192 protein-coding genes and 7 pseudogenes are annotated in these 230686 nt (G+C 71.6%); 88 read left to right on the top strand and 111 right to left on the bottom strand.

From position 1 onward, the window contains the following. Window positions 1-5 precede the first annotated feature (5 nt). Complete coding sequence (locus tag AC07DU_RS01485; RefSeq protein WP_360895641.1) at window positions 6-920, top strand: sirohydrochlorin chelatase; 915 nt, start codon at window positions 6-8, stop codon at window positions 918-920. 82 nt (window positions 921-1002) lie between these two features. Here AC07DU_RS01485 and AC07DU_RS01480 read toward each other — a convergent pair whose 3' ends face one another. The 3 genes from AC07DU_RS01480 to AC07DU_RS01470 form a co-directional block, all read right to left on the bottom strand. Then, a complete protein-coding gene (locus AC07DU_RS01480; RefSeq protein WP_479108992.1) occupies window positions 1003-2061 on the bottom strand; it encodes a lactonase family protein in 1059 nt (352 codons plus the stop codon). Window positions 2062-2108: 47 nt separating this feature from the next. Next, a complete protein-coding gene (locus AC07DU_RS01475) occupies window positions 2109-3245 on the bottom strand; it encodes a nitric oxide synthase oxygenase (protein WP_479108990.1) in 1137 nt (378 codons plus the stop codon). A 232-nt stretch (window positions 3246-3477) separates the two neighbouring features. Continuing rightward, a complete protein-coding gene (locus AC07DU_RS01470; RefSeq protein WP_479034820.1) occupies window positions 3478-4077 on the bottom strand; it encodes a GNAT family N-acetyltransferase in 600 nt (199 codons plus the stop codon). 140 nt (window positions 4078-4217) lie between these two features. Between AC07DU_RS01470 and AC07DU_RS01465 the strand changes: the two genes are divergently transcribed. Then, window positions 4218-6521, top strand: coding sequence for a HelD family protein (locus AC07DU_RS01465; RefSeq protein ID WP_479108988.1), 2304 nt, complete (start codon window positions 4218-4220; stop codon window positions 6519-6521). Window positions 6522-6524: 3 nt separating this feature from the next. Here AC07DU_RS01465 and AC07DU_RS01460 read toward each other — a convergent pair whose 3' ends face one another. From AC07DU_RS01460 to AC07DU_RS01445, 4 genes are all read right to left on the bottom strand, one after another. Next, entirely contained in the window at window positions 6525-8036 is a 1512-nt protein-coding gene (locus AC07DU_RS01460) for an FUSC family protein (protein ID WP_479108986.1), read from the bottom strand. A 287-nt stretch (window positions 8037-8323) separates the two neighbouring features. Next, the gene (locus AC07DU_RS01455; RefSeq protein ID WP_479108984.1) at window positions 8324-8752 is read right to left on the bottom strand and encodes a universal stress protein; all 429 of its coding nucleotides are present in this window, start codon (window positions 8750-8752) and stop codon (window positions 8324-8326) included. A gap of 9 nt (window positions 8753-8761) precedes the next feature. Beyond that, window positions 8762-10270: an APC family permease gene (locus tag AC07DU_RS01450; RefSeq protein WP_479108981.1), complete on the bottom strand. Its 1509-nt coding sequence runs from the start codon at window positions 10268-10270 to the stop codon at window positions 8762-8764. 49 nt (window positions 10271-10319) lie between these two features. After that, entirely contained in the window at window positions 10320-10913 is a 594-nt protein-coding gene (locus tag AC07DU_RS01445; protein ID WP_479108979.1) for a histidine phosphatase family protein, read from the bottom strand. Window positions 10914-11048: 135 nt separating this feature from the next. On the opposite strand from AC07DU_RS01445, the gene AC07DU_RS01440 reads away from it, so the two are divergent. Then, a complete protein-coding gene (locus AC07DU_RS01440) occupies window positions 11049-11669 on the top strand; it encodes an RNA polymerase sigma factor (protein WP_479108977.1) in 621 nt (206 codons plus the stop codon). Here the strand turns inward: AC07DU_RS01440 and AC07DU_RS01435 are convergent. From AC07DU_RS01435 to AC07DU_RS01425, 3 genes are read right to left on the bottom strand one after another with little or no spacing between them, the layout of a single operon-like run. After that, on the bottom strand, window positions 11593-12633 hold the full coding sequence (locus AC07DU_RS01435; RefSeq protein ID WP_479108975.1) for a MerR family transcriptional regulator: 1041 nt from the start codon (window positions 12631-12633) through the stop codon (window positions 11593-11595). The two genes, AC07DU_RS01440 and AC07DU_RS01435, sit on opposite strands and share 77 nt — an antisense overlap. Window positions 12634-12672: 39 nt before the next feature. Further along, on the bottom strand, window positions 12673-14046 hold the full coding sequence (locus AC07DU_RS01430; protein ID WP_479108973.1) for a cryptochrome/photolyase family protein: 1374 nt from the start codon (window positions 14044-14046) through the stop codon (window positions 12673-12675). Between the two features lie 14 nt (window positions 14047-14060). After that, window positions 14061-15617 carry an SDR family oxidoreductase gene (locus tag AC07DU_RS01425; RefSeq protein ID WP_479108971.1) on the bottom strand — a complete coding sequence of 519 codons (1557 nt, stop codon included), beginning with the start codon at window positions 15615-15617 and terminating at the stop codon, window positions 14061-14063. Window positions 15618-15744: 127 nt separating this feature from the next. Between AC07DU_RS01425 and AC07DU_RS01420 the strand changes: the two genes are divergently transcribed. From AC07DU_RS01420 to AC07DU_RS01405, 4 genes are all read left to right on the top strand, one after another. Continuing rightward, window positions 15745-16224 (top strand): Lrp/AsnC family transcriptional regulator, encoded by a 480-nt coding sequence (locus AC07DU_RS01420; RefSeq protein WP_361943264.1) that lies wholly within the window; start codon window positions 15745-15747, stop codon window positions 16222-16224. Window positions 16225-16270: 46 nt separating this feature from the next. Continuing rightward, window positions 16271-16948 carry an HAD family hydrolase gene (locus tag AC07DU_RS01415; RefSeq protein ID WP_479034848.1) on the top strand — a complete coding sequence of 226 codons (678 nt, stop codon included), beginning with the start codon at window positions 16271-16273 and terminating at the stop codon, window positions 16946-16948. A gap of 87 nt (window positions 16949-17035) precedes the next feature. After that, window positions 17036-18391 (top strand): cytochrome P450, encoded by a 1356-nt coding sequence (locus tag AC07DU_RS01410; RefSeq protein WP_479108969.1) that lies wholly within the window; start codon window positions 17036-17038, stop codon window positions 18389-18391. Window positions 18392-18461: 70 nt separating this feature from the next. Then, window positions 18462-19538, top strand: a complete 1077-nt coding sequence (locus tag AC07DU_RS01405) for an FAD-dependent oxidoreductase (RefSeq protein WP_479108967.1) — start codon at window positions 18462-18464, stop codon at window positions 19536-19538. Window positions 19539-19581: 43 nt separating this feature from the next. Here the strand turns inward: AC07DU_RS01405 and mltG are convergent, their stop codons facing one another. Together mltG and AC07DU_RS01395 are read right to left on the bottom strand one after the other, a co-directional pair. Beyond that, window positions 19582-20427 (bottom strand): endolytic transglycosylase MltG, encoded by an 846-nt coding sequence (gene mltG, locus AC07DU_RS01400; protein ID WP_479034857.1) that lies wholly within the window; start codon window positions 20425-20427, stop codon window positions 19582-19584. A gap of 63 nt (window positions 20428-20490) precedes the next feature. Beyond that, a complete protein-coding gene (locus AC07DU_RS01395; protein WP_479108965.1) occupies window positions 20491-22353 on the bottom strand; it encodes an ABC transporter ATP-binding protein in 1863 nt (620 codons plus the stop codon). Window positions 22354-22447: 94 nt separating this feature from the next. Here AC07DU_RS01395 and AC07DU_RS01390 point away from each other — a divergent pair, with 94 nt between their 5' ends. The 4 genes from AC07DU_RS01390 (at window position 22448) to AC07DU_RS01375 (ending at window position 28482) form a co-directional block, all read left to right on the top strand. Then, window positions 22448-22900, top strand: a complete 453-nt coding sequence (locus AC07DU_RS01390) for a MarR family winged helix-turn-helix transcriptional regulator (RefSeq protein ID WP_366868625.1) — start codon at window positions 22448-22450, stop codon at window positions 22898-22900. Window positions 22901-23100: 200 nt separating this feature from the next. Continuing rightward, complete coding sequence (locus AC07DU_RS01385; RefSeq protein WP_479034864.1) at window positions 23101-24936, top strand: ABC transporter transmembrane domain-containing protein; 1836 nt, start codon at window positions 23101-23103, stop codon at window positions 24934-24936. After that, window positions 24933-26714: an ABC transporter ATP-binding protein gene (locus AC07DU_RS01380; RefSeq protein WP_479108963.1), complete on the top strand. Its 1782-nt coding sequence runs from the start codon at window positions 24933-24935 to the stop codon at window positions 26712-26714. Before AC07DU_RS01385 ends, AC07DU_RS01380 begins: the two co-directional genes overlap by 4 nt. 118 nt (window positions 26715-26832) lie before the next feature. Further along, window positions 26833-28482 (top strand): hypothetical protein, encoded by a 1650-nt coding sequence (locus AC07DU_RS01375; protein ID WP_360895711.1) that lies wholly within the window; start codon window positions 26833-26835, stop codon window positions 28480-28482. Between the two features lie 146 nt (window positions 28483-28628). Here the strand turns inward: AC07DU_RS01375 and AC07DU_RS01370 are convergent, their stop codons facing one another. Beyond that, window positions 28629-29420 (bottom strand): metal-dependent hydrolase, encoded by a 792-nt coding sequence (locus AC07DU_RS01370; RefSeq protein WP_360895714.1) that lies wholly within the window; start codon window positions 29418-29420, stop codon window positions 28629-28631. Window positions 29421-29565: 145 nt separating this feature from the next. Between AC07DU_RS01370 and AC07DU_RS01365 the strand changes: the two genes are divergently transcribed. From AC07DU_RS01365 to AC07DU_RS01355, 3 genes are all read left to right on the top strand, one after another. After that, window positions 29566-32088 (top strand): DEAD/DEAH box helicase, encoded by a 2523-nt coding sequence (locus AC07DU_RS01365; protein ID WP_360895718.1) that lies wholly within the window; start codon window positions 29566-29568, stop codon window positions 32086-32088. Between the two features lie 115 nt (window positions 32089-32203). Next, on the top strand, window positions 32204-33085 hold the full coding sequence (locus tag AC07DU_RS01360) for an acyl-CoA thioesterase (RefSeq protein WP_360895721.1): 882 nt from the start codon (window positions 32204-32206) through the stop codon (window positions 33083-33085). Between the two features lie 81 nt (window positions 33086-33166). Beyond that, window positions 33167-33568, top strand: a complete 402-nt coding sequence (locus AC07DU_RS01355) for a YchJ family protein (RefSeq protein WP_479108961.1) — start codon at window positions 33167-33169, stop codon at window positions 33566-33568. Here the strand turns inward: AC07DU_RS01355 and AC07DU_RS01350 are convergent. From AC07DU_RS01350 to AC07DU_RS01320, 7 genes are all read right to left on the bottom strand, one after another. Continuing rightward, window positions 33532-34356, bottom strand: a complete 825-nt coding sequence (locus AC07DU_RS01350; RefSeq protein ID WP_479108959.1) for a DUF6397 family protein — start codon at window positions 34354-34356, stop codon at window positions 33532-33534. The genes AC07DU_RS01355 and AC07DU_RS01350 overlap by 37 nt on opposite strands. A 107-nt stretch (window positions 34357-34463) precedes the next feature. Beyond that, window positions 34464-34862 (bottom strand): roadblock/LC7 domain-containing protein, encoded by a 399-nt coding sequence (locus tag AC07DU_RS01345; protein ID WP_328924404.1) that lies wholly within the window; start codon window positions 34860-34862, stop codon window positions 34464-34466. Between the two features lie 180 nt (window positions 34863-35042). Continuing rightward, on the bottom strand, window positions 35043-35693 hold the full coding sequence (locus AC07DU_RS01340) for a GTP-binding protein (protein ID WP_479108957.1): 651 nt from the start codon (window positions 35691-35693) through the stop codon (window positions 35043-35045). Then, a complete protein-coding gene (locus AC07DU_RS01335; RefSeq protein ID WP_479034878.1) occupies window positions 35693-36073 on the bottom strand; it encodes a DUF742 domain-containing protein in 381 nt (126 codons plus the stop codon). Before AC07DU_RS01335 ends, AC07DU_RS01340 begins: the two co-directional genes overlap by 1 nt. 17 nt (window positions 36074-36090) lie before the next feature. Continuing rightward, the gene (locus AC07DU_RS01330) at window positions 36091-36534 is read right to left on the bottom strand and encodes a roadblock/LC7 domain-containing protein (protein WP_360895737.1); all 444 of its coding nucleotides are present in this window, start codon (window positions 36532-36534) and stop codon (window positions 36091-36093) included. Then, a complete protein-coding gene (locus AC07DU_RS01325; RefSeq protein WP_479108955.1) occupies window positions 36534-39161 on the bottom strand; it encodes a sensor histidine kinase in 2628 nt (875 codons plus the stop codon). Before AC07DU_RS01325 ends, AC07DU_RS01330 begins: the two co-directional genes overlap by 1 nt. 132 nt (window positions 39162-39293) lie before the next feature. Beyond that, window positions 39294-40076, bottom strand: a complete 783-nt coding sequence (locus tag AC07DU_RS01320; RefSeq protein ID WP_453371281.1) for an MHYT domain-containing protein — start codon at window positions 40074-40076, stop codon at window positions 39294-39296. A 205-nt stretch (window positions 40077-40281) separates the two neighbouring features. Here AC07DU_RS01320 and AC07DU_RS01315 point away from each other — a divergent pair, with 205 nt between their 5' ends. Further along, on the top strand, window positions 40282-40890 hold the full coding sequence (locus tag AC07DU_RS01315) for a class I SAM-dependent methyltransferase (protein WP_479034887.1): 609 nt from the start codon (window positions 40282-40284) through the stop codon (window positions 40888-40890). 70 nt (window positions 40891-40960) lie between these two features. Here the strand turns inward: AC07DU_RS01315 and AC07DU_RS01310 are convergent, their stop codons facing one another. After that, on the bottom strand, window positions 40961-41875 hold the full coding sequence (locus AC07DU_RS01310) for an oxygenase MpaB family protein (protein WP_479034890.1): 915 nt from the start codon (window positions 41873-41875) through the stop codon (window positions 40961-40963). 135 nt (window positions 41876-42010) lie between these two features. On the opposite strand from AC07DU_RS01310, the gene AC07DU_RS01305 reads away from it, so the two are divergent. From AC07DU_RS01305 to AC07DU_RS01295, 3 genes are all read left to right on the top strand, one after another. Then, the gene (locus AC07DU_RS01305) at window positions 42011-42790 is read left to right on the top strand and encodes a hypothetical protein (RefSeq protein ID WP_360895749.1); all 780 of its coding nucleotides are present in this window, start codon (window positions 42011-42013) and stop codon (window positions 42788-42790) included. A gap of 67 nt (window positions 42791-42857) precedes the next feature. Next, complete coding sequence (locus AC07DU_RS01300; protein ID WP_360895752.1) at window positions 42858-43319, top strand: SAM-dependent methyltransferase; 462 nt, start codon at window positions 42858-42860, stop codon at window positions 43317-43319. A gap of 194 nt (window positions 43320-43513) precedes the next feature. Beyond that, complete coding sequence (locus tag AC07DU_RS01295) at window positions 43514-44509, top strand: polyprenyl synthetase family protein (protein WP_479109357.1); 996 nt, start codon at window positions 43514-43516, stop codon at window positions 44507-44509. Window positions 44510-44645: 136 nt separating this feature from the next. Here AC07DU_RS01295 and AC07DU_RS01290 read toward each other — a convergent pair whose 3' ends face one another. From AC07DU_RS01290 to AC07DU_RS01220, 15 genes are all read right to left on the bottom strand, one after another. Next, window positions 44646-45122 carry a hemerythrin domain-containing protein gene (locus tag AC07DU_RS01290; RefSeq protein WP_479108952.1) on the bottom strand — a complete coding sequence of 159 codons (477 nt, stop codon included), beginning with the start codon at window positions 45120-45122 and terminating at the stop codon, window positions 44646-44648. A 184-nt stretch (window positions 45123-45306) separates the two neighbouring features. Next, window positions 45307-45540: a hypothetical protein gene (locus AC07DU_RS01285; RefSeq protein ID WP_479108950.1), complete on the bottom strand. Its 234-nt coding sequence runs from the start codon at window positions 45538-45540 to the stop codon at window positions 45307-45309. A 315-nt stretch (window positions 45541-45855) separates the two neighbouring features. Next, complete coding sequence (locus tag AC07DU_RS01280; protein WP_479108948.1) at window positions 45856-46509, bottom strand: hypothetical protein; 654 nt, start codon at window positions 46507-46509, stop codon at window positions 45856-45858. Between the two features lie 13 nt (window positions 46510-46522). Then, window positions 46523-46996, bottom strand: a complete 474-nt coding sequence (locus tag AC07DU_RS01275; RefSeq protein WP_479108946.1) for a hypothetical protein — start codon at window positions 46994-46996, stop codon at window positions 46523-46525. After that, window positions 46993-48180, bottom strand: coding sequence for an MCE family protein (locus AC07DU_RS01270; RefSeq protein WP_479108944.1), 1188 nt, complete (start codon window positions 48178-48180; stop codon window positions 46993-46995). The genes AC07DU_RS01275 and AC07DU_RS01270 overlap by 4 nt, the downstream gene beginning before the upstream one ends. Then, on the bottom strand, window positions 48177-49523 hold the full coding sequence (locus tag AC07DU_RS01265) for an MCE family protein (protein WP_479108942.1): 1347 nt from the start codon (window positions 49521-49523) through the stop codon (window positions 48177-48179). The genes AC07DU_RS01270 and AC07DU_RS01265 overlap by 4 nt, the downstream gene beginning before the upstream one ends. Continuing rightward, window positions 49520-50731: an MCE family protein gene (locus tag AC07DU_RS01260; protein WP_479108940.1), complete on the bottom strand. Its 1212-nt coding sequence runs from the start codon at window positions 50729-50731 to the stop codon at window positions 49520-49522. The genes AC07DU_RS01265 and AC07DU_RS01260 overlap by 4 nt, the downstream gene beginning before the upstream one ends. Continuing rightward, the gene (locus AC07DU_RS01255; RefSeq protein ID WP_479108938.1) at window positions 50728-51711 is read right to left on the bottom strand and encodes an MCE family protein; all 984 of its coding nucleotides are present in this window, start codon (window positions 51709-51711) and stop codon (window positions 50728-50730) included. Before AC07DU_RS01255 ends, AC07DU_RS01260 begins: the two co-directional genes overlap by 4 nt. Then, window positions 51708-52727, bottom strand: coding sequence for an MCE family protein (locus AC07DU_RS01250; RefSeq protein WP_479108936.1), 1020 nt, complete (start codon window positions 52725-52727; stop codon window positions 51708-51710). Before AC07DU_RS01250 ends, AC07DU_RS01255 begins: the two co-directional genes overlap by 4 nt. A gap of 32 nt (window positions 52728-52759) precedes the next feature. Then, entirely contained in the window at window positions 52760-54019 is a 1260-nt protein-coding gene (locus AC07DU_RS01245; RefSeq protein WP_479108934.1) for an MCE family protein, read from the bottom strand. Between the two features lie 4 nt (window positions 54020-54023). Continuing rightward, entirely contained in the window at window positions 54024-54857 is an 834-nt protein-coding gene (locus tag AC07DU_RS01240; protein ID WP_469156900.1) for an MlaE family ABC transporter permease, read from the bottom strand. Window positions 54858-54859: 2 nt separating this feature from the next. Beyond that, window positions 54860-55630, bottom strand: coding sequence for an MlaE family ABC transporter permease (locus AC07DU_RS01235; protein WP_479108931.1), 771 nt, complete (start codon window positions 55628-55630; stop codon window positions 54860-54862). After that, on the bottom strand, window positions 55627-56673 hold the full coding sequence (locus AC07DU_RS01230) for an ABC transporter ATP-binding protein (protein ID WP_479108929.1): 1047 nt from the start codon (window positions 56671-56673) through the stop codon (window positions 55627-55629). Before AC07DU_RS01230 ends, AC07DU_RS01235 begins: the two co-directional genes overlap by 4 nt. An 84-nt stretch (window positions 56674-56757) precedes the next feature. Further along, on the bottom strand, window positions 56758-57777 hold the full coding sequence (locus AC07DU_RS01225) for an RNA polymerase sigma factor (RefSeq protein WP_479108927.1): 1020 nt from the start codon (window positions 57775-57777) through the stop codon (window positions 56758-56760). Window positions 57778-57836: 59 nt separating this feature from the next. Continuing rightward, window positions 57837-58874 (bottom strand): lytic transglycosylase domain-containing protein, encoded by a 1038-nt coding sequence (locus AC07DU_RS01220; RefSeq protein WP_479108925.1) that lies wholly within the window; start codon window positions 58872-58874, stop codon window positions 57837-57839. Between the two features lie 624 nt (window positions 58875-59498). On the opposite strand from AC07DU_RS01220, the pseudogene AC07DU_RS01215 reads away from it, so the two are divergent. Together AC07DU_RS01215 and AC07DU_RS01210 are read left to right on the top strand one after the other, a co-directional pair. Further along, window positions 59499-59684 (top strand): annotated as a pseudogene (locus AC07DU_RS01215) (CorA family divalent cation transporter); the annotation flags it as partial. Window positions 59685-60017: 333 nt separating this feature from the next. Continuing rightward, entirely contained in the window at window positions 60018-60821 is an 804-nt protein-coding gene (locus tag AC07DU_RS01210) for a hypothetical protein (RefSeq protein WP_479108923.1), read from the top strand. A gap of 143 nt (window positions 60822-60964) precedes the next feature. Here AC07DU_RS01210 and AC07DU_RS01205 read toward each other — a convergent pair whose 3' ends face one another. Next, a complete protein-coding gene (locus AC07DU_RS01205; protein ID WP_479108921.1) occupies window positions 60965-61189 on the bottom strand; it encodes a hypothetical protein in 225 nt (74 codons plus the stop codon). Between the two features lie 326 nt (window positions 61190-61515). On the opposite strand from AC07DU_RS01205, the gene AC07DU_RS01200 reads away from it, so the two are divergent. After that, window positions 61516-62097 carry a hypothetical protein gene (locus AC07DU_RS01200; protein WP_479108919.1) on the top strand — a complete coding sequence of 194 codons (582 nt, stop codon included), beginning with the start codon at window positions 61516-61518 and terminating at the stop codon, window positions 62095-62097. Between the two features lie 66 nt (window positions 62098-62163). On the opposite strand, the gene AC07DU_RS01195 is transcribed toward AC07DU_RS01200, so the two are convergent. Then, window positions 62164-62832 (bottom strand): hypothetical protein, encoded by a 669-nt coding sequence (locus AC07DU_RS01195; RefSeq protein ID WP_479108917.1) that lies wholly within the window; start codon window positions 62830-62832, stop codon window positions 62164-62166. Next, window positions 62829-66281 (bottom strand): CHAT domain-containing protein, encoded by a 3453-nt coding sequence (locus AC07DU_RS01190; RefSeq protein ID WP_479108915.1) that lies wholly within the window; start codon window positions 66279-66281, stop codon window positions 62829-62831. Before AC07DU_RS01190 ends, AC07DU_RS01195 begins: the two co-directional genes overlap by 4 nt. 415 nt (window positions 66282-66696) lie before the next feature. Between AC07DU_RS01190 and AC07DU_RS01185 the strand changes: the two are divergent. Further along, a pseudogene (locus AC07DU_RS01185) lies at window positions 66697-66881 on the top strand (CorA family divalent cation transporter); the annotation flags it as partial. A gap of 420 nt (window positions 66882-67301) precedes the next feature. On the opposite strand, the pseudogene AC07DU_RS01180 reads toward AC07DU_RS01185, so the two are convergent. Then, window positions 67302-68242 (bottom strand): annotated as a pseudogene (locus AC07DU_RS01180) (MFS transporter); the annotation flags it as partial. A gap of 494 nt (window positions 68243-68736) precedes the next feature. Between AC07DU_RS01180 and AC07DU_RS01175 the strand changes: the two are divergent. From AC07DU_RS01175 to AC07DU_RS01165, 3 genes and pseudogenes are all read left to right on the top strand, one after another. Further along, window positions 68737-70452 (top strand): LPXTG cell wall anchor domain-containing protein, encoded by a 1716-nt coding sequence (locus tag AC07DU_RS01175; protein WP_479108913.1) that lies wholly within the window; start codon window positions 68737-68739, stop codon window positions 70450-70452. Window positions 70453-70556: 104 nt separating this feature from the next. After that, a pseudogene (locus AC07DU_RS01170) lies at window positions 70557-70667 on the top strand (YceI family protein); the annotation flags it as partial. 221 nt (window positions 70668-70888) lie between these two features. Beyond that, window positions 70889-71038, top strand: coding sequence for a prealbumin-like fold domain-containing protein (locus tag AC07DU_RS01165; protein ID WP_266614052.1), 150 nt, complete (start codon window positions 70889-70891; stop codon window positions 71036-71038). 214 nt (window positions 71039-71252) lie between these two features. Here AC07DU_RS01165 and AC07DU_RS01160 read toward each other — a convergent pair whose 3' ends face one another. Both AC07DU_RS01160 and AC07DU_RS01155 read right to left on the bottom strand, forming a co-directional pair. Beyond that, window positions 71253-72653, bottom strand: coding sequence for a glycoside hydrolase family 43 protein (locus AC07DU_RS01160; RefSeq protein WP_479108911.1), 1401 nt, complete (start codon window positions 72651-72653; stop codon window positions 71253-71255). Between the two features lie 542 nt (window positions 72654-73195). Further along, window positions 73196-73774, bottom strand: a pseudogene (locus AC07DU_RS01155) (zinc-binding dehydrogenase); the annotation flags it as partial. A gap of 161 nt (window positions 73775-73935) precedes the next feature. On the opposite strand from AC07DU_RS01155, the gene AC07DU_RS01150 reads away from it, so the two are divergent. The 5 genes and pseudogenes from AC07DU_RS01150 to AC07DU_RS01130 all read left to right on the top strand — a co-directional run bounded on the left by AC07DU_RS01150 (window position 73936) and on the right by AC07DU_RS01130 (window position 80023). Then, a complete protein-coding gene (locus AC07DU_RS01150) occupies window positions 73936-74994 on the top strand; it encodes an MFS transporter (RefSeq protein ID WP_479108909.1) in 1059 nt (352 codons plus the stop codon). Window positions 74995-75003: 9 nt separating this feature from the next. Then, window positions 75004-75163, top strand: a pseudogene (locus AC07DU_RS01145) (Rv2578c family radical SAM protein); the annotation flags it as partial. Between the two features lie 757 nt (window positions 75164-75920). After that, window positions 75921-77723 carry a family 43 glycosylhydrolase gene (locus AC07DU_RS01140; RefSeq protein WP_479108907.1) on the top strand — a complete coding sequence of 601 codons (1803 nt, stop codon included), beginning with the start codon at window positions 75921-75923 and terminating at the stop codon, window positions 77721-77723. A gap of 224 nt (window positions 77724-77947) precedes the next feature. Beyond that, window positions 77948-79555 (top strand): annotated as a pseudogene (locus tag AC07DU_RS01135) (glycoside hydrolase family 43 protein); the annotation flags it as partial. Continuing rightward, window positions 79532-80023, top strand: a complete 492-nt coding sequence (locus tag AC07DU_RS01130; protein ID WP_479109355.1) for an RICIN domain-containing protein — start codon at window positions 79532-79534, stop codon at window positions 80021-80023. The pseudogene AC07DU_RS01135 and the gene AC07DU_RS01130, both read left to right, overlap by 24 nt. Before the next feature lie 223 nt (window positions 80024-80246). Here the strand turns inward: AC07DU_RS01130 and AC07DU_RS01125 are convergent, their stop codons facing one another. The 22 genes from AC07DU_RS01125 to AC07DU_RS01020 form a co-directional block, all read right to left on the bottom strand. After that, window positions 80247-80960, bottom strand: coding sequence for an alpha/beta fold hydrolase (locus tag AC07DU_RS01125; RefSeq protein WP_479108905.1), 714 nt, complete (start codon window positions 80958-80960; stop codon window positions 80247-80249). A 169-nt stretch (window positions 80961-81129) separates the two neighbouring features. Then, window positions 81130-82038 carry a helix-turn-helix domain-containing protein gene (locus AC07DU_RS01120; protein WP_479108903.1) on the bottom strand — a complete coding sequence of 303 codons (909 nt, stop codon included), beginning with the start codon at window positions 82036-82038 and terminating at the stop codon, window positions 81130-81132. Window positions 82039-82078: 40 nt separating this feature from the next. Beyond that, entirely contained in the window at window positions 82079-82930 is an 852-nt protein-coding gene (locus AC07DU_RS01115; protein WP_479108901.1) for an alpha/beta fold hydrolase, read from the bottom strand. A gap of 138 nt (window positions 82931-83068) precedes the next feature. Then, on the bottom strand, window positions 83069-84316 hold the full coding sequence (locus tag AC07DU_RS01110) for a PucR family transcriptional regulator (RefSeq protein ID WP_360895794.1): 1248 nt from the start codon (window positions 84314-84316) through the stop codon (window positions 83069-83071). A 137-nt stretch (window positions 84317-84453) separates the two neighbouring features. After that, the gene (locus AC07DU_RS01105; RefSeq protein WP_479108898.1) at window positions 84454-87327 is read right to left on the bottom strand and encodes a helix-turn-helix transcriptional regulator; all 2874 of its coding nucleotides are present in this window, start codon (window positions 87325-87327) and stop codon (window positions 84454-84456) included. A 60-nt stretch (window positions 87328-87387) separates the two neighbouring features. Then, on the bottom strand, window positions 87388-88002 hold the full coding sequence (locus tag AC07DU_RS01100) for an FMN reductase (RefSeq protein WP_479108896.1): 615 nt from the start codon (window positions 88000-88002) through the stop codon (window positions 87388-87390). After that, on the bottom strand, window positions 87999-89084 hold the full coding sequence (locus AC07DU_RS01095; RefSeq protein ID WP_479108894.1) for an LLM class flavin-dependent oxidoreductase: 1086 nt from the start codon (window positions 89082-89084) through the stop codon (window positions 87999-88001). The genes AC07DU_RS01100 and AC07DU_RS01095 overlap by 4 nt, the downstream gene beginning before the upstream one ends. Before the next feature lie 99 nt (window positions 89085-89183). After that, complete coding sequence (locus AC07DU_RS01090; RefSeq protein ID WP_479108892.1) at window positions 89184-90020, bottom strand: alpha/beta fold hydrolase; 837 nt, start codon at window positions 90018-90020, stop codon at window positions 89184-89186. A 134-nt stretch (window positions 90021-90154) separates the two neighbouring features. After that, the gene (locus AC07DU_RS01085; protein ID WP_479108890.1) at window positions 90155-92923 is read right to left on the bottom strand and encodes a helix-turn-helix transcriptional regulator; all 2769 of its coding nucleotides are present in this window, start codon (window positions 92921-92923) and stop codon (window positions 90155-90157) included. After that, window positions 92920-93804: a carbohydrate ABC transporter permease gene (locus AC07DU_RS01080; RefSeq protein WP_479108888.1), complete on the bottom strand. Its 885-nt coding sequence runs from the start codon at window positions 93802-93804 to the stop codon at window positions 92920-92922. Before AC07DU_RS01080 ends, AC07DU_RS01085 begins: the two co-directional genes overlap by 4 nt. Continuing rightward, the gene (locus tag AC07DU_RS01075; protein ID WP_479108886.1) at window positions 93801-94766 is read right to left on the bottom strand and encodes a carbohydrate ABC transporter permease; all 966 of its coding nucleotides are present in this window, start codon (window positions 94764-94766) and stop codon (window positions 93801-93803) included. The genes AC07DU_RS01080 and AC07DU_RS01075 overlap by 4 nt, the downstream gene beginning before the upstream one ends. Further along, window positions 94766-96097, bottom strand: coding sequence for an ABC transporter substrate-binding protein (locus AC07DU_RS01070; RefSeq protein ID WP_479108884.1), 1332 nt, complete (start codon window positions 96095-96097; stop codon window positions 94766-94768). The genes AC07DU_RS01075 and AC07DU_RS01070 overlap by 1 nt, the downstream gene beginning before the upstream one ends. Before the next feature lie 103 nt (window positions 96098-96200). Next, window positions 96201-96926 (bottom strand): alpha/beta fold hydrolase, encoded by a 726-nt coding sequence (locus AC07DU_RS01065; protein WP_479108882.1) that lies wholly within the window; start codon window positions 96924-96926, stop codon window positions 96201-96203. A 75-nt stretch (window positions 96927-97001) separates the two neighbouring features. Continuing rightward, entirely contained in the window at window positions 97002-97316 is a 315-nt protein-coding gene (locus tag AC07DU_RS01060; RefSeq protein ID WP_479108880.1) for a GNAT family N-acetyltransferase, read from the bottom strand. 45 nt (window positions 97317-97361) lie between these two features. Then, entirely contained in the window at window positions 97362-98099 is a 738-nt protein-coding gene (locus AC07DU_RS01055) for a GPR1/FUN34/YaaH family transporter (protein ID WP_479108878.1), read from the bottom strand. Window positions 98100-98115: 16 nt separating this feature from the next. Continuing rightward, window positions 98116-100002 carry an amidohydrolase gene (locus AC07DU_RS01050; RefSeq protein ID WP_479108876.1) on the bottom strand — a complete coding sequence of 629 codons (1887 nt, stop codon included), beginning with the start codon at window positions 100000-100002 and terminating at the stop codon, window positions 98116-98118. Further along, entirely contained in the window at window positions 99999-100952 is a 954-nt protein-coding gene (locus AC07DU_RS01045) for an alpha/beta hydrolase (RefSeq protein WP_479108874.1), read from the bottom strand. The genes AC07DU_RS01050 and AC07DU_RS01045 overlap by 4 nt, the downstream gene beginning before the upstream one ends. Before the next feature lie 291 nt (window positions 100953-101243). Continuing rightward, window positions 101244-101555 carry an FAD-dependent oxidoreductase gene (locus AC07DU_RS01040; protein WP_479109353.1) on the bottom strand — a complete coding sequence of 104 codons (312 nt, stop codon included), beginning with the start codon at window positions 101553-101555 and terminating at the stop codon, window positions 101244-101246. Between the two features lie 284 nt (window positions 101556-101839). Next, on the bottom strand, window positions 101840-102418 hold the full coding sequence (locus AC07DU_RS01035) for a Dps family protein (protein ID WP_479108872.1): 579 nt from the start codon (window positions 102416-102418) through the stop codon (window positions 101840-101842). Window positions 102419-102535: 117 nt separating this feature from the next. Continuing rightward, complete coding sequence (locus AC07DU_RS01030) at window positions 102536-103042, bottom strand: DoxX family protein (protein WP_479108870.1); 507 nt, start codon at window positions 103040-103042, stop codon at window positions 102536-102538. Window positions 103043-103047: 5 nt separating this feature from the next. Then, window positions 103048-103710 (bottom strand): hydrolase, encoded by a 663-nt coding sequence (locus AC07DU_RS01025; RefSeq protein WP_479108868.1) that lies wholly within the window; start codon window positions 103708-103710, stop codon window positions 103048-103050. Between the two features lie 280 nt (window positions 103711-103990). Next, complete coding sequence (locus AC07DU_RS01020) at window positions 103991-104224, bottom strand: hypothetical protein (protein ID WP_479108866.1); 234 nt, start codon at window positions 104222-104224, stop codon at window positions 103991-103993. A gap of 334 nt (window positions 104225-104558) precedes the next feature. On the opposite strand from AC07DU_RS01020, the gene AC07DU_RS01015 reads away from it, so the two are divergent. The 3 genes from AC07DU_RS01015 to AC07DU_RS01005 are packed head-to-tail and all read left to right on the top strand — an operon-like array spanning window position 104559 to window position 106429. Further along, window positions 104559-104714: a hydrophobic protein gene (locus AC07DU_RS01015; protein WP_361943183.1), complete on the top strand. Its 156-nt coding sequence runs from the start codon at window positions 104559-104561 to the stop codon at window positions 104712-104714. 29 nt (window positions 104715-104743) lie between these two features. Further along, window positions 104744-105271 carry a DUF6328 family protein gene (locus AC07DU_RS01010; RefSeq protein ID WP_479108864.1) on the top strand — a complete coding sequence of 176 codons (528 nt, stop codon included), beginning with the start codon at window positions 104744-104746 and terminating at the stop codon, window positions 105269-105271. Window positions 105272-105316: 45 nt separating this feature from the next. Further along, on the top strand, window positions 105317-106429 hold the full coding sequence (locus AC07DU_RS01005; protein ID WP_479108862.1) for a carboxylate-amine ligase: 1113 nt from the start codon (window positions 105317-105319) through the stop codon (window positions 106427-106429). 56 nt (window positions 106430-106485) lie between these two features. Here AC07DU_RS01005 and AC07DU_RS01000 read toward each other — a convergent pair whose 3' ends face one another. After that, entirely contained in the window at window positions 106486-107961 is a 1476-nt protein-coding gene (locus AC07DU_RS01000; RefSeq protein ID WP_479108860.1) for a DUF6056 family protein, read from the bottom strand. Window positions 107962-108159: 198 nt separating this feature from the next. Between AC07DU_RS01000 and AC07DU_RS00995 the strand changes: the two genes are divergently transcribed. After that, window positions 108160-109653, top strand: a complete 1494-nt coding sequence (locus AC07DU_RS00995) for a glycoside hydrolase family 15 protein (RefSeq protein ID WP_479108858.1) — start codon at window positions 108160-108162, stop codon at window positions 109651-109653. 16 nt (window positions 109654-109669) lie between these two features. Here AC07DU_RS00995 and AC07DU_RS00990 read toward each other — a convergent pair whose 3' ends face one another. Together AC07DU_RS00990 and AC07DU_RS00985 are read right to left on the bottom strand one after the other, a co-directional pair. Further along, complete coding sequence (locus tag AC07DU_RS00990) at window positions 109670-110101, bottom strand: hypothetical protein (RefSeq protein ID WP_479108856.1); 432 nt, start codon at window positions 110099-110101, stop codon at window positions 109670-109672. Between the two features lie 203 nt (window positions 110102-110304). Next, window positions 110305-112446, bottom strand: coding sequence for a PIG-L family deacetylase (locus tag AC07DU_RS00985; protein WP_479108854.1), 2142 nt, complete (start codon window positions 112444-112446; stop codon window positions 110305-110307). Between the two features lie 713 nt (window positions 112447-113159). Here AC07DU_RS00985 and AC07DU_RS00980 point away from each other — a divergent pair. From AC07DU_RS00980 to AC07DU_RS00925, 12 genes are all read left to right on the top strand, one after another. Continuing rightward, window positions 113160-113840: a response regulator transcription factor gene (locus tag AC07DU_RS00980; protein ID WP_479035013.1), complete on the top strand. Its 681-nt coding sequence runs from the start codon at window positions 113160-113162 to the stop codon at window positions 113838-113840. 49 nt (window positions 113841-113889) lie between these two features. Beyond that, window positions 113890-115305, top strand: a complete 1416-nt coding sequence (locus tag AC07DU_RS00975; RefSeq protein ID WP_479108852.1) for a sensor histidine kinase — start codon at window positions 113890-113892, stop codon at window positions 115303-115305. 271 nt (window positions 115306-115576) lie between these two features. Next, on the top strand, window positions 115577-117769 hold the full coding sequence (locus tag AC07DU_RS00970; protein ID WP_479108850.1) for an MMPL family transporter: 2193 nt from the start codon (window positions 115577-115579) through the stop codon (window positions 117767-117769). A 268-nt stretch (window positions 117770-118037) separates the two neighbouring features. Further along, window positions 118038-119171: an acyl-CoA dehydrogenase family protein gene (locus tag AC07DU_RS00965; RefSeq protein ID WP_479108847.1), complete on the top strand. Its 1134-nt coding sequence runs from the start codon at window positions 118038-118040 to the stop codon at window positions 119169-119171. Window positions 119172-119258: 87 nt separating this feature from the next. Continuing rightward, a complete protein-coding gene (locus AC07DU_RS00960; RefSeq protein WP_453371232.1) occupies window positions 119259-120335 on the top strand; it encodes an SDR family oxidoreductase in 1077 nt (358 codons plus the stop codon). Continuing rightward, window positions 120332-121636, top strand: coding sequence for an aspartate aminotransferase family protein (locus AC07DU_RS00955; protein ID WP_360895880.1), 1305 nt, complete (start codon window positions 120332-120334; stop codon window positions 121634-121636). Before AC07DU_RS00960 ends, AC07DU_RS00955 begins: the two co-directional genes overlap by 4 nt. Next, window positions 121636-122130, top strand: coding sequence for a type II toxin-antitoxin system RatA family toxin (locus AC07DU_RS00950; RefSeq protein ID WP_360895883.1), 495 nt, complete (start codon window positions 121636-121638; stop codon window positions 122128-122130). Before AC07DU_RS00955 ends, AC07DU_RS00950 begins: the two co-directional genes overlap by 1 nt. Continuing rightward, the gene (locus AC07DU_RS00945; protein WP_453371235.1) at window positions 122127-122663 is read left to right on the top strand and encodes a flavin reductase family protein; all 537 of its coding nucleotides are present in this window, start codon (window positions 122127-122129) and stop codon (window positions 122661-122663) included. The genes AC07DU_RS00950 and AC07DU_RS00945 overlap by 4 nt, the downstream gene beginning before the upstream one ends. A gap of 43 nt (window positions 122664-122706) precedes the next feature. Further along, window positions 122707-123549 carry an SDR family oxidoreductase gene (locus AC07DU_RS00940; protein WP_360895889.1) on the top strand — a complete coding sequence of 281 codons (843 nt, stop codon included), beginning with the start codon at window positions 122707-122709 and terminating at the stop codon, window positions 123547-123549. Then, window positions 123546-124211, top strand: coding sequence for a sterol desaturase family protein (locus AC07DU_RS00935; RefSeq protein WP_360895892.1), 666 nt, complete (start codon window positions 123546-123548; stop codon window positions 124209-124211). Before AC07DU_RS00940 ends, AC07DU_RS00935 begins: the two co-directional genes overlap by 4 nt. A gap of 189 nt (window positions 124212-124400) precedes the next feature. Further along, complete coding sequence (locus AC07DU_RS00930) at window positions 124401-125633, top strand: nitric oxide synthase oxygenase (protein ID WP_479035030.1); 1233 nt, start codon at window positions 124401-124403, stop codon at window positions 125631-125633. Further along, complete coding sequence (locus tag AC07DU_RS00925; RefSeq protein ID WP_360895898.1) at window positions 125612-126139, top strand: hypothetical protein; 528 nt, start codon at window positions 125612-125614, stop codon at window positions 126137-126139. Before AC07DU_RS00930 ends, AC07DU_RS00925 begins: the two co-directional genes overlap by 22 nt. Window positions 126140-126209: 70 nt before the next feature. On the opposite strand, the gene AC07DU_RS00920 is transcribed toward AC07DU_RS00925, so the two are convergent. The 5 genes from AC07DU_RS00920 to AC07DU_RS00900 form a co-directional block, all read right to left on the bottom strand. Next, window positions 126210-126968, bottom strand: coding sequence for a helix-turn-helix transcriptional regulator (locus AC07DU_RS00920; RefSeq protein ID WP_360895901.1), 759 nt, complete (start codon window positions 126966-126968; stop codon window positions 126210-126212). A 77-nt stretch (window positions 126969-127045) separates the two neighbouring features. After that, on the bottom strand, window positions 127046-128164 hold the full coding sequence (locus AC07DU_RS00915; RefSeq protein ID WP_479108844.1) for an AMP-binding protein: 1119 nt from the start codon (window positions 128162-128164) through the stop codon (window positions 127046-127048). Window positions 128165-128536: 372 nt separating this feature from the next. Then, window positions 128537-129445 (bottom strand): SAM-dependent methyltransferase, encoded by a 909-nt coding sequence (locus tag AC07DU_RS00910; RefSeq protein WP_479108842.1) that lies wholly within the window; start codon window positions 129443-129445, stop codon window positions 128537-128539. Window positions 129446-129466: 21 nt separating this feature from the next. After that, window positions 129467-131569, bottom strand: coding sequence for an AfsR/SARP family transcriptional regulator (locus AC07DU_RS00905; RefSeq protein WP_479108839.1), 2103 nt, complete (start codon window positions 131567-131569; stop codon window positions 129467-129469). Between the two features lie 527 nt (window positions 131570-132096). Next, on the bottom strand, window positions 132097-133470 hold the full coding sequence (locus AC07DU_RS00900; RefSeq protein ID WP_479035045.1) for an MFS transporter: 1374 nt from the start codon (window positions 133468-133470) through the stop codon (window positions 132097-132099). A 207-nt stretch (window positions 133471-133677) separates the two neighbouring features. Here AC07DU_RS00900 and AC07DU_RS00895 point away from each other — a divergent pair, with 207 nt between their 5' ends. Continuing rightward, the gene (locus AC07DU_RS00895; protein WP_453371242.1) at window positions 133678-134376 is read left to right on the top strand and encodes a TetR/AcrR family transcriptional regulator; all 699 of its coding nucleotides are present in this window, start codon (window positions 133678-133680) and stop codon (window positions 134374-134376) included. A 129-nt stretch (window positions 134377-134505) separates the two neighbouring features. Here AC07DU_RS00895 and AC07DU_RS00890 read toward each other — a convergent pair whose 3' ends face one another. The 14 genes from AC07DU_RS00890 to AC07DU_RS00825 form a co-directional block, all read right to left on the bottom strand. Further along, window positions 134506-136200: a fatty acyl-AMP ligase gene (locus AC07DU_RS00890; RefSeq protein ID WP_360895918.1), complete on the bottom strand. Its 1695-nt coding sequence runs from the start codon at window positions 136198-136200 to the stop codon at window positions 134506-134508. After that, window positions 136197-138926: an aminotransferase class III-fold pyridoxal phosphate-dependent enzyme gene (locus AC07DU_RS00885; RefSeq protein ID WP_479108836.1), complete on the bottom strand. Its 2730-nt coding sequence runs from the start codon at window positions 138924-138926 to the stop codon at window positions 136197-136199. The genes AC07DU_RS00890 and AC07DU_RS00885 overlap by 4 nt, the downstream gene beginning before the upstream one ends. Beyond that, complete coding sequence (locus tag AC07DU_RS00880; protein WP_360895924.1) at window positions 138923-139183, bottom strand: acyl carrier protein; 261 nt, start codon at window positions 139181-139183, stop codon at window positions 138923-138925. Before AC07DU_RS00880 ends, AC07DU_RS00885 begins: the two co-directional genes overlap by 4 nt. Before the next feature lie 71 nt (window positions 139184-139254). Continuing rightward, the gene (locus tag AC07DU_RS00875; protein ID WP_479035056.1) at window positions 139255-139824 is read right to left on the bottom strand and encodes a 4'-phosphopantetheinyl transferase superfamily protein; all 570 of its coding nucleotides are present in this window, start codon (window positions 139822-139824) and stop codon (window positions 139255-139257) included. 15 nt (window positions 139825-139839) lie between these two features. Next, on the bottom strand, window positions 139840-140091 hold the full coding sequence (locus tag AC07DU_RS00870; RefSeq protein WP_360895929.1) for an acyl carrier protein: 252 nt from the start codon (window positions 140089-140091) through the stop codon (window positions 139840-139842). Further along, window positions 140084-140950 (bottom strand): alpha/beta fold hydrolase, encoded by an 867-nt coding sequence (locus AC07DU_RS00865; protein ID WP_360895932.1) that lies wholly within the window; start codon window positions 140948-140950, stop codon window positions 140084-140086. The genes AC07DU_RS00870 and AC07DU_RS00865 overlap by 8 nt, the downstream gene beginning before the upstream one ends. A gap of 14 nt (window positions 140951-140964) precedes the next feature. Beyond that, the gene (locus AC07DU_RS00860; protein ID WP_479108834.1) at window positions 140965-141939 is read right to left on the bottom strand and encodes an NAD(P)H-dependent flavin oxidoreductase; all 975 of its coding nucleotides are present in this window, start codon (window positions 141937-141939) and stop codon (window positions 140965-140967) included. Continuing rightward, window positions 141939-142766, bottom strand: coding sequence for a class-II aminoacyl-tRNA synthetase family protein (locus AC07DU_RS00855; protein WP_360895938.1), 828 nt, complete (start codon window positions 142764-142766; stop codon window positions 141939-141941). The genes AC07DU_RS00860 and AC07DU_RS00855 overlap by 1 nt, the downstream gene beginning before the upstream one ends. Next, window positions 142763-143008 (bottom strand): acyl carrier protein, encoded by a 246-nt coding sequence (locus tag AC07DU_RS00850; protein WP_360895941.1) that lies wholly within the window; start codon window positions 143006-143008, stop codon window positions 142763-142765. Before AC07DU_RS00850 ends, AC07DU_RS00855 begins: the two co-directional genes overlap by 4 nt. Further along, the gene (locus AC07DU_RS00845) at window positions 143005-143886 is read right to left on the bottom strand and encodes a diiron oxygenase (RefSeq protein ID WP_360895943.1); all 882 of its coding nucleotides are present in this window, start codon (window positions 143884-143886) and stop codon (window positions 143005-143007) included. Before AC07DU_RS00845 ends, AC07DU_RS00850 begins: the two co-directional genes overlap by 4 nt. 42 nt (window positions 143887-143928) lie before the next feature. After that, entirely contained in the window at window positions 143929-144858 is a 930-nt protein-coding gene (locus AC07DU_RS00840; RefSeq protein ID WP_479108832.1) for a hypothetical protein, read from the bottom strand. A 404-nt stretch (window positions 144859-145262) separates the two neighbouring features. Continuing rightward, a complete protein-coding gene (locus AC07DU_RS00835; protein ID WP_479108830.1) occupies window positions 145263-147032 on the bottom strand; it encodes a fatty acyl-AMP ligase in 1770 nt (589 codons plus the stop codon). Window positions 147033-147576: 544 nt separating this feature from the next. After that, window positions 147577-148506, bottom strand: a complete 930-nt coding sequence (locus AC07DU_RS00830) for an alpha/beta hydrolase (protein WP_360896010.1) — start codon at window positions 148504-148506, stop codon at window positions 147577-147579. A gap of 442 nt (window positions 148507-148948) precedes the next feature. Further along, a complete protein-coding gene (locus tag AC07DU_RS00825) occupies window positions 148949-150019 on the bottom strand; it encodes a ketoacyl-ACP synthase III family protein (protein WP_360895951.1) in 1071 nt (356 codons plus the stop codon). A gap of 2738 nt (window positions 150020-152757) precedes the next feature. Between AC07DU_RS00825 and AC07DU_RS00820 the strand changes: the two genes are divergently transcribed. From AC07DU_RS00820 to AC07DU_RS00790, 7 genes are all read left to right on the top strand, one after another. Further along, window positions 152758-153345, top strand: coding sequence for a response regulator transcription factor (locus tag AC07DU_RS00820; protein ID WP_360895954.1), 588 nt, complete (start codon window positions 152758-152760; stop codon window positions 153343-153345). 1316 nt (window positions 153346-154661) lie between these two features. Further along, on the top strand, window positions 154662-155831 hold the full coding sequence (locus AC07DU_RS00815; RefSeq protein WP_453371283.1) for an ATP-binding protein: 1170 nt from the start codon (window positions 154662-154664) through the stop codon (window positions 155829-155831). Next, window positions 155828-156229: a roadblock/LC7 domain-containing protein gene (locus AC07DU_RS00810; protein WP_360895957.1), complete on the top strand. Its 402-nt coding sequence runs from the start codon at window positions 155828-155830 to the stop codon at window positions 156227-156229. The genes AC07DU_RS00815 and AC07DU_RS00810 overlap by 4 nt, the downstream gene beginning before the upstream one ends. Beyond that, the gene (locus AC07DU_RS00805; RefSeq protein WP_360895960.1) at window positions 156226-156603 is read left to right on the top strand and encodes a DUF742 domain-containing protein; all 378 of its coding nucleotides are present in this window, start codon (window positions 156226-156228) and stop codon (window positions 156601-156603) included. Before AC07DU_RS00810 ends, AC07DU_RS00805 begins: the two co-directional genes overlap by 4 nt. Continuing rightward, window positions 156578-157171, top strand: coding sequence for a GTP-binding protein (locus AC07DU_RS00800; RefSeq protein ID WP_360895963.1), 594 nt, complete (start codon window positions 156578-156580; stop codon window positions 157169-157171). Before AC07DU_RS00805 ends, AC07DU_RS00800 begins: the two co-directional genes overlap by 26 nt. Before the next feature lie 8 nt (window positions 157172-157179). Then, window positions 157180-158523 carry a cytochrome P450 gene (locus AC07DU_RS00795; RefSeq protein WP_479108827.1) on the top strand — a complete coding sequence of 448 codons (1344 nt, stop codon included), beginning with the start codon at window positions 157180-157182 and terminating at the stop codon, window positions 158521-158523. A 263-nt stretch (window positions 158524-158786) separates the two neighbouring features. Then, window positions 158787-159929, top strand: a complete 1143-nt coding sequence (locus AC07DU_RS00790) for a tryptophan dimethylallyltransferase family protein (RefSeq protein ID WP_479108826.1) — start codon at window positions 158787-158789, stop codon at window positions 159927-159929. A 79-nt stretch (window positions 159930-160008) separates the two neighbouring features. On the opposite strand, the gene AC07DU_RS00785 is transcribed toward AC07DU_RS00790, so the two are convergent. From AC07DU_RS00785 to AC07DU_RS00775, 3 genes are all read right to left on the bottom strand, one after another. Beyond that, window positions 160009-161358: a flavin-containing monooxygenase gene (locus tag AC07DU_RS00785; RefSeq protein WP_479108825.1), complete on the bottom strand. Its 1350-nt coding sequence runs from the start codon at window positions 161356-161358 to the stop codon at window positions 160009-160011. Window positions 161359-161507: 149 nt separating this feature from the next. Further along, entirely contained in the window at window positions 161508-163532 is a 2025-nt protein-coding gene (gene recQ / locus AC07DU_RS00780; protein ID WP_479108824.1) for a DNA helicase RecQ, read from the bottom strand. A 76-nt stretch (window positions 163533-163608) separates the two neighbouring features. After that, the gene (locus AC07DU_RS00775) at window positions 163609-164550 is read right to left on the bottom strand and encodes an NAD-dependent epimerase/dehydratase family protein (protein ID WP_479035084.1); all 942 of its coding nucleotides are present in this window, start codon (window positions 164548-164550) and stop codon (window positions 163609-163611) included. Window positions 164551-164676: 126 nt separating this feature from the next. Here AC07DU_RS00775 and AC07DU_RS00770 point away from each other — a divergent pair, with 126 nt between their 5' ends. The 4 genes from AC07DU_RS00770 (at window position 164677) to AC07DU_RS00755 (ending at window position 168528) form a co-directional block, all read left to right on the top strand. Beyond that, window positions 164677-165117, top strand: a complete 441-nt coding sequence (locus tag AC07DU_RS00770) for a VOC family protein (RefSeq protein WP_479108823.1) — start codon at window positions 164677-164679, stop codon at window positions 165115-165117. 85 nt (window positions 165118-165202) lie between these two features. Further along, a complete protein-coding gene (locus AC07DU_RS00765; RefSeq protein ID WP_479108822.1) occupies window positions 165203-167614 on the top strand; it encodes an ATP-binding cassette domain-containing protein in 2412 nt (803 codons plus the stop codon). A gap of 67 nt (window positions 167615-167681) precedes the next feature. Beyond that, window positions 167682-168101 (top strand): helix-turn-helix transcriptional regulator, encoded by a 420-nt coding sequence (locus AC07DU_RS00760; protein WP_360895987.1) that lies wholly within the window; start codon window positions 167682-167684, stop codon window positions 168099-168101. Window positions 168102-168111: 10 nt separating this feature from the next. Continuing rightward, complete coding sequence (locus AC07DU_RS00755) at window positions 168112-168528, top strand: VOC family protein (protein WP_360895990.1); 417 nt, start codon at window positions 168112-168114, stop codon at window positions 168526-168528. On the opposite strand, the gene AC07DU_RS00750 is transcribed toward AC07DU_RS00755, so the two are convergent. The 3 genes from AC07DU_RS00750 to AC07DU_RS00740 form a co-directional block, all read right to left on the bottom strand. Next, window positions 168506-168637 carry a hypothetical protein gene (locus AC07DU_RS00750; protein ID WP_479108821.1) on the bottom strand — a complete coding sequence of 44 codons (132 nt, stop codon included), beginning with the start codon at window positions 168635-168637 and terminating at the stop codon, window positions 168506-168508. The genes AC07DU_RS00755 and AC07DU_RS00750 overlap by 23 nt on opposite strands. A gap of 148 nt (window positions 168638-168785) precedes the next feature. After that, a complete protein-coding gene (locus AC07DU_RS00745; RefSeq protein WP_360895993.1) occupies window positions 168786-169700 on the bottom strand; it encodes a hypothetical protein in 915 nt (304 codons plus the stop codon). Further along, window positions 169697-171109, bottom strand: a complete 1413-nt coding sequence (locus tag AC07DU_RS00740; RefSeq protein ID WP_360895995.1) for a phenylacetate--CoA ligase family protein — start codon at window positions 171107-171109, stop codon at window positions 169697-169699. The genes AC07DU_RS00745 and AC07DU_RS00740 overlap by 4 nt, the downstream gene beginning before the upstream one ends. A gap of 448 nt (window positions 171110-171557) precedes the next feature. Between AC07DU_RS00740 and AC07DU_RS00735 the strand changes: the two genes are divergently transcribed. Continuing rightward, window positions 171558-172253, top strand: a complete 696-nt coding sequence (locus AC07DU_RS00735) for a helix-turn-helix domain-containing protein (protein WP_479035098.1) — start codon at window positions 171558-171560, stop codon at window positions 172251-172253. 272 nt (window positions 172254-172525) lie between these two features. Next, a complete protein-coding gene (locus AC07DU_RS00730) occupies window positions 172526-172822 on the top strand; it encodes a hypothetical protein (RefSeq protein ID WP_479036722.1) in 297 nt (98 codons plus the stop codon). Between the two features lie 65 nt (window positions 172823-172887). On the opposite strand, the gene AC07DU_RS00725 is transcribed toward AC07DU_RS00730, so the two are convergent. Next, on the bottom strand, window positions 172888-173376 hold the full coding sequence (locus AC07DU_RS00725) for an isochorismatase family protein (protein WP_479036725.1): 489 nt from the start codon (window positions 173374-173376) through the stop codon (window positions 172888-172890). 123 nt (window positions 173377-173499) lie between these two features. On the opposite strand from AC07DU_RS00725, the gene AC07DU_RS00720 reads away from it, so the two are divergent. From AC07DU_RS00720 to AC07DU_RS00710, 3 genes are all read left to right on the top strand, one after another. Further along, a complete protein-coding gene (locus AC07DU_RS00720) occupies window positions 173500-174954 on the top strand; it encodes a hypothetical protein (RefSeq protein ID WP_479108820.1) in 1455 nt (484 codons plus the stop codon). Window positions 174955-175040: 86 nt separating this feature from the next. Beyond that, window positions 175041-176282, top strand: a complete 1242-nt coding sequence (locus tag AC07DU_RS00715) for an AAA family ATPase (protein ID WP_479108819.1) — start codon at window positions 175041-175043, stop codon at window positions 176280-176282. Next, a complete protein-coding gene (locus tag AC07DU_RS00710) occupies window positions 176279-177535 on the top strand; it encodes a vWA domain-containing protein (protein ID WP_479108818.1) in 1257 nt (418 codons plus the stop codon). The genes AC07DU_RS00715 and AC07DU_RS00710 overlap by 4 nt, the downstream gene beginning before the upstream one ends. A gap of 82 nt (window positions 177536-177617) precedes the next feature. On the opposite strand, the gene AC07DU_RS00705 is transcribed toward AC07DU_RS00710, so the two are convergent. The 3 genes from AC07DU_RS00705 to AC07DU_RS00695 all read right to left on the bottom strand — a co-directional run bounded on the left by AC07DU_RS00705 (window position 177618) and on the right by AC07DU_RS00695 (window position 187130). Continuing rightward, complete coding sequence (locus AC07DU_RS00705) at window positions 177618-180251, bottom strand: SpoIIE family protein phosphatase (protein WP_479109351.1); 2634 nt, start codon at window positions 180249-180251, stop codon at window positions 177618-177620. Window positions 180252-180507: 256 nt separating this feature from the next. After that, window positions 180508-181260, bottom strand: a complete 753-nt coding sequence (locus AC07DU_RS00700; RefSeq protein WP_479108817.1) for a tyrosine-protein phosphatase — start codon at window positions 181258-181260, stop codon at window positions 180508-180510. 20 nt (window positions 181261-181280) lie between these two features. After that, window positions 181281-187130: a WD40 domain-containing protein gene (locus tag AC07DU_RS00695; RefSeq protein ID WP_479109349.1), complete on the bottom strand. Its 5850-nt coding sequence runs from the start codon at window positions 187128-187130 to the stop codon at window positions 181281-181283. A gap of 168 nt (window positions 187131-187298) precedes the next feature. On the opposite strand from AC07DU_RS00695, the gene AC07DU_RS00690 reads away from it, so the two are divergent. Continuing rightward, window positions 187299-188489 (top strand): SLC13 family permease, encoded by a 1191-nt coding sequence (locus AC07DU_RS00690; protein ID WP_479108816.1) that lies wholly within the window; start codon window positions 187299-187301, stop codon window positions 188487-188489. A 34-nt stretch (window positions 188490-188523) separates the two neighbouring features. Here AC07DU_RS00690 and AC07DU_RS00685 read toward each other — a convergent pair whose 3' ends face one another. The 4 genes from AC07DU_RS00685 to AC07DU_RS00670 all read right to left on the bottom strand — a co-directional run bounded on the left by AC07DU_RS00685 (window position 188524) and on the right by AC07DU_RS00670 (window position 192480). Further along, a complete protein-coding gene (locus AC07DU_RS00685; protein WP_479108815.1) occupies window positions 188524-189351 on the bottom strand; it encodes an inositol monophosphatase family protein in 828 nt (275 codons plus the stop codon). Then, the gene (locus tag AC07DU_RS00680; protein ID WP_479108814.1) at window positions 189332-189820 is read right to left on the bottom strand and encodes a hypothetical protein; all 489 of its coding nucleotides are present in this window, start codon (window positions 189818-189820) and stop codon (window positions 189332-189334) included. The genes AC07DU_RS00685 and AC07DU_RS00680 overlap by 20 nt, the downstream gene beginning before the upstream one ends. A gap of 153 nt (window positions 189821-189973) precedes the next feature. Then, on the bottom strand, window positions 189974-190918 hold the full coding sequence (locus AC07DU_RS00675; protein ID WP_360902888.1) for a hypothetical protein: 945 nt from the start codon (window positions 190916-190918) through the stop codon (window positions 189974-189976). A gap of 113 nt (window positions 190919-191031) precedes the next feature. After that, the gene (locus AC07DU_RS00670; RefSeq protein WP_479108813.1) at window positions 191032-192480 is read right to left on the bottom strand and encodes an MFS transporter; all 1449 of its coding nucleotides are present in this window, start codon (window positions 192478-192480) and stop codon (window positions 191032-191034) included. Between the two features lie 181 nt (window positions 192481-192661). Between AC07DU_RS00670 and AC07DU_RS00665 the strand changes: the two genes are divergently transcribed. Next, entirely contained in the window at window positions 192662-193612 is a 951-nt protein-coding gene (locus tag AC07DU_RS00665) for a helix-turn-helix domain-containing protein (protein ID WP_360902882.1), read from the top strand. Here AC07DU_RS00665 and AC07DU_RS00660 read toward each other — a convergent pair. Continuing rightward, on the bottom strand, window positions 193599-193961 hold the full coding sequence (locus tag AC07DU_RS00660) for a zinc ribbon domain-containing protein YjdM (RefSeq protein WP_479108812.1): 363 nt from the start codon (window positions 193959-193961) through the stop codon (window positions 193599-193601). The genes AC07DU_RS00665 and AC07DU_RS00660 overlap by 14 nt on opposite strands. A gap of 137 nt (window positions 193962-194098) precedes the next feature. On the opposite strand from AC07DU_RS00660, the gene AC07DU_RS00655 reads away from it, so the two are divergent. Next, the gene (locus AC07DU_RS00655) at window positions 194099-195727 is read left to right on the top strand and encodes an AMP-binding protein (RefSeq protein ID WP_479108811.1); all 1629 of its coding nucleotides are present in this window, start codon (window positions 194099-194101) and stop codon (window positions 195725-195727) included. Between the two features lie 141 nt (window positions 195728-195868). After that, a complete protein-coding gene (locus AC07DU_RS00650; RefSeq protein ID WP_479036989.1) occupies window positions 195869-197065 on the top strand; it encodes a serine hydrolase domain-containing protein in 1197 nt (398 codons plus the stop codon). 15 nt (window positions 197066-197080) lie between these two features. On the opposite strand, the gene AC07DU_RS00645 is transcribed toward AC07DU_RS00650, so the two are convergent. Beyond that, window positions 197081-197365, bottom strand: coding sequence for a hypothetical protein (locus AC07DU_RS00645; protein WP_479036758.1), 285 nt, complete (start codon window positions 197363-197365; stop codon window positions 197081-197083). Between the two features lie 277 nt (window positions 197366-197642). Here AC07DU_RS00645 and AC07DU_RS00640 point away from each other — a divergent pair, with 277 nt between their 5' ends. Then, the gene (locus tag AC07DU_RS00640) at window positions 197643-199664 is read left to right on the top strand and encodes a galactose-binding domain-containing protein (protein ID WP_479108810.1); all 2022 of its coding nucleotides are present in this window, start codon (window positions 197643-197645) and stop codon (window positions 199662-199664) included. 160 nt (window positions 199665-199824) lie between these two features. Continuing rightward, window positions 199825-200433, top strand: a complete 609-nt coding sequence (locus tag AC07DU_RS00635; protein ID WP_479036764.1) for a TetR/AcrR family transcriptional regulator — start codon at window positions 199825-199827, stop codon at window positions 200431-200433. A 92-nt stretch (window positions 200434-200525) separates the two neighbouring features. Here AC07DU_RS00635 and AC07DU_RS00630 read toward each other — a convergent pair whose 3' ends face one another. Continuing rightward, complete coding sequence (locus AC07DU_RS00630; protein WP_360902864.1) at window positions 200526-202184, bottom strand: FAD-dependent oxidoreductase; 1659 nt, start codon at window positions 202182-202184, stop codon at window positions 200526-200528. A 146-nt stretch (window positions 202185-202330) separates the two neighbouring features. Here AC07DU_RS00630 and AC07DU_RS00625 point away from each other — a divergent pair, with 146 nt between their 5' ends. Both AC07DU_RS00625 and AC07DU_RS00620 read left to right on the top strand, forming a co-directional pair. Beyond that, window positions 202331-203452, top strand: a complete 1122-nt coding sequence (locus tag AC07DU_RS00625; protein WP_360902861.1) for a SchA/CurD-like domain-containing protein — start codon at window positions 202331-202333, stop codon at window positions 203450-203452. 12 nt (window positions 203453-203464) lie between these two features. Next, window positions 203465-203722, top strand: coding sequence for an acyl carrier protein (locus tag AC07DU_RS00620; protein WP_360902858.1), 258 nt, complete (start codon window positions 203465-203467; stop codon window positions 203720-203722). A gap of 108 nt (window positions 203723-203830) precedes the next feature. Here AC07DU_RS00620 and AC07DU_RS00615 read toward each other — a convergent pair whose 3' ends face one another. Together AC07DU_RS00615 and AC07DU_RS00610 are read right to left on the bottom strand one after the other, a co-directional pair. Continuing rightward, the gene (locus AC07DU_RS00615; RefSeq protein ID WP_453371278.1) at window positions 203831-204904 is read right to left on the bottom strand and encodes a methyltransferase; all 1074 of its coding nucleotides are present in this window, start codon (window positions 204902-204904) and stop codon (window positions 203831-203833) included. Window positions 204905-204938: 34 nt separating this feature from the next. Further along, entirely contained in the window at window positions 204939-205970 is a 1032-nt protein-coding gene (locus AC07DU_RS00610; protein ID WP_479036992.1) for a right-handed parallel beta-helix repeat-containing protein, read from the bottom strand. Between the two features lie 375 nt (window positions 205971-206345). Between AC07DU_RS00610 and AC07DU_RS00605 the strand changes: the two genes are divergently transcribed. Next, window positions 206346-206708 carry a hypothetical protein gene (locus tag AC07DU_RS00605; protein ID WP_360902852.1) on the top strand — a complete coding sequence of 121 codons (363 nt, stop codon included), beginning with the start codon at window positions 206346-206348 and terminating at the stop codon, window positions 206706-206708. A gap of 242 nt (window positions 206709-206950) precedes the next feature. Further along, on the top strand, window positions 206951-210706 hold the full coding sequence (locus tag AC07DU_RS00600; RefSeq protein ID WP_479108809.1) for an nSTAND1 domain-containing NTPase: 3756 nt from the start codon (window positions 206951-206953) through the stop codon (window positions 210704-210706). Window positions 210707-210728: 22 nt separating this feature from the next. Here AC07DU_RS00600 and AC07DU_RS00595 read toward each other — a convergent pair whose 3' ends face one another. After that, window positions 210729-211298 carry a helix-turn-helix domain-containing protein gene (locus AC07DU_RS00595; RefSeq protein ID WP_479036774.1) on the bottom strand — a complete coding sequence of 190 codons (570 nt, stop codon included), beginning with the start codon at window positions 211296-211298 and terminating at the stop codon, window positions 210729-210731. Between the two features lie 140 nt (window positions 211299-211438). Here AC07DU_RS00595 and AC07DU_RS00590 point away from each other — a divergent pair, with 140 nt between their 5' ends. The 4 genes from AC07DU_RS00590 to AC07DU_RS00575 are packed head-to-tail and all read left to right on the top strand — an operon-like array spanning window position 211439 to window position 215117. Continuing rightward, on the top strand, window positions 211439-212227 hold the full coding sequence (locus tag AC07DU_RS00590; protein WP_479108808.1) for an ABC transporter permease: 789 nt from the start codon (window positions 211439-211441) through the stop codon (window positions 212225-212227). Next, a complete protein-coding gene (locus AC07DU_RS00585) occupies window positions 212224-212943 on the top strand; it encodes an ABC transporter ATP-binding protein (RefSeq protein WP_453373535.1) in 720 nt (239 codons plus the stop codon). The genes AC07DU_RS00590 and AC07DU_RS00585 overlap by 4 nt, the downstream gene beginning before the upstream one ends. Before the next feature lie 23 nt (window positions 212944-212966). Beyond that, window positions 212967-213959, top strand: coding sequence for an ABC transporter substrate-binding protein (locus tag AC07DU_RS00580; RefSeq protein ID WP_479108807.1), 993 nt, complete (start codon window positions 212967-212969; stop codon window positions 213957-213959). Between the two features lie 45 nt (window positions 213960-214004). Further along, complete coding sequence (locus AC07DU_RS00575; RefSeq protein WP_479108806.1) at window positions 214005-215117, top strand: aryl-sulfate sulfotransferase; 1113 nt, start codon at window positions 214005-214007, stop codon at window positions 215115-215117. A gap of 52 nt (window positions 215118-215169) precedes the next feature. Here AC07DU_RS00575 and AC07DU_RS00570 read toward each other — a convergent pair whose 3' ends face one another. Next, window positions 215170-216681, bottom strand: a complete 1512-nt coding sequence (locus tag AC07DU_RS00570) for a hypothetical protein (RefSeq protein WP_479109347.1) — start codon at window positions 216679-216681, stop codon at window positions 215170-215172. Between the two features lie 196 nt (window positions 216682-216877). Further along, on the bottom strand, window positions 216878-217072 hold the full coding sequence (locus AC07DU_RS00565) for a hypothetical protein (protein ID WP_360898450.1): 195 nt from the start codon (window positions 217070-217072) through the stop codon (window positions 216878-216880). Window positions 217073-217307: 235 nt separating this feature from the next. Between AC07DU_RS00565 and AC07DU_RS00560 the strand changes: the two genes are divergently transcribed. Together AC07DU_RS00560 and AC07DU_RS00555 are read left to right on the top strand one after the other, a co-directional pair. Beyond that, complete coding sequence (locus AC07DU_RS00560; RefSeq protein WP_479108805.1) at window positions 217308-218276, top strand: fibronectin type III domain-containing protein; 969 nt, start codon at window positions 217308-217310, stop codon at window positions 218274-218276. Between the two features lie 62 nt (window positions 218277-218338). Further along, a complete protein-coding gene (locus AC07DU_RS00555; protein ID WP_479108804.1) occupies window positions 218339-220435 on the top strand; it encodes an ATP-binding protein in 2097 nt (698 codons plus the stop codon). Window positions 220436-220739: 304 nt separating this feature from the next. Here AC07DU_RS00555 and AC07DU_RS00550 read toward each other — a convergent pair whose 3' ends face one another. Continuing rightward, complete coding sequence (locus tag AC07DU_RS00550) at window positions 220740-220925, bottom strand: DUF5999 family protein (protein WP_479036795.1); 186 nt, start codon at window positions 220923-220925, stop codon at window positions 220740-220742. A 155-nt stretch (window positions 220926-221080) separates the two neighbouring features. On the opposite strand from AC07DU_RS00550, the gene AC07DU_RS00545 reads away from it, so the two are divergent. Then, window positions 221081-221542 carry an SRPBCC family protein gene (locus AC07DU_RS00545; RefSeq protein ID WP_479036798.1) on the top strand — a complete coding sequence of 154 codons (462 nt, stop codon included), beginning with the start codon at window positions 221081-221083 and terminating at the stop codon, window positions 221540-221542. A gap of 57 nt (window positions 221543-221599) precedes the next feature. Continuing rightward, window positions 221600-222379: an LppU/SCO3897 family protein gene (locus tag AC07DU_RS00540; RefSeq protein ID WP_479108803.1), complete on the top strand. Its 780-nt coding sequence runs from the start codon at window positions 221600-221602 to the stop codon at window positions 222377-222379. Window positions 222380-222424: 45 nt separating this feature from the next. Here AC07DU_RS00540 and AC07DU_RS00535 read toward each other — a convergent pair whose 3' ends face one another. Further along, window positions 222425-223654 (bottom strand): acyl-CoA dehydrogenase family protein, encoded by a 1230-nt coding sequence (locus AC07DU_RS00535; RefSeq protein ID WP_453373542.1) that lies wholly within the window; start codon window positions 223652-223654, stop codon window positions 222425-222427. 226 nt (window positions 223655-223880) lie between these two features. Here AC07DU_RS00535 and AC07DU_RS00530 point away from each other — a divergent pair, with 226 nt between their 5' ends. After that, window positions 223881-224522, top strand: coding sequence for a TetR/AcrR family transcriptional regulator (locus AC07DU_RS00530; RefSeq protein ID WP_479108802.1), 642 nt, complete (start codon window positions 223881-223883; stop codon window positions 224520-224522). Between the two features lie 39 nt (window positions 224523-224561). On the opposite strand, the gene def is transcribed toward AC07DU_RS00530, so the two are convergent. Continuing rightward, window positions 224562-225116, bottom strand: a complete 555-nt coding sequence (def, locus tag AC07DU_RS00525; RefSeq protein WP_360898434.1) for a peptide deformylase — start codon at window positions 225114-225116, stop codon at window positions 224562-224564. 123 nt (window positions 225117-225239) lie between these two features. On the opposite strand from def, the gene AC07DU_RS00520 reads away from it, so the two are divergent. The 6 genes from AC07DU_RS00520 to AC07DU_RS00495 all read left to right on the top strand — a co-directional run bounded on the left by AC07DU_RS00520 (window position 225240) and on the right by AC07DU_RS00495 (window position 230522). Further along, window positions 225240-226478, top strand: a complete 1239-nt coding sequence (locus tag AC07DU_RS00520) for a MurT ligase domain-containing protein (RefSeq protein WP_360898432.1) — start codon at window positions 225240-225242, stop codon at window positions 226476-226478. A gap of 20 nt (window positions 226479-226498) precedes the next feature. Further along, complete coding sequence (locus AC07DU_RS00515; protein WP_360898430.1) at window positions 226499-227227, top strand: type 1 glutamine amidotransferase; 729 nt, start codon at window positions 226499-226501, stop codon at window positions 227225-227227. A 214-nt stretch (window positions 227228-227441) separates the two neighbouring features. After that, a complete protein-coding gene (locus AC07DU_RS00510; protein ID WP_360898428.1) occupies window positions 227442-228467 on the top strand; it encodes a 6-phosphofructokinase in 1026 nt (341 codons plus the stop codon). Between the two features lie 89 nt (window positions 228468-228556). Beyond that, a complete protein-coding gene (locus AC07DU_RS00505) occupies window positions 228557-229513 on the top strand; it encodes a cytochrome c oxidase assembly protein (protein ID WP_360898426.1) in 957 nt (318 codons plus the stop codon). Between the two features lie 32 nt (window positions 229514-229545). Further along, window positions 229546-229704 carry a hypothetical protein gene (locus AC07DU_RS00500; protein WP_360898424.1) on the top strand — a complete coding sequence of 53 codons (159 nt, stop codon included), beginning with the start codon at window positions 229546-229548 and terminating at the stop codon, window positions 229702-229704. Window positions 229705-229796: 92 nt separating this feature from the next. Next, window positions 229797-230522, top strand: coding sequence for a lysophospholipid acyltransferase family protein (locus AC07DU_RS00495; RefSeq protein WP_479108801.1), 726 nt, complete (start codon window positions 229797-229799; stop codon window positions 230520-230522). Window positions 230523-230686: the final 164 nt, after the last annotated feature.

Here is a 230686-nt window from a genome sequence, read left to right as displayed (position 1 = left end):
GCGCCATGAGCTCCCCCACTGGGCCCGCAAATGGCCTGCCCGTACGAATGCCGCGACCCCGCCAGACCGGACGGCACCGCCGGCCCGAGCCCGCGGTGGCGCCCGAGGGCGCGCCCGCGCTGGTGCTCGCCGTGCCCGGTGCCCCCTCGGCCGTCTCGCGGGGGCTCGCGGAAGAGATCATCAGCATCGGCCGCTCCGAGCTGCCGGGCCTCGACGCCCGGATCGGCTTCCTCGAAGGGGACGACGCCTCCGAGTTCCCGTCGCTGTCGGGTGTCCTGACCGCGGTCGCGAGCGAGCGTGCCGCGCGCGCGGACTTCGCCCGCGCCATCGGCCAGGAGGTGCCCGCGCCGACCGGCCCGGACGCCGTGGTCGTGCCGCTGCTGGCCGGTCCGGACGGCGATCTGCTCCGCCGGATGCGCCAAGCTCTGATGGACTCCTCGGCCGCCGCCGAGCTGGCCGACGTACTCGGTCCGCACCCGCTGCTCGCGGAGGGCCTGCACGTGCGGCTGTCCGAGGCGGGCCTGGCCCGCGCCGACCGCGCCCGGCTCTTCACCGTGACCACCGCCGCCGACGGCATCGTGCTGGCCACCACCGGTGGCGAGGAGGCCGTGCAGGCCGCCGGGATCACGGGCATGCTGCTCGCCGCCCGTCTCGCGGTGCCGGTCAAGGCGGCCGCCCTGGACCAGGAGGGCTCGGTGGCCGCCGTCGCCGAGCAGCTGCGCCGCGAGGGCTCCACGCAGCTCGCGCTCGCCCCGTACCTGATCGGCCCGGAGGCCGCGGACGGACTGCTGGACACCGCCTGCAAGGAGGCCGACTGCGCCGCCTCCGAGGTGCTCGGCGCCTACGGCGCGCTCGGCAAGCTCGCCGTCGCGCAGTACTCCGCCGCGCTCGGGATCAGCCAGGGCGCCCCTGCGAACTGAACCGTCCCACCACGACGTGAGGGGCTCCCGCCGAGCGGCGGGGGCCCCTCACGTCGTACGACCCCGCGCACCCCTGGGGCCGTCAGCCGAAGACCACGCAGGTCGGGGCGGGCACGGCCGTCGAGCCGGCCGGCTGCGGGTGCCCGGTCAGCGGGTCCACGTCGAACCAGGTGACGTCCCCCGAGCGCTCATTGGCCGCGTACAGCCGGCGCCCCGAGGGGTCCACGGCGAGGTCGCGCGGCCAGCGACCGCCGCAGTCGGCGACGCCGGTCAGCCGCGGCTCCTCGGCCCCGCCGGTGAGGGAGAAGGTGGCGATGACGTCGGCGCCGCGGACCGCCGCCCAGACGAAGCGCCCGTCGGGTGAGGCGACGACCGCGGAGGGGTAGTCCCGTACGGCCCCTGAGCGGGCTTCTGAGAGCACCGGAACCTCCCGGACCGGTTCCAGGCCGCCCGCTTCCGCGTCCCACCGGCAGACGGTCAGCAGCGGCCTCAGCTCGTTCACCACGTACGCCAGCTTCCCGTCCGGGTGGAAGGCGAGGTGGCGCGGGCCGTTGCCCGGGGCCAGCCGGGTCTCGGAGTGCAGCCGCAGCGCGCCGCCGCCCTCCTCCAGCGCGCAGACGCGGACGGAGTCGGTGCCGAGGTCCACGCTCAGCACCCAGCGGCCGGTCGGGTCGGGCAGCACCTGGTGGGCGTGCGGCCCCTCCTGCCGCTCGGCGTCGGGGCCCGATCCGCGGTGCGCGAGGACGGCGGCGGGCCCGCCCGGGCTGCCGTCGGCGGCCAGCGGGAGGCTGCTGACGTCCCCGGAGGTGTAGTTGGCGGTGAGCAACCGGCCCCCGGCCAGGCTCAGGTGCGTGGGACCGGAGCCCCCGACGCGGACGGCCGCGCCGAGGGGGGTCAGCCCGCCGGCGGTGGGCCGGAAGGCGGCCACCGCACCCCGCCCCGTCTCGCTCACCGCGTAGAGCAGGCCGGTGTCCCGGGCGAGGGCGAGGTACGAGGGGTCCTCGGCGGCGGTGACCGAGAGCGGGGTCAGCGCCCCGGTCGCCGGATCCACGGCCGCGGTGGTGACACCGCGCCCGCCCGCCGACGTGAACGAGCCGATGTAGGCCCGGTGTTCCGCCGCGCCGGCCGTCCTGTCACGCATGCCGTGTCCCTCCGCCGATCGGTTCGGAGCCGACCCTAACAGGAGGTCTAGACCAAATCTCGCCCCTGGGCCCGTTCCTGCGCCCCGGAGTGGTGGACGTACGCGGTGCTGCTCGGGCTGTCCTCGTAGGTGCGGTGGAAGACGGGGGTGGCCGAGCCGGAGATCGGCGGCACGATCCAGGACCAGTCCGCGCCGACCTCGCGCCCCTTGTGCTGCTCCCGTTCCAGGTGGGACAGGAACCGCCGGGATTCGCTGTGGTGGTCGGCGATGGTGACCCCGGCGCGGTCGAAGGAGTGCAGGACCGCCCGGTTGAGCTCGACGAGCGCGCGGTCCTTCCACAGCGAGCGGTCGCTGGAGAGGTCCAGGCCCAGACGGCGGGCCACGGCCGGCAGGAGGTTGTACCGGTCGGTGTCGGCGAGGTTGCGGGCGCCGATCTCGGTGCCCATGTACCAGCCGTTGAACGGGGCCGCCGGATAGTGGACGCCGCCGATCTCCAGGCACATGTTGGAGATGGCGGGTACGGCGTGCCAGCGCAGCCCCCAGTCCGCCCAGCCGCCCTGGTCGGGGTGTTCGATCGGCACTTCCAGGACGGCGTCCGCGGGGGTGTCGAACCAGCGCGGTGTGTCGTGGACACCCTGGACCACCAGGGGAAGCAGGTCGAAGGGGGTGCCGGCGCCGCCGGGCCAGCCGAGCCGGAGCAGGGCGGCGGTGAGCGGGGCGTTGCGCGCGTCGCCCACGGTGAGCGAGGGGTGGTCCCCGTAGCCGGCGTACCGGACGAGCTGCTCGCTCCAGATCAGCGGGCCGGGGCGGTCCGGGGTGTCCGGCGCGAAGACGGTGATCGTGGGTCTGACCCGCCCGCCGTTCGTCGCCTCGCGCAGGTGCTCGAAGCATTCGGCGGCGATGTCGTCGGCGTCGGTGAGTGCGCGGCGGTCACGGACCCGCAGCGAGTTCCAGTAGAGCCTGCCTATGCAGCGGTTGCTGTTGCGCCAGGCCACCCGCGCCCCGTGGACCAGTTCCTGCGGGGTGTGCACGTAGCTTCCGGTGTCCGCCAACTCGGCCCGCACTGCGGCGAGCCGGGCCTGCGGATCGCCGGCGTCCCGATTCTCCCGGTGGAAGAGCCGGATGAACTCCTCGGCCGCTTCCCACACCTGTGCGGTGGTGGAGCGCTGGTGAAGAATTTCCATCCCGGGCGGTTACCCCCCGTCCGACCTGATCCACCCCGTACGTGCCGGATGAATGCGCAATGAGCAAGGACCCGTTGTATATGCGGCAGGTCGGCGCCGTGCGGTTCGAGCGCCCCGAACACCCCTCCGAGTGCTCTTCGGGGATCGGGCTGCGGGCGGCGGTCGAAGGGGCGTACGATCCGACCCGCGCGGGCACGGGCCGGGCCGCGTCAGGGGCCGGGCCGGGTGCAGGTCACGAGCACGGCCGGCTCATGAAGAGCGCCTGCTCACCGGCGGCGGGCGTGCCCTGGTACAGGGTGGTGTCGAGGCCGCAGAAGGTGAATCCCATGCGCCGGTAGGCGTGCACGGCCGGGGCGTTGACCGAGCTGACCTCCAGCCACAGGTGCTCGGCGCCCCGTTCGCGCGCGAACCGGTCCGCGCACTCCACCAGCGCCCGGCCGATGCCGCGTCCCCGGCGGCCGGGCTCCACCTCGATGTCTTCGATCGTCAGCCGCCGGTTCCACGCGGCGTAGCCGACGGCGGCGAAGCCGCAGACGTCGCCGCCGTCGAGCGCCACGTAGGTGCGCGTGTCGGCGGCCGAGTCCACGGCGCCGGCGCGGCCCCCGGCCCCGGCGAACCCCTGCTCGTCGTGCTCCTCGGGCGGGAACGCCTTGTGCACCGGCGGGTCCACCGGGACCTCGCGGAGCACGAAGCCGAAGCCGGAGTCGGCGGCGGCGACCTCGAAGACCGTGGCGGTGGTGAAGGAGCCGTCCAGGGCCTCGATGGCACCCGCGTCCTGCGGGCGGGCGAGGCGGTAGACGATGCCGTCGGCGGAGCCGGGTGCAGTGGTCATGGAATCCACGGTACGCAAAAAATCCCCCGGCCGAATTGACTGCCGAGGGAGGAGTGAGCGTATATTTAATAGTTCGCGACTTCAGTAAAACGAGTCCGCAAAGAAGCTTACGAAGACACCGTATCGCGGCAGGAGTGCAATTGTCAACCGAGGAATTCCGGAAAGAGCAGCAATTCGTCACCGACCTCTATCGGCGCCTCGATGACCTGCGCGACCAGGCCGAACACGCTGTCGAATCCGCCTTGCGCGACGTCGGCACCGGTTTTCAGGCCCGTCTGGAGCGCGATGTGCTGGTCGCCGAGCAGTCCGGCCTGCTCTCCGCTCTGAATGGGGGTGAGAACGGCCTCTGTTTCGGCCGTCTGGAGTTCTCCGACGGCCGTGACCACCACATCGGCCGGATCGGAATCCGCGCGGACGACACCGACCGCACCCCGCTCGTCCTGGACTGGCGCGCGGATATGGCGCGTCCGTTCTACCTCGCCACCGGCCACACCCCGATGGGCCTGCGCCGGCGCCGCCACATCGGCAGCCGGGGGCGCGTGGTCACCGCACTGCACGACGAGATCCTCGACCTGACCGACGCGGAGCGCACCGGGCACGAGGGCGCCGACGCGGACGCCGTGCTGCTCGCCGCGCTGGACGCCGCCCGGACCGGCCGCATGCACGACATCGTGCGCACCATCCAGGCCGAGCAGGACCGGGTCATCCGCTCCACGCACCGCGGGGTGCTGGTCGTCGAGGGCGGCCCCGGCACCGGAAAGACCGCGGTCGCGCTGCACCGCGCGGCCTACCTCCTGTACGCCCACCGGGAGTCGCTCGCCAAGCGCGGGGTCCTGATCGTCGGACCGGGCCCGGCCTTCGTGGGATACATCGGCGGGGTGCTCCCGGCCCTGGGCGAGACGGGCGTGCTGCTGGCCACCCCGGGCGAGTTGTTCCCCGGGGTCCACGCCACCGGCGCCGAACGGCCGGGGGCCGCCGCGGTGAAGGGCCGGGCCGCGATGGCGGAGGTCCTCGCCCGGGTCGTCGCGGACCGCCAGCGCCTGCCGGAGACCGTGCCGACGCGGTGCGGCGAGGACTACGACACGGTCCCCGAGCCCGCACTGGAGATCGACCACGACGATTACGGGACCCTGCTGCTCGACCGCACCATGGCGTACGCGGCACGGGACCGGGCCCGCGCCACCGGGCTGCCGCACAACCAGGCCCGGGCCGCCTTCGCCTTCCCGGTCATCGACGCGCTCACCGCGCAGCTGGCCGAGCGGCTGGGCGCGGATCCGTACGGCGGTCCGAACCTGCTGGGCGCGGACGACATCGCCCAGCTCGGCAAGGAGATCGCGGTGAGCCCCGCGGTGCACGCCGCGATCGACTCGCTGTGGCCCCGCCTCACCCCCCAGCAGCTGATCGGCGACTTCCTGGCGGAGCCCACCCACCTGCCCGCGCACGAGGCCGAGCTGATCCGCCGCGCGCCCTCGCCGCGGCCCGACTGGACCCCGGCCGACGTGCCGCTGCTGGACGAGGCCGCCGAGCTGCTCGGGGAGGACGACAGCGCCCGGCGCGCCGCCGAGGAGCGCGAGCGGCAGCGGCGCATCGCCTACGCGCAGGGGGTGCTGGACCTGTCGCAGGGCTCGGAGTCCTACGAGTTCGAGGACGAGGAGAGCGAGTACCTCGCGGCGCACGACATCATCGACGCCGAGCGGATGGCCGAGCGCCACGAGGAGGCCGATCACCGCAGCACGGCCGAGCGGGCCGCGGCCGACCGCACGTGGGCCTTCGGGCACGTCATCGTGGACGAGGCGCAGGAGCTGTCGGAGATGGCGTGGCGGCTGCTGATGCGCCGCTGCCCGACCCGGTCGATGACGCTGGTCGGCGATCCGGCGCAGACCGCCGACGAGGCGGGCTGCGGTGCGTGGGAGCGGATCCTCGACCCGTACGTGGGCGGGCGCTGGGACCTGGTCCGGCTCGGGGTCAACTACCGCACGCCCGCCGAGATCATGGAGGTGGCGGCAGCCGTACTGCGGGAACGCGATCCCGGCTTCGAACCCCCGACGTCGGTACGGGCCACCGGGACGCGGCCCTGGTCGCACGCCGCGCAGGACCCGGCGCGGGCGGTCGCGCACGCCGTGGAACGGGAGCGGCCGGCCGAGGGACGGCTCGCGGTGATCGCCCCGCGCGGGCTGCACGGGGCGCTGGCCGCCGTACTGCCCGGCGTACGGGAGGACGTGGAGCCGGATCTGACCCGGGAGGTCGTCCTGCTGGACCCGCGCCAGGCCAAGGGGCTGGAGTTCGACACGGTGATCGTGGTCGAGCCGGCCGAACTCCAGCCCAGCGACCTGTACGTGGCCCTGACGCGGGCCACCCAGTCCCTCGGGGTGGTGCACACGCCCGGCCGGCTGCCGGCGGGGCTGGCCGCGGCTTCGGCTTCGGGCGGGTTGCTCAGGCGCTGATGCTCAGGCGCTGACGACGACGGGGTCCCGCGGGTCGGTGCCGAGCGGGGCGGCGAGCCCGGCGAGGGCCCGCTCCAGGCCGTGCAGGTGGGCGAGGGCGGGCCCGGCGGCGGTGGCCGCGGCCGCCTGCGCCGCCGTGTCGTCCGCGGCGGCGAACTCGTCCAGACGCCGTTCGCCCGCGGTCAGTGCCTCGACGGCCGCCTCGACGCGCCAGCAGGCCGCGGCCAGGCGGGCGTCGTGGCTGGCGTCGGGGTCGGCGGCGACGGCCACCAGCCCGCGCACCTCGCGGGCGCAGTCGTCCAGCAGGGCGATGACCTGGCCGGCGCGGGCCTTGCGGGCGCGGAACGGGCTGAGCGGGTGCACCAGCGGCGCGAGCGCCATCCGGACCCGGGCCAGCAGGGTCTCCAGCTCGGCCGCGTGGGGCGCGGGGTCCGCCGTCGGGGAGCCGGCCAGGCGGGCCGCGGCCTCGGCGGTGGCCGCGTGCACGCAGTGCAGGGCCCGCTGGATCCAGGCGTCGTTCGTGGCGTGCGTGGTGACCGGCAGCACGAGGACGACGGCCAGCGCGGCGCACACCGCGCCGACGGCCGTCTCCTCCAGGCGCAGCACGAGCAGGCCGGGATCCAGCACGCCCAGCAGCCCGTAGAGCAGTCCGGCCATCAGGGTGACGGCCAGGATCATCCAGCTGTAGGAGACAGGGGCCGTGTAGAAGATCGCGAAGGCGCATCCGGCGACCAGGACGGCGGTGGGCGCGGGCGCTCCGTCCAGCGGGATGGCGATCAGCACGCCCGCGGCCACGCCGACGACGGTGCCGAGCACGCGGCGGAAGCCGCGCACGAGGGTCTCGCCGCGCGATGCGGTGTTGACGAAGATCCACCAGGCGGTGCCGACGGCCCAGTACCAGCGGTCCTCGGAGAGCACCTGGCCGACGGCGAGGGCGAGGGCGCACGCGGCGGTGGCCTGGAAGGCCTGGCGGGTGGTGGGCCGGGCCAGGCCCCGCCCGGGCAGCGGCGCGGGTGCGGCGGCCGGCGGGGTGCGCCGCTCGATGGGCCACAGCAGGAACCGCACTGCGGCGGCGGCCCCGAGGGCCAGGGCCACGGCGGCGTACAGGGCGGGGAGCTGGGCGGGCAGCGCGTGCAGGAACTGGGTGATGAAGACGTTCATGAACGCGAAGATCCCGAGCGCGTGTCCGCGCGGGCCCCAGCGGCGGGCGTAGACCCCGCAGAAGACGACGAGGACGAAGGCGGCGTCCCGGGCGAGGGGCACCCCGTGCAGGGTGGTGGCGAGGGCGAGGACCGGGAATCCGGCGGTCGGCAGCAGGGCGGTGGTGACCGCCTGGCGGCGCACGGTCGCATCGGTGACGGTGAAGAGGGCGAGCAGGGCCGCCAGTCCCCCGGTGATGGAGGCGGTCAGGGACAGACCGCAGAGCTCGGCGAGGGCGACGGCGGCGGCGACGCCGATCACGGCGCGGGCCGCGTTCCTGAGTCTCATACGGCCCGGATCCGGTGCCACGAACATCCTCTTCACGGCGGTGTGCCGCCCCCCTCGCAGTGGTGCGCGCCGGCCCGGCTCCGCCCGGGGGTGGTGGGCGGCTCACGGGCACGGCGAAGGCGCCGCGCTCCGGACCGGCCTCGTTGCCGTCCGGCGCTGCGCGGCGCCGAAAGTACATGGATACGCCACAGATAAACATCCAGGAGGGCATTGGCTCAAGCGGCCCCCTTACCACTGCACCAATGGCACAGCGAGAACGCGCCGTCCTCGGCCAGGGCGGTGCCAACGGACCGGCCGACCGGCCGCCCGCCTGGTCAGTGCTCCGGGCCGGTCTCCGTCGGCACGCACAGGACGGGCACCGGGGACAGGTGCAGTAGCTTGTGCGGGGTGGAGCCGAGGAGGGCGCCGCGGATGGGGCTGCCGCCCCAGGTGCCGACGATGATGACCCGGGCGTGGTGACGCTCCGCGGCGTCCAGCAGGGCCTGGGCCGGCTTCTCGTCGACCACCTCGACCGTCGACGGCACGCCGGCCGCGTCGGCCGCCTCGACGGCGTGCGCGAGGGCGCTGCGGCCCGCCTGGCGGACGGCTTCCCGGTGGGCCCGGTACTCCTCGCCGGTGGCGCCGGGGGCCGCGGCGCCGAAGACGAGGACGAGGGGCTCGCCGAAGGCGCCGGCCACCTCCAGCGCCACGTTCAGGGCGCGTGCCGCGCCGGGCGACTCGTCGTATCCGAGGACCACGGACATCCCGCCTCCTCAGCGCTTCCCGCCGTGGACGAGCGCCGGATCGGCCACTCCCCGCCGCTCCTGCCAGAACCGGCCGTCCCGTACCCGCCAGAAGCACATGACGAGCACGCCGACGGCGGCGATCGCGATCCCGATGACCAGCGGCGGGCCGAGGCCGAACCAGGAGACGCCGCTGGCCGAGTTCTCCGGGTTGGACATGTCGTGGACCGACTCGACGAGGAGCCAGGTCAGCAGGCCGGCGCCGGTCACCGGGCCGACTCCGATGAGCAGGAGGTTGTGCAGGTTCTCCCGCAGGTGGCGGCGGTAGTAGACGGCGCAGGCCAGGCCGGTGAGGGCGTAGTAGAAGGCGATGAGCAGGGAGAGCGCGGTGAGCGAGTCCAGGAGGGCGTTCTCGCTGATCTGGTTGACGGCGAGGTACCAGACGATGGCGATGCCGGCCACCCACCAGGTGCTCACGTCCGGGGTCCGGAACCGCGGGTGGATGTGCGCGAGCGGGGGCGGCAGGGCGTGCCGGCGGGCCATGGACAGGGCGGTGCGGGAGGCGGGGATGATCGTGGTCTGGGTGGAGGCGAGCGCGGAGGTGCAGACGGCGAGGAGCACCACCCAGTCCCAGCCGCCCATGACCTCGTGGGCGAGCACGGCGAAGAGGGCCTCCTCCTCGCCCGCGTTCGCGGCGAGGAACGCGGTGCCGGAGTAGCCGACGACCGCGAATCCCACGGACAGGTACGTCACCAGGAGCACCACGGTCGACCAGATGCCGGCCCGGCCGGGTGCCGTGGCGGAGTTCTCGACCTCCTCGGTGAGGTTGACCGCGGACTCCCAGCCCCAGTAGATGAACACCCCGAGCAGCAGTCCGCCGGTCAGGGCGGCGCCGCCGGCGCCGAAGGGGTTGAGCCAGCCGACGGACGGTTCGAGCGAGTCGAGGGTGCTGGTGCCGGCGTAGATGCGGTAGAGGGCGACGACGGCGAAGGCCAGCAGGCAGAGCACCTGCGCGAGGATGAGGACGTCCTGGAAGTGGGCCGACAGTTCGGTGCCGATCACGCAGATCGCGGTCATCGCCAGGATCACGGCGACCGTGAGGCCCTGCCGGACCGCGGCGTCGGCGGCCCAGCCGTCGAGGCCGACGGCGAGCAGCCCGAAGTGGACGGCCACGTCGGCCAACGAACCGATGACGAGCACTCCCGTCATGGCGATGGCCCAGCCGCCGAGCCAGCCCGCCCAGGGGCCCATGGCCCGGGTGACCCACGAGAAGGTCGTCCCGCAGTCCTGGTCGACCTTGTTGAGGTAGTAGAAGGCGGCGGCGATGAGCAGCATCGGCAGGAACGACGCCAGCATGATGCCCGGCGCGTAGATCCCGGCCAGGGCCACGATCGGGCCGATGACGGCGGCCAGGGAGTAGGCCGGCGAGGTCGAGTTCAGCCCGATGACCAGCGCGTCGAGGAAGCCGATCGCATTGGGCTTGAGCCCCGCGTCCTGCTGCTCCGTCCCGGGTTCGCCACCCGCACCGTCATGGGCCATGTACGCATGGTCGGGCACCGGGCAGCGCCGCGCGAGGCGGGCGCTGCCGTCAGGGGCGGGTGTTCCAGCCCGCGATCACGGGGAGGCCGTGTTCCGTGGAGAGCGCGCTGACGGTGCCGGTGCGCAGCAGGAACAGGCGGCCGGCCACCGGATCCAGGCCGAGGTAGCGGGCGGTGAGGACGCGCAGGAAGTGGCCGTGGGCGACGACCACGACGTCGCCGTCGTCCGCGCGCAGGACGGGCGCGACGCGGGCCAGGGCGCGGTCCGCTCGGGCTCCCACCTGGGCGGCGCTCTCGCCGGGGTGCGCCGGGTCGCCGGGCGGGACGCCGTCGGTCCACAGGGACCAGTCGGGGGCGCTGCGCCGGATCTCCGCGGTGGTGACGCCCTCGTAGCCGCCGTAGTCCCATTCGTAGAGGTCGGGGTCGGGGACGGCGCCGGTGAGGCCGGCGAGTTCGGCGGTGGCGACGGCCCGGCGCAGCGGGCTGGTCAGCACCAGGGCGGGCCGGCGGCCCTGGAAGTAGGGGGCGAGGGAGATGGCCTCCTCGACGCCGCGCGCGGTCAGGGGTACGTCGGTGCGCCCGGTGTGCCGCCCGTTGGCGCTCCACTCCGTCTCGCCGTGCCTCACCAGCACCAAGTCGCTCATTCTCGCGACCCTATGCGGTGCGGCCCGTGGCCGCGGGGTCGGGGTCGGCGTGTCAGGGAGCCGGTGCCTCGGCCTTGATTCGGTGCATAAACGCTGCGAGTTTCCCGGAGGCGGCCGGCGCACGAGGCTCGACCCATGGACGGCACACTCATGGACGGCACAGGGGTGCAGCGCCCCGGGGGCTCCGCAGGGCCCGGTGAGAGCGTCGTGGCCGGTTTCACGGCCGGGGACGACGCCTGCGTGGAGGCGGTCTACCGGCGGTGGGGGCCGATGGTGCACTCCCTCGCGCGCAGGGCGCTGGGGGACGAGCGGGAGGCCGAGGACGTCACCCAGCAGGTGTTCCTCGCGGCCTGGCACGGGCGGCGCGGCTACCGGCCGGGGCCGGGCGGGCTGGGCGCCTGGCTCAGCGGGATCACCCGGCACAAGGTGGCCGACGCGCTGGAGGCGAGGGGCCGCCGGGCCAGGGCGGCCGCCGCCGCGGCGCGTGCGTGTCCGGACCCCGCCGCCCGGTCCGGCGCGAGCGCCCGGGCCGAACCGGAGCGCGTCGTGGACCGGTTGCTGGTGCTGGCCGAGCTGTCCCGGCTGCCGTCCCCGCAGCGGCGGGTGATGTGCCTCGCCTTCTACGGAGACCTCTCCCAGTCCCAGATCGCGGACCGTACGGGCCTGCCCCTGGGGACCGTCAAGAGCCATATGCGGCGGGCCCTGCACGGCCTGCGCCGGTCGATGGGGCCGCATCCGCCGTCAGCGCCGCGATGACCTCCAGGCCCGATCGCAGCCCGAAGAGGCGCTCCGCGCGCGGTTGCGGGGCGCCCGCGCCCCAGCCCGGTCCCGCGAGCAGCAACGCCGGGTGCCCCCGCGCGCCGCGCAGGCCCCACTCGATGCCCGCCACGGACCGGGCCAGGGCCGCGTCCGCGGTGGCCCTGGTCTGGGACCACAGCACCACGGCCCGCGGCCCGGTCCTGCGTACGGCGTCCCGCAGGGCCTGCGCGGGCAGCGCGGCCCCGAACATCCGCACGGGCAGGCCCCGTTCGCCGAGGGCCGCGGCCAGCGCCTCGATGGGCAGGCTGTGCTGCTCGTCCGGTACGCACGCCAGGAGCACCGGGGGCGCTGCGGGGTGCGGCGCCGCAGGAGCGGGCCGGATGCGGTGCACGGCCGCGGACACGTGCCAGGAGAGCAGGTGCTCCACCTCCACGTAACGCTCCCCCGCCGAGGCCCATGTGCGGCCCACGGCGTGCAGGGTCGGGGCGATGATCTCCTCCCACGCGGTGACCAGACCGTGCTCCGCGAGGGCGGTGTCCAGCAGTTCGGCCACCGACGGCGCGTCCAGCCGTACGGCGGCACGTGCGAGCCCCCGGCACTCCGGGCGGACCTCACCGAGGCGAAGGGGACCGGGCCCGCCCGGCATCACCGGACCCGCCGCGCTGGATGCGGCGGGTGCTGCGGGTGCCGCGTCCAGCGCGGCCCGCGCCGCCTCGGCCGGGGGGACGCCCTGTGCGGTGAGCCGGCACATCAGCTCCAGCCGGGCGATGTCCTGCGGGGTCCAGCGGCGGTGGCGTCCGCCCTCGCGGCGGGCGGGACCGATGGCGTACCGGCGCTCCCAGGAGCGCAGCGTGTTCGGCGACACTCCCAGGTGCCGGGCGACGGCGCCGGTACTGAGCGCGACGGCGGGCGGGCCCGGCGGGGGTCCGGGCCGTGTCGGGGGCTGCGGCGGGGGCTGCACCCGCACACGGTACGACGGGCGGCGGGGGGCCGAGTCGCTTCACCCACCGTGCCGCCCCTGCCGGAAACGGTCGAGTCCGTCGGCGAGCGACACCACCGGATCGGGGTAGTCGTAGCGGGCCCGCTCCGGCTCCGCCAGCCGCCACGGCTCGTGGACGAGCGGAGCGTCCAGCCCGGCGAGCTCGGGCACCCAGCGGTGCACGTAGTGGCCCTGCGGGTCAAAACGCAGGCCCTGCCGGACGGGGTTGAGCACGCGGTTGGGGCGGGTGTCGGTGCCGGTGCCCGCGATCCACTGCCAGTTCAGCTGGTTGTTGGCGAGGTCCCCGTCGACCAGGAGGTCCAGGAAGTGGCGGGCGCCCGTCCGCCAGTCGATGTACAGGGTCTTGGTCAGGAAGCTCGCGACGAGCATCCGGCCGCGGCCCGGCATCCAGCCTTCGTGGCGCAGCTGGCGCATGGCGGCGTCGACCACGGGATATCCGGTGCGGCCGTCCTTCCATGCCTCGGTCTCCTCCTCGGCGGCGGGGCCGGTGCGCCAGCGGTCCTGCCGGGCGCGGTAGTCCTCGGTGGCCACCTCGGGGCGAGCGGCGAGCACCTGGTGGTGGAAGTCGCGCCAGCACAGCTGGCGGACGAAGGCCTCGGCGCCGGGGCCACCGACGGACCGGGCCCGGTGGACGGCCTCGGTGGCCGAGAGGGTGCCGAAGTGCAGGTGCGGGGAGAGGCGGGAGGTGGCGTCCCCGGCCAGATCGTCGTGGCGGTCCGCGTAGTCGGCCAGTCCGGAGCGGAGCCAGTTCGCCATGAGCCGCCGGGCCTCGCTCTCGCCGCCCCGGGCGAGGCCCGGGGAGATCCCGGTGAGGGAGCCGCGCGCCGGCAGGGGCTCGGAGCCGACGCCTTCGGGGACCCGGACGGCGCGGGGTGCGGCGGCGAGCGGCCGCGGGGGCAGTTCGGTCCAGCGGCGGAGGTAGGGGGTGAAGACGGCGAAGTGATCGGCGCCGGCCGGGTGCACGGCGCCGGGCGCGACGGCGGTGATGACCGTCTCGTGCACGTAGAGCCGCCGTCCCTCGGCTTCGAGGGCGCTGCGCAGCCGCTCCTCGCGGGCCTGGGCGTAGGCGCTGACGCCGGCGGCCATGTGGACCTCGTCGGCGTCGGTCTCCCGTACGAGGGCGCACACCTCGGCGACGACGTCCCCGGAGCGCAGCACCAGGCGGGCGCCGCGGGCGCGCAGTCCCGCGTCGAGGTCGGCGAGGCAGTCGGCGAGGAAGGCCTGCCGGTTGGGCGGGGCGAAGCCGGCGGCCGCGACGGCGCGGTCGCGGACGAACAGCGGAACCACCTGGTCGCAGGAGGACATGGCCGCCCGCAGCGGCGGGTGGTCGTGCAGGCGCAGGTCGGAGGTGTACAGGACCACCGCGACGTTCATGTTCTCGCTCCGCGTCAGGGTCGGTGAGGAGGGTTGTCGTGGGGTACTTCGGCGGCCGGGGTCCCCGTGGATGCGCTGTCGGCCGCGGCGCCGTCCCGGCGTTCGGCGGCGCGGGCGATGTTGCGGGCCATCCCGCCGAAGACCACGGCGTGGAAGGGGGACACGCTCCACCAGTAGAGGTGGCCGAGCAGGCCGTGCGGGTGGAACAGCGCCCGCTGCCGGTAGCGGGCCCGGCCCGGCTCCGGACCGGGGTCGGCGCGCATTTCGAGCCAGGCGAGACCGGGCAGCCGCATCTCGGCGCGCAGCCGCAGCAGCCGGCCCGGTTCGATCTCCTCCACCCGCCAGAAGTCGAGGGAGTCGCCCACGCGCAGGCGGGTGGCATCGCGGCGGCCCCGGCGGATGCCGACTCCGCCGACGAGCCGGTCGAGCCAGCCGCGTACCGCCCAGGCCAGCGGGAAGGAGTACCAGCCGTGCTCCCCGCCGATGCCCTCCACGACCCGCCACAGCGCACCGGGCGAGGCCGCGACGGCCCGCTCCCGCTGGTCGGTGTACAGGCTGCCGCCCGCCCAGTCGGGGTCGGTGGGCAGCGGGTCGCTGGGCGCGCCCGGCACGGAGGCGGAGGACCAGCGGGTGGTCACGTCGGCCTCCCGGATCCGCTGGAGGGCGAGCGAGAGCGCCTGGTCGAAGCCGAGCGGTGCTCCGGGCGGGTCGGGCACGTAGCGGGCGATGTCGTGCTCCGCGCAGACCACCTCGTGGCGCAGTGACTCCGCGAGCGGCCGGGCCAGCGCCCGCGGCACGGGGGTGACCAGGCCGATCCAGTGGCTGGACAGCCGCGGGGTGAGCATCGGGACGCGCAGGATGAGCCGGTCGGGCAGCTCGGCCACCGCGGCGTAGCGGCGCATCATCTCCTCGTACGTGAGCACGTCCCGGCCGCCGATGTCGAAGGCCCGGTTCACCTCGGGCGGCATGCCGGCACTGCCGACGAGGTAGCGCAGGACGTCGCGGACGGCGATGGGCTGGCAGCGGGTGCCGACCCAGCTGGGGGTCACCATGACGGGCAGCCGCTCGGTGAGGTAGCGCAGCATCTCGAAGGAGGCGGAGCCGGAACCGATGATGACCGCGGCACGCAGGACGGTGGCCGGTACGGGCCCCGCGAGGAGGATCTCGCCCACCTCGGCGCGCGACCGCAGGTGCGGCGACAGCTCGTGCACGGGGATGCCCGCCGGGGTGAGTCCGCCCAGGTAGACGATGCGCCGGACCCCGGCCGCGTGGGCCTGCTCGGCGAAGATCCGGGCGGCGGCGCGGTCGCGTTCCTCGAAGCCGGAGCCCCCGCCGAGGGCGTGCACGAGGTAGTAGGCGACGTCGACGCCCTCCAGGGCGGCGGCCACGGCCTGCGGGTCGGTGGCGTCGCCGCGGACGGTCTCCACCTGCCCGGCCCAGGGGTGGTCGCGCAGCTTCTCCGGGGATCGGGCCAGGCAGCGGACGCGGTGGCCCGCGTCGAGCAGTTCGGGCACCAGTCGCCCGCCGATGTAGCCGGTGGCTCCGGTGACCAGGCAGTTCAGACCCGTCATGACTGTCTCCGCTCCTCGTGGGCCGTTCGGGCCGGGGGTCCCGTACGCGATTCCGGCGGGGCGGTGCGATCGGATGCGCGCGAGCGGGCACCGTCCGCCGGAACTGAGCCATTGGTACAGTCACGGCATGGCGGTGGACGAGCTCGACACCCGGATCCTGCGCCTGCTGATCGAGCAGCCGCGCACCAGCGTCCGCGAGTACGCCCGCATCCTCGGCGTGGCGCGGGGCACGCTGCAGGCCCGGCTGGACCGGCTGGAGCGCACCGGTGTGATCACCGGGACCGGGCCGGTGCTCTCGCCGGCGGCGCTCGGACACCCGGTGCTGGCCTTCGTGCACATCGAGGTCACCCAGGGGCACCTGGACGACGTGGGCGAGGCGCTGGCCGCCGTACCGGAGATCATCGAGGCCTTTTCCATCACCGGCGGCGGTGACCTGCTGACGCGCGTGGCGGCCCGCGACAACGCCCATCTGGAGGACGTGATCCAGCGGCTGATCCGGCTCCCGGGCGTGGTCCGCACCCGCACGGAGGTCGCGCTGCGCGAACGGGTCCCCCACCGGCTGCTGCCCTTGGTCGAGTCCGTGGGCAGGGCGGCCCGCAAAGCCTGACAGGATGGCCGGGGCAGGACAGAACCGGCAGGACGGGACCCAACGGATGATTTCCGTCATATTCGATCTCGACGGCACCCTCGTGGACAGTGAGCCGAACTACTACGAGTCCGGCCGCCGCACCCTGGAGCGGCACGGGGTCGCCGACTTCACGTGGGAGCAGCACGCCCGTTTCATCGGCATCGGCACGCTGGAGACGCTGGAGATCCTCAAGGACCGGTACGGGATCCCGGCGCCGGTCGAACAGCTGCTGACCGAGCAGAACTCCGCCTACCTGGAGCTGGCCGGCACCCGGACCGAGGTCTTCCCGCAGATGCGCGAGCTCGTCGAACGCCTGCACGCCGAGGGCGCGGCGATGGCGGTGGCCTCCGGCTCCTCGCGCGAGGCGATCGACGCCGTACTGGCGGCCACCGGGCTGGACCGCCTGCTGACCACGGTGGTCTCCGCCGAGGAGGTGGCGCACGGCAAGCCCGCGCCGGACGTGTTCCTGGAAGCGGCCCGCCGGCTGGGCGCGGACCCGGCCGGCTGCGTGGTCTTCGAGGACGCGGCGCCGGGTGCGCGGGCGGCCCGCGCGGCGGGGATGGGCTGCGTGGCGATCCCGTACGTGAAGGACACCGCGCACGACCCGGCCTTCGCGGCGGCCGGGCTGCTCTTCCCGGGCGGGCAGGCGGAGTTCAGCGCGGACGTGGCGCACGACTGGCTGACGGCGCGCCGGACCGGCTGACGCACCACCGGACAGGCTGACGCACCGCCGGACGCCGGCCCGGTCGGCCCTCTGGCGCCCTGCGCGGGCCGGTGCCACCATGCCTGCGTGACCGCGACCCTGCCCCCGGGCACCCGGACCGGCGGACCGCGCGGGTGGCCCCTGCTCGGGAACCTGCCCGCCTTCGCCCGCGATCCACTGGCCTTCTTCGAGTCCCTGCGCGACGACTACGGCGACTGGGTGCCCTGGTCGCTCGGCCCGCGCCGGGGAATACTGCTCTCCCGGCCCGAGCACACCGGAGAACTCCTGGGAGCCGTCGAGTCCACCTTCAAGCCCATGGAACTGGGCTGGGCCTTGCACCAGTTGCTGGGCAACGGGGTGGTCGTCTCGACCGGAGACGACTGGCGGCGCAAGCGGGCGCTGGTCCAGCCCGCCGTGCGGCCGCGCCAAGTCGCCTCGTACGCCGCCACGATGGTGGAGTGCGCCGACGCGCTGGCCGGCAGCTGGCGCGAGGGGGCGCGGATCGACGTACACCAGGAAATGGCCCGGCTCACCCAACGGATCGCGGTGCGCACGCTGTTCGGCAGTGACGCGGCGGGCCGGGAGGCGCCCATCAGTGCGGCCATGGCCACGGCGCAGCGGGAACTGGGGGCGGAGTTCAGGGGGCTGACCCTGTTCCTGCCGTCGTGGGTGCGCACTCCGGGCCGACGCCGGATGCGGGAGGCCGTGGCGGTCCTCGACGAGGAGATCGAGTACGTCATACGGGAGCACGAGGCCGCGTCGAGCGCCGGCGCGGAGCGGGACGACCTGCTGAGCCGGCTGCTCGCGGCCCGCGACGAGCACGGCGGCCCGCTGTCCCGCAAGGAGGTGCGGGACGAGTCGATCACCCTCTACATCGGCGGCCACGAGACCACCTCGACCACCCTGACCTGGGCCTGGCAGCTGCTTTCGGGGGCGCCCGAGGCGCGGGCCCGGCTGACGCAGGAGCTGGACCGGGTACTGGGCGGGCGGCTGCCGACGCACGAGGACTACGCGCGGCTGCCCTGGACCCGGCAGGTGGTCAAGGAGGCGCTGCGGATCTATCCGCCGGTCTGGCTGATCTCGGCGGTGGCCGCCCAGGGCGCGAGCATCGGCGGGCGGGCGGTGCCGGCGGGGACGGCGGTGTGGACGAGCCCCTGGTCGATGCACCGCGACGAGCGGTGGTTCCCGGACCCGGAGGCCTTCCGCCCCGAGCGGTGGGACGCGGACGCGCCGCGTCGGGCGCCGGACCATGCCTGGTTCCCCTTCGGCGGCGGCCCGCGCGCGTGCCTGGGGGCGCGGTTCGCGCTGGTGGAGGCCGTGCTCGTGCTGGCCGTAGTGGGGCAGCGGTTCCACCTGGACAGCGGGACCGAGCGGGCCGGGGTCTTCCCCGGGCTCACCCTGCAGCCGAGGACCCCGGTGCCGGCGACGCTGGTGGCGGCCTGAGGGCTGGGCCCGAGGGCTGGGGCCTGAGGGGTGCGGGAAGAGTCCGCACGCCTCGGGAGTTAGTAGAACCGTGAACGACATCTCGCGCGACGTGGACGTGGTGGTCATCGGGGCCGGGCAGGCGGGCCTGTCCAGCGCCTACCACCTCGCCCGGACGGGGATCGACCACGTGGTCCTGGACCACGCGCCCCGCCCGGGCGGGGCGTGGCAGTTCCGCTGGCCCTCCCTCACCTACGGCAAGGTCCACGGGATGCACGCCCTGCCCGGCATGGAACTGACGGGCGCGGACGCGCTGCGGCCGTCGTCGGAGGTGATCGGGGCGTACTTCGCCGCCTACGAGGACCGCTTCGACCTGCGCGTACGGCGTCCCGTGGACGTCAGCGCCGTACGGGACGCAGGCGCGGGACGGCTGCGGGTGGAGACCTCGGACGGCGTCTGGTCGCCCCGGGCCCTGATCAACGCGACCGGGACCTGGGACCGGCCGTTCTGGCCGCGCTACCCCGGGCAGGACGTCTTCCGCGGCCGTCAGCTGCACACCGCGAACTACCCGGGGCCGCAGGAGTTCGCCGGGGCTCGGGTCATCGTCGTCGGTGGCGGCACGTCGGCGGTGCAGCACCTGCTGGAGATCTCGGAGGTGGCGGCGGAGACCACGTGGGTGACGCGCCGGCCCCCGGTCTTCCGCGACGGCAGCTTCGGCGAGGCCGAGGGCCGGGCCGCGGTGGCGCTGGTGGACGAGCGGGTGCGCCGGGGGCTGCCCCCGCAGAGCGTGGTCAGCGTCACGGGACTCCCGCTGAACGATGCCGTCCGGGCCGGTCTGGCCTCGGGCGTGCTGGAGCGCCGGCCCCTGTTCGACCACCTCACCGCCACGGGCGCCACCTGGGCCGACGGGACCCGCGTGGACGCGGACGTCATCGTGTGGGCCACCGGATTCCGCGCGGCCGTCGACCACCTGGCCCCGCTGCGCCTGCGCGAGCCCGGCGGGGGCATCCGGGTCGAGGGGACCAGGGCCGTGCGCGACGAGCGGGTCCACCTGGTCGGCTACGGCCCGTCGGCCTCGACCATCGGAGCCAACCGGGCGGGCGGCGCGGCGGTCCGCGAGATCCGCCGGCTCCTGGCGCGCGAGCGGGCGGGCGCTGCGGCGCTCTGAGGGCGCGGACGGGGGCTCCGGCCGGTGCCGGGCCGTCCGCACCTCATCTTGCGGCGGCGGGAGCAGCCTTCGCGCGGATCCGGTTGAACTCCGTCACGTGCTTCTTGTGTTCCTCGTAGGTCGCCGAGAAGCGGGTGTCCCCCGGCTTGACGGTGACGAAGTACAGCCAGTCACCGGGCGTCGGCGCGACCGCCGCGGCCAAGGCTTCAAGGCCGGGGCTGTCGATCGGCGTGGGCGGCAGTCCCTGGCGTGCGTAGGTGTTGAAGGGGCTGTCGATGCGGGTGTCGCTCAGCTTGGTGTCGACCGTGCTGCGGTTGAGCGCGTAGTTGAGGGTGGAGTCCATCTGAAGCGGCATCGACTTCGCCAGCCGGTTGTGCACCACCCGGGCGACCTTGCCCATGTCGGCGCGGTTCTCGGCCTCCGCCTCGATGATGCTGGCCAGGGTGGCCGTCTGGTACGGGGTCATCCCGTGGGCTCTTCCACCGTCCGCCACGGCCCTGGTGGCGAGCTTCTCGTTCGCCGTCCGGACCATGTACGCGAGCAGCGAGGCCGGGGTGGACTTCGAGGTCACCGGGTACGTCGCCGGGAAGAGGTAGCCTTCCGGATTGCCCTTGGCCTCCGCGGGCAGCTCCAGCCCGGCGGTGGCCACCGCCGTCTTCGTGGAGCCCGGCGGGAGTTTCAGTTCGCGGTCGATCGCGGCGTACACCTGCGGGGCCCGCCAGCCCTCGGGGATCACCAGGCGGCGCGGCCTCTCCGGGGCTTCCTCACCCCGCAACAACGGGATCAGGGCTGCCGCACCCAGCGCCAGCAGTGTGCCGATCAGGAGCGCGAGCCGGCCCCGGCGGGTGAGCCGGGAACGGCGCTGTGGTGGCCGGTGCTCATGACGCATGCGGGAACACTAACCCGCGAAACGCGACTTTTCCGACATTCAGCCCATTCGTCATTCATATGGTCATACATTGATCCGAGCCAGCTCGACGCCCTCGGGTGGCTCGGGCGCCAGCGCGGCGTCCCGGTCCCGGCGGACGAGGGCCGCGTACCGGCCGTCGGCCTTGAGCAGTTCCTCGTGGGTGCCTCGCTCGGCTATGCGGCCCGCGTCCAGGACCACGATCTGGTCGGCGTCGCGGACGGTGGAGAGGCGGTGCGCGATGGTGATGGTCGTCCGCCCGGCGGAGAGGTTGTCGATGGCCTGCTGGACGGCGTGCTCGGTGCGGGTGTCGAGGGCGCTGGTGGCCTCGTCGAGGATGAGCACCGGCGGGTCCCTCAGGATGGTGCGGGCGATCGCCAGGCGCTGCTTCTCCCCTCCGGAGAACCGGTAACCGCGCTCGCCGACCAGGGTGTCGTACCCGTCGGGCAGGGACGCGATGTGGTCGTGGATCTGGGCCGCGCGGGCAGCCTCGACCATCTCCTGGTCGGTGGCGTCGGGCTTGGCGAAGCGCAGGTTGTCCGCGACCGAGGCGTGGAACAGGTAGGTCTCCTGGGAGACCACTCCGATGGAGCGGGCCAGCGAGTCGAAGTCGAGGTCGCGCACGTCGATCCCGTCGAGGGCGACCCGTCCGCCGGTCACGTCGTAGAGCCGGGGCACGAGGTAGCTGAGGGTGCTCTTGCCGGAGCCGGTCGGGCCGACCACGGCGAGGGAACCGCCCGCCGGGACGGTGATGTCGATCCCCGAGAGGGTCGGACCGTTCTTGGCGTCGTACGCGAAGTGCACGTCCTCCAGCGCGACCTCGCCCTTGGCCCGCTCCAGCCGGACCGGGTCCGGGCGCTCGGTGATGTCCACCGGCAGGTCGAGGTATTCGAAGATGCGCGCGAACAGGGCGAGCGAGGTCTGTATCTGCACGCCGGTCGACAGCAGGCTCACGGCGGGCCGGAAGAGTCCCTGCTGCAGCGTGACGAAGGCGACCAGGGTGCCGACGGAGAGCGAGGGCGCGCCCGTCTGGAGGGCCAGGCCGGCGGCCCAGTAGATCAGGGCGGGCATCGCGGCCATGACGATGCCGATGGTGGACATCCGCCAGCGCCCGGCCATGCTGGCCCGCACTTCGAGGCCGACGAGCCTCTCGGACTCCTCCGCGAAGGCGCTCGTGAGGGAATCCGAGCGGCCCATGGTGCGGCCCAGCAGGATGCCGCTCACCGAGAGCGACTCGGTGACCGTCGCCGCCATGGCCGCCATCTGCTTCTGGCGCTTCATGGTGATCTTCTTGCGCTCGCGGCCGACCCGCCGGCTGATCCACACGAAGACGGGGAGCAGGGCCAGCGAGACGAGGGTGAGCCGCCAGTCGAGCGCGAGCATGGCGACGACGGAGGCGATCACGGCCGTCAGGTTCGAGACGAGCGAGGTGGCGGTGGAGGTGACGGTGGCCTGCATGCCGCCGATGTCATTGGCGATGCGGGACTGGACCTCGCCGGTGCGCGTCCGGGTGAAGAAGGCCAGCGGCATCCGCTGGAGCTGCGCGTAGACGGCGGTGCGCAGGTCGTGCATGACGCGCTGCCCGACGGTGGTGGAGATCAAGGTCTGGAGCACGCCGAAGACGCTGGTGACCACGGCGGTGAGGATCATGCCGAGGGCGAGCAGGCTGAGCAGCCCGGTGCGGCCCTGCGGGATCGCGACGTCGAGGATCTCCTTGAGCAGGAACGGCGAGGCCACGCCGACCAGGGAGGATGCGGCCACCAGCAGGCCGACGACGGCGAGCCGCCCCCGGTAGGGCCGGAACAGCCCCACGATGCGGCGCAGCTCGCGCGGCTGCTCGGCCGGGGCGGGGCGGCGGGGGTCGAGGGGATCGTTCGACGGCGTCCACTTCGGTTCGTCGTGACGCATGGGCACCCTCTCGGGGTCGGGGGTCGAGGCCATTGGAGCATAGGTGATTGTTACCTATGCTCACAATGAACGGCATCCTGATATTGTTCCCGGCATGAGCTCCGCCTCCGACACCGACCGCCTCCTCGCCGAACAGCTGCTGCGCCTGACGCGCAGGCTCCACCGGATCCAGAAGCGGCACATGGAGCCGCTCGGGATCACTCCCGCCCAGGGTCGGCTGCTGCGCCTCGTCTCGCACTACGAGGGGGGCCAGGCGCCCCGAATGGCGGATCTCGCCGCCCGCCTGGAGGTCGTCCCCCGCGCCGTGACCACCCTCGTGGACGGCCTGGAGGCCGCCGCGTGCGTACGCCGCGCGCCCGACCCCGCCAACCGGCGCGTCATCAGGATCGAGCTCACCGACAACGGCCGCGCCACGCTGCGCCGGCTGCGCAGTGCGCGCACCGACGCCGCGGAGGAGATCCTGGCACCGTTGACCGCCGACCAGCGCGAGGTGCTCGGCGGCCTGCTGAACACCCTCTCGGACGCCCCGGCGGAGCGCACCTGCTGAGGAGGCCACACATGGCCTGGAGCGCGCCACCCGCCCGTGAGCGCCGTTGTGCGCGGCCCGTCTGACCAGGCGTCCTTCCACGGAGGAGATCCGCAAACCTGGTGGCCGCGAGCCGTTGTCCAGGGAAAATCGATTGCCCGGAGCCGATCCGGAAGGCGAACCTTGCTCGGTTTGGACCACTCGACCAGTCATGGGGCGTCATGCAGATCAGCGATCTTCCGTATCCGGATCCAGGGGTACCCGACGCTCGCTCCGGCCCTCGCTTCCTCCTGTGGCTGGGCCGGGGCCAACTCGGCGGACAGCTCAAGAGCCTGTGCTGGGGCATGCTCCACTTCTCCGGCGTCGCCGCCCTGCCGTACGCGGTGGGTCTGGGCGTCGACGCCGTCATCGACCACGACGCCGACCGGCTGCTCCTCGTCGGCGCGCTGCTCGCCCTGACCGGCGTCGCCATCTCGGTGGGTGACGCCATGCTCCACCGCACCGCCGTCACCAACTGGATCACCGCGGCCGCCCGGGTGCAGCAGCTGCTCGCGCGCAAGACCGCCGAACTGGGTTCCGCGCTGACCCGGCAGGTCGCCGCCGGCGAGGTGGTCGCGGTCTCCACCGGCGACGTGGAGAAGATCGGCTGGTTCGTCGAGGCGGTCTCGCGCTTCCTCGCCGCCGTCTTCTCCATCGTCCTCGTCTGCGTCGGTCTGCTGTTCTACGCACCCGAACTCGGCGTGGTCGTCGCCGTCGGCGTGCCCCTGGTCGCCCTGGCCGCGCTGCCGTTGCTGCCGCGCGCCACGAAACGCGCCGACATCCAGCGCGAGAAGGCGGGCAAGGCCACCGAGCTGGCCTCCGACACCGTGGCGGGCCTGCGGGTGCTGCGGGGCATCGGCGGTGAGGAGCTGTTCCTCGGCCGCTACCGCGAGGCTTCGCAGGAGGTCCGCAAGGCCGCCGTGCGCAGTGCCCGGATGTGGGCGCTGATCTCCGCGGTCCAGGTGCTGCTGCCGGGGGCGCTGCTGATCACGGTGGTCTGGTACGGCGCCGCGCTCGTCGTAGACGGGCGCGTCGCGGTGGGTGAACTCGTCGCCGCGTTCAGCGCGGTGGCGACGCTGCTCTACCCGCTGCGTCACTTCGAGGAGATCGCCATGGCGTACTCCTTCTCGCGTCCCTCCGCGCAGCGGGCCGCCCGCGTGCTGTCCCTGACCCGGACGCAGGCCGGCGAGCGGCCCGCGCACGCCGGGCGCCCGCAGCCGCCGGCCTCGGGCGGCGACCTGTACGACCCGCAGACGGGCCTGCTGGCCCCGGCGGGCCGGTTCACCGCCGTCGTGTGCGGGGACCCGGACCTGGCGGGCCGGCTCGCGGAGCGCCTCGGCGGCCACCCCATGGACGGCGAGGCGGGCAGCGAACGGCCGTCGGTGCTCCTCGGCGGAGTCGCGCTGGACGAGCTCGAACTGGACACGGCGCGCACGCTGGTCCTCGTACAGGACAAGGACCCCGTGCTGCTGTCGGGCACGCTGCGGGCCCTGTTCGACGTACCGGCCTCCGGAGCGGTCGAGCCCGGTGCGGCGCTGGGCGCGGCCCAGTGCGCGGACGTGCTGGACGCACTGCTGCAGTCGGCTCCGGACGGATGCCAGGACCCGATGGACGCGCGGATCACCGAGCGCGGCCGGTCGCTGTCCGGCGGCCAGCGCCAGCGGCTCGCGCTGGCCCGGTCCCTGGTCACGGACCCGGAGGTGCTGGTGCTCGACGAGCCGACCTCGGCCGTCGACTCGCACACCGAGGCGCGGATCGCCGACGGGGTCGCGGCGCTGCGCGCGGGGCGCACCACGGTGGTCCTGGCGTCCTCGCCGCTGCTGCTTGACCGCGCCGACCGGGTCGTCCTCATCGACGGGGGCACGGTGGCGGCGGTCGGTACGCACCGCGAGCTGCTGAACGGCGAACCGCGCTACCGGGCGGTCGTCACCCGCGAGACCGAGGAGGAACAGCGGCTCGCACGCGTGGAACTGACAGGGCTGGACGAAGCACTCACAGAGATCGAGGAATCCGCATGATCGGCGTGGCGCCACCGGAGTACGATCCGGCGGCCCCCGAGTCGGCCGCGACCCTGCCCGTGGGCACGTCGGCGACCGTACGGGGCTATGTGCGCGACCTGTTCCGGCGTCACCGGCGGGCCTTCGCGGTGCTGGTGGGCGTCAACGCGACCGCGGTGATCGCGTCCATGGTCGGCCCGTACCTGCTGGGCCGGGTCGTGGACCAGCTCGCGGAGGGGACGCGCGACCTCCATCTGGAGCGCGTGGCGCTGCTGTTCGCGCTGGCGCTCGCGCTCCAGACGTTCTTCGTCCGGCAGGTCCGGCTGCGCGGGGCGATGCTCGGCGAGGAGATGCTGGCCGATCTGCGCGAGGACTTCCTGGTGCGCTCGGTGGGCCTGCCGCCGGGGGTGCTGGAGCGGGCGGGTACGGGTGACCTGCTCTCGCGGATCACCACCGACATCGACCGGCTGGCCAACGCGATGCGCCAGGCCGTGCCGCAACTGGCCATCGGCGTGGTGTGGGTGGGGCTGCTCTTCGGGGCGCTCGCGGTGACCGCGCCCCCGTTGGCGCTCGCGTCCCTGGTGGCGCTGCCGGTGCTGGTCGTGGGCTACGGCTGGTACGTCAAGCGGGCGCCCGCGGCCTACCGCTCGGAGGCGGCCGGATACGCGGCGGTCGCGGCCGTGCTCACCGAGACGGTGGACGCGGGCCGCACCGTCGAGTCGCACCGCCTGGGGCCGGACCGGATCGCGCTGTCGGAGCGGCGGATCAAGGAATGGACGGCGTGGGAGCGGTACACGCTGTTCCTGCGGACGATCCTGTTCCCCGTCATCAACGTCACGTACGTGACGATCCTCGGCTCGGTGCTGATGGCCGGCGGCTACTGCGTGCTGCGGGACTGGATGTCGGTGGGACAGCTGACCACGGGTCTGCTGCTCGCTCAGATGATGGTCGATCCGATCGGCCTGATCCTGCGCTGGTACGACGAGCTGCAGATCGCCGAGGTCTCGCTGGCCCGCCTGGTGGGTGTACGGGAGATCGCGCCGGACGCCGGGGACGCGAAGGTGACGCCCGAGGGCCGGGACGTGCGGGCCGACGAGGTCCACTTCGGCTACCGGGAGGGCGTCGACGTCCTGCACCGGGTGTCGATGTCCGTCCCGCCGGGCACCCGGATGGCGCTCGTCGGCCCCTCGGGCGCGGGCAAGTCCACCCTGGGCCGGCTGCTCGCGGGCATCTACGCGCCCCGGAGCGGCGAGGTCACCCTGGGCGGGGCGCGGCTTTCGCGCATGCCGGCGGAGCGGGTGCGCGAGCACGTGGCGCTGGTCAACCAGGAGCACCACGTCTTCGTCGGCTCGCTGCGCGACAACCTCCGCCTCGCACGGACGGACGCCGGGGACGGCGAACTGTGGGCGGCCCTGGGCGCGGTGGACGCGGACGGCTGGGCACGGGCCCTGGAGGCGGGCCTGGACACGGAGGTCGGTTCCGGCACCACGGCCCTGTCTCCGGCGCAGGCGCAGCAGATCGCGCTTGCCCGGCTGGTGCTGGCGGATCCGCACACGCTGGTGCTGGACGAGGCCACGTCGCTGCTGGACCCGCGAGCGGCACGGCACTTGGAGCGTTCGCTGGCCCGGGTGCTGGACGGCCGTACGGTCATCGCGATCGCCCACCGGCTGCACACCGCGCACGACGCGGACGTGATCGCGGTGGTCGAAGGCGGCAGGATCAGCGAACTCGGCTCCCACGACGAACTGGTCGCCGCCGACGGGGCGTACGCGGCGCTGTGGCGGTCCTGGCACGGGTGACCGGATGGTGACCCAAACCCCTCGCGGGACTCCTCGCACATATGTACTCTGAGCAAGCTTCAAACCTGATCACGTTCAAAAACAGAAAATGGGGGGGCCGGTGCGTAATCGCCGACTCATGCTTTCCACCGCCGTAGTCATCGCGGCCGGTGTCGGACTCGTCCCGGGCGTCGCCACCGCGGCGGGCCCGGACGGAGCCAAGGGGACGGGCGGCACGGGGGTGTCCGTTCCCGACCTGGACCTGACCGAGGCCAAGGCCAAGGCGTTCAAGGCCGAGACCTTCAGCAGCCCTGCCGCCAAGACGGTCCACCCGGCCGCGCAGGGCAGCGAGAAGACCGCTCCGCGGGCCTCGGGTACCGCGTCCGCCGAGCCGACGGTCGCACTGCAGGCCGAGGCCATCAGCGCCCACGCCATCCAGCTGGCCCTGACGTTCACCGTCGCGCCGGAGGACTCGATCAGCTCGGTCATCGAGTGGGGAGACGGCCAGACCTCGTCGACGCCGGCCTCCCCGGCCACGCAGACCCTGGACCACAAGTACGCCAAGACCGGCGTCTACACCGTCAAGGTCACCCTGCTCGACGGCACCACCGTCCGGGGCACCAACGAGATCGTCGTGCGGACCGCGGGCAACGAGTTCACCCCGCACGCCCCGACCCGCCTGCTGGACACCCGCGAGGGCATCGGCGCGCCCCTGGCCAAGGTGCCCGCCTACGGGACGGCCCGCGTCAAGATCGCCGGGGCCGCGCAGATCCCGGCCGGCGTGACCGCCGTGGCCCTGAACGTCACCGTCACCAACCCCGCCAAGGGCGGACACGTCCGCGTGTACGCCGAGGGCGGCGACCTGCCGAGCACCTCGAACGTCAACTACACCCCGGGGCAGACCGTCCCGAACATGGTGATCGCGTCGGTCGGCGGGAACGGCTACGTGGACATCTACAACCACGGCGACGGCGCGATCGACCTCATCGCCGACGTCACCGGCTACTTCTCCAAGAGCGCTGCCAGCGGCTACACCTCGGTGGCCCCGAGCCGTATCGTCGACACCCGCGAGGGTCTCGGTACGGGCACGGGCCGGGTCCCGGGCTACGGCAGTTTCAGCACCCAGGTCACGGGCCGCGCCGGCGTCCCGGCGAGCGCGAAGGCCGTCGCGCTCAACGTGACCGTCACCGAGCCGCAGGCGAACGGTCACCTGACCGTCTACCCCTCCGGCAGCTCCGCCCCGACCTCGTCGAACCTGAACTTCACCACGGGCCAGACCATCGCCAACGCGGTCATCGTCCCGATCGGCCCGGACGGCAAGATCAGCATCCGTAACGGCGCCGGGGCCGGGACCCATGTGGTCGCCGACGTCGTCGGCTACTACAGCCCCGAGAGCGAGAGCGCGCTGGTGCGCACCTTCCCGGAGCGCTGGTTCGACACCCGCGAGTGGGACGGCCCGCTGGACGGCCGCGCCTACATCTACGGGCGGTACGGCGGCGGCGACTCGAACATCACCGCGGTCATCACCAACGCCACCGTCACCAATACCGCGGGCACCGGCTTCCTCACGGTCGCGCCGGACCCGAACTCGTGGGAGGCCTACGAGGGCGGCTGGTCCACCCGCCCGGTCGCACCCAACTCCTCCAGCCTCAACTGGACCCCGGGCAAGACCGTGCCCAACCTGGTCCAGACGAGCTCCGGCGTGAACAACGTGATCGACTTCTGGAACATGAGCTACCAGCCCACGGACCTGCTCGTCGACACCTTCGGCTTCTACGCCAAGAACTGACGCCCCCGACCCCGCCCCCACCGGCGGGACCCGCGGGCACGGCGCCCCGGGAGCGGACCCCAGTGGTCCCGCTCCCGGGGCGCCGGCCGTTCCCGGCCGGGGCACACGGCGTCGTCGCGGTCCTGGATGAGGTCCTGGACCACGTCCTAGATGAATTCGAGGGCCGCGGCGCCGCCGAAGCCGCCCAGCAGGATGAACACGGGCATGAGGACCTTGAGCTCCACCCAGCTGCCGGCCCGGAAACGCATCATCTTCGGCGGGCCGATCGGGTACCAGCGCTTGCCCGCGATCGGGAGGGGCCACAGCACGGGGCAGCCCGAGACGGTCAGCGCGTCGCCGATGTCGTGGACCAGCGCGCCGAGCACGATCGGCAGGCCGAGCCAGAGGTACTCCTGGCCCGGTCCGGTGAACAGCCAGCTCGCGCCGTTGCCGGGCTGATCGAGCACCCCGGCCAGGATCCAGGCACTGGTGGCGCCGAGCAGCCACACCAGGACGTCGCTGGACATCCGGGCGGCCCGCCACAGGAGGCCTTCGACGGCCAGCACCAGGTGCACGAAGAGCAGGCCGAGGACCCCCCAGCGGTCGGCGGTGGCCGCGATCGCGGAGGCGCCACCGCCGATCAGCACGGCCCAGAGCCAGGTGTGCGTCAGGGTGCGGTGGCCGCCGGTGCGGCGGGCGTCCTTCTTGGACCGGGTGCTCTTGTAGACGGCGTAGGAGATCTTGTCGACCACCTCGCACAAACCTCTGGAGAGCGGTCCGAAGGCGCGCGAGATCGTCGCCGACTTGTGGTCGAGGTCGGGGGCGAGGGCCGCCCCGGCGCAGATCAGCGCTCCGACGACGAGGACCGGCCACGGCATGGGGTGCCCGGCGGCCGCGGTCGCCGCGCCCACCCCCAGCCAGGCCGCAGCCCCGGACAGTGAGTGCGCCGGACCCATCATGGTCGTTCCCCGCCCCGGTTCGTGTGTGCTCGGGCCCGGTCGACGCTTTCGTCCGGGCCTCATCGACGGCACAGCGTACCGTCGATGATCTTCCTTCCGTCCGCCGGTTCCCTGATCCGGGGGGAAGCCAGGCAAGATGGGGGGTGTGACCCTCATTGATCAGCTCCCGCCGAACGCCGACCCCGACGCCCTCTTCGAGGCCTTCTCCTCGTGGGCGCAGGACCAGGGCATCACCCTGTACCCGGCTCAGGAGGAGGCGCTGATCGAGGTCGTCTCCGGGGCGAACGTGATCCTTTCCACTCCGACCGGCTCCGGCAAGAGCCTCGTCGCGGCCGGCGCGCACTTCACCGCCCTGGCCCAGGACAAGGTCACTTTCTACACCGCCCCCATCAAGGCGCTGGTGTCGGAGAAGTTCTTCGACCTGTGCAAGCTCTTCGGCACGGAGAACGTCGGCATGCTGACCGGCGACGCCTCCGTGAACGCGGACGCACCGGTGATCTGCTGCACCGCCGAGGTGCTGGCCTCCATCGCCCTGCGCGACGGCAAGCACGCCGACATCGGCCAGGTCGTGATGGACGAGTTCCACTTCTATGCCGAGCCGGACCGCGGCTGGGCCTGGCAGATCCCGCTGCTGGAACTGCCGCAGGCGCAGTTCATCCTGATGTCCGCGACCCTCGGCGACATGAAGCGCTTCGAGGAGGACCTCACCCGGCGCACCGGCCGGCCCACCTCGATGGTCCGCTCCGCGACCCGGCCCGTTCCGCTGTCGTACGAGTACGTGACCACGCCGATCACCGACACGATCACCGAGCTGCTGGAGACCCGGCAGGCCCCCGTCTACATCGTGCACTTCACCCAGGCCCAGGCGGTCGAGCGGGCGCAGTCGCTCATGAGCATCAACATGTGCACCCGCGAGGAGAAGGACAAGATCGCCGAACTCATCGGCAACTTCCGCTTCACCACCAAGTTCGGCCAGAACCTCTCCCGCTACGTCCGGCACGGCATCGGCGTGCACCACGCCGGCATGCTGCCCAAGTACCGGCGCCTGGTCGAGAAGCTCGCGCAGGCCGGTCTGCTGAAGGTGATCTGCGGTACCGACACCCTCGGCGTCGGTGTCAACGTCCCGATCCGCACGGTGCTGTTCACCGCTCTCACCAAGTACGACGGCAACCGCGTCCGGACGCTGCGCGCCCGCGAGTTCCACCAGATCGCCGGCCGGGCCGGCCGCGCCGGCTTCGACACGGCGGGCTATGTGGTCGCGCAGGCGCCCGAGCACGTCATCGAGAACGAGAAGGCGCTCGCCAAGGCGGGCGACGACCCGAAGAAGCGCCGCAAGGTGGTGCGCAAGAAGGCCCCCGAGGGCTTCGTCGCCTGGTCGGACACCACCTTCGAGAAGCTCATCGCCGCCGACCCGGAGGCGCTGACCTCGCGCTTCAAGGTCACCAACATCATGCTGCTGTCGGTCATCGCCCGGCCCGGCGATGCCTTCCAGGCGATGCGCCACCTCCTTGAGGACAACCACGAGCCCCGCAAGGCCCAGCTGCGGCACATCCGCCGCGCCATCGCGATCTACCGCTCGCTGCTGGACGGCGGTGTCGTGGAGAAGCTCGACACCCCGGACGCGGAGGGCCGCACCATCCGGCTCACCGTCGACCTCCAGCAGGACTTCGCGCTCAACCAGCCGTTGTCGACCTTCGCACTCGCCTCCTTCGACCTGCTGGACCCGGAGTCGCCCTCCTACGCCCTGGACATGGTCTCGGTCGTGGAGTCCACGCTGGACGACCCGCGCCAGATCCTGGCCGCCCAGCAGAACAAGGAACGCGGCATCGCGGTCGGGCAGATGAAGGCCGACGGGATCGAGTACGAGGAGCGGATGGAGCGGCTCCAGGACGTCACCTATCCCAAGCCGCTGGAAGAGCTGCTCTTCCACGCCTACGACGTGTACGCCAAGAGCCACCCGTGGGTGCGCGACCACCCGGTCTCCCCGAAGTCGATCATCCGCGACATGTACGAACGCGCGATGACCTTCACCGAGTTCACCTCCTTCTACGAGCTGGCCCGCACCGAGGGCATCGTGCTGCGCTACCTGGCGAGCGCGTTCAAGGCCCTGGACCACACCATCCCCGACGACCTCAAGTCCGAGGACCTCCAGGACCTGATCGCCTGGCTCGGCGAACTGGTCCGCCAGGTCGACTCCAGCCTCCTGGACGAGTGGGAGCAGCTGGCGAACCCGGAGGTGGAGACGGCGGAGCAGGCCCAGGAGAAGGCCGACCAGGTCAAGCCGGTCACCGCGAACTCCCGCGCCTTCCGTGTCCTGGTGCGCAACGCCATGTTCCGCCGGGTGGAGCTGGCCGCCCTCGACCACGTCAACGTGCTGGGCGAGCTGGACGCCGAGTCCGGTTGGGACGCCGACGCCTGGGGCGAGGCCATGGACGGGTACTGGGACGAGTACGACGACCTGGGCACCGGACCCGACGCGCGCGGCCCGAAGCTGCTCCAGATCGAGGAGGACCCGGCGCACGGCCTGTGGCGCGTCCGCCAGACCTTCGCGGACCCCAACGGGGACCATGGCTGGGGCATCAGCGCCGAGGTCGACCTCGCGGCCTCGGACGAGGAGGGCCGGGCCGTCATCCGGGTCACCTCGGTCGGCGAGCTCGGCGCCCTCTGACCCCCTCCGGCATCCCGCCGGACCGCACCGTCCGCCGACATCGCCCCGCCCGCCCGGACCGCTAGCACCGCAAGCACCGCAAGCACCGCCCGGACCCGACAGTGGAGATCCTCTGATGACGAACCCCGCCGAGAGACTGGTCGATCTGCTCGATCTGGAGCAGATCGAGGTGAACATCTTCCGTGGCGCCAGCCCGCAGGAGTCCCTCCAGCGGGTCTTCGGCGGCCAGGTCGCCGGCCAGGCGCTGGTGGCCGCGGGCCGCACCGTCGAGAGCGACCGCCCGGTCCACTCGCTGCACGCGTACTTCCTGCGCCCCGGCATCCCGGGGGTGCCGATCGTGTACCAGGTGGAGCGGGTGCGCGACGGGCGGTCCTTCACCACGCGCCGGGTCACCGCGGTCCAGCAGGGCAAGACGATCTTCAATCTCACCGCCTCCTTCCATCATCCGGAGGAGGGCAGCATCGAGCACCAGCTGCCTCCTCACCACGTCCCTCACCCGGACACGCTCCCCAAGGTCGCGGACGAGATCCGGGAACACCTCGGGGCACTGCCGGAGGCGCTGGAGCGGATGGCCCGCCGCCAGGCCTTCGACATCCGGTACGTGAACCGGCTCCGCTGGACCCCCGAGGAGCTCAAGGGCGCCGATCCCCGCAGCGCGGTGTGGATGCGCGCCGTCGGCCCGCTGGGCGACGACCCGCTCGTGCACACCTGCGCCCTCACCTACGCCAGTGACATGACCCTCCTCGATGCCGTGCGCATCCCCGTGGAGCCCTTGTGGGGCATGCGTGGTTTCGACATGGCCTCGCTGGACCACGCGATGTGGTTCCACCGGCCGTTCCGGGCCGACGAGTGGTTCCTCTACGACCAGGAGTCACCCATCGCACACGGCGGCCGGGGCCTGGCCCGGGGCCGCATCTACGACCTGGAGGGCAGGCTTCTTGTCTCCGTGGTCCAGGAGGGCCTCTTCCGCCCGTACGCCGCCAAGCAGTCCCAGTAGTCCCAAGGCCCAGCAGGCCCAACAGGCCCAGCAGCAGTAGTCCCAGCAGTCCGAGCCCGTCCCGAAGAACTGAGCACACCCATGGCCACCCCCGCTCTGCCCTGCCCCTGCGGGCTGCCCGCCGCCTACCCGCAGTGCTGCGGCCGCTTCCACTCCGGTACGCAGCAGGCACCCACCGCCGAGCTGCTGATGCGCTCACGCTTCAGCGCCTTCGCCGTCGGCGACACCGCCTACCTGATGCGCTCCTGGCATGCCTCGACCCGCCCGGCCCACCTCGACCTGGACCCCGGTCAGCGCTGGGAGCGGCTGGAGATCCTCGCCACCGAGCGCGGCGGGATGTTCGAGACGGAGGGCTCGGTGGAGTTCCGCGCCCACTACCGCGAGGGCCGGCACAGCGGCTCGCTGCACGAGCACAGCGGCTTCTCCCGCGAGGCCGGGGCCTGGGTCTACGTCGGCCCCCTCTCCCCCGTCGACTTCGACTGACCGCGCGCCCCCGCCAGGGCGAAGTCCAGGCCGGTGCGGTACCAGTGGACCTCCTCCGGCGGCCCCGCCTTGAGCAGCCGCAGCGCCACCGCAGCGGCCGCCGGGGCCTGCGGATGTCCGTACGGCGGGGGTGGGGCCAGCGCGGCCAGGACGATCCGCTCCGCCGGATCGGGCACGGCTTCGCGCAGTTCGTCGTCCGGGAGCACCGCGGCCAGTACCGCCGCGCGCTCCCAGGGGTCGGCGGTCCGTCTCAGCAGCAGCGCGACGTGCCGCCCGCGCCACTGCCGTGGGCGCAGATCCGCTTTGGCCGCCATCAGTTCGTGGTCCGCCGGGGGTGCGACGCCGCTCAGCATCCCCGGCTCCCGCGCTGCGAAGCCCCGTAGCTCCGCGGCCAGGTAGAGCCACACCACGGCCCGGTAGCGGTTGATCCGGTAGCCGACCGGGGTGAGGTGCCCGCAGCGCGCGAGCCGCGTGAAGCGGCTCGGGACGACGCCCAGCACCTCCGCCGCCTCTGCTCCGGCCACCGTCTCGACCCGCTCGCGCAACGCGTCCGGCCAGCCCTCGGCCGCCCTGAGCCGCTCCAGCTCGGCCCGCGCGTAGCGCGCGGCGCCGCCGGCCGCGGGTGGCCCGGTCCGGACGAGCCCCAGCTGGACGGCCCTCGCGAACCCGCTCCGGCTCAGCCCCAGTTCGCCGGCGGCCTGTACGGCGCCCACCAGGACGTCCGCCGCCCCGTCCCCCTCCGCGCGCACGACCGGGTCGTCCCGCAGAGCGGTACCCATCTCCCTCATGACGTCTCCCCCACACGAGCAGTGATTACTCTGTGTGAAGACCGTAACTCAGCGCGACGACAGCCCGCGAGGCCTGTGGATAACTCCGCGGACGCTCCCGTACCGACTCAGCCCCCGGTGATGCGCCGTTCCGCGACGCCCAGGTGCTCGCCCACCCGGTTGACCAGCAGCGTCATCTCGTACGCCACCTGACCGATGTCCGCCTCGGAGGCACTGAGCACGCACAGACAACTGCCCGCTCCCGCCGCCATGACGAAGAGCACCCCTTCGTCGTACTCGACCATCGTCTGCCGGACCTCCCCGGCCCTGAAGTGCCGTCCCGACCCCTTCGCCAGGCTCTGCAGACCGGCCGCGACGGCCGCCAGGTGCTCCGCGTCCTCCCGCGCCAGACCCGCGCTCGCACCCGTCACCAGGCCGTCGTTGGACAGCACCACCGCATGCCTGACCTGCTGGACCCTGCGCGTCAGATCGTCCAGCAGCCAGTCCAGTTGCTTGTCCAGTGCCATTGCCAGCCCCTCCCCGTCGACGCCGCCTGCGTGGCCGCGCCCCACCCCTCGTACTCGTCCCGCAAGCCTTCCCCACCAGTGCCTTTCCGGCAAGGAGGACGTCCCCATGGCGCAGAAGATGACTCAAGAGGAATGACGCGCCCCGTCCCCGTCCCCGCGCCCCGCTCCGGGCGGTCCCGCTCACACGGAATCGGCCTGCGGCTCCACCGACTCCAGCAGCCGGGCGGTGTGCACCCGCCCGGCGTACTCGACCAGCCTGATCAGCACTTCCTTCCCCGAGTCCTTGTCCCGCGCGTCGCACAGCACCACCGGCGTCCCCCGGTCCAGGTCCAGCGCCCGCGAGACGTCGTGCGCCCCGTACCGCCGCGCGTCCGTGAAGCAGTTGACGGCCACCACGAAGGGGATGCGCCGGTGCTCGAAGTAGTCCACCGCCGGGAAGCAGTCCTCCAGCCTCCGCGTGTCGGCGAGCACCACCGCGCCGAGCGCCCCCTGCGCGAGCTCGTCCCACAGGAACCAGAAACGGTCCTGCCCCGGCGTGCCGAACAGGTACAGGGACAGCCCCGACCGGATGGTGATCCGCCCGAAGTCCATCGCGACCGTCGTGGTCGTCTTCCTCTCCACGCCGCCCGTGTCGTCGACCAGTTCGCCCGCCTCGCTGAGCAGTTCCTCCGTCCGCAGCGGACGGATCTCGCTCACCGCGTCCACCAGCGTGGTCTTGCCGACCCCGAAGCCGCCCGCCACGAGGATCTTCAGCGCGAGCGCGGCCAGTTCGGGGTCCTCCCCCGAACCGGGATCCACGTCCGGAGCCGGTCCGTCGTCATGCAGTCCCATCACAACGCTCGCAATCCCTCGATGACTTCACGCAAAATCCGCTCGTCCGGCAGTTGTGCGGGCGGCACCGGCCGGCTGACCTTGACGTGCCCGCCCTCCAGCAGGTCCCCGAGGAGCACCCGCACCACCCCCACGGGCAGGTCGGCGTCCGCGGCGAGTTCCGCCACCGACTGGGTCTCGGACCGGCAGAGCCCGAGCAGGGCCCGGTGTTCTGGACCGAGCAGCGACTCGGCCGCCTCGTCCGTGGCCTCCGGGTCCACCACGACCAGCGCGATCAGGTCGAAGCGGACCCCGTGGGGCCCCGGCTTCGTACGCCCGCCCGTCATGGCGTACGGACGGACGAGCGGACCCGCGTCGGCGTCGTACCACTGGCCGTCCATGTGCGCGGCCGCCGCCCTCAGCCGGCGGCCGGCGGCCGCGCCGCGAACCGGGGCGGGGTGTAGAGGTGCTCGCCGACCCGCTTCACCAGCCGGGCCATCTCGTAGGCGATCAGCCCGATGTCGGCGCTGGCGGCGCTGAGCACGGCCAGGCAGGAGCCGTCTCCGGCGGCCGCGACGAAGAGGAAGCCCTCGTCCATCTCGACCATCGTCTGGCGCACGCCCCCGGCGTGGAAGTGCCGGCCCGCGCCCTTGGCCAGGCTGTGGAAGCCGGAGGCCACCGCTGCCAGGTGTTCGGCGTCCTCCCGGCCGAGCGCGCTGGAGGCGCCGACCGCCAGCCCGTCGTTGGAGAGGACCACGGCGTGGCGGACCTCGCGGACCCGCAGCACCAGGTCGTCCAGCAGCCAGTCCAGTTCGCCGGACCTGCGGACGCCGTCGAGGCCGATCCTCTGGTGTTCGATCATCACACTTCTCCTTCGCTGCCTGCGTGGGGGGAGTTGTCCTGGGCGCCGCGGACCCAGCCGGCCCGGTAGGCCGTCATCTGATCCCTGGCCTCCTCCGGACTGCGGCCCGAGGGGTCCCCGGGGAGGCCGGCGCCAGCCGGGTCGCCCGGGGCGGGCGCCTCGCGCAGCTGCGGGACGAGGCTGGCCTGGCGCACCCGGCGCGGCAGTTCCGTCAACGAGGCGGCGGGGACCGCGGCCGTCTGGGTACGGGTCCCCGCGTCACCGGGGGCGCGCGGCCGCAGCGAAGCCACCGGGGCGCGCGGCCCCTCGGCCGCGGAGGCCCGTTCGGGAGCCGGGAGGTCGCGCGGGTCCCGCCCTGCGGCCGAGGCGCGCGCGTCCTCCCGTACGACGGTGATGGTGGGCTGCTGCTCCGGAGTCGGGGCCGGGCCGGGAACCGGGGTGGGAGGTTCCGGGTCAGGCGCCCGTTCGGGAGCGGGCGCGGGCGCGGGGACGGGCGCGGAGACGGGGACGGGGACAGAGCCAGGGGCGGCGGCCGTGATGGCGCCCTGGAGCACGGAGTTCGGCAGGAGCACGACCGCGGTGGTGCCGCCGTAGGGAGACGTACGCAGGTGCACCTTGACTCCGTGGCGGGCCGCGAGACGGCTGACCACGAAGAGCCCGAGCCGGTCGCTGTCGAAGAGGTCGAGCGCCTCGGACTGCTCGATGCGCCGGTTGGCGTCGCTCAGGGAGGCGCGGCCCATGCCGAGACCGCGGTCCTCGACCTCCAGGACGTAGCCGGCTCCCACGGGTTCTCCGCTGACCCGCACCTTGGTGTGCGGCGGCGAGAACTGCGTGGCGTTCTCGATGAGTTCGGCGAGCAGGTGGGTGAGGTCGGCTACGGCTCCGCCGACCACTGCGGCTTCCGCGAGCTGGCGGACCTCCACGCGCGGATAGTCCTCGATCTCGGAGACGGCGGCCCGTACGACGTTGGTGAGGGGGACCGGCATCCGCCAGGCACGGCCAGGAGCGGCGCCCGACAGGATGATCAGGCTTTCGGCGTGCCGGCGCATCCGGGTGGTCAGGTGGTCGAGGCGGAAGAGGTCGCCGAGCTCGTTCGGGTCGTCGGCGCGCCGTTCCATCGAGTCGAGCAGGGTGAGCTGCTTGTGCACGAGGACCTGGCTGCGGCGGGCGAGGTTGACGAAGACCCCCGAGACCCCGCTGGCGAGTTCCGCCCGCTCGACCGCGGCGCTGAGCGCCGCCCGGTGGACGGTGCCGAGCGCCTCACCGACCTGGGTGATCTCGTCCTCGGCGGGAGGCCCGGACGGGGTCTCGGCGGTGACGTCGACGTCCTGGCCGGCGCGCAGGCGCTCCATGGCCCGCGGGAGTTTGCGGTGGGCGATCTCCAGGGCGGTGTTGCGCAGCGCGACGAGTTCCACGACCAGGGCGCGGCCGATCCGGACGGAGATGACGAGCGAGGCCGCGACGGCTGCCAGACCCAGCACCACGGCGGCTCCGGCCGGGCTCAGCGCGCCCTCGGTGACCGGGTCGGCCCGGTGGGCGGCCGTGGCGTGCGCGGCCTGTTCGATCTCCCGCATGGACGCGGCGACGCCGGTGTGGGCCGCTTCCCACCCGGCGGGCGCCCCGCGGCTCTCCCGGGCCGTGCCGGCGGCCAGCGCCCGGTCCTCGGCGCCGGTGAGGTCGGCGTAGGCGGCGCTCTTGGCCACGGACTGCCAGGCGGCCTGCTGGGCGGCGGGGAGGTCACGGGCCGCGGTGTCGGTGAGCGCCCGGCGGGTCTCGATGGTGCCGGTCAGAAGCCGAAGCGTTTCGGCGCTGCGCGGGCCCGGCAGGGCGAGCAGCGCGTCCTCGCGGGACAGCAGCTCGGCGGCGCGGGCGAATTCGTGCAGGACACGGGCGTCGGGGCCCAGTTCGGCGTCCTCGCCACCGGTCAGGGAGCCGCCCACGGCGATTGCGGAATCGACCACGCCGGTGTAGATGGCGTAGGCGGCCTCGGCGGTGGCGCGGCGGTCGGTGATGTCCTTGCGGGCCGGGCCCAGGGCTTCGGCGGCGGCGACGAACGCGCTCAGGCGGACCACCGTGTCGGAGCGGTAGTCGCCGGAGTCGGCGACGGTGTGGCGGTCGCCGAGGCGCAGCCGCTGGACGGCGGTGTCGGTGCGGCGGGCCTGCGGGGCGAGGGCGCCCGGGTCGGCGGCGGGGTCGGCGAGGAGCCGGACGGCGGCGCGCCGTTCGGCCTGGAGCTCGCTGACGGCGGCAGCGACGGGGGTGCGTATCTCGGCGTCGGCCTGGTGGACACGGCTGAGCCGGGCTATGTCCTGGGCGGTGCTGACGGTGGCGAAGGCCCAGAGGGCGAGGAGCGAGACGACCGGGACCATCAGCAGCGAGACGATCTTCGCGCGGACGGTGGCGGGGCGCAGCCGCAGCCGGGGGCCGGGGCGGCGCTCGGACGGGGCGGTCGGGAGCGGCGGGGGCGGCTGGTGAGTCTGAAAGGGCTGGTGGGGCTGGTGAGGTTGGTGCGGTTGGTGCGGCGCCGGTTCCTCGGCCGGCGGCCCGGCGTGGGCCCGGCGGCCGCGTGCCGGGGGCGCGGGCCGCCGCGGCGCCGCTACTTCCGGTCTTCTGCGGGGTGTGCGCATGGGCTCCTCGTTCCGGGGTGGTACGTACGAACGGACGCGGCGGTGGAGTGCGGTGCGGTCCGTTGCAGTGCGGGGGGACGGTGAGTAGAGGGCGGGGCGGGGCGGTGCGCGCGGTGCCGGGAGACGGCTCGATCAGTGGGCTGGCACCGGGCCCTCCCCCAGATGCCGGGCGGCGGAAGCGGAGGCGGCTCGTTCGTCCGCCGTCGGCGAGAGGGCGACGAAGGCTGCGGTGATGAAGAGGTACGAGCCCAGTCCGACGGCGAGGGGGAAGATGAACTGCAGGGCCGTGGCGCCGGGCAGGGGCGTGTCCGAGGGGCTCACGCTGACGGCGACGGCCGTCATCCCCGTGTAGTGCATGCTGCTGACGGCTGCGCCCATGACGAGCGAGGCGACGGCGACGGCCACCGGTGACTTGATGTTGAGCGCGGCCCACAGGGCGGCGGTGGCCGCCACGACGGCGATGGCGACGGAGAGCCCGACGGTGAGGGGGTCGTACGAGACCTCACCGTGCAGGCGCAGGGCCGCCATGCCCAGGTAGTGCATGCTGGCGACGCCGAGTCCGGTGGTGAGGCCGCCCAGTACCAGCGAGCGGCTGCGGTCCTTCCCGTAGCCGACGGCGAAGACTCCGGCGCCGACGACCAGCATGGCGACGAGCAGGCTGAGGACGGTGAGGGGCACGTTGTAGTGGATCTCGGTGCCGGTGACCTCGAAGCCGAGCATGGCGACGAAGTGCATCGTCCAGATACCGGTACCGACGGCGGAGGCCGCGGTGAGGAGCCAGTTGCGGCGCGAGCTTCCGGTCGCGGCGAGCGCGCGGACGGTGCAGCGCAGCCCGAGGGCGGCGCCGGTCGATGCCATCACGTATGACAGCACGGGTGTCAGCCAGCCGTAGGCGGCGTGGTCCAGATGTCCCAGGTGTTCCATGGCCACCGGACGCTAGTCCGGGTGAGGGCGCGAACAGGGGGCGCATTTCGAAAGCCGCTGTAAGTGCTGAAATATGACAGAGATACGTTCATGTTTCGATCGCACCGCATGCCACCTTGCGCACCGTCGGCGGACACTCGGGCAGGCACTCGGGCAGCACTCGGGCGGACCCTCGGGCGGGCGTCCGTGCGGGATCATGGGCCGCATGAGCGAAGACCACACGCACGTGCAGGAGTTCTTCGGGGCGCGCGCCGCCGGCTGGGATCGCAAGTTCCCCGAGGACGGGCCCGCCTTCGCCGCCGCCGTGGCCGAATTCGGGCTGCGGCCCGGGGACCGCGTGCTCGACGCGGGCTGCGGCACCGGTCGTGCCCTGTCAGCGCTACGGGCCGCCGTCGGGCCCACGGGACTCGTGCTGGGCGCCGACCTCACGCCGCAGATGCTGACCGCCGCGCAGGAGGCCGGGCGGGGAGCGCATGCCGCCCTTCTGCTCGCCGACGTGGCTCGGCTGCCGGTGCGCGACGAGGTGCTCGACGCGGTGTTCGCGGCGGGGCTGATCGCCCACCTGCCCGACCCGGAGGCGAACCTGCGCGAGCTCGCCCGGGTCGTCCGCCCCGGCGGCCGGCTCGCTCTCTTTCACCCGATCGGGCGAGCGGCCCTGGCCGCGCGCCACGGCCGCGAGCTGACCTCCGGGGACCTGCGCGCCGAGCACAACCTCGGCCCGCTGCTGGCTCGTTCGGGCTGGGGCCTGACCTCGTACAGCGACGAGGACGACCGCTTCCTGGCGCTGGCCCTGCGTCGCCCGTGACCTACGGCCGTACGCCGGCTCCGCCCCCGGAATCGGGGGCGGCTGCCGGGATCAGGGAATGCTGCCGGGATCAGGCCGGAGGCTGTGCGTCGGCTCCGGCGGGCCGGCGGGGATGCGGCACGGGGCAGCCACCCGCGCCCGGCACGGGGAACGTGCCGAGCTCGCCCACGTCGTAGCCGCCCCGGTACCCCTTGATCTCCGGGTTCTGGCGGGCGTAGTGCGGGGCCTTGCGCGGCGGCAGCAGGCGCACGGCGCGCCCGCGCAGCCGCAGGGCTCCCCGGACCAGCCGCTGGACCCGGGGGCGCGGGGCCCCGAACCGGAAGGCGCCCAGCAGCGACTCGTCGAGGAGGGCCTTGCTGGCGCCGCGCACGGCGGGGGCGAGCGGCGCCGGGTACCAGGAGGCCATCAGGTCCAGGGTGGCGTCGGCAACGCGCCGGCCACCCTCGTCCCAGCCGAAGTGAGCCTCCTCGTAGGCGTCCAGGGTGGCTTCGAACTCCTCGTAGGAGCCCGGGATGTCCGTGATGCCCAGATGGCGGCCGAGGGTGGCGTAGTAGTTCGCGCAGGCCCGGCGCTCGTGATGGGTCAGCGCACGCCAGCCGTAGGCGTCCAGCCAGCGTGCGGGAATCACCACGAACGTGCACAGGACGTAGCGCATGTCCTCGTTGGAGATGGCGTAACTGCGGTGCATCTGGTTGACGCGGCGGATCGCGGTGCGGGCGGTGTCGCTCGCGAAGCCGTGCTCGACGACGGCGTCGAGCAGCAGCGCGGTGTCGTCGTAGCGCTTCTGCGTCCGGTCGGTGAACTCGGCGGTCTCGGCCAGCAGGCCCCCGATGCTCGGGACGGCATAGGTCCGGAACAGGGCGAGCTCTAGGGCGCGGGCGAAGTCCCAGGGAAACTCGTACGTCGCGGTGAGCCGGTAGATGGCGAGGAAGTCCTTGTCGGGGTCCAGACGGAGGATGTCCCTCAGCCGGTCGTAACGCTGCACCGGGTACACCTTTCTGTGGTGGGGCCCCAACTCTACGTGCAGGTAGCGGGCTTGGAAATCGTCACCCGCAGGCTCTCGACGGGCGGGTTACCCGCTGGTTAAGGTGCGCCGACGAGAGAGCTACCGGGAGGCCAGGTGTCCGACGACGAGGGTGGCGGCTCGCTGTACGTGCTGACCGCCGTGCTGCTGACCCCCGCGCAGTTCCCGAGCATCCTGGGCGACGACTTCCCCGAGGCCTGCTCCCTGCTGGGTGTGGCGCCGAACCGCGAGGGGTACGGGCTGGTGCTCGGCCAGGACGAGGAGGGCGCGCGCTGGACGGTCGTCGTGGACGACGTCTCGCTCGTGGCCACGGCCATCGCCTCCTGGGACTGCGGGATGGAATACGACTTGTCCCCCGACGAGCGGACGATCGTGGTCTCGCTGGCCGGCTGGCCCCTGGAACTGTCGGTGGCCGCGCCGGGGATCCCGCAGCCGCACGATCCCGAGCAGGGGGCGGACGGCACGGGGCGGGTGCCGCTGGCGCCGCCCTCGGCGGACGCCTGGGGTCCGGTCCAGCGGCGGATGGGCGCGGACCAGATCGCGCGGGAGTGGGCCGACTGGCGCGGGCGGGTGGCCACCGACGGTGGCGCGGCGGCCGCCGCGCACCCCGGGCTGGCGCGGGCGCGGGAGGAGGCACTGGCGTACACGCGGACCCCGCCGCCGCTCGGCCGGGTGCGGTCGTCCTTCGCCGGCGAGGGGAGCCGGACGCTGCGGGTGGACGGCCCGGGCTGGTCGCTGGTGGCCCGTACCGGCGAGGCGGCCTTCGTCCTGCTGGACGAGGAGCCGAGCGAGGTGCTGGCGGTCCCCCACGAGGGGGATCCGGACCTGCCGGAGCTGCTGGCGGCGCTGGACCGCGTCGCGGTCCGCCCGGCTTGAGGACGCACGGCGGCGCGCCCGGCGACACCCGCCGGCGCGTCGCGGGCGAAGACGCGAGGGAGACGTGATGGTGGTGGAGTCGCAACCCGTGGGCGTGGTGGTGGGCGGCCGCGCCGAAGTGACCGACGACGACTGGGGCCGGGAGGCGGCGGTGATCCGCCTGGACGGCCGCAGGTTCGGTCCACAGGCACTGTTCGGCCTCGAGGACTTCTCGCACGTCGAGGTGATCTACCACTTCGACCGGGTGCCGGTGGAGAAGATCGAGACGGGCGCACGGCACCCCCGGGGCAACCCGGACTGGCCGCTGGTCGGCATCTTCGCCCAGCGCGGCAAGAACCGGCCGAACCGGCTGGGCGTCTCGCGGTGCCGGGTGGTGAAGGTGGACGGATTGGACGTCCACGTCGAGGGCCTCGACGCGGTGGACGGCACACCGGTGCTCGATTTGAAGCCATACATGGTCGAATTCGGGCCACGCGGCGCATTGCGTCAGCCGCCATGGTCGACGACCTTGATGCGCGACTACTACTGAGCGGTGAGGCGGGGCCCGGTGCCCGGGTCCCGCCGACCCCGCCCTCATGATCGAAAAGAACCGGCCACAGGTGCCGGAAATCGCTCTGGATCCCCTCCCTCCGGAATGATCGAATCGGCCAGTCACGCGGCTCAAAGGGTGCGCTCCTCGCCCCCTTCGGCCCAGTACCACGACGGAGGCCCTTCTTGAATTCCATGTCCTACCTGGACCTGCACCGGGAAGTCTCACGGGACATCGACGCGGAGATCGAAACCGCCCTGGAGCGACTCGGCCCGTCGGCACGCATCACCAGGAACTCAGTGGCCAAGCTTTTGGAGCACCGCAAACTGAGACATCCCCTCTCGGTGCTGCCGCTGCTGACGCACGCGATCGAGACGGGACATCCACGGCCCGCCATTCCGCTGTCCGCCGTGCACCTGCTGTGGTGGACTTCGGCGTGCTATCTCGATGACCTGGCAGACGCCAACGGCGCATCCATCTCCGGCAGCCTCAGCGAGAACGAGGCGCTGCTCGCCTCCGTGATCACCGGAAACGCGCTCCCCATTCAGATCATCCTGTCCCAGGAACTCCCGGAGCCGGCGCGCAGCGCGCTCATATCCGAGATACTCAACGGCTGGATCATCGGCGTGGACGGCCAGATAGCCGACATGCGGGGAGACATGGGCAGCGCCTCCCGGAAATCGGTCGTAGAGACGTATCGCGGCAAATCCGGCGCCCCCTTCGGAATGATCACGGCAATGGCCGCGATATTCTCCGGCGCCACGCCCGAAAGGGTGGAACTGTGGCGTGAATTCGGCTATGTCTTCGGCATCCTCTGGCAGATCTTCAACGACCAGGAAGACATCGTGTCCGGTCGCGACGAGGACCTGCTCAACGGCACGGTGACGTATCTCCTCGCCTCCGTCCTCGAGGACGCCTCTCCCGAGTTCAGGGACCACATCCTGGGCCTGTGTGCCGGCGCCGGCCGCTCACATCAGGCCAGGACGGAACTCGCGGGCCTCCTGCGGACCCCCGCCGCCCTCGACCGGTACCGCGCGGAGATCGACGGCTTCCGCGACGAGGCCCACCGCATCCTGGGCCGGCTGGGCGGCGACGAGTTCTACGCACAGGTGCTCCGCCAGCTCGTGGACCACGCGTCGCAGATGGTGCTGGAGAGCGCCCTCACCCCGGCCGCCGCCAAGGCCGCCTGACCCGGCCAGCGGGGCGGGCGGCTCAGCCCTCCACACTCCCGTGAACGTGCGCGTACGGGGCGCGCCCACCTCGCTCGATGTCCCGCCCGGCTGCCCGACACTTCCAGCCGGGCGGGGGCGCCCCTCACCCGCACCCTCAGCTGTCGGTCGCGCTGGGCACCGCGAGCGGCTCCCGCGGGGCCTTTTCCTTCTCGGCTTGGAGGCGGTCGCCGAGTTCGGTGAGCCGGTTGCGTCCCATCGCCTTGCGGACGTCCGGGAACCACTCCTGCTCTTCCTCCTCCACGTGGTGGCGCACGTTCTCCATCAGGACGCTCATCTTGGCCTTGAACCGCTCGTCGGAGGGGTCCATCCGCTTGCGCTCGGAGAGCATCCACACCACGGCATGGTGTTCCTCAACGCTTTCGAGGATGTGATCGGTGGTGTCGGGAGCGGCCTCGCGGGCGGCGGGGTAGAAGACCTGCTCCTCGATCCAGGCGTGCACGGTCAGCTCTTCGATCACCTCGTCGGCGATCGCCCGTCGCTCGGTGAGATCGTCGTCGCCGGTCTTCTCGAACCGTTTGAACAGCTTCTCGACTGTCTTGTGGTCCTCGCGCAGCAGCACGATCGCGTCCATGTCCGTCTCCTCCTCCATGGTGTTGCGCGGCCCCGGCGTCGGCCGGGCACCAACGCCACGATCGCGCCGCGGGCGGCGAACACTGCTCCTTCGCCCGTGGACACGCAGGAGACCGCCCACCCGGACCAGCGCCCGGCGGGGCGGCCCCGCGTCCACGGACCCCTGCCGCGGTACCCGCTACGCGTCAACGGTCGTCACGCATGTCGTCCAGATCCTCCTCACCCAGGTCGTGCATCACGTCGCGCATCGTCGCGTCCTCCCGGCCCCGCTCACGCGTCACCTCTTCGGGACGGCGCGGCCGACCACCCGTCTTCAGCTGATCGGGCTCCGGCGACCGCCCGCGAATCTGCTCCTCGCGTCCCTCGCCCGGCGTCTGACGCTTGTCCTGCATGCCGCCGTCCTGCCTGTCGGCGCCCATGACGGTTCACACTCCTCGGGTCGTACTTCTCCCGGTATCCCGCGGCTGTCCCCTCCCGCACCCCCCAAACATGTCCCTGCCGGGGGCCGCCGCGACCGCCGAGCGGCCCGTTTCCGGCTGGGGCGCAGGGGCAGACGTGTGATCGAAGCGGCGGGTGGTGAGGGCGGTCAGGCAATGACCATGACCCCCCGACCGACGTACTGACTTTCGTCCCGGTGAGCCTCCCGATCAGCATGTACACCGCGACCGACAGCCACGCCATCCCCTTCCACCAGCTGCAGCGCGGCACCTCGAGTAACCGCTCCCGGGCCCCGGTCACAGCGCGTCTACAGCGCTGACCTTCCAGCCTTGGGGAGTGCGGACGAGGGTCATGCGGACGCGGTTGAGGTCGAGACGGGGGGTGGCGATCTGGGTGCTGGTGGTGAGCTGGTTCATGAAGAGCAGGACGACGGCCTTGTCCGGGGATGCTGAGATCACCGATGCTGCCGGGGTGGCGTCGCCGGTCGCGACGGCGGCTTTCACCACCCCGCTGTAGGTCTTGGCGGTGGGCGCCACCACGGTCTCCGTGGTCTTGCTGTACTGGTCGAGGAAGGGGCCGGTGAGGTGGCCGCGGGCCGCGGCGAAGTCGCGGTCCAGGTGGCGGTAGTCGTACGAGAGGATCACCGGGGCGGCCTTGCGGGCCGCCGTCAGAGCCGCTGCGCGGGCCGCGGTCGTGCGCTCGGCCTCTCGGTGCTTCCAGGCGAGCGTGGCCGTTGCGGCCAGGGCCAGCAGGACCACAATGCTGAGCAGTGCGGTGAGTCGACGGGGTCGGCTGCGAGCCGGCTTGGCGGGCGTCGTTTCCGCCGGCTCCGGGGCGGCCGGCTCCAGGTCGGCCTCCTGCCGGCGGCTTGCCTGGTCGGCGCGTTTGGCCGCCGCGCGCGCGGCTGCCGCCACGGAGCGCTGGCGGGCTCGAACGGTCGGGTTCGCCATGGTGGTTCTCCTGTCAGCCGACGAATTCGACGTCGGACGTCAGCCACTGCCCGCCCTCGAAGACGAGGTCGAGCTGAAGGCGGTAGTTGCGGGACGTGCCCTCGGGGGCGGCGACGTTGGTGACCTTGCTGTCGGCCACCACCAGGACGCGGGCCGTGCGGGCGTCGGCCCGGGCGATACCCGCGTCGAGGATCTGTCCCTCCGAGACGGACTTGTTCTCGGCGACGATCTTCGTCAGCTCCGCGGTCTGGGCCGAGAACTGCTTCTTGAACTCCCCGGTCGCGCCGTTCAGGACGGTCTTGCTGTCCCGCTCGTACTGCCGGTAGTCGAGCGACGTGAAGTTCAGCGCCGACTGGCGGGCGGCGGCCAGGATGTCTTGGTGCCGCCGGTCCTCCTCATCGCGCTCGTACAGCTGGAAGCCCAGCCAGCCGGAGGAAGCCATCAGTGCCACCAGTACGGCAGCCAGGACGGCGAGTATGGGGGTCATGCCATGGGGCCCACGAGCAGCCATTGCCAGGAGTCCTTTCCGAATACGGTCTGTGCTCCGCCCGTCGAGCCGATCTGAACGCGGCTTCCCGGTGCGTTCTGGGCGCCGCGGACGGACGTGTCGCCGCCGCGCGGGGCCGTGCAGCGGGCGCCGGTGTTGGCCGGGCGGTCGGTGGTGTCGGCGGGGTCGCGGCGCTGGGTTTCGTACCCCGCACGGCAGGGAGGCGGGTCGTCGGCGTTGACGACCATTCCGAAGTGGGTCGTGCCGTCTCCGGGAAGCACTGTGTAGCTGCCCGAGACGACCGCGGGGAAGGTGACCAGCATCTGTTCCACACCGGGCAGCCGGGCGAGGGTGATCTGACCTCCGCTGATCAGGTTGCCCAGCAGAACCGGTAGGTGGGGGCGGGTGTCCCTCATGAGGGAATCCACCTGCTGGGCGGCGGAGGTGCCGTTGGCCATCAGGGCGCGGACATCACCGTCGCTCGCCTTCAACTGCGCGGTGAGCGCCGCCAGATCCCGGGAGAAGGACGTGATCGCCGAACCTTGATCGGCCTGCGTCTTCAGGACCTTCCGGGAGTCCTCGATCAGGGCGATGGTCTGGGGAAGGGAATCGGAGGCCGACTCGACCAGGGCGTTGCCCGAGTCCACCAGCCGCGTCAGGTGGGGGCCGGTGCCGGAGAACGCCTTGCCCAGTTCGTCGACCGTGATCCGCAGGTCCTGCTTGTCCACCGAGTTGACCAGCCGGTCCAGGCTCAGGATCAGGTCCGTCGTGGGCATCGGCACCCGGGTGTCATGGCGGGGGATGGAGCTGCCGTCCCGCAGATACGGGCCGCTGCCGGAGCGCGGCTGCAGGTCCACGTACTGCTCGCCGACGGCCGAGCGGTTCGCCACCACGGCCAGGCTGTCCGCCGGGATCCTCGGGGAGTCCTCCAGAAGCAGCCCCACCGAGACTCCGCCGGAGCCGGTCAGCCGCAGATCGCCCACGCGGCCCACGGGCACCCCTCGGTACGTGACCTCGGCCCCGGAGTAGATGCCTCCCGAGTCGGCGAAGTCGGCCCGTACGGTGTATCCGCGGTCCAGGACGCGGTCGGCCAGTCCGGTGTACTCGGCACCGACGTAGGACACCCCGATCACGGTGATGAGCGTGAAGGCGAGCAGCTGGGTCTTGACCGTACGGGTGATCACGGCACCAGTCCCTTCATCAGCAGCTCGGCGAGCGCGAGGTCGACACCCGGCGGAAGGCCACCGTTGCCGTCTCCTGCGCTGTAAGCGGTGTACGAGGCCTGGTTGGCCGACGGGCAGAGCGGCAGGCAGCCCAGCTCGACGCCACCCGACCCACCCGACCCACCCGACCCGCCGGGCAGTTCTGGCGTCCCGGGCGGCTTCGGGGCCTGGGGAACCCGTGGAAGGGCGGGGGGTTCGGGGAGGCCCGGGAGCGCGGGGACTCCGGGCAGCCCGGGCGTCGGGACGCCTGGCAGCCCAGGAGGCACGGGCGTGCCGGGCGTGCCCGGCTTCGGAGGCTGACCGGCCAGGTTCCCGTAGACGCTGCGCAGGTCGAGATCGGCCGTGACCTCGAGGTTGACGTAGTCGCCCTTGATCGCGTCCACCACATTGCGCGGGAAGGGATAGGTCGTCAGCAGCTCCAGCGCGTTGGGCAGGTCGGCGCCCGCCGTGTTCAACTGCTGCAGGATCGGCTGGAGCGCGCGCAGATTCGCGATCACATCGTCGCGCGACGCGTTGATCACCTTCGTGCCCGTCTCACCCAGCTTCGACAGCGAAGTGAGCATGGTGGTCAGCTTGGCCCGCTCGTCGGCCAGCACCTTCAGCGCGGGCGGCATGGTGGTGAGGGCATGGTCGATCGTCTTCTTCTCCTTGGCGAGGGTGGCGGCCAATGCGTCGATGCCCTCCAGCGCACGGATGATCTCCTTCTTCTGGGCGTCGAGGCCACCGAGGAAGGTGTCCAGCTCGGAGAGCAGCGACTTGACCCGGTCCTCGCGACCCTCCAAGGCCTTGTTCAGCTCCGTGGTGATGGTGTGGAGCTGTGCCACTCCACCGCCGTTGAGCAGGGCCGACAGCGCGGACAGCACCTCTTCGATCTCGGGGTTGCGGCCGCTGCGGGAGAGCGGGATCCGCGCGCCGTCGGTGAGCCTGCCCACCGGCCCGGTGTCCGCCGGAGCCGACAGCGACACGTACTTCTCACCGAGCATGCTGGTCTGGCGCAGCTCGGCGACCGCGTTGCCGGGGAGCTTGACCGAGTCGGAGATCCGCAGCCGCACCCGGGCGTGCCACCCGTCCAGTTCCACCTTCTCGACGGCTCCGACGGTCACGTTGTTGACCTTTACCGTGGACTGCGGGACGAGATCGAGGACGTCCTGGAACTCGACCGTGACCCGGTAGCTGCGCCCGTCCGCGGCCGCGCCGCCGGGCAGGGGGACGTCGTACAGGCCCTTGAACTCGCAGCCGGTCAGCAGCAGCGAACCGGCGGCCGTCCACAAGGCTGCCTTGAGCGGAGCTCTCGTGTACGTCATGTACGGGCCTCCAGGATTCCGCCGAGCGTCTTGTCCGTCGAGCCCGTTCCGGCCACGGGAAGTGCCGCTCCGGTGAGCGGGTCGGCCGCGGGCAGCTTGGGCAGGGAGTCGAACAGGGTCTTCAGATCCCGGCAGTCGGTCTTCTCCCCGGTCGTCTTCAGCAGGGAGCACAGCAGCTCGGCCGGGTCGTGGAGCTGTTCGGGGTTGCTGCGGGTGTCGAGCGTGCCGGAGGAGGGGTTGTAGGCGTTCTGCAGATTGGACAGCCCGGCGGGGGCGACTTCGAGCAGCTCCTGGAGGGCGGCGCGCTGCGTGACGAGCACGTTGGTCACGTTGGCCAGGCCCTTCACATCGGCGGTCAGGTCCTTCTTGTTCTGCTTCACGAACTCGGACACATCGGCGAGCGCGGCCGCAAGATGCTTGATCGCCGCGGCGAGGTCCTGGCGTTCCCCGGCCAGTTGCTCGGCCACCTTGGCCAGGCTGTCGTTGAACGACCGGACGTCGGCGTCGTCGGCCGCCAGCGCGGCGGTGAACACCTGCAGATTCCGTACGGTCCCGAACAGGTCCTGCCGGCCGTCGGACAGGGTGGTGACGGCCTGCGAGAGGTCCTCGACCGTCTGGTGCAGCTGCGCGCCCTGGCCCTGGAGGTTGTCCGCGCCGACGGCGAGCAGCCGGGAGAGCGAGCCGTCCTTGTTGGCGCCCTGGGGGCCGAGCGCGTCCGCCGTCATACGGAGGCTGTCGAAGACCCGGTCCAGCTCGACCGGTACGGCCGTGCGCTCCTCGGGGATGACCGCGCCGCTCTTCAGCACCGGGCCGCCGCGGTGGACGGGCAGCAGCTGGAGGTAACGGTCACTGACCACCGAGGAGTTGATGATGGCCGCCTTGGCCTCCTCGGGGACCTTGTACTGGGCGTCGTACTCCAGCTCCACGCGCACCCGCTCACCCTGCGGCGTGATCTTCTTGACCTCGCCGATCGGGATGCCGAGCACACGGACGTCGGAGCCGGGGTAGATGCCGACGGTACGCGGGAAGTAGGCGGTCACCCGGACCTTCGGTGACTCGGAGAGCTGAACGACGGCCAGGGCGGCGGCCACCACCAGCACGGTGGCGAACGCGAGGCGGGGGACGAGGCGGCGGACGCGACGGCGGGTCGGCGCGCGCTTCGCCGGCGGCTTCGGGAGCTTCAGCGCGAGCCGCATCGGAATCCTCATCGTGACCCTTCCGTCCGTGGAACCACCGGTGTGGGCGCGACCAGGTTCTGGATGTAGCTGTCGAACCACCGGCCGTTGCCGAGGGTGTTGGTGAAGACCCTCGCGAAGGGCGCCATGAGCTGGATGCTGCGGTCGAGGCTCGCCTGATTGCGTTCCAGCATCTGCACCACGGTGTTCAGGCGGCTGAGCGCCGGCCCGATCTCCGCTTTGTTGTCCTTCACCAAGCCGGAGAGCTGGACGCTGAGGGCGACGGAGCTCTGGAGCAGCGCGTGGATGGCCTGGCGCCGCGCGTGGATCTCCTTGAACAGCTTGTCGCCGTCCTTGACCAGCTTGCCGAACTCGTCCTTCCGCTCGGCGAGCACTCCGGTGACCCCGTTGGCGTGGTCGAGGAGTTCGCGTAGCGCCTCATCACGGGAGGCCACGGTCCGGGAGATCTTCGAGAGCCCCTGGATGGAGGCTTTGACCTCCTCGGGGGCGTCCTCGAAGGTGGTGGAGATGATGTCCAGGGAGGCGGCCAGCCGCTGCTTGTCGATCTGCTCGGTGGTCGTGGTGAGATCGCTGAAGGCCTCCACCACGTCGTACGCCGGGACCGTGCGGCTCAGTGGGATCTCGCTGCCCGGCTTCAGCCGGCCGGAACCCTTCGGCTCCAGCGCGAGGTACTTGGCGCCCAGGATCGTCTTGATGCGGATCGACGCACCGGTACGGGCCCCGAGCTCCGGGTCTCCCTTGATCCGGAAGGTCACCTTGACGTGGTCGCCGGCCAGCTCGACCTCGTCGACCTTGCCGGCCTTGACGCCGGCGATCCGCACCTCGTCGCCGGAGCGCAGCCCGCCGGCCTCGGAGAAGGCCGCGCTGTACGTCTCGCCGCCGCCGATCAGCGGAAGGCTCTCGACGTTGAACGCGGCGGCGATCAGCAGCGCGATCGTGGTGAGGCCGGCGGCGCCGACACCCAAGGGATTGCGTTCACGGAAGGGGATCAACGGCCGCACCTCGCCCGGGCGACATGGAGTTCGGGGGTGATGACCTCGTTGGTCTTCGGCAGCACGATCCGGCCGTCGAAGTCGCAGAGATAGAAGTTGAACCAGGAGCCGTACGAGGCGGTGCCGGTCAGCTCGTTGAGCTTGTTGGGCAACTGCTGCAGGACACCCTCCACGGTCTTCTCGTGGCCGTTCAGCGTTTCCGTGAGCTTGGCCAGCTCGGCGATATCGGCCTTCAGCGGCGGCCGGGCGTCGCCCAGGAGGCCGGAGGTGGCCTCCGCGAGTCCGTTGATGCCCGCCAGCGATTCACCGATGGGCTTACGGTCGTCCGACAGCCCCGAGATCAGCCGTTGCAGCTGCGCGATCAGGTCGGAGAAGCGGGTGCTGCGCTTGTCCACGGTGCTCAGCACGGTATTGAGGTTGTCGATGACCGAACCGATCAGCTTGTCGCGTTCGGCGAGTGTCGTGGTGAGCGAGGCGGTGTGCGCGAGCAGGCTGCGGACGGTACCGCCCTCGCCCTGCAGGGTCTTGATGATCTCGGTTGCGAGCTGATTTACGTCCTTCGGGCTCAGCGCGGCGAACAGCGGCTTGAACCCGTTCAGCAGGGCGTTGAGATCGAGTGCGGGCTCGGTACGGGAGAGCGGGATCCGCCCGCCGGGCCGCAGCCGCTTTCCCTCCCCCACGCCTTCCGTCAGCGCGATGTACCGCTGCCCGACCAGGCTCCGGTAGCGGATGACGGCACGGGTGCTGGTGAGCAGCGGCCGGTCGCGGGAGACGGTAAAGGTCACCAAGGCCAGCGTCCGGTCCGTGATGGCGATGCTCTCGACCTCGCCGACCCGCACCCCCGCGACCCGGATGTCGTCGCCCTTCTCCAGGCTGGTGACATCGCTGAACACGGCGGTGTAGGTCTCCTTGGGGGTGAAGGAGAGATTGACGATGGTGGCCGCGAGCACGGCGGTAGCCGCCACGGTCACCACCGCGAAGATGCCGAGTTTGATCAGCTGGGGGGCTGTCGCCATCGCGTTCGTACGACGGATACGACTCGTCGTGCTCATATGACACTCACCGCCGTTCCCCGTGCCATCGGTCCGAAGAGCAGGGTCGTGACCGCCGGCACCTCGTCGGCGGGCACGCCCATGACCGGGGACACGAGTGAGGCGACGGCGTGCTGTTCGGCCGGGGTTCCGGACACGGTGCGGCCCGTACTACTCGCCGACGTACCGTCGTTGAGCTTGATCGGCGGTGCCGGTACGTGAGGGTGGGGCAGACCCCTGCAGTCGGGTCCTGAGCGGTCGGCATAGCGCGGTTCCTCGCCGGGGCGGTAGGGGGGACGTGGGTGGACGAATTCGAGGGTGATGCGCATCCTTCCTCCCTTGAATGCCTCTTCGGACGCCGCTTCCTGGCGCACCAGCCCGGCCAGCAGGCACGGGTACTCCGGCGAGTAGCGGGCGAACAGCGCGAGGGTGGGACGGGAGACGCGGCCCAGGGTGATGAGCCGGTCGGAGTTCTCGTCGAGGACCGTTTCCGTGGTGTTCGCGGCGGTGGCGGTTGAGGTGAGGACCGACGCGAGCTGCTCCTGCTTCTCGACCAGCGTCCGGCTGGTGGTGAGGGTGTTGTCCAGGATCCGCAGCAGGTCGGGGGCGGCGTCGCGGTACACCTCGGCCACATCGGCGAACCGGGCGATGTCCTCCTTGAGGGAGGGCATGTGCGGGTTGAGCCGGCGCAGGTAGTCGTCGAGGCGGGTGAGGTTGTCGCCGATCCGGTCGCCGCGCCCTTCGAGGGCGCCCGCGAAGGCGGACAGGGTGGCGTTCAGCTCGCCGGGCTTCACCGTGCGCAGCAGCGGCAGCAGGTCGTTCATCAGCCGCTGAAGCTCGATGCCGACCGTGGTGCGGTCCTGGGTGATGACGTCACCGGCGCGGATATGCCGTACCGACGGCTTCTGGGGGGCGACCAGGTCGACGTACTTCTCGCCGAACAGGGTCTTGGGCAGCAGCCGGGCATGGACGTCAGCCGGGATGAGGGGGACGTGCTCCGGCCTCAGCGCGAGGGAGAGGGTCGCCTTCTCGCCGTCGGCCTCGACCTCGCGTACCTCACCGACCAGCAGGCCGCGCAGCTTGACGTCCGCGCGCGGCTCCAGCTGGTTGCCGAGGGTGTCCGCCTCCAGGGTGATCCGGACGACGGAGGTGAACACCTGCTGGTAGACGGCGAGCGTCAGGGACAGCAGCAGCGCGATCACGGCGATGAAGACGATGCCGTACAGCCGCAGTTGGGTGGGCCGCGTGAGCGCCGGGGCCGGTATTCGTATGCGCATCCGTCTACCCCGCAATCCGTACGGTCGTGTTGGCGCCCCAGATGGCGAGGCTGAGGAAGAAGTCGAGGACGTTGATGGCCACGATGGACGTCCGTACGCCGCGGCCGACCGCGACACCGACGCCGGCCGGGCCGCCGCTCGCGTAGTAGCCGTAGTAGCAGTGCACCAGGATGATCACGACGGCGAAGACGATCACCTTGCCGAAGGACCACAGCACGTCGACCGGTGGCAGGTACTGCTGGAAGTAGTGGTCGTACGTGCCGGTGGACTGCCCGTAGTAGCCGGTGGTGATGGTGCGCGCGGCGAAGTAGGAGGACAGCAGTCCGATCACGTACAGCGGGATCACCGCCACGAAGCCGGCGATCATCCGGGTGGTGACCAGGAACGGCAGCGACGGGATACCCATCACCTCAAGCGCGTCGGTCTCCTCGCTGATCCGCATCGCGCCGAGCTGGGCGGTGAAGCCCGCGCCGACCGTCGCCGACAGCGCGAGCCCGGCCACCAGCGGGGCGATCTCGCGGGTGTTGAAGTACGCGGACAAGAACGCCACGAAGTTGGACGTGCCCAGCTGGTTGAGCGCCGCGTAGCCCTGGAGTCCGACCTCGGTGCCGGTGAAGAAGGACAGGAAGGCGATGACGCCGACCGTGCCGCCGACGACCGCCAGCGCGCCGCGGCCGAAGCTCACCTCGGCGAGCAGGCGCAGGACTTCCTTCTTGTAGCGGCGCAGGGTGCGGCCGGTCCAGGCGAGGGAGCGGCCGTAGAAGACCAGTTGCGCGCCCAGCTCCTCCAGGGAACGCCCGGCCCGTTTGAGCACGCTCAGCGGATTCAGCAGGGTCATCGTCATCCCCTCTGCGGAACGATTTGGAAGTAGACGGCGGTCAGCACGAAGTTCGTCACGAACAGCAACATGAAGGTGATGACCACGGACTGGTTCACGGCGTCACCGACACCCTTGGGCCCGCCCTTGGCGGTCAGGCCCTTGTACGAGGCGACGATCGCGGCGATGGCCCCGAAGGCCAGCGCCTTCAGTTCGGCCGCCCAGAGGTCGGACAGCTGGGCGAGGGTGGTGAAGGAGGCCAGGTAGGCACCGGGAGTGCCGTTCTGCATGACCACGTTGAAGAAATAGCCACCGGCCACCCCGACAACGGAGACCAGGCCGTTGAGCAAGACCGCCACGAGCATGGTGGCCAGCACGCGGGGCACGACCAGCCGGTGGATCGGGTCGATACCGAGCACCTGCATGGCGTCGATCTCCTCCCGGATCTTGCGTGCCCCGAGGTCCGCGCAGATCGCGGTGCCGCCGGCGCCGGCGATGAGCAGCGCCGTAACGATGGGGGACGCCTCCCGAAGTACCGCCAGGACGGAGGCGGCGCCGGAGAACGACTGGGCGCCGAGCTGCCGGGTCAGGCTGCCGATCTGGAGGGCGATGACCGCTCCGAAGGGGATGGAGACCAGGGCCGTGGGCAGGATGGTGACGCTCGCGATGAACCACGCCTGCTGGATGAACTCCCGTACTTGAAAGGGGCGTCGAGGCAGGGTCCGCAGGACGTCCAGGGCCATGGCGAAGAGGCTGCCGGAATGCCGGAGCGCTCCGCTGGGTGAGAAGCTCATCCGTCTGCCCCTTTTGCCGGGCTCGGCTCCGCCGCCTTCCGGTCCGGGTCAGCCCCTGGGGGCGGCTCTGCCGCCATGGCCGGGGCCATGGCTGGGGCCGGGGCCGGGTCAGCCTCCCCGGAGGGGTCCCGGCGGTGCGGCTTCGCCTCGCGGTCGGCGATCGCCTGCCAGCGGGGCGGCCGGGTGACCCCGGCGCTGGGCAGCAGCCGCGGGGTCATTTCGGGATTGGCTTCGTCCCCGCCGGCGAGGCCTGCCAGCTCCTGCTCCACCTGGGCGGCGTCCTTCTCCTCCGCCATGCCGATCGGTCCCTGCATACGGCCGTTGAGGAACTGCCGTACGACCGGCTCGTCGCTGGTCAGCAGCTCCTCGCGCGGGCCGAACATCACCAGTTCGCGCCGGAACAGCAGCCCGATGTTGTCCGGGACCTGGCGGGCCGAGGCGATGTCGTGGGTGACGATCAGGAAGGTCGCGTCGATCTGCGCGTTCAGGTCCACGATCAACTGATTGAGATAGGCCACCCGCACCGGGTCGAGCCCCGAGTCCGGCTCGTCGAACAGGATGATCTCCGGGTCGAGCACCAGCGCCCGCGCCAGGCCCGCCCGCTTGCGCATCCCGCCGGATATCTCGCCGGGCAGCTTCTCCTCGGCACCGATCAGACCGACCATGTCCATCTTCTCCAGGACGATCCGTCTGATCTCGCTCTCCGGCTTACGCGTGTGCTCGCGCAGCGGGAAGGCGATGTTGTCGTACAGGTTCATCGACCCGAACAGGGCGCCGTCCTGGAACAGCACGCCGAAGAGCTTGCGCACCTCGTACAGGTCGTGCTCGCGGAGCTTGGTGATGTCCGTACCGGCGATCCGGATGGATCCCCGGTCCGGCTTGAGCAGGCCCACGAGTGTCTTGAGGAACACCGACTTGCCCGTACCCGAGGGGCCGAGCATGACGGACACCTCCCCGGCGGGCAGCGTCAGCGACACGTCCTGCCAGATGACCTGGTGGCCGAAGGATTTGGTCAACCCTTCCACGCAGATCTCGACACCCATCCGGTTCACCCTTCAACGGGGAGCAGCTCCGACATCTGCTCTACGGGGAAGGGCGGCGGGTCCGTCGCGGCGAGACCAAGATTTTTACGGCAGGCGGGTGGAGAGGGCACCGGGGAGGTCCGGCACGGTCGTGCTGTCGGGGAGCGGTGGCGTGGACGGCAGCGGCGGCGCGGACACGGGCGGGGGGAGGACCGGGGCGGTCAGAGCCGGGGTGGGCAGGTCCGGTGCTGCGGGCAGGGTCGTCGCCACCTCCGGCACCACCGGCAGCACCGCCGGGAGCGCGCCGGGGAGGGCCGTGGGCGACACCGTTCCGGTCGGGCGTACGGAGCCGGGGGCGTCCGGTCGTACGGACGAGGCAGTCGGTATACGGTCACCGGCCGCGCCCGGCTCCTCCCCCACCACCGCCATGTCCGGCGGAGGCGGCACCGGCGCGTTCGGCTCGTACGCGAAGGGCAGGGCCAGTCCCACCATGGCGAGCGTCGCGGCCGCCGAGGCCGCGGCCAGGGCGGGGGCATGCGCCCCCGCCTGACCCGCCTGGTCCCGGCCTCGCCCGATCAGCCACAGGCCGAGCGCCAGCGTCCCGGCCAGCGAGTTGCGCAGCGTACGCCGGGCCCTGGCCAGCAGGGACTCGACCGCCTCATAGCTCAGCCCCATCTCGCGGGCGATCTGCCCGACGTCCCGCTCCTCCGACTTCAGGCGGAGTGCCTCCGCCTGACGGGCGGGCAGCTCCCTGCTCCGGAAGGCCAGCCACCTGGCCTCCGCCCGGTCGCACACCGCCTCATCGACGGGGACCGGGCCGGGGGCGGTGAGCTTGGGCGTACCGCCCAGCTGGGCCTCGCGGTGGACCTGCCGGTACCGGTCGACGCACAGGCGCATGGTCACGGTCGTCAGCCATGCGCCGAGCCGCGCCTCGTCGAGGTGTGTGTGCTGCGCGCCGCGCAGCATCGCCTCCTGCACCGCGTCCTCGGCGTCCTCGGCGCTCATGGACCTGCGGCGCGCCACCTTGAGCAGCTGCTCGCGATGGCTCCACATGCGCTGCCACCGCAGGTGGGCCGAGTCGTCACCCGGTTCGGCCGGGTGCGGAGGATGCCAGTCCGTCGCCATGACCCGGGAGGTTACCGCCGGGTACATGGTGTTGTGGAGGGGCGATGCGCGAGTGAGTCCTAACCGTTGCCGGGGACCTTGCCGGTAGCCGGAAGGACACCGTCACCGGGCACGTCAATGCCGGTGCCGGGAGCGGGACTCGGGGCCGTGACCAGGGGCGGCCTGGGCTTCGCACTGTCGTCCGGCGGGTCGGCGGTCGGTGACGGGGCGGGCGTCGGCGCGGGCTTCGGCCCGGGCGGGGGCGTGGGCGCCGGGGAGGCGGGCGGGGTCTCGGTACCCCGCTGCGGGCCGGCCGGCTCGGTCCGCCCGGTGCCGGGCGAGTCGACCTCCGTACCGGAACCCGCGCCGCCCTGGTCCGGAACCACCCGGTGGCCGTCCCTGAAGTAGGCGTACCAGGACAGGACGACGCTCAGGTACTCCCGGGAACTGTTGTAGGAGAGGATCGCGCGGTCGAGGTCCTGCGGCCGGGAGAGGTCGCGTCCGGCCGCGCACAGGTAGCGGCCCGCAGCGAGCGCCGCGTCGTGGACGTTATGGGGGTCGGTCCTGCCGTCACCGTTGCCGTCGGCGCCCCATCTGGCCCAGGTGGACGGGATGAACTGCATCGGGCCGACCGCGTGGTCGTAGGACGGGTCGCCGTCGTACGCGCCGCCGTCGGTGTCCCGGATCAGGGCGAACCCCTGGCCGTTCAGCTGCGGGCCGATGATGGGCGCGTACGTCGTACCGTCCGCGTCCACCCTCCCACCCCGCGCCTGGCCGGACTCCACCTGACCGATCGCCGCGAGCAGCTGCCAGCGCAGACCACAGCGCGGGGTGCTCCGCACGAGCGTCGACTCCGCGTTCCGGTACGCGGCGAGGACGGTGGCGGGCAGCGCCGCACGGCCGGCCACGAAGACGGCACCGGCCGAGGACGGCTGCTGTGCGGACGGGCCGTGCGACGCGAGTGGGGGCAGCTCGCGAAAGTAGTAGGCATCGCCCGAAGTGCCCTGATTCGGTGACATGGTGGCCTCCACGGGGGAGGAGGCCGACGCCGCGAGGCCGGGCGCCTGTGAGCCGGTCAGCGCCGCCATGGCCACCGCCGCGACCGCCGTGCCCCGCACGCCTTTACACATCCGCACCGGCAACCGAGCCGCCATACGTCAGACCTCTCCCTCATCGCACTTCCCCGGCTTCTTTCACCTGCTCTACGGGGCCAGGGGGCGAGTCCGTCGCGCGAGTCGCGGAGTTTTCTCCAGGGGCCGTCACGTCACGTCGCTGGTGACCGTCGGCCCGAGGGGCGCCACCTCGTCACGCTCAGGGCCACCGACGCCCAGGGCGTGGAGCGGCGCGCGTGTCTACCGCCCGCCCACCGGGGTGGACGCTGTCCGAGGCCCAGAAAGGCGTGGCAGCTCATCACCTTCATGGCCGCCCTGCCCTCCTTCGTCCCCGTACGCCGCAGCCGTGCACGACTTCAACCACCGGCGGCAGGCAGGCGGCGCCCTACTCCAATACGCTGCGTAGCTCGTCCCACCGCCCAGGCCGCCCCGCCGACCAGCGGTGAATCGCCTTCGAAGGCATCCTCGGCGGGGGAGAACCTGGGGAGAATGAAGCCCCGTTGGGGAGCGTCTGGGGAGGATCGACCGCATAGACGGGTAGCACGGCGTAAGGGCCAGAAAGGCGGATCCCCGCGGGTCAGCGCTCCCCTCCAGTCGATTTCCGCAGGGCAGCGGTGTGAGGGTGACGACTTCAAGAAGATCTCCTCCTGGGCCGCCATCTTGTTTGCACCCACACTCGTGGGAACCATCTACGGCATGAACTTCGAAGACATGCCGGAGCTGAAGTGGGCAGGTGGCTACCCGTTCGCAATCCTGCTGATGACAGTGGTCTGCGTCAGCCTGTACGTCATCTTCAAGAAGCGCGACTGGCTGTAGCTGGCAAGGTGGACTAGGCCGTCAACTTCCCAGAAGCAAATGCGCTCGGACGCCAATTCGCAGGCTCTGGGGAGAAGGCGCGGCGCTGGGCGGAGCGTGTCATCGGCCCCTGATCAGCCACTCCGGACCTCTCGCCCGGCCGGCGAGCACTGCCACGCGAGCGCAGCCCGTCACAGCGAGTGCGGTAATCCGTCGGTCAGTGTCTGGGGCCGCTTTGTCGATGCCTTTGTGGTGTGGGCCTCATCGTGGATGGCAGACCGTCGATCTTGACGACAGGTTCTCGTCCTGCCCGTTCAGGGGACGGATGTCCGACCCTCCCCTTAGGTTGCCTTCATGACTCCCGAGAGGACCGCAGCCCATCAGGCGTGGTGCCAGATGGGCGCGGAACACGCCCTGTTCCGCTGGCCCACGTTGACTGCGCCCCCACTGGTGGTGTCGTCACCCCACCTGCTCAACACGCACGATCTCGATTGGGAGAGCGTGGAGTACCTGATCGCGTGGCTCGTCCGGAAGGTGGAGGGCTGGGAGGAGACGTGGATCTACGGCGAGCGGGGCCAGAACCAGCACGGCATCGATGTCGCGGGCGTGACGGGCACGGAAGTCGCTGTGTTCCAGGCCAAGAGGCTGAAGAACTTCACGTGTGAGGACCTCGAGAGGGCGGTCGACCGCTTCGTCACAGGCAAGCGGCCTTTGGGGGCCACCACCCGTTTCGTCGTCGTCACCGCTCACGATGCGAGTCGCACGGAGATCCAGGATCGCCTCATGGAGCTGCGGCAAAGACACCCGGATCTCCAACTCGAACTGTGGAATAGGAAGCGTCTGTCCGATGAGCTGCGGCCGCACCCGGAGATCGTGACCGCCTTCTTCGGGGCGGCAACGACCCAGGTGTTCTGCCCGCCCCCCACCCCGGAGGAGCCGGCTCCTGCCGTGCTGGAGGGGCAGCAGGTGGACGCCGAGGCCTGCACGCTCCGCAGCACAACTCCGAATGGCGGCGCGAAAGCTCGAAGCGAATATCCGCCACGACGAGGACACCGACGCTCACCTCACACAACTGGGTTGGCTGCCGCTGCGCATCTGGGAGCACGAGAGCGTGGACGGTGCCGTCGGGAGGGTGGCTGCTGCGCTCGCTTCCCGTAACCATCCACGAGCTCTACGCCTTCAGGGGCTCTCCCTCCCAAACAGCGAGACCACATTGAGTATCTGTACGGATGCGGCTGGTTGCTGCCGTGCCGGTGATCGCTCGTGGCTCGGCACCATCGCCAAGGAGCACAATGAAGCGGTCACAACAGCGTCGCGGCCAGGCTCAGGCGGGAAAGGCTCGACGTAAGGCGGTATCCAAAGAAGATGCCCATGAGCAGAACGCCCGCAGGCAGGGCATCGGCAGGCCGCGCGTCGGATACCTCGTTGTGCACGGAGTCGGCAACCAACATCGACACGTCGGCTCCGAGCGCTCTGTCCTGCGCCACATGGGCAAGACGATCGTGGACCCACTCGCCAAGGCCCACGGCGCGTCGTCGGTCATCTGGACGGACACCCCAGAGTGCAGGGAGACCTCTGCCGAGTGGCCGTTCGGGGCTCCCGCCCATGCGACCGCCCGCATCACCATTCCGGGGCATCGGGCAGCAACGGTACTCATCGCGGAGGCCGTGTGGTCGGACCGCTTCCGTCGGCCCTCGTGGTACCTCCGGTGGCTGTTGACAGTGATCTACCTTGTGAGAAGTCTGCCCGCGGTGCTTCTGCTGGTCGGGCCCGATCGCCGCGACCGCTCCGTCTGGGTGTCGACTGAGGCCTCCTTCAAAAGCACCTTGCTGCGTTCGATCCGCAATGGACTGTGGCTGGTCGCGCCCCTTCCGGAGAAACGGAAGCGAATCTGGACTCCGAGCCCGTACAGGAGAACGTCATACCGGGCATCCAGCCACCTTCCGAGGGCGACCTGATACCCGAACCCGTACCCGGCTGCCATGTCACGCCCAAGTACAACACCTGGTTCCAGGAGACTCTCGGTCACACCACGGCGGCCGGGCTCATGGCCTTCACCGGCTCCGGCAAAGCCCCCGCCCGTCACCTGACCGACCGGCAGGGCCACAAGCGCTTCGATGGCTTCGAGCATGCCGCCAGCACTAGCGTCCAGGACATCAGCCACGAGCTCCTCGGAACCACGTATGCCGGCACCGACCACGTCTTCCGACTGAACGGCCCCCGGGTCGAGGCGTTCTCCGGCGTCGGCGCTAGCCTCTTCGCGCTTCTCTCCGAAGGGAGCATCGAGGAATACCGCGCCATCGTGCACGCAACCCGCCACACCCGGCCCCTGCTCGCCTGGGACGAGAAGTGGGGCGGCCCCGTCTCCGTGCATGCCGACGGATCCGTACTCGCTATCCGGCTGCTGCCGGGTCAGCGTCAAGCGCGCCGCTGACCCCCGACCGATCCTGAGCCGGAGGCCCCGCCGTGCCTGAGGCGGGCTCGCGCCCCCAGCACCGGGTCACTCCGCCAGCACGATGGTGTGCGGTGTCGGCGCGAGTTGCGCGCGGTAGCGGCGGATGCCCCAGTTGCGATGCTCCAGCTCCGCCGCGACCAGTACCTCGGCCGTGTTCACACGGTCGGGCACGAGCTCCACCAGCGCGGCCACCGGGTGATCGCCGACCAACGGGAAACCTTTGACTCGCCGGAACTCCCACTGCGGGTTCGGCTGGGAAGCGCCGTGGCCCCGGACGGTCCACTCCTCCCTCGCCGGTCCGGCGCCTGGCGGCTTCTCCACCCCTACATCCAGCACGCCTGTCGTGACCGTGAAGCTCACGCCCGTCCCTAGGCCAGCGATAGGGCGGGTGCGCTCACCGGGGTCGATCAGGCGCGCGATCGGCTGCACATCACGTTCCGGTGTGGACAGTGCGACGCCCAGGGAGGCATGGCGGAATACGCCTTTGCTCTCCGGTGTCTCAGGGCGAAACGAGCACACCATCAGCAGTTGCCGGAACTCCCGGTCGGGTGTGGCACTGAGATAGGACAGCCAGCCGGCCGGCGCGCCCGCATGGTCGGCAGGCAGTAGGTCCCAGCCGAAAGTGAGCCTGCCACGCAGCGGTGCGTCATCCGCCGGGCTGCCGAGCGTACGCTCCGGCACGAGTTCGACGTCGTGCAGCCGAATCTCGGTCATGCGGCGGCTCCCTTGTTCCTACCGTGCACATAGGTGAACGCTCCCCAGTCACGGTAGTGGGGATGCGTGGCACGCGTGGCGAGTTGGGCACTACGGAAGGCCTGCTCCGGGTCCGCGCCGCGCGCGACTCCGTGGTGCAGGTGGTGGTAGAAGTACGTGGCCGGCTCCGGGCGCACGGGCCACAGGCACCCGACGACGGCCTGCGCTCCGGCGGTGATCAGTGCCGAAGGGATGCCGCGAATGTTGTCACCACGGTCGAATCGACCGAGCGCCGACTCACAAGCGGCGAGCGTGACAAGGCGAACGCCGCGTAGATCGACATCCAGGAAGTCGTACGCGAATACGCGGCCGTCGTCGTCGCCGTCCGGCGTGAGGTAGAGGCAGTGCATCCACGGCGCGTCCTCGTCCAGCGTCCCGTGTACGGCAATGTGGACGACGTCCGCCGTGGACATCTCCGCGCGCAGCCTGTCGCGAGTGGCCGCACGACCGGTGAGGGCTTCAGCGCCTACCGCCTCGGCAACCTTCCGCGCGTGCTCCTCCAGCGCCGGTTCGGCATGCAGATCGAAGGGAACACCCCCTGCAGCGGAGGCCAGGACAACGGTGCGGCCCTCACGCGCAGCTACTTCGACGGGTGCCAGGGCTTCGAGGCCGGCGATCGTGGTGACCGTCCAGTCGTCGGCGATCAGACGGCCGCCCCTGCGGCACAGCGGTAGGGGCAGGTAGTGCAGAGCGCCGTGCGGCCAGGCCAGGATTCGATCCTTGCCCTGGCCGCGCCAGTTGTCCCAAAGTTCGCTGCTGCCGAGCGGCAGGCCGGCCGACTCCAGCAGCCGATGGCCCTCCGGTGTCACGTCGCCGAACAGCGGGTCGCGTTCGATCTCCGTCCGGATCGCCTCGACCCGGTCCGCATCCGGGTGCCGGTCGCCGTTCCCGTCCGCGCCCTCGCCGAGGTGCACCACGAGCTCCCGGCCCTGCCTGGTGACCGCGAGCAGCACGGCCGCGCCGCTCACCGCCGCGGGCAGGAACCACGTCAACAGCACGGTTCGATCGTCCAGCAGGTCATGCACCTTGGCCCAGATGTGCTGGTCGTCGATGAGCGGTGCCGAACGCCGACGCAGCTCGTCGTCGATGAACGACGAGATGCGCCACCTCAGATTCCGGGCGATCTGCGTGTTGTCGTGGCCGCCAGGACGATGGTCGGCGTCCACCACGTTCAGCAGGTTCGGCAAGGCGCCGCCAGCGGCGGCGGGCTCCTCCCAGTCACGCAACTTGCCGAGGAAGTGCTGGATGTGCGCGGGCAGCACGAGCGGGCCTTCGATGCGCCACCACGCGCCCAGCTCCGAACCCTTGCCCGCTTGATGCAGGCCGAGTATCAGCCCCATCGGCAACGTCTCGCTTTCCGCGGTGAGCTGCCAGACCGCCGAGTGCACGAGGTCGCGCAGTATCGCGCCGAGTTCGGGCGTGCCGCTCGTGTCAAAGTTCGGCGCATCCACGATGATCGCGTACAGCGCATTCCTGAGTTCGTCGCCGCGGAGGTTGCCCAGCTGCTGCACAAGCGGCACCAGGCTCGCCTGCGCCAATTCCTCGAAGCCGAGCGAGGCGTAGGCGAGCGCCGCGTACGTGTAGTAGCCCCATGGGAAAGGGACAGGGCTGGAGACCGGCTCGCCTGCCTCCGCCGACTGGTAGTACAGATCCGCCGTGAGCAGCCGGACCTCCTCGTTCCGTCCGTCGCCCGCCTGCCGTAGAAGAGTGAGCCCCAACGCTGGCTGGCGCCGATCGCGGGCGTGTGCGGCCGCATGCAGCAGAGCTGCAGATCGCTGTGCTGGTGTCCAGGACTCCGGGAACGACACCGAGAGTGCCTGGTTGGGACCCGGGCACTCGCTCGGGTCGTCGGGCAATACGTGGAGCCGGGCCTCGATCAGCTGCCTGCGGTGGGCAGAGGGCCGCTGGATGTCGAGCTGCCCCGCCCAATCCAACACGGTGCGCAGCAGCCGCCGGTCGGCGCGTTCCCAGGCCAGGCTGACGCCCTGGCTGATCACCTTCGTGGTCACCGTACTGCCGTGGGCGGCGACGAAATCGGCCAGTGGCGTCCCGAACACCCCCGTGAGCAGCCCGTCGGTCGTCTCTTGGGACACCCCGTCCACCATCCTGAGGAGGAACAGCGCGAGGTCCGGCTCGTCGGTAGCGGACGAGTCGCGCCATGCCGACAGCGCAGCGCTGGCAACACCACGGTGAACTCCCTCCTCGTCCGCGAGAATCTGCGCCAGCACCGCCAGCAGCCGGGGCCTCTTCAACCCACCGTCCAGCTCCAGCGCGCGCACCACCAGGTGTCCCGCTTCCGCCACCAGCCGGTGGGACTCCGTCTGGAAGGGCTCCTCTTCGGTGAACCACGTGCGGTACAGGTCCGCGGTCAGCCGAGCGGACCATGTGGTCAGCAGCGGCTCGCGAGCGTAGTCGTCGGCGGCCAAGTCCTCCGGTCCTCGGGTCGCCATCCGTAACCGAGCGGCAGCCAGCAGCGCGGCTTCCAAGTCGGCGGAGTCGCTCAGTTTGTCGATCAGCCGAGCCGCCAAGGCTTCGGACTCCTCGAACACCGCGCGGTCGCACCGGTCCGCCACCAGGTGGACGCCCGCCTCGACGGTTTGGAAAGCCGCGACCCGCCAGGCAGCCTCCATCGCGCAGGCGTCGGCGACCTCGGCGACCAGTCGCCAGTAGACGTACATGAACTCCACCAGGCCGTGGTAATCGAGGAACTCGTCCCGGAACAGCAGATCCACCATTGCCGCAGCGGGCATCGCACCGTGCTCCGCCAAGGCCTGTCGCATCTCCTCTACTTCGCGCGCCCGTCGCTTCGCCTCGTCCAGCGACATGACCCGATCGCACACGTACTGCGCCAGCTCCATGAGCACTCCGACGGGGTCGATGACGAAGGTGACTGTCGGCATGCCGTCCGTCTCGTAAGCAGGCTCACCGAAGCGCACAGAGCCGGCGCACACCTTCCCCCGCCGCGTTTCGAAGACCAGCGCGCCGAGCGGATCATCTGTGGCAGGCAGCACGTGGGACACGACCAGCATGACCGAGCCCGAGACCTCCGCCGCCTCCCGCCACCCTGGCGGCCTTTCCAGGTCGAGGTCGTGCACGAGGTACGCGCCATCAGGGCCGAGGACGGACAGCACACCTTCTTCGTCCTGCGTGACACACCACCGGGGGGCGAGAGGGTGACTGAACGGCAATTCGTCCAGCGAGAGGAGCGCTGGGAGGCCCCGCGCGTACGCGCGGGTGAACAAGCTGCCTCCCACCCCGCCACCAGTGGTGAACGGGCTGATACTGGCCAGACCGACGGCCAGGCCGGCATGCCGGACACCCTCCACATCGGCGAGGAACGCCCACCCGGTGACCTCCCGTGACAGTCGCACGCCATCCCCCTTCGCGCCGCCGGTTATCGACAGGTTCAACGGTGGCACAGACAACGGCCGGACCAGCCCGCTTCCGGGGGCACGGGACGGTGATCTCAAGGGCGACAACGTCCGCGCCACGCTGTGCGCTCGTCCTTACGCGGCCACGACTGTTCCGATTCGTTCATGGAACCTTCACCCACGAAAGCCAACGCCACGGCAACTCCGACTCGCTTCCACTACGTTGCGTAGCCCGTCCCGACACCTGGATCGGGCTCCTGGCCAGCCCTGATCTGCCCTCCCCGGCAGACGCGGCTGGGGAGAATCTGGGGAGAGTGAAGCCCGCTGGGGAGCGACTGGGGAGGATCAGCCGCATAAACGGGCAGCACGGCGAAAGAGCCGGAAAGGCCGATCGTCGCAGGTCGGACCGCCTATGCAGTCGATTTCCGCAGGTCAGCGGTGTGAGGGTGACGACTTCAAGAAGATTTCCTCATGGGCTGCCATTTTGTTTGCTCCCACACTGGTCGGAACTATCTACGGCATGAACTTTGAGTCCATGCCTGAGTTGGGCTGGACCTTCGGATACCCCCTTGTGAACTGCCTCATGGGGTGGTTTGCATCAGTTTGTACGTGACTTTCAAGCGACGGGACTGGCTCTAAGCCCCTCGCGTGACGCTCAGTCAACCTTCGCACTTCGCTTTCGCATCACTCGTAGATCGGCCCAGAAGCGGCCGTGGGGGTCTCTGGGGGAATAGATGCGGGTGATCTCCTCACCCTGCCCCGGCAAGCCTGTGACCAGCCCTTTTGCGCGTCGGCGCGCCCTGGGGGGAATCTGGGGAGGAACGCAGGGCAGTCAGCGCCTTGCGCCCGCCGCAACGAGCCCGCCCGGCCACCTGTTCAGCGCTCCCTGCAGAGCCGCCGACCCTGGGGCGCATCACAGACAGTGACCTCCATGCACTTTGCCGTCCCGGACAGGCCCCAGGGTCAGAGCGCCCTGACCTGTCGCATGTGTCGTCCGTGCGAGCGACGCCAGTCGCGAGGCTTCAGCAACTCGCCATACGCCGCACCGTGCCCACGGAGTCAGCGCCAGGGCAGACGCCCTCGGCCCGCAACCTGCTGTGAGCTCGCCAAGGCTTCAAGCCTGCGTCTGCGGTGACCACGCAGCAGCCTACGGACGGCCCAGCCTGCGTGACACCCCCGCCTCCGCACGCGACCACTTCCATGAGGAACCCTACGGGTGCTGCGTGCTCGAGCCTGACGCTGCTTTCCCGCTCTGAACCGACCTGGACAGGGGTCGTGTGCGGACTCCTCCCGACGCCAGTAGGCCAGCCACGCGGCCACTACGGAAAGCGCGGCGAGAGCTGCGAAGAGGTGGGGGTAGCCGCCGAGCGGCCCCGCAAGAGCGGCTCCGGCCCATGAGGCGAGGGCTGCGGCAATTCGGGCGGGGGCGCCGAGAAGGGCGGAGAGGCGGCCGTAGTGGGTGGTGCCCCAGCGGTCGGTGACTGCGGTGGCCTGGAGAAGGGTGAGGTTGCCGCGGACGACGCCGGCGAGGACGGCGAGGCAGACCAGCAGGGGCATGGGGTCTGGGATGAAAGCAAGGGCTGCGGTGGTTGCGCCGCCTAGGGAGATCAGGGTGACCGTGCGGGTGGTGACGGAGGTGCGGCCGGCGAGGGTTGCGTAGAGCGTGCGGCCCAGGGTCTGGCCCGCTCCGCCGAGTCCGAGGGCCCAGGCGGCGGTTGTGGCGTCGGCGCCGCGTTCGGTGAGGAGCGGGATCAGGCCCATGACGACGGGTACATGGCGAAGCCGGAGAGGGTGAAGGAGGCTGCCAGCAGGAGGAAGGGGCGGCTACGGGCGATCGGGGTGCGGTCGTTGGTCGGTGGGGCGGGTGGGGCCGTCGGCCAGGGGCCCGTAGGGCGAGCGCGGGCGGGAATGGTGATGGCGGCGAGGAGCACGGCCAGTACGGCGTACGTCTGGCGCCAGGTGAGGTGTTCGGGGAGGGCGGCGGTGAGTGGGGCGAAGATCCGATCCCTCGCCCACCTTGGGTCGGGGCCAGATAGATGCTGGTCTCGACCGAGGTTTCGAATGCTTGCTTCGGGCGATAGCCGCTACTGCTGGCGTATCCCGTTGTCACCCGGGCCCAACGAGCGGCACCACCGGTGGCGTCACGCGGTGGTGGACGGGAACAAGCTGTCCAGCGCCAGGACGAGCACCTACTGATAGACGCTCCGAGGTGGCGCTCCTGGCCGCGGCCCCGGCGGCAAGGACCAGCCCGGGCGTGTCACGGGGCCACCGGGTCCGGTGAGACGGTGCGACCGCGTCTCGGAGAAAAAATATTGAGGCGGCAACCTTTCCGCTCCAAGTGGCCACTTAGGGGTGTACCGACGAAGGCGAGCCGTGGTCAGCGGCGCTACGCCCTCTGTGTCAACACCCCCGATCGGAGCCCCACGTGTCACCAGACAACCCGAGATCCGCCGAGCAGCAGATGCCTCGGGAGCGCACGCCCCGCCGTAGCCGGATGCGCCGGCGCTTTGTCGCGGGGGCGGTGGCGTTGCTCGCCGCCTCGGCCGGTGTCGGCGCCCTGGCGCCCAGCGCGGGCGCCGCGGAGACCGTCGGCATCAAGGTGGACGCCGGTACCTCCTTGGGCACGGTGCCCAGCAGTGGTGTCGGCCTCAATCTGGGCTTCGGCGACGAGCACATGGGGGACGCCAATGTGACCTCGCTGATGAAGGCCGCGGGAGTTCGGCAGCTGCGCTATCCCGGCGGTTCCGGCGCGGACGAATACCACTGGAAGACCCACACCTCCGGCGACGGCAAGGGCTGGATCCCCTCCAACACCAACTTCGACCGCTTCATGGACATCGCGAAGAAGGTCGGCGCCCAGCCGATCCTGACCGCGAACTACGGTTCCGGCACCGCCCAGGAGGCCGCCGACTGGGTCAAGTACTCCAACGTCGACAAGGGTTACGGCGTGAAGTACTGGGAGATCGGCAACGAGGTCTACGGCAACGGGCACTACGGCAACGGCAAGGGCTGGGAAAGGGACGATCACGCCGACAAGAGCCCGAGGGAGTACGGGAAGAACCTGGTCGCCTACTCGAAGGCGATGAAGGCCGTGGACCCGACGGTGAAGATCGGAGCGGTGCTCACCACCCCCGGCGGCTGGCCGGACAAGGAGAAGGCTCCCGGTGACACCGCCGACTGGAACAACACGGTGCTCTCCATCGCGGGAAGCTCGATCGACTTCGTCATCGTCCACTGGTATCCGGGCGGCAAAACTACGGCCGACCTGCTGAACACCCCCTCCCGGATCGCCGCTACCACGTCCGAGCTGCGCTCGCTGATCGCCAAGTACACGGGCTCGCGCGCCGCTTCGGTGGAGATCGCGGTCACCGAGACCGACGCCGTCGGCTCGCCCGCCTTGACCAGCCAGGCCGCAGCCCTGTTCGCGCCGGACACCTACATGACCTGGTTCGAGCAGGGTGCCACCCACGTGGACTGGTGGAACCTGCACAACGGCACGGACCAAGCGCCCACCACCGTCCACGGCCAGACCGACTACCAGGACGGGGGCATTCTCTCCGCTGGAACCTGCGCCGGGGGGAAGTGCCAACCGCCGCGCGACACAACCTTCCCCACCTACTGGGGCATCCGCTCGCTGACCGCACTGGCGCAGCCTGGCGACACCATCGTCAAGTCGTCCTCGGGCAACTCGTCGGTCAGTGTGCACGCGGTGCGGAGCAGCACCGGCGGTCTGAACGTCATGCTGACCAACAAGAGCCCGGAGAACGCGGCGGAGGTGTCGCTCTCGTACGCCGGATTCACCCCGGCCGCAGGGGCGGTCACGACCGTTTCGTATGCCAAGGGAGACACCGCCCTGACGACGGCGGAGCGGGGCACGGCGGTCGCAAAGACGCTGCCGCCGTACTCGATCACGACTCTTCAGCTGAAGCCCGCGTCGGGGACCGCCGGCGCTGACAAGCCGACGCCCGCCCCCACGCCGACCGCCGCCACGCCGGTTGTCACCGCCTCCGGCACGACCGGCACCCGTGCGCAGGCGGAGCGCGGCGTACCCGTCGGCCAGCCGACCCCGGGCAGCACGTCCGGCGACCTGGCTTCCACCGGGGTGAGCAACACCATCACCTACAGCGCCCTCGGTGGCCTGCTGGTCATCGCCGTCGGCAGCGTGCTGGTGCTTCGCGGACGTCGCCGCAGGGCTTTGCACGGGAAGTGAGACCGCGTGAGTGACCGACGGCTCGGCAGCAACGCCACCCACCCGTGGCGTGCGCGCCGGGCCGTCGGTCTCCGCGCCAGCGTCGGCGGTCAGGAAACAAGGCCCGGGTCGTTGACCTGGACCTGGCCTACCTCGGCACCGGTCCCGACCCGTGCGGCGGCCCACGGGCCGCGTTCCGGGCCACCGTGGAACTGCCGCGCGAGGACTTCGCGATCTTCGGGGACCTGGCGGTGTTGCCCGCCTGGCGGGGTCAGGGCATTGAACGGCGACTCCACGACGCCGTTCTGACCTTCCGGGACGAGACCGGGTCGGTGCTGTTCGCAGACTCCACCGATGCCACCATGCGGGGCATCTACCGGAACTGGCGCTACGTCTGGCGCACCGCAGGAGGCAGCGCCGATCGCTGCGCCCCGCCCCGCTGCTGATCTCCGGCCTGTTGCAGACCGGTAGCGCCGCCCCGGACACGTCCGTGGGCGCCACCTGCACCACCGGCGCCGACGGTGTCTGCACCGCCACCGTCCCGCTGGGGAGCTACTACTGGCAGGAGACCAAAGCACCGCACCGCTGGGAGCACTCCCATTCGTAGGCACATGAAGCCAGCCCCGCGCGGTGCGCGTCAAGACACGCGCCCGCGTTCACCTTCCGTAACCGGACTTCCCCCTGCCCCACCGCGTACGGTCGACGGGCCCGTCCGGGTCGATCTCCCCACGGACACCGCCTGGTCCCTTCGGGTTCAACCCGAAGGGACCAGGCCGGCGTTTCCCAACGGCCGTGAAGCCAAAGGCCCGAGCCGACCCCCGTCAGTAGCCGACGTGGAACGTGGCGTCGGCCTTCTCCGTGGTGGTGGCGATCGGGTCGATGCGCAGGACGTAGCCGGTGTGCCGGATGTAATGCGTCGGGAAGTTGTGCGAACGGAAGGACGACCAGGAGGAGTCGGCCAGGCCGGCGGTCCTGTGGAACGTGGCGTCCGCGGCGAAGGTCGCGGTGCCGTCGTTCTCATCCAGCCGCAGGTCGTACTTGGAGTGCCGCAGGTAGCGGGTCGGGAAGTTGACCGACTGGAAGGACACGCCCGCGCTGTCGGCCAGGCCGCGTACGAGCTTCCACTGCGAGTCGGTGTACGGGTCGAACGGGTAGACATCGATCCGGCCGACGGAGTTGGCATGACGGACGTAACGGTCGGGGTAGTTGTAGGACTTCAGCCGGTTCCAGGCGGGGGTGCCCCACTTCGCCACGAGGTTGTCGTACTCGGTCGTGGTGATCGTCGCGATGGTGCAGTGCTTGGAGTTGAGGGGCTGGGTGTAGTCGCGCTGGTCCAGCGCGGTCCAGGTGCCGGCGGCGAGGTCGTTGCTCTGCCAGGCGTAGAAGACGCCGTTCGGCGTGTAGGTGTCGCCCCACAGGTACCAGGATCCGGAGGTCAGGGACTTCACCAGGGTCGGCGCCTCGGTGCCGCCGTGGGCGGCCGCCGTGCTGAAGGGCGTGAAGCTGCCCGGCTGCAGGGTGGTCGACCGCGCGCCCACGAGGGCCTGGTCCCTCCCCCTGTAGTAGAGGTAGTTGACGCCGTTCACGCCCACGGCGAGGTTGCCGTCGATGATGTCGTAGCCGGGGTCGAAGAAGACCTGCGGGGACGTCACCGTCTGGAAGTTGGTGGTGTAGTTCACCATGAGCACGTTGTGGCCGCTGGCATTGACCGACGAGTAGATGATCCCGTACTCGCCGCGGCCGGCGTCCCAGAACGCCTCGGGTGCCCAGCTGTGGGTCACCATGTCGTGCAGCTTCAGCCGGCGGTAGCCGGTGAGGGTGCGCAGGTCCACGGAGTCCCAGACGTGGATGTACTGGCTGTTGTAGCCCCAGTCGGTGCCCTTGAGGTCGGTGGCGAGGACGACGAAGGTGCCGTCCTGCTTGCGCATGATGAACGGATCACGCAGACCGCCCGCACCCGCGGTCGGGGTCACCACGGGGTTGTTCTGGTTGAGCGGCATCCAGCGCAGGCCGTCGGTGCTGACCGCCAGGTGCAGGCCGTAGTCGGCCTCCAGCATGGTCGCGGACTCGGTGAAGTAGCCCATGACGTAGGCCGCGTCCGCGGCGTAGGCGGGCCTCGCGCCCAGGGCCAGCGTTCCGGACAGGGCCAGCGGGACGGTGGCGGCCATACCGAGGAACAGGCGTCGCGACGGGTGGGGGCCGGAGCCGGTTGTTGCGGTCATTTGCGCTCCAGGGTGCGTGGGGGGCGGGCGGCCGTTCTCGGCAGTCACGGCATGCACCGTCGCAGTGCTGGGCGGGGGCACCCGGACCACGGGATGCACGGGTCCCGCGGGTGGTCGCGGACGTTGCGTCCAGGGGCGGAAGGTTGCTGCCCGTTCCGTGGAGCCCAGCCCGTCGGGAGTGCGGGGACGGCGGAAGCAAGATCGAATGTTAGCGCTAACAATCTATTCAGCCAGGTCACGCGGTAGATGAGAGCGGCTCGGTGGCCATCACTATGAGTCAGCCCGAGTAGCGCGTCAAGGTCACGCGCAAGGTCGTCCCGCTGCCCGGCCGGGAATGGCAGCCCGACCCGATCCCTCGTCCCGGACGGGCACGTCGGCCTCGACGAAGCCCAGCCGCCGGTTCATACCGATGGCCGCAGCGTTGCCCGGGGGGGAAGGCCCGCATCCAGTGCACGCCGTGCGAACGCGCGAAGCTGATCGCCAGAAGCTTCATCGCCAGCGCGACGCCCCTCCCCCGGTGGCCGGCCAGCACTCCGTCTGCGCTATTGGGGGACGGTGAGCAGGATGCGGCCGTGGCCACCGCCGGCGTCGACGTGGTCGTGGGCCTGGGCCATGTCGTCCAGCGGGTAACGGTCGCCGACGGCGACGGTGAGGTCGCGGGCGGCCTGACGCTTGGCCTCGGCGGGGAAGTCGTCGCTGCCGAGCAGTCGCAGGGTGACGTTGTTGAACAGCAGCGGCCAGAAGGGGATCTCGGTGCGGTCCGTGCGGGTGGCGTAGGCGGCGATGACGGCGTTGCCGGCGGCGACGGCGTTGTCGAGGTCGGCGTTGTCGGACAGCGCGACTTCGATGATCCGGTCGACGCCCCGTGGCGCATACGAGCGGATGGCCGCGGCGGGGTCGCCAGTGTCCAGGGCGACGGCGTGGGAGACGACGGCCGGGTCGACGCGGTCGAGGTCCGCGGTGCGGCGGACGGTGGCGAGTACGGTGGCGCCGGCCCAGTGGGCGAGCTGGGCGGCCAGGGAGCCGACGCCGCCGAGGACTCCGTGGACCAGGACCAGTCGGCCGTCGACCGGGCCGTCGGCGAAGACGGTGCGGTGGGCGGTGATGCCGGGGATGCGAGGCTCGCCCCCACTCGTGCTGTCCCGGGTGTTCTTCGGCACCGGCTCCACCTCGCTCCTGATCACCCTGGCGGTCTTCGCCGTCGCCTACCTGATGCGCCCGCTCGGCGCGATGGCCTTCGGCCACATCGGGGACCGGCTCGGGCGCCGCAAGGTGCTGCTCGATGGCGGTGATGACCCCCGCGATGCTGGCCACCGCCATGCTCCCGACCCGCGACCAGATCGGCTCCGCCGCCGGGGTTCTGCTGTTGCTGCTGCGCTGTGTCATGGGCTTCGCCGTCGGCGGCGAGTACACCGGCGTCACCGCCTACCTGGTCGAAGGCGCCGCACCCCACCGGCGCGGCCTGGTCGCCTCGCTGGCCTCCGCCGCCAGCGAGATCGGTGCGCTGCTCGCCGCCGGGGTCACTGCCCTCACCGTCACCCTCGTCCCCGGTCCCGCCCTGGACGCGTGGGGGTGGTGCATCCCCTTCCTGTTCGGCGCGCTGCTCGCCACCACGGTGCTGATCGCCCGCTCCACCATGCGCCAATCCCCCGCCTTCGAGCAGCAGCCCCCGCCCGACACCAAGGGGGAGGGCCCACTGATGACCACTCTGCGCACCCGGCGCCCCACGCTCTACCGGACGTTCGCGATCTCGGCGCTCGGCTCGGTGACGTATTACGTCGGCATCAGCTACGTCCCCACCTACCTCGGCGCGGTCAGCGGCTTCAGGGAGTCCGACGCCCTGTGGCTGTCGACCATCGCGGCCCTCGTCGTCATCGTCGTCACGCCGTTCGCGGGTGCCCTGTCCGACCGGGTCGGCCGCCGCCCCGCACTCACGCTCTTCGGTGCCCTGGCGGTGATCCTGCCGCTGGCCATGTTCGGCCTGATGACCCAGGGCAGCTTCGCCGCCGCACTGACCGGCGCGGCCGTCCTGGCCTGCGTGGCAGGCGGCATCAGCGCGGTCGCGGCCTCCGCGATCGCTGAACAGTTCCCCGTCGCCCAGCGCCTCAGCGGCCTCGCGCTCGGCGCCACCGCTGCTACCGCCCTCTTCGGCGGACTCACCCCTTACGCCTCCCAGGCCCTGGTCGACTCCACCGGCTGGGCCCTGATCCCCGGCGCCCTGGTCGCCGCCACTGCCCTGGCCGTCATGCCCGTCCTGCGCCGCCTCCCGGAAACCGCGCCAGCCATCCGTGCACCCCAGCCCGGCCATCTCGACCCGGAACCCGAACCCCAAGCCCGCTGAGCAGACTTCGTGCGCTGGAACAACCTCACCGACGCCGCCGGGCCCGCCGCACTCTTCGCCCCCTGGCACAGTGCGTACCCGGACCTTCGACACCCCGGAGTTCCTCAGCATCACCTTCCACGAGGTCCACGCGAAGTCGATCGTCAACCGGGTCCCGGACGGCTCAAAGCCTTCCAAGGTGCCGCTCGCATAAATGGCCACGCCGTAGACAGCTCGTCTACGCGTCGGCGGACCGCACCACATCGCGATCACCGTGGATCAGGCGCGGTCAGCGCTGCAGGGTGAGCAGACCCGGCCGGTACGGCAGCTCACGTCCGTCCCGTCAGCAACTTTGACAGGACGAGATTCTGATGACGTCTCAGTGACGGGCAGGTTGCGACGCGGGGACTTGACGGCCGCTCATGTGCCGTGGTTTTCTCCCTGCAACACACCGGATGTTCGACTTTCAAGTTGTTAGCGCTAACAATGCGCCGGAGGCCCGGTATCCCCACCCCGCAGGGGTCACGCCTTGCCGCCGCCCCGGACAAACAGTCCGTTCGCGCAGTTCAGCGCACCAATCCAGATGACCAACCGCCCCGATGCGGGACACGGTCACCGGCCCGGACGACCGAAAGGCAGCACAATGGCCGACACCACCAACTCCCTTGCAGGCAGCGGCCGCCCGCCCGGCATCCGAGTAGGCGAAGACGGTCTGACGGAGCGCCAGCGCTGGGCGGCTCCGTCCGCATCGCACGGTTCGCACTGACCACACCCCGAGCGCAGCAACGTCCCTCCTCCGCTTCTGACCAGCTGCTCAGTCCCCGAGGCGCAGCACCAGGAAGGACCACACCATGGCCAGTACCGCCGTCCACAGGCCAACGGCTCACCCGACCGCAGTGAGGTCACCCGCCGCCGGTACGAGCCCAGCCCGGGCAGCCCGGGTGCTGATGATCCTCATATTGGCGTTCGCCGTCCTTCCCGCCGCGGTGCATCCCACAGCGGCCAGGGCCGACAACCCGATCGTGCAGCACGTCTACACCGCCGACCCTGCCCCACTGGTGCACAACGGGCGGGTCTACCTCTACACCGGGCACGACGAGGACGGCTCCACCTCCTCCTTCGTGATGAACGACTGGCGGGTGTGGTCCTCCGCCGACATGGTCAACTGGACCGACCACGGCTCCCCGCTCAGCCTGAACACCTTCAGCTGGGCCGGCGCCAACGCGTGGGCGGGCCAGGCCGTCGAACGGGACGGCAAGTTCTACTGGTACGTGCCGGTGTCGGTCCGGGCGACCGGCCAATTCGCCATCGGCGTGGCGGTGTCGGACAGCCCCACCGGCCCGTTCCGGGACGCCCTCGGCCACCCGCTGGTGGAGAACAGTGAGATCGACCCGACCGTCTTCATCGACGACGACGGCCAGGCCTACCTGTACTGGGGTAACCCGAACCTGTGGTACGTCAAGCTGAACGCGGACATGACGTCCTACGCAGGCAGCCCCGTCAGAATTCCGCTCACCACCGAGGGCTTCGGATCCCGCACCGAGAACCCCGACCGTCCCACGCTGTACGAAGAAGCGCCCTGGGTCTACAAGCGGAACGGCCTGTACTACATGGTGTATGCGGCCAAGTGCTGCTCGGAGTTCATCGCCTACTCCACGGCCCCCAGCCCGACCGGACCGTGGACCTACCGCGGAACAGTCATGCCCGCCCAGGGCAACAGCTTCACCAACCACGCGGGCATCGTGGACTTTCAGGGCAACTCGTATTTCTTCTATCACAACGGCGCCCTCCCGGGCGGCGGCGGCTTCACCCGCTCGGTCGCAGTGGAGAAGTTTTCCTACAACGCTGACGGAACGATCCCGACGATCAATATGACGACGGCCGGGGCGCCGCAGGCCGGCACGCTCGATCCTTATGTCCGCCAGGAAGCCGAGTCCATAGCGTGGGGCAGCGGCATCGAAACCGAACCCTCCAGCGAGGGCGGGACGAACATCAGCTGGATTGAAAACGGCGATTACATCAAGGTCAAGGGCGTGGCATTCGGCACCGGTGCCGGCTCGTTCACCGCCAGGGTGGCCTCAAACACCAGCGGCGGCCGAGTTGAGCTGCACCTGGACAGTGCTACTGGGCCGACGGTCGGGACATGCACGGTGTCGGGCACCGGAGGCTGGCAGACCTGGAGCACGGTCTCGTGCCCTGTTACCGGTGCGACCGGGACCCACGATCTGTACCTGCGCTTCGCCGGTGGCAGCGGGTACCTGTTCAATATGAACTGGTGGCAGTTCACCACCGGCCAGTCCACCTTCTCGTCAACCGCCGTCGCCCAGCACAGCGGGCACTGCCTGGACGACCCCAACCAGAGCACCACCGACGGCACTCAGTACCGGCAGTACACCTGCGGCGCGGGTGAGGAACAGCGGTTCGACTTCCGTCCGGTGCAAGGGGTGGCGGACACCTACTCCCTGGTGAACCGCCACAGCGGCAAGTGCCTCGACATCCGCGGTGTCTCCACCGCCGACGGTGAGGCGGTCCACCAGTGGACCTGCCACGGCGGCACGAACCAGCATTTCACGCTGCGGCATGTCACCGCCAACGACTACCAGCTCGTCGCGGTGCACAGCGGCAAGTGCGTGGACGTCAGCGGGATCTCCACCGCCGTCGGAGCATTGGTCCACCAGTGGACCTGTGACTCCGCCAGTGCCCTGGCCACCAAGAAGAACCAGGTGTGGCGCCTGACCGGCAAGAGCTGAACCAACACAGGGTCGGGCCCGGGCCGGCAACCCGGTGCCCGACCCTGCCCAGGGCCTTTGCGCGACGGTTTCATCTCGCCGCCCGGCCTGGGTCAGCCCTCGGGTCACGTCAACGACGTGCAGGGCGCGGCGCACTCAGATCCCCCCTGCACGACTCGTCCTCGGAAATGTTAACGCTAACACTTCGGCTCTCGGTCCCCCACGCGTGAGGAAGCTGATCTGGTATGTCCTGGCTCCAACACCCCCACAGCCGCCGGAAAGTCATGGCGACCACCGTCGGCCTGGTCGCGGGCACCACGCTGCCGGCGATAGGCGCGAGCGCGGCGGCGGCCACGACGGCCCAGCAGGAGCGGTTCACCAACCCGGTGATCTGGCAAGACTTCGCCGACCTCGAGGTCATCCGCGTCGGCGCCGCGTACTACTACACCGGCTCGACCATGCACTTCTCGCCGGGCGCGCCCGTCCTGCGCTCCTACGACCTGGTCAACTGGGAGTTCATCGGCCACTCGGTGCCGGTCCTCGACTTCGGCGACGCGTACGACCTCAAGGGCGGACGGGCGTACGTCCAGGGCATCTATGCGTCCTCGATGCGCCACCGCCCCAGCGACGGGACCTTCTACTGGGTGGGCCAGATCGGCGGGCAGCGGTCGTACGTATACAGAGCCACCAACGCGGCGGGCCCCTGGACCCGGCACGCCGAGATCGGCAGCAATTACTACGACGCGGGGCTGCTCTTCGACGACGACGGCACCCCGTACGTGGCGTACGGCGCCAACGAGATCCGCGTCGCGCAGCTCTCCACGGACATGCGCACCGAGGTCAGGTCCGAGCACGTGCTCACCAAGCCCGACTCGTTGCACTATATGGAGGGCTCCCGCTTCTACAAGATCAACGGGAACTACTACATCTTCGTCACCCGCCCGCCCAACGGCCAGTACATCTGGAAATCCACATCAGGCCCCTTCGGCCCGTACACGATGCGGGAGGTGCTGTTGGACCTGCCCGGCCCGATTCCCGGCGGCGGCATACCGCACCAGGGCTCGCTGGTCGACACCCCGAACGGCGACTGGTACTACATGGGCTTCATCGACGCCTATCCCGGCGGCCGCGTCCCCGCCCTGGCCCCGGTCACCTGGAACGCCGAGGGCTGGCCCGAGCTCCAGACCGTCAACGGCACGTGGGGCGAGACATACCCTTACCCGGTCACCCCGCACCCGCTCCCGCCGATGACCGGCGCCGACACCTTCCAGGGAACGGCGCTGGCGCCGTACTGGGAGTGGAACCACAACCCCGACACCGCCGCGTTCACCGTCAACAACGGGCTCACCCTCAGGACCGCCACCGTCACCGACGACCTCTACAACGCCCGTAACACCCTCACCCGCCGCATCCAGGGCCCCGCCTCCACCGCGACCGTCGTGCTCGACTGCTCCGGGATGGCGCACGGCGACCGGGCCGGGCTGGCGATGCTGCGGGACTCCTCCGCCTGGATCGGCGTCACGCGGCAGGACGGCGCCAGCAGGCTGGTGATGTTTGACGGCCTGACCATGGACGCCAACTGGAACACCAGCAGCACCGGCACCGAGCAGGCCCGCGCCGACCTCCCCGCGTCCGGCAGCCGCGTCTGGCTGCGCGCCGCCGCCGACATCAGCCCGGGGCCGGGCCGCCAGGCGACGTTCTCCTACAGCACCGACGGCACCACCTTCACCCGGCTCGGCCCGGCCTTCACCATGAGCGATAGGCCTCATTTCTTCATGGGCCACCGCTTCGCCGTCTTCAACCACGCCACCCGGGCCCTCGGCGGCGAAGTGCTGGTGGAACGCTTCGAGTTGCGCGCGCACGCGCCGGCGGCCCCTGTGGACACCAACGCCTGGTACGTCATGGTCAACCGCAACAGCGGCAAGGCACTGGACGTGGCGGGCGTGAGCTCCGCTGACGGCGCCGCGCTCACGCAGTGGGCCCGGTACGACGGGCCCAACCAGCAGTTCCAGTTCGTGGACTCCGGTGGCGGCTACTACCGGTTGAAGGCGAGGCACTCCGGCAAGCTACTGGACGTCTCCGGCTGGTCGACGGCCGACAACGCCGCCATCCACCAGTGGAGCGACCACGGTGGCGTGAACCAGCAGTTCCGGTTGGTGGACTCACCGGACGGATACGTCCGGTTGATCAACCGCAACAGCGGGAAGGCCGTCGAGGTACCGGGCTTCTCCTCCGCCGACGGGACCGGCATCGTCCAGTATTCGGACTGGGGCGGCGTGAACCAGCAGTGGAAGCTCGTCCGCGTCGGCTCCACGGGCTAGTCCTCCTGGTCCGGGCCCACAACGACCTGCTGCCCCCTGCGGAGGACTGAGGCCCTCTCAGGCCACAGGTCGGGCGCGGCGTTCAGGGTGAGCTGCCACATCGGTTCGGCGCCTGTGCCGAATGCCGCGGCGAGCCCGTACCCCACGGACGCGTCATAGGGGTCCCGGGCGCGATGGCAACTCGACTGGCCCGGGCGCTCCTGTCGTGGCGGTGGTCGGTCGGTCAGCTCGTCGCCCGTACCGCGTCCCTGATCAGGTCGGCGACCCGTGTGGGTTCGGACAGGACGACGGCGTGGGAGGCGTCCGGAAGTTCGACGACGACGGCGCCGGCCCGTGCGGCGCCGAAGTGCTGGACTTCGGGGCCGATCGTGCGGTCTGCCCCGGCCACCAGAGCCCAGGACGGTTTGGTCCGCCACGCCGCCGCGGACGCGGTCTCCGTGAAGGCGGCCGTGGCGAGCGGGCGTTGGGTCGCTGCCAGGACACCGGCGACCTCCTCGGGCACGTCCGCCGCGAAGACGGAGGGAAAGGCCGTCTCCTCAATGGTGACCTCGACCCCCGAGTCGCCGTCGAGGAGCGGGTACGTCCACTCCTTCAGGTGGCCCGTCAGCGGAGACTCGGGGGAGCTCCCTTGGAGCTGGCCGAGGCTCTCGCCCTCGTGGGGCACGTAGGCGGCCACGTAGACGAGCGCGACGACGTTCTCCGCGGCGCCGGCCACGGTGATGAGCGCACCGCCGTAGGAGTGGCCGACGAGTACGACCGGGCCGTCCACCTGCGCGAGGACGGAGGCGAGGTAGGCGGCGTCCGACGTCAGCCCCCGCAGTGGGTTCGACGGAGCGATCACCGGGATACCGCTGCTCCGCAGTTCCGAGATGACGCCTATCCAGCCTGTCGCGTCGGCGAAGGCACCGTGCACGAGGACGACGGTGGGGTGGGGCATGCGAGTTCTCTTCTCGGTGTCGGGCCACGTGTGGGGCGTCGTCACGACGGTCAGGCGCGGCCCGGAGTGCGGCAAGAGGTCCGTGCGACTGTTACTCACGGTAGAACTGCGGAATTGGCTCCTCTTGTACGTGCGCGCATCCGCGCTGTCATGGCAGCGCACACGCGTCTCAGCGCCTTCGCTCGTCCTGGGCGCCGGCAGTCCTCGATGTGAAGGCCGAGGTCGCCAGCGCCTGCCACTCGCTGGGGCTCATGCCGTAGGCCCCGCGGAACGTACGGCTGAAGTGCGAGGGGCTGCTGAAGCCCCAGCGGTGTGCCACCGAGGCCATGGTGATCCTCCGGTTGGAACGGCCCAGTTCGAGCCGGCAGATCTCGAGCCTGCGCTGCCGCACCCATTGGCTCACCGTGCTGCCGTCGTTCTGGAAGAGCTTCTGCAGGTACCGGACGGAGATGTGGTGGGCGCGTGCGATCGACTCCGGGGAGAGGTCCGGGTCCATGAGATGTTCTTCGATGTAACCGTGGATACGGGTCAGCATGTCGTTGACGGCCCCGGACGCGTCGTCGGCCTCGCCCGTCGTGTCCGCTTCGAGGAGCTCCATGACCAGGACGGAGAGGAGGTGTACGGCCGTCCGGGCACGCCGGTCCCCGATCGTGGCCCGGCGGAACTCCGCCTTGGCGGCGAGCGCGGTCAGGAAGTCGGACGCCAGTGCCCCGATCCCCTCCCCGCCGCGTACGGGTACGCCGAGCACCTGGTTCAGTTCCGGCTCCGTGACGCCCAGATAGCAGCGGGGGATCCGGAAGAAGATCATCTGGCAGTCCTCGCCGAACCGCAGCAGGTGTCGCCGGGCCGGGTCGCAGAAGACGAGGTCGTTCGGCTCCAGCAGGGTCTTGGCACGCCCGTGGACCACGGTGACGGGCCCACGGACATGGACGCCGAGGTAGACGTGGTTCCGGTCGTTCGTCTCCGGCATCTCGGAGAGCATCTGGACCAGCCACCCGGAGCGGGAGGAGGGCGAGGTCGGATCGGGCGCCTGTCGGGGCATCCGTTCGGGCACACGGGACATCAGCGTGAGGGTCATGGGGAGTCCTAGCGTAGGTACGTGCGGGAGGAGGGCGGATTCACACCCCGTTCGCCGGCTCCTCGGCCAGGAACTCGTCCACCACGGCGTTGAAGGCCGGCGGGTTCTCCAGGAAGGGGAAGTGTGAGCTCGCCACGTCGGAGGCGAAGACGTGCAGGCGTGCGCCGGGAATCCGCTCGGCGACGAAGCGCTGCGAATCGGGGTGCACATGGCTTCCCTCACAGCCGATCACCAGGGTCGGCACATCGATCCGGGGAAGCACGTCGCGCCAGTCCTGCGCGCAGTGGTCGAACAGCAGCGGTACGCCCGCGGCGGCGGGTGTCGACCGGATCTCCTCGCCGACGAAGGCCAGCACGTCGGGGTCGGGCTCGCCGGAGAACATGCCGCGCACGAAGTCGGCGCGGACCGTGTCGCCCTCCGGACCCGCGAGAGACGCACCCAGGTACAACAGTCCCGACACGTCGAAGATGGCACCGGAGTCCCGCTGTTCCCGCTCGGTCATCCACGGCACGGCGGCGACCGCCGCGGGCTGGTCGACGGCGACGAAGCGCCGGATCCGTCCGGTCCCGTACTGGTCGATGAAGCTCCACCACACCGAGACACCCATGGACCAGCCCAGTGCGTCGAAACGGTCGAGACCGAGATGGTCGACGAGTTCGAGCACATCGCGGGAGAACCGGGCGATGCGGTAGCCGTGACGCGGCTTGCCGGACTTCCCGTGGCCGCGGAGGTCGACGGTGACGACGCGACGGCGGGGCGCCAACCCCTCGATCTGGTGGCGGAACATCGCCTGCGTCTGCCCCCAGCCGTGCAGCATCACCAACGGGACGCCCTCGCCGCCGGTGTCCTGGTACGCGAGCCGTGCGCCGTCCGTCGTGATCAGTTCCTTCATGACCTCTCCCCAGGTCAGAGGCGGCAGATCGTTCCCGCCCGTCCCGAACATCATCGAATGGAGCCCGCCGCCCGCACCACCGCGAGCTGTAGGAATCGGGCCGTGGATCCTCCTCGCTTTGTCGAAGCGGGTCCGCGGTCAGACGGCCACGTCGCCGCCTGGGGCGAGGAGTTCCTCGATCCGGAGGCCGAGGTGCAGACTGAGCCGGTGGGCGCCGTCGTCGAGGTCGAGTCCGGTGATCTCCTGAATCCGGCGCAGGCGGTAGTAGAGCGAGGTGCGGTGGATTCCCAGCGTGTCCGCGGTCCGGGGAATCGATCCCGCGTGTTCGAGGAAGCAGCGCAGGGTGTCCCGCAGGCGGTCGCCGCCATGAGTGTCGCTCAGGGTACGGAGCGGCTCAGGGACCAAAGACGCGTTCAGGGCGTGCTCGGGAAGCTGGAGCAGCACTGCGAGCTCCCCGAGCAGCTCCCAGTCACCGGCGCTCTTCAGGGTGGGCAGTCGGCGTGCCGCGCGTGCCGCCACGAGCGCCTGCTCGTACGACGTCCATGCGTCGTCCAGGCGGGGGTGCCGGCCGCCGACGCCGATCACGGGGTCCGCCGACGGACCCAGGAAGGTGCGCAGTTCGTCCAGGATGCGAGCGGACTGTGCGGTGACCTCGTCCTGGCCGGGTGGGCGGTCGCGCAGCTGGAGCAAAGTCGCCCGCTCCTTGCCGATCGCGATGAGGCCCTGGGCCGAGCGCGTCTGCCGGAACCCCTCCAGCGCCCCCCACAGGGCCGCCTCGGACTGCCGCACGAGCTCGGTCGCGCAGCTCAGCCGGACGACGGTGACCAGGACGTGCTCGGCTGCTCCGAGCAGTCCGAGTTCCCTGCCTCGCCGCCGTGCGGTGGTACGGGCGGCGACGTCCGTGCCGACGAGTTCGAGGACGAGGTCCCGCTCGTCGGCCTTCCGGGTGTCGGTGGCGATGTGCTCTCCGTGCATCTGGGCGGCCATGGCGTCCGCGGCCCGGGCGATGGCACGGGTCTCGTGCTCTGCGAGCGTCTTCTCGGGCACGACCACCAGCAGCAGTCCGAGGAGATGCCCGCGCTCGCGCAGGGGCACGACGTAACGGGGCAGCAGTCCGAGATCGTCACGGCCGTCGATGAATCCGGCTCGGGACCACTGGGTCACGCCCTGGGCGAGGACGTAGCGGATGGTCGCGTTGTCGGCGCGGCCCTGCAACAGCGTGCCGATGCGGACCGGGTCCTCGTCGCCGAAGTGGCGGCTCGTACAGACCATGCGGACCAGTGGGTCGTCGACGGCGACGGACCGGCCGAGCCGCTCCGCGAGCTCGTCGACAAGCGCCTGGAGCTCGGGGCTGCCGGGGCGGGCTCGCTGGAGCCTTACGGTCATGCGCTGTTCCTCTCTCGACCAACGGTTCCCCGCGGACTTCTCCATTCCGCGGCTCTTGATCATTCTGAGGAAGCGACGACCTCGGCACATCACACGAATCGTCCATTGCGATGACGCATGCGTGGGATACGAAGCGACTACTCTCCGCTGTCGCGGTGCTTCACCAGCCGGGTCAGCTCCATGCGCGAGGTGATGTCCAGCTTGGTGAAGGTCCGGCGCAGGTGCGAACTCACCGTGTGCGGCGAGAGCGAGAGGCGCTCGGCCACCTGCTGGTTGGTCAGCCCTTGGGCCACGAGTCTTGCCACCCTTGTCTCCGCGGTCGTCAGCTCGGGCCATGCACCGGACAGTCCGGCGGTCGAGGGCCGGCGGCGGACGCCAGCGGCCCGCAGGCGCCGGCGGACGCGTGCGACGTCCCGCTCGGCGCCCGCTCGCGCGTAGAGCGCGAGGGCCGTGTCGAAGTACGGCACCGCTTCGGGCTTGCGGGTGACCGCCAGCTTGCGTCCGGCGTCTTCCAGTGCCGAAGCCCGGGCCAGCGGCCGAGGGCAGTCCTCGTACAGCCGGACGGCGCGTACGAGAGGAGCGAGGTCGTTGTCGAGCAGCCCCCGGGCGTGTGCGGCGGTGGCGGCCAGGAACGTGAGGTGGGGGTTGAGCACGGCTAGTCGCTCGGCCAGGGCCACTGCCTGCGCGGCCCGTTCGTGTACGCCGGCACGCAGCGCCAGGCGGACGAGGACCGGGGCGTCGGCGGGGTCGACCAAGCCGGCGTACGCCGGCCGGTCCGCGGCGGGCGACGTCATCACCTCGTCGAGTTCGGCCATGGCGCGGTCGGGCCGGCCTTCGAAGTCGGCCATCAGCGCCAGCATCCAGGAGCCGAACTGCCGGACGACGGGTGCGCCGTCGCTCCGCATGCGCCTCGCCTGCGCCGCGTACGCCCGGGCGCTCTGCTCGTCGTTGGTGTGGAGGGCGACGCGCATCATCACGTACCGGAGCGTGACGTCGGCCAGGTTGCCCGGGCCGAGGTCGTCGGTCGTCGCGGACGCGGCTTCGGCGTCGGCCCGGGCGTCCGCCAGCCGTCCGGCCTCCAGAAGGATGCGGGAGCGGGTCATGAGCCACATACCGGTGGCCGCTGTCCGGCCCTGCTCCCTGGTGATCCGGATGCCGTCCTCCGCGGCGGCGAGCGCCTCCGCGGAGCGTCCGGTGGTGTTCGACAGGAGAGCGTGCCACAAGGCCTCCGGAACCCACAGCGAGGTGCTGACGCCCAGGGCGTCGGCCAGCGCGGCGGACCGCTCGGCCTGCCGGAACGCCTCGGTCAAGTCCATGCGGTGGAAACTCACCGCCGAGCGGACCGTCGTCAGCGTGGCCTCGGCTGAGCGGTCCCCCGCTGCCGCCGCGGTCTCCCATGCCTCCGCGGCGACCTGCTCGGCCGCCGCGTGCTCGCCCGACATCGACAGGCCGACAGCGAGCATGGCGAGCAGTCGCCCCCTCACGTCCACGGGGATCCCGGGCAGTGCCGACCCGGCGCGGGCCTGACGGACCGCCTCGGAGAAGTCGAACGGTACGGCGAGGCGTGCCAGGGCAAGGCGTATGCGCGCCTCGTCCTCTGGTCCGAGGGCCCCGGTCGCCAGGGCGGAGGCCCCCAGTTCACGCGCCCGGGCGGCCCGGCCCGTCTGCCAGAGCAACGGGATCGTCTCGGCGATGACCCGCGGCCGCTCCGGAGCGTCCGCCGTGGTGAGCTCCAGGGCCTTGAGACTGCGTTCCGCGGCGGGTCCGGGAGCGGTGGCCGCGAGTTCCGCCGCGGCGGTGCGCAGCCGGTCGGCCTCCGCCACGTTTCCGGGCGCCGCTCCCCCGGCCTGCGCCACATCTGCCGACGCTCTCCCGGCCGACGGCCCGGGACGCTCCACGGAGGAGGCCGCGCTCCCCGGCGGCAGCTCGGCGGCTTGACCACGCAGGGCTTGACGCAGGGGCAGGGGGAGGCCGGCTTCCACCGCCTCGAGGACCAGGCCGTGGCGGAAGGCGAGGCGATCGCCGCTTTCGATGAGCAGATCGGCGTCGAGGGATTCCCGCACCGCTGTGATGAGCGCCGCCGATGACCTGCCGAGCAGTTCGGCCAGCAGCGCGACGGTGACCGGACCGCCCACGGCGGCCACCGTCTGGACCAGCTCCCGTGCCTCGCCGGACAGCTGGTCGAGGCGGCGCACGACGGAGGGGAGTTCCCGCGGGGCGGGGGGTCCCGCCGGCAGCCTGCCCGTGCCGTTCGTGATCGTCACCGCCTTCCGAAGCGAGCCGAGCAGCTCGACCAGCAGCTGCGGGACCCCTTCGGCGCGACGGACGACGCGCAGGACGTCCGGGTCGGGAGCGGCGCCGAGGACGTCCTCGGTGATCCGTGTGGTCGCCCGGTCGTCCAGCGCTCCCAGCGCCAGCTCGTGTGCGCCTGCCCGTCGGATCCGGTCCAGGGTCGTGCGCACTCCGGACGGCACGCGGCCGCCGCGCACGCCGACCATCCACAGGATGGCGTGCGACGAGAGTCCGGCCGCGAGGGTGCGGAAGGTGAGAAGGGTCAGGTCGTCGCACCACTGGAGGTCGTCGAGGACGACGAGCAGCGGGCCGTTTCGAGCCGTCTCCCTCAGGCGGTCCCCCAGTTCCTGGAGCAGCCAGAAGCGCTGGCCAGGTGTCGTGGCGAGATCCCTGAGGCGGACGGCTCCCGACAGTGGTTCCTCGCCGGAGAGCAGACCGTCGAGGAGCGGGCCGAGCGGCACGAACTGTTCGTCGGGGTCCGCCGCTCCCTCGAACACCCTCGTCCCGCGCCGCCCTGCGGCTGCCGCGGACTCCGCGAGGATCCTGGACCTGCCGATGCCGACGGGGCCTTCGACGCGGACGATCCCGCCTTCCCCCCGGTCGAGCGCGTCGAGCCGCGCCTCGATGAACGCCAGTTCGGCGTCCCTGCCGCGCAGCGGCGTCCGTACCCCGTCGAGCTCCTCGGGCACGGTCCTCGTCGTCACTCGGTTCACGCTCATACGGCGGAACAGTATGAACCATATGAACCACCTCGCCGTCGCCCGGGCCAGGGGCCCGTCTCAGTCGAAGCGCAGGTCGGCGAGTTGCCGTTCGAGGACGGTGACGTCGTCCGCGGGCTCTTCACCGACCGGGCGCGCCTCCATGAGCGCGGCAAGCTCGACGCCTGCCCTGCGGACGCGGCCGGGCAGGCCGTCGGTGTACTCGTCTCCCCCCGAGCCCCAGTCCTCGGAGGCGGCGAACACGGCGGTGGGGACGACGACGGCGCGGAGATAGGCGAAGAGCGGGCGCACGGCGTGCTCGAGGACCAGGGAGTGGCGGGCGGTACCGCCGGTCGCCGCGATCAGGACCGGCCTCCCGGAGAGGGCGTCCGGATCGATCACGTCGAAGAAGGACTTGAAGAGACCGCTGTAGGAAGCCGCGAACACGGGAGTCACCACGATCAGGCCGTCAGCCGCCGTCACCGCGTCGATCGCGGCGCTCAGCCGCGGGGGAGGAAAGCCTGTCACGAGGTGGTTGGCGATGTCCCCGGCCAGTTCCCGCAGCTCCACGACCTCGGTCGACGGCGCCTGTTGCCGGGAGGCGAGTTCGTCGCGGGCCGCCTCGGCCAGCCGGTCCGCGAGCAGGCGGGTGGAGGAGGGCGTGCTGAGCCCCGCGGACACGACGATCAGCTTCATGAGGGGGACACCTCCCGGACGGCTCGGAGCGACGTGTGCGTGGGGGCCTGCGGCACGTCGGCCGGGCGACCCTTCGCGAACTCCCTCCGCAGGACGGGCACGACCTCTTCGCCGAGGATGTCCAGCTGTTCGAGGACGGTCTTCAGAGGCAGGCCCGCGTGGTCCATCAGGAACAGCTGACGCTGGTAGTCGCCGATGCTCTCCCGGAACGACAGGGTCCGCTCGATGACCTGCTGGGGAGAGCCCACCGTCAGCGGGGTCTGCTCGGTGAAGTCCTCCAGCGACGGGCCGTGGCCGTACACCGGAGCGTTGTCGAAGTAGGGACGGAACTCCCGTACGGCGTCCTGGGAGTTCTTGCGCATGAAGACCTGTCCGCCCAGGCCGACGATGGCGTCCTGCGGCCGGCCGTGGCCGTGGTGCGCGAACCGGCGCCGGTAGAGCTGCACCATGCGTCTGGTGTGGTCGGCCGGCCAGAAGATGTTGTTGTGGAAGAAGCCGTCGCCGTAGAAGGCGGCCTGCTCCGCGATCTCGGGGGACCTGATGGATCCGTGCCAGACGAAGGGCGGGACGCCGTCCAGGGGCCTGGGTGTCGAAGTGAAGGCCTGGAGCGGCGTACGGAACGTGCCCTCCCAGTCCACGACGTCCTCGCGCCACAGCCGGCGCAGCAGCGTGTAGTTCTCCTTGGCGAGGTTGATGCCCTGGCGGATGTCCTGTCCGAACCACGGGTAGACCGGACCGGTGTTGCCGCGCCCCAGCATGAGGTCGACCCGGCCGTCGGCCAGGTGCTGGAGCATCGCGTAGTCCTCGGCGATCTTCACCGGGTCGTTGGTGGTGATCAGCGTCGTGGACGTGGACAGGATCAGCTTCTCGGTGCGGGCGGCGATGTAGCCGAGCATGGTCGTCGGTGACGACGGGACGAACGGCGGGTTGTGGTGCTCGCCTGTCGCGAAGACGTCCAGGCCGACTTCCTCGGCCTTGAGGGCGATGGCGACCATCGCCTTGATGCGCTCGTGTTCGGTCGGAGTACGGCCGTTGGTGGGGTCGGGGGTCACGTCCCCGACGGTGAAGACGCCGAACTGCATGGTGCCTGCTCTCCTGGGCTCGTCCGGTTCCCGCGACGGGAACCGGGGCCGGGGTGACGTCGGGGGCTCCGGCGTCACCCGGCGGGTCAACGTGCGGCGTCACTTCGCCAGGAAGGCGAGGAGGGCGGTGTTGACCTCCTCGGCGTGGGTCCACAGCAGGCCGTGCGGGGCGCCCTCGATCTCGACGTAGTCGGCCGACGGGAGCGCCTTGTGGAAGGGGCGGGCGGTGCCCTCGGCCGGCAGGATGCGGTCGGCGGTGCCGTGCAGGATCAGGGCGGGCACGTCGACCGCGGGGATGTCGGCGCGGAAGTCGGTGTACCAGGTCGCCGGCGCGGCGGACGCGGCGAAGGAGCCGCCGCGGGCCGCGGTGTTCCAGCTGTTGCGGACGGCCTCCTCGCTGATGCGGGTGCCCAGGTTCTCGTCGAGGTTGTAGAAGTCCTGGAAGAAGGCGGTGTAGTAGGCGTAGCGGTCGGCCTTGACGGCGGAGACGACGCCGTCGAAGAACTCCTTCGGGGCCACCCCGTCCGGGTTGTCGTCGCTCTTGAGCAGGCAGGGCTCCAGCGAGGCCAGGAAGGCGACCTTGGCGACGCGGGCGGATCCGTACGTGGCTATGTAGCGGGCGACCTCGCCGGTGCCCATGGAGAAGCCGACGAGGACGGCGTCGCTCAGGTCGAGCGTCTCCATCACGGTGTTCAGGTCGGCCGCGAAGGTGTCGTAGTCGTAGCCGCTCGTCGGCTGCGAGGACTGCCCGAATCCGCGGCGGTCGTACGTGATCACGCGGTAGCCGGCGTCGAGCAGCGCGGCGCTCTGCCGCTCCCAGGAGTGACCGTCGAGCGGGAAGCCGTGGATGAGGACGACCGGCTGCCCGGCGCCCTGGTCCTCGAAGTACAGCTCGACGGGGTTGGTGTTCTCCTGGCCCACGGTGATGTACGGCATGGGGATGCTTCCTCGATTCGGGTCGGCTGGTCCGCGCGTCGAAGCGGCGCGGCATGCCCGTCACGCTAGGACCGGTCCTGCGCCTCCTGTTGCCGTACAACGCACCACACCTTGCACGAGGGCGCATTGGTCACTCAGCCGCCGGTGCCTGTTCCGGTGTTGCCTTCCGCAAGCACGATCCGGGCCAGGTGGACCCTCGAGCGCACCGAGAGCTTGCGGAAGATCGACGCCAGATGGGTGTTGACCGTGTGCGGGGAGACGACGAGGGCCTCCGCGGCCGACCGGTTGGTGTGGCCAGCGGCGATCAGCCGGGCGACCTTGCGTTCCGAGGCCGTGAGCGCGTCCCAGCCCTGGTCGGGGCGCGGCCGGAGGCTTCCGGGGCGCCGGCCGGAGCGGCTGGTGGCCCGTTCCAGCTCGGCCCGGACCCGGTCGGCCTCGACATCGGCCCCCGCCTGGGCGTAGATGTCGTGTGCCCTGGTCAGAGCAGGTGTCGCCGCGGGGTCGCCTGCTGTGAGGAGCGCGTGCCCGAGGTCGGCGGATGCGGCGGCGAGGGGCAGCGGCCGGGGGCCGGTGAGGAGGATGCCGACCGACCGCTCCAGGAGTGCGGGGTCGGCGTTCGTCAAGGCGGACGCGTGGGCGGCCGCCCCCTGGGCGGTCGGCACCCCGGGGTTGCGGCTGGCGTGCTCGACGGCCTGGGCCGCAAGGTCCTCGGCCAGGTTCCGGTCCCCGCCGCGCAGGGCGATCCGCACGGCCTGGACGACATGGGGGCGCAGCAACCGCCACCGGAGGAAGGGATGGTCCCGTTGCACGGATCGGACCAGTTCGGCCGCTGCCGCGTGGTCGCCGTCGGCGTCGGCGACGACGGCCTCGAAGTACTGGTGCGTGGCGTGGTTGCCCGTGTTCGGCCGCTCGGCCACGGTCGCCCGCACGACGTCCAGGTGGTCCCGCACGGCTTCGCGGTCGCCGCGCAGCAGCGCGAGGAGGCCGCGGTTGACGCGGATGTTGACCAGGTTGCCGGGCACGTGGAGGTCCGCTTCGAGCCGCTCGGCGGTGACGAGGTCGGCGTCCGCGTCGTCGAGCCGGCCGAGCCCCATGTTCAGGGTTCCCTGGGCCCAGCTCAGCATGGCGGGGCGCAGGGGAGCGTCGCCCGCCGTCCGGAGCAGTCGCCGTACGGTGTCGAAGTCGTCCATGTGGATCCGGGCGACGGCCTCCTCGGGCAGGAAGGCCGTGTCGAACACGCTGAGCGCCGTGTGGTGTTCGACGGCGGCGGCGCAGTCGCCCGCGTTGAGGGCGATCTCGCCGAGGCCCCACAGCGCGAGGACACGGGCCTCCCGGTCACCGGACCGCTCCGCCTCGGCGAGCGCCCGTTCGCCGGTCTCGCGAGCGGCCCCGAGGTCGCGCCCGCGGGACCGGGCGAGGGCCTGCCGGGCGGTGAGCCGGGCGCGGATCACCGGGTCGGTGACGGCTGCCAGCGCTGCCGTCGAGCGGCGGGTCAGCTCGTGGATGTCGTCGAGGTGCCACAGCGTGTCGCCGAGTACGGACTGCAGACGGGCGAAGACGTCCAGGGGTGGCTGCCGGGCCAGCAGCGTGTCGCCGGTCTCCCGTGCCTCGGTGTACCGGCCCGCGCGGGTCAGCGCGACGATGGCCCGTTCTCCCACGTCGAACAGCATGGGCGCATGGGGCGGTACGAGTTCCAGAGCGCGTACGGACAGGTCGGCGGCGAGGTCGGGCATCACGGCGATCACGTCCGTGGCGGCCGTGCCGAGCAGCCCGATCGCCTCCTGGTCGCCGGGTTCGGCGCTCTTCAGCAGATGCGGGACGGCGTCGGTGGAGCTCCGGCCCGCCACGACGAGCCGGCTCGCGGCCTCACGGTGGAGCGCCCGGCGTACGGAGGGGGCGAGATCGGCGTACACCGCCTGGCGGAGCAGGTCGTGGCGGAACAGGAGGCGTTCGCCGTCGTCGTGGAGGAGGGCGGCGGCGATCGCCTCGTCCACTTCGGCGCTGAGTCCGGAGGCGGGCCGGCCGCACAGGGCGGCGGCGTCCGCGAGCGAGAACGCGCGGCCGAGGACCGAGCCGATCCGCAGGAAGTGGAGGGTGTCCGGCCGTAGGTCGGCCAGCCGGTCGCGTACACCGAGGACCAGCCGCTCCGGCGGCTCCGGCACGTCCGAGCCCGACGCGGCGATGCCCGCGAGCATCTCGGCCGCGAGGAAGGGGTTGCCTCCCGCCCCGTCGAGAAGTCCCGCGACCTGCGTCGGCACGTCCCCGCCGAGAACGTCCCGTGCCAGCTCGGCCAGGGCCGCATCGGACAGCGGCCGGAGGGGGAGGGCCGTCGTCCGCGGCCCCTGCCCATACAGCTCCGGGTCGTTCCTGCCCGTGAGCAGCCAGAGGACCGGGGAGCTGAGCAGCCGTGCCGGCATGACGCTCAGGGCGAACCGGCTCAGCGGGTCGGCCCATTGGACGTCGTCGACGGCGATCAGTACGGGCGTGCCCCCCGAGCGTTCCTCGACCAGCTGGGCCAGCCGTTCGACGAGCCAGATGCGCTGGCCGTGATAGTCCGCGAGGTGAGCGAAGTCCGTGCTGGACAGCAGCGGCGGGTCACCGTGCAGGAGGCCGGAGGCCAGCGAGGCGAGCGGTGCCAGCTCGTGCAGTTCCTCGGCGCGTCCATGGCTGACGACGAACCCCTGGGCCCGCGCGATCGAGACGGTCTCCTGCAGCAGTACGGTCTTCCCTATCCCGGGCTCGCCCAGGAGCAGCGCGATCGCTCCTCCCTCGCCGCCCCGCACCCCCTCGATCAGGGCGCGCAGCCGCTCCAACTCGGCTTCGCGGCCCCGCAGCCCGGGCCGGCTCAGCGCCGCGCTCCCGGACACCGCCATGCCCTCCCCCTCGGGCCGCTCGGGGCTCATCCTTTGACCGATCCGGCGAGCAGTCCCCCTGCGACGTGCCGCCGGAGGGAGAAGAACACGAGCAGCGGGACGAACGCCGCCACGAAGGCTCCTGCGGTGAGCCGCTGCCACTCGTTGCCGTACGTACCGGCCAGGCTCGCCAGTCTGACCGTCATCGGCGCGGTCGCCGCCGTCCCGCCCGACAGCGTCAGTGCCACGAGGAGGTCGTTCCACACCCAGATGAACTGGATGACGGCGAAGGAGACCAGGGCCGGGCGGGCCAGGGGCAGCACGATCCGGAGCAGCAGCGTCCCGTGCGACGCGCCGTCGACGCGGGCGGCCTCGATCAGGTCCCGGGGCAGCCCCGCCAGGAAGTTGTGCAGGAGGAACACCGAGAACGGCAGCGCGAAGACCGTGTGGGCGAACCAGACCTGGCCGAACCGCGCGGGACCGGTGACGTCCCACGCGGGCAAGAACAGCCAGCCCTGGGAGAACAGCCTCAGCAAGGGAACGAGCGCCATCTGGAGCGGCACGACCTGGAGCGCGAAGATGCCGACGACGAGCGCGTCCCGCCCCCTGAAGTCGATCCACGCCAGGGCATAGGCCGCGAAGAACGCCAGCACGAGCGGGAACAGCACCGAGGGGAGCGTGATGACGACGGAGTTGACGAAGTACTCCGCAAGCCGCCCCGACCCGTGCCCGCCGGACAGCACCTCGCCGTAGTTGTCGAGCGTGAGATGCGGCGTACCGAACACGGTCCACCAGCCCGTCGTCTTGATCTCCTCCTCGGGACGGAACGAGGAGAGCAGCAGACCGAGGGTCGGTGTCGTCCAGACGACCGCGATCACCACGGCGATCGACGTGAAGGCGCGGGAGGCCAGACGCTCCCGGACACCCTTCACCCCGCCCTCCGCTGTGCCCGGACCTGGTGGGCGACGAAGGGCGTGACGAGGACGAAGAGGAGAACGGCGAGAGCGGCGCCGCGGCCCGTTTCGCCGTAGCGGAAGGCCCGGTCGTACATCTCCTGGGCGATGACGCCCGTGTCGAACTGTCCTCCGGTCATGGTCTTGACGATGTCGAAGGCCTTGAAGGTGCCGATCACCTGGGCGAGGACCACGACGAGCAGAGTGGGCCTAACGGACGGCATGGTGATCCGCCAGAAGATCTGACGGGGGGACGCGCCGTCGAGTCGGGCCGCCTCGGTCAGCTCTCCGGGAACGGCCCTGATCGCGCCGGCCAGCAGGACGGCCGCGAAGCCCGCCTGTGTCCACACCATCACCCCGATGAGGAACAGGACGTTCCAGGGAGAGTCCACGAGCCATTGCCTCGGTTCGCCGCCGAACGCGAGGACGAGCTGGTTCAGCAGCCCGATCTGCGCGGCCTCCGCGGGACGGTAGGCGTAGACGAACTTCCACACGACACCCGCGCCGACGAACGAAATCGCCATCGGCATCAGGACGAGGGACAGCGCGAACGCTCTGAACCGCGACCGTACGACGGCCGCCGCGTAGAGCAGACCGACCGAGGTGGCCAGCGACGGCACGAGCACCACCCACGCCAGGGTGTTGCGCAGCGCGACCATCGCCCGGGGGTCGGTGAACATCCACACGTAGTTGTCGAAGCCGGCCCACGCGTCTCCCCCGTTCTCCGTGAACGACAGCGCCAGGGTGCGCAGAGCGGGCAGGAGGAGACCCACGGTGAGCAGCAGCAGCGCGGGGGCCAGCAGGAGAAGGGCCGCGGCCCTTCTCCGAACCGGCCCCCGGTGCAGCGCCAGGAGGATCAGGGAGACCACCGCCGCGAAGGCGGCGACGCCCTGGAGCAGGTAGAGCAGCTTGGGCTGCTGGGCGACGGCGTCGAACGACATCAGTGGCTCGGCCAGGATCGTTCGACGGAGTCGGCGACCTGCCGGGTGCTCGCGCCGCCGATCCAGTCGACGGCTCCCTTCCAGAACGTCCCGGCGCCGACCGAGGCGGGCATCAGGTCCGAACCGTCGAACCGGAACTGTGTCCTGGGGTCCTGGAGCAGCTGGATCGACAGCGTGTCGACCGCGGTCGCGGCGTTCGCCGGATCCACGCCCTTGTTCGCCGAGACGAACGGGCCCTTCTTCATACGCGCGTTCGCGAAGTCCGCGGAGGCCAGATACTCCTGGAAGGCCCGTACTTCGGGACGGTCGGCGAACACCGCGGTGAACACCCCACCGCCCAGTACGGGGCGGTTGGCGGGGTCGGCACCCGGCAGGAGGAAGGCGTACACGTCCCCCTCCGGTCCGATCTCGGTGCCCTTCGGCCACATGTCGGCATAGAACGAGGCCTGGCGGTGCATCGCACAGTCGCCGGAGAGAATCGGTGTGCCGGCCTCCTGGAAGGAGATCGACGCCATCGAACGGGCCGGGCCGAAACCGCCGTTGGCGTACCGGTCGTTCTTGAGGATGGACCCCACGGTGTCCATGGCCTTGATCACGCGCGCGTCGTTGAACGGGATCTTGTGGGCGACCCACTGGTCGTAGACGTCCGTGCCCTGCTGACGCAGCAGGACGTCCTCGATCCAGTCCGTCACGGGCCAGCCGGTCGCCTCGGCGGACTCGATGCCCGCGCACCACGGCTTGACGCCCGACGCCGCGACCTTCTCCGTCAAGGCCATCAGCTCGGACCACGTGCGGGGAACGCTCAGTCCCCTGTCCCGGAAGAACTTCGGCGAATACCAGACGAACGACTTCACGTTGGCGACCAGCGGCGTGCCGTAGAGGGTGCCGTTCACGGTCGCGTAGCTGTTCCAGTCCGCCGACCAGCCCTGCTTCGCGAGGGCCACGACCCCGGCGCTCGCGGGTTTGAGCTCACCCGCCCGCGCGAAGCGTTCCAGGAGCCCGGGCTGAGGGAAGAACGCCACGTCAGGCGCACTGCCGCCGTCGACCCGGAGCTGGATCCGGGCCTCGAACTCCCCGTCCCCCTCGTACTGGACGTCGATTCCCGTGCAGTCCGCGAAGTCCGCCCAGGTCTCTTCGAACAGGTCGGCCTCCCGGTCGCGGTTCTCCGCGTAGACGGTGACCTTGGTGCCGGGGTGCTTGCCGTACTTGGTGTAGGGCCCGCAGTCCGCGGCGGTGTGCGAGTGCGGGGCACTGGCCTGCGGAACACCGCAGGCGGTGGCAAGGGCGGCGAGGGCGGTGACGACGAGCGTGAGCCTCGCGCCGAACCTCATGGGTGTAGCTCCTCCGATCGCCCGCCGAAGGATCCTCGGGGGCGATCAGAAGCTACCAGCGCTCGAACATTATCGACTAATCGTTCGATCCTGAACGATCGGGTCAGTGGACGGTGGACCGGACCGCGTCCTGGATCAGCTCCGCCACGGCCTTGGGCTGGGCGAGCATGACCAGGTGGGAGGAGTCGACCTCGACAGTGGTCATGCCGGCGCGCTGATAGCCGTAGCGCTCCACATCGGGGTTGATCGTGCGGTCGCAGGAGGCGACCAGGCCCCACGAGGGCTTGGTCTTCCACGCCGCGACCGGCGCCGCCTCCGAGAAGGCACGTGCGGCCAGGGGGCGCTGGGAGACGGCGAGCACCGCGGCGAGGTCGGGGTCGACGTCCGCCGCGAAGAGGGCGGGGAACTTCTCGATCTCCACCGAGACGTCGGTGCCGGTCTCGGTGGAGCCGGCCACCGGGAACGGGGTGTAGACGAGCGCGTCGGCGAGACCGGAGTCGGGGAAGCGGCCCTGCAGCTCGCCCAGGCTCTCGCCCTCCTCCAGCGCGTATCCCGCGAGGTACACCAGTGCGCGGACGTTGTCCTCCGTCCCGGCGAGGGTGATGACGGCACCGCCGTAGGAGTGTCCGACCAGGACCACGGGGCCTTCGACGGCGCGGATCACCGAGGCGATGTACGCGGCGTCGTCGACGAGGCTGCGGTTGGGCACCGCCGGGGCCACCACTTCCATGCCGGCGGCGGTCAGCTCGGGGATGACGCGGGCGAAGCTGGAGGCGTCGGCGAAGGCGCCGTGGACCAGGACGACGGTCGGGCGGGCGTGTCGGGGCATGGGGTACTCCTCGGTGCGTGACGGGGGATGGGGCTGGGGATGCGGGAGGCGGAGGTGCGGTGTTCGTGTGGTGCTTCACAGACCGAAGCGGGCGCGCCTCGCCTCGGGCACCAGGTCGGTGTACTCGGGGTGCTTGCCGATCCAGCCCCGGATGAAGGGGCAGTACGGCAGGACGCTCAGCCCACGGGCCCGGGCGCCGTCGAGCGCTCCCCGGGCAAGGAGACCGCCCAGACCCTGGCCGGCGAACCGGCTGTCGATCTCGGTGTGGATGAAGGCGATCTCACCCTCCGAGAGGTGGTATTCGGCGAAGCCCGCGGTCTCGGTGCCGTCGTCGCCGGCGAGGATCTCGTACCGGGACTTCTGGGGCCGGTCCGTCACCTGCGGTTCCATGGGTGCTCCTGTGCGGTCGTGGTGTGTCGGGGTGGGTGGGCGCGGTCAGAGCGTGCGGCGTACGCCCGCCTGGCGTTCCAGGTTGCGGAGCTGGACGGTCAGGTCGCCTTCCACGGCCAGGTGGGCGGGGCCGCTGCGGCCGATGGGCAGGACCTGCTCGCTCCGCATGTCCTCGAGCATCAAGGCGAACGCCGTGTACATCGCGACCAGCGCCACCAGGAGGCCGAGCGCACCGGACGTGCGGGTCAGCCATTCGGCGCCGGTGACGCCTGCGAGGCCGGTGGCCGCCCAGCGGGGCAGCGAGACCGCGAGGACGAGCCACAGCGCGCGCTTGGGCCGGGTCACGGCGGTCATCAGGGCCCCGAAGCAGAGCAGTGCCAGGTTGAACACGCCGAGAACCTGAAGGCCGTCGGCGGCGCCGCTCAGCATGATGAGCGAATAGGGGAGCCAGCTGCCCGCGAAGACCGCCATCAGCGTCGCCGCGATCACGTCGCGGGCACCGAAGGCCAGGAAACTCACCAGGAGTTGGAGGACGAAGGCCGGCAGCACGGTGTAGGCGACGGCAGCGCGGGCCGCCTCGTCGAAGAGCCCGAGCTGGAGGCAGCCCGTCATCACGGAGGCGATGGCTATCGTGAAGAAGCCGAGAGGCATGGGCGAGGCGATGGGGCGCAGGTTGATCCGTGTCATCGACCGTAGGTCCGGTTCGAAACGACGTCCCGGGGGCGCGTCCGGCGAGGTCGCCCGGGTGTCGCCGCCGTCGGCGGCGGAGGAGGCTGCGGACATCGGGTGCATCTCTCTTTCAGTGCTCGAAGCAGGGGTCGACGAAGGACGGCGTCGTGTCGGGGACGGAGCCCCGGGCGACGCGCCACCGGCGGTGCTGCTCGGACTCGGCGACGGCCTCGACCACGGCCGATGCCTGGCGGGCTCCGTTCTGGTAGCCGCCGAAGTGGGCCACGGGGCTCCACTCCGGGGTGACCGGCGGGACGGCCTCGTCGAGACCGTCGTACTCGGCGGAGGCGTAGACGATGCGGCCGCCGACGACGGTGAGGACGGACTCGATGTCGGGAATGACGTCCTCGGGCACCGTGAGGAAGTCGTCGGACAGGATCGCGAGGTCGCCGTAATAACCCTCCCTCAGCCTGCCCTTGACGTCCTGCTCGCCGGTGAGCTGCGCTCCGCCCCGGGTGTAGAGGCCGAGGGCGCTCTCCCGGTCGATCAGGTTCCCGGCCGGGTAGAGGGCCGCACCGCCGACGGTGCGCCCGGTGACCAGCCAGTGGAGAGCGACCCAGGGGTTGTACGAGGAGACGCGGGTGGCGTCGGTTCCGGCGGCGACGGTCAGTCCCCTGTCCAGCATGGCCCGGACCGGCGGCGTGTGGGCGGCGGCCTCCGCGCCGTAACGGTCGCGGAAGGCGGTGCCCTGGAAGGACATGCGGTTCTGGACGGAGAGGGCGCCACCGAGGGCCGCGATCCGGTCGAGGCTGCCGGCCGAGACGGTCTCCGCGTGGTCGAAGAGCCAGCGGTTGTCACCGGGGAACAGCCCTTCGGCCGCGAGCTTCTCGAAGACGGCCAGGTCCCGGCGGATCGTCTCGTCGTAGGTGGCGTGCAGCCGGAAGCCCCAGCCGTTCTCCATCAGGAGCCTTACGGCGCCCTCGAACTCGGCCTCGTACCCCGCGGCGAGTTCGGGACGGGGTTCGGAGAAGTTCTCGAAGTCGGCGGCGGCCCAGGTCAGGTTCTCGCCCGCGCCGTTGAGCCGGAGCCACTCGTCCCCGTCCCCGGGCTTGACCATCTCGGTCCATCGCCTCAGGTCGGCGAGCTCCTGTCCGGCCGTCTGCGGGAAGAGGTGATAGGCGATCCGGAGGGTCAGCTCCTCCGACCTGGCGAGGTCGACGACCGTGGCGTAGTCGTCGGGGAAGTTCTGGAACCCGCCGGCGGCGTCGACCGCGGACGTCAGCCCGAAGCGGTTCAGCTCGCGAAGGAAGTGGCGCGTCGACGTCCGCTTGTCGGCCTCGTCGAGGGCCGGCGCCTTGGCCAGGGTCGAGTACAGGATGAGCGCGCCCGGGGCGGCGAGGAGGACGCCGTTGGGTTCGCCCTCCCGGCCGCGCACGATCTGTCCGCCGCGCGGATCGGGGGTGTCCCGGGTGAATCCGGCAGCCTTGACGGCGGCCCGGTTCATGAGGGCCGACTGGTACAGGTGCAGGACGAAGACCGGGGTGTCGGGGGCGGCGGCGTTCAGCTCCGCGACGGTCGGCATCCTGCGCTCGGCGAACTGCTCAGCGGTCCAGCCGCCCACCACCCGGATCCACTGCCCCTTCGGGGTGCGGCCGGCCTGCTCACGCAGCATCGCGAGGGCGTGGCGCAGACTGCGCACCCCGTCCCAGCGCAGCTCCAGGACGTAGTTCAGTCCGCCCCGGATGACGTGCAGGTGCGAGTCGTTCAGGCCGGGGATCACGCGGCGGCCGAGGGCGTCGACGACCTTGGTCCCCGGCCCGACGAGGTGGGCGAGGTCGTGGTCGTCACCGAGGGCCGTGACCCGGCCGTCGCGGATCGCGACGGCGCGGGCCTCGGGCCGGTCGGGGTCACCGGTGAAGACCTTGGCGTTACGGACGAGGAGGTCGGCGTGCTCGTGTTCCCGACGCGGGGCGGGGACGGGGCCCGCCGCCGGCATGCTCGTGGAGGGCCCGGTCATGCGAGGGCCTTGCGCAGGGTGTCGATGGCGAGACCGATGGCGAGTTCCGCGGCCTGCGTCTCGCGCAGCGCGTTCAGCATGACGAAGTCGTGGATGGTCCCCTGGACGCGCAGGGCCGTGGTGGGGACGCCTGCGGCGCGGAGCTTCGCCGCGTACGCCTCGCCCTCGTCGCGCAGGACGTCGGCCTCGGCAGTGATGACCAGGGCCGGCGGCAGGCCGCTGAGCTGCTCGGTGGAGGCGCGCAGCGGAGAGGCGGTGATCTGGGCGCGCTCGGCCTCGGCGGTCGTGTACTGGCCCCAGAACCACTTCATGGCGTCGCGGCGCAGGAAGTAGCCCTCGCCGAACTGGTGGTACGAGTCGGTGTCGAAGCTGGCGTCCGTGACCGGGTAGAAGAGGACCTGCTGGACGAGCATGACGTCGCCGCGCTGCTTGGCCATGAGGGTGAGGGCGGCGGTCATGTTGCCGCCGACCGAGTCGCCCGCGACGGCGACCCGGGTGCCGTCGAGGTCCTTGTGGTGCCCCTCGCGGGCGATCCACTCGGCGACGCTGTAGTTCTGCTCGATCGCGACGGGGTAGCGGGCCTCGGGCGAGAGGTCGTACTCGGGGAAGACGACGGCCGCCCGGGTGCCGACGGCGAGTTCGCGGACGAGCCGGTCGTGGGTGTGGGCGTTGCCGAAGACCCAGCCCGCTCCGTGGATGTAGAGGATGACCGGGAGCGGGCCGGTGGCGCCGCGGGGGCGGACGATCCGGGCGCGGACGTCGCCGGTCGGGCCGCCGTGGACGGTGATCCACTCCTCGTCGACCTCGGGCAGGGGGACGCCCTCACCGCTCTGGACGCCGTCCACGGCCTTACGGCCTTGGGCGACGGGGATCTGGTAGAGGTACGGCGGCTGGGCGGTGGCGTCGGCGAAGGCCTGGGCGGCGGGTTCGAGGATCGGACGGTTCTTCATGAGGGGTTCTCCTTCTGGGGATGTACGAGAGGGCGCAGGTCGGGGGCTCAGCGGGTCGCCCGTACGGCGTCGAGGATCACGTCGGTGCTAGGCCCTGTCGTCAAAGTCCCGCCTGACCGGCGCCCCTTTGACGACAGGACCTAGCGCGGCGGTGGCGACCGGGCGCTGGCCCGCGGCCATGACGGCAGCGTCGGCGGCGGGACGTCACCGGCGACTACCGGTGGAACTTGGCCCGTTCGATGATGAGTTCGGTGCCGGTGCCACCGCCGGGCAGCGGGTACGACTGGGCGTTCACCGTGTCAGCGAGGGTGGGGCCGGGGAACTTGGCGGCAAGCGGCCGCGGCCGGTGACCTCTTCACCGGCACACGGCTGCCAGCCGCTCAGCAGGGCCTGGTCGCGGACGAGCAGGGTGACGGAGGAGCCGAGCGTGCGCCACGCGGCGGCCACCTCGCAGGCCACCGCTCCCCCGCCGATGAGGACGAGCCGCTCGGGCACCGCGTCGGCCATGGTGGCCTGCCGGGGTCCGCACACCGCTCCGGTCGAGCCCTTCGACCGGCGGGCTGGCTCCGTGCCGGTGCAGACCACGACCGCGTTCCGGGCCAGCAGGGTGCGGACCCTGCCGTCGGCCCCCGGTCACCTCCACCCGGCGCTCCCCGGCGAGCCGTCCTTGCCCCCGTACGAGCGCGAATCCCCACCGTCGAGCCGGTCGGTCTGGCCGGTGTCGTCATCGCGCCCGGTGAAACGGTCACGCCGGGCCAGGACGCGCGCCGGGTTGAGTGCCGCCGTGACCACCTGTCAGGCCCCGTCGACCGACCGCGCCGCCGCTCGGGCGCCGGGTCGCGGCAGGGCCTTGTTCGGCACGCAGGCACGGTAGGAACACTCGTCCGTCAGCCGCGCACCAGAGGGGTGTCCACGAGGTGCTCGGCCAGGAACCACACCTGCGCCTCGCCGGTGCGGATGACATCGGAGACGAGCAGGTCGACGCTGCCCTCGTCGCCCTCCTCGGAGAGCCGGGCGGCGGCGTCCCGGGCGTCGGTCAGGATCCGCTCGTGCGCGTCGAGGAGCCGCGACAGCATCACGGGCACCGGCTCCACACCGTCCGGCGGCCGGGGTATCGCGGTCAGCTCCGCGATGTGGCGGGGGTCTCCGACGGCGACGCCGCCGAGGCTCTGGACGCGCTCGGCCAGCGCGTCCACGATGGCCAGTTGGGCTTCCGCATGCTTGTCCAGCATCAGGTGGAGCGAGTAGAAGGTCGCCCCGCGCATCAGCCAGTGGTGCTTCTTGTAGAGGGAGTACAGGATCTGCGTGTCGGCGAGTACGCGGTTCAGTCGCTGGCACGCGTACATGCGGGTGTCGTGGCCGAGACCGATCGGCAACTGCTTGAGCGTGCCGAACGCCTGGCTCTCGGCCCCCTTCTGATGCAGCAGGGGCTGGCCGCCCCCGTACGGGGGCGTGAGGGTGTCCATCGGGTGCTCCTGTTTCGGGAGGGAGGGAGGGAGGGAGGGAGGGAGGGAGGGTGGGAAGGGCCCGGCCGCCCGGTCGGGGGTACTCGGGCGGCCGGACCCGGTCTGTGCGGCTCGCGCTCAGCGGTCAGCGGTCGCCGGGGCGGGGGGCCGGTGCAGAACGAGCCGGGTGAGGAATCCACTGCCGAGTCCCGCCACGAGCGCGAGGGCCGCCCACCACAGCGGGAACGGCGTGAGGCCGAGGGCCGCGTCGAGGGACCAGGTTCCGGGCCCGGTGGCGGCGAGGGCGGCGGCGGTGCCGATGAGGACGAGCGGGTACTCGTAGCCGTCGTTCTGCACCCAGAGGCCATGGCGCCATTTCACGGTGAGCGCGACCGTCATGACCCCGATGGCGCCGGTCGCGGCGAGCGGGGTCAGGAAGCCTGCGGCGAGCAGCAGACCCGATCCGATCTGACCGCCTCCGGCCGCCAGTGCGGTGAGGGCTCCGCCGCGGAATCCGTCGGCGCGGAACTCCTCCGTGCCGCCCTGGAGTCCCCTGCCGCCCAGGTGCGAGCTGATCTTCTGCACGCCATGGCCGGCGACGAGCAGGCCCACCAGCAGACGCAGGATCAGAATGCCGGTGTCCAAGGAGGTCAGCCCGCCGCGTGCGCGCCGATGACGCTCTGCGCGTACACGACGCCCAGGCCGTAAGCGCCCGCGTGGGCCTTGACGATCTCCATGACCGCGCCGTACGACTCCTGGCGTGCCCAGTCGCGCTGCAGCTCCAGGAGCACCTGCACCCAGGTCACCGGGACGGCGCCGGCGGCGATCATCCGCTGGAGCGCGTGCTCGTGGGCGGCCGGGCTGACGCCGCCGGAGGCATCGGAGACCACGTACACCTCGTACCCCTGCTCAAGCGCGGACAGCGCGGGCAGCACCAGGCAGACCTCGGTCCACAGGCCGGACAGGATGATCTTCTTGCGGCCGGTCGCCTTGACCGCCGCCACGAGCGCCTCGTCCTCCCAGGCGTTCATCGTCGTACGGTCGATGACCTCCTGCTCGGGGAACACCTGGGCGAGCTGCGGCAGCAGGGGCCCGGAGAAGGACTCGGCGGCGACCGTGGTCAGGACGGCCGGCACATCGAATGCCCGAGCCGCCTTGGCGAGACCCACGGTGCTGTTGATGATCGCTGCGCGATCGCCGCTCCCGGTGCCGAAGAACATCTGCGGCTGGTGGTCCACGAAGAGCATGACCGAGTTGTCGGGCGTGAGCAGATCCTTGCTCGGGGCGGCCTGCACCTTGTTGATGTCGAACATGAGGGGTCCTCTCGAAGCAATCGGTAACGTGCCCGCCACCTCCGCGGCTCGGCACTTCTTCAAGCTACGAGCGACCCGGCCGACCACATTGACCCCTTGCGCCCAGGGGTTGGCACGACAGCGCACAACCGGTCAAGGGCCGGAGAAGCGCGGATGCTGCGCCTGGCCGCGGGTCGGCTTCGGGCACCACAGGGTGATGAGCGGCGTGTCCATTCGTGCGGCGCCGGGCTTCGGTGAGGCGCTGTGTCACGCGATCGAGGTCGTCTCCTACACGCCATGATCAGCTCACGCTCATCCCTCGCTCCGGCCATACGCCCCGCTCCATGTGCAGCGCGTTGAGCTTCCGCGAAGCTTTCAGGAACGTGTAGTCGACTTGTGCATCCTGGACCGTCGAGGTGCAGGACGCCTTGTCCATAGTCAGTCGTCGCTCGAAGTTGTCGGGGTCGTCCCCGAATTCATACTCCACGCGCTCTTCGGTCTCCGCGATTTTCCGAAAATACACGATCGCAGCCATTTACCATTTCCCTTCGAACTCTTATCACTTGTCCAACGGTCCGGAGTTCTGCCAGTTGTACGTCTCGTTTGCCACTCGGTGTGCCTCCTGCTGTACGAGAAGGCGGCGGCCGCCGGCATCCCCATGACCCGCGAGGAGCTGGTCGGGCGCTGGCGTGGAGCCGCGAGGTCGCGTGAGTGCCGCCCGGGGTGACGCCGTGCGCCGGGGCGGCGTCCGTGGCGTGAGGGGGGAATGAGTCGGCGTCCTGGGGGCAAGCGCCCGGTAGGCCCGAGCTTGGCCCGGGTCGCAGGTTCGCGTCCTCAGGGGCAGGGCGTCGTCCGTGGGAGGGTAGGTCATGGTTGCGCTTCTTCTGGTGCTGCTGCTGATCCTGCTGCTCTTCGGCGCGGGCTTCGCGGTGAAGGCACTGTGGTGGGTCGCGATCGCCGTACTGGTGCTGTGGCTGGTGGGCTTCTTCGCCCGCAGCTCCGGCGGGCGGTGGTACCGCTGGTAGGTCGTGAGGACGGAGAGATACGAGGCGCCATGGGTCAGGATGCGCGGGGACGGAACGAAAGCCCGGACGAGCGGGCCGACCGGCAGTGGCAGGAGTTGATCCAGGAGATCAGGGTCGCCCAGACGGGTGTACAGATCCTGTTCGGCTTCCTGCTGACCGTCGTCTTCACACCGCACTTCCAAGGGCTGCCGCAGACCGACAAGACGATCTACATCGTCACGGTGGTGCTGGGCTCGCTGGCGACGGGGGCGCTCATAGGTCCCGTGGCCTTCCACCGCATCGTCTCGGGGCGCCGCATCAAACCCGCGGCGGTGGTGTGGGCGGCCCGGCTGACCTTCACCGGGCTCGTGCTGCTGCTCGCCACCCTCACGTCCGCGCTCTTCCTCGTCCTGCGGGTGACGACCCACAACGGCCTCGCCCCCTGGCTCGTCGCCGGGGTGCTGGCCTGGTACCTGCTGTGCTGGTTCGTCCTGCCGCTGTGGGCGAGGGCCCGCCACACCTCCGCGACCTTCGAGGCATCGCCGCGGGGAGGGCCCGGGGGGTCGGGCGGCCGTTAGGCGCCGGGAGCCGGGATGAGCCGGGAGCCCGTGCGAGGAGGCTCGATGGACGTTCCGACCATGGGCGTCGAAGAGGAGTTCCTGCTCGTCGACCGCCGCACCAGGGCGCCCGTGAACCGCGCGCCCGAGGTGATCCGCGCCGCAGCCGGGGAACTGGGCGGACAGGTCCAGGCCGAGTTCTACAACGCCCAGGTGGAGGTCTGCACCCGGCCGACCGCCGACCGGGAGGACCTGCGCGAGCAGCTGGCACGCCTGCGGTGCACGGTGGCGCAGGCCGCGCGCACGGCCGGCTGCGTCGCGGTCGCCGCGGCCACCCCGGTGCTGGCGCCCCGGGAACCGCTGACGGTGACCGACAACGACCGCTACCACCGGATGGCACGCCGGTTCGCCGCGTTCGTGGGCCCCTACCACCTGGTGTGCGGCTGCCACGTGCACATCGGCTCTCTCGACCGGGCGCGGGCTCTGGCGCTGGCGAACCACATGCGGCCGTGGCTGCCGGTGCTCCAGTCGATCACGGGGAACTCCCCCTTCGTGTGCGGCCACGACACGGGGCTCGACAGCTGGCGCTATGTCGCCCACTCCTGCTGGCCGACGGTGGGACCCCCGCCCCTGCTGGACGAGGGCTCCTACCTCGCCCACGTCGACGGTCTGGTGAGCGCCGGGCTGCTGCTGGACCGCCGGATGGTGTACTGGCACGCCAGGCCCTCGGAACACGTGCCGACGCTGGAGATCCGCGTCGCGGACGTCAACGCCGACCTGGACGCCGTCGTCCTGACGGCCGCCCTCGTACGGGGCCTCGCGGGAGCCCTGCTGACCGAGGCGGACGCGCACCTCCCGCCGCCCGGTACGCCGGAGCACCTGTTGCTCGGCGCCCACCGGCTGGCCGCGGCCCACGGCATCGACGGCCCGGGGCTGGACGTCTGGAGCGGCCGCGAGGAGCCGGCGGTCCTGCTCGTCGACCGGCTGATCGACCGGGCGGCCCCGGGCCTGGAGGCGGCCGGTGACCTGAGCACCGTCGAAGCCCTGTGGGGCAGACTGCGCGCGCAGGGCACCGGCGCCCGTCGCCAGCGGCGGGTCCTCGCGGCGACCGGCAGCCTGGAGGCCGTCGTCGACAGCCTGGACGCGGCCACGGCCGGCCGGGCGGTCGAGGCTGCCTGAGGCGGTCGGCGCCGCCTGAGGGGAACGGGGTGGATCGGACGGCCGGTCCACCCGTCTCATCGCAGGCGGTGGATGCGGTCGATCCCGTACCACTTCGACACGCAGGCGGCGACCCAGTCCCGTTCGTAGTCGGACGTGAAGAAGGGCTCCGCCAGAGCTCCGATGTACAGGGGCCGGTAGCCCACGTCCGTGGCGCCCCGCGCCGACTCGGCCCGGATGCGGGCGTTCTGGCCGTCCCAGGCGACGGCGCGGGTGACCGTGACCGTCGTGAGCTGCCGCACGCTCGGGACGAGCGCGGCCACGGAGGCCAGCGCCAGGCCGCCCGCCGCGACGACGACGAGTGCCAGGACGGCCCCGCTGCTCCGTCGGGGTGCCAGGCGCCGGCCGGCCCAGCGCCCGAGCAGGACGCCGTAGGCACACAGCGCCAGTTCCATCAGGACGAGGAAGTTCGTCCAGGTGCGGGCGTACGTCCAGCCGTCCGGGCCGTAGCCGCTGCGCAGGCCCAGCACCACCGCGAAGGAACCCAGCAGCACCACGGGCACGGGGAGCAGCGCCGCGCTGATCAGCAAGGGCCGCGGGACGGCCCGTCGCGGTTCCCGCTCCCCGGCCCCCGCACTGCGAAGGCCCAGTCCCAGCCCCAGCACGACGCCGACGGCGGCTGCTCCGAGGTAGGCCCACTGGCTGGTGATCGAGCCCCACATGTGCAGCCAGCCCTCGAAGGTGCCCCTGAGCTCGCCTGCCGAGAGCATGGGCTCCCGGTCCGGCTGCTGTGCGCGGCGCCATCGCGCGCCGGGGGACGTGTAGAGCACGACCAGGCCGCAGAGGAGCCCGGAGCACCAGAGCAGGCACCAGGTGAAGGGGTACCAGGTCCACGCCATCCTGAGGCGGGGTAGTGCCAGCAGCCCGGCTCCGGCCGCCAGGAGGCCGCTGACCAGCGCGAACGGCTCGCTGAGGGTGCCGAGCACGAACCCGGCCAGGAACGCGGAGGCGAGAGCGCCCCGGCGCACGGCGGCGCGGGGATGGCGGGAGGCGCGGATGCCGAGCAGGAGCGCCCACAGTCCGATGACGCTTGGGAGGGTGTGCGAAATGGTGGCGGGGGCCCAGAGCAGCACTTGGTAGCTGCGCGTGCCGGCGTAGTAGAGCAGGGCCTGGAGGACGAGGGCGCAGGCGGTCAGGAGCAGTACCCGCGGCGCGGCGCCGAGAAGGCGGCTGAGCTCGCACCCCAGCAGGACCAGGCCGACGGTGAAGGCGGCGGCGATGACCGAGGGCAGGAGCTTGGGTCCGAGCAGCCCGTCGCCGTAGACGACGCCGCTCAGGAAGGCGTTGGCGATCCGGCCGTTCTGGGTCGTGTAGAAGTCGGAGGTGATGCCGAGGACTCCCAGATCACGGGACTTCCAGGCGGCGCACCAGTCGTCGGAGGTGGGGCGCACGCAGAGCCCGAGGAAGCATCCGACGGCGATCAGGCCGCCTGCGGCCGCCGCCAGGGTGCCGCCCGTCCCCGGCAGCAGTCTGTGGACGAAAGCAGGTCTCATTCGCCCACCCCTCACGGCGAGATGCGATCTGATGAACGGCTGATACGCCCGCTGATTGTCCACGCTCCGCCGCCGCCGGCCCGCGGGACACGCCACCCGACTCACCCGCCCGGCGGCGCCGCCGGGCGGCTTCGGCGCCGCCGTTCCAGCATGAGAACCCCGGGGTCCGTACAGGGAGCCCCGCCGGAAGGAGTGGGGTTGCCGTTGCCCGCCGTCCTGCTCGTGCGCTGGGCGCTCGTCACGGCGTCCCTCACGGCCGCCGCCTTCCCCGTGTGCGCGGCGGGCCCCCCTGTGGGCGGCCGCTCGGGGGACGAGCGGCCGGTGTGGTACGTCGGCTACGTCGGGCCCCTGGGACACGCGGGCCGGGGCGACGCCGAGGGCAGCTACGCCTCCATGCCGCTGCCCGCCACCCCCACCGTCGGGCTCCTCTCCAACGCGGACACCACCGAGGGCATCTCCCCGTTCACCGCCAAGGGCGCGCGGTACGTCCCGCAGAGCAACGTCCTGCAGCTGTCCTCCGGCCGGTGGAAGTACCTGCCCGCCGGCCGGACGGCGTCGGTCGTGGTGCCCGCCGGGGATCCGGCCGCCCTGCGGCAGATCGAGCGGAGCCGCGCCTGGCTGGCCGCCGGCACGGTCCCCGGCGGTACGCCGGAGCGGCGTGCGGCGGCCGAGCGGGCCCTCCTGTCGATGCGCGCCCTGCTGCGGCCGAACGGCGCCGTGGCGGCGGGATGGACTCCCGGCTGGATGTACTCCTGGCCGCGTGACGCCAGCTTCGCCTCGGCCGCGTTCGCCCACACCGGCCACGACGCGGAGGCCTACCGGATCCTGCGCTACAGCGCCGCGACCCAGCGCGAGGACGGCACCTGGGACGCGCGGACGAAGCTCGACGGATCCGGCCCCCCGGACCGCAGACGGTGGCAGCTCGACGCCAACGGCTGGGTCCCCTGGGCCACCTGGCAGTGGTACCAGGCGGCGCCCCGGGCCACCCGCCGGGCCCGGTTGGCCGTCCTCTACCCGATGATCCGCAAGGCGGCCGACCGCGCGGCGGCGTCCTTGGGGCCGGACGGGCTGCCCCCGGCCTCCCCCGACTACTGGGAGCTGTCGACGACCACGGCGAACATCGGCACGGCGGCTCCGCTGCTCGCGGGGCTGGCCGCCTGCGCGGACCTCGCCAGGGAGCTGGACCGACCGGACGACGCGGCGCGCTGGGTCCGGGCCGGCGAGCGGCTGCGCTCCGCCGTGTCCGCGAGGTTCGCGCCCCTGGGATACCAGCGCACCGTCGACGGGCGGCACGGACACGACAGCGCGGTGGCGTTCATGGCGCCGCCGTTCAACACGGCCCCGGCCGGTCTGTCCCCCGCGCTCGACAGCACGTACGAGGCCCTGCTCCTGCCCCGTGGGGGCCTGACGCCGGGGAACGACCCCGCCGCGCCCTGGGGCGCGGTCGCCTGGACCCCCAGTACCTCGTTCTTCGCCCTGGCCTGGGCCGGCACGGGCAGGACGGCGAAGGCCGGACAGGTCCTCGACTGGGTCCTCTCCAAGCGGAACCCGCTCGGCGAGCTGCCGGAGAAGGTGGACCGGGCGGGCAGGCCCTCATCGGTCGCGCCCCTGGCCTGGACGGGCGCGATCACCGTCCTCGCCCTCGTGGCCCTGGACGGCAGGCCGCTCCCCCCGCCGCCCTTGCGGCGCTAGTGCTGTGGCTGGTGGGTCAGACGGGCTCCAGCCCGTCACCGGGAGGCGGGGCGGAGCGCGCGCTGCGCAGTTCGGCGAGGAGGCGCTCGTACGCGCGCCGTTCCGCCTCCACCGCGCGCCGGAAGGGGAGGTGGTGCGGATCGTCGTGTGCCCGGGCCTGCCGCGCGGCGGCGACCCGGAGTGCCTTCGCCCGGGCCGCGCCGTTCGTCGCGTCGACGTATCCGGCGTCGAGGAGCTCGTGGTCGAGGACCTCTCCGAAGGCCGCCTCCGCCAGGACGCCCAGCCGGTCGAGACCGTCGACGCAGCTCGCGGGGGTCGTCTCGTCACAGGGTTCGGCGAGGGCCCTGGAGATCGACGTCGTGGTCGCCTTGAGCTCCGGGTACCCCCAGGCCGGCACGGTGTCGTTCCTGCACGCGGTGGCGCAGGCGGCGAGGACGGTGAGGGCCACCACGCGGACCGTTCCCGGTCGTGCGCGCCGGTTCGCTATGAGGAAGGGGATCACGGGAGCCCCGATCGTCCGTGGGTGAGGAGGCGGCCGCCGTCGGCCCGCGGCGCGCTCTGTCCGCATCGTCACCCGCCCCGATCCGCACGGCCACCCGGAGGCCTCGGCCTCAAAGGGGCTCGGCGTCCGGGGATCAGGGCACCGGCCCGCTACGGCTGCCGGGACCCCGCGGCGGCCGCTTCCGTACGGGCGCCCGGCACCGTCGCGCCGGGACCGACCGCCCGGTGCCACGGGGAGAGGGGCCCGTCGGCGGTCGGCAGGGACCCCGCCGTCAGCGTGGTGAGGTGCAGCTCGGCGTCCAGTCCGAGCGCGGCCGCGACGGACGCGCCGACCGACTCGGCCACGCCCGCCGGGGCGCCCGTGTACAGCATCCGGGACTCGGACCAGGACGACGGGCCGTCCACGCCGGCCACGCCGACCGTGCCCGCGCCCGCGCGGCCCGCGAGCAGCCGGCCCGCGACGCCCACGGCGCCGTAGCCGGCCTGGCCGCCCGCCTCGGTGACCGGGGAGAACGTCGGTGCGGTCCCTCCCGCGTCGGCCAGGATCGTGCCGACGGTTCCGGTGCCGGGCCGACGGAAGTACAGGCGGACGCCGTCGCCCTCCGGGGTGACCGACAGCGGGCCCGTGGTCGGCGGCAGCCCGGTGGGGACGGGGCCCGGGAGCGGGGCGTCCGGTGTCCGCCGGATCCAGGCCAGCACGGTTCCGGCGGTCGCCGCGTACACGTGCACCCGCCCCGATCCGTCGGTCGCGGTGACGGGGTCGCCCTGGAGGGCGGCGCCTCCCAGGGCCTGCCATGCGCCGAACGCGCCGGCCGGGGTGCTCTGGGCCCGGGCGCGCAGCGTTCGCCTGGAGTCGCGTACGTACACGGTCATGCGGCCCGTGGGGTCCACGGCGACGGCCGGTGCGCTGATCGCCGAGGTGCCCGCCCTGTCCGCCGCGTCCGGGGTGCCCAGCGACTGCCAGGGGCCGAAGGCGCCGTCGGGCGCGTCCTGGACGGCGTACACGACGTCCCGGCCGTAGTCCCGCGGTGTCGCGCCCAGGGCGGTGCGGGTGGCGAACACCGCGATCCTGCCGTCGGAGAGCCGGGCCGTCGTCGCACCCGTGTCGATGCCGCCGCCGGGGAGGAACCGGGGGCCCTGCCAGGGGGCCTGCGGGCCGCCGCGGGACCAGTACGCCATGCGGCCGTCGAGAACGGTGAAGGCCCACAGCCTTCCGGAGACGCCCTCGGTCATCCAGGAGGTGCTCTCGCCCCGGCTGTAGCGGATGGTCTGGCTCCAGCCGGCGCCCGTGGGCCGGGTCGCGGTCTTGCGGTCGCCGCAGCCGGCGGGGCTGCCGCACCAGTCCTGGTGGTCGGTCCAGGCGTAGGTCTTGAGGTAGCCGAGCTTCTCCTCGGCCGCCCGCGGGTCGAGCGTCGGGGGCAGGGAGCTGTTGGGGTAGCTGACGTAGTTCTGGACCGAGAAGTGCGGACGCTCCGTGGACTGCGCGTAGCGTTCGGCGGCGGCCTGGACGAAGCGGGCTCCGTACATGTGGTCCTGGTGGTCCAGGAAGGCGCCGCCGCCCTCCGCCCTGCCGGGCGTGGGGTCCTGCGTGCGTATCGTCGTCGGCCGGTACATCGCGAACACGCTCGCGATGGCGTCTATCGCCTGGTCCTTGGTGTACGAGAACGAGCGCTTGACCGGCGTGCCGGAGGTCAGCTGGGCGTCCAGCGCGGGTATTCGTCCGTCCCACAGGCCGCGGAGGCTGTCCGGGTTGTCGCCGGAGATGCTGCGGGCCTCGCGCAGCTGCATCCAGACCAGCTGGACCTCGGGCCTGGCGACGAGCACGTCCACCTCCGCGCTCCCGCCGCCGACGGTGGGTACGGCCTTGCGCTTCCACGCGCTGCTGCGGACACCGGTGGCCATTTCCGCGTAGGCGGCCCGTATGCCGTTCTGGCGGGCCTCCGCGTAGGCGGCGCGGTCGGCGGGGCCCGCGGCGTCCTCCAGGTGCGGGCTGTGGGCCTCGTTCCTGCCGTCGGACTCGCCGGAGGTCAGGTAGACGGTCGTGACCTTGATGCCGGTGGATATGGAACGGCTCAGGTCGGGGTTCATGAAGAAGAGGTCGTCATCGGGGTGCGCCACGACCTGGAGGACCGAGCCCTCGGTCACGCTCGCGCGGACGACGGGCGCCGGGGCGGGGGCGGCCGGAAGCTGCTGCGGGGTCGCGTAGCCGTAGGCCCAGGTCGTCACGCCGACGGCGCCGACGGAGAGCACGGCGAGCGAGGCCGCGAGGCGGGTGCGCCTGGCCAGGGACATCTGAGACGCCTTGATGATCGATCCGGTGCGGGAAGGCTGCCGGTGGGGGCGGGGGTGGGTCGGCGCCCCGATGGCTCCATCGCTGCCGGAGACGACCGGTCGCCGATTATGCCCCACGGGGGTCCGACTGACACACCATCAAGGGGCAAGATGGATGAAAACAGACAAGTGGGACATAGTGCCAATTTGCGCATTTTCAGCGACTTTTAACTCCGTCCTGCGGGCAGGTGAACGGCCCCGCCGCGCCGCCCCCGCTCCCTTCCCGCGGTGACAACCTCCGCCAAGTGAGGCCTCCCCACCCGGTTTCCGGTGTGTGAGACTGAACGCGTCATAGGTGGTGTACCTATGCCAGCCGCACGGCCGCGCCGTACACCCCGCCGCGGAACGCCTCACGACCGAGGCCGCGCTCGCGCTGGGCGGCGGCCGCGAGCGGCCGGGCGATCCGGCTGGGCGATCCGGCTGGGCAGTCCGGTCGGGCGATCCGGTCGGGTCATCCTCCGCCTCCGGGGGCGCCGCGGCCTGCCTCAGGCGCCGGACGGACACGCCTTTCACCGTCCGCAACCCGATGACGTGGGGGTACGTTCGACGGCCCAATTACTTTCAGGTTTCGCCATTCGTTCGTATCACATCGGTAGCATCCGATGTCGGAGCGGGTCGTCTGGGGGACGGCCCCGCTCCCGACTTGGGGGGACGGAAACATGCAGGTACTCGTGGTGGAAGACGACACACGGATCGCGGAGGCGCTGACCGAGGCGTTACAGCGGTTCGGGCACGACGTGGACTGGGTGGGCAGCGGGGCCGAGGCGCTGAAGGCGGCCCAGTCGACCGAGTTCGTACTGCTGGATCTGGGGCTGCCCGATCTGGACGGCCAGGAGGTCTGCCGGCGCGTCCGGGAGACGTCGGCCGTCCCGATCATCGCGGTGACGGCCCGGTCCGAGGAGCTCGACCGGGTGCTGCTGCTCCAGACGGGCGCGGACGACTACCTCGTCAAGCCCTACAGCATGCGGGAGTTACTGGCGCGGATGGAGGCCGTCGCACGCCGCGTCAACGCGTCGGCGCCCGCGCAGGCGCCGGGTGGCGCGGGGGGTGCGGCCGAACTCTGCTCGTACGGGCCCCTGTCGGTGGACATACGCACGCGCCAGGTGGAGATGGACGGAGCTCCCGTCCACCTGACGCGCCGTGAGTTCGATCTGCTGGCGGCCCTTTTGACGGACGCCGGAGCGGTGCACGCGAGGGAGGACCTGATCAACGAGGTCTGGGACCCCAACTGGCACGGCTCGACCCGGACGCTGGACGTCCACATCGGTTCCCTGCGGTCCAAGCTCGGCAGTCGCAAGTGGATCCAGTCGGTGCGCGGCGTCGGCTTCCGTCTCGTCCTGCCGGACCTGCAGTGACCAGACGGCGGCCGATGTGACCGGGGCGGTATGAAGGGGGATTTCTGGCGTGCGACGTCATCTGGTGGCCGCGTTGGTCGCCTTGCCTGTCGCGGTGGTCTCCGTCCTGGGACTGCCACTGGCCCTGCAGCGCAGCGACGAGGCGCTGCGGGAGCTGGCGCATACGCGGGCCGTCCAGGCCCGTGAGCTGCTGCCCACCGCGGTGGACGCCCTGGAGAGGGGGGAACGGGCGGGGCTGAGGCAGCGGATCGCCGAGTACCAGGACCGCACCGGCGCCCGCGCGCACGTCTTCAACGCGCAAGGGCAGTCGGTGGAGGGCGCGTTGTGCCGGATGACGCCGCAGGAGCTCGCGCAGGACACGGTGGTGCGCGCGGCCCTGGAGGGTCAGTACACCGACTCCTCCGACCGGCGGGAGTCCGAATCCTCGTCGTCCTCCGGGGAACTGATCGTGGCCGTGCCGGTCGTCCACGACAGGACGCTGGCCGGTGTCGTCGTGGTGTGCTCGTCGCTGGAGGACCTGGCGCTCCAGCAGTGGACGATCTGGGCCGTGGTGGCCGTGATCGGGACCCTGGCGCTGGCGATGAGCGGGTTCCTGGCGGAGCCGCTGGCCCGCTGGATCCTGCGGCCCGTGCGGTATCTGGAGGCGGCCGCCCGCCGGTTCGCGGCGGGTGACCACACCGCCCGCGTGCCGGTCCATCTCGGTCCGCCGGATCTGCGGGTGCTCGCGGAGACCTTCAACCACCTGGCCGAGCAGGTCCAGAACCAGGTCACGGTCCAGAAGGCGTTCGTCTCCGACGCCTCCCACCAGCTGAGGTCACCGCTGGTGGCGCTCCGGCTGCGTCTGGAGAACCTGGAGCCCCACATCGAGCCGGACGGAAGCCGCGGGCTGGAGCAGGCGCTCGACGAGGTGGACCGGATGACCGGCATCCTCAACGCGCTGCTGCTCCTGGCCCGCGCCGAGTCCGGCGCCCAGGACGTCGAGAGCGTGGACGTCCTGGCGGTCGCCGAGGAAAGGGTCGCGTCCTGGCGGCTGGTGGCGGAACCGAGGGACATCAGCCTGACCATCGACAGCGAGGGGGAACTCGTCGCGTCGGCGGTCGCCGGGACCGTCGATCAGATCCTCGACGTGTTCCTCGACAACGCCCTGCGCATGTCGCCGGCCGGCTCCACGGTCCGGGTGCGCCTGATCGACGACGGGGCGATGGTGGCGGTCCAGTTCATCGACTCCGGTCCGGGGATGAACGCCGCGGAAAGGGCCCGTGCCTGTGACCGGTTCTGGCGCGGGGCGAAGGCCACCAGCGGTGAGGGATCCGGGCTGGGGCTGGCCATCGCCGCCAGTCTGGCCCGTGTCAACAGTGGTCACGTCCTGCTCGAAGAGGCTCCCGGTGGAGGGCTGCACGCCGAGGTGCGCCTTCCGGCCTGGCGCCACCGCTCCTCCACCGTCCTTCCCCTCCACCAAGGATGACCTTGACTTTTGTCTTGCACGTCCCCTGCACAATCCCTGCCGGGCCGCTGCAGCGGACGTTCCTACAGTGACGCCGGGTACCACCTTGCACCGTCGGTCCCCCCGCCCCTGCCTTCCCACCCGCTACCCCCATGCGTGCGCGTCTCCCTGCGGGCCGCTTCCCTGATCTCCCTTCTCGTATCTCATCCTCCAAGGAGGAAGTGTGGGTTCCCAGTCCACAGTCAGCAGCGAAACTCCGCCCAAGGCCCCGCCGCCGGTCAGCCCCAGGGGCTTGGCCGCACTGGGGCGCTGGCTGGCCCGGCGCAGACTGCTGGTGCTCCTGCTCACCTTGGCGGCGCTGATCGTCGCGGTGCCGTTCGGCTCCGATGTGGAGAGCCGTCTGTCGGAGGGCGGCATCACCGTCCCCGCCTCGGAGTCGGCCCGCGCCGACGATCTGCTCAACGCCCGTTTCGAGAGCGGCTCCCCGCACCTGGTGTTGGTGGCCGCGGCGCAGAGCAGCGTCGACGGTCCCGAGGTCGCCGAGGCGGCGACGGCGCTGACCGAGCGCCTGGCCAACGAGCCGGAGGTGGTGCAGGCGGCGTCCTACTGGACGCTGGACAAGGCCCCCACCCTCCGTTCGAAGGACGGCAACACCGGCCTGATCATGGTGCGGCTGGCCGGGGACGAGGACCAGATCCGCAAGGCGGCGGCGCGGATCCTGCCGCAGGTGGTGGGCGAGCGGGGGCCGCTGAAGGTCACCGCGACCGGCGTGACCGCCGTACGCATGGAAGTCGAACGGCTCAGCGAGGAGGACCTCAACCGGGCCGAGCTGCTGTCCGGCCCGCTGGTGCTGATCATCCTGCTGCTGGTGTTCGGGAGCGTGGTGGCCGCCAGCGCGCCCCTGGCCGTCGGCATCTTCGCCGTGATCGGTTCCTTCGTCATCCTGCGGCTGCTCGACATGGTCGTCCAGGTGTCGGTCTTCGCGGTGAACATCACCACCGCCCTGGGACTCGGCCTGGCCATCGACTACAGCCTGTTCATCGTCACCCGGTACCGCGAGGAACTCGCCCGGGGCCGGACCGTCCACGAGGCGATCGCCGAATCCGTGCGCACCTCGGGCCGTACGGTGCTGTTCTCCGCGCTCACGGTGGCGGTGTCCCTCTCGGCGATGCTGGTCTTCCCCATGTACCACCTGCGGTCCTTCGCCTACTCGGGGATCGCCGTGGTGCTCCTCGCGGCGTTCGGCTCCGTCGTCGTGCTGCCCGCGCTGCTGGCCGTCCTCGGCCACCGGATCGACTCGCTGAACCTGCGGCGCCTCTTCCGCCGCAACGCCAAGGTGGCCCCCGCCCGCACCGACACCGAGGGGTTCTGGCACAAGCTGGCCATGGCGGTGATGCGGCGGCCGCTGCCGTTCGCGCTCGCGGTCGCGGCCGTCCTGGTGGCCCTGGGCCTGCCGTTCATGCGGGCCGAGTTCGGTGACAGCGACGACCGGGTGCTGCCCGCCAGCTCCCCCGCGTACCAGGGTGCGCAGGTGCTGCGCGAGGAGTTCGACAACCGGGAGGGCTCGCCGCTGAACGTGGTCCTGCCCGACATCGACCCGGTCGCGGACTCGTACAAGGTGACCGACTACGCCAAGCAGTTGTCCACCGTGCCCGGGATCACCCGCGTCGACGCCGTGACCGGCTCCTACAGCGAGGGCGCCGAAGTCGCTCCGCCGGGCCCGGCCTCCGAGCGGTTCAAGGCCGGCCAGGGCACCTGGCTGTCCGTGGTGTCCGACACCGAGCCGTACTCGGAGCGCGGCATGGACCTGGTCGACACCCTGCGCGCGCAGCCCGCACCGGACGCCGTGCTCGTGGGCGGGCAGGCCGCGCTGCTCGTGGACTCCAAGGCCACCATCGGTGACAAGCTTCCCTGGACGCTGGGGATCATCGCGCTGTCGACGATCGTGCTGCTGTTCCTGTTCACCGGCAGCCTCCTGATCCCCCTCAAGGCCATCGTGCTGAACCTGCTCAGCCTGACGGCCACCTTCGGCGCGATGGTGTACATCTTCCAGGACGGGAACCTGCGCTGGCTGGTCGGTGACTTCACGCCGACGGGCATGCTCGACATCGACACCCCGATCCTGATGTTCTGCGTCGCCTTCGGCCTGTCGATGGACTACGAGGTGTTCCTGCTGTCCCGGATCAAGGAGGAGTACCACCGCACCGGCGACAACGTCTCCGCCGTCGCCTGGGGCCTGCAGCGCACCGGGCGGCTGGTCACCGCGGCCGCGGCCCTGATCGCCACCGTGCTGCTCTCCTTCGCCACGTCCTCCGTGACCCCGCTCAAGCTCCTCGGCGTCGGCCTGGCGCTCGCCGTGATCGTCGACGCCACCCTGGTGCGCGGCATCCTGGTCCCGGCGTTCATGCGCCTGGCCGGCCGTGCCAACTGGTGGGCCCCGGGCCCCCTCGCCCGGCTGCACAAGAAGATCGGGCTGCACGACTGACACCTGGGAAACCCTGACGGGGCGCGGGCCGACACGGCTCGCGCCCCGTCGGCGTTCCATACCGAGTGCCCCGGTTCGCACCTGCAGCGACCGTCACAGAAAGTCGTGCCGAACACATGAGCGGAACCTAGAGGTCCGCTGTACGGACGCTGCATCGGCGGCTCATAGCGTGGGCCGTGCCCTGGGGACGTCCGAAAATGATCCGCCTGCGTGACGTTCCCGGCGGCGAGCGGAAATGTCGAACTACCAGGTGGGGGAGACCCGGTCCATGCGATTTCTGCAGCGTGAACGTGCCGTCGTCGAGGAATTGCTGCCCGGATTGGACCAGGAACTGGCCTCGGTCGACCTGGCCGAGCTGGAGGCCGCCGGCGGCCCCGCTCTGAAGCTGTTCCGCGAGGCCGGTGGTCCCGGCCTGCTGGTGCCCGCCGAGCACGGCGGCCACGGTGCGGGCCTGCTGACCGCCCTGCGGGTGCAGCGCGCCCTCGGCTCGCGCTCGCCGTCCCTGGCCGTGGCGACCACCATGCACCACTTCTCCGTGGCGTCCCTGGTGGAGGCCGCGGCCACCAGCCAGGGCATGGAGTGGCTGCTGCTCGCCGCCATCGCGAAGGACAACCTGCTGCTCGCCTCCGGCTTCGCCGAGGGACGCACGGGCCAGGGCATCCTCAACCCGTCCCTGGCCGCCCGTACCGACGGCGACAAGGTGTTCCTGACCGGGTCGAAGAAGCCGTGCAGCCTCGCCCACTCCATGGACCTGCTCACGCTGTCCCTGCCGCTGGCCGACCCTGACGGCGAGGAGCGCCTGGCCTTCGCGCTGGTCCCCGCCGACTCCAAGGGCCTGTCCGTGAAGCCGTTCTGGGGCAGCCCGGTCCTGGCCGGCGCCGAGAGCGACGAGGTCGTCCTGGACGACGTGGAGGTGCCGGCCGAGCTGCTGGTGCGTACGGACGTCACCTCCGACGGGCAGCTCGACCAGCTGCAGACCGTCGGCTTCGTCTGGTTCGAGGCGCTGATGACCGCCAGCTACCTGGGGGCCGCCTCCGCGCTCGTCGAGTGCGTCCTGGCCAACCCCCGCAGCGACGCGGCGGTCGCGGCCGGGGCGGTGACCCTCGTGGAGTCCGTCTCCCTCACGCTGGAGGGGCTCGCCTCCGAGGTGGCCACGAACGGCGTCACCCAGGACACCCTGGCCCGGTCCCTGCTGTGCCGGTACGCGGCCCAGGACGCCATCAGCCGGGTCCTCGACCTGTGCGTCGAGTCGCTGGGCGGCATGGCCTTCATCGGCTCCGGCGACGTCGCCTACCTCAACTCCGCGTGTCGCGCCCTGTCCTTCCACCCGCCGTCGCGGGCCCGCATGGCCACCCCGCTGACCGAGTTCTTCACCGGCACCTCCCCCCTCCGTATCCCCTGAGGGTGCCCTCCCGCGCGGCCGCCGGCCGCGTTCCCCCCTGGCTTCGACTCCTGTACGTCCGCTGAACTGTCCGTGAGGTGCTCGATCGTGCCCAGTCAACCCACCGTCCTTCTCACCGGTGCGTCCGGTGTCGTGGGCAGCGCCCTGCTCCCGCAGCTGCCCGACTGCCACACCATCGCCCTGATCCACCGCAACCCGGTCGCCGGCGCCGACGAGCAGCTGGCCGGCGACCTGACCGCGCCGCGGCTCGGCCTCGACGCCGACGCCTACAAGCGCCTGGCCGCACGGGTCGACGTCATCGTGCACTGCGCGGCCATCACCGGTTTCTCCATGGGCCCCGAGGCCACCCACGCCCTCAACGAGGCGGGCACCCGTCAGATGGTGCAGCTCGCCGCCGATGCGGGTGCGGTGTTCTACCACGTGTCCACGGCGTTCGTGGACCGCACCGACCTGACCCGGGCCCAGCTCGGCCAGGACCAGGGCGAGGCCACCGCGCGGCCCGAGGACTACCTGGACTCCAAGCGCGCCGGTGAGGACGTCGTACGGTCCTCCGGCGTCCCGGCGGTGATCGTCCGTCCGTCCGTGGTGATCGGGGACGCCGTCACCGGTGCGATCTCCGCGTTCCAGGGCATGCACGGGATCATCCACGGGCTGCTGCGCGGACTGCTTCCGCTGGTGCCGGTGCCCGCCGCCTCGCCCATCGACTTCGTGCCGCAGGACCTGGTCGCCGCCACCATCGCCGGACTGATCCGCGAGGACCGGCGCGACGGCGAGGTCTGGGTCACCGCGGGCGCCAACGCGCTGAGCACCGAGCGGCTCCTGCAGGTCGTCGGTGACACCGCGGACGAGCTCGGCCTCGCTCCCACCCGGCCGCGCATGGTCGGCCCGGAGATGGTCGACCGCCTCATCCGTCCGGTGTTCATCGCGAACCTGCACCCCCGGGCGCGGCGCCGCTTCGACGACATGCTCGCGATGACGGCACTGTTCGCCCACGGCCACGTGTTCCCCTCCAGCCTGGGCCAGGGCGCCGGAATCCCGAAGGCTCCGAGCACCGGGGAACTGGAGGCCGCGCTGCGGGCTTCGGTCACCTACATGGCCCGCACCAAGGGCATGGTCCGCGACCTGCCGCAGCCCGCGTTCGCCGGCGAGCGGGTGCCGGCATGAGCGAGCTGACCCTTCCCGCCCCCGCGCGCGCCGACGCCCCGGTCTACACCGGAGCCTCGACCGCGGACGTACTGGACGTTTACCGGCGCCACTTGAGCAAGGGCCGTGCGCGCCTGGCCTCGCTGACCGGCGCCGCCATGGAGGTCGCCTCCGAGGGCAGCCTGGTGTGGGGCGCCGACGGCAAGGAGTACCTGGACTGCGGCGGATACGGGGTGTTCATCCTCGGCCACCGCCACCCCCGGGTGGTGGACGCCGTGATCGAGCAGATCCGCCGGCACCCGATGGCCACCCGGCTGCTGCTGGAACCGGTCGCCGCGAAGGCGGCGGCCGCGCTCGCCGCCGTCACTCCGCCCGGCCTGGAGCGGGTCCACTTCGTCAACTCCGGCGCCGAGGCGACCGAGACCGCGATCAAGCTCGCCCGCGCCCACGGCAAGTACCGCCTGATCTCCGCGGTCGGCGGCTACCACGGCAAGACCACCGGCGCGCTCGCCGTCACCGCCAAGCCCCTGTACCAGGACCCGTTCAGGCCGCTGCTGCCGGCCGAGCACGTCCCGTACGGAGACGCCGACGCCCTGGAGCGGGCGCTCGCGGGCGGGGAGCCGGCCTGCGTCATCCTCGAGCCCATGCAGGGCGAGGGCGGCGCCGTCCTGCCGCCGGCCGGCTACCTCACCCGCGTGCAGGAGCTGTGCGCCGAGCACGGCGCGATGTTCGTCCTCGACGAGATCCAGACCGGCCTCGGCCGGCTGGGCACCTGGTGGGGCGCCGACGCCGAGGGGGTGCGCCCGGATGTGCTGCTGGTCGGCAAGAACCTCAGCGGCGGCGTGATCCCGGTCGCCGCCGCGGTCGCCACGCCCGAGGTGTACGCGCCCTTCGACAAGGATCCCTTCCTGCACACCTCCACCTTCGCGGCCTCCCCGGTGGCGATGGCGGCCGCCGCGGCAGCCGTCACGGCGATCGCCGACGAGGGCCTGGTGGAACGGGCCCGCACCCTGGGCGAGGTCCTGCTGGACCGGCTGCGCTCGGCGCTGGCCCCGGTGTACGGCAGCGCCGTGGTGGACATCCGCGGCCGGGGCCTGCTCCTGGGCGTCGAGATGCGCGACGAGGGCGCCGCCGGCGAACTCGTCCTGAACCTCATGGAGTCGGGGCTGCTCGTCAACCACTCCCTCAACGCCCAGCGGGTCGTACGCCTGACCCCGCCCGCAGTGCTGACACCGGCCGACGTGGACCGGATCACCGACGCCTTCACTTCCGCGGCCACCGTCCTGGCCCGCGCCACCGCTTCAACAAAGGGGACACGCTGATGCCCGAGGTGACTCTCGACGCCCTCATACCCGACACGACCGCACCGGACGTCTTCGAACTGCTGCGTGACTTCGCCTCCTACCCGAAGTACACCGACGCCGTCCGCGAGGTGAACGTCACCGACACCGGCGGCGACACCATGGACTCGGACTGGTCGGTGAACTTCCGCAACGGCATCCTGTGCTGGACCGAGCGCGACCGCATCGACGCCGCGACGCTGACCATCGAGTTCACCCAGACCGAGGGCGACTTCGACCAGTTCGACGGCGCCTGGACCGTGGTCGGTCACGACGACGGCACGGCCACCGTGCGGTTCCACGCCCGCTTCGACCTGGGCATGCCCAGCCTCGCCGCGATCATCGACCCGATCGCCTGCGAGGCCCTCGTCGAGGCGATCAGCCTCATCCTGCGCGGCCTGCTGGGTGAGCACATCACCCTGACCACGCCGGAGGCAGAACCGGTCGGTGCCTCCGCGGCCGCGGACGCACCGTGACGGGAGCCCTCACGAGCGCCACCACCTACGCCCCACCCGGCGCCACACGGACGTCGGTGACGGCCCGTGAGTTCAAGGACGTCCTCGCGCACCTGCCCTCCGGCGTCACCGTGCTGACCACCAGCGGACCCGACGGGACCGGGACGGCGGGCATGACGGCGAGCGCCGTCTGCTCCCTGTCCCTGGATCCGCCGATGATCCTGGCCTGTGCGGCCAACAACAGCCGCACGCTGACCCGGATCCGTACCACCGGGATGCTGGCCGTCAACCTGCTGCGCGAGGACCAGGCCCATCTCGCCCGGCGGTTCGCGGACCCGCAGCTGGACCAGGACGCCCGCTTCGCCGCCACCGCCCACCACCTGGTGGACGGTCTCCCGGTCCTCGACGACGCGCTGGCCTGGCTGGCGTGCACCGTCGAGGCCACGTACCCCGGCGGGGACCACACCATCCTCACCGCCGAGGTCCGCGGGCTCGGCCTGGGCGGCGGACCCCCGTTGCTCTGGCACAACCGCACGTTCCGCACCCTCGTCTGACCCGCCGCCCCGAGCGGACCGCGACTTACTGGAGGCTCCCACAGTGCCCAGGGACATCAACAACAAGATCGTTGCCATCACCGGCGGCAGCCGTGGCATCGGCCGCGCCACCGCCGAGCAGTTCATCGCCGCCGGGGCGAAGGTCGCCATCGGCGCCCGCAACCTCGACCTCGCCGCCAAGGTCGCCTCCGAGATCGGCGCCCGTGCCTACGAGCTGGACGTCACCAGCCCGGTCAGCGTCGAGGCGTTCTGGAACGCGGTCGAGGCCGACCTCGGTCCGATCGACATCTTCGTGAACAACGCGGGCGAGATGATCGTCGGGCCCTTCGAGAAGGAGTCCGCCGAGGACACCGCCCACCAGCTGGGCGTCAACCTGCTGGGCACCCTCAACGGGATGAAGACCGCCATCGGCCCGATGCGCCGGCGCGGCCGCGGCCACATCATCAACATGGTCTCCGCCGTCGGCATGATCGGTCTGCCCGGCTGCGCCACGTACTCCGCCGCCAAGCACGGTGTCGTCGGCCTCTCCGAGGGTGTGCGCGCCGAGCTGCGGGGTTCCGGCGTGGACCTGTCGATCATCCTTCCCATCCCGGCGCAGACCGAGCTGACCTCCGGTGTCGGCAAGGGCCGCTTCGTGCCCCTGCTCACGCCCGGTGACATCGCCAAGTCGGTCCTGCGCACCGCCCGCCGGCCCGTCTACAACCGGTACGTGCCGGGCTGGACCAACCCGGTCACCCGCTCCCTGTTCCTCCTGCCCCAGCCGTGGCGGGACGCGATGGGCCGCTTCCTCAAGGCGGACCAGCTGCTGCGCACCACCGACTACCAGGCCCGCATCGCGTACGAGGCCCGGGTGAAGGTCCCGACCGCGGAAGGAGCCGGGGCGTGACCTCCGCGACACCCGCCCGCCCGAGCAACTACAAGGGCGCCGTCAAACGGGGCAAGGCGCCGGCCGTCGTCGGCTGGCGCTGGCTGGACCACCTCATCCACGTCCACCCCATCACCACGATCGCCATGTTCAGCCCGGTGATCGCCGTCTGTGTCTGGTACTCGGTCGCGCGCGAGCACACCGGTGGCTGGGCGCTGCTCGGATGGGCCGCCGCGGGCTACGTGACGTGGACGCTGTCGGAGTACTGGGGCCACCGCATCGTGCTGCACTACGAGCCCGAGAAGGGCTTCGGTGCGCGCCTGCACTACGTGCTGCACGGGATCCACCACGACTACCCCACGGATCCCCGGCGTTCCATCCTCAGTCCCCTGCTCAGCATTCCGATGGTCGGCGGCACGATCTACCTGGCCTCCGGGCTGGGCTCGCTGCCGCTGGTCTTCGGAGCCGGCTACACCTTCGGCTACCTCACGTACGACCTGTTCCACCTGTACCTGCACCTCGCCAACCCGAAGAACCGGCTCTTGCGGCACCTGCGCTCGCTCCACATGCGCCATCACTTCCGCGACGACACCAAGGGCTTCGGCATCTCGGCTCCTTACTGGGACGAGCTGTTCGGAACCTCCATCGCGCGCCAGTCCCGGTCCGGCGAACCAGTCGCCTGACCGCTCCCGCCGGTCCAGCGGTCCGGCTCCTGACCGGTGCGGGCACCCCCGCGGCGTACGGCTCAACCCTCAAGTCGTCGATGCCCCCCGCGCGGGTGCCCGCGCCTCTGTTCGCGCAACAGCTCACCCGGCATGTCCGCCCGCCGCACGGGCCGGACGCCGGAGCCGAACGCCACCCGCGAGGAACCCATGAACTCCGAAACGCTTCTGGCTCGCATCTACACCCTCGACACCGACGCCGACACCGACGACCCCGGCACGTCGGATTCCCGACCCGTGCCGGCCGGCCAGTCGCATTCCGCCGAAGCCGACTGGGACGAAGCGGAGGAGTTCGTTCGCCTCCACCACAGCGAGTACCCCGACCAGGCCGTGCCGCTGGCGGCCCGGCTGGAGCAGGTCCGCACGCAGATCGAGCAGACCGGCACCTACACCCACACCGACGACGAGCTCACCTTCGGGGCCCGGGTGGCCTGGCGCAACTCCAGCCGCTGCATCGGGCGCCTGTACTGGAAGAGCCTGCGCGTCCTGGACCGCCGGCGGGCCGGCACGCCCGAGCAGATCCACCACGAGCTGTGCGAGCACCTGCGCCAGGCGACCAACGACGGACGCATCCGTCCGACGATCTCCGTCTTCGCCCCCGAAACCCCCGAGCGCCGGGCGCCCCGGGTGTGGAACGACCAGCTCATCCGCTACGCCGGCTACCGGCAGGAGGGCGGTGACATCGTCGGGGACCCGACGTACACCGACTTCACCGAGGCCGTTCAGCGCCTGGGCTGGCAGGCCCCCGGCGGCGCCTGGGACGTACTGCCCTGGGTCATCGAGACCCACGAGGACAAGCCCCAGCTCTTCGACGTGCCCCCGGACCTCGTCCTGGAAGTGCACCTCACCCACCCCGACCGTCCGGACTTCGCCGACCTGGGCCTGCGCTGGCACGCCGTCCCGGCGATCTCCAACATGCGGCTGCGGATCGGCGGCATCAACTACCCTCTGGCCCCGTTCAACGGCTGGTACATGGGGACGGAGATCGGCGCCCGCAACCTGGTCGACGCCGACCGGTACAACCTGCTGCCCGTCATCGCCGCCCACCTCGGCCTCGACACCAGCAGCGACCTCACCCTGTGGCGCGACCGCGCCCTGGTCGAGCTCAACGTCGCCGTCCTGCACTCCTTCACCCAGGCCGGCGTCAAGATCAGTGACCACCACACCGAGTCCCGGCACTTCATGACGCACCTGGACAAGGAAGAGAAGCAGGGGCGCACGGTGCCCACTGACTGGAGCTGGATCGTGCCCCCCGTCAGCGGCGGCATCACCCCGGTCTTCCACCGCTACTACGACGAGGCCGACCAGCGCCCCAACTTCTACCTCGACGACGACGCCAAGGACCGCGGCAAGGGCGGCGGATGCCCCTTCGGCCACGGCTGACCGGCGCCGTGGACCACTCCCCCGGCCTGGCCGCCGCAGCGCGCGTGCCGGCGGCGCACCCCAGGATCCTGGCGGAGCTCGGACCGCTCCTGGGCACCGCGGGCGCCCAGCACCGCGGCGCCCTGTGGCGCCTGACCGAACCCGGCCGGGGGCTGGACGCCAACGTCGTCCACCTCCCGGCCGGCGCCGGGGTGGACGAGCACGTCGAAGAGGCCGTCGACGTCCTGCTGGTCGTCGTCGCGGGGGGCGGTGTCCTCGGTCCGGGACCGGACGCGACGGGCGGCGCCCTCACACCGGGCGTGATCGTATGGCTGCCGCGTGCCACTCGGCGGTCCCTGCGGGCCGGTGACCAGGGCCTGACCTATCTGACCGTCCACACGCGCCGGCCGGCCCTGGACATCGGCCGGCCGCGGGCGCTCCAGCAGGCGTCCGGCCCGGCTTCCGCCGCCGCCGTCGCCACCGCGGCGGGGCGGACCGGGGCGGGACGAGGAGGACCGGGCGGGTGACCCGTGCCGACGGCGTGCGTTCCCGCGCCGCCGTCGGCCCGTACGGCGCCCTGCGCCCGCCCCGCCCGTCTTACGAGGTCGTCGCCGTGGCGGCGTCCTCCCAGCGCACGCCGCGCAGGAGCTCCGAGGGCGCCAGGCCGAACATCTCGTGCACGACCCGGGTCAGGTGCGAGCTGTCACTGAATCCCGCGCCGTACGCGGCCCGGGTCAAGGTCGCCCCGGCACGGACCAGTTCCATCGCGCGGCGCAGGCGCGCCCACCGCAGGTAGGTCGGGAAGGACATGCCGACCTCCTGGGCGAAGAGGTGACCGAGCCGGCTGGGGGAGATCCCCGCGGCGGCCGCCACGTCGTCCAGCCGAATGGGGCCGCCGAGCAGCGACCGCGTGCGAGCGATCGCCGCACGCACCGCGGGGTGCGTACCGCCGGCCGCGGCCTGCGCGCTGGCCACCGCCAGCAACAGGTCCCCCAGCCGAGGCGGAGCGCCCTCTTCCCCCGGCCCCTGCGGCGGTCCGGCCCTGACCCAGTCGGCGATCCCCCCGCCCCCGGCCGGAGCGCACTGCACGCGGCGGCCCAGCAGGGAATCCGCGTCGCAGTACACCAGCGTCCCCCAGGCGTCGACGGCCCGTACGGCGTGGACCGCACGGGCGGGAATCACCGCGGCGCGCACGCAACGGCCGTGACCGTGACCGTCGATCACCTCGACCGTGCCGGACGCGACGATCACGATCTGCACGGCGGCGTGCGCATGTGCGTGGGTGGTGCCGATCCTTCCCCGGAACGTGAGCCGTCCGGGCTCCAGGGTCACCTTGCCGTTCCACAGCTGCGTCATCGGCGGCACCTGACCTCACACGAGGCAACCTCATCGACACTTGAGATATCCCCCGGTGCGAGGTCTTCGAACAGCCATTACAGGACGGCGTCGCCCGCCGTGACGCGGTCGGTGGCGCCGTAGGCCTCGCTCCCGGCGTCCGTGTCGCGGGTGAAGGTGTGCTGCCCCTCCGCCACCCCGTACACCTGTTGCAGCCGGCAGCCGAGGACCGGCCTGATGCGCTCCACGACCGGCCCGGGCAGCCGGGCGCCGCCGATCTGCACGAGCTGGAGGCTCGACAGGTCGGCCGTGTTCCCTTCGGCGACCTCCAGCCAGGACTGGGCCAGGGCCGGCACCAGCGAGGTGAAGGTGACGCCTTGGCTCTCGATGGCCGCGAAGCACTCGTCGGCGCGGGGCGCGTCCATCAGGACCACGGTGCCGCCGGAGCCCAGGGTCCCCACCACGCCGGGACACCCCCAGGTGAAGTTCAACTCCGCCGGAAGCACCGCCAAGTAGACGTCCGACGCGTCCAGTTCGAGCAGTTCGGCGGCCGCCCGGATCTGGTACGCGTAGTCGTCGTGGGTCCGGGGCATCAGCCGCGCCTGCTCCGTACCGCCGGACAGCAGGAGGAACGCGACGTCGGCCGGATCGGGCGCGGCCGGCGGCAGCGGTTCGGCGTCGACTTGGTCGAGCGCGACGAGCAGCCCTTCGGATGCCCGGGTCGCGGCCCGCCCCGCCCCGGCGTCCAGGACGAAGACCTTGCGCAAGGTGGCGCACTGCGCCACGAGGTCGAGGGCCGGCCGGGTGCGGCCGAGGTCCTCGTACCGGCCGGGCACGACGCAGGCCACGGCTCCGGAGAGCGCGCACAGGTGACGCAGTTCCCCGGGACGGTGCGGGAGCAGCGAGAACACCGGCTGGGCTCCCATGCGGAACAGGGCGAGGGTGACGATCACGAAGGCGGGTCCGTTCGGCAGCCGTACGAGGACCCGGTCACCCGCGGCGATGCCCTGGGCGACGAAGCCCGCGGCCGTCCGGGCCACCCGCCGGCCGAGTTCGGCGTAGGTCAGGCCCAGGGGGCCGTGCACGAGTGCGGTGCGCTCGCCGTGTGCCTCCACGGCGGCGGTCAGCAGGTCCGCCAGGTTCTCGCCCTGCCAGCGGCCCGCCGGCCGGTAGTGCTCCGCCGGCTCCTCGGGCCAGGGCGTACGTCCGTCAAGCACGGCCGGCCTCCCAGGGGAACAGGGGCTCCCCGCCCCGGTGCAGTTCCTCCATCGAGGGGGGCGACACCGGCCCTGCGGAGAGCAGCCTGCCGAAATCCCCGGCCCGGAAAGGGGGCGGGTAATCGGGCGGGAAATCGGCTGGGAAATCAGCCCGGTCGTCGTGCGGGCGGCCGGGCGGGTGAGCGGAGCGGGCCGGCGCGGTCCGGGCGGTGCGATGGATTCGCCCCTCGCTCATGGCACTCCCCCGTAGTCATTCGATCCGGCGAGAGGTCCACAACGGACGCTCGCTCAGTCCATATCTTGCTGACGGTTGCTATACCGGGGGTGAAGGGAGCCATATCCCGGCTACACCCCGCAGGTCAGTGGGCATCCTCAGCGCACCGCACTGAGGAGCCACAGGTGTCCCGCGCCGTGGGCGCGGGGGCCGAATACACCGGATATCTCCCGTCCGCTGCGGCGGGCGAGTTCCCGGGGGTCGGTCAGGCCGAAGGCCCAGCCGTGCGGGGCGAGCCATTCCTGCGGAGCCTCCAGGGTGGAATTCCAGGACGCGCCGACGGCGCGCAGGACCTCGGTCATCGCGGTGCGTTCCAGCGCTTCGCGCAGCGCGCTGTCGAAGTGGTCCGCCACCAGTCGGCCGGCTGCCGCGGACATCGCCGTGATCCCGCTCAGCAGCTGGTCGTTCTCGGTGCGGCTCAGCAGGGGCAGCAGCCCCTCGGCGGCCCAGGCCGTGGGCCGCCACGGATTGAAGCCCGCGGCCCGCAGCGCCCCGGGCCAGTCGCCCCTGAGGTCCGCGGCCACTTCCACCCGCGTGCAGCGGGGTTCCTGGCCGGCCCTGGCCACGACGCCCCGCTTGAAGCGCAGCACGTCGCCCCGGTCCAGTTCGTACACCTCGGTGCCCTGCGGCCAGTCGAGGCGGAAGGCGCGGGAGTCCAGACCCGCGCCCAGCAGGACCACTTGGCGGCACTGCCCGGACGCGGCGCGCAGTTCGTCGTCGAAGAACCGCGTGCGCACCGCGACGAGTTCGCTCATCGCCGACGCCCGCTCCCCCGTGGCCCGCTCCCCCGACGACCGCTCCCCCGGTCGGCGCGGCGTCCGGGGCGGCCCGCCGACCAGCTCGGTCGCCACGTGGGCGACGCGGTCCTCGAAGAGCCGGTCCGCGCGGCGGCTCTCCGCACTGCGTTCCCTGGCCGCGCACAGAGCGGTGAGGAGGCCCGCACCCGTCACGGGCCCCGGCCCCGGTACCTCACGGCCCCGGCCCGGGGGCACGTCGTCCACGCGCATGGTGCGACCCTGCGGCCCGCCTCAGACCCTGGTCAGGGTCTGGGGCAGGGCCGATGAGGACCGGCGCCGGGCGACGGTGCGGCCGTCGGCCGCTCCACTGAGCCTGCGGAGCTCCGTCAGGGTGCGGGCGAGCGAGCGGGCCGTGACGTCGTGGCCCTCGGCGTCCGCCTGACGGAACGCCGCGACCAGCCCGCTCTTCTCCGCCTCGAACCAGAACAGGGCGCTGCGGGCGCCGACTTGGCGCCCGTCCCCCAGCGTACGGACGGCGGCGCGGGCCCGCTGCAGCCACGCGTCCAGGGCCCGGTCGACCGTCGAGCGGCGGTCGGCGGCCGTGCTCTCGGCCTCCGCGCGTTCGGAGGCGAACAGGCGGATCACGGGGGGTATCCGATAGCGCAGCCGCCCGGTGCGATCGGCCTCGCCGACCTCCAGCAGCCGGGCGTCGACCAGCGTTTCGAGCAGGTCCTCGGCCCGGGACTCGTCGGTCTCCAGCACGGCGGCCGCCAGCCAGGCCGGTATCTCCGCGGTCTTCAGCAGCGACAGCCGGCACAGAGCCGTCCGGGCGCCGGCCGCCAGGCGCAGGTAGCTGGGCCGCAGCGAGGACCGGACGTCGATGTCGGCGAGGCGCAGTTCGTCGAGCGGACGCCGGTCGGCGTCGGCGAGCCTGCGCTCCATCTCGGCCAGCGGCCAATGGGGTTTGGCCGCCAGCCGTCCGGCCACCACGCGGACGGCGAGCGGCAGCCGCCCGCACCGGTCGACCAGTGACTCGGCCGTGTCGTGCTCCGCCACGACGCGACCGGGACCGGCCACCCGGCGCAGCAGCGTGAGCGCCTCGCCCTGGTCGAAGACGTCCAGCTCCAGCGATCGCGCGCCTTCCAGGGCGGTGAAGCGGGACCGGGTCGTCACGATCACCCGGCTGCAGGCGGCTCCCGGGAGCAGCGGCCGCACCTGCTGCTCGTGGTGGGCGTTGTCCAGGACGACCAGGACCCGGCGTTCGGCGAGCACGCTGCGGTAGAGCTGGGTGCGCGCTTCCACGGTCTCGGGTATCGGGCTGCCGGGCTCGATCAGTGCCTGGAGGAACCATTCGAGTACCTCGTGGGGGTCCCGCGGGCCGTCCTGCGCCCCGCCCAGGTCCGCGTAGAGCTGGCCGTCGGGGAAGGCGTCGAGGCACAGCCGGCCGGCCTGGACGGCGAGGGCGCTCTTGCCGACTCCCGCGGTACCGGTCACCACGACCGGGGCCGCCCCGACCCGGTCGCCGCACAGCAGGTCGGACAGCTCGCGCAACTGGGGCTGGCGGCCCGTGAAGTCGGCGACGCACGGGGGCAGCATCGCCGGCCGCACCTGGCGCCGGGACTGGACCCGGATCTGCTGGCCGGTGGCGGCGGGGGCGGTGAGCCCCGGGTCCGCGGACAGGATGGACTGGAAGACCTCGGTGAGGGCCGAACTGGGCTCGATGCCCAGTTCCTCGGCGAGGATCTGCCGGCCGCGCTGGTACTCGGCCAGGGCGTCGGCCTGCCGCCCGACCCGGTAGAGCGTGGTCATCAGCTGGGCGCGCAGCCGCTCGCGCACCGGGTAGGCCTCCACGAGGTCGACGAGCTCGGAGACGAGCGCGTCCTGGCGGCCGAGCGCCAGGTCCGCCGCGATGCGCCCCTCCAGCGCGGCCATGCGCGCTTCCTCCAGCCGGGGCAGTTCGACGCGGGCCAGATGCTCGGTCACACCGCCGAGGGCGGGGCCGCGCCACAGCGCGAGCGCCGCGGCCAGGTGTTCGGCGGCGACGGCGTGACGGCGGGTCTTCAGCGCGTCGTAGCCGAGGCCGGCCAGCCGGTCGAACTCGGCGTGGTCCAGGGTGGCGTCGGTCAGCACCAGCCGGTAGCCCGGCCGGTGGCGCCGGATCACCGCGGCGGGGTACAGCAGCTTGCGGAGCCGCGAAACGTACGTGTAGAGCTGCTGGTTGACCGTGGCCGGAGGTGTCGGCCCCCAGGTGACCTCGCGTAAGTGGGCGTCGGAAACGACACGGTTGCCCGCCAGGAGCAGCGCGGCGAGCACTGTCTTGGGCTTCTCCGCGACCAGCGTGATATCCCGGCCTGCCTGACGTATTCCGACCGGTCCGAGAACGCGGAATTCCACTGCTACCCCCCTTGTGTGTGCTGCACGCTCCGGCTCGGCCGACGTCGGGAACGCCCCAGTTCCCTGCCTGCCGCGCCGTCCTACCAGTCCATTCCGAGCCCCACGGGTTGGTTCGGGAATTCAGCTGCGACGAGCCGGTCGAATGACCGCGCACACCGGGGAGACCGAGAACGGCCTGCGAATCGGAAGGACATACGGAACACAGAAATCCACGGCAGCATCTCGACGATACCAGTCGGATATCACACAGCGACAGATCATTCCCACATTGACCGTCATGCATTTCGCATATCCGGAATGGAGCAATCAATTAATGGACCGGCTCCCGGCCGGGGCATGACGCGCGAACGCGACCCCTGTGGGTGATCGAAGGCTTCGATCACCTTGACCATCAGAGGTCGCGTTCGACATGCGGGGTGCCCCGGCTCGCCTTGCCTGGATGGATGGATACCTCGTGAACGGATCAGGTCAGCCGGCGGCCCGTTCGCAGGTGCGCCGCGGCCGGCCGGTCCCGGTCGGGGACCAGATCACGCCTTGCCCTGCGCCGCCGGCGAGGGGGCGGGGGTGCGGGGCAGGACGCTGATGGCGATGAGCACCGCGCCGACCACCATCACGCCGCCGATCGTCATGCCGAGCGCGTAGCCGTCGTTGAGGGCCTCCAGCGTGCCCACATCGCCGGTCTTCTCGTTCGCGGCGGTGCCGAGGGCGGCCAGTCCGATCGCGGCACCGATCTGGCGGGTGCTGTTGACCAGGCCGCCAGCGGTCCCCGCCTCGTGGGGCTCGACTCCCGCGGTGGCGAGGTTGAGCATCGGGGCGAGGCAGAGGCCGAAGCCGATACTGGCGACGATCGACGGACCCAGGACGTCGACGGTGAAGGAGCCGTCGGCGCTGATCAGGCCGAACCAGGCGAACCCGATCCCGGTCAGCAGACCGCCGGCGAGCAGGATGAACCGCGGAGCGATCTTGTAGCCGAGCTTGATGGCGATGACCGACCCGACGATCACACCGATCGCGAAGGGCAGGAACTGGACGCCCGTCTTGGCCGGCCCCGTCCCCAGCACGCGCTGGAGGTAGAGGGACACGAAGTAGAAGGCCGACGCCATGGCGCCACCGAGCAGGAGGTTGAAGACGTTCGCGCCCACGACCGAGCGGTTGGAGAACAGTCCGAGCCGGATCAGCGGGTCGCGGGCGGTGGTCATCTCGACGTAGACGAAGGCGGCCAGCAGCACGACGGAGATCCCCAGCGCCGTCAGCGTCTCGGAGGAGGACCACGGGTGCTGGTCGGTGCGGACGACACCGAAGACGAGCAGGGTCATGCCGCCGGTGGCCAGGACCGCGCCCAGCACGTCCGGACGGCCGCGGCTGGCGATGGGCCCGTCGGCGACGACGCCGCGCCAGGTCAGGAACAGCGCGATGGCGGCCATGGGCACGTTGACGAACATCACCCATTCCCAGCCCGCGTACTCGGTCAGCAGGCCGCCGATCAGGACGCCGAAGGCGCCGCCCGCCGCGTTCATCGCGCTCCACACGCCGAACGCCTTCACGCGCGCCTTACCCGAGGGGAAGGTCGCGGTCAGCAGCGCCAGCGCGGCCGGAGCCAGCATCGCGGCCCCGACGCCCTGCACGGCGCGGGCGGCCACCAGGTGACCCGGTTCCGTCGCGAAGCCGCCGATGAGCGAGGCGAGGCCGAAGACGGGGAGCCCGATCATCATGAGCCGCTTATGGCCGTACCGGTCCGCGATCTTGCCGCCCAGCAGCAGCAGGCCGCCGAAGGTGAGGGCGTAGGCATGGATCACCCAGGTCAGGCCGACTTCACTGAAGCCCAGACTGGACCCGATCTCCGGGAGTCCGACGTTCACGACCGACAGGTCGAGGGAGACCATGAACTGCACGACGGCCACCGCGGCAAGGGTGAGCCCGGCCTGCGCACCACCGTCGGTGGCTGATGCCTCGTTCGTTAATTCCGTGTTTGTCACAGCAACCCAGTCCCTCTGTGATCCCAAGTGTCAGGTGAGTTTCCGAACTCGTTCTAAAATTAACACCAGGACCCGCTCGCTGTCGAGCGCAGGGGTCGAAGGCGCCCTGTCGGGCTAGTGCATGATGGAGCGATGTCTCCCAACGCAGCACCTCACGGCCGTGTCGGCCGCCCCCCTGTCACGTCCCGCGCGCAGATCCTGAGCGCGGCCCGCCGGCTCATCGACCGGGACGGCTGGGACAAGCTGACGATCCGCCGGCTGGCAGGCGAGATCGGCATCGGGGCGACGACCCTGTACCACCACGTGCGGGACAAAGAGGACTTGCTGCTCCTGCTGATCCATGAGCACGCGGACCAGATCCCGCACCCCGATCTGCCGGCCGAGCCGCGCGAGCGCATCATTACGGCCGCCACCGCGATCCACGACTCCCTCGCCGCATGGCCGTGGGCCGCCGAAGTCCTGACCACCGACGGCTTCATCATGCGACTGGGCGACTCGGCCCTGTGGCTGGTCGAGGTCATCCTGGCCGGGGCCATCGACCACGGATGCACGCCCGCCCAGTCCGTCTACGTCTTCCGCAGCATCTGGTACTACACCGTCGGCGAGATCCTGGTCCGCGCCCACTCCGCGCGGGCGATGGCGAACGACGAGGTCCCGGTCTCCCGGGAGTTCAGCAGCCAGCTGGCGGCCCAGCTGCCGCGCCTGGCCGCCCTGAACGACCAGTGGGCGAAGCTGGCCTCGCAGGACACCTACCCCCAGGCGCTGCGGGCCTTCGTCGACGGACTGCTCGCGCAAGCCACGTCCACGGCCCCCCGCCGGCAGGACCGCTGACCCCCCGAGCCGTACCCCGTACGGGAGTCGGGCCGCTTGGACGCCGCGCGGCAACACGAAGACGCGCCCGCGGAGAACCCTGGGGTTCGTCCGCGGGCGCGTCTTCGCCGCGAGAGTCAGATCAGGAGATCAGGAGGGCAGCCATCCCTCGACGAACATCTGCCGTGCCTTCGCCCGCTGCAGCTTCCCGCTGGTCGTCTTGGGAATGCTGCGCTTGGGGACCAGGTGGATCGCGACGGCCCGCACACCGGTCCGGGACGTGACGGCGGCCGTGATGGACCGGCGCAGCGCCTCGTGCTGCTCGGCCTCCAGCTCCGTCTCGACGATCAGGTGCAGCTCCTCCGAGTCGCTGCGCTCGTCCCGGTAGCCCACCGCGATCACGGCGCCGAGGCGAACCCCGGGCACGGTCTCCGCGGCCTGCTCGAAGTCCGACGGGATGTAGTTGGCGCCCCTGATGATGATCAGGTCCTTGGCCCGGCTGGTGATCCGCAGGTGGCCGTCGCGCAGATAGCCGACGTCACCGGTCTTCCACCAGTCCGGCGCGTCGATCGCCTCCGCGGTCGCCTCCGGCAGGTTGAAGTATCCGGTCGTGCGCGAGGGGCTGCGGAACTGGACGTGCCCGATCCCGTTCTCGGCCAGGGGCTTGCCCTCGCCGTCCACGATGCGGATCTCCGTACCGTCCACCGGCTCACCGCAGTCGACGATCTGCAGCGCGTCCGCGCTCTGCGGGTCGACGTCGACCGCACGCCCCTCGGTGGCGGCGGCCTGCCGGTCGATGGAGTCGTACGCGAACTCCGCGTCCGGCCGCGTGTAGGTGAGGGCCAAGGTGGCCTCCGCCATGCCGTAGCCGGCCGTGAACGCGGTGCGCGACAGCCCCCAGCGGGCGAACCGCTCGGTGAAGCGCCGGACGGTGACCGGCTGGATGGGCTCCGCTCCGCAGATCGCCACGCGCCAGCTCGACAGGTCCACGCCCTCCAGCTCCTCGTCGCGCACGCGGGAGGTGACGTAGCCGTAGGCGAAGTTCGGGCCGGACCCGAACGCGCCGCGGTACTTGCTGATGAGCTGCAGCCACTCGGCCGGGGCGCGCAGGAACCGGGTCGTCGGCATGAGCACCGAGTTGCCGCCGCCGTAGATCGGGGTCAGGAGGCCGGTGATCAGACCCATGTCGTGGTAGAGCGGCGCCCAGCTGACCGTCGTGTCCTCGCGGGACGCGGCAAGCGCCCTGACGATCTGTTCGCAGTTCGCGACCAGGCTCTCGTGGGAGATCATGACGCCCTTGGGCGTGCCCGTCGAGCCGGACGTGCACTGGATCAGCGCCAGCTGGTCACCACGGTCCGGCAGCCGGATGGGCGCCATCGGCGCGTCGCTGGAGGTGGCCCGTGCGTACAGCTCGGCGCCGTCGAGCAGCTGGGTGTCGCCGACGTGGGGAAGGTTCGCGATCACCGCTGCCGTGGTGATGATCGCGGTGGGCCGCAGGTACCCCACGAGCTCCTTCAGCTGGCCTTCGAACCCGGCCGCACCTCCGAAGGTGATGGGCAGCGAGATCGCCGTCGGCATGGCGCCGAGCAGCTGGGCCCCGAAGAAGGACGTGATGAACTCCGCGCCGGTCGGCAGGCAGAACAGCACCCGGTCTCCGTGCCCGACACCCTTCTCCGCGAGGGCCGCCGCACACCGCGCGGCCGCCTCCAGGAGGACGTCGTAGCGCAGCGTCTCCTCCTGGCCGGGCTGCGGTATCAGGGTCACCCCCGATGCGTCGGAGCCTCGTTCTGCCTCTGCCACCAGGGCGTGCAGGATGCTCGGGAAACGCGGTCGAAGCGTGGTCATCCGATGTTCTCCTCGAGAGCGGTGCTGAGCGGGTCGACGGTCCACGGCTGTACCGAGACGTCGTCGGCGACGATGCGGGCGGGGAGCAGCCCGTGTCGGGCGGACAGGTCCCTGGCGGCCAGCACGCCGGCCGAGGTGAGACCGCCGTAGGACGGACTCGGCGTCTCGGGCTCCAGGCCGAGCAGGATGGTTTCGGCCAGGCAGGAGTACAAGATGCCCGGGGGCAGCGTGATGCCGGGGAAATCGGGCGTCTGCCCGTTCGGAAGCTGGATCCGGCCGCCGGACACGAGCTCCACGTTCGCCAGGCCGTGCACGGCCGGGTGGACGTCACCGGGGACCGCGAGATCGCAGACTAGGACCTTGCGGTCGCCGGCGAGGTGACTCGGCAGGATCACCGGGTCGGCCGAGTTGGTGGCGCTGACCACGATCGGGCAGTCCCGCAGGGCGTCGAGGTCCTCGGCCACGGAGACGTCCACGAGGTGGGAGAGCCGGTCGCCGACCGCCGCGAGGCGCCGACCGGAACCGGGCCGGCCGACCAGCAGCAGCGAGTCGCAGTACGGGGCGATGAGTTCGGCCATCACCGCGCCGATGTTGCCGAGACCGCCGACGATGCCGACGCGGCGCTCGCCGGGGCCGGACCGGGCCAGCTGCTGGAGCAGCAGGTCGTAGGCGCAGGCGGCGGTCAGCGAGTTGCCCGAGGTCACCCGGAGGTCGCTCTCCACCACGTCGCGCCCGGCATTGGTGACGATCGAGGTGTGGCCCCCGAGGCCGATCACCTCGGCGCCGAGGGAGACGCCCAGCTCCACCGCGTCGAGCACGGCCCGGCGCAGCCACGACCGCTGGCCCGCCCGCAGTGCGGCATTGGCCTGGGCGGCGGTGAACGGGGCGGCCACCATGATGACCTCGACCTCGCCCTGGGTCGCGGACTTGATGTGGTGGCGGGCGACCTCGTACGGGTCGAACTCGCCCCACATCCGGTCGAGCGCGGCCTCGCACTGCTCGGCCGACCAGTCGGCCAGCTCCGGCGCCATGGTCGAGAGCTTGCTCGGGACGTCCATGTTGGCGAGGAACGCGACGCGCTGGATGCCGCCGTTGGCCGGGCGGTGGAGCACCGGCCGGTCACGGCGCGGCAGCGGGACGTGCTGGCGCGGCTGCCAGGCGCCGGCCGCCGGCACCGTCAGGTGTTCGAGCAGGGTGGCGTACTCGCCGTGGGCGAGCAGCCGCGCGACCTCGTCGAACGCGACGCCGATGCGGTCCACGTCGGCGGGCTCCAGCAGCGCCGACGGCTGGACCCGTACGGTCGTGCCCGCGGACAGGGTGGGGATGACCCGGATCCGGTGCTCGTGCAGCATCCGGCCGGCGATCAGGAAGCCGAGCGACTCGGAGTCGATCACTGCGCGCAGCATGGCCGAGTCGGGCTGCGGCACGGCGAACTCGACGCCCAGGAGCAGGCCCCGGCCCCGTACCTCGACGACGGCGTCCGGCCAGCGTTCCGCCACCTCGGCCAGCCGGTCCCGCAGCAGCGCGCCCGTCTCGACGATGCGGTCGCGGTACGCGACGGAGAGGTCCAGCGCGGCCGTGGCGATCCGCGACGAGAAGTCGTCGTCGGCGAAGGTGGAGGTGTGGTGGCGGCCGAAGTCGGCCACGTACCGGCTCTCGGACACGAGCAGCGCGGAGACCTTGGCGAGACCGCCGCCGAGGGACTTCGAGAACAGGTAGTAGTCGGCGACCACACCGGAGCCCTCGGACGCGAGGAAGGTGCCCGTGCGGCCCATGCCGCACTGGATCTCGTCGAACACCAGCGCGGCCTCGTGCCGGTCGGCCAGCTCGCGCAGGGCGGCGAGGGTCTCGACCGGGACCTCGCGCACCCCGGATTCGCCCTGGATGGGCTCGACGAAGCATGCGGCCAGCGGTGACAGGTGGCGGACGGCGGAGTGCGGGACCCCGGCGGCGTCGATACGGACCGAGTGGACCGGGACGCGCTCGGAGTCGAGCGCGGTCACCACCGCCTCGGGCGTCCAGTCGTGCAGCCGCCGGTGCTGCGGCCCCGGTACGTGCAGGTCCTCGGGGGCGTTGCCACCGTGCGTCAGCGTGCCCGCGGCGGCCGACTTGCCGTGGAAGGCGTCGCGCAGCGAGACGAAGACCGGGTCCAGCTGCCGCAGGGCGGCGATCTGGTCCAGGGCCTCGGTCAGCACCGCCGCGCAGGGGCGCCCTTCCGCGGGCCCGCTCGCGCACGGGACGTCCGCGAGACCGTCGCGCCGCACGCGCCGCAGGGCTACCTCGTACTCCTCCTGCAGTGCGCCGAGCCGACGCCGGTGCTCGACCGTCGCGTGCTTGACCGCGCCTTCCACCGCATCGGCGCCGGTGCTGCCGAGGGTGACCACGTAGCTCGAACCGGTCGTGGCGCCGACGATCTCCGAGAGCCGCCGGGCCAGCTCGGCCGCGCCCGTGCGGATGCTCGCCTGGGCGTTGAAGGGGGTCTGCTCGTCGAAGCACTGCCGCGCCACCGCCAGCAGCTGGGGGTGGTTGTGCCCGAACAGCGACGAGCCGGCGCCGCCGACCAGGTCGAGGACCTCGGCGGTCTCGGAGCCGTCCGCTCCGCCCAGCGGTTCCATGGTCAGGTGGTCACCCTGGCCGGCCCGGTAGGTCACGTCCAGGTTGAGGGCACGGAAGAGCCTGGCGAGCTCCGGCCGTGCGTATCGCGCGAAACCAGAATCGGCGTTCATGCGTCACTGTCTCCTTGCCCGACCCGCACCGTCAGCGACGCGGAGACCTCGTCCACGACGTCACGCAGTGTCTGCATCGCAGCTGCTTGTTCATCCGAAATGTGCACGTCGAACTTGGATTCCATTTCGACGATCAAGGTGATAGACCGGATGGAATCGAGGCCGTAGTCCACCAGCGGGACGTCGGGGTCGAGTTCAGGTACCTGCAGCTCGCGACGGAACAGCTCGTCGACGACCTCGAGAATGTCGCGGTTCATTTTTCTTTCCCCATTCGAACACTATTCCTTCGGCCGATACGGGCTCAGAAGGACATGGCGGATCGCAGAGTTCAGCGCCGTATCGCCACGGCGAACGAGAGCTCCGCCCCCGAGCGGACCCACACCGGTACCGGTTCGTCCCGGTACGACGCGATCAACGCGTCGCCGGACTGCCTGAGTTCGATCCGCCAGAACAGGAACTCGCCCAGTGTGCCGATGCCGTTCAGAGCCTTGAAAGCTGCTTCCTTGGCAACGAACAGATCGCGCGCGGTGTACTCCCCGGCCGGCGGGAGCAGCATGTGCCGCTCCCGCTCACGAAGGACGAATGCGGCCATGCGAGGAGTGACGGTCTCACTCTCGATGTCGACACCGACCGCCTCGGCGCCGGGGACCACCACCGCGACCGCCAAGTGATCGGTGTGGGAGATCGATCCGGCGAAACCCCGCGGGAAGCGCGGCCGCCCGTCGGGTTCACGGGGCACGATCCGGTCGGCCGATCCGGCGCGGGCCAGAACCGTGGCGGCCGCGCACCGGCCCGCCACGGACTGCTGAGCCGGCCCGTGGGGCGACGGCACCGGGTGGAACTCGATCCATGTGTCCGGTGCGAGGCCCTCGGGTAAATCCGGCTCACCAGCCACCACGTGTCCTTGTGTCCTTCAGCTGGCCAGGGCCAGGACGTGACCCGTCAGCGAGTCGATCGAGCGGAGCACCTCCGGCTGGACGTCGTCGTCCCACTCGAACCCGAACTCGTCCTCCATCGCCACCAGCAGGCTCACCAGTGCGGTGGAGGGCAGTCCGGCCTCGCGCAGCGACACGGAGTCCAGGGAACCGCCGACGAAGCGGTCACCACCGAGGCCGACGAGCAGTCCGCGGATGCGCTGACGGACTTCGACTTCCTTGTCAGACACGCGATTCCACTTCTTCGATGAGCTTGGCGATGGTCACCTGGAAGCCCTCGGGGTCGTCCAGGAAGGGCACGTGGCCGGCGTTCGGCACGATCTCGCAGCGACCGTCCGGGAACAGCGCGGCCACATCGCGGGCGCGCTGCGGGCTCAGCAGGATGTCGTCGTCACCGACGTAGATCACCGTCGGCTGGGTGACCTGGGCCAGCAGCTCGGAGCTGGCGTCACCGGTGACCGCGCGGCGCAGGCCGTTGGCGAGGTCCTCGGCGGTGGACATCGCCAGGAAGCTCTCCCGGAAGCCGAGGAAGCCGGGGGTGCCGCCCTCCTCGTTCATCTCGCCGCTGACGACCTCGGCGTAGATCTGGTTGTACAGACCGGTCATGCCGTGGTCCTGCAGCGTCTGGAGCCACGACTTGTTCAGCATGCGGTGGCGGCGCATGTTCTTGACGCCGAAGACCGGGCCGGCCAGCACCAGGCCCTTGATCCGGTCCGGGTGCGCGATGGCCAGGTCACGGGCGAGCTGGGTGGAGGCGGAGGTGGCGACCAGGTAGGTCGACTCGATCCCCAGTGCGTCGAGCAGCCCGATCACATCGGCCGCGTGCTCCTCCCAGGTCGGCTCCTCGTCGTGGTGCGAGGACTTGCCGTGGTTGGCCATGTCGTAGCTGATGACACGGTGGCTCTGGACGAGGCCCTCGACGTGTGCGCGCCAGAACGGGGCGGTGATGAAGAAGTTGTTGAGCAGGGTGATGGCGGGGCCCTCGCCGTTGGACTCGTAGTAGAGCTCCACGCCCTCCCGGGTACGGATCCGCTCGGTGCCCTCCTGGTAGGAGAGGTCGTAGGGGCCCTGGACTTCGGTTTCCGACATGGCTTTCGCCCTTTCTAGTTACTGGCGAGTTCGGCGCCCGGAAGGACACTCGCGAATCCGGCGACCACGTCGGCCGCCGACGTCTCCTGTGAGACGGCACTGCAGGACTGGCCGCAGTACAGGGCCATTTCCTCGATACGGCCGGTGGTCGCCGTGGTCGGCACCGCCGAGCTGAACCGCGGGACCAGGTACGGCTTCCCCTCGACCACCGTCTTGCCGATGAACTTCTTGGGCTGGTCGGGGTCGGCGGTGACGGCCGTGGCCAGCACGCGGTGGCGCCGGCCCGTCCAGCCGATCTCGTAGACATCGGTGATGACGGTGTCGGTCTCGTCGGCGGCGGTCACCGCCGACTTGAACTGACTGTGGGCCCGCGATTCGTGTGCGACGACGAACGCGGTCCCGAGCAGTACGCCGTCGGCTCCGGCGGCGACGGCCCGCTCGGCCTCGGCCGGCGATCCGATCCCGCCCGAGGCGACGATGCAGGCCTCCGGCAGCCGCTCGCGCAGGGCGGCGACCAGGTCGTCGCGCTGCGAGGTGCCGAGGAGGTGACCGCCGGCCTCGACGCCCTGGGCCACCACCACGGCGCCCCGCTCGGCCGCGTGAACCCCGTCCTCGACGGTCCCGACCTGGACCACCAGGTGCCGGCCCGCCGCGACGACGCGCTCGAAGACCGCGTCGTCGGGCATGCCGAACAGGGACACGTACACGTTCTGCGGCGTCTCGGCGAGCACCTGCGCCAGCTGGCGGTCGAGCTCCTCCGGCCCGACCACCTCGGGGATCAGGTTCACTCCGACGGGGCGGTCGGTGCCGGTGGTCAGCCGGTCGAGGATGGCGGACAGCGCCTCGTCGACCAGTTTGTAGCCGCCCACGCAGCCTCCCGCGCCGGCGTTGGACACCGCACAGGCGAGTTCCGCGCCCGCGACACCGCCCATGCCCGACTGCAGGAGGCCCACTTCGAGGCCGAGCACCTCTGCCAGCGAGGAACGCATCAGCGCACGCTTTCGAGCGCCGACACCGCCGCTTCGGCGCTGCCGAACCGCTCGGTCAGGGTGTGCACCCAGCGCTCCAGGCCGAAGGCGAGGCAGCTGGTGTGCGCCGTGTCCCCGCCCGCCTGGATCTCGCACCGCTCACCGAAGAAGTTCCGGTGGTAGTTGACGGAGCCGATCGCCAGGCCGTTGACGGTGAACTCCTCCTTCACCGGGAAGAGCTTCTGCATCTTCGCCTTGCCGCCGTTCTTGTCGAAGAACGGGTCGGTGGCGACCTCCAGCTTGAGGTCCAGACCGAGCTCGGCGCACAGGCCCGTCACGGCTTCCTTGGCGCGCACGAGGTGGCTCTTCGCCGCCTCCTCCGGTCCGATGCAGACGATCTCCCGCATGGAGAAGCCGAGCAGCCGCTGAAGACCCTGGTAGTGGTCCTCGTTGCGGAAGCAGGTGCCGACCGTGGTCCGCAGCGTGCCCTCGGCGGGCAGCGTGGATCCGGCCAGGTCGAGGTAGATCGAGTAGCACGCCGCGGAGGGCAGCGCGAACGCGGTCGGCTCCATCACCTCGGTGGGCATCCGGTCCACCGGCCGGGGCGTCTCGGCCAGGTGGGCGCCGAGCCGCTGCGGGTCGAGCCGGGTCGCGGCGAGGCCCAGGTGCGGGAAGTTGTCGTAGTAGTCGAAGGTGTCCAGGTCCTTGCAGCGCATCAGGAACGGGAACCGGAACTCCGGTGCGTCCCAGGACTCCGCATAGCGCAGGACCAGCGCGTCGAAAGCCCGCAGCAACCGCAGCTGGCTGCCGTTGAGAACTCCCAGGCCGTTGTCGGTTGCTGTGGTCATCGCGCCGCTTCCTTCTTGAAGAATCGTGCTTCGAGCGCATCGAGCGTGCGGAAGTCGTCCAGATCCAGGTCTTCCGGATCGATCGACTCGCCGGTCAACTCCTCCAGGAGGAAGATGAACTCGACGAAGGCCAGCGAGTTGATGGCCCGGCTGTCGATCAGGTCCAGGTCATGGGTCAGCTGGTCGAGCTTGGGGTTGCGGCCCAGGATGAACTCCTGGACCGCCTGCATCGGGTCGGTCATCGCTTGATCGTTTCCCTGCCTACGCCGGACTTGGAGAGGAACTTGCGGGTCCGCTTGAGCACCTGCTCGTGCGCCTCGTTCCGGGCGGGGTGCTCCAGCGCACGCCGGCGCAGCGCGAGCGCGTCCGGGATGCCCGCGTCGCGGTAGGCGGCCGGGTTGTAGAGGGTGCCGATGCTGTACTGGAGGTAGTTCTCCAGGTACTCGGCGACGACCGGCGCCTCTTCGGGGTCGCGCTTGACGACCTGGCCGAGCAGGTTGGTGAAGATCATCCGGCCGAAGGCGACGTGGCGGCTCTCGTCCTGGTGGTGCACCCGGTTGATCTCACGGGCGATGTGCGGCAGCGTCTGGTCGGTAGCCATGTACGCGTTGTAGTAGTCGACGATCTCCTCGAAGATGAGGATGCGCGCGAACACGATCAGCTCGCGGGCGACCGGCGAGAGGTGCTCCACCGAGTCGGCCTTCAGCGTCGGCTGCGCCGGGTACAGCTTGCCGCCGTAGCGCAGGCAGAACTGCGCGAAGAACCACATGTGCTCGTTTTCCTCACCGATGAAGTGGTGCAGGAACTCCGAGACGTCCGCGTAGGTCCGGTCGTGAATGCGCATCACGACCTCGCTCATCAGCTCACGGATACCGTGGATGTTGAGACTGAAGAAGTTGATCGCCTCGTACCGGGTGAGCGCGATCTGCTGCTCACGCGTCAGCTCGTCCCACATCGGCGTGCCGGCCAGCGTGGTCAGGTTCTCGCTCATCCACGGCATGTCAGGCTCGATGGCGTCGGGCCAGTCAAACATCGTGTACGGGTTGTAATAGCCGGATTCGGCCATGTTCTCCAACCGGTCCAGCTCAAGCACGACCGGTTCGATTTCACGTACCGCCATTTTTATTCGTCCTTCCAAACGCAGTGGTGCGAGAGTTCAACTTCAGCGAGCCGATCGAATATCTGCGTGCACATGGGCCGGCAGTCGTGAACCACATTCGTGATAGCCGAAGGAGGCGTTACCGGAGGCAGTGGACGGGATCACCTTGTTGTAGATCGACCCGAGGCACAGCTCCTGGAAATCCTGGGTGTTCGGCGACAGTCGCGCGGCCAGCTGCGCCTTGGCGATGTCGATGGTCTTGAAGACACCGTCCTCGTCCTCGACCTCCACGCACGCGTGCGGCAGGTCGAGGGCGCCGCCGAGCACTCCGCAGAACCAGCCCCGCTTCGCCTCGGCCCGGTAGCCCGCCGCACGGAACCGCTCGGCCAGCAGCAGGCTCGCGGCGATGCAGCTCGTCGCGCCCAGATCGTGTACCAGCTTGTAGTCCGCCTGCATGGCGACCGGGATCATCTGCCAGCGATAGCCGGAGTCGAGGTACTCCCGGGTCAGGTTCCGCAGCTCGGATGAGACCAGCGGAGTCCGCGCGCCCGTCGTGGTGATCGTGGCCGCGTACTCGGCCGACCCGGAGCTCGGCCCCGGCGCCGCGCCGCCGGCGATGCTTCCGCCGAACCGGACGACGTCGGGTGCCTCGAAACGCCAGGGGGCGACCCCCTCGCACTCGGCGCACTCGAGCCGGACGCGGAAGTCCCACGCCTTCGGGCGCAGCAGGTCCTCGACCGAGCGGCCGGCGAAGCGGAACAGCAGGCGGAAGGTGAGCTCCGGCTGCGTGTTCCCCTTCTGCGAGTACATTCCGAGGTTGTACAGATCGTTCGCGTCGAAATGACGCACGCCCGACCGGTCCTCGAACGGCAGACCCGCGTCCACGAGCCTGTCCATATCGACCGGGTCACAGCGCAGCATCTCCTGCGCCACGGATTCCGACTGGGTTTTGCTGGAATATTCGGCGGGAATGAATTCAATAGAATTCGCCACCTTTTCCCAGGGTGTATCCGAGGCTACAGTTTCGTGTGACACAGCCTATCCCTCCAGGCAAAACGACCGCGCCGACGACCCGGTGCCTATCCTTGCGACCATTCCAGCCAGCTCTTCTGCTGAATCTGCGGAACGAACTCGACGGTACCAGCCACGGTTCGGGCCGCAACAGATTAACTTCACATACGTCACCATGCGTTTTACATATACGCATTGGAGAAATAAATGCGGGCCGGACCCCCCTGCTACCCATCACCGAGCCGTTTCAGTGCTGCCGCTCGGCCCGCGACGGAAAAGCGCCTCCGACCACGGCGGGAACAAAGACCTCGGAGATCCTCGTTCCCGCTGGTCAGAGGCACTTCGTCCGGATACGACCCCGCCTCAGGCGGCCGGATCCGGCCCCGTCACCCTGCCGTTCCGGCGGTGGCGGCGGCCGTGGCCACGGAGGTCAGCTCACCGTTCTCGTAGCGCCGCTTGCACTCGCGGCGCTGCACCTTGCCACTGGAGGTCTTCGGCAGCGACCCGCGCCGTACGACCAGGACGTGGTCCGGGGTGATCCGGTGCCGGTCCCGGATGCTGTCGTACACGCGCCGGTGCACGGTGTCGGCGCCCACGGAGTTGAGGAGCCGGCCGTCCGCCTCGACGACCACCACGAGCCGCTCGCGCTCACCGTCCTCGCAGGAGAAGGCGGCCGCGCTGTTCGGGTGCAGACCCGGTACGGAGCGTTCGGCGGACAGCTCGAAGTCCTGCGGGTAGTGGTTGCGGCCCTTGCGGATGATGACGTCCTTCAGGCGCCCGGTGACGTACAGCTCGTCCCCGTGCAGGAATCCGAGGTCACCGGTGCGCAGGTGGTCGCCGTCGGGCGCGTCCTCGCCCGCGATGCGGGCGCGGAAGGTCTCCTCGCTCGCCTCGGGGCGGCCCAGGTAACCGGCCGCCACACAGGGGCCGTTGATCCAGATCTCGCCGACCCGTCCCTCGGGAAGGGCCCGCAGCGTCGCCGGGTCCACGATCCGGATCCGGGTGCGGCCGGCCGTTGCGCCGGTGCTGACCAGGGGTACGGCTCCCTCGGCGCCCTCCCCGAGGGGCTGTACCGTGCCGTCGCGCAGGGCCTCGGAGGACACCCACAGCGCGGTGGGCTCCTGCTCGGGGGAATGGCCGGTGGTCTTGAGGGTGTTCTCCGCCAGGCCGAACCCGGGGCACATGGCGCGCGAGTTGAAGCCGTACGGCGCGAACGCCTCGGTGAACGCGCGGATGGTCGCCCAGCGCACGGGCTCGGCGCCGTTGGCCGCCACCCGCCAGCGGGACAGGTCCCCCACGGCGCCGACCTTGCCCTCCGCGGCGGCCCGCGCGCACAGCTCGTAGGCGAAGCTGGGCGCGGCGGAGTGCGTTCCGCCGAATCTGGCGATGGCTTCGAGCCAGCGGGTGGGGCGGCGGATGAAGGCCTCGGGGGCCATCAGGTACGAGGGGATGCCCGCGCACAGGGGCATGACCACGCCGAACAGCATGCCCATGTCGTGGAAGTGCGGCAGCCAGCTCACCACGGTGCCGTCCGGCTCGCAGGGGCATATCTCGTCGGTCTCGGCCACGTTCGCCAGGAAGTTGGCGTGCGTGACCACGACCCCCTTGGGGTCCCCGGTGGAACCGGAGGTGTACTGGAGCAGCGCCGTGTCCTGCGGGCCCGGGGACGGCGGCTCGGGGGCGTCGGCGTCGTACACGAGGGTGTCCGTGGCCAGCAGGGTGAGCCCGGCCAGGGCGGTCATGTCACCGAAGTTCTCCTGGAGGTCGCGGGCGACCTCGGCGGTGGTGAGGACGGTGGAGGTGCCGGCGTCGTCGGCGATCCGGCGCAGGCGCTCGACCTCGTCGCGGCGCCGGGGCACCTGCACGGGGGCACTGGCCACCCGCCCGTACATGCACCCGAGGAGGGTCCGTACGAACTCCAGGCCCGCGGGGTACATCAGCACGGCGCTGCTGCCGGAGAGTCCCGCGGCCGCGAACGCGGCGGCGCGCGGACCGGCCTGGTCGTGGAGTTCGCGGTAGGTCAGCGTCTCCTGGGGCACCTCGCCGTCCCGCAGGAAGACGTAGGCGGTGACGTCGGGTTGTTTCTCGTTGCGTAACCGCAGGGCGTCGGGGAGGGTGCGCACGTCTGCGGTCGAATGGCTTCCGGTAGTGCTCACGGTCAGATCTCCTTGTAGGCCGGTCATCGTGCACGGAGCCGGGTGGTGGGGGGCGGGCCTGGGCGGCATGCGGCGTCCGGGGCCGGACGGCCGGCAGCACGGCGCCGCTCGTCTTCATTGCGGAACGGCACGTCGGTGCACGTCCCGTGCGGATGCGGTCTGGACGGTGGCGGGGGCGCCCCGGCCCCACCCGGGTCGGCTCTGGGAGCACCCCGCCTAGTGCTGTGACCGGAAAGGTCCACCGGGTCGCGCCGCCCGGCACGGCACCTCGCTGCGTTGTCGGACCGTGCACGTACGTCCGGTACGAGCCGCGGGCCTCCGCCTTGCGATGCACCGCACCGGACAACACGACCCGGCGAACCTTCCCGGCCACAGCACTAGGCGCTGTCTCTTCCGGATCTTGCCGGGCCCCCGGCGTCTGGCACCGCACCTGGCCGCGTTGTCGGGACGTCCGGGTACGTCCAGTACGCGGCACGCCCCTCCGCCTTGCCATGCACGGCACCAGACGCCGCGGGCTCGGCCGACAAGATCCGAAAGAGACGACCTAGTTCGGCACCGGTACCGACGTCAACGTCCGTTCCAGCGCCGCCAGTACTTCGCGTGTGGCCTCCGCGGCCGCGGGGACGACGTCGGCCAGGAGGAGGTAGCCGTGCACGAGGCCCGGCGCCGGAACGTGCTCCACGCTGACGCCGCTGGCGGCCATGCGCGCCGCGAGTTCGACGCCCTCGTCGTGCAGCCCGTCGAATTCGGCCGTGCCGATCACCGTCGGCGCCAGGCCGCGGTGGTCGGCGTTGATCAGGTCGATCGCCGGGTCGCTGGCGTGTTCCGGATCGGTCACGTACTGCTCGTAGTACCAGCGCAGGTCGTCGAGGTCCGCCAGGTATCCCGACGCGTACTTGTGCAGGGATGGCGAGGTCATGCTCGGGTCGGCGGGCGGATAGACCAGCAGCTGCGCGGCGAACGTGATGCCGTCGTGGTCGCGGTGGTGCAACGCGATCCCCAGGGCCAGCCCCGCTCCGGCGCTGTCACCTGCGATCACGTGGTCGCGCCCGGGGAACTGGCCGGCCGCCCACTCGGAGGCGGCGATGCCGTCCTGGAGCGGGCCGGGATAGGGGTGTTCCGGCGCGCGGCGGTAGTCGACGGAGACGACGACCGCTCCGAGGGCGGCGGCGATGCGACGGCACACCCCGTCGTGGGTGTCGACGTCGCCGACCGTCCAGCCCCCGCCGTGCAGGAACGTCACGAGGCGGCCCCGGTCGGTGACCGGGAGGTACGTCCGCACACGGAAGCGCCCGCCCCGGCCGTCGATCAGCTGGTCCGACACCGCGGCGACCGGTTCCGGCTGGGCGCCACCGCAGGTGCGCGCCGCACTGTCGGCGTACCTGCGGCGCACTTGTGCCACGGTGAGGGTGCGCGCCGGTGCGGGCCGGTCGACGGCCTGCCATTGGATCAAGGCGCGGATGAAACGGTCCATGGGCACGGGATTCTCCTCGGATCACACCAGCGAAGGGTTCAGCGGTTCGAACCCGCGAAGCCGGTGGTGCGGGAATCGCGGGCCGCGTGGTCAAGGTCAACGCGTCGACGCGGAAGCTGTGTTGACGAGTTCGCCCTCCCCATGCGGTGCGGCGGGAGCCGGCCGACCGGTGACTGCCCGCACCGGGAGGCGGCAACGTGGCCGCACAGCATGAGGGGGACTCCCCGACCCGGACCCGCCCGGATTCCGGTGCGCGAAGGGCGCCGTCGCCGGGTGTCGTGGCGCCGGTGTCGGGATTACTCGTAGGGGGCGCCGCGGCAATCGGCCCGGTGGACGTTCGCGCATGCCTGTTTCCCGCACGATCCAGGCTTCGCGGGCGTCAGCCGGGCGCCCGCCACGGCGGGGCGTCACCCGGGCCGGAACGCGGGTTCCGGCGTCGGGGTCACGCCGTGACGTCGGCCGGCAGGGCGAAGTCCGTGGTGACCTCGGTCCACTCCGGAACCGACTCGATCTCGACCACGGCAGCGGTCAGCGAGTAACCGCCACCGGTACCGACCAGCAGCAGGAAGTCACCGGGGTTGACCTCCTTCGTCTCCACCAGGCGGGCGACGGCCGCGGTCAGGTCGCCGGCGCCCAGGTGCCCGGTGTAGCGGCCCCAGTTCCACAGCGTGCGCTCGGCCGGGATGCCCAGCGGGTTGAAGAACTGGACCTGCATCATCATGCTGCCCATGTTGGGCAGGAGGACCTTGGCGAAGTCGTCGAGCTTGTGGCCGGTCTTGTCGAGCACCGTACGGACGACGCTGAGCAGCGCGTCCTCGGCGCGCTTGAGCACCGACTCGACTCCGACCTCTTCAAGGTAGGACTTCTTGGGCGTGCGCAGGTTCTCGTCGACGACTACCCCGTACGCGTTGGTGAACGGGTCGGTGCCCCGGTGCAACGGTTCCAGGGTGGCGTCGGTGAGCGACGCGACGGCGTGGATACGGGCGAAGCCACCGGTGGTGGAGAGCACCATCGCCGTGGAGCCGTCGCCGAAGACGATGCCGTACGAACCGCGCCACCGGTCGAAGCCGGGCGGGCAGAACCGGTCCGCGGTGGTGATCAGGGCACTTGTGCCCCGACCGGCTTCGAGCTGGGCCATGGCCAGGTCGATCGCCGCCATGCCGCCGTTCGACATCCCCTCCACGTTCACCGCGAAGGCGTCGGTGATCCCCAGCTCGCGCTGGATGTAGGGCGCCGAATTCCAGTGGTGGTCGCGGCCCTGGTGGTAGATCGAGGCGTGCAATATGAGGTCGACCTGGTCGCCGACCACGTCCGCGGCCCGCTCAATGGCCTTGCGCCCGGCGATCACGCCCATGTCCGGAACGGAGATCTCGTCCGTGGCGACAGGCAGGCAGGGGATGTCGTTGACGGTCATTTCGTCGGTGGTGTACTTGCCGGCGGCCACCGCTTCCTTCGCCGATTCCGCGGGCGGAATCCAAGCCGCAGCCGACGCAATGTAGACAGGGGTGCTCATTGTCTAACTTCCTCCGAGTGTGATGCCCGTCGAGTATCGCGTCCGTGGCGACCTGGTCCGGGCCACCGGTGCGATCACGCTCGGCGATCCGGGCCATCAGATCGCGAACGTTTCATCGGAATAAAGGCCACGCTACAGCGTCGCCCCCGATCATTCGCATATGCGTTTCTCATGACTTGCGATTAATACTGCACAGCCCTGAGAAACCCCCTGGTAGGGCAACGCCCCGGACGTCTTCACGGGGCGGCACCAGGTGGTTCCGGTCGCTAATTGAAGCTTACCGGTGAGTAGTGATCTTTTAAACACCCACAGCCATGTAGGCGCCGTGTGTATGTCATGCGGCGAGGTGAGGAACTCATGCGCGGACCGGTACGGATGACCTACGAGCGGGGAATTTCGGGGGAAAACCCGGTTATCCCCTATTCCCTCATTGCCGGGACCGGCGAGATGTTCCAGAATCGGCGTGACGCCCGCTGCGCCGGAGGGGTTCGTCGCGGGTGCCTTCGTCGGGGCGACCGGGGCGGATACGTTCGAGGCTGCCGTCGGCGGGGCCGGAGGGGAGCCGGCCGGCTCGGGCGAGGGTGCGGCTTCCCGGCCGACGCGGCGCCGGCCCAGGACGGAGCGCGCGCAGCGGAGTCGGCCGCCCCGGGTGGAGCTCAGGCGGGATGAGGCGGCGCGTTCGACGGCGTGTCCGGCGAAGACGGGGACGGCGGTGGCACGGACGGACGGGCCCGGACGCGGGCGATGACGCCCCCTCGCCCGCAGGACCCCCGGGAGCCGCGCGGCATCGAGCGCCACCGGGAGCCGGCAGGGCGCAGGACGACCACACCGCGACCGGAGTCATCGCGCTCCGCGTCGGCGCGCGGCCCAACTGCCGCCCGTGACACGGCCGATCGCCCAGCGGCGGCCCCGCCGTGAACGACAGCCCCACGAACATGCCGACCGCACCCCTCCGTTTGGAAACGCGTGCGAATATTACCCTATCGCGGGCCTGGGCTGACGTGTTCTCAGGTTTTCAGGTCGGGAGCCTTCCCCCGCTGCATGTGCGCCAGGAGGCTGGCCCACCGTCACCGATGAGGCGCGGGCGTCGGCAGTGACGAGACGTCGACCGGAAGAAGATGTGCCGTCCACCGACTGACGCGCAGGTGGTCGGAGGGCGTCGTCGGGGCGACGGCGTGTGCGCCGGCGCCGTCGCCGAGCGTCGCGCCGGAGGCTCCGCCTCCGCCCGCCGAGGGTCCGCGGAGGTGGCTCTGACCACGCCAATCGCTGGCCAAAAACCGCCCCTTCAGTGCTTCCGGAGGCGCCGCGCGGCCGGAATGCGGCAGGCTGTTCACGGGGCGACGCGTCGCGAGGAGGAGGGGTGACAACCGGCCGGGCCACCGCTAATGTCTGCTCCGAGTACATCTAACGGGTGACAAGACGGGGGAAACGTGCTCAGTCAATCTTTGACTGGTGGTTTACTCGGAAGATTTGATGTGGCCGCACCGGCGCACGGACGCCGGCGGCCGCGGCGGCGGAACTCGATCGCACCATCACTGCCATGACGACCCTGTAGCCGTCTCGCAGGCAAGTTGATCTGACGAAGGCCCCTGGCTAATCTGACCTGCGACCGTCCCGGGTTACGACGGTCGACGGCCGGCAGTGCCAGCTCCTCCGGAGGTGCGGGTCGCGGCATTTCACCTGACGTCCAGCACGTCATTGTGCCGTTTCACCCATTCCCGCGCCGCTTCATGGCATCGAGGCGCGGCGACACGTGCTCATTTTCGCGTTTGCGGGCCCGCATGCAGCGGTCTGCTCATGCGGCACACCTCTTTCTGCTGAATACGTGCTACGGGCCAATCCTTGACGCGATTACCCCTGCTCAGAGGAGAGAAACGTGATGGAAACGGCAGCCGGACTCTTCGCCTCCGATATTTTTACCACGCATGCGCTGTACAGGGAACCCGGCGGTTCGTCTATATCCCTGAATATAGAAATAGTGGATCCTTCACGCGTGACAGATCCGGACTTACCGGGACACAGGCCGCGATCCATAGGATCTTCACGCGCCCGATGGCGCAGGGGCATCATCCCCGCGCCACCGCCCCTCCCGGCCCACCGGCTCGTGGCCCCGCTCCGGCAACTGGCTGAGGCGGCAGCGCCGTTGGACGACGACGGGAGCTCGCGCGAGCGGACCGGACACCCCGAGCGGACCGGACGCCGCCGGCCGGACGCCCTCGCCTCGGGTCGCCGACCAGCGGCCGAGCATGCCGACGCGTCGACGACCCACCGCTCGGTCCGTCCCGGTCCTCATGGCCCGCGCCGTTCGCTCCTGCGAGGTGCAACCAACCGGTACACCGGTACGTCATGGGAAGTGGATGCCGCGGGACCGCCGGATCAGAAGGTAGCCCTCGCGGTGGGCGGCTCGACCGGGGACCGTCCGGCGACTGCCCGGCGGTCCGAAGCCTAAGGCGCCACGCGTACCACACCGGACGGCGACGCGATCAACGCCGGAGTCGGTGAGACCACCCGATCCGGGACCAACCCCAGGACGCCGTCGCGGCCGTGACCACACCTCAGACCCCTGGTCACCCAGCCCGATCGGCTCCCCGATCCGCCTTTGTGCCGTGCGGCACGGAATGGAGATCCAGCTTCAGGATTTCGAACATGAACGGTATTATCGAACGAGTTACGCATTTACGGCCCAATAGGGCGGTCGAGGAACTACCTTGGGGGATCGAGTGGGAATCGATGTATTGGTGTCCGACGACCTGCACCTGTCCCGTTTCGGGCTCACTGCTTTACTTGAGCGGCACGAGGAGATCCGCGTAGTCGGATCAGCGGACAGCAATCTTGACGCGCTGGAGTTCGCCGAGCGGCATAAGCCGGATGTGGTGATCATCAGCTTCGAGGGCGGGGACACCGACGCGATCGCAATTGCCGAGAAGATTGCGAGCCTTCCGGGATGCCGGAGCATGTTGCTCGCCACGGCGTTCACCCGATCCGTCGTTCGCCAGGCTTTCGCCGCCGGCATCGGCGGCATCGTGGAACGGAGCATGCCTCCGCGCCAGTTCTTCGAGGCCATCCACCGGGTGCACCAGGGCGAGCGGGTCTTCGACGCGGAGCTGACCGTCGCCGCGCTGGTCAACGAGGACTGCCCCTTGACGCTGCGGGAGTTCTCCGTGCTGGAGCACGTCTCCCGAGGTGACACCGTCACCGAGATCGCTGCGCGCTTACACCTCTCGCAGGGGACCGTGCGCAACTACCTTTCGTCCATGGTTGCCAAGCTGGGGGCACGCAACCGCATAGACGCACTGAGGATTGCCCGGGATTCGAACTGGGTCTGAGTGCCCCGTTCCCGAATGGGGCTGTGCCGTCGGCTGTCGAGGTGACCGTTTCCTCGTCACACCGTCCGTGCACAGCCCTTTTTTTGGGTTGCGCGGCGCGCCCCGCGTGATCACCCCATCGGCTCGGCACCACCCTCGGACGCAGAGCTAAGATTTACCACCAGAACACCGATGGCGCAATGACCCGCCCCTGCCGGTGGAACGAGATTCCCATAAGAGAGTGCGTGAATTTCACTTGTACCGTCCGAATGCTGGACGAGCTCACCGTGACGTGCGGGCCGCACACCTTCGCGCGCGAGGCCGTCCGGCCCTGATGACCCCTCAGGTACCGCCCCTGACCAGCGAGGACTGCGGCAGCCGCGTCCTTCGCCTCCTGCGGCGCAAGGCGCTCTTCCCTTACGACGGGCCATGGTTGACGAAGGCTCCGCTGAATTGGCCGCCACGTTCCGCTTCCTGGCAGTGAGGTGGGTCCGACGGATGGCCGACACTCTCCGCTCCGACGAGGCCGGGGACGCCGAACCACCGGCCCGTGATGCCACACGGCCCCCTCGCTCCGCCCTCGCCAGAACCGACAGCGGCATAACGCACCCTCCCCCAGGCGGAGTTACCGAGGGCTGTACCGAAGGGGGCAGCGATAACGGCGGGCCGTGCCCCGACAAACGGCGCCCTTGCCTGAGAGGCTGCGCATATCGCGGCCCGTGACGCTCGGAGCCGTCCGGACCTCGCCCCGGGCCGCGGCGAGCGCCCTGCCGCACGGCCCCGGGACCCGTCCGGCGCCGTCCTCGGCGCCCCACACCCCGGCGCGGACGCGCGCCACCCCTATGATCCTCGCCACGTGAGAGCGGTTCCAAGCCAACTGGCGCATGTTCGCCCGCTCCTTGGTGACGCCGTCCCCCCGGGCTCTCGGCACGGCCCGTTCCTTCGGCCGTCTCAGGGCCGGCAAAGGGCGTCTGCACAGGGATCGACGAAGAGGCATCCCTTCGGGGACCGCCGAGCCCTCGAAAGCCGTAGACGGTCTTTATCGGACACCTCGCCCTGTCGCCTCGAGCTCTGTTGCGAGACGCTCCCCCACTTCATTTACTTCCCGTGAAGTCGGCCGAATCAGGCCAATGCGCATCAACGAACTCCTTGTTGACGGTCGGTCACCTCCTGACACCCGGTGATACGATCAACACACTTGCGGAGCGGCTGATGGGCGTACCACGACATCTCCGACCACGGCGGCCGTACGGCAGTGCCCCCGGTACGCATGGTCCGCCGGTCCACCCGCATTGACGGAAATCAACAACTGGCCGTCAGCGCCTGAAGAGAGTCTTATGACGCAGTACATACAGAATCCAGTGCTCTGGGCCCTTCTCGTCGCCGTCGTCGGCGCAGTCGCCGTCATTGCTCGCCAGCGCAAGGCGGCGCAGGCATTGCGGCATCAGGTCGAGGAGATCAAGGCCCATTACGCCGAGTTGGAGCACGGCTTCTCGAAATCCGTCGAGATCGAGAAAGAGCATGCCCAGGACGCGACGAAGTCGGTCCTGAAGTCCGCGATGAGGACGCTCCAGGGACTTGCCGCCGAGCAGCAGTCGGTCATCTCCGGACTGCAGAGCAAGTACGGCGAGTCCGTCATTCTCCAGGACCTCCTGGAGATCGACCACACGAACTCTCAGTTCGGACGGCGCGCCCAGTCCATCGCCGTACTGTGCGACGGCTGGCTCGGGCGACAGCGCGATGCCGCCTCGGTTTACGACGTGGTCCGCAGTGCGCAGGGCAGGATCCGTCACTTCCGGCGCGTGGAAATCCTTTCGCAGGTCGACTTCGGCATCACCAGCCGGGCCGTCGAACCGGTGGCCCTGGCTCTCGCCGAGCTGCTCGACAACGCCACCAGCTATTCCAGCCCGGACACCGTGGTCGAAATCAACATTCGGACCGTCCCGAAGGGCATTTGCATCGTCGTCGACGACGCCGGCGTCGGTATGAACGACGAGGAGCGGGCCAAGGCCGCGAAGCTCCTGACCACCGAGCGGGTCTCCGGTGTCTCGGGACTCGGCAGCCCCCCGCAGTTCGGTTTCGCGGTGATCGGCGTGCTCAGCGAGCGCTTCGGCTTCGAGGTGTCCGTGGACTCCGACTCACCCTACGGAGGCGTCCGCGCGGTCCTCCTCCTGCCGCACGAGCTGCTCTCCGCCATGCCGGACAAGAAGGCCCCGGCACCGGCCGTCCCCGCCATGTCGGCGGCGGACCCGAGCGGCCCCGAATCCGCGGTGACCACGTCCTCGACCGTCGACGGCCTGCCCAAGCGCAGCCGCAAGCGGCCGATGGCCATCGTGCCGGGCAGTGCCTCGGGCATGCCGGCGGCGACGCGCTCCGGTGCGGAAACCGCGGCGATCATGGGGGCCTTCCAGCGGGGGACGCAATCCGGACGGGCCACACGCTCGGACTCGCCGGATCAAACGAGCAGCACACGTGATGCGAGCAGCGAAGGGCATGGGGTCTCGTGAACGACGATCTGTCATGGATGCTTGACAGCGCATTGGAGATACCCGGGGCGCTGCACGCGGTCCTGGTGTCCGCCGACGGTCTGCTGATGGCCCGGACGAGGGACTTCGGCAAGGACAACGCCGACACCGTCGCCGCCGCCATGAGTGGCGTTCAGTCGCTGAGCCGCTCTCTCGGTTTCTTCATCGACACGGGCGCACTGCAGTGGCGTCAGACGCTGGTCGAGTTCGACGGGGGCTGGGTCTTCCTCATCTCCGCCGGAGAGGGCGCCTACCTCGGCGTCTCGGCCTCTCCGGACGTCGACATGCAGGACATCACCTTCCGGATGCAGCAGCTCGTCGGTCAGCTCGGCAAGGCTCTGACGACGCCGCCGCGCGAGAACCTCGGCATGCGGTCATGACCGGCTTCGACGGCTGGCAGCCGGGTGGCGCGGAATTAGTGCGTCCGTACGTCATCACCAAGGGACGCGGCCTGCCCGACGAGGAGCAGCTGTCCCTGATCACCTTGGTCACCGCGGCGGGCGATCACCAGCAGCGGCCGACCCGGCTGTCTCCCGAGGAGCAGAGCCTGCTCGACCTGTGCGCCGCCGGCTACCTCTCGGTCGCCGAGATCGCGGGGCACATGCGGCTGCCCATGGGCGTGGTGAAGATCCTCCTCTCCGCCCTCACCGAGGGCGGCTACCTCATCACCCGCCCACCCGTGCAGCGTGCCCCGCTCACGGACAGACGCATCCTCGAGGAGGTACTGAATGGACTCCGCACCAAGTTTGGGTGAACGGGCCTACGTCCGCGCCGGAGCGACCCAGACCGCCGTCAAGATCCTCGTCGTCGGTCACTTCGCCGTCGGCAAGACCACTTTCATCCGTGCGATCTCGGAGATCCCTCCGCTGTCCACGGAGGAGACGATGACCCGCGCCGGCGAGTCCTTCGACGACCTCAAGGGGGTCCGGAGCAAGACCACCACCACGGTGGCCATGGACTTCGGCCGTCTCACCATCAGCGAACGCGTGGTGCTGTACCTGTTCGGGACGCCCGGCCAGCAGCGCTTCGTGCAGATGTGGGAGGACATGGCACGCGGCGCGCTCGGAGCGCTGGTGCTGGTGGACCCCGAGCGGCTGGCGGACTCCTTCGCCGTGATCGACCTGATCGAGCAGTACGGCCTCGACTACGCGATCGCCGTCAACCGCTTCGACGGCACCCCCGACCGGGAGGTACGGGCGCTGCGCGAGGCGCTGGACCTGCTCGACGACACCCCGGTCGTCACTTGCGACGCGCGTGACGAGAAGTCGTCCGCCGACGCGTTGATCACACTCGTTCGCTATCTGCTGCACCGCGCTCACTAGGAACAGACATGGACGCTCAACCCACCGCCCCCGTGCCCCCGCCCGGGTGCCCTGCTCACCATTCCGGCGCCCGGGTTCCGCTGCACGGACCGGGGTTCGCGGCCGATCCGCAGGCCTACTACGCCTACCTGCGCCACTACGGCCCGACCGCGCCCGTGGAGCTCGCTCCGGGGGTGGAGGCGACCCTCGTCACCGATTACTCGACGGCGCTGCAGCTCCTGCAGGACTCCGGCTCCTTCCGCAAGGACGCGCGCCGGTGGCGGGACCTGAGCGAAGGCCGCATCAGCCCGGACAACCCGGTCGTGCCGGTCCTGTCGTACCGGCCCAACTGCATGTTCACCGACGGCGCCGAGCACCTGAGGCTCCGTCAGGCCGTGACCGACAGCATGGCCCGCGTCGACTCGCGCCGGCTCAGCCAGAGCACCGAGCAGGTCTCCAACTACCTGATCTCGCAGTTCGGTGCACGCGGCTCGGCCGATCTCCTCGGTGACTACGCCAAGCAGTTGCCGCTGTTCGTCTTCAACGAACTCTTCGGCTGCCCCGCCGACATCGGCGACCGGGTGCTGTTCGGCATCAGCGGCATGTTCGACGGCATCAACGCCGATCGGGCCATCGAGGTGCTGTTCGGAGCCGTCGGCGAACTGGTGGCGCTCAAGCGGGCCCGGCCGGGTGAGGACGTCACCTCGTGGCTGATGCAGCACGAGGCGAAGCTGAGCGACGAGGAGATGGTCCATCAGCTCGCCCTGCTGTTGGTGGCGGGCAACGAGCCGCTGCGCAACCTCATCGGCAACACCCTGCACCGGCTGCTCACCCACGACGCGTACGCCCACAAGGGCGGGCTGATCGACGAGGCCATCGACGACACGCTGTGGGAGAACCCGCCCATGCAGAACCTGGCGCCGCACTATCCGGCGTCGGACATGGAGTTCGCGGGGCAGAAGCTCCAGGCGGGCGACCTCGTGCTGGTCAGCTTCGCGGCCGCCAACACCGGGCCGGCGCTGACGGCCGCGCGCCAGGCCGGGAGCAACCGCGCGCACCTCGCGTGGAGCGCCGGGCCGCACGCCTGCCCGTCGAAGGAGCCCGCCCGGCAGATCACCGTGACCGCGGTCGAGAACCTGCTCAACCGGCTCCCCGACGTCGAGCTCGCCGTGCCGGAGGACAGCCTGGTGTGGCGTCCCGGCCCCTTCAACCGGGGCCTCGCCACCCTGCCTGCCCGGTTCACGCCCGCCGAGGCGGTACGCCGGACGGTCCCGCAGGCCGCTCCCGAGGCGCCCGCCCGGCCCGAGGCCGGCAAGGCGAGCGGCAAGCGCGATCGTATGTGGAGTCAGTTCCTCAACTGGCTGACGACGTGATCGACTTAACTGCCTCCGGTTCCGCTTTCACGGCATGAACGTTTTGCCTGTGGGGTAGTGAGGAACGCGTTGTTCACTCCTACTCATGAGGCAAAGGAGGTGTCGTGGACCAGATATCCGACGACGCCGCTGTCATACAGCACCCCACCGAGCTGGGACCCCTCGATACCCGCCCCTCCAGGCGGGTATCTTCTTGGGCGCTCCGGTCCGCGGCGAGGGTTCCGGTGACCGCCTCACCCCTCGATGGACCGAGACCGCCCGGTGTGGAGACACTGGGCGGTCATGCGGCGAGACAGGTGCTGCGGCTGTGCGAGGCCGCGGGTCTGAGCGGGGCCGATTCCGCGGAGTACGCGCGCACGCTGCTCACGGTGCTGGGCCCCGTCGCCGAGCGATCACTCGATCTGCCTCCCGACGACAGCTCCTTCCTCTCCGACGATCACACGCCGGTCGAGTTCTCGCTCGCCTTCGTGCCGGACGGGGAGCCGACGCTGCGCGTGCTGCTGGAGCCCGGGTACGGCGCCGGCAGCCTGGCCGAGAACGGGCGCACCGGGCTGCGGGCCGTCCGTGAGATGGCGCAGCGGTGGGGATTCGACACCAAGCGGCTGGACGAGCTGGAGGACCTGTTCTTCCCGCCGTCCCCTCAGGGGCCGTTGGCGCTCTGGTGCGCGCTGGAGCTGGTCCCCGGCGGAGTGCCCAAGGTCAAGGTCTACCTGAACCCGGCGGCGTCCGGGCAGGAACGTTCCGCCGACACCGTGCGCGAGGCCCTGCGACGGCTCGGCCACCGGCAGGCGTTCGCGGCGCTGCCCGAGGGCGACCGCCACCTCTTCTTCGCCTTGGACCTGGGCCATTGGGACGAACCCCGGGTGAAGGTCTACCTCGCGCACCACGACCTGTCGGCCACCGAGGCGGCCGGCCTGTCCCGCCTGGACGGCGGCCCGGGACCGGGCGAGGTCACGAGCTTCTTCCGCATGGCGGCCGGCCACGGCACCGAGGCCGACGCCGATGACACCGAGGCTGACACCGACGCCGCGTACGGGGGCCAGGGCCCCCGGCTCGTCCGTCGGCCCTTCCAGTCCTGCCACGCCTTCACCGAGACGGCGACCGGCCGGCCGAGCGGCTTCACGCTCTACATCCCGGTCCGCGACTACGCGCGGGACGACGGCGAGGCGCTCGACCGGGCGGTGGCCGTGCTCGGCCGGCACGGCATGGACGCCGCCCCGCTCGTACGGTCGCTGTCCGCCGTCACCGCCCGGCCCCTGCAGGACGGCGTGGGGCTCATCGCCTACCTGGGGCTCGCCCACCAGCAGGGCCGGCCGCCGCGGGTGACCGCCTACATCTCCTCGGAGGCGTACGAGGTCAGGCCCCCGGCCGCGGCGGCGGCCCCGCTGACCGCAGCCGTCCTCTGACGCTCCCCGAAGGCGAGCGAAGCTCCCGGCGGTCCCCCACCAGGAGCTTCGCCCACCCGTCCGCGGACCTGCCCACCCCCTACGCGTCCTGCAATTCCCGCAGCTCGCGCAGGTAGGAGCCGACGTCCACCTGGATGGAAGCGCCCTGGGTCCGCCCGTAGCGCTCCTCGATGCGCCTCAGGTACCCGCTGATCTCCTCGCGCATCGCGTCCGGCGACGGCAGGGTGATGTCGCCCCCGACGATCTGCGCCACCCACTGCGACTGGGCTTCCACGAGCCGCGTGATCGAGCCGTGCGGGCGGATGAGGCCGACGAAGTACAGGCCGGGCCGGTCGGGCGCGACGACGCGCTTGTACAGCTCGACCGCCTCCTGCCGCGGGCCCGCCGGGCAGCCTGCCGGCAGGAACGGGAAGGCCATGCGGAATCCCGTGCAGTAGACGATGGCGTCCGCCTCCACCGCGGTGCCGTCGGTGAAGCACACCCGGCCGCCGTCCAGGGACTCGATCGCGGGCCTCGGGATCACGGCGCCGTGCCGGATCCGGCTGAGGATCTCGTCCGAGATGGTCACGGCCGAGGAGAAGACCGGGTGGTCGGGCTCGGGCAGGCCGTAGTCCGACAGCCGCCCCCGCGCCACGAGCAGCGCCTGCTCGACGAAGCTCCGCTGCTCGGGGAAGGACATCTCGTTCCACCACGGCGCATCGGCGATCAGGTCCACGGACATGCCGAAGAGCTGCTTGGGCACGATGTGCAGCCCGCGGCGGACGGACAGCACGGTCTGCGCGGCGTGCCGGGAGAGGTCCGCGGCGATGTCCACGCCCGAGGCCCCCATGCCGACGACGACGACCCGCTGCCCCGCGAAGTCACTGCCGTCGCGGTAGTCCATCGAATGGAGAATCGTTCCAGCGAAGGAATCGGAGCCCGGCGGCAGCGGATTGGGCAGTACCGCCTCGGTGTTGTGGCCCGAGGCCACGATCACCTGCCCGAAGCGCCGTGCCCTCACCTCTCCTCGCGCGGTGCGGCTCGTGACCGTCCAGGCGCCGTCGTCGTCCTGTGTCACGGAGAGCACTTCGGTACGCAGCTCGATACGGGGCAGCAGTCCGGCCCACTCGGCGAACGAGCGCAGGTAGGCGGCGACATCGGCGTGCCGGGGGTAGAGGGGCAGCTCGGACGGCATCGGGAAGTCGGCGTAACCCGTGAGCTGTTTGGCACTGTTCAGATGCAGCGACAGATAGGCCGGGCCCCGCTCCCCCGCCCCCGGCTGACGCCAGATCCCGCCGACGTCCGGCGCCTTCTCCAGGCAGACGAAGTCGATCCCCCTGGCCGCCAGGGCGTGCGCGCTCGCCAGCCCCGCCAGCCCCGCACCGATGACGCACACGGTCTCAGCGGCCGGAACGCCGCCCGTACCCGACCCGCCCAAGGATCCCTCCACAGCACACCATCCGTCCTCGTACCGGGCGTTGGCTTCCCCGCTGGCCCTCGCTCCGCACCGGCGGAGCACACAGCAGCGCAGGGACTGCCGCGACGGGTGTCGCGACAGCCCCTGCAGGAGCCCGGACGGCTCACGATACCGATCGCGGGCTACTCCCAGTCGTCCCAGGGCGGTTCGGTCTCCTCCGGGTCGAACGGCGGCTCCTCGGACGCGTCCGCGAACCCGGCGGCGAGGGCCGGCGCGGCGGCCGGGACGGGCACGGCGCCCGGAGCGGCCGCGGCCTCGGGAGCGGGCGCGGCCTCCGGAGCGGGCGCGGTGGCGTCGTCGCACTCCGCCAGGGTGTCCAGGACCCCCTGGGCGTACTTCGCGAGCTTGGCCTCGCCGACGCCGCCGATGGTGGCCAGCTCCTCCACCGTGGCGGGGAGCCGCGTCGCGATCTCCCGCAGGGTGGCGTCGTGGAAGACGACGTACGCCGGTACGCCCTGCTCGCGGGCCGTCGCGGCCCGCCAGGCGCGCAGGGCCAGGAACACCGGTTCCGCCGCGGCCGGCAGGTCGGCCGGCACGCGGGCGGCCTTCCCGGAGCGCGCACCGGAATCCGTCCGGGACGGGCCCGCGACCTGCGCCTCCTTGCGCATCGGGACGGTCCGGCGGCCGCCGAGCACCTCGCCGCTGGCGTCCGTCAGGACGAGCGTCCCGTATTCGCCCTCCACCGCCAGCAGGCCCAGGGCCAGCAGCTGCCGGACGACCCCGCGCCACTCGGCGGTGCTCAGGTCCGCGCCGACGCCGAACACCGAGAGCGCGTCGTGGTCGAACTGGATGACCTTGGCCGTCTTCTTGCCCTGGAGGATGTCGATGATCTGGCCGGCGCCGAACTTCTGGCGCCGCTCCTTCGCCAGCCGCCACACCGTGGAGAGCAGTTTCTGCGCCGCGACCGTCCCGTCCCAGGACTCGGCCGGTGTCAGACAGGTGTCGCAGTTGCCGCAGGGCTCGCCCGACTGCCCGAAGTACGCCAGCAGCCGCACCCGGCGGCAGTCGACCGTCTCGCACAGCGCCAGCATGGCGTCCAGGTGCATCCCCAGGGACCGGCGGTGCGCCTCGTCGCCCTCGGAGCCGTCGATGAGCTTGCGCTGCTGGACCACGTCCTGGAGGCCGTAGGCCAGCCATGCGGTGGCCGGCTCGCCGTCGCGGCCGGCCCGGCCGGTCTCCTGGTAGTACCCCTCGACCGACTTCGGCAGGTCGAGGTGGGCCACGAAGCGCACGTCCGGCTTGTCGATGCCCATGCCGAAGGCGATCGTGGCCACCACCACGACCCCGTCCTCCCGCAGGAAGCGCGCCTGGTTGGCCGCGCGCGTACGGGCGTCCATCCCGGCGTGGTAGGCCACGGCGTCGACGCCCTGCTCGACCAGGAAGGCCGCCGTCTTCTCCACCGAGGAGCGCGAGAGGCAGTAGACGACTCCGGCGTCCCCGTCGTGCTCGGTCCGGATCAGCTCCAGCAGCTGCTTGAGGGGGTTGTTCTTCGGGACGATGCGGTACTGGATGTTCGGCCGGTCGAAGCTGGCGACGAAGTGCCGGGCGTCCTCCAGGCCGAGCCGTGCCACGATCTCGGCGTGGGTCGCCTCGGTGGCCGTCGCTGTCAGCGCGATCCGCGGCACCTTGGGCCAGCGCTCGTGCAGCATGGACAGGGCGAGGTAGTCGGGCCGGAAGTCGTGGCCCCACTGGGCGACGCAGTGCGCCTCGTCGATCGCGAAGAGCGCCACCTCGCCCCGGTCGAGCAGCCGCTGCGTGCTCTCGCCGCGCAGCCGCTCGGGAGCCAGGTAGAGCAGGTCCAACGCGCCGGCGAGGAAGGCCTGCTCGACGGCCTGCCGCTCGTACGGGTCCTGCGTGGAGTTGAGGAAACCGGCCCGCACCCCGAGGGCGGTGAGCGCGTTCACCTGGTCTTGCATCAGCGCGATGAGCGGCGAGATCACGACGCCCGTGCCGGGCCTGACCAGCGCCGGGATCTGGTAGCAGAGCGACTTGCCGCCGCCGGTCGGCATCAGGACGAGGGCGTCACCGCCGCCGACGACCTGCTCGATGATCTCCTGCTGCTCACCGCGGTAGGAGCTGTATCCGAAGACGCGGTGCAGCGTCTGGAGAGCGTCGGAGATCTCGGGGGAAGCGTCCGGAAGGGCCATTCACACAGCGTAACGTCATCCAGTGACACCCCGGCTCCGTCCGCCGGAACCTGTGGACACCGGTGCCGCGCGGACGTCACCCGGTGGTGGCCAGTCGCTCCCGCCACCACTCCACCGTCTGCGTGAGCTGCTCGTCGAGCGGGGTGGCCCGCACGCCGAACGCGGCCTCGTACGCGCTCGAATCGACCACGAAGGGACCGTCGAACTGGTAGCGGATCTCCTTCAGTTCGCGGATCAGCGGGGAGAAGAGCGATGCGAGGCCGAGTGCCGCCGAGGGGAGCCTGCGCACCGCGACGGGGCCCGTTCCCGCTGTGGCGGCGAGCCGGTCGACCATCTCCCTGGGTGAGCGCGGGGGCTCCGTCGGGACGTGCCAGGGCCGCCCCCACGCCTCTTCCCGGCCCGCCACCTCGACCAGGGTCCTGGCCACGTCGGGCAGGTAGGTCCAGCTGTGCGGGGCGTCCGGATCCCCGAGCGTGGAGACCGGCTTGCCGCGCAGCAGCCGCGGCACGACCCGCGCGGCCAGGTGACCGCCGTCGCTCACCCCGGGGCCGAAGAAGTCACTGGCCCGCACCTCGACCGCCCTGATGCGGCCCTGCTCGTGCAAGGTCCGCGCCTGCTCCCAGGCGGCGGCGCGCACCCGCCCCTTGGGGCCGGTCGCGGCGAGCGGCAGTTCCTCGGTCATGGGGCGGTCCACCGGCCCGTAGCCGTAGAGGTTCCCCAGCATGACCAGTACGGCTCCGGTCGCCTCGGCCGCGGCGCAGACCGACGAGGCCAGCGGGGGCCAGTCGCTCGCCCAGCGGGGGTAGGGCGGAGCGGCGCAGTGGTGGATCGCCGCCGCGCCCCGCGCGGCCGCGGTCAGCCGCTCGCTGTCCGTCGCGTCCAGCGCGACGTGCTCGATCCCGGGCTCCGGACTGCGGCCCGACGTGGTGATGACCCGGACGCGGTGACCCTGTGCGGCCACCAGACGGGCCGTGGCCGCCCCGGCGGGTCCAAAACCTATGACGACATGGAGACTCACGTACGCACCCTAACGCGAGGCGCCAGGGGCCCGGGGGCCGGATCGATCACGCGCCACGGACCCGGGTGGCGGATCGATCAGGATCGGAGAAGCACCGGCCCGGCTGCCGCGCCTAGCGTGGCGGGCATGGACATCGACCTGCACGCGAGCTTCCTCCCGCACACCGACCCCGAGGCCTCGCTGGCCTTCTACCGCGACCTGCTCGGCTTCGAGGTCCGCAAGGACGTCGGGTACGACAGCATGCGCTGGATCACGGTCGGCCCCGTCGGCCGGCCCGGTACCTCCATCGTCCTGGAGCCGCCGGCCGTCGACCCCGGCCTCACCGACGACGAGCGGCGCACCATCGTCGAGATGATGGCCAAGGGCACCTACGCCCGCATCATCCTGGCCAGCGCCGACCTCGACGGCACCTTCGCACGGCTGCGGTCCGCCGGCGCCGAGGTGGTCCAGGAGCCGACCGACCAGCCGTACGGCATCCGCGACTGCGCCGTGCGCGACCCCGCGGGCAACCTGATCCGCATCAACGAGAGCGGCGTCGGCGAGGCGGGCGCCGACGGGGTCCACTGAGCCCGTCAGATCGCCGATCGGCGATGGATACTGCTCGAAGCCGATGGGACCGGGCCGGGCGACGCCCCAGGGGATGGAGTACACGATGAGCATGGCCAGGAAGACGAACACGGGGTCGCCCGCGCCGCACGCCACCGACCGCCACGATGTGATCCGCGTGCACGGCGCACGGGAGAACAACCTGAAGGACGTCAGCATCGAGATCCCGAAGCGCCGGCTGACGGTGTTCACCGGGGTCTCCGGCTCGGGCAAGAGCTCGCTGGTGTTCGACACGATCGCCGCGGAGTCCCAACGGCTCATCAACGAGACGTACAGCGCCTTCGTCCAGGGCTTCATGCCGACCCTGGCCCGTCCCGAGGTGGACGTCCTGGAGGGGCTGACGACCGCCATCAGCGTCGACCAGCAGCGGATGGGGGCCGACCCCCGCTCCACGGTCGGCACCGTCACCGACGCGAACGCGATGCTGCGCATCCTCTTCAGCCGGCTCGGCACGCCGCACATCGGCCCGCCCAGCGCCTACGCCTTCAACGTCCCCTCGGTCCGGGCGAGCGGCGCCATCACGGTGGAACGCGGTGCCAAGAAGGCCGTCAAGGCGACCTTCCAGCGCACCGGCGGGATGTGCCCGCGGTGCGAGGGCCGGGGCACGGTCACCGACATCGACCTCACCCAGCTCTACGACGCCTCCAAGTCGATCGCCGAGGGCGCGTTCACCATCCCCGGCTGGAAGTCGGACAGCTTCTGGACCGTGCAGGTGTACGCCGAGTCGGGCTTCCTCGACCCCGACAAGCCCATCGCCCGGTTCACGAAGAGGGAGATGCAGGACTTCCTGTACCGGGAGCCGACCAAGGTCAAGGTCAACGGCGTCAACCTCACCTACGAGGGGCTGATCCCCAAGCTGCAGAAGTCGATGCTGTCCAAGGACAAGGAGGCCATGCAGCCGCACATCCGGGCGTTCGTGGAGCGGGCGGTCACCTTCACCAGCTGTCCGGAGTGCGAGGGGACCCGGCTCAGCGAGGGGGCCCGGGCGTCGAAGATCGGCCGGATCAGCATCGCCGACGCCTGCGCGATGCAGATCAGCGACCTGGCCGCATGGGTACGGGGACTGGAGGAGCCCTCGGTGGCTCCGCTGCTCACCGCACTGCGCCACACGCTCGAATCGTTCGTGGAGATCGGGCTCGGCTACCTCTCGCTGGAGCGGCCGGCGGGCACCCTGTCCGGCGGCGAGGCCCAGCGCGTGAAGATGATCCGCCACCTCGGCTCCGCGCTCACCGACGTCACGTACGTCTTCGACGAGCCGACCATCGGGCTGCACCCCCATGACATCGAGCGGATGAACAGCCTGCTGCTGCGGCTGCGGGACAAGGGCAACACGGTGCTCGTCGTGGAGCACAAGCCGGAGGCGATCGCGATCGCCGACCACGTCGTCGACCTCGGCCCCGGCGCCGGTACGGGCGGCGGCACCGTGTGCTTCGAGGGCACCGTGGAGGGGCTGCGGGCCAGCGGTACCGTCACCGGCCGCCATCTCGACGACCGGGTCCGCGTCAAGGAGTCCGTACGCGAGCCCGCCGGCGCACTGGAGATCCGCGGGGCGAAGACGAACAACCTGCGCGATGTCGACGTCGACATCCCCCTCGGGGTCCTGGTCGTCGTCACGGGCGTCGCGGGCTCCGGCAAGAGCTCACTCGTGCACGGGTCGCTGCCCCACCGTTCGGGGGCCGCCGGCGAGGAGGTCGTCTCGATCGACCAGAGCCCGATCCGCGGTTCGCGGCGCAGCAACCCGGCCACCTACACCGGGCTGCTCGACCCGATCCGCAAGGCCTTCGCGAAGGCCAACGGCGTCAAGCCGGCGCTGTTCAGCGCCAATTCCGAGGGTGCCTGTCCCACGTGCAACGGCGTCGGCGTCATCTACACCGACCTGGCGATGATGGCCGGCGTCGCCACCACCTGCGAGGACTGCGAGGGCAAGCGGTTCCTGGCGTCGGTGCTGGACCACCACCTCGGCGGGCGTGACATCAGCGAGGTGCTGGCGATGTCGGTGACCGAGGCCGAGGAGTTCTTCGGCGCGGGCGAGGCCCGCACGCCGGCAGCGCACAAGATCCTGGAGCGGCTCGCCGACGTCGGACTCGGCTACCTCACCCTCGGCCAGCCGTTGACCACGCTGTCCGGCGGCGAGCGGCAGCGGCTCAAGCTGGCCGGCCACATGTCCGACAAGGGCGGCGTCTACGTCCTCGACGAGCCGACCACCGGCCTTCACCTCGCCGACGTCGAGCACCTGCTCGGCCTGCTCGACCGGCTCGTCGACTCCGGCAAGTCGGTCATCGTCATCGAGCACCACCAGGCTGTCATGGCGCACGCCGACTGGATCATCGACCTCGGCCCCGGCGCCGGCCACGACGGCGGCCGGATCGTCTACGAGGGCACACCCGCCGACCTCGTCGCCGCCCGCTCGACCCTCACCGGCGAGCACCTCGCGGCCTACGTCACCCAAGGCCGCTGACCGCGGACGCGGGGGACGGTGGAGAGAAGGGCCCGGGCGGGCGCCCCGCGCGTGCGATGGTGGTGGGGTGAACCTGGAGGACCTCGTCCGGCTGCGCCGGGCCCGTGACCGGATGGACCGCGACTACGCGGAGCCGCTCGACGTGCCGACGCTGGCGCGCGACGCGCTCATGTCGCCGGGCCACTTCTCGCGCAGTTTCCGCGCGGCCTACGGGGAGACCCCGTACGGCTACCTGATGACGCGCAGGATCGAGCGGGCCAAGGCGCTGCTGCGGCGGGGGGACCTGTCGGTGACGGAGGTCTGCTTCGCGGTCGGCTGTACCTCGCTGGGGTCGTTCAGTTCGCGGTTCACGGAGCTGGTCGGCGAGAGCCCCCGTGCCTACCGGGCCCGCTCCCACGACGAGGGCGCCGCCATCCCGGCGTGCGTCGCCAAGGTGCACACGCGACCGGTCAGGAACGGAGAAGCAAAACCGGCCCCCCGCCGTTAGCGTCGTACGCATGGACATCAAAGTGACCCAGTGCTTCATCGCCGTCGACGACCACGACAAGGCGCTCGCCTTCTACCGGGACGCCCTCGGCATGGAGGTGCGCAACGACGTCGGTTTCGAGGGGATGCGATGGGTGACGGTCGGCTCGCCCTCGCAGCCCGACGTGGAGATCGTCCTTGAGCCGCCGCTCGCGGACCCGAACGCCTCGGCCGCCGACAAGGCGGTCATGGCGGAGCTGCTGGCCAAGGGGCTGCTGCGCGGCGTCATCTTCAGGACCGACGACGTCGACGCCACCTTCGAACGGATCCGCGCCGCGGGCGGCGAGGTTTTGCAGGAGCCGATCGACCAGCCGTACGGCGTCCGCGACTGCGCCTTCCGCGATCCCTCCGGCAACATGCTGCGCTTCAACCAGCCTCGTCGGCAGTGATGCGTTCCAGGTCCGTCAGCAGCGCGTCCAGCCAGTTCTCCGCCACGAAGTAGCCGCTCGGCGCCCCGGCCGGGGCGGTTCTCGACGCGTCCGGCGCATCGGGGGCCACCCCGGCGTCGGGGCCGGGTCGCCCCTCGGGCCCAGCACCGCGTCAGCGTCAGCGTGGCCAGCTTCGCCCAGAAGCCGTACGGCAGCGTGGCCAGGCCGGCGGCGGCCCGGGCCGCCGGGATCGCCCGCGGCCGGTGGCCGGTGGCCGGTCAGCCGACGGGACGGGCCGCCGCGTCGAGGCTCGGGGTCTGCCGGGCGACGGGCGCGGGCGCCCGGTGGAAGAGCACCTCGACCATGCGCCGCTCCGGGCCCCGCCGGCGCAGCACCAGGTAGCCGATGAAGGCCGCCGGGCCGAAGAACACCTGGGCGGGGATGAGGGTGGGGGCGCTGTCGGTGACGGCGGTGACGATGTGCAGGGTGGCCATGGGCGCCACCGCTCCGAAGAGGGTGACCAGGACGATCCCGGTCCACAGGCCCGGCTTCCCGTAGGCCTTGTAGGCGGCCGTCGTGAACAGGGCGTACGCCAGCAGGTCGCCCATGCCGACCACGGCGCCGGCGTCCTCGGTGAGGCGCAGGCCGGCGGCGGGGGCGTAGGGATAGCCCTGGACCGCGTCGGACAGCTCCTGGGTCAGCGGGATCACCGTGGCGAAGAACGCGTCGTACACGGTGAGCGCGAGGAGGAACCACGCGACGTTCTTCAGCCGCATGCCGCCCTGCACCTGGAGGTTCGTGGCGGAGATGACGACCAGGAGGACGACCGCGCTGTTCGCCACCCAGTACGGCGGCCGCGTACCGCCGAACGCCATGTGGAGGAGCAGCACGCTCGCGATCAGCACGGCGATCAGCGCCCAGCGCAGCCTGCCGTTGCCGATGAGGGGCTGGTAGCCGACGGACAGGCCGCCCGCGAAGACGAGCGCGAGCACGACGGGGAGGACGGGGCCGGGCAGCGTGAGGTAGATGTACGGCAGCGCCAGGACGAAGCCCATCATCAGGAAGATGTCCCGGCCGTTGAAGACGCCGACCGGCGGCCTCTGGGTGCGCACGTTGCGGAAGTAGAGGACCGCGCCGGCGCACACCGCGAGCGCCAGGACGGTGGTGGCCGTGATCTGGAAGAAGACCGTCATGCGTGGCTCCGGGTGAAGGTGTGCTCCAACAGGTCGCAGCGGAGCGGGAACCGGCGGGCGGCCTCCTCCTCGCTCAGGGGCAGGACCGTGACCTCCGCGTCGATGTCCTGGGCGAGCAGCCGCTTGGTCACCTCCGCCGCGGTGACCTCCCGGGAGGCGACCTCCACGTGGAGCCGGCCGTCCTGCCCGACCCGGGCGCTGTGGCGCAGCGGCCAGGGCAGACCGGGGGTGCCGTCCAGCGCCTCCAGGACGTCGCGCGGGGTCACGACGCCCTCGGCGGTGCGGTGCAGCAGGCCCGCCTTGCCGAGGATCTGGGACACCGCGGGCACGGCCTTCAGTTCGCACTCGGGCTCGCCGTCCAGGGTGCGGACCACGTCGCCGGTGTTGTACCGCAGGACCGGCATGCACTCCCGGTAGGGGTAGTACGGGGTGACCGTGAGCTCGCCGAGCCGGCCGGGTGCGGCGGGCTCGCCCGTCTCCAGGTCGAGGACCTCGATGTACCCCATGTTGGGGTCCATGTGGAGGTGGTGGTGGCTGCAGGTGCGGCCGCCGACCGGCAGCAGCTCGGTCATGCCGAAGGTGTCGTTGACGTCCTGGGCCCCGAAGGTCTCGCGCAGGGCCTCGGACAGGGCCCGGGACAGCATCTCCCCGCCGGCGTAGACGGCGCGGACGGCGAAGTCGTCCGGCCCGTAGCCGCGTTGGCGAGCGGCGGTCACCATCTGGCCCAGGTAGCTCGGGTTGCCGGTGAGCAGGGTGGGCGGGGTGCCGTACCGTCCGAGCAGGTGGTCGACGGACTCCTCGGCCGGGATCTGTCCCGCGACGTGGCAGGAGGCGTTGGCGAGCCGGCACACCTCGACGTCCTCCTGGACGGCGGCCGTGGCCCGGGAGCTCATGTTGATCTGCATCCGGTCGCTGGGGCGCAGGTCGCCGCGGAGCACCATGGACAGCGCGATCAGCGCGGGCCAGAGCTCCATCTCGTAGCGGGACACCCAGATCTGTACGGGGCGGCCGGTGGTACCGGTCGTCTGTGTCGCCAGGTACGGCGAGCTGCACAGGAAGTCGGTGGGGCGTTCGATCAGATCGGCCTTGCGGGTCACCGGGATCCGGGTGAGCGTCTCGACGGTCAGCCCTTCGAGGTCCACTCCGGCGAGCCGCTCCCGGTAGAAGGGCGAGAGCTTGGCGAGCCTGCGGACGGTGCGCTGAAGGGCGCGGTTCTGCAGGTCCCGGCGGTCGTCGGGGTCCGCGAACGGCCCGTCGGCCAGTTCGTCGACGTCATCGCCGAGCGAGCCGAACTCCTCCAGCGTGGCGAGGGCGTCGGCGACCAGCCGCTCCACGGCCCGTACGTTCAGCCGTCGGCCGAACACCATGGACATCGCCACCCGCACCTGCCGGACACCGGTCTCCAGCACTCTGCCTCCCTAAGGCGTAGCACGGGGTGGGGACGGCGAGCCGTCCCCACCCCTGTTCACTGCGTCAGCTGCCGGAACAGGTCGAGAAGAAGACCGCCGTCATGGCGGACATGACGTACTTGAACTGCTTGGCGCTGGTCTTGATCGAGCTCATGGGAACCCTCCTTGTTTCGTTCCGGTGGACGGCCGCTCGGACACCCCGGGAGGCGCAGTAACGTTCCGTCACTTGGGTGATGACACAGTGGCGTGATTCGGGTGCACGGGCAATGATCGGGTCCATTCAACGGACCGGCCGGTGAACGGGGCGGCAACAAAGTCCTGTTGCCGAGCTGGTACGAACGGGGAATTCCGGGACCACCCGACCGGTGGTCCCGGCGTGAGAGGGGGACCGCTCATGGCCAGATCCGGCACAGAGGGGCGGGGAGTACTCGAGGGTGCCTTCGCGCTCATGGAAGCACTCGCTCAGGGCGACGAAGTCGGGCTGACCCGCCTGGCGGCCGACGCCGAACTACCGAAGGCCACAGCGCACCGCCTGCTCGGCCAGTTGGTCTCGCTCGGCGCGGTGCAGAGCGAGGAGGGCCGCTACCGGCTCGGGCCGAGGACGTTCCGCCTCGGGCAGGCGTGGCACCCCGCACGGGTCCTGCGCTCGGCCTCGGCGCGACCGCTGCGCGAACTGGCGTCGGCAGCCGGGAGGTTGAGCTTCAGCCTGTCGGTGTCCGAGGCGGGGCACACGATCATCGTCGGCGGTCTGCGGGGAGAGGTGGACGAGGTCTTCCCGCTGCGCTCCGGCGCGGTGCTCCCGCCGGGGAGCGCGGCCGAGCTGGTCCTCGCGGCGTCCGCGCCGGTGGCGGAGCCGCCCGCGGGCTGGGGGAAGGGCGAGTGGGCGCGCGAGGCGGCGCGGGCCCGGGAACGGGGCCTCGCCTTCGAGTACGGCCGGTGCGTGAGCTCGCTCTCGTGCGTGGCGGCGCCGGTGCACTCCACGTCCGGTCAGGTCGTCGCCACGGTCGCGGCAACGGCCCTGGACGGCAAGCAGATCGCTCCGCTGGGCGAGGTCGTGAGCCGGGCGGCGGCCATGATCAGCGCGAACCTCTCCCGCCTGCCGGCCCCGCCGCCACGCCCCCGCCTCCCGCACCCGGCCGTCTAGGTCCTGTCGTCAAAGTGGCGCCGGTCAGGCCCGCGGTGTCCGGTGCCGTGCATCGCAAGGCGGAGGGGCGCCCGAGTACTGGACGTACTCGGGCGCCCCGACAACGCGGCGAGGTGCGGTGCCGGACACCGCGGGCCAGGCGGGACTTTGACGACAGGGCCTAGGCGGGTGTCCGCCGGTCGCTGAGGGTGCCGGGTGGGTGTGAGGGTGCGCCTGCCACACTCGGAAGGTGCGCCCCGCGACCGGCGGTGCGGGGAAGAACGGACTTCAGCGTGTCCCGATGGACTGTGCTCGCCATACCCGTCGACGGTGTCAGCGAGATGGACCGAAACGCGCGAACGCTCGCGCAATTCGACGGCAGTACGGAGGAAGCCGTAGCGGCCCTGCTGGAGGCGGCGAACACGTACGAGCACAAGCTCTGGAAGGTGAACCGCCGCGAGATCTTCAAGTGCTCCAGCCGGTCCTACTTCCTCCGTATCCACGGCCGAATGGCCACGTACGGACTTCTGCTCCAGCTCGCCGAGCTGGTTCACGACACCGCGGAGCCCACGAGCACGTTCCCGGGCTGAAGCGGCCCACCCCGGTCACGCGGTGCCCGCGCAGCGCCAGGCCGAGGGCCTGCGTACTCACCGGCTCAGGTGTAGACGGCCGTGTCGTGCACAGCGCCGAACCGGGGGAAGATCCGTTCCACGGTGAACTCGTGCTCGTCCGCGGCGAATCCGGACATCGCGTCGGCGACGAACTCCACCTCGTAGCCGTGATCGCTCGCGGCCCGCGCGGTGGACTCCACCCCCATGGTGGTGACCAGCCCGGCGAGCACCAGGGTGTCCACGCCGCGGGCGAGCAACTGCTCGTGCAGGCCGGTGTCGTGGAACGCGCCGACCGTGCGCTTGACGACCACGAGGTCCCCGGGTCGGACCAGATCGTCCGCGAAGCCGCTGCCGGGTGGCTGCTCGGCCACGTTCGGCCGCTCCACTCGGACCAGCACCACCGGGCGGCCCTGCGCCCGGAACGCATCGGCCAGTCGGCGGCAGCGGGCCAGTACCTCCTCGCCGGTGTGAGGAGCGACGGGCAGCGCGACGATGCGGGGCATCAGGTCTATGAGGATCAGCGCGGAGGTCACGGCAGTGATCGTAACCGGGCAGTAAACGCATGGCGGTTCGAAAGCCGAGGGGCTAGGGTCACGCTCGATGATGACTCACTTCCTCAACAGATCGGGGGTCCCGTCCGCGCAAGGTGAGGCCTGATGCTCACCGAGACCGCGAACGAGGATTCCCGCCTTTCCCTCTGGCTGCGCGTGCGCGAGTTCGCCGTGCCGCCGTCCATGATCGAGACTGCGACCGCCCGCCGGCATGCCGGCGACTGGGCGGGGGCGTGCGCCGCCGCAGGCATCGACGTCGATCTCGACCTGAGAAGAACCTCACGTACCCACGGCCGGACACTCGCGGCCCGCATCCGGGCCGATCTGCGTCATCTGGCACCGGACCTGCTGCGCTGGCACATGCCGCGCATCGCTCCCGACGGGCTCCTGCGCCCGGGACTGACCGTGCCCCTGGCCCGGTACGACGCCGAGGGGCAGGACGCCGCAGGACACGACGGCGCGGGGCACGACGGCGCCGCTCCGGTGTACCTCGTGGTCCGGACCGCGCCCGCCTGGGCGGAGGCCGGTCAGCGGATCAGCCTCGCCCTGTGGGACGCGTCCCGCCCCGGCGACGGCGCGGGCCGTCATCCCCACCCCCGTCCCGACCGGCGGTTCCGCCTGGATCTGCACCGTCACCTGTGGGACGGGCGCAGGACCGGGGAGCTGCGGATCCGGTCCGGGGCCGACCGGCTGCCCGTCGGCGGCCGGATGCCGACGGATCCCGAACTGCCGGTTCCGGCGCCCTGGCAGGGCCACTGCGCCGTGGACCGGTGGGCGGCCGAGGCGCAGATCCTGCTCCGGGCCGGGGGACGGGCCGCCGGCAGTGTCACCGTACGGTTCGGGGCCCGGCAGCGGCTGGTCCTCGACCGGGCCCCCGCGGACGGCTACGGGACGCCCGTACTGCGGATCGCGGCGGCCCCCGCCGACGGCAGCGCCTCCGCGCTGCCGGTCCTGCCCGATGCGGCGACCTGGGTGCTGCCCGACCTGGAACTGATCCGTACGGGTTCGATCCGGGCCGACCGGCTGCACCCGCTGGTCGCCTCGGCCCTGGTATCGGACCACGCAGCCGGTCAGGTACCGGGTCACGCCCGGGCCGGCGCCGCTGACCCCACGCACCGGCCGGGGCAACCGCGCCTCGTGGAGTGCCGGGGAGCCCGGCACCGGATCGGTCTGGTCGACGGGGTGCTCGTCCCGCTGGACCACGACCCGGACGAGATCCGGCGCGAGGAACTCCTGGTCGCCCTGACCGGTACTCCCCTGCCCTGCCTCCAGGCCATCGACCTGGCGCACCGCCGTCCCGACTGCCTCACCGGCGTGCGCGAACGCCTCGCCCACGGCGACACCGCCGGGGCGCTGGACGTCGTCGCGGGCCTGTTGGGCCCCGACGCACTGCTGCGCCCGGGTGCTCTGCGCGATGCGCTGGAGGCGGCCGCCCACCAGCGGATCACCCACGGGCTGTTCCGGGCGGGACTGGCCGGACCGGGCCCCGGCCGCACCTACCCGGGCACGACCCGCCCCCGCGAACACCGCTCCCACCCGCGCCAGGCGATCTCCCGCTGATCCGGGGACCCCGCTCCCCCCCCTTCCCCACAACCGCCGACGACCTCCGCCGCCCCACCCTCTGACGAACCCATAGGTGATCGAACATGCCCTTGCCCACGCCCATGCCCTCCCAGCTCGACGTCGCCGGCGACCTGCTGGCCCTGCTGCGCGACACGACGACCGAACCGCGCCCCGACAGCCAACTGGAGGCCTTGACCCTGGCGGTGGCCGCCGACCTGCCCGTCCTCCTGTGGGGTGAACCGGGTATCGGCAAGACCGCGGCCCTGACCCAGCTCGCCGCGACCCTGGACCTGCCGCTGACCACGGTGATCGCCAGCGTGCACGAGCCCTCCGACTTCTCGGGGCTGCCGATCGTCGGCGACGACCCCGCCGAACAGGGTGTCCCGATGGCTCCGCCGGACTGGGCGGTGCGACTGGTCAAGGCCGGCCGGGGGCTGCTGTTCCTGGACGAACTGTCCACGGCCCCGCCGGCCGTCCAGGCCGCCCTGCTGCGCCTCGTGCTGGAGCGGCGGATCGGCGCCCTGCAGCTGCCGCCCGGGGTCCGGATCGTGGCGGCCGCCAATCCGCGCTCCTCGGCCGCGGACGGCTGGGAGCTCAGCCCGCCCCTGGCCAACCGGTTCGTGCACCTCCAGTGGACCCACGACCACGAGGTCGTCGTACGCGGTCTCGGCGGGACGTGGCCCGTGGCGACGCTGCCCCGGCTCGACCCGGGGAAACTGCCCGCGGCGGTGGACTTCGCCCGTCGTGCGGTGTGCGGGCTCCTCGCCGCCCGCCCGGCGCTCGTGCACCGGCTGCCCAGTAACGAGGCGCGCCGCGGCGGTGCCTGGCCGTCGCCGCGGAGCTGGGACATGACCGTGTGCCTGATCGCCTTCGCGACCGCGGCCGGCTCCTCCCGGGAAGTGTTGTCCTCGCTGGTCAGGGGCACCGTGGGGGACGGTCCGGGCCTGGAGCTGCTGGCGAGCATGGACCGGATGGACCTCCCGGACCCCGAGGTGCTCCTCGCCGACCCGGCGGCCGCCGTCCTGCCCGAGCGGGGGGACCTGCGCCAGGCCGTGCTCGACGGTGTGGTGGCAGCGGTCCGCGCGCGTCCCGAGAAGGCCCGCTGGGACGCGGCGTGGGCCGTGCTCGTGCGGGCGCTGGAGACCGGGGCGCCGGACCTGGTGGTCGTGCCCGCGACCACGCTCGCCTCGCTGCGCCGCCAGGACTGGGACGTTCCGGTGTCGATCGAGCGTCTCGCCGGAGCGGTCTCCCTGTCCCGGCGGGCGGACCGTTCGGCGGCCCTGGCCGCGGCCCGCACCGGGGCCACCGCGACGGCCGGCCGATGACGCGGGTCGCGACGGGGGCACTGGACCTCGACAAGCTCTTCGCCGCCCGGCTGCACGCCGCCCGGGCGCGGCCGTACCTGGCGACGGCGCTGTTCGCCCTGCACACCGTGGAGTCGCGGACGGTTCCGACGATGGCCGTCGACCGGCACTGGCGGTGCTACGTCTCACCGTCGTTCGTGGACCTGACCCCGGTGGAGGAGCTGGCCGGGGTGTGGGTGCACGAGGTGTCGCACCTGCTGCGCGACCATCACGGGCGCAGCGACCGGTTCGCGCGGGAGCACGGGCTGTCGGGGCGGGCGCAGCGCCTGCGGATGAACATCGCCGCGGACTGCGAGATCAACGACGACGTGTTCGGTGACGGGCTGGTCAAGCCCGACGGGGTGGTCGAGCCGCGCACCTTGAGGCTGGATCCGGGGCAGCTGATGGAGGACTACCTGCGCCAGTTCCAGCTGGGGCCGTGCACGCAGGGCATGGCCTGGCTGGACTGCGGCAGTGGCGCGGACGGGCTGGACCGGGAGTGGGACCTGGGACCGGACGGCGCGCACGGCCTGGACGCGCAGGAGCGGGACCTGGTGCGCTTCCGGGTGGCGCAGGGCATCACGGGCCGTCCGGGGAACGCTCCGCAGGGCTGGCGGCGGTGGGCGCAGGAGGCCTTCCAGCCGCCGCAGCCGTGGCGGGAGCTGCTGGGGGCGGCGTTGCGCTCGGCGACCTCCGGAGCCGGCGCGGGCGAGGACTACACGTACGGCCGGCCGTCGCGGCGCTCGGCCGGGGTGCCCGGCGTCGTACTGCCGAGCCTGCGGCGCACGCCGCCCCGGGTCGCCGTGGTCATCGACACCTCCGGCTCGGTCAGTGACTCCGAGCTGGGCAGCGCGCTGCACGAGGTCGCCGCGATCGCGCGGGCCGTGGGCGGGCGGCGCGACCTGGTCAGCGTGCTGCCCTGCGACGCGTCGGCCCAGGTCGTGCACCCGCTCTGCCGTGCCGAGGGCATCCCGCTGATCGGCGGCGGGGGGACGGATCTGCGCGCGGGCTTCGCCAGGGCCCTGCGCATGCGGCCGGCGCCCGATGTCGTGGTGGTCCTGACCGACGGGCAGACGCCCTGGCCCGGGGCACGACCGTCGTGCCGGACGGTGGTGGGCCTGTTCCCCCGGCTCGGCGCGGGCGGGTCGTGGGACGAGGACGACCCCGACTACGTCCCGCCCGCGCCGCCCGCCTGGGCCCGCGTGGTCGAGATCGGCTCGGCTCCCGGCCGCTGAGCCCGCGACCGCCCGGGCAACCACGCCTCGGCCCCGTGCCACCAGCGGCACGCGCCGCTCGGCCCCGGGCGCCGGACCGGCTTCAGAGCGGATCCACGTCCAGGAAGGCCGCGAAGTCGGGCGCGGCGGCACCCGGCTCCCCGGGCAGCGCCTGCTCCGCCCAGATGATCTTACTTTCGGGGGTGTACCGGGTGCCCCAGCGTTCGCTGAGCTGCGCCACGAGGAACAGTCCGCGCCCGCCCTCGTCCGTGGTGGCGGCGTACCGCAGGTGCGGGGCGTTGCTGCTGCCGTCCCACACCTCGCAGGTCAGGGTGTGGTCGTACAGCAGCCGGACCCGTACCGGCGCGCTGCCGTGGCGCAGAGCGTTGGTGATCAGTTCGCTGAGGATCAGCTCCGTGGCGAAGCCGAGCTCCGTCAGGCCCCATTCGTCGAGCTTCTTCGCCGCGAGGCTGCGGGCCGCGCCGACCGCGCTCGGCTCCATCGGTACGTCCCACTGCAGGACCCGGTCCTCGCCGAGGGTCCGCGTCCGCGCGATGAGCAGCGCCACGTCGTCCGTCGGCCGGTCCGGCAGCAGCAGGTCCAGTACGGCCCGGCAGCTCTCGTGCGGGTCCCGGTCGGGATGGCTCAGTGCCGCGCGCAGCAGCTCCAACCCTTCGCCGATGTCACGGCTGCGCTGCTCGACCAGTCCGTCCGTGTAGAGCACGAGCTGGCTGCCCTCGGCCAGGTACAGCTCCGCGGTTTCGAACGGCATGCCCCCCAGCCCCAGCGGGGGTCCGGCGGGCAGCTCCACGATCTCCGTCGTGCCGTCGGGAGCGACCACCAGGGGCGGCAGGTGCCCGGCCCGCGCCATCGTGCAGTGCTGGGACACCGGGTCGTAGACGGCGTACAGGCAGGTCGCGCCGAGGACGCCGTCGTCCGCGTCGTCACCGTCCCCCTCCCGGTCGTGGTCGATGCGCTGTACGAGGTCGTCCAGGCGGGCGAGGATCTCGTCGGGCGGCAGGTCGAGCGACGAGAAGTTGTGCACCGCGGTCCGCAGCCGCCCCATGGTGGCCGCGGCGTGCAGGCCGTGGCCCACGACGTCGCCGACGACCAGCGCGACCCGGCTGCCCGGCAGCGGGATCACGTCGAACCAGTCGCCGCCCACTCCGGACTGCGCGGGCAGGTAGAAGTGCGCGACGTCCATGGCGCTCTGCTCGGGCAGGGCCCGCGGCAGCAGGCTGCGCTGGAGCGTCACCGCCATGGCGTGCTCACGGGTGAAACGGCGGGCGTTGTCCATGCTGACCGCCGCACGGGCGACGAGTTCCTCGGCGAGGGACAGCTCGTCCTCGTCGAAGGGCTCCGGCTTCTGCGAGCGCCAGAAGTTGACCACCCCGAGGACGACGCCCCGGGCCTTGAGGGGCGCCGCGATGAGCGAGTGGATGCCGTACTCGACGATGGCCCGGGTGCGCGGCGGGTCCTGGGCGTGCCAGCCGGGCGCGTGGGCGAGGTCGGGGACCAGCTCGGCCTCGCCGGTGCCGTAGCCGCGCGCCTGCGGGGTGGAGGGAAGGAAGTCGATCAGCCGGCCGCAGGGGTAGAGCGGGTGGTCGGAGCGGATGCCGCTGACAGCGGTGCGCCGCATGTCGGCGCCCGGGCCGGGCTCCTCCCCGTGGAGCACGGGCTCCGCCAGGTCGACCGTGACGAAGTCGGCGAAGCGGGGTACGGCCACGGCGGCCAGCTCCTCGGCCGTACGCACCACGTCGAGGCTGGTGCCGATGTCGCCGCCCGCGTCGTACAGCAGCTTGAGGCGCCGGCGCGCGGTCTCGGCCCGGCTGGTGAGGATCTGCATCTCCGTGGAGTCACGGATGGTGACCGCGGCGCCCTCGGGCCGGCCCCGGGGGTGGGTGGGCCGCTGGTTCACCACGAGCAGCCGGTCCCCGGTCTCCAGCACCTCGTCGGTGGTCTCCCGGCCCGAGAGCAGCAGGTCCGCCATCCGGCGGTCCAGGCCGGGTACCGCGCCGATGTGGCGCCCCTCGGCGTCCTCCGGGAGCCCCAGGAGCCGCTTCGCCTCGTCGTTCGCGAGCAGGAGCCGCCCTTCGCCGTCGGTGATCAGCACCCCCTCGCGCACGGCGTGGAGCACCGCGTCGTGGTGCTCGTACATCCGGGTCATCTCCTGCGTGCCGAGCCCGTGGGTCTGGCGGCGCAGCCGGCGGCTGATCAGCGCCGTGCCGGCGGTGGCCAGGGCCAGGCCCGTCGCGATGGCCAGGAGGATGACGGGGAGCTGCCGGTCGACGACACCGGTCACGTTCTTCACGGTCAGGCCCGCCGACACGAGGGCGACGACGCGTCCGTCGGCCGCGGTGACCGGCACCACCGCCTGGATCTCCTTGCCGAGCGGCCCGTCCACGCTCTCGGTGTGGACGCGGCCGGCGAGCGAGGGCTCGATCGTGCCGACGAACCGTTTCCCGATACGGTCCGGCTGGGGATGGCTGTAGCGGATGCCGTGGGTGTCCATCACGACGATGAAGTCCACTCCGGCGGCCTTGCGCGTCTGTTCGGCGAGCGGTTGCAGGACGGCGGCCGGATCGGGCCTCTTGAGGGCGTCCTGCAGCCCCAGGGAGTGGGCGAAGGTCTCGGCGACGGACACCGACCGGTTGCGTGCCTCGCGCTCGATGTCGTGCCGGGACTGGAGCACGAGGGCCAGCAGGGCTCCGGCGGCGAGCAACACCACGATCGCCACCTGGAGGACGAATACCTGTCCGGCGACGCTCTTGAACCTGATGCCTAGAGGTGACCGCACCGACGTACCCGGCACGGGTGGCGAGGAAAGGTCACGAACCCAGTTGTAGCACTTCCGGGCGCCCATGGCCCCCGGCGTGCGCGCCGTATGTCCGGGCGCTTCCCCCGTGCCGCTCCGCCCCGTGTCTCCCGCTCGCCGCCTGTGCGCCCCGTTCGGCCGCCCCCCACCCCGGGAGCACGCCGTGCGGCGGGCGGCGTCACGCCGCTCCCCCGGTCCCGTTCCCGCCCGTCAGCAGCCTGGCGCGCAGTCGCTCGGCCGTCCGGTCCGACAGTTTGACCCTTTCCTCCAGATAGCCCCGTACCGACCCGTAGTGGGTCTCCAGGTCCGCGAGCACCAGCTCCATGATCACCGCGGGGGCGCGTCCGTAGCCGGGCCACTTGGGCTCCCGGCCCGGGTGGGCCGCGCGCCAGTCCCCGATCAGGCGCTCCGTGGCCAGTTCGGTGAGCGCGAAGTCGGCGAGGACCTCCTCGCGGCCGACCCCGAGCAGGGTCAGGACGAGCGCCCCGATCAGCCCGGTCCGGTCCTTGCCCGAGGCGCAGTGGAAGACCACCGGGCCGGGGGCCCCGGCGATCTGTTCCAGCACCTGGCGGATCTCCTCGGCCCCGTCCTCGGTGACCTCCGCGAACCGGTCAGCGAGGTAGCGCCAGGGGTCGACGTCCGGGTCGATGCCCGCCTGGTCGTAGGGCCGGTGCTCGATGCTCAGGTTGACGTAGTGGAACCGCTCCGCCTCGGGCACCCGCCCCTTGGCCTCGATCTCCCACGGGTAGCGCAGGTCGATCACCGTACCGACGCCCAGTTCCAGGAACCTCTCCCAGTCGGCGCCCCGCAGCTTGCCGAGCGAGTCCGACCGGTACAGCGTCCGCCAGGCCACGGTCCGGCCGTCGGCGCAGCGGTAGCCGCCCATGTCGCGGAAATTGTGCAGGCTCTCGAATGCGACGTGCCGGTTCAAAGGTGCTCCCCCATCGTTTCTCACAGTTCCTCGCCCAGCGGCAGGCGGTGCACGCCCGGCAGGTACTCGTCGAGCTCCCCCGGGGTGAACCTGGACATCCCCACGACGTGCCAGAACTCACCGGCCACGTCACCCTCGTACTTGTATCCGCCCCCCGGTGTCAGCGCCGCCCAGCCGCCCGCCATTCCCATCAGCGTCGCACGCAGCGAGGGCGGCTCCCCCTGCGCCGGGAGGTTCCAGAGCCGCACGGTCCCGTCCTCCGCTCCGCTCGCCAGGGTAGTGCCGTCCGGGGAGAACGCGAGGGCGAGCACCCGGCCGGTGTGGCCGACGAGGTCGGTGAGGTGCTCACCCGTCCCGGCGTCCCACAGGCTGACCGAGCGGTCGTCGCCCGCGGCGGCCAGCAGCGCACGGCTCGGGTGCGCTGCCGCGGCCCACAGGCGGCCGCCGCGCCCGCGCAGGCGCAGGCTCGGCTCGCCGTCCCGCCACACGATGACGCTGCCGTCCCAGCTCGCGCTGGCCAGCCACGCGCTGCGCGGGCCGTACGCGACCGCGTACACCCGGTCGGCGTGCCCGGCGGCGCCGCCGAGCTCGGCCAGCAGGTCGCCGCTCCTGGCGTCCCACACCCGTACGAAGCTGTCGTCGCAGCCGGTGGCCAGTACGTCGCCGTCCGGGCGGAAGGCGATCGAGCGGACCCTGCCCCGGTGCCGGGTGAGGGTCGAGACGGGGGATCCCGTGGGGCGGAACCACACCCGCACGGAGTCGTCGTCGTTGGCGGTGGCGAGCAGGGTGCCGTCCTTGTTGAAGGCCTCCGCCCAGACGTGTTCGGTCTCGGCGTCCAGTTCCCTGAGGTACTCGCCGGCCGCCGGGTCCCACAGGTACATGTCCCCGTCGTTGCTGGCCGTGGCCAGGAGGGGTTCGACGGGACTGAACACCGCCGAGACCAGCCGGTCGCCGCGCCCGGTGAGCTCGTCGGTGCGCCTGCCCGTGCGCGTCTCCCACAGCCGTACGACGCCGTCGTTGCCGGCGGTCGCCAGCTGGGCTCCGTCCGCGCTGAAGGCGACCCCGCTGATCCGCCGGCCGTGGCCGCGCAGGATGCGCTTGCCCTGGCCGGTGGCGGAGTCCCAGATCTGCGCGCCGCCGTCGTTGCCGACGGTGAGCAGTTGGCTGTCGCCGGGCCGGAAGGCGCAGGCCCAGGCGGTGCCGCGGTGCGCGGCCGGCTGCTGGGCGTGGAGGGTGACCGCGTATCCGTGCGGTCGCCCGGTGACCGTCCACAGCCGGACCGTGCCGTTGCTGTCGCAGGAGGCGAGGAGCCTGCCGTCGTCGCTGAACAGCACTTGGTAGACGGCGCCCGTGCCGCGTTCGAGTATGCCGGCGGGGGTGCCGACGACGGGGTCCCACAGGCGCACCTGTCCGTCGGTGTCGCCGCTGGCGAGGAGGTTTCCCTCGGGGTGGAAGTCGAGGACGTAGACGCGGCCGGTGTGCCCGGTGAACTCGTGCAGCAGCTGCGCGTCGGCCGTCCGCCAGATCCGCACCGTGCCGCCCCGCCCGTCCCCGCCCCGGTCGGCGGTGGCGAAGAGCGTGCCGTCCGGGCTGAACCTGGCCCGGTACACGGCGCCCCGGTGGCCCTCGATCTCGCGGATGCAGCGCCCGGTGGCGAGGTCCCAGAGGCGTGCCTTCGCGGCCGCGTCGCCGGTGAGCAGGACGCCCCCCGGGCCGTGGACCGCGGTGTAGACGGGCGCGACGTGCCCGGGCAGCCGGTGCACGGCCTCGCCCGTGGCCACGTCCCAGACGGTGACCAGGCCCTCGCGGTCGCCCGTGGCGAGCCGGGTGCCGGCCGGGTCGAACGAGACCGGCCACACCCCGTCGGGGTGGACGTCCAGGCGGTGGCGGCAGGCGCCGGTCACCGGGTCCCAGAGCCGTACGGTGCCGTCGGAGCCGCCGGTGGCGATGACGCCGTCCCGGAACTTCACGGCGTACACCCGCCCTTCGTGCCCCTGGAGGGTGCGCACGGCCCGGCCGTCGTCGGCGCCGCAGACCAGGATCGAGCCGTCCTCGCTGCCGACGGCGAGCAGCTCGCCGTCGGCGCTGTACGCGATGGGCTCGGGCAGCCGGCTGGTGCGCATGCCGAAGCCGTACGGGACGCCGACCGCCGACGGCCGGAACCCGGCGTCCACCGGCATCCCGGGGGCGATCGCGGCGGTCCTGAGCTCGGGCGCCGCCCGCACCGCGTCGTCCATCGTCACGTCGATGAGCGCGGCCCGGTGCCAGCGGCTGCCGGTCAGCAGGGTGCCGCGCAGGTCGGCCCGCGTCAGCCGGGCCCGGCACAGGTCGGCGCCGGTGAGGTCGGCCCCGCTCAGGTCGGCCCGGTCGAGGCGGGCGCCCGTGAGCCGGGTGCCCCGCAGCAGGGCGCCGGAGAGGTTGGCGCCGATCAGCCGGGTGTCGGTCAGATCGGCGTCGCTGAGGTCGACCCCGGAGAAGTCGCGGTGCGAGAGGTCCTCCCCGGCGAGCCCCGCACCGCGCAGATCGGCGTTGGCGGGCACCCGGAGCCGGTCGCTGATCCGCATGGCGTTGGCGCGGGCGGCGTCGTTGACGCCGCGTCCGGGCGAGTCGAGGACCTCGCGCACCCAGCGGGCGCACAGGGCGTGGTCGGCGAGGTCGCAGAAGAACTCCACCGCGAGCTGGCTCAGCGGGCGGGCGAAGAGCACGGTGTGATGCCCGCGGGCGAGCTGGTGGGCGGCCTCCCTCGCCACCAGCCATTCGATGACGGAGCCGTGGATGAACTGGAAGACGCCGTCGTCGCTGCGCACCAGCAGGCTGCCCGCCCCGACCGCCTGGGCGCGCTCGGCCGGGGAGAGCGGGGACTCGGTGAGGTCGCTGAGCGTCCCGGCCACCGCCTCGGTGAGCTCGTCGAGCCGCAGGGCGCTGCGGCCGCTCTCCCACAGCCGCCAGGCCAGCGCGGTCACCGCCGCCCACAGCTGGTCGGCGGTGAGCCCGGGCGGCGCGCCGGGTCCTCCCTGGCCGCGCCGTTCCTCGTGGTCGAGCCAGGACGTGAACACGTCCTGGTACAGCCGCGCGGCGCTGAGCGCACGGCCCGCTCCGGCGACGGCCCGCAGTTGGTCCTGGCTCAGGTCGGCGACGAAGGAGAGCAGCCGCGGATTGCGGCAGAGCATGAGGAGGTCGGGGATGTTGCGCAGGAGCTGGAAGCGCTGGTCGGCCGCGTCCTCGTCGCCGTAGCTGCGCACCAGGTACGAGCGGATCTGCGCCGGGGTGAAGCCCTCCACCGACAGGATCCGGCGCTGCGGGAGCAGTCCCACGCGCTCGCCGAGGGCGGTGAGGATCTGGGCGTGCGACTTGAAGTGCTGGGTGCGGCTGCTGACCACGATCTTGGCGTTGTCGACGGCGGCGTCGAGGAGGACCTGGAGGTGGTCGGCGGCCCGGTCGTAGCTGACCCGGTGGACCAGCTCGTCGAAGCCGTCGAAGAGCAGGACCACGCGGCCCTGCGCGAGCATGTAGCGCAGGGCCCGCAGGTCGATGGTGTCGACTCCGTGGCCGGCCAGGTGGGCGGCGACGAGGCCTTCCAGGCTGTGGGCCCGGTCGAGGGTGTTGAGCGGGATCAGCAGCGGTGTCAGGTGCGGGAGCTGCTCGGAGATGCGGCGGGCCAGCTCGCGCAGGGCGAAGGTCTTGCCGTGCCCGAAGTCGCCGAGGAGCAGGACGAACCGGCCGTGGTCGGATTCGAGGAGCTCCAGGAGTTCCTCGACGAGGCCGTCGCGTTCTCGGCCGGAGCGGCCTTGGCCGTCGGTGCGGTCGGCGTCGCGGTAGCGCTGGGGGAGGTAGAGACCCGGGGCGTACTGCTCGCTGCTGCTGAGCCGCGCGGCCTGGGCGGCGACGTAGCCTCGCAGGTCGAGCAGGCCCTGGAACTCGATGAAGCTGCGCAGCCTGACCCGTACGCCGTGGCTGACCGCCCGCTGGCGCAGGCCGCCGGCCGGCCCGTCGCCCGCGTAGACCAGGACGGCCTCGGAGCCGGGATCGGTGGCGTGCACCTGGGCGATGAAGCGGTCGAGTTCCTCTTCGGTGGGGGTGCCGGGGTGGACGGCGATGCGCTGCTGCTGCACGACGCCGTCCTCCTGCTCCCGCCAGGTGGCCATGATCTGCGCCATGTCCTCCGGTTCCCGGCGCGGGACGTCGCGCAGGCGTACGCCCTCCCTGCGCACCCGGCAGATCTCCTTCACGCGTTCGACGAGCGAGGCGGCCGGATCGTCCAGGGGCGCCCTGCCGTCCGCGGGCCCGGTGGCGATGACGGGGGGCAGCTCGGGCACGGGGAAGACCCGGCGGGTCTGCCTCCAGGCGGCGGGGAAGCGCTGGGAGGCCGCCTCGATCCGGTCCTGCCAGCGGGTGACGCCGTCCGCGGTGACCTGGAGCAGCTGGAACCTGGCGGGGCCGGCGGAGCCGAAGAGCGGCAGCTCGCCGGCGGCGCCCGGCAGATGGCCGCGGCTGGGGTCCGCGGCGAGGGTGCGCGGGCCGCCGGTGGGTCCGTGCAGCAGCAGGTGGAGCCGCGGAGCGGCCAGCCGGGCGAAGGTGTCGGCGTCCCGCAGCCCGCCGGGGCCGCCCACCGCGTCGCCCGGGCGGCGGCCGTCGGTGAGGGGATGGCGCAGCGCGCCGATGCGCAGCCAGCCCTCCTCCTCGTACCGGCGCATGGCCTCGGCGAACCAGGCGGCCTGGTCCCGGCCGATGAACCCGTACTGCTCCTCGGGGCGGTGGCTGTAGGCCATGGAGGAGTTGAAACCGGCGACGACCGTGCTCAGCTCGGGCACGGGGAAGAGGGTCCAGGGCTGATCGCTGTCGAAGACCGTGTCCAGCCCCTGGTAGAGGCCGCGGAAGAGCCGCGTGTAGTGGCGCCACTTGGGCCAGTACGGGGGCTGCGGCGCCACCTCGTCGGCCTCGCAGCTGTGGAAGTACGCGAGGCAGGCCGCCTGGTTCACGTCCTGCGCACCCGGCACCACCATCACCCGCTGGGGTGACAGGTCGAGCTGGGAGCGCAGCGCGGTGAGGAAGCTCAGGGCCTGGTCGCACTCGCGCGGGCTGCCGGACGCGGTGAGGTCCCCGGTCACCACCATCAGGTCGGGGGCGGGCGCCCCGGCGTCCCGGAGCATGATGAGGTCACCGCGGATCTGCCGGCTGAGCGAGTCGGGCTCACGGCCGCGCCCGAAGTCGGGCCCGGCCAGGTGCAGGACGGTGACGGCTTCCTGGGCGCTGCCCCCGCCGGCCCGGGAGGCCTGCGGATAGAGCGGCGCCCTGGCCGGGCGCCGGCGCCCGGACCAGCCGGGGCCGGCGAGCGCGCTCGGCTGCGGCCGGGCCGGATTGGGCTGCTCCGGGTGACGGGTGGAGCCCGAGGCGCTCCCGGGGAAGCCGGGCCTGCGGCCCGGGCGGGCGTGCCCGTCGACGGCCTGCCCGACCCGCGTCAGCAGCAGGGAACGGGCGGCGTCGGTGTCGGCCACGCCCACCAGGTCGACGTAGGTGATGGTGGCGAGCAGTCCCTCGATCGGGATCTCGTCCACCCGCACGGTCAGCAGGCGCCGCTCGGGCGACTCGGGGGAGGCGCGCAGCGCGGCCTGCCACTCCATGCGGCCGTAGGTGGAGCGTTCGTAATGACGTGACAATACGGCGATCACCGCGACCGACTCGCTGACCCCGCGGTCCATGAAGTCTATGAAGTTGGTTCCTGGTACAAAGTCCCAGGCCTGCACCACGGTGCGGTAGCCGGCTTCCTCCAGGGTCCAGGCGATCCATGCGGCCCAGGGTTCGTCTGCCGGCGAGTAACTGATGAAGAAGTCGAACTCTCTTGCAGGAGCGCCGAATTGGCCATCCGTCATCATGGGACCATGGTAGGGGCGTCCCTGCTGCGACGGCTTCGCCTCGTCGAAGACGGGGAACAGCGCCCGGCCGCCGGTGAGGCGCCGCCCGCGTCACCCGGGCGGCCCCGTCCGGATGCGTCCGCGCCCCCTGATGTCCGACCGCCTGTTTGTGCGAGTCTGTTCGGCGTGTCTCTCCTCAGACGTCTGCATCCACTGGACTGGCTGGCCGGCGGGCTGCTCGCGCTCGGTGTGCTGTGCGTCGCCACGGGTCTGCTGCCGTCCGGGCCCGCCGGGGACGTGATGGAGCGCATCGTCCCGCTGCTGGTGTTCCTCGCCACGGTGATCGTCCTCGCCGAACTGACCGGCAAAGCCCAGGTGTTCGACGTGGTCGCCACCTGGGTGGCGCGGGCGGGACGCGGGAACTACGTCCTGCTCTTCGGCCTCTGCGTGCTGTTCGCGTCCGTCACCACCATCACCCTCAACCTGGACACCACGGCGGTCCTGCTGACCCCGGTGATGCTGGCGCTGGCGACGCGGGTGGGCATCGCGGCCGTGCCGCTGGCGATGACCACGGTGTGGCTGGCCAACACGGCGAGCCTGCTGCTCCCCGTGTCCAACCTGACGAACCTGCTGGCCGCGGACCGGGTGGCGCTGGCCCCCTCGGAGATGGCCGCCACCATGTGGGCGCCGCAGGTGGCGTCCATCGCGGTCACGATGGCCTGCCTGTGGGGCTTCTACTGGCGCCTGGGCCGGCGCGGCGAACTGCGCTACGAGCCCCCGTCGGCGCCTCGCCCGGCGGACCGGGTCCTGTTCCGGGTGTGCGCGCTGGCCTGCGCCGGATTCCTGCTGGCGATCCTCCTGGCCGACGTTCCGCTGTGGACGGCGTCGATGACGGCCGCGCTGATCGTGCTGGTGGCCTTCGCGGTGCGCAGCCGCGACACACTGCGCCTGTCGCTGGTCCCCTGGCGGCTGCTGGTCCTCGTCCCGGGGATGTTCCTGGTCGTGGAGACCGTCAACGCCCACGGTCTGCACGGGATACTGACGACGGCCATGGGCTCCGACAACGGCGTGACGGGCATGCTGCGGTCCGCCGCGGTCGGCGCCGGTTTCTCCAACGCGCTGAACAACCTGCCCGCTTACATGGCCGCCGAGGCGGCCATCCCCGACGGCAACCACCATCAGCTGCTCGCGCAACTCATCGGCGTCAACGTGGGACCGGTCATCACTCCGTGGGCCTCGCTGGCCACGCTGCTGTGGTTCGAACGGTGCCGCTGGCACGGCACCCGCATCGAGCTGGGCCGATTCCTCGGCACGGGGCTGGTGCTGGCGGTGGCGGGCACGCTTTCGGCGACGGTCGCGCTGGCGGCCACCACCTGAGCTTGCGGCCACCACCTGAGGGGTGTCCCGTGGATCACGCCGGTCTCGCGGCGCCGACGTCGCGGAGCAGGAGCGCGAGGGTCTCGCCGCGCGCGGCGACGAAGCTGCGTCCGCTGTCGTCCCCGGCGAAGCCCGGTCTGAACTGCGCCCCGGACAGCGTGCGCAGCTCCACGCCCGCCTCGGCCGCGAGCAGCGCGCCGGTCGGCAGGTCCACGCCCTCGGCACGGTAGCCGACGAAGGCGTCGATGGTGCCGCGCGCGAGCAGGCTCCAGCCGAGCAGCGGCGCCCACAGCTGCAGGACGCGCCGGCAGTGCGGTTCGAGTGCCCCGCGCAGGGCGGCCGCCGTCGGGTCGCCGCGCCGCACGGCGTACCCCTGGGTCCAGGCGACGACGGGCCCCGCGGGCGGGAGCCCGGGGTCGGGACCGGGCAGCGGCCCGGCCGAACCGTGGGCTCCCCGTCCCGTGACCGCGTACCAGGTCTCGCCGGTGACCGGCTCGTGCACCACTCCCATCACCGGGGTGCTTCCCAGGCACAGCCCGATGCCCACCACGTAGGCGGGCAGCCCGATCGCCACGTTGTTGCTGCCGTCCAACGGGTCGACCAGCCAGGTGCGCTCCCCCGCCGCGTCGAGGAGCCCGGCCTCCTCGGACAGGATCCGGTCGTGCGGGAAGTGCCGCTGGATGCGGCCGAGTACGAGCTTCTCCGCGGCGAGGTCGAGGTCCGTCAGCACGTCCCCGGAATCGCCCTTCGTCCGCAGGCACTGCGCCGAACCGAAGCGCCTGCGCAACAGGTCGCCCGCCTCCCGCGCCGCCGCGACGGCCACGCGCAGCTCGCGCTCGAAGTCAGGCCCGCTGTTGGGCATCGATCCTCCTGAGGACGGTGTGGGCGCTGCGCACGGTCTGCCCCGTGTCGCACAGCCGGCGGATCGTGCGGCGCGGGCGGCCGTCGAGCGGCCCCAGCGAGAGGTCGACCTGCCCGGGGATCGAGAACCCGTGCACCAGGGTGGCCGCGGGGGCCTCGCCCGCCAGGGCGGTGGCGTGGAACTGGCCCGCGGCCAGGGTGTAGCTCTCCCCGCCGGAGGTGATGTGGGCGGGGCCGATCTCGCTGCGCACGAGGAGGGGGGTGGGCCGGATCTCGTCCACGCCGTCGCTGCGGCTGCGGACCTCGAACACCCGGTGCGTCGCGCCCGCCTCGCCGTCGGCCACCACGGTGGTGTGCACGGGGAGGTTGGCCACCCGACCGTACAGCACGCGGCTGCGCAGCTCCCAGCTGTGGCAGTGCATGGGCGAGGCGTCGGGCTCGGGGCGGTTGTCCGCCTCGAAGAGATGCACGCAGACCCCGCGCGGGCCCTCTCTCAGCAGCGGCAGGCACAGGAATCCGAGGGGATGACGTACGGCACGTAACTCCCGTGCCCCCGTGGCTATTTGCTCCAGGGTGACGAGAGACCTTTCGAGCTCGTGGTCCATGGTGCGCGCCTGGGCGCCTCACCTCCTGTAAGGGTCCTCCGCATGCAGGGCCTTTTCGATGATCTTGCCGATGTCGCTGTCGGTGAAGACGCGCGGCAGCGGGAGCCGCAGCTCGTCGAAGAGCGTCCGCACCTCGTCGACGGTGGGCTCCTGGCCGAGCGGCGCGGCGACGCGCAGGTCGAGAGCGGTGGCCTGCTCGCGGCTCTGGTGCAGCTCGGTCACGTAGTAGTCGTAGAGCGGCTGTCCCCGCTCGACCAGCAGGTTCACCCGCGACTGGTCGTCCTGGGTGATGACCAGGCAGGTCTCGGACAGGTCGAAGCGCAGGGTCGGCACGGCGGACGACAGGTGCACGCTGATCTCGAGCGTCGTGAGCTGCCGCTGGTACCAGCAGGCGGCGAGGACGGTCGCGTACGACTCCCGCCGGACCCGGTCGGTGGTCCACACCTCGTCGTTCTGGCGCTGCCTGCCGAACATCTGCCGGAAGCGGGCGTACGCGGCGCACGCCCGCTCGTCGGCCGGATTGACGATGTCGATCTTCACGTTGAGCTGCGAGCGCTGCTCCTTGGCCGCGCTCACGCACAGGGGCAGCGTCACCGCCCGCAGGTAGGTGCCCGTACCGCCCTTGAAGTACCAGAGGTTGGTGTGCTGCCGGGCCTCGCGCAGGGCCTCGCCGACCTCGTTGCCCGAGAGGGACCGCACCATGGCGAGGTCCTCCAGCGCCCGGCGGGTCCCGCTCATGGCCTCCTGAATGCTCGCGGGGCGCCGTACGCGCTCCACGATCGACCCGGTCGCGAGCAGACCGAGCACGACCAGGGTGGCGCCGGAGGACACGTCGTCGCTGATGACGTCGCCGAAGATGTCCAGGAACCCGACCGCCATCGCGACCAGCAGGGCGACGACCACGTCGGCGTTGCGCAGCACCCAGGCCACGAAACGCTCCAGCCGCCCGACATGCGCCGCCATGGACGCCCCCCTCCCCCGCCGTGCACTGATGGTAGGAGATCCCCCCGCGGCGCCACCAGTGGCACGTGCCGGATGCCCGCGTGCGCCCCCGCGCCCCCGGAGCGCACGCGGCGTCAGACCCGCTGCTGGGAGGCCCTGCCCGGGAGGAAGAGGCCGGTGGTGAGGGTGCCGAGGAGGACGATCGCCGTGTTGACGACGAGCGCGGTCGTGATCCCGCCGTGGACTTCCGTGTGCGACGCCGCGATCGCGGACATGACCGGCGTGCCCATCGTGATGCCGATCTGCTGGGTCATCGTCGCCAGGCCCGTCGCCATGCCCTGCTCGTGGTCGGGCAGGCCCGTGGTCGCCGTCACCATGAAACCGACGATCACCAGCATGTTGCCGATGCCGCCCGCGAAGGTAGCGAGCAGCAGGAGCCACAGGGTCCCGGAGGTCTCTCCCAGCCCGACCAGGCTCAGGGTCGCGGCCGCCTGCACCACCCCACCGGCCAGGAGCGTCGTACGGGTGCTGGTCGCGGCGATCACCCGCGCCGCGAGCGCACCTCCGATGACGGTGCCGACGCCCAGCACACCGAACGACAGACCGGCGGTCAGCGCCGAGAAGTCCAGCACGTCCTGGAGGTGGAGCGTCATCAGGAAGACCAGGCTCGTCTCCGTCAGGAACGCGATCAGGCCCGCGACGTTGCCCCAGGCCACCGTCCTCGTCTTCAGCACCGACACGGGCACCAGCGGACTCGCCGCCTTCGACTCCACCGCGTAGAACACCACCAGCAGCGCCGCACCGGCGGTGAGCCAGCCCAGCGCCGGACCCGAACCCCAGCCGTGTTCACCCGCCTGCGTCAGACCGTAGATCAGGGCGAGCAGACCCGCCGTCACGGCCGCCGCACCCGGCAGGTCCAGCTTCGGACGGGTGGTGGGGCGGGACTCCTCGATGACCGCAGGGGCGATGAACAGGACGGCCAGCGCGACCGGGACGTTGACGAGGAACGCCCACCGCCACGACAGCAGATCCGTCAGGACACCGCCCAGGACGGCGCCCGTCGTGAACCCCGCCGACATCAACGCCCCGTTGAGACCGAGTGCCTTCTGCCGCAGCGGACCCTCGGGGAATGCGGTCGTCAGCAGCGACAGACCCGCCGGGGTCACGGCCGCCGTGGCCAGGCCCTGGAGGACACGGGCGACGAGCAGCGTCTGCGGGCTGTTCGCCAGCCCGCCCGCCAGCGAGGACGCGGCCAGCACCGCCAGGCCCACCAGGAACAGCCGGCGGCGGCCGAACAGGTCCGCGACCCGCCCGAAGAGGAGGGTGAAGCCGGCGGCGCACAGGGCGAACGACGTCGCGATCCACTGCAGGTCCGGCAAGGAGAAGCCGAGGCCCTCGCCGATCACCGGCAGCGCCACGTTCAGGATCGAGAAGTCGACCGCCAGCATGAACTGCGCCACCAGCAGCACCACCAGCACCAGCTTCAGACGCCCGTCCAGACGGACCGGCGCCCCGGGCCCCGCGCCCTTCCCCGCTCCCTTCCCCGCACCGGCATCCACGCGCACACCTTCGACAACGGACATCGCCACGCATCCTCTCGCTCACGCAACACCGTGTTGCGCCACCGACTCTGGAGCGCTCGAAGGGAGTTACCCAGCCCCCTGACGGTGGTGGCGCCGGGGACGGTGGCGCCCGGGACGCTGGCACTGGCAGGGCCACCTTCGCGGCCGACGCCCGGCGCCTTCCCCCGGCACACTGGAGGGCATGGACACACCCACCGCTCTGGGCGCCTTCCTGCGCACCCGTCGCGCCCAGCTCCAGCCCGAGGACGTGGGGCTCCCCTCCCACGGCACCCGCCGGCGCGTGCCCGGGCTGCGGCGCGAGGAGCTCGCCCTGCTGGCGGGCGTGAGCATCACGTACTACACGCACCTGGAGCAGGGGCAGAGCACGAACGCCTCGGACAGCGTCCTGGACGCCCTGGCCCGCGCCCTGCGGCTGACCCCGGACGAGCACGCGCATCTGCACGACCTGGCCCGGCCGCCGCGTGCCAAGCGGGCCGCCTCGCCCCGCCCCGCGTACGTCCGGGACACCACGCGCCGGCTGATCGGCGCGATGCCGCAGGTACCCGCCGTCGTCCTGGACGGCCGTAACGACGTCCTCGCCTGGAACGCGCTGGGCCACGCCCTGCTCGCCGGGCACCTCGACCCCGCGAGCCCCGACGATCCGGCCGTGCGCCCCAACCTCACGCGGATGCTGTTCCTCGACCCGCTCACACGGGACCTCTACACGGACTGGAAGAAGGAGGCCCGGGTGGCGCTGGCGGCGCTGCGCCTGGTCGCCGGACGCCACCCCGAGGACCGCGCCCTCGCCGAGCTCATCGGGTCCCTGATGCTGCGAAGCCCCGACTTCGCCTCCCTCTGGTCCCAGCACCCCGTACGGGACTGCACCGTCGGGACCAAGAACCTGCACCACCCGGTCGTGGGTCCGCTCACCCTCGATTTCGAGAGCCTGCACCTCACCGACGGCACCAACCACCGGATGCTGCTCTACAGCGCCCCCGAGTCCTCCCCCTCCGACGCGGCGCTGCGCATGCTGTCGAGCCTGACCGCCGACCGCGCCGCCGCGGGGCGGGGAACCGGAAAGCCCGCGTCGGCCGGTGCGGACGCGGGCCCGGGGGGCGAGGGGGGCCAGGAGGGCCGGATCAGACCTTCCTGACCACGCTCGACTTGAGCTGCATGGCGCCGAAGCCCTCGATCTTGCAGTCGATGTCGTGCCCGTCGACGCCGTAGACGATGCGGATGTTGCGCACCTTGGTGCCCGCCTTGATGCCGGAGGTGCTGCCCTTGACCTTCAGACCCTTGACGACCGTCACGGTGTCGCCGTCGGACAGTACGTTGCCGACCGAGTCCTTGATCACCCGCTCCTGCGGGGCGCCGGCCGGGCCGTCGGCGGCCGCGGACGGCTGCCATTCGTGTCCGCACTCGGGACAGATCAGGAGCGCGCCCCTCTCGTAGGCGTACGCGCTGGAGCACTCGGGGCAGGGGGGCAGGTCGGTCTCGGTCACCTGACCAGTCTATTTCAGGCCATGGGCGCCGGCTTTCCCGGAAGCCGCGAGGACGGCGCCCGGCTTGTGCGAGAGTCCGGTCGGCGCGGATCACCCGCCCATCGCCCGCCCGGTCCCGTCCAGTCCAGGAGGTCCATGTGTCCGCCGCATCGAGCTACGCGTCCGGGGTCTGTGAGGTGCCGCTGCTGGGCGACACCATCGGCGAGAACCTGGACCGCACCGTGCGCAGGTTCCCCGGGCGCGACGCCCTCGTGGACCTGGCCGCCGGGCGCAGGTGGACGTACGCGGAGCTGGCCGCGGACGTCGACGCCCTCGCGCTGGGGCTGCTGGGCCTGGGCATCGTGCGGGGTGACCGGGTCGGCATCTGGGCGCCCAACCGCGCGGAGTGGACGCTGGTGCAGTACGCCACCGCGAAGATCGGGGCGGTCCTGGTCACCGTGAACCCCGCGTACCGCAGCCACGAACTGCACTACGTGCTCCAGCAGTCCGGGATCCGGCTGCTGGTGGCGGCCGAGCGGTTCAAGACCTCCGACTACGCGGCCATGATCGAGGAGGTGCGGCCGCGCTGCCCGGCGCTGGAGTTCGTGGCCCTGCTGGAGGGTCCCCTCTGGGCCTCCCTGCTGGAGCGGGGCCGGCGGGGCGACCCGGCGGACCTCGCGCGGGCCCAGGCCGCGCTGAGCCCGGACGACGCGGTCAACATCCAGTACACCTCGGGAACCACCGGCTTCCCCAAAGGCGCCACGCTCTCGCACCACAACATCCTCAACAACGGTTTCTTCGTGGGCGAGTTGTGCCACTACACCGAGCAGGACCGGGTGTGCATCCCGGTGCCGTTCTACCACTGCTTCGGCATGGTGATGGGCAATCTCGCCTGCACCAGCCACGGTGCGGCCATGGTGATCCCCGCCCCGTCGTTCGACCCCGCGGCCACCCTGGCGGCGGTGGAGGCGGAGTCGTGCACCTCGCTCTACGGCGTCCCCACCATGTTCATCGCCGAGCTGGCGGATCCCGGCTTCGACGGGTACGACCTGTCGAGCCTGCGGACCGGGATCATGGCGGGCTCGCCCTGTCCGGTGGAGGTGATGAAGGAGGTCATCGACCGGATGGGCATGAGCGAGGTGTCCATCTGCTACGGGATGACGGAGACCTCGCCGGTGTCGACGCAGACCCGCGCCGACGACTCGGTCGAGCGCCGGGTCTCCACCGTGGGCCGCGTGGGGCCGCACCTCGAAGTGAAGGTGGTCGATCCGGTCTCGGGACGGACGGTGCCGCGCGGGGAACCGGGTGAACTGTGCACCCGCGGCTACTCGGTGATGCTCGGCTACTGGGAGGAGCCGCAGCGCACCGCCGAAGCCGTCGACGCGGCCCGCTGGATGCACACCGGTGACCTGGCCGTCATGGACGACGACGGGTACCTGAGCATCACCGGCCGGATCAAGGACATGGTGATCCGCGGCGGCGAGAACGTGTACCCGCGCGAGATCGAGGAGTTCCTGCACGCCCATCCGGACGTACTGGACGTCCAGGTCATCGGCGTCCCCGACCCGAAGTACGGGGAGGAACTGATGGCGTGGGTGCGGATGCGCGACGGCGCCGCTCCGCTGACGGCGGCGGCCGTGCGGGCCTACTGCGAAGGGCGGCTGGCCCATTTCAAGATCCCGCGCCACGTGCACGTCGTGGAGGAGTTCCCCATGACCGTCACCGGAAAGATCCGCAAGGTCGAGATGCGCGAGGCGGCGGTCCGGCTCTTGGAACAGCCCTCGTAGGACGGCGCGTTGCGGGCCGGACGACCCGGTTCCTGCACGATGATCTTACGTAGGCGCGGCGTCGCCCGACCCCACCGGTCCGCGGCGCCGCTCCTCTTTGCCCCGCCGACCGACCACCGGAGGACCACCGTGACCCCACCCATGACCCGCCGTCTGACCCTCAGTGCCGCCCTGCTCGCGGTGATGGCCGCCGTGACGCCGGTGTCCACCGCCCACGCGTCGCCGGTCACCCCCGACATGGAGGCGCTGACCCAGGCGCTGCGGAACACGATGGACGCCGGAGCGCCGGGGGCGATGGCCCGGTTCGCCGGCCCGGCCGGGGTCAAGACCCAGGCCCTGGGCGTACGCGACAAGACCACGGGCGCGGCCATGAACCCGCAGGCCCGCTTCCGCATCGGCAGCGTCAGCAAGACCTTCTCCTCGGTCGTCCTGCTCCAGCTGGCGGGCGAGGAGCGGATCGCGCTGGACACCTCCGTCAACCACTACCTGCCGGGCCTGCTGCCCGACGACCGGATCACCGTGCGTCATCTGCTGACCCACCGCAGCGGGCTGGCGGACTACACCAACGCCATGTTCGAAAAGACCGTGCCCGGCTTCGAGGCCGTGCGGAACAAGGTCTTCAGCTACCAGGACCTGGTGAAGCTCTCGCTGAGCGAACCGAGGACCACCGAGCCCGGCGCGGCGTACAAGTACTCGAACACCAACTTCGTCGTCGTCGGCATGCTCATCGAGAAGATCACGGGCAACGGCGTGGCCACGGAGTACGACCGGCGCATCATCAAGCCGCTGGGCCTGCGGTACACCTCCTACGTGCATCCCGGCACCCGGATCGACGGCCTGCACGCACGCGGCTACCTCCACCCGGACGAGGCCGGGGCGCCCCTCGTCGACTCCACCGAGCAGACCGTCTCGTGGGCCCAGTCCGCCGGGGCGATCATCTCCAACCAGTCCGATCTGAACACCTTCACGTCCGCGCTGCTCGGCGGCCGGCTGCTGCCGCCGCGGATGCTGGACGCCATGATCACCATGACGCCCACCGACACCACGAACACGCGTTTCTACGGGCTCGGTCTGCGCCGCTACGACCTCTCCTGCGGCACGTCGGTCTACGGGCACACCGGCACCGTGCAGGGCTTCTACACCTACGCCTTCTCCACCCGCGACGGCCGGCGCAGTCTCGCCGCCATGGCGAACACCTCGAACAAGGGGGCCGCCAACACGGCCCTCGGCGGGACGCTGGAGGCCGCGTTCTGCGGCAAGCAGCCCGCCGAGGCCAAGTCCACGATGCGCGGACTCGGGTTCACTCCGGCCGAGATGGACCTGCCCGAGCAGCGCTGACCGCTTCGAGCACGCTCAGCCGTTGCCCACCGCGTCGTCACAGGCCGGGCAGACCCGGTTCGCGTACCGCGGGTCGCACCATCCCGGGCCGGAATGCCCGGAGGGCTGCCACGGGGCCGTTCCCATGGCGAACGTGTCCCTGCCGCAATAGGTCCGCGGACCGGCGACGGCCGTCCTTCCCGGGGCGGTGGGCGCGGCGTGCACGCGCAGCACGGGCGCGTCGCCGCCCGGGGCGGAGCCCCCGGGGCCCTGTGCGGTCACCTGCGCGTCGAGCTCGTACACCACGACGATCTCACTCATGCCCCGACGGTAGGCGGCTCGGGGCCGACTCGCCGAAACCGACACCGCCGAGTCCGAGTCGGAGTCGGAGTCGGAGTCCGGGAAAACGATACTGACGATTCATCAGGTCATCTGTCCCGGACTCTTGACTCCGTCGGTGCCAGTCGCGATCCTCGTCGCAATATTTGTGCGGTCCATGACAAGCCACCCCGTGGCCGGCCGCGCTCCCCGCTGACCGAAGACGTGAGTGATGACCATAAACCGACACACGCACCACAGGCGTAGGCCCCTGGCCGTCATGTCATTGCTCCTCGCCGTGGTGGCCATGGTGCTCGGCCCCGTGCCCAGTTCCTCCGCCGCCGATCCCGGCTGGTGGAACCCGGTCGCGCGGCCCGCGCCCGACTCCGACATCAACGTCACGGGCGAACCGTTCAAGGGGACCGACTCCCAGGGCCGGGTCCGGGGCTTCGTCGACGCGCACGACCACCTGATGTCCAACGAGGGCTTCGGCGGCCGGCTCATCTGCGGCAAGCCGTTCTCCGAGCTGGGGGTCGCCGACGCGCTCAAGGACTGCCCCGAGCACTACCCCGACGGATCGCTCGCCGTCTTCGACTTCATCACCAAGGGCGGCGACGGCAGGCACGACCCGAACGGCTGGCCGACCTTCAAGGACTGGCCCGCCCACGATTCCCTGACCCACCAGCAGAACTACTACGCCTGGGTCGAGCGGGCCTGGCGCGGCGGTCAGCGGGTGCTCGTCAACGACCTCGTCACCAACGGCGTGATCTGCTCGGTCTACTTCTTCAAGGACCGCGGCTGCGACGAGATGACCGCCATCCGCCTGGAGGCGCAGAAGACGTACGACATGCAGGCGTACATCGACAAGATGTACGGCGGCACGGGCAAGGGCTGGTTCCGGATCGTCACCGACTCCGCGCAGGCCCGCGAGGTCATCAAACAGGGCAAGCTGGCCGTCGTGCTGGGGGTCGAGACCTCCGAGCCGTTCGGCTGCAAGCAGATCCTGGACATCGGCCAGTGCAGCAAGGAGGACATCGACCGCGGCCTGGACGAGCTGCACAAGCTGGGCATCCGCAGCATGTTCCTGTGCCACAAGTTCGACAACGCCCTGTGCGGGGTGCGCTTCGACGAGGGCGCGCTCGGCACCGCGATCAACGTGGGCCAGTTCCTGTCGACCGGCACGTTCTGGAAGACGGAGCAGTGCACCGGGCCGCAGCACGACAACCCCATCGGCCTGGCGGCGGCGCCCTCGGCGGAAAAGCAGCTGCCGGCGGGTGTGGCGGTCCCCTCGTACGCCGCGGACGCCCAGTGCAACACCCGCGGTCTCACCGAGCTCGGTGAGTATGCGGTGCGCGGCATGATGAAACGCAAGATGATGCTCGAAGTCGACCACATGAGCGTTAAGGCGGCGGGCCGGGCCTTCGACATTCTGGAGTCCGAGTCGTACCCGGGCGTGATCTCCTCGCACAGCTGGATGGACCTCAACTGGACCGAGCGCGTCTACAAGCTCGGCGGGTTCATCGCCCAGTACATGAGCGGCTCCGAGGCGTTCAGCGCCGAGGCGAAGCGCACGGACGCGCTGCGCGACAAGTACAAGGTGGGCTACGGCTACGGCACCGACATGAACGGTGTGGGCGGCTGGCCCGGCCCGCGCGGCGCCGGGACGCCGAACCCGGTGACGTACCCCTTCCGCAGCGCCGACGGCGGCTCCGTCATCGACAAGCAGACCACCGGGCAGCGCACGTGGAACCTGAACACCGACGGCGCCTCGCACTACGGGCTGGTGCCGGACTGGATCGAGGACATCCGGCTGGTCGGCGGCCAGGACGTGGTCGACGACCTGATGCGGGGCGCCGAGTCCTACCTCGGCACGTGGTCGGCGTCCGAGCAGCACAAGGCCGGGGTGAACCTCGCCTCGGGCGCGTCCGCCTCGGCGTCCACGTCACAGTGGTGGAACCCGTTCGTGGACTACTCACCGGGCCGGGCCGTCGACGGCGACCGGGGCACCCGCTGGGCGAGCGAGTGGAACGACAACCAGTGGCTCCGGATCGACCTCGGCTCCGCGAGCCTGATCAAGCGCGTCACCCTCGACTGGGAGAGCGCGTACGCGCGGGCCTACCGCATCGAGGTGTCCGCCAACGGCACGGACTGGCAGAGCGTGTGGTCCACCGACTCCGGTGACGGCGGCCTCGACACGGCGCGGTTCTCGGGCGTCCCGGCGCGCTACGTACGCGTCCAGGGGCTGCAGCGCGGCACGCAGTGGGGCTACTCCCTGCACGAGGTGGGCGTCTACAGCGGCTGACGGCCACAGCACTCGGGCCGGCCGGATCGCCACACGATCCGGCCGGCCCCCGCACATCACCCCGCCGCTCAGCACCGCGCAGCGCGGGACGGCACGGACAGCGCGGACAGCGCGGACAGCACGACCCAGTACGACCCGTACGAAAGCGAAAGGAACGCCCATGGCACGGATGCCGTCGGCCGAGCGGCGCCGGCAGCTGACCGAGGCCGCGATCCGCGCGATGACCCGCGACGGCGTCGCCGGGACCACGACCAGGTCGATCTGCGCCGAGGCGGGCGTGTCCCTGAGCGTCTTCCACTACTGCTTCGACTCCAAGCAGGCCCTGCTCGAATCCGTCATCGCGGCGATCACCGAGCACAGCGTCAGCGTGGTGCGGGAGGCGATCCAGCCCAAGGCCACCCTGCGCGAGACCATCCGGGCCGGCTTCCAGGCGTACTGGGACCACGTGTCCGCCCACCCGGGCGAGCACATGCTCACGTACGAACTCACCCAGTACGCCCTGCGGCAGCCGGGCTTCGAGCACCTGGCCCGGCGGCAGTACGAGAGGTACTCCGACACCTATGCCGAGCTCATCGAGCAGCTCTGTGACCGCATGGGCTTCGCCCTGCGCGTACCGGTCCCCTCGCTCGCCCGCTATCTGGCGGCGATGACCGACGGGCTGACCCTGAACCACCTCGTCCTCGGTGACGACTCCATCTCGGCGGACATCCTCGACACGGTCACCGACCACGTCGCGAGCCTCGCCGCCGACGACGCCCGGACCGGCTGACGGCTGACGGCAGGCGGCAGGCGGCGAAAGGCGGTGGGACGGCGGATCCCCGCGCCGGCGGGCGGCGCGGGGATCCGGGGCGGGTGGTGCGGTCAGGTCCGGTGCAGCAAGGCGGTCATCGCCTCGTGGAGGACGGTCTCCGGATCCGTGACGGCCTCGACCGAGCGCCAGGCCACGAAGCCGTCCGGGCGTACGAGGACCGCGCCCGCCTTGGTCGTGCCGTGCACCTCGGCCCAGTTGCCGCCGTCCTCCGCGATCAGGTCGGCGTCCGGCCCCGAGCCGATCGCGTACGCCTCCAGGGGCGCCTTCAGCCGCTCGGCGACGGACAGCGCGGCACCGCGCCACGGCGTGCCCTCGGAGCTGAGCAGGACGAAGGACCGCTCGTAGAGGTCCACGGTGGACCTCGGCTCCGGCTCCCCGGGGCCGCGCAGCCACATGTGCGGGGCGCGCGTGCCGGGATCGCCGCCGAGCTTCATCCGTTCGGGTACGACCGGAAGGTCCGGATCGCACCCGAGGACGGCGCCCTGGTTGTAGCGGTAACCCATGGCCACGGACAGGACGCCGCCCTGCCGTCCGCCCCCGCGCCCGGCGGGCTCCGGCGCGGCCGCGGGGTCCGGCTCGTACCCCGGATGGCTGTGCTCCGCCGACCGGGCCGAGGCCCGCTCGCTCGTCGCGCGGGCCACCGGCTGCCGCTCGGCCTCGTAAGTCCGCAGCAGCCCGGGGCCCGCCGCACCCTTCAGCACGGCGGCGAGCTTCCAGGCCAGGTTGTGGGCGTCCTGGATCCCGGTGTTCGAGCCGAACGCCCCGGTGGGGGACATCTCGTGCGCGGAGTCGCCGGCGAGGAAGACCCGGTCGGCGCCGTACCGCTGCGCGACCCGTTCCGCGGCGTGCCACGGGGCCTTGCCGGTGATCTCGACGTCCAGGTCGGGTGCGCCGACGGCCCGGCGGATGTGTTCGACGCAGCGCTCGTCGGTGAAGTCCTCCAGCGTCTCGCCCCGGTCGGGGTGCCACGGCGCGTGGAAGACCCACCGCTCGCGGTTGTCGACGGGCAGCAGCGCGCCGTCGGAGCCGGGCTTGGTGAGGTAGCAGACGATGAAGCGCCGGTCGCCGACCACCTCCGCCAGCCCGCGGGACCGGAAGGTGATGCTCACGTTGTGGAAGAGGTCGCCGGAGCCGCTCTGACCGATCCCGAGCTGCTCCCGCACGGGACTGCGCGGCCCGTCGGCGGCGACGAGGTAGTCCGCGCGCACGGTGCAGTGCTCCCCGGTGTCCCGGTTCTTCACGACGGCGGTCACCCCGCTCCCGTCCTGGTCGAAGGAGAGGAGCTCGGTGGAGAACCGCAGGTCCGCGCCGAGCGAGGGGGTCACGGACATCAGTACCGGCTCGATGTCGTTCTGGCTGCACAGGCACCATGACGACGGGCTGAAGCGCGCGAGCGCACCCCCTGGGTCGATCTCCTCGAACAGCCACTCCTGGTCTTCACCGGTCAGCGAGCCGCCTTGCGTGATGCCGTGGTTGTCCGCCAGGACCGAGGCGGCCTCACGGATCCGGCCCTCGACGCCCGCGACCCGGAAGAGCTCCATCGTCCGTACGTTGATCCCGCGGCCGCGTGGGTGCATCGAGGTACCCGCGTGCTTTTCGACCAGCATGTGTCTGATGCCATGCCGGCCGAGGAACAGCGAGGTGCACAGGCCCACCAGCGAGCCGCCCACGATGAGGACCGGGACGCGGTGGTCGACGTTTTCCTTCATGGATCTTCCATGCCCTGTGGGAGGGCGGTTCCCTCGCTCCTTCACCCGCTTGGTTCTCTCCTCTCGCGCCGGGGGGATTACGGGACAACGATCGGTTCGGGTGGCGCCGCCCGTGGCGACCGTGTGGTCTCGAAGGAGTGTGAACGATGACAACCTTGTCGGAACGGATATCCCAGTCCGCCTTCGACGGCTCGAGGCTTCGGGTCGTGCTGCTGCTGGATCTGTACGACGGTGCGCAGAACAAGTTCCTCGAGGTGTACGAGCATCTGCGCGAGCAGGTGTCCTCCGTACCCGGGCACATCAGTGACGAGTTGTGCCAGTCGATCGAGAATCCCTCGCAGTGGCTCATCACCAGCGAGTGGGAGAGCGCACCGCGGTTCCTGGCCTGGGTCAGCAGCGAGGAACACGTCGCGACGGTCCAGCCGCTCCACGGCTGCGTGCGCGACACCCGCTCCCTGCGGTTCAGCGTGCTGCGGGAGGCGGGCAAGGACGTCGGCCCCGCCAAGGAGCTCGGACCCACCCGTCTGCGGGCCGCTCCCCGACGGGGGGACGGCGTGGTGCGCCACGCCCTGACCTTCACCGTGAAGCCGGGCAGCGAGGCCGAAGTGGCGAAGCTGCTGGCCGGATACGCCTCCCCCAAGGCCCAGGTCGACGAGAACACCCGGCTGCGCCGCACCTCGCTCTTCATGCACGGCAACCGCGTCGTGCGGGCGGTGGAGGTGGAGGGCGACCTCCTCGCGGCCCTGCGCCACGTGGCCCAGCAGCCCGAGGTCAGGGCGCTGGAGGAGGCCATCAACCCGTATCTGGAGCAGGACCGGGACCTCAGCGATCCCGGATCCGCCCGGACGTTCTTCACCCGTGCGGCGCTCCCGGCGGTCCACCACGTGGCGGCCGGCGACCACGAGCCCGCGGACGTCCGGCGCCACGCGCTCTTCTACCCGGCCAAGGACGGCTGCGGCACGGCACTCGCCCGGCTGCTCGCCGGCCAGGACGAGGCGGCCGTGGACGATCCGACGAGCCCCATCGAGGCCAGCACCGTCTTCCAGCGCGACGACATCGTCGTCCGGCTGCTCGACATGCGCGCCCCGCTCGAAGCCCGGCCCGCACTGTCGCTGGGCGTCGAGGGCAGCCACAAGGCGGCGGTGCTCGCCCGGCTGCTCGACAGCGCCAAGGACGGTGTCCCCACTACGGACCAGGAGATCGCACGCTTCCTCGCGCGCTCTGAAATGCGCCTGATCACCGACCGGCGTACGCCGGTGCAAGCCTGAGGAGATGTCGTCATGACCGCTCGACTGACCATGGAAGAACTGGCCGCTCTGATGAAGAAGGGCGCCGGTGTCACCGTAGACCCCGCCGACATGGAGAGCCGTCCCGACTCGGGCTTCGACGAGTGGGGCCTGGACTCCCTGGGGCTCCTCGGCATCGTCGGCGAACTGGAGAACCGGCACCGCCGGCCGCTGCCGGCCGACGCGGACCGGTGCAAGTCTCCGCGCGAGTTCCTCGACCTCGTCAACAACTCCCTGATGTCCGGAGCGTGACGTCCGGCGCCTGACGCCCCGCGTGCCGAACGCCCCGAGACCGGCTCCGTGCCGGTCTCGGGGCGTTCGGGCGGGGCGGGGCGGGATGGTGCCGCTGGTCCGGCCGGATCAACCGGGCACGGTGCACTCGAATGCGTGCAGGTACGCGTTGACCGGACGGATCTCGCCGATCACCAGACCGGCGGCCTCCAGGCGCGTGCAGAGGCTTTCCCGGGTGTGCTTGGCGCCCCCGACGTTGAGCAGGAGCAGCAGGTCCATGGCCGTGGTGAACTTCATCGACGGGGTGTCGTCGACGAGGTTCTCGATGATGACGACCCTGGCTCCCGGGCGGGCCGCCGCGACGACGTTGCGCAGGGTGCGGCGGGTGCTGTCGTCGTCCCATTCCAGGATGTTCTTGATGATGTACATGTCGGCCTCGACCGGGATGGACTCGCGGCAGTCCCCGGGGACGATGCCGGTCCGTGCGGCGAGCGGTCCGCCCTCGCGCAGCCGGGGATCGGCCTTCGCCACCACCGCGGGCAGGTCGAGCAGGACTCCCCGCACGGCCGGGTGCCTCTCCAGCAGGCTCGCCAGTACGTGCCCCTGGCCGCCGCCGATGTCCGCGACCACCGCGACCCCGCTGAGGTCGAGGAGCTCCGCGACGTCCAGCGCCGACTGCGTGCTGGAGGTGGTCATGGCCCGGTTGAAGACGTGGGCCGACTCGTGCGCGTCCTGGTGCAGGTAGTCGAAGAACCCCTTGCCGTACAGCTCCTGGAAGACGTTCCCACCGGAACGCACGGCGTCGTCGAGCCGTGGCCACGCCTCCCAGGTCCAGGGCTCGGTGCACCACAGGGCGATGTAGCGCAGGCTGTGCGGATCGTCCTCGCGCAGCAGCCGGGACATCTCCGTGTGGACGAACGTCCCGTCCTCGGTCTCCGCGAAGATCCCGTAGCAGGACAGGGCGCGGAGCAGGCGCCGCATCGGCTGCGGCTCGCAGTCCACCGCCGTCGCGAGCTCGGCCGCGGTGGCGGGCGAGTCTCCGAGGGCGTCGGCCACCTTGAGGCGGGCGGCCGCCCGTACGGCCGCGGCGCAAGCCGCTCCGAAGACGAGCTCGCGCAGCCGCATGGCCGGCTGGGGAGAGGCGGCGGTGGGCGCGGGGATGGGCGCGGGAGTGGGGGCGGGTGTGGAACTTACCGTGGTCATACGGCCTCGATTCTCCAGGTGAGGGGGAGCACGGTCAGCACATCCCGGCCGGCACGGAGGTCCCGCACTTGTTGCGGAGGAACTCGTTGCCCGTTCCGGTCCCCTGGTTGGCCAGGTCAGCCGGCTGGTTGTCCTGCACCACGTTGTCCCGGATGACGTTGTCGGTGTTCTGCGCTCCGACGAAGCTCTTGAAGAGCAGGATTCCGCCCGACAGCGGGGAGGAGCCGACGTTGCCGCGGATGGAGTTCGAACGCACGATCGTCTGCTCCGCCCCGGTGAGGACGATGCCCACGCCCTGGATGTCGGGGAGGCGGGTGTTGCCCTTGCAGAACTTGTTGTTCTCGTGGATCCGGTTGCCGCGGATGGTCATGTCGCCGGCGCCGGGCTTGCCCTCGTCGCCGACGACGAACACGCCGCCGCAGTTTCCGGTGAGGGTGTTGCCGCTGACGGTGAGGTTCCTGACCCGCCTGACCGTCACTCCGATCCGGTTGCCGGTCAGCGTGTTGTTGCGGACCGCGGCGCCCAGGGTGTCGGTGGCGCCGCCCTCGCGTTCGACGGTGTTCGCGATGAAGATCCCCGACTCGGTGTTGTCCCGCGCGACGTTGTCGCGGAACAGCCCGCGGGTGGAGTGCTCCTGCGCGATGCCCCAGGTGCCGTTCCTCTCGGAGATCACCCGCTCGACGCTCAGCCGGTCGGTGTAGGAGGCCCAGATGCCGTTCCGCTTGAAGCCCGAAACGGTCAGCGACCGGATGTTCACCTGGCCGACGGCGCTCTGCGCCGTCCCCATGACACAGATTCCGGTGTCGGCCTGGGAGCAGGCGGTGCCCGCCGCCCGTGCGGGCTTCGCCGGTGTGCTCGGCGGCTTGATCACCGTCTTGGCCCCCGACCCCCGCAGGGTCAGCGGCTTCGTGATCAGCACGTTCTCGTAGTAGGTCCCGGGCATGACGGTGATGATGTCGCCCGGCCTCGCGGCGTTCACCGCGGCTTGGATGGAGTCGCCCTGGTGCACTCGGTGTCCGGCTGCGGCGGCGGGTGGCGCGACGGCCACGCCGAGAGCGGCGGCCATGACGACGGCGGTGCACGTGAGGGACTTGAGTTGTCGGTTCGTCACGATGCCGAAGTTATGGGCGATTACGGCTGCTCGCCACACCTGGTAAGCGGATGGATACATGCCGTGGGCAAACGGCGGCATTTTGAGGTCCGGAGGAGTGGATCGGCGGGTCGGGGGTTGACGGCCGTACGCCATGACGCCGGGGGATCAGCTCCGGCGCGGGGGCGGGCACACGGCACGGCCGTTGCCTCCCGTTCGGTGATCGCGCTGGTCACAGGGGGTTTCCCGGGCCCTGCCGCGACGGGCAACAGGCAACCCGTCGACCCCGGTGCGCGGCCGGGGCAGCCTGAGACCGTCCGCTCGATCACGGCAGAACCACAAGGGGAAACCATGCTCAAGATGTTCCGCGGCGCCGCCGCCCTCGCCACCTCGGCCGTCGCCGTACTCGCGCTCAGCGGTCCCGCCGCGGCCCAGCCGGCCGACGCGTGGGCCGGGTGCCCGGACGGGGCGGTCTGCATCTACCCCCAGAACCAGAATCCCGCCGTCAAGCCGACCCATGTCTTCTACAGCTACGGGGCCCACAACCTGAGCAACCAGTTCGGCAACCACTGGGTCCTCAACAACCAGTACGGCGGTGCGACCGCAAACCTGTGCACCGGCTCCGGTGGTGCGGGCTGCGGCAACCCCATCGCCGCCAAGACCGGTGTCTACGCCGACCTGACGCCGATCAACTCGATCCGCCTCAACCCGTAGCACCTTCCTCGGGAGGGCTTGCGAAGCCGCCGTCCGCAGCCGCCGTCGCGCCCTGCGCACGGCGGCTCCGGCCGTTCCTGTGCTCGTCATACCGGCCCGAAGAGCGGGCCTGCCGTCCGACCCCCGCTGTAGCCTGGGCACTGCCGTCTCGCTGCCTCGGCGTGCTTGCCATGGGGGATGTTGTGGGGGATCCGGACCGCCCGCGGAAGACCGATCACGAGCCCGCGCCCGACGACGCCGCGATGACCTTTCCCACCCGGCTGCGACGTCTGCGGGTGCAACGCGGCCTGTCCCTGGCGGACCTCGCCCGGCGGACCCACTACAGCAAGGGCTACCTGAGCAAGATCGAGACCGGCTCGAAGCGCGCCACCGCGGATGTCGCGAGGCGCTGCGACGACGTACTGGGCGCGGGGGGCGAACTCGTGCGGGTGGCCGGGGAGACGGGGCCGCCCGACGGGGACGGCGCCGACGGCGCCTCCCGCGGCAGGGGCGAGACCGGCACGGGAGCGCGAGGGGACGGCACGTGTCCCTACCGCGGGCTGGCGGCCTTCACCGCGGGCGACGCGCGGTGGTTCTTCGGCCGCCGGCGGGCGACGGCCGAACTGGCCGAACGGGTCTTCGAGCGCATCGGCAGCGGACCGCTGATGGTGGTCGCCCCGTCGGGCGCCGGCAAGTCCTCCTTGCTGAACGCCGGTCTCGTACCGGCCCTGCGGCGACGCGGCGGCTTCCCGATGCCGGGCGCCGACGCGTGGCCGGTGGTGCGGTTCACTCCCACCGCTCACCCGCTCGCCGAACTGCTCGACCGCGCCGCCAAGGTCCTGGGCGGCGATCTGGGCATCGGCGCGCGCGAGTTGCGGGAGCGGCCCCACGCCCTGCTGGAAGCCGTCCACCGGGTCTGCGGGCACGCTCCGGCCGGCCATGGCCGGCGGCCCCCGCCGGTCCGTCCGGTGCTGATCGTCGACCAGTTCGAAGAGCTGTTCACCCTGTGCGCCGACGAAGACGAGCGGCGCGCGTTCGTCCGGGTGCTCTGCGCGCTGGCGGTCCCGGGCCCGGCGCCGGCCGGTCACGATCCCGCCGTCGTGGTGCTCGGCGTACGGGCCGACTTCTCCGGGAACTGCCTGGACCTTCCGGAGCTGGCCCCGGTGTTCACCGGCGGCCTGTTCGTCCTGCCCCCCATGTCCCCGGCGGAGCTGCGGGAATCGATCATCCGCCCGGCGGAGCTCGCGGGTCTCACCCTCGAACCGGGTCTGGTCCCGCTGCTGCTGCGCGACCTCGGGCTGGGCGACGATCCCCCCGCCCGGACGCCGTCCGGTGCGCTGCCGCTGGTCTCCCACGCCCTGCTGGCCACCTGGCGGCACCGCGAGGGAGCCACCCTGACCGTCGCCGGATACGAGCGCACCGGCGGCATCCGGGGGGCGGTCGCCCGTACGGCCGAGGAGGTGTTCGCCCGCCTGTACCCGGCCGAGCAGAAGACGCTGCGCCGCGTCCTCGTGCGGCTGGTGCACGTCACCGAGGGCGCGGGGGCCACCCGGCGCCGGATGAGCCGCACCGCGCTGATGGAACAGCTGGTCGACGCGGGTCCCGCAGCGGCCGCGCTCGACACCTTCGTACGCGCCCGGCTGATCACCATGGACAGCGACACCGTCGAGATCACCCACGAGGCCCTGCTGCACGCGTGGCCGCGGCTGCGCGGCTGGATCGACGCCGACCGGGCCGGGCTCCTGATCCACCAGCAACTGGCCCACGCCGCCGCAGAATGGGAGCGCGAGGGCCGCGACCCGTCGGCCCTGTACCGCGGGACCCGGCTGGACAACGCCCGCTCCTGGGCCGACGAGCTGGACGGCAGGAGCCGCCTCGGCCCCTCGGAGGCGGCTTTCCTGCGGGCGAGCCAGAGCGCGCAGGACAGCCGCGAGCGGCAGGCGGAGCGCCAGGTGCGGCTGCGGCAGCGGATGCTGGCCACGCTCGTCGTCCTGCTGGTCCTCGCCGTGGGCGCCGGGGGGCTGGCGTACCAGCAGCGCGCGGGGGCGCTCGGCCAGGAGCGCGCCGCCCGTTCGCGGGCGCTCGCCCTGCAGTCCGCTGCGCTGGCCGCGGGCCAGCCGGAGGCCTCGATGCTGCTCGCCGGTGAGGCGTACCGGACCGCGGCGACCACCGAGGCGCGCGGCGCCCTGCTGAGCACGCAGTCCCAGCCGTTCATCGCCCGCCTGCGCGGGTACGGCGGGCCGGTCAACGCCGTGGCCTTCGCGCCGGGGAACGAGTCCCTCGCGACGGCCGGTTCCGACGGCACGGTGACGCTGCGGCAGGTGGCCGACCGGCGCACGACCGCGACCTTCACCATGCCCGGGCGCCTGCGCGCGGTCGCCTTCAGCCCCGACGGCCGGACCCTCGCGGCCACCTCGGAGGACGGGCCGGCGCGGCTCTGGGACGTCTCCGGCCACCGTGCGGCGGCGGTGCTCCCGTCCAGCACCACGGGCGCGCGGGCGGTGGCCTTCGCACCGGACGGGCGCACGCTGGCGGTCCCCGGCCCCGACGGGACGATCCGGCTGTGGGAGGCCGCCGGGGAGCACCGCGCCCTCGCCACGCTGGCCGGTCACAGCGGGAGGGTCAACGCCCTGGCCTACGCGGCGGACGGCGCGACCCTGGTCTCGGCGGGCGCCGACCGGACCGTACGACTGTGGGATCCGGTGGACGCCCGGCCGCTGGCCGTGCTCACCGGGCACACCGACGAGGTGCTGGGGGCGGCGTTCGCCCCGGACGGCCGTACGGTCGCCACCGGCGGCGTCGACCGGACCGTGCGGCTGTGGGACGTGGCCGGGCGCCGTATGTCCGCGACCCTGACCGGGCACAGCGACGACGTCAACGGCGTCGCCTACACCCCGGACGGAACGACGGTCGTCAGCGCGGGCGGTGACGGGACGACACGCCTCTGGGACGTGGCCGGCGGCCGCCTGACGGCCACCCTCGCCGGGCACACCGACTACGTGCTCGGGGTGGCCGTGGACGGCGGGGGCGCGGTGCTGGCCACCGCCGGCTTCGACCAGTCGGTGGTGCTGTGGGACCTGCGGGGCGCGGTGCTGGCCTCGCGGCCGTTCACGGAGATCTGGCACGCCGCGTACAGTCCGGACGGAAAGCTGCTGGCCACCGCGGATTCGGATCACTCCGTGCGGCTGTGGGACGTGGCGGGGCGCCGGGTCCTGGCCACGTTCCCGGGACGCGGCGAGACGGTGCTGTCGGTGGCGTTCTCCCCCGACGGGCGCACCCTGGCCTCGGCCGGGTCCGAGGGCACGATCCGGCTGTGGGACGCCTCCGCACGCCCGCCGGCCTCGTCCGCGACGTCGGCCGCGCTCGCCGGGGCGGCCGGGACCGTGTTCTCGGTGGCGTTCTCCCCCGACGGGCGCACGCTGGCCTCGGCCGGGTCGGACGGCGCGGTGCGGCTGTGGGACGTGCCGGGGCGCCGCCCGCTGGCGGTCCTCACCGGGCACACCGACTTCGCCAACGACGTGGCGTTCAGCCCCGACGGGCGCACCCTCGCGAGCGCCGGCGACGATCTGACCGTCCGGCTGTGGGACGTGGCCGGGCGGCGCCCCCTGGCCGCCCTGACCGGCCATACGGGTGCGGTGCGGGGAGTGGCCTTCAGCCCGGACGGGCGCACCCTCGCCAGCAGCGGCAACGACGGCACGGTCCGGCTGTGGGACGCCCGGCGCCAGCGCTTCGAGGCGGCGCTCGCCGGCCACACCGGCTCGGTGCGGGGCATCGCCTTCTCCCCCGACGGCCGGACGCTCGCGAGCAGCGGGAACGACCGTACGGTGCGGCTGTGGGACGTGGCCGGGCGCCGCCCGGTGGCCGCGCTGTCCGGTCACGCGAACGCGGTGTGGGGCGTCGCATTCGCCCCCGACGGGCGGACGGTGGCCAGCAGCAGTACGGACGGCACCGTGCGGCTGTGGGACCCGGACGTCGGGGCGCGGCTGGCGGTGATCGACCGGCTGCGGGCCAACCCGTAGTAAGCGGCCCGGCGTTCGGGGACTACGCGTTCGCGATGACGAGCAGGGTGCGCGCCGGGTCCGGCCCCGACAGGCGGCAGCGGTGCGGGACCTCACCGCGGTGGTGGGCGCTCTGCCCGGCGCGCAGGGTCAGCGGTTCCTCGCCCTCGACCTCCAGGACGATCTCGCCCTCCAGGACGTAGAGGAAGTCCTCGCCGGGGTGTTCGAACCAGCCGCGCTCGCCCCGGCCGGGCTCGAAGTGGTGCTCGTACGCCTCCATCAGGGTGCTGCGCCCCCCGGGGATCAGCACCCGCGCGACCTGCCCAGCGGCCTCGTCCACCCGGATCACCTGGGGGTCGGCCTCGTGGCTGACCGCACCCGGGCGGCCGGGGGGCCGCAGGAAGGTGCCGGGGGTGACGTCCAGGGCCTCGGCGATCCGGTAGATCGAGCTCAGGCTGGGCGTGGCGAGGCCGCGTTCCAGCTGGCTGAGGAAGGGCTGGGAGAGGCCTGAGCGGGCGGCGAGTACGGCCATGGAGACTCCGCGCTGTCTGCGGCAGCCGCGGATCACCCGTCCGACCTCGATCGCTTCGGGTGTGGGTTCGGGGCGGGACACGCAGGTGAACGTACCTCATCGCGCATTCCGGGCCGGGTGGCACCGGAAGGCTTCGCACTGCCGCAACACGTTCTTCATAAGCGTGGTCAATTATTGACCTCACTTATCAATGAGCGAGGAACCGACCGAGGAGCCGCCCCGTGCCCGCCACCCCCTCACCACCCCGCCAGGCCCCCGGCCGCCTCGGCCGCATCGGCCCGGCCCTGGGCGCGGCCGGCGTCGTACTCACCCTCTGGTACCTGCTCGCCCGGTACGGCGGGGTGGCCCCGGGACTGCTGCCCACACCGGGCGAGACCGCGGCCGCACTCGTGGACAGCGCACGCGGCGGCACCCTGGCCACCGACCTGGGCGCCAGCCTGGCCCGTGCCGGACAGGGCTTCGCGCTGGGCGCCGTCATCGGCGGCGCGCTCGGCTTCACCACGGGCTACCTGCCCCGGCTGTCCGCCGCCGTCACCCCCGTCATCTCCTTCCTCCGCCCGATCCCGGCCATCGCGCTGGTGCCGCTCGCGACCGCCTGGTTCGGCATCGGGGAGACCGCCAAGCGCCTGCTCATCGCGTACGCCGTACTGCTCGCCGTCTGGCTGTACGTCCACGACGGGGTGTCCCGCGTGCCGGTCTCCCACCTGCGGGCGGCACGGTCCCTGGGGGCCCCGCTGCACCGGCGGTTCGCCGAGGTGCTGCTGCCGGCCGCCGCACCCGCCCTGCTCGCGGCGCTGCGGTACGGGGCGTCGGTGGCCCTGCTCGCCCTGGTGGCGGCCGAACTGGGCGGCGCGGACAGCGGGCTGGCGTACCGGCTCCAGGTCGACGGGCAGTTCCTGCGGGTGGACCGGATGTTCGCGGGGCTGCTCGTACTCGGGCTGCTCGGGGTGGCCGTCGACCTCGTCCTGGCCGCGATCGGCCGGCGGGTCGTGCACTGGAGCGCGTCATGAGCCTCGGGGTACGGCTGGAGGGGCTGGCGCTGGGCTACGGCGCCACCACCCCGGTGCTGGAGCCCACCGACCTGGAGCTCCCGGCGGGCTCGTTCACGGCCCTGCTCGGGCCGAGCGGATGCGGCAAGTCCACCGTGCTCAACGCCGTGGCCGGGTTCGTACGTCCCACCGCCGGCCGGGTCACGGCGGGCGCGGAGCCGGTGCGCGGGCCGGGCCCGCAGCGCGGCGTGGTCTTCCAGCACTACGCGCTGTTCCCCTGGCGCACGGCCCGCGGCAACGTCGAATTCGCCCTCAAACGTCTGCGCCTGCCGCGCGCTGAGCGGCGCCGGCGGGCCCTGGCCGCGCTGGCCGGGGTGGGACTCGCGGACGGCGCCCACAAGTACCCGGCGCAGCTGTCGGGCGGGATGCAGCAACGGGTGGCGCTGGCCCGGGCGCTGGCCGCCGAGCCCGAAGTGCTGCTGATGGACGAGCCGTTCGGCGCGCTGGACGCACTGACGCGGACCCGGATGCAGAGCCTGCTGCGGGAGCTGTGGCAGCGCAGCGGCACCACCGTGCTGTTCGTCACCCACGACATCGACGAGGCGCTGGCTCTCGCCGGCCGCGTGGTCGTCCTCGGCGGGAGCCCGGGCCGGGTGGTCGCCGACCACGCCGTGCCCCCCGGTCCTCCCGATCCGGAGCTGCGCTCCCTGATCGCGCGTCACCTCGGCTCCGCATGACTCCCCCGGAAAGGACCTTCACCATGATCAGACCCCGCGCGCTGGCCGTCGTCCTGCTGGCGGCCCTGCTCGCCCCGCTCGCCGCGGCCTGCGCGGCCCCGTCCGGGCCCGGCGGCGGGCGGCCCGCCGTCACCCTCGCCGGCAGCGACCATCTGGGCGGCGCCCCGCTGTACGTGGCCCAGGAGCGGGGGCTCTGGTCCGCCGAGGGCGTGCGCGCCGCCGTCACCACCCATCCCACCGGCCGCGACGCGCTGAACGCGGTGCTCGGCGGCCAGGCGCAGCTCGGCGTCGTCGGCGACCTGCCCGCCGTGACGGCCGTGCTGGGCGGCCGAGAGCTGCGGATCGTCGCCGAACTGTCCCGGTTCTCCGACTGGCGCCTGCTCACCCGGACCGACCGGCAGATCCCCGACTTCAGCGCCCTCAAGGGCCGCAGGGTGGGGGTCCCGCAGGGCGCGAACGTCGAGTACGCCCTGTCGCGGATGCTCGCCTCGGCGCACCTGACGGCGGCGGACGTGAGGGTGGTCAACCTCGCCCCGAACCAGGTCCCCGCGGCGCTGGCCCGCGGGGACGTCGACGCCGGTGTCACCTTCCCCGGCTTCTACGGGGCCGCGCGCACCGCCCTGGGCGCCTCCTACGCGGAGCTCCCCTTCACCGGCTACACGGCCAGGACCCTCCTGGTCGCCGGTCCGTCCGCGAGTGACGAGGGCGTCACGGCGGTGCTCCGCGCACTGCTGCGCGCGCAGCGCGAGCTCGCCGCCGATCCGGCGGGCGCGCGCTCGGCCGTACTCGCCCAGTCCAAGGGCGTCCTCCAGGCCGACTACGTCGAGGACTTCCAGCCGCGTTACGCCTACGGCCTCACTCTGGGCCCCGAGCTGCCGGCGCAGCTGGAGGTGGAGGCCGCCTGGGCCAAGGCCGAGCAGAAGCTGCCGGGCTCCGCCGACCGCGCCGCACTGCTGCGGTACCTGGACGCCGGACCTCTGACCGCCGTCGACCCGAGCGCCGTCACCCTTCCCTGAACCACCACGCCGCGCAAACCCGCCCCACTACACCAGGAGACCCTCATGAGCGTCGTCGACCAGAACACCGTGCGCCGCCGCGGCGTGGGCCTGATCGCCCACGATCCCGCGCGCAGCTACGGCGGTTACACCCTCTACACACCGATCACCAGCGCCGGCGAGATCCACCTCGTCGACATCGAGGGGCGGCAGGTGCACACCTGGAACTCCCCGCACCCGCCCGGCCGCCAGGCCCAGCTCCTGCCCGGAGGGAACCTCTTCTACGCGGCCAAGGACACCACCGGCCCCAGCCTCTTCCCCATCTGGGACGTCTACCACGGCGGCATCTTCCAGGAGCTCGCACCCGACTCCACGGTGCTCCGCGAGGTCAGGCACCCCTTCCACCACCACGACGCCTCGATCCTGCGCAACGGCAACCTCGTCATCACGGCGGTCGAGCCGCTGGCCCCGGCCGACGCCGCCCGGATCCGTGGCGGCATCCCCGGTTCGGAGGCACCGGGCGGCGCGATCTACGGGGACGTGGTGTACGAACTGACCTGGGACGGGGAGGTGGTGTGGCGCTGGGCCGCCATCGAGCACCTCGACCCCGAAGAGGTCTTCCTCGACCCGCACTTCGCCCGCGAACACTGGCCCATGGCGAACACCGTCAACGAACTCGCCGACGGCGGGCTGGTCGTGGGCTTCCGCAGCGCGTCCACCACCGTGGCCGTGGACCGCACGGACGGCTCCGTCCGCTGGCGCATCGGCCCCGACGTGCTCGCCCAGCAGCACCATCCGCACGAGCTGGCCGACGGCACCATCCTGGTCTTCGACAACGGCACCTACCGCGACACCACCTCGGTGCCGTACTCGCGGGTGCTGGAGCTCGACCCGCGCACCGGCAGGGAGGTGTGGTCGTACGAGGACAACCCTCCGCAGAACTTCTTCAGCCCGTACATGTCCAGCGCGCAGCGCCTGCCCAACGGGAACACCTTCGTGGCCGAGGGCTCCTTCGGCCGGCTCTTCGAGGTGACCCCCGGCGGCGAGGTGGTCTGGGAGTTCGTGGTCCCACAGTTCCGGTCGTTCGGGGAGGGCGTCGGCCTGGAGTCCTCGGCCGGCGCGCAGAACGCGGTCTTCCGCGCCTACCGGTACGCCGCCGACCAGCTCCCCTGGCTGTGACCGGGGCGCCCCGCCGGCCGGCTCCGGCCGGCCGGTTCAGCCGCCGACGAGCTCAGCCGCCGTCGCGGACGGCGACGATGCCGTTGAAGACGCCGACGTAGGCCGTGCCGTCGGGTCCGAGGGTGATCGGCGCCCAGTTGTTGTCGTACAGCGGGCCGGTGCCGGTCAGCTGCCGCCAGCGGCGCTCCCCGGTGCGGAAGTCCACCGCACTGAGGTACCAGGCGTCGATCCCCCACGCGTTGGGCTCCTTCTCGTAGAAGTAGAGGAGCCCGTTGGCGGTGGACAGCTTGGGGACGGTGGAGGGGGAGCGGATCGCGCTCTGCCACACCGTGTCGCAGCCGCTGCCGTCGGCGCGGACGTCGATGCGGGTGACGCCACCCACGACGGACTTGCCCAGCAGCAGGGTCGTGGGGTTCTCGTAGCCGTAGTTGTTCTCGACGACGATGCTGTCGCCCCAGGTGATCAGCGAGTTGTCGGTGGTCGAGGCGCCGGAGGCGAAGACGGGCACCTTGCAGACCTGCCGCCGCTCGGCGGGGACGTCCGCGCCCCGCCGGAAGACCAGGACGTTCATCCGGTCGTCGGCGTTGTCGGTGATGGCGACGTAGCCGCCGCCGAAGAGGTCCGGGGTCGTTCCCGAACCCTGGTTGACGGAACCGGGCTTGGCGGCGCTCCCTCGGTCGTACGTCTGGCGCCACTGCACCTCGGGGGTACCGTCGGCGGCGGCCCGGAAGCTGTAGAGGGCGTGGTCGGAGACGATGGAGACGCCGTCCGCGGCGACCGAGAAGGAGTTCTGGATCTCCTCGCCCGCCAGCCGGACCGACCGGATCCGCGAGGTCGCAGGGTCCACGGTACCGACCCGGCCCTGCCGGGTGACCCACCAGATGCGGCCGTCCCAGTCGGGCATCACGGACGTGACGGGGTCGCACGCGCCGCTGGGCCGCAGGTTCGCCCAGCTCACGCAGTCGTGCGGGACCTGGCCGGTGAGGTCCCAGTCGTCGTCGACCGTGAACTGCCAGCTGCCGTCCGGGCCCTGTGCGTGCGAGAGGCGCAGGACGTGCTGGCGGGAGTCGGCCAGCACGGCCCGGTCCTGGTCGTCCAGGTAGAAGTAGGCACCGCCCGAGGTGTCCTTGAAGATCTTCGAGAAGTCGAGCGAGGTGATCGCCTCGACCGTCGAGGAACGCTGCGGGAGCCGGTACTCCGCGAGGGTGGCGAGCGTACGGGGCTCCAGCAGCTTGACCTTGAAGCCCGAGAAGGTGCCGCACACCGTGACCAGCCGGCCGGCCGAGTCGAAGGTGGCGGTGGCGCATTCACCGCCGAGGGCGGCGATCCTCTCGCTCGTCACCCGCGGGTTCCTGCCGAGGGGCCCCGGCCAGGGGGAGGTGGCGCTGCCGCCGGCGTCGGAGTGCATGCCGCTGCGGCCGTTGGGCGCGAGGAAGGGGTGCTGCGCCGGCGCCTCACCGGGCAGCGGGGCGGCCTGCGCCGGGCCGCCGTCGTAGTGGCTGATCAGGCGGTGGCCCGGGGTCTTGGGTATCTCCTCGGCCTGGGTCCCGGGGCCGCCGTACATCACGGTGAAGGCGGCGACGACCGGCAGCACGGCGCAGTTCAGCGCTCTTGGGAACATCCGGACTCCTCCGTGTCTCTTCCGTTCTGCTGACGTCGCATCCGATCGCGTCCGGCACCGCGCCGCGGCCAGACGCTAGATCGCACGGCCGGAGGAGTCCATGGAAGGGCCGGATGATTCACGCGGGCGCAACAGTCGATCAGGGATCGAGACTGGAGACCACGTTCGCGGTGGCCGTCAGGCCGTTGTGGATGCTCGCCGCCATGCTGCTGCTCGCCAGGTAGAAGCCCAGCAGCACGCAGACGACGGCGTGCGAGAACTTGAGCCCGCCGCTGCGCAGGAAGATCCAGGCGAGGATGAGGAGCAGGACGACCACGGAGAGGGAAATCACCATCGAAACCTCCTTGACTCGGCGTCATGGTGGCGCAGGAGGGGGTGCCTTCGGGCGAAACACGTGTCCGCCGTACGGGTGTTGACCGTGCGTGACGGTCGTTCGGTCCTTGACGGCCCCGCTCCCGCGGCACGTTGAGGCCGCCGGCCGCGAGCCCGCCGCACGGGGGTTGCCCGGCCCGCCCCCCGCATGCCATATATGTCTAGACCTTTACGCGGAAGCGGAGGAAGCCACCCCCGTGCACCCCACCCGACGCACCGCCCCGATCCTCGCCCTCTGCCTGTACCTCGGCCCGGCCCTCGGCGGCGCGGCCGCGTGCACCGCGCCCGACACCGAACCTCCGCCCGCCCCCGCCGGGCTCACCGCCCAGGCCGGCAGCGCCACCAGCGTGCACGTCATGTGGGACACGGCGGCGGCCCGGGACGGGGTGAGCGGCTACCAGGTCTTCGAGGCCGACCGCCTGGTCCGCGAACTCCCTGCGGAGAAGAACATGGTGGACGTCACCGGCCTCACCCCACAGACCGGTTACGTCTTCACGGTCCGGGCCAAGGACGCCGCCGGGAACCTCTCCGGCCCGGGCCCCGCCGCCCGGGTGACCACCCCGCCGGCCCGGGCCGAGGACCGCGGCGCCCCCACCGCCCCGGCCGCCACCACCGGCCGGGCCACCGGGCCGCGCTCCGCCCAGGTGTCCTGGACGGCGGCGACCGACGACACGGGCGTGACGGCGTACGACGTCTACCAGGGCGGCGTCCGGATCCACACCACCGGCCCCGGCGAGAGCGGCACCGTGCTGAGCGGACTCCAGCCGGACACCGTCTACACCTTCACCGTCCGGGCCCGGGACGGGGCGGACAACTCCTCCCCCGACGGCCCCGCCGTGGACGTCACGACCCCGCCCGCCTCCGGCGACGGGCCCAGCACCGCGCCCGCCGGATTCACCGCGGCCGCCTCCCCGGGCACCGTCACCCTCGGCTGGAGCGCCCCGGACACCGGCCGCGAGACCACCGAGTACGAGCTGTACGTCAACGGACGGCCCACGACCGTCATCCAGTTCGGCGCGGGCGCCGCGCCCGCCGGCCGCGTGGAGCACCGGCTCACGGTGGCCGAACCGGCCGGCACGGTATGGGCCGTGAAACTGCGGGCCCGGCTCCCGGACGGCACCTGGGGTACCTTCTCCGCGGAGCGGCGGATCACCCTCATCGCGTGAAACGAGTCGGCGATCCGGCCTGAACGGCACGGTCGGATAAGAAGATCACGCACAATACATCCGTGTTCGGTGAGTACTCGGTCCATGACAATCAGGCAGATCCCACGGACGGCGATGCCGGGCCGTGCTCCGGCGCCGCGCTCGGGAACCTGCCCACGGAGCCGGCGAGCTTCGTCGGGCGGGCGCGTGAACTGCACCTTCTCGACGTCTTATTGCGCGAGCGCAGACTGGTCACCCTCACCGGGGTGGGCGGTGTCGGCAAGTCGCGGCTCGCCCTGCGGGCCGTCACCGACTCCCGGCAGGCGCGCCCCGACGGCGTCTGGTGGGTCGATCTCTCACCGCTGCGCGATCCCGGTCTGCTCACCGCGACCGTCGCCCACGCCGTCGGCCTGGCCGACCACTCCCACCGCCCCCTCGACGAGGAACTGTGCGCGTGGATGGCCGACAAGGAGCTCCTGCTGGTCCTGGACACCTGCGAGCACCTGGTGGCCGACTGCCGGCACCTCGTCGGTGAACTCCTCCAGTCGGCCCCCGGACTGACGGTCCTGGTCACCTCCCGGGAGCCGCTCTACTGCCCGACGGAAGAGCTCGTCGACGTCCGGCCGCTGCCCTGCGAGGGCCCCGACAGCGACGCCCTCGCCCTCTTCCGCGCCCGCGCCCTCGCCGCGACCCCGCAGGCGGCGGCCGCCTTCGCCGACCCCGCGCGCACGGCGGTCGCGGCCGAGGTGTGCCGGCGGCTGGACGGCATCCCGCTGGCGCTGGAACTCGCCGGCGCCCGCATGCGGTTGTGGACGCTGGAGGAGGTGGCCGAGCGGATCGGCGAGCGCTTCGAGGTCCTGTCGGACCTGCGGGCCGCCCTGCCGCCCCGGCACCAGACGATGCGCACCACGATCGGCTGGAGCCACGAGCTGTGCGCGCCGCTGGAGCGCCTGCTGTGGGCCCGGCTCTCGGTCTTCACCGGCGACTTCGACGTGGCCGCGGCCCGCGCCGTGTGCGCGGGCGGTCCGCTGCCCGCCGCCCGCGTGGAGCGCGTACTGGCGGGCCTGGCCGCCAAATCGGTGGTCCTGCGCACCACGGAACGCGGGGTCGGCGCCCGCTACCGGATGCTGGACACGATCCGCGAGTACGGGCACGACTGGCTGGGCGAGCTCGGCGAGATCCGGATCGTCACCGACCGGCACGCCCACTGGTACGCGGCCCTGTGCCGAGCCGCCGACCGGGGCTGGCTGGGCCCGGGGCAGGTCGACTGGTACCGCAGAATCACCGCCGAGCACGCGCAGCTGCGCACGGCCCTGGAGCACCTGCTCACCGCGGACCCGACGGCCGCGCTGGAGATGGCCGGGGCGCTGTGGTTCTACTGGTTCGCGTGTGGGCACGTGCACGAGGGCAGGGCCTTCCTGGAGCGGGTCCTGCGGACCGCCCCGCCCACGGGGGCCGCGTACAACCAGGCCGTGTGGGCCCTCGGGCTCACCGCGCTGCTCCAGGGCGACATGGACACGGCCCAGCGGCTCGGCGAGGAGTGCACCCGGGACGCGGCCCGCCTCGCGGACCCCGAGCGGGAGCTGCGCGCGGCCTATCTCCACGCGGTGTCGGTCCTCATGCCCGGAGACGCCGTACGGGCCCTCGCGCTGGCCGGTCCACGGGCCCGGGCGAGCCACGGCGGGCGGACCAGCGCGCCGGGCTGGCTCCTGTGCAAGCTGGCCACCGGATACGCCCTGTGCGACCTGGGCCGCTTCGAGGAGGCCACGCAGGAGGCGCGGGCCCTGCGGGAGGCCTGCGCGGAGCTCGGCGAGCGCTGGCTGCGCGCGTACGCGGACTACATCCTGGCGGTGGCCGCACTGGGCATGGGCGACCACGGCGAGGCCGCCCGGCACGTGCGGGCGATGCTGTCCGGCAAACGGCTGCTCGGGGACCGCTTCGGCATCGCCCTGGGCCTGGACCTGCTGGCGGCGGCGGTGGCGGGGCTCGGCGACGGGGAACTGGCGGCGCGGCTGCTGGGCACCGGGCACGCCTGGTGGCGCACGGTGGGCCGGCCGCAGATGGGCTCGCCCTCGCTGACGGCCCTGCGGGACCAGGGCGAGCGGCAGGCCAGGGCGGCGATCGGCGACGCCGCCTACGAGACGGCGTTCCTGGGCGGTGCGGCGTCGTCCACCGGCTGAGGACCAGCCGATGGACCGCGAGGGGGTGTCTGGTGGGTCAGGCCGGATCAGGGAGCGGGGTCTGGTGCCGTGGATCGCAAGGCGGAGGAGGAAGTCAATGCGGAGCATTGGCGACCGACGACAACGCGGCGAGGCGCGGCACCAGACCCCGCGAGCCCGGCCTGACCCACCAGACGCCCCCTAAGGCGCGTGCTCCCGTCAGTACGGGAGGGGTCTGCCCGACGGTGTGCGCAGGTCCAGGTCTCGGGGGGCGGGCTTGGGGACGGGCTTGCGGATCAGCTGCTGGCGCATGCTGCCTCCTCGCTCAGACCAGGGCCGGGCGGCGGGGTTCCACCGTGCGGCGGTCGGGGAGCAGTTCACCGGTGTCGTCGAAGACCACCACTCCGTTGCACAGCAGGCTCCAGCCCTGTTCGGGATGGGAGGCCATGATCCGGGCGGCGTCGTGATCGGCGCTGTCGGCGGCAGGGCAGGGGGGCTGGTGGGAGCACATGGCGCACCTCCTCGCAAAGTGGGGCGGGAAGGCCGGTGGTCACCCGGTCGAATCCGCGATCCACGGTGGCGGTGAGTATTACTGATCGCCACCCCCGGATGGAACCCATAATCGCCGTCCAGTTCACGGTGTGTATGCCCGCTTACCATGCGCTCATGCCCGTTATCCGGATCATTCACCGCACATCTCTGGCGCCCTCCGAGGCATGGCTGCGGCTGACGGACTGGGAGCGCCACGGCGCGCAGGTCCCCTTCACCCGGACGATCATCGAGACGGCGCCGCCGACGCACGTCGGGACGGTCTTCACGGCGCGCACGGGCGTGGGCAGGATCACCTTCGACGACCCCATGGAGGTCGTCGTCTGGCGGCCCCCCGCGCCGGGGCCGGCGCACGGACCGGCGGCGGACTCGACGGGACTGGTCCGGCTGGAGAAGCGCGGCCGGTCGGTGACGGGCTGGGCCGAGATCGAGATCCGCCGCTCCCCCGCCGGGGGCAGCGAGGTCCACTGGCGCGAGGACCTGCGCGTGCGCGGCCTGCCCCGCGCCCTGGACCCCCTGGTCGCGGCGGCGGGCCGGCTCCTCTTCGGGCGGGCCCTCGCCCGGCTGCTGCGCCCCTGAGCGGGGAGGCTAAGGTGCCGTGATCACCGCGCCGATGATCACTACGCGACCGAGGAGATGTCCGTGGCCACTCCGCCACCGCCGCAGCAGCAGGGCGCCGGCCCGTACGGCCCGTACGCCCCGAGCGGCACCTACGTCCCGCAGCAGGGCGGCCCGTACGGCCCGGCCCCCGCCGGGCCCCCGCCGTACGGCGCGTACGGTGCGTACGGCGCCCACCCGGAGCCGGGCCGCTACGGATGCCGGCTCTGCGGGGCGTGGCCGGCCGCGGCCACGACCGTACGCGGGCACCAGGGCATGATCGTGCTGATGCGCTTCCTGAGCGTCCCCGGGCCGCTGTGCCGCGACTGCGGGCTCGCGACCTACCGCCGGATGTCCTCGGACACCCTGTGGCAGGGCTGGTGGGGTCCGCTGTCCTTCTTCATCACGCCGGTGACCCTGCTGCTGAACCTGGGCCCGCGGGCGGCCTTCCGCAGGCTCGCTCCCCCGGCGGGCGGCTTCCGGCCGGCGCTGGACCCGGGCAAGCCGCTGTGGCGCCGGCCGCCCGTGCTGATCGTCCTCGTCCCGCTGCTGCTGCTCGTCCTCGCGATCCCGGCGCTGGCCGTGCTCGGGGCGGTGGTCGGGGACGACGCGCCGCACCCGCTGACCTCCGGGCAGTGCGTGCGCAACAAGGGCGACTGGAAGGACCAGAGGCTCGTCGTCACCGACTGCCTCTCCCCGGCCGCCGAGTACCGGGTGCGCCGGCCGACGGCCACGGCGCCCTGCGGCCCCGGCGACTACCTGGCCCGCCCCGAGTACAGCCCCGACGGCACCCTCAACTGCCTGACACCGCTGCACTGACGCACCGCGGCCCGGACCCGCGCGGGTCCGGGCCCCGGGACAGACCTAGCGGATCGGCATGCCGGAGATGGTGCGGGCTATCACCAGCCGCTGAATCTCGCTCGTGCCCTCGAAGATGGTGTAGATGGCGCTGTCCCGGTGCATGCGTTCCACCGGGTACTCACGGGTGAAGCCGTTGCCGCCGAGGATCTGGACCGCCTGGGCGGTGACCTTCTTGGCGACCTCGCTCGCGAAGAGCTTCGACATCGAGCCCTCCGCCGACTCGAACGGCCGGCCCGCGACGGCCATCCAGGAGGCCCGCCACACCAGCAGCCGGGCCGCGTCGATCTGGGTCCGCATGTCGGCGAGCTGGAAGGCCACGCCCTGGTTGTCGATGATCGGGCGGCCGAACTGCGTGCGGGTCCTGGCGTAGTCGAGGGCGACCTCGTACGCCGCACGCGCGGTGCCCACGGCCATGGCGCCGACCGCCGGCCGGGAGGCCTCGAAGGTGGCCATGGCGGCGTTCTTCACGCGCTCGCCCCCGCCGTTGCGGGCCCGCTCATGGGCGCGGGCCAGCCGCTCGTCCAGCTTCTCCTTGCCGCCGAGCAGGCAGGATCCGGGGATCCTGACGTCCTCCAGTACCACCTCCGCGGTGTGCGAGGCGCGGATGCCGTGCTTCTTGAACTTCTGGCCCTGGGACAGTCCCGGGGTGTTCGGCGGCACGATAAAGGAGGCGTGGCCCTTGGTGCCGAGCTCCGGGTCGACGACGGCCACGACGATGTGGACGTTGGCGATGCCGCCGTTGGTCGCCCAGGTCTTGGTGCCGTTGAGCACCCACTCGTCCTTCGCCTGGTCGTAGACGGCCCGGGTGCGCATGGCGCCGACGTCGGAACCGGCGTCCGGCTCGGAGGAGCAGAAGGCGGCGAGCTTCACGTCGTTCTGGTCGCCGTACATCTGCGGGATCCAGGTGCCGATCTGCTCCTCGGTGCCGTTGGCGACGACGCCGATGGCCGCGAGACCGGTGCCGACGATCGACAGGGCGATGCCCGCGTCACCCCAGAAGAGCTCTTCCATGGCCATCGGGACGCCGAGGCCGGTAGGGTCGAAGAACTGCTGGGCGTAGAAGTCCAGCGAGTAGATGCCGACCTTGGCGGCCTCCTGGATGACGGGCCAGGGAGTCTCCTCGCGCTCGTCCCATTCCGCGGCGGCCGGGCGCATCACATCGGCGGCGAAGCCGTGGATCCAGTCCCGTACCTGCTTCTGGTCGTCGTTCAGCTCCATGGTGAACTCCGCCATGTCCCCTCCACCTGTCTGTGCTCGTACCTGCGAAAGTTACTAGCGGTAACCCCCACCGGGGCCCAGTCTGTTACCGGCGAGTAGCCACTGTCAAGCACCGGCCGCACCGGCGTCGGCGACGGGCTCGGGGGACGGTCGACGGCCGCCGGGTCGATCGGCGGGGTGTGCCGGGTGTTACGTTGCGTGTGCGTCAGGCACATCGCAAGGGCGGGGAGAGAAACACGTCATGGAGACCACTCAGCAGGGCGGCGAACCGGGAGCGGGCGAGCGCCGCCGGCGGGAACTGCTCGAAGCCGCCGACCGGGTCGTGCTCAGGGACGGCCCCAAAGCCTCCATGAACGCCATCGCGGCGGAGGCCGGCATCACCAAGCCCATTCTCTACCGGCACTTCGGGGACAAGGCGGGCCTCTACCAGGCGCTCGCCGTCCGGCACACCGACGCCCTGCTCGACTCGCTGCGGGCGGCGCTCGACGCCCCCGCGGAGCGCCGCCGCCGGGTGGAGTCCACCCTCGACACCTACCTGGCCGCCATCGAGGCCCGTCCGCAGGTCTACCGCTTCCTCATGCACCCGGCCGAGGACTCCCACGCGGAGCGCGGCTTCGACGTCGGCCTGCACTCGGCGCCGCTGCTGCGACGGCTCGGCGAGGAACTGGCGCAGGTGATCGGCGAGCGGGTGGACCTCGGCCCGGGCGGCGAGCGGCTGGCGCGGATCTGGGGCCACGGCATCGTCGGCATGATGCACGCGGCGGGTGACTGGTGGCTCGGCGAACGCCCCTGCGAGCGCGCGGACCTGGTCGCCGGCCTCACGGACCTCCTCTGGGGCCGCCTGTCCATCGCCGGCAACCGCCTGGACGGCCCGGGCTTCTGACCCGGCCCGCCCGGCCGAACCGGCGGGTGGCGGGAGCCGTCAGGCGCGCGGGGCTTCGGAGCCCCACGGGGTCTTCCGGATGGCCCGCCGCAGGCGTCGGGCCCGCAGCCCGGTCACGCGGTCCGCGTACACGGTGCCGTCCAGGTGATCGCACTCGTGCTGCAGGCAGCGCGCGAAGAACCCGGTGCCCTCAATCCGCACGGCCGCGCCGTCCGAGGTGACCCCTTCCACCACGGCCCGGTCGAAGCGGGCCGTGCCCGCCTCAAGCCCCGGCAGCGAGAGGCAGCCCTCGGGGCCGAGGAACTCGTCGCCGTCGGCGGCGACCAGCCGCGGGTTGACGATGTGCCCGACGTGGCGGACGTCCTCGTCGTCGGGGCAGTCGTAGACGAACACCCGTTGCCCCACGCCGATCTGGTTCGCGGCGAGGCCCACGCCCTCGGCGGCGTACATCGTCGCGAACATGTCCTCGATGAGCCGGTCGAGCGCCGGGCCGAACGCGGTGACCTCCGCGCAGGGCGAGTGGAGCACCGGATCACCCAGCAGGCTCATGGTGCGGACGATGCCGGTGGTACCGGGGATAAGGCGCTGTCGCATGGCCGTAAGGGTACGACGGGCGACTATATGAGGAGATCTGCGGCGGGGCGGGGGCGCCGCGGTCAAGGCTCCGGCAGGTACTGGATAGGCTGGGGCCGACCGACGCAAGGAGGACAAGGGACGATGGCAGGCAACACAGAGCCGCTTTCGCCGCGGGCCAAGCTGGCCGTGACGGCGGGCAAGGCCGCGGCGGCGGTGTCGCGGGCCGCGGGACGCGGAAGCGGATCGGTGATCGGTGGCAAGGTCGCACTCAGGCTGGACCCCGATCTTCTCGGCGCGCTGGCGCAACACCTCGACGTCGTCCTCGTCTCCGCGACGAACGGCAAGACCACGACGACCCGGCTGATCGCGGAGGCCCTGCGGGCCAGCGGTCCGGTCGTCTCCAACGCGCTCGGCGCCAACATGCCGGCCGGCATCACCTCGGCGCTGGCCGGCGGCTCGGACGCCAAGTACGGCGTCATCGAGGTGGACGAGAAGTACCTGGCCGGAGTGGCCCGGGACGTCACCCCCAAGGTGATCGCCCTGCTCAACCTCTCCCGCGACCAGCTCGACCGCGCCGCCGAGACCCGCATGCTCGCGGAGAAGTGGCGCGAGGGCCTCTCGGGCTCCAAGGCCGTCATCGTCGCGAACTGCGACGACCCCCTGATCGTGTGGTCGGCCTCCTCCTCGCAGAACGTGGTGTGGGTCGCCGCCGGCCAGGAGTGGAAGGACGACGCCTGGTCGTGCCCCTCCTGCGGCGGCGTCATGCAGCGCCCGGGCGACGACTGGTTCTGCGGCGAGTGCGGCTTCCGGCGCCCGACGCCGAGCTGGGTGCTCTCCGGCGACCACGTGCTCGACCCGCACGGCTCGGCCTGGCCGATCCACCTCCAGCTGCCCGGCCGCGCCAACAAGGCGAACGCCGCCACCTCGGCCGCCGTGGCCGCCGTCTTCGGCGTCCCGCCGCAGGTCGCGCTGGAGCGGATGTACCAGGTGCAGGCCGTCGCCGGCCGCTACGACGTGGTGCAGTTCCAGGGCCGTGAGCTGCGCCTGCTGCTCGCCAAGAACCCGGCGGGCTGGCTCGAAACGTTTTCGCTGATCGACCCCCCGCCGACCCCGGTGGTCCTCTCGGTGAACGCGCGCGGGGCCGACGGCACCGACACCTCCTGGCTGTGGGACGTGGACTACACGCGCCTGGCCGGCCACCCGATCTTCGTGATCGGTGACCGCAAGCTGGACCTCGCGGTCCGCCTCGAAGTCGCCGGCCTGGACTTCCGGGTGTGCGAGACCCTCGACGAGGCCGTGCAGCTCGCGCCGCCCGGACAGATCGAGCTGATCGCCAACTACACCGCCTTCCAGGACGTGCGCCGCCGCGTCGGCAACTAGTACCCATAAAGGACAAGAGCATGAGCGACAACAGCCTGCGTCTGGTGTGGGTCTACCCCGACCTGCTGAGCACGTACGGAGACCAGGGGAACGCCCTCGTGGTGGAGCGCCGGGCGCGCCAGCGCGGCCTGGACGTGCAGCGCGTGGACGTGCGCAGCGACCAGCCGATCCCCACGTCGGGCGACATCTACCTGATCGGCGGCGGCGAGGACCGGCCCCAGCGGCTGGCCGCCGAGCGCCTGCTGCGCGACGGCGGTCTGGAGCGCGCCGTCTCGAACGGTGCGATCGTCTTCTCCGTCTGCGCCGGCTACCAGATCCTCGGCCAGGAGTTCGTCAACGACCAGGGACAGCGTCAGGAGGGCCTCGGCCTCCTGGACGTGGTGACCCTGCGCGGCGAGGGCGAGCGCTGCGTCGGCGACGTCCTCGCGGACATCGACCCGCGCCTGGGCCTGCCGCAGCTGACGGGCTTCGAGAACCACCAGGGCATCACGCACCTGGGCCCGACGGCGAGGCCGTTCGCCCGGGTGACCATGGGCCGCGGCAACGGCACCGGCGACGGCACCGAAGGCGCGTACAACGACACGGTGTTCGGCACGTACATGCACGGTCCCGTGATGGCCCGCAACCCGCAGATCGCGGACCTGCTGCTGAAGCTGGCCCTCGATGTGAACGCGCTGCCCCCCATGGACGACCGGTGGTACGAGGCCCTGCGCGCGGAGCGCATCGCGACGGCGACGCAGCCCGCGTAGCGCCCTGCGGGCCGCTCATCGGGGCGGCCCCGCGATCATGTGTTCGGCCCGGTTTTCCCTAGGGGGAACCGGGCCGACCTCGTTTCGTACGACGAGTACGACCAGCATGTGGAGGATGGTTCGGGTCACCGCTCCACCGCTTGTAGGGTGGCCGTAATTCCCACCGGACGACGTGGTCCGGTCGCCGGCCCACGTTGCAAAGGTCTCCCCTGCCATGCGCATAGGTGTGCTCACTTCCGGTGGCGACTGCCCCGGCCTCAACGCCGTCATCCGCTCCGTCGTGCACCGCGCCGTCGTCGACCACGGCGACGAGGTGATCGGCTTCCACGACGGCTGGAAGGGCCTGCTGGAGGCGGACTACCGCAAGCTCGACCTCGACGCCGTCGGCGGCATCCTCGCCCGCGGCGGCACCATTCTCGGCTCCTCCCGGGTCCAGCCCGCGCACCTGCGCGACGGCGTGGAGCGCGCCCGCGGGCACGTCGCCGACCTCGGGCTCGACGCGATCATCCCGATCGGCGGCGAGGGCACCCTGAAGGCGGCGAACCTGCTCTCGCAGGCCGGCCTGCCGATCGTCGGGGTCCCGAAGACCATCGACAACGACATCGCCTCGACCGATGTCACCTTCGGCTTCGACACCGCCGTCGGCGTGGCCACCGAGGCGCTGGACCGGCTGAAGACCACCGCCGAGTCCCACCAGCGCGTGATGGTCGTGGAGGTCATGGGACGCCACACCGGGTGGATCGCCCTGCACTCCGGCATGGCGGCCGGCGCGCACGCGATCGTCGTGCCCGAGCGCCCCTTCGACATAGAGGAGCTCACCGCGATCGTCGGCGAGCGCTTCTCGGCGGGCAAGCGGTTCGCGATCGTCGTGGTCGCGGAGGGTGCCAAGCCCCGCCCCGGCTCGATGGACTTCCAGGAGGGCGGCACCGACATGTACGGCCACGAGCGGTTCGCCGGCATCGGCAACACGCTCGCCGTGGAGCTGGAGAACCGCCTGGGCAAGGAGGCCCGGCCGGTGATCCTGGGCCACGTCCAGCGCGGCGGCACGCCCACCGCGTACGACCGGGTCCTGGCCACCCGCTTCGGCTGGCACGCCGTGGAGGCGGCGCACCGGGGCGAGTTCGGCATGCTGACCGCCCTGCGCGGCACGGACATCGTGATGGTGCCGCTCGCCGAGGCGACCTCGACCCTCAAGACGGTCCCGGCCGAGCGGTACGACGAGGCCCAGACGGTTCTGTAGCCGTTTGCCCCTTACGGCCGCCCCCGCGCGCAGGAGCGTACGGGGGCGGCACTACTGTGGTGGAGCGCCACAGTCAAGGGAGTGAAGAGATGGACCACAGCGGGCACGGCATGGACATGGACATGAACCTGCCGCCCTTCACTCTCGGACGCGGGCTGGAGTTCTCCTTCGACGCCTTCTTCCTGATCGGCTCACTGGTGGGGCTCGCCCTGTACGCGTGGGGCGTGACGCGGCTGCGCCGGCGCGGGGACTCCTGGCCGCTGGGCCGGAGCGTCGCGTTCACGCTGGGCGTGCTGACCGTGGTCCTGGTCATGTGCACCAAGCTGAACGACTACGGCATGGTCATGTTCAGCGTGCACATGGTCCAGCACATGGTGATCAGCATGATCACCCCGATCCTGCTGCTGCTCGGCGCTCCGGTGACGCTGGCCCTGCGGGCGCTGCCGCCCGCCGCCCGAGGCCACAAGGGGCCGCGCGAGCTGCTGCTGATGCTGCTGCAGAGCCGCTACATGCGGGTGATCACCCACCCGGCCTTCACCATCCCGATGTTCATCGCGAGCCTCTACGCCCTGTACTTCACCCCGCTCTTCGACTTCCTGATGGAGAGCCGGAGCGGGCACGTCGCGATGATGGTCCACTTCCTCGCCGTCGGCCTGATCTTCTTCTGGCCGATCATGGGCATCGACCCGGGCCCGCACCGCCCCGGCTACGTGATGCGGATGCTGGAGCTCTTCGCCGGCATGCCCTTCCACGCCTTCTTCGGCATCGCCCTGATGATGGCGAGCGAGCCGATGATCAAGACGTACGCCCACCCGCCGGCCTCCCTCGGCATCGATCCGCTCCTCGACCAGCAGTGGGGCGGCGGCATCGCCTGGGCGTTCAGCGAGATCCCCTCGGTCCTGGTCCTGATCGCCCTGGTCTACCAGTGGTACCACTCCGAGCAGCGGGCGGCGAAGCGCTCGGACCGGGCCGAGGACCGCAACGGCGACCAGGAGCTCGCGGCGTACAACTCGTATCTCGCCTCGCTCCGAGCGCGTGGCCAGTAGCGGAAAACCGTCTTCGCGCGCCACCATGGGGCATGACCGGATCCGTTAAGGCGATGGCTGTCATGACCTTCGCCGCACTGGTGGCCGTCGCCACGTACTCCGTGGTCCTCGGCAGCAACGGCTGGCTGTGGTTCGGCTGGGTGGTGCTGGGACTTTTGACCGCCGGGATGGCCGCGTCCCGCAATGTCTGAGGGAGCAGGGAAGATGCCCGCCGCCCCCTCCGTCCCGTGACTCACGGTCCGTAAACTGGACGTGACAACGCGACATCGACGGGAGCGGCCTGGTGTTCTACCACTTGCTCAAGCACGTGTTGCTCGGCCCCCTGCTGCGGCTGCTGTTCCGGCCGAGGATCGAGGGCCTGGAGAACATCCCGGCGCACGGCGCCGCGATCATCGCGGGCAATCACCTGTCGTTCTCCGACCACTTCCTGATGCCCGCGATCCTCAAGCGGCGGATCACCTTCCTCGCGAAGGCCGAGTACTTCACCGGTCCGGGGATCAAGGGCCGCCTCACCGCGTTCTTCTTCCGGAGCGCCGGCCAGATCCCCGTGGACCGTTCGGGCAAGGACGCCGGCCGGGCGGCGCTGCGCGAGGGGCTGGCGGTGCTGGCCAAGGACGAGCTGCTGGGCATCTACCCGGAGGGGACGCGCTCGCACGACGGGCGGCTCTACAAGGGCAAGGTGGGCGTGGCCGCGATGGCCCTGGGAGCCGGGGTGCCGGTGGTGCCGTGCGCGATGGTCGGCACCTTCGAGATCCAGCCGCCCGGACAGAAGATCCCGAACATCCGGCGGGTGACGATCCGCTTCGGTCGGCCGCTGGACTTCTCCCGGTACGCCGGGATGGAGGGGGAACGGGCCGTACTGCGGGCGGTCACCGACGAGATCATGTACGCCATCCTCGAACTGTCCGGCCAGGAGTACGTCGACCGGTACGCGGGCGAGGTCAAGGCCGAGGAGGAGGCCGAGCGGAGGAAGGCCGAACGGAAGAAGGCCCGGCGCACCTCGCGCTGAGCCTCCTCCCGTTCGCGTGGGCCGGTAGGCCCTGGCGTCAAAGTGGCGCCGGTCAGGCCCGCGGTGTCCGGTGCCGTGCATCGCAAGGCGGAGGGGGGGGAGGGAGGGGGAGGGGACCGGGGGGCCCCGGAAAAACGGGAGGAGAGGGGGGCGGAAAAACCGAG

The sequence above is a fragment of the Streptomyces sp. NPDC045695 genome, from assembly GCF_056432025.1.
Note: the sequence above shows the minus strand (reverse complement) of the source record. Positions and strands in the feature narration are given on the sequence as shown.

Coding starts and splice junctions, on each gene's coding strand:
- AC07DU_RS01485 (WP_360895641.1), top strand. CDS start 6: ATGAGCTCCCCCACTGGGCCCGCAAATGGCCTGCCCGTACGAATGCCG.
- AC07DU_RS01480 (WP_479108992.1), bottom strand. CDS start 2,061: ATGCGTGACAGGACGGCCGGCGCGGCGGAACACCGGGCCTACATCGGC.
- AC07DU_RS01475 (WP_479108990.1), bottom strand. CDS start 3,245: ATGGAAATTCTTCACCAGCGCTCCACCACCGCACAGGTGTGGGAAGCG.
- AC07DU_RS01470 (WP_479034820.1), bottom strand. CDS start 4,077: ATGACCACTGCACCCGGCTCCGCCGACGGCATCGTCTACCGCCTCGCC.
- AC07DU_RS01460 (WP_479108986.1), bottom strand. CDS start 8,036: ATGTTCGTGGCACCGGATCCGGGCCGTATGAGACTCAGGAACGCGGCC.
- AC07DU_RS01455 (WP_479108984.1), bottom strand. CDS start 8,752: ATGTCCGTGGTCCTCGGATACGACGAGTCGCCCGGCGCGGCACGCGCC.
- AC07DU_RS01450 (WP_479108981.1), bottom strand. CDS start 10,270: ATGGCCCATGACGGTGCGGGTGGCGAACCCGGGACGGAGCAGCAGGAC.
- AC07DU_RS01445 (WP_479108979.1), bottom strand. CDS start 10,913: ATGAGCGACTTGGTGCTGGTGAGGCACGGCGAGACGGAGTGGAGCGCC.
- AC07DU_RS01440 (WP_479108977.1), top strand. CDS start 11,049: ATGGACGGCACACTCATGGACGGCACAGGGGTGCAGCGCCCCGGGGGC.
- AC07DU_RS01430 (WP_479108973.1), bottom strand. CDS start 14,046: ATGAACGTCGCGGTGGTCCTGTACACCTCCGACCTGCGCCTGCACGAC.
- AC07DU_RS01425 (WP_479108971.1), bottom strand. CDS start 15,617: ATGACGGGTCTGAACTGCCTGGTCACCGGAGCCACCGGCTACATCGGC.
- AC07DU_RS01420 (WP_361943264.1), top strand. CDS start 15,745: ATGGCGGTGGACGAGCTCGACACCCGGATCCTGCGCCTGCTGATCGAG.
- AC07DU_RS01415 (WP_479034848.1), top strand. CDS start 16,271: ATGATTTCCGTCATATTCGATCTCGACGGCACCCTCGTGGACAGTGAG.
- mltG (WP_479034857.1), bottom strand. CDS start 20,427: ATGCGTCATGAGCACCGGCCACCACAGCGCCGTTCCCGGCTCACCCGC.
- AC07DU_RS01395 (WP_479108965.1), bottom strand. CDS start 22,353: ATGCGTCACGACGAACCGAAGTGGACGCCGTCGAACGATCCCCTCGAC.
- AC07DU_RS01390 (WP_366868625.1), top strand. CDS start 22,448: ATGAGCTCCGCCTCCGACACCGACCGCCTCCTCGCCGAACAGCTGCTG.
- AC07DU_RS01385 (WP_479034864.1), top strand. CDS start 23,101: ATGCAGATCAGCGATCTTCCGTATCCGGATCCAGGGGTACCCGACGCT.
- AC07DU_RS01380 (WP_479108963.1), top strand. CDS start 24,933: ATGATCGGCGTGGCGCCACCGGAGTACGATCCGGCGGCCCCCGAGTCG.
- AC07DU_RS01375 (WP_360895711.1), top strand. CDS start 26,833: ATGCTTTCCACCGCCGTAGTCATCGCGGCCGGTGTCGGACTCGTCCCG.
- AC07DU_RS01370 (WP_360895714.1), bottom strand. CDS start 29,420: ATGATGGGTCCGGCGCACTCACTGTCCGGGGCTGCGGCCTGGCTGGGG.
- AC07DU_RS01360 (WP_360895721.1), top strand. CDS start 32,204: ATGACGAACCCCGCCGAGAGACTGGTCGATCTGCTCGATCTGGAGCAG.
- AC07DU_RS01355 (WP_479108961.1), top strand. CDS start 33,167: ATGGCCACCCCCGCTCTGCCCTGCCCCTGCGGGCTGCCCGCCGCCTAC.
- AC07DU_RS01350 (WP_479108959.1), bottom strand. CDS start 34,356: ATGAGGGAGATGGGTACCGCTCTGCGGGACGACCCGGTCGTGCGCGCG.
- AC07DU_RS01345 (WP_328924404.1), bottom strand. CDS start 34,862: ATGGCACTGGACAAGCAACTGGACTGGCTGCTGGACGATCTGACGCGC.
- AC07DU_RS01340 (WP_479108957.1), bottom strand. CDS start 35,693: ATGGGACTGCATGACGACGGACCGGCTCCGGACGTGGATCCCGGTTCG.
- AC07DU_RS01335 (WP_479034878.1), bottom strand. CDS start 36,073: ATGGACGGCCAGTGGTACGACGCCGACGCGGGTCCGCTCGTCCGTCCG.
- AC07DU_RS01330 (WP_360895737.1), bottom strand. CDS start 36,534: ATGATCGAACACCAGAGGATCGGCCTCGACGGCGTCCGCAGGTCCGGC.
- AC07DU_RS01325 (WP_479108955.1), bottom strand. CDS start 39,161: ATGCGCACACCCCGCAGAAGACCGGAAGTAGCGGCGCCGCGGCGGCCC.
- AC07DU_RS01315 (WP_479034887.1), top strand. CDS start 40,282: ATGGGCCGCATGAGCGAAGACCACACGCACGTGCAGGAGTTCTTCGGG.
- AC07DU_RS01300 (WP_360895752.1), top strand. CDS start 42,858: ATGGTGGTGGAGTCGCAACCCGTGGGCGTGGTGGTGGGCGGCCGCGCC.
- AC07DU_RS01295 (WP_479109357.1), top strand. CDS start 43,514: ATGTCCTACCTGGACCTGCACCGGGAAGTCTCACGGGACATCGACGCG.
- AC07DU_RS01290 (WP_479108952.1), bottom strand. CDS start 45,122: ATGGACGCGATCGTGCTGCTGCGCGAGGACCACAAGACAGTCGAGAAG.
- AC07DU_RS01285 (WP_479108950.1), bottom strand. CDS start 45,540: ATGGGCGCCGACAGGCAGGACGGCGGCATGCAGGACAAGCGTCAGACG.
- AC07DU_RS01280 (WP_479108948.1), bottom strand. CDS start 46,509: ATGGCGAACCCGACCGTTCGAGCCCGCCAGCGCTCCGTGGCGGCAGCC.
- AC07DU_RS01275 (WP_479108946.1), bottom strand. CDS start 46,996: ATGACCCCCATACTCGCCGTCCTGGCTGCCGTACTGGTGGCACTGATG.
- AC07DU_RS01265 (WP_479108942.1), bottom strand. CDS start 49,523: ATGACGTACACGAGAGCTCCGCTCAAGGCAGCCTTGTGGACGGCCGCC.
- AC07DU_RS01260 (WP_479108940.1), bottom strand. CDS start 50,731: ATGAGGATTCCGATGCGGCTCGCGCTGAAGCTCCCGAAGCCGCCGGCG.
- AC07DU_RS01250 (WP_479108936.1), bottom strand. CDS start 52,727: ATGGCGACAGCCCCCCAGCTGATCAAACTCGGCATCTTCGCGGTGGTG.
- AC07DU_RS01245 (WP_479108934.1), bottom strand. CDS start 54,019: ATGCGCATACGAATACCGGCCCCGGCGCTCACGCGGCCCACCCAACTG.
- AC07DU_RS01240 (WP_469156900.1), bottom strand. CDS start 54,857: ATGACCCTGCTGAATCCGCTGAGCGTGCTCAAACGGGCCGGGCGTTCC.
- AC07DU_RS01235 (WP_479108931.1), bottom strand. CDS start 55,630: ATGAGCTTCTCACCCAGCGGAGCGCTCCGGCATTCCGGCAGCCTCTTC.
- AC07DU_RS01230 (WP_479108929.1), bottom strand. CDS start 56,673: ATGGGTGTCGAGATCTGCGTGGAAGGGTTGACCAAATCCTTCGGCCAC.
- AC07DU_RS01225 (WP_479108927.1), bottom strand. CDS start 57,777: ATGGCGACGGACTGGCATCCTCCGCACCCGGCCGAACCGGGTGACGAC.
- AC07DU_RS01210 (WP_479108923.1), top strand. CDS start 60,018: ATGACTCCCGAGAGGACCGCAGCCCATCAGGCGTGGTGCCAGATGGGC.
- AC07DU_RS01195 (WP_479108917.1), bottom strand. CDS start 62,832: ATGACCGAGATTCGGCTGCACGACGTCGAACTCGTGCCGGAGCGTACG.
- AC07DU_RS01175 (WP_479108913.1), top strand. CDS start 68,737: ATGCGCCGGCGCTTTGTCGCGGGGGCGGTGGCGTTGCTCGCCGCCTCG.
- AC07DU_RS01160 (WP_479108911.1), bottom strand. CDS start 72,653: ATGACCGCAACAACCGGCTCCGGCCCCCACCCGTCGCGACGCCTGTTC.
- AC07DU_RS01150 (WP_479108909.1), top strand. CDS start 73,936: ATGGCGGTGATGACCCCCGCGATGCTGGCCACCGCCATGCTCCCGACC.
- AC07DU_RS01140 (WP_479108907.1), top strand. CDS start 75,921: ATGATCCTCATATTGGCGTTCGCCGTCCTTCCCGCCGCGGTGCATCCC.
- AC07DU_RS01125 (WP_479108905.1), bottom strand. CDS start 80,960: ATGCCCCACCCCACCGTCGTCCTCGTGCACGGTGCCTTCGCCGACGCG.
- AC07DU_RS01120 (WP_479108903.1), bottom strand. CDS start 82,038: ATGACCCTCACGCTGATGTCCCGTGTGCCCGAACGGATGCCCCGACAG.
- AC07DU_RS01115 (WP_479108901.1), bottom strand. CDS start 82,930: ATGAAGGAACTGATCACGACGGACGGCGCACGGCTCGCGTACCAGGAC.
- AC07DU_RS01110 (WP_360895794.1), bottom strand. CDS start 84,316: ATGACCGTAAGGCTCCAGCGAGCCCGCCCCGGCAGCCCCGAGCTCCAG.
- AC07DU_RS01105 (WP_479108898.1), bottom strand. CDS start 87,327: ATGAGCGTGAACCGAGTGACGACGAGGACCGTGCCCGAGGAGCTCGAC.
- AC07DU_RS01100 (WP_479108896.1), bottom strand. CDS start 88,002: ATGAAGCTGATCGTCGTGTCCGCGGGGCTCAGCACGCCCTCCTCCACC.
- AC07DU_RS01095 (WP_479108894.1), bottom strand. CDS start 89,084: ATGCAGTTCGGCGTCTTCACCGTCGGGGACGTGACCCCCGACCCCACC.
- AC07DU_RS01090 (WP_479108892.1), bottom strand. CDS start 90,020: ATGCCGTACATCACCGTGGGCCAGGAGAACACCAACCCCGTCGAGCTG.
- AC07DU_RS01085 (WP_479108890.1), bottom strand. CDS start 92,923: ATGAGCCCCGAGCGGCCCGAGGGGGAGGGCATGGCGGTGTCCGGGAGC.
- AC07DU_RS01075 (WP_479108886.1), bottom strand. CDS start 94,766: ATGTCGTTCGACGCCGTCGCCCAGCAGCCCAAGCTGCTCTACCTGCTC.
- AC07DU_RS01070 (WP_479108884.1), bottom strand. CDS start 96,097: ATGAGGTTCGGCGCGAGGCTCACGCTCGTCGTCACCGCCCTCGCCGCC.
- AC07DU_RS01065 (WP_479108882.1), bottom strand. CDS start 96,926: ATGCCCCGACACGCCCGCCCGACCGTCGTCCTGGTCCACGGCGCCTTC.
- AC07DU_RS01060 (WP_479108880.1), bottom strand. CDS start 97,316: ATGGAACCGCAGGTGACGGACCGGCCCCAGAAGTCCCGGTACGAGATC.
- AC07DU_RS01055 (WP_479108878.1), bottom strand. CDS start 98,099: ATGTCCGCAGCCTCCTCCGCCGCCGACGGCGGCGACACCCGGGCGACC.
- AC07DU_RS01050 (WP_479108876.1), bottom strand. CDS start 100,002: ATGACCGGGCCCTCCACGAGCATGCCGGCGGCGGGCCCCGTCCCCGCC.
- AC07DU_RS01045 (WP_479108874.1), bottom strand. CDS start 100,952: ATGAAGAACCGTCCGATCCTCGAACCCGCCGCCCAGGCCTTCGCCGAC.
- AC07DU_RS01035 (WP_479108872.1), bottom strand. CDS start 102,418: ATGGACACCCTCACGCCCCCGTACGGGGGCGGCCAGCCCCTGCTGCAT.
- AC07DU_RS01025 (WP_479108868.1), bottom strand. CDS start 103,710: ATGTTCGACATCAACAAGGTGCAGGCCGCCCCGAGCAAGGATCTGCTC.
- AC07DU_RS01020 (WP_479108866.1), bottom strand. CDS start 104,224: ATGGCTGCGATCGTGTATTTTCGGAAAATCGCGGAGACCGAAGAGCGC.
- AC07DU_RS01015 (WP_361943183.1), top strand. CDS start 104,559: ATGGTTGCGCTTCTTCTGGTGCTGCTGCTGATCCTGCTGCTCTTCGGC.
- AC07DU_RS01010 (WP_479108864.1), top strand. CDS start 104,744: ATGGGTCAGGATGCGCGGGGACGGAACGAAAGCCCGGACGAGCGGGCC.
- AC07DU_RS01005 (WP_479108862.1), top strand. CDS start 105,317: ATGGACGTTCCGACCATGGGCGTCGAAGAGGAGTTCCTGCTCGTCGAC.
- AC07DU_RS01000 (WP_479108860.1), bottom strand. CDS start 107,961: ATGAGACCTGCTTTCGTCCACAGACTGCTGCCGGGGACGGGCGGCACC.
- AC07DU_RS00985 (WP_479108854.1), bottom strand. CDS start 112,446: ATGTCCCTGGCCAGGCGCACCCGCCTCGCGGCCTCGCTCGCCGTGCTC.
- AC07DU_RS00965 (WP_479108847.1), top strand. CDS start 118,038: ATGCGATTTCTGCAGCGTGAACGTGCCGTCGTCGAGGAATTGCTGCCC.
- AC07DU_RS00955 (WP_360895880.1), top strand. CDS start 120,332: ATGAGCGAGCTGACCCTTCCCGCCCCCGCGCGCGCCGACGCCCCGGTC.
- AC07DU_RS00950 (WP_360895883.1), top strand. CDS start 121,636: ATGCCCGAGGTGACTCTCGACGCCCTCATACCCGACACGACCGCACCG.
- AC07DU_RS00930 (WP_479035030.1), top strand. CDS start 124,401: ATGAACTCCGAAACGCTTCTGGCTCGCATCTACACCCTCGACACCGAC.
- AC07DU_RS00925 (WP_360895898.1), top strand. CDS start 125,612: ATGCCCCTTCGGCCACGGCTGACCGGCGCCGTGGACCACTCCCCCGGC.
- AC07DU_RS00920 (WP_360895901.1), bottom strand. CDS start 126,968: ATGACGCAGCTGTGGAACGGCAAGGTGACCCTGGAGCCCGGACGGCTC.
- AC07DU_RS00910 (WP_479108842.1), bottom strand. CDS start 129,445: ATGCGCGTGGACGACGTGCCCCCGGGCCGGGGCCGTGAGGTACCGGGG.
- AC07DU_RS00895 (WP_453371242.1), top strand. CDS start 133,678: ATGTCTCCCAACGCAGCACCTCACGGCCGTGTCGGCCGCCCCCCTGTC.
- AC07DU_RS00890 (WP_360895918.1), bottom strand. CDS start 136,200: ATGACCACGCTTCGACCGCGTTTCCCGAGCATCCTGCACGCCCTGGTG.
- AC07DU_RS00885 (WP_479108836.1), bottom strand. CDS start 138,926: ATGAACGCCGATTCTGGTTTCGCGCGATACGCACGGCCGGAGCTCGCC.
- AC07DU_RS00880 (WP_360895924.1), bottom strand. CDS start 139,183: ATGAACCGCGACATTCTCGAGGTCGTCGACGAGCTGTTCCGTCGCGAG.
- AC07DU_RS00865 (WP_360895932.1), bottom strand. CDS start 140,950: ATGTCGGAAACCGAAGTCCAGGGCCCCTACGACCTCTCCTACCAGGAG.
- AC07DU_RS00860 (WP_479108834.1), bottom strand. CDS start 141,939: ATGCGTTCCTCGCTGGCAGAGGTGCTCGGCCTCGAAGTGGGCCTCCTG.
- AC07DU_RS00855 (WP_360895938.1), bottom strand. CDS start 142,766: ATGACCACAGCAACCGACAACGGCCTGGGAGTTCTCAACGGCAGCCAG.
- AC07DU_RS00850 (WP_360895941.1), bottom strand. CDS start 143,008: ATGACCGACCCGATGCAGGCGGTCCAGGAGTTCATCCTGGGCCGCAAC.
- AC07DU_RS00845 (WP_360895943.1), bottom strand. CDS start 143,886: ATGGCGGTACGTGAAATCGAACCGGTCGTGCTTGAGCTGGACCGGTTG.
- AC07DU_RS00830 (WP_360896010.1), bottom strand. CDS start 148,506: ATGGACCGTTTCATCCGCGCCTTGATCCAATGGCAGGCCGTCGACCGG.
- AC07DU_RS00825 (WP_360895951.1), bottom strand. CDS start 150,019: ATGAGCACCCCTGTCTACATTGCGTCGGCTGCGGCTTGGATTCCGCCC.
- AC07DU_RS00815 (WP_453371283.1), top strand. CDS start 154,662: ATGACGCAGTACATACAGAATCCAGTGCTCTGGGCCCTTCTCGTCGCC.
- AC07DU_RS00805 (WP_360895960.1), top strand. CDS start 156,226: ATGACCGGCTTCGACGGCTGGCAGCCGGGTGGCGCGGAATTAGTGCGT.
- AC07DU_RS00800 (WP_360895963.1), top strand. CDS start 156,578: ATGGACTCCGCACCAAGTTTGGGTGAACGGGCCTACGTCCGCGCCGGA.
- AC07DU_RS00795 (WP_479108827.1), top strand. CDS start 157,180: ATGGACGCTCAACCCACCGCCCCCGTGCCCCCGCCCGGGTGCCCTGCT.
- recQ (WP_479108824.1), bottom strand. CDS start 163,532: ATGGCCCTTCCGGACGCTTCCCCCGAGATCTCCGACGCTCTCCAGACG.
- AC07DU_RS00770 (WP_479108823.1), top strand. CDS start 164,677: ATGGACATCGACCTGCACGCGAGCTTCCTCCCGCACACCGACCCCGAG.
- AC07DU_RS00765 (WP_479108822.1), top strand. CDS start 165,203: ATGAGCATGGCCAGGAAGACGAACACGGGGTCGCCCGCGCCGCACGCC.
- AC07DU_RS00755 (WP_360895990.1), top strand. CDS start 168,112: ATGGACATCAAAGTGACCCAGTGCTTCATCGCCGTCGACGACCACGAC.
- AC07DU_RS00745 (WP_360895993.1), bottom strand. CDS start 169,700: ATGACGGTCTTCTTCCAGATCACGGCCACCACCGTCCTGGCGCTCGCG.
- AC07DU_RS00735 (WP_479035098.1), top strand. CDS start 171,558: ATGGAAGCACTCGCTCAGGGCGACGAAGTCGGGCTGACCCGCCTGGCG.
- AC07DU_RS00720 (WP_479108820.1), top strand. CDS start 173,500: ATGCTCACCGAGACCGCGAACGAGGATTCCCGCCTTTCCCTCTGGCTG.
- AC07DU_RS00715 (WP_479108819.1), top strand. CDS start 175,041: ATGCCCTTGCCCACGCCCATGCCCTCCCAGCTCGACGTCGCCGGCGAC.
- AC07DU_RS00710 (WP_479108818.1), top strand. CDS start 176,279: ATGACGCGGGTCGCGACGGGGGCACTGGACCTCGACAAGCTCTTCGCC.
- AC07DU_RS00695 (WP_479109349.1), bottom strand. CDS start 187,130: ATGACGGATGGCCAATTCGGCGCTCCTGCAAGAGAGTTCGACTTCTTC.
- AC07DU_RS00685 (WP_479108815.1), bottom strand. CDS start 189,351: ATGCCCAACAGCGGGCCTGACTTCGAGCGCGAGCTGCGCGTGGCCGTC.
- AC07DU_RS00675 (WP_360902888.1), bottom strand. CDS start 190,918: ATGGCGGCGCATGTCGGGCGGCTGGAGCGTTTCGTGGCCTGGGTGCTG.
- AC07DU_RS00670 (WP_479108813.1), bottom strand. CDS start 192,480: ATGTCCGTTGTCGAAGGTGTGCGCGTGGATGCCGGTGCGGGGAAGGGA.
- AC07DU_RS00665 (WP_360902882.1), top strand. CDS start 192,662: ATGGACACACCCACCGCTCTGGGCGCCTTCCTGCGCACCCGTCGCGCC.
- AC07DU_RS00650 (WP_479036989.1), top strand. CDS start 195,869: ATGACCCGCCGTCTGACCCTCAGTGCCGCCCTGCTCGCGGTGATGGCC.
- AC07DU_RS00645 (WP_479036758.1), bottom strand. CDS start 197,365: ATGAGTGAGATCGTCGTGGTGTACGAGCTCGACGCGCAGGTGACCGCA.
- AC07DU_RS00640 (WP_479108810.1), top strand. CDS start 197,643: ATGTCATTGCTCCTCGCCGTGGTGGCCATGGTGCTCGGCCCCGTGCCC.
- AC07DU_RS00635 (WP_479036764.1), top strand. CDS start 199,825: ATGGCACGGATGCCGTCGGCCGAGCGGCGCCGGCAGCTGACCGAGGCC.
- AC07DU_RS00630 (WP_360902864.1), bottom strand. CDS start 202,184: ATGAAGGAAAACGTCGACCACCGCGTCCCGGTCCTCATCGTGGGCGGC.
- AC07DU_RS00625 (WP_360902861.1), top strand. CDS start 202,331: ATGACAACCTTGTCGGAACGGATATCCCAGTCCGCCTTCGACGGCTCG.
- AC07DU_RS00620 (WP_360902858.1), top strand. CDS start 203,465: ATGACCGCTCGACTGACCATGGAAGAACTGGCCGCTCTGATGAAGAAG.
- AC07DU_RS00615 (WP_453371278.1), bottom strand. CDS start 204,904: ATGACCACGGTAAGTTCCACACCCGCCCCCACTCCCGCGCCCATCCCC.
- AC07DU_RS00610 (WP_479036992.1), bottom strand. CDS start 205,970: ATGGCCGCCGCTCTCGGCGTGGCCGTCGCGCCACCCGCCGCCGCAGCC.
- AC07DU_RS00605 (WP_360902852.1), top strand. CDS start 206,346: ATGCTCAAGATGTTCCGCGGCGCCGCCGCCCTCGCCACCTCGGCCGTC.
- AC07DU_RS00600 (WP_479108809.1), top strand. CDS start 206,951: ATGACCTTTCCCACCCGGCTGCGACGTCTGCGGGTGCAACGCGGCCTG.
- AC07DU_RS00585 (WP_453373535.1), top strand. CDS start 212,224: ATGAGCCTCGGGGTACGGCTGGAGGGGCTGGCGCTGGGCTACGGCGCC.
- AC07DU_RS00580 (WP_479108807.1), top strand. CDS start 212,967: ATGATCAGACCCCGCGCGCTGGCCGTCGTCCTGCTGGCGGCCCTGCTC.
- AC07DU_RS00575 (WP_479108806.1), top strand. CDS start 214,005: ATGAGCGTCGTCGACCAGAACACCGTGCGCCGCCGCGGCGTGGGCCTG.
- AC07DU_RS00570 (WP_479109347.1), bottom strand. CDS start 216,681: ATGTACGGCGGCCCCGGGACCCAGGCCGAGGAGATACCCAAGACCCCG.
- AC07DU_RS00565 (WP_360898450.1), bottom strand. CDS start 217,072: ATGGTGATTTCCCTCTCCGTGGTCGTCCTGCTCCTCATCCTCGCCTGG.
- AC07DU_RS00550 (WP_479036795.1), bottom strand. CDS start 220,925: ATGTGCTCCCACCAGCCCCCCTGCCCTGCCGCCGACAGCGCCGATCAC.
- AC07DU_RS00545 (WP_479036798.1), top strand. CDS start 221,081: ATGCCCGTTATCCGGATCATTCACCGCACATCTCTGGCGCCCTCCGAG.
- AC07DU_RS00540 (WP_479108803.1), top strand. CDS start 221,600: ATGTCCGTGGCCACTCCGCCACCGCCGCAGCAGCAGGGCGCCGGCCCG.
- AC07DU_RS00535 (WP_453373542.1), bottom strand. CDS start 223,654: ATGGCGGAGTTCACCATGGAGCTGAACGACGACCAGAAGCAGGTACGG.
- AC07DU_RS00530 (WP_479108802.1), top strand. CDS start 223,881: ATGGAGACCACTCAGCAGGGCGGCGAACCGGGAGCGGGCGAGCGCCGC.
- def (WP_360898434.1), bottom strand. CDS start 225,116: ATGCGACAGCGCCTTATCCCCGGTACCACCGGCATCGTCCGCACCATG.
- AC07DU_RS00520 (WP_360898432.1), top strand. CDS start 225,240: ATGGCAGGCAACACAGAGCCGCTTTCGCCGCGGGCCAAGCTGGCCGTG.
- AC07DU_RS00515 (WP_360898430.1), top strand. CDS start 226,499: ATGAGCGACAACAGCCTGCGTCTGGTGTGGGTCTACCCCGACCTGCTG.
- AC07DU_RS00510 (WP_360898428.1), top strand. CDS start 227,442: ATGCGCATAGGTGTGCTCACTTCCGGTGGCGACTGCCCCGGCCTCAAC.
- AC07DU_RS00505 (WP_360898426.1), top strand. CDS start 228,557: ATGGACCACAGCGGGCACGGCATGGACATGGACATGAACCTGCCGCCC.
- AC07DU_RS00500 (WP_360898424.1), top strand. CDS start 229,546: ATGACCGGATCCGTTAAGGCGATGGCTGTCATGACCTTCGCCGCACTG.